General features: G+C 69.3%; 250 protein-coding genes, 1 tRNA gene, 3 pseudogenes and 1 riboswitch (1 of these 255 cut by a window edge). Of the genes and pseudogenes, 131 read left to right on the forward strand and 123 right to left on the reverse strand.

Going from position 1 to position 220,710, the window contains the following annotated elements; all coding sequences use genetic code 11:
• Positions 1-1,229 carry the 5' portion of a tetratricopeptide repeat protein gene (locus ACH4NX_RS20510; RefSeq protein ID WP_398128133.1) on the reverse strand. The gene continues 1,531 nt to the left of window position 1, outside the view, so 1,229 of the gene's 2,760 nt are visible here — the first part of the coding sequence; the start codon lies at positions 1,227-1,229; its stop codon lies beyond the left edge, outside the window.
• 245 nt (positions 1,230-1,474) lie between these two features.
• Here ACH4NX_RS20510 and ACH4NX_RS20515 point away from each other — a divergent pair, with 245 nt between their 5' ends.
• The 5 genes from ACH4NX_RS20515 to ACH4NX_RS20535 all read left to right on the forward strand — a co-directional run bounded on the left by ACH4NX_RS20515 (position 1,475) and on the right by ACH4NX_RS20535 (position 3,767).
• Positions 1,475-1,633: a hypothetical protein gene (locus tag ACH4NX_RS20515; RefSeq protein WP_398128134.1), complete on the forward strand. Its 159-nt coding sequence runs from the start codon at positions 1,475-1,477 to the stop codon at positions 1,631-1,633.
• Between the two features lie 304 nt (positions 1,634-1,937).
• The gene (locus tag ACH4NX_RS20520; protein ID WP_398128135.1) at positions 1,938-2,705 is read left to right on the forward strand and encodes a hypothetical protein; all 768 of its coding nucleotides are present in this window, start codon (positions 1,938-1,940) and stop codon (positions 2,703-2,705) included.
• A 35-nt stretch (positions 2,706-2,740) separates the two neighbouring features.
• Positions 2,741-2,977 (forward strand): helix-turn-helix domain-containing protein, encoded by a 237-nt coding sequence (locus ACH4NX_RS20525; protein ID WP_078992515.1) that lies wholly within the window; start codon positions 2,741-2,743, stop codon positions 2,975-2,977.
• Positions 2,978-3,107: 130 nt separating this feature from the next.
• The gene (locus tag ACH4NX_RS20530; protein ID WP_398128136.1) at positions 3,108-3,236 is read left to right on the forward strand and encodes a hypothetical protein; all 129 of its coding nucleotides are present in this window, start codon (positions 3,108-3,110) and stop codon (positions 3,234-3,236) included.
• Positions 3,237-3,266: 30 nt separating this feature from the next.
• Entirely contained in the window at positions 3,267-3,767 is a 501-nt protein-coding gene (locus ACH4NX_RS20535) for a hypothetical protein (protein ID WP_398128137.1), read from the forward strand.
• Between the two features lie 561 nt (positions 3,768-4,328).
• Here ACH4NX_RS20535 and ACH4NX_RS20540 read toward each other — a convergent pair.
• The 4 genes from ACH4NX_RS20540 to ACH4NX_RS20555 all read right to left on the reverse strand — a co-directional run bounded on the left by ACH4NX_RS20540 (position 4,329) and on the right by ACH4NX_RS20555 (position 8,711).
• On the reverse strand, positions 4,329-4,721 hold the full coding sequence (locus ACH4NX_RS20540; protein WP_398128138.1) for a type II toxin-antitoxin system death-on-curing family toxin: 393 nt from the start codon (positions 4,719-4,721) through the stop codon (positions 4,329-4,331).
• Positions 4,718-4,912, reverse strand: a complete 195-nt coding sequence (locus ACH4NX_RS20545; protein ID WP_398128139.1) for a ribbon-helix-helix protein, CopG family — start codon at positions 4,910-4,912, stop codon at positions 4,718-4,720. The genes ACH4NX_RS20540 and ACH4NX_RS20545 overlap by 4 nt, the downstream gene beginning before the upstream one ends.
• Positions 4,913-5,201: 289 nt before the next feature.
• Positions 5,202-6,554, reverse strand: a complete 1,353-nt coding sequence (locus ACH4NX_RS20550; RefSeq protein ID WP_398128140.1) for a class I SAM-dependent RNA methyltransferase — start codon at positions 6,552-6,554, stop codon at positions 5,202-5,204.
• A 93-nt stretch (positions 6,555-6,647) separates the two neighbouring features.
• Positions 6,648-8,711 (reverse strand): APC family permease, encoded by a 2,064-nt coding sequence (locus ACH4NX_RS20555; protein ID WP_351392817.1) that lies wholly within the window; start codon positions 8,709-8,711, stop codon positions 6,648-6,650.
• Positions 8,712-9,314: 603 nt separating this feature from the next.
• Between ACH4NX_RS20555 and ACH4NX_RS20560 the strand changes: the two genes are divergently transcribed.
• Together ACH4NX_RS20560 and ACH4NX_RS20565 are read left to right on the forward strand one after the other, a co-directional pair.
• Complete coding sequence (locus ACH4NX_RS20560) at positions 9,315-9,986, forward strand: TrkA family potassium uptake protein (RefSeq protein WP_279564685.1); 672 nt, start codon at positions 9,315-9,317, stop codon at positions 9,984-9,986.
• The gene (locus ACH4NX_RS20565; protein ID WP_351392812.1) at positions 9,986-10,663 is read left to right on the forward strand and encodes a TrkA family potassium uptake protein; all 678 of its coding nucleotides are present in this window, start codon (positions 9,986-9,988) and stop codon (positions 10,661-10,663) included. Before ACH4NX_RS20560 ends, ACH4NX_RS20565 begins: the two co-directional genes overlap by 1 nt.
• Positions 10,664-10,759: 96 nt before the next feature.
• On the opposite strand, the gene ACH4NX_RS20570 is transcribed toward ACH4NX_RS20565, so the two are convergent.
• From ACH4NX_RS20570 to ACH4NX_RS20600, 7 genes are all read right to left on the reverse strand, one after another.
• The gene (locus ACH4NX_RS20570; protein WP_351392809.1) at positions 10,760-11,548 is read right to left on the reverse strand and encodes a DUF3159 domain-containing protein; all 789 of its coding nucleotides are present in this window, start codon (positions 11,546-11,548) and stop codon (positions 10,760-10,762) included.
• Positions 11,549-11,551: 3 nt separating this feature from the next.
• Positions 11,552-11,950 carry an OB-fold nucleic acid binding domain-containing protein gene (locus ACH4NX_RS20575; RefSeq protein ID WP_279564688.1) on the reverse strand — a complete coding sequence of 133 codons (399 nt, stop codon included), beginning with the start codon at positions 11,948-11,950 and terminating at the stop codon, positions 11,552-11,554.
• Positions 11,951-12,089: 139 nt separating this feature from the next.
• The gene (locus tag ACH4NX_RS20580) at positions 12,090-12,773 is read right to left on the reverse strand and encodes a response regulator (RefSeq protein ID WP_351392806.1); all 684 of its coding nucleotides are present in this window, start codon (positions 12,771-12,773) and stop codon (positions 12,090-12,092) included.
• Positions 12,770-15,364, reverse strand: coding sequence for an ATP-binding protein (locus ACH4NX_RS20585; RefSeq protein ID WP_398128141.1), 2,595 nt, complete (start codon positions 15,362-15,364; stop codon positions 12,770-12,772). The genes ACH4NX_RS20580 and ACH4NX_RS20585 overlap by 4 nt, the downstream gene beginning before the upstream one ends.
• Before the next feature lie 507 nt (positions 15,365-15,871).
• Positions 15,872-16,624, reverse strand: a complete 753-nt coding sequence (locus ACH4NX_RS20590) for a DUF3710 domain-containing protein (RefSeq protein WP_351392800.1) — start codon at positions 16,622-16,624, stop codon at positions 15,872-15,874.
• Between the two features lies 1 nt (position 16,625).
• On the reverse strand, positions 16,626-17,204 hold the full coding sequence (gene dut, locus ACH4NX_RS20595) for a dUTP diphosphatase (RefSeq protein ID WP_351392798.1): 579 nt from the start codon (positions 17,202-17,204) through the stop codon (positions 16,626-16,628).
• Positions 17,201-17,785: a PaaI family thioesterase gene (locus ACH4NX_RS20600; RefSeq protein ID WP_351392795.1), complete on the reverse strand. Its 585-nt coding sequence runs from the start codon at positions 17,783-17,785 to the stop codon at positions 17,201-17,203. Before ACH4NX_RS20600 ends, dut begins: the two co-directional genes overlap by 4 nt.
• Positions 17,786-17,842: 57 nt before the next feature.
• Here ACH4NX_RS20600 and ACH4NX_RS20605 point away from each other — a divergent pair, with 57 nt between their 5' ends.
• Complete coding sequence (locus ACH4NX_RS20605) at positions 17,843-18,307, forward strand: DUF3093 domain-containing protein (protein WP_345596821.1); 465 nt, start codon at positions 17,843-17,845, stop codon at positions 18,305-18,307.
• Positions 18,308-18,320: 13 nt separating this feature from the next.
• Here ACH4NX_RS20605 and ACH4NX_RS20610 read toward each other — a convergent pair whose 3' ends face one another.
• The 4 genes from ACH4NX_RS20610 to ACH4NX_RS20625 form a co-directional block, all read right to left on the reverse strand.
• Positions 18,321-19,319, reverse strand: a complete 999-nt coding sequence (locus ACH4NX_RS20610; RefSeq protein WP_398128142.1) for a hypothetical protein — start codon at positions 19,317-19,319, stop codon at positions 18,321-18,323.
• A gap of 13 nt (positions 19,320-19,332) precedes the next feature.
• Positions 19,333-19,629 carry a DUF4193 domain-containing protein gene (locus tag ACH4NX_RS20615; RefSeq protein ID WP_003993510.1) on the reverse strand — a complete coding sequence of 99 codons (297 nt, stop codon included), beginning with the start codon at positions 19,627-19,629 and terminating at the stop codon, positions 19,333-19,335.
• Between the two features lie 406 nt (positions 19,630-20,035).
• Positions 20,036-21,280, reverse strand: a complete 1,245-nt coding sequence (locus ACH4NX_RS20620; RefSeq protein WP_351392787.1) for a HAMP domain-containing sensor histidine kinase — start codon at positions 21,278-21,280, stop codon at positions 20,036-20,038.
• 6 nt (positions 21,281-21,286) lie between these two features.
• Entirely contained in the window at positions 21,287-21,940 is a 654-nt protein-coding gene (locus tag ACH4NX_RS20625; protein WP_003993508.1) for a response regulator transcription factor, read from the reverse strand.
• 568 nt (positions 21,941-22,508) lie between these two features.
• Here ACH4NX_RS20625 and ACH4NX_RS20630 point away from each other — a divergent pair.
• The gene (locus ACH4NX_RS20630; RefSeq protein ID WP_279564697.1) at positions 22,509-22,682 is read left to right on the forward strand and encodes a hypothetical protein; all 174 of its coding nucleotides are present in this window, start codon (positions 22,509-22,511) and stop codon (positions 22,680-22,682) included.
• A 325-nt stretch (positions 22,683-23,007) separates the two neighbouring features.
• Here ACH4NX_RS20630 and ACH4NX_RS20635 read toward each other — a convergent pair whose 3' ends face one another.
• Together ACH4NX_RS20635 and ACH4NX_RS20640 are read right to left on the reverse strand one after the other, a co-directional pair.
• Positions 23,008-23,826, reverse strand: coding sequence for an inositol monophosphatase family protein (locus tag ACH4NX_RS20635; RefSeq protein WP_351392783.1), 819 nt, complete (start codon positions 23,824-23,826; stop codon positions 23,008-23,010).
• 8 nt (positions 23,827-23,834) lie between these two features.
• Positions 23,835-24,962: a ferrochelatase gene (locus ACH4NX_RS20640; protein ID WP_398128143.1), complete on the reverse strand. Its 1,128-nt coding sequence runs from the start codon at positions 24,960-24,962 to the stop codon at positions 23,835-23,837.
• Between the two features lie 163 nt (positions 24,963-25,125).
• Here ACH4NX_RS20640 and ACH4NX_RS20645 point away from each other — a divergent pair, with 163 nt between their 5' ends.
• Together ACH4NX_RS20645 and ACH4NX_RS20650 are read left to right on the forward strand one after the other, a co-directional pair.
• Positions 25,126-26,382 (forward strand): MFS transporter, encoded by a 1,257-nt coding sequence (locus ACH4NX_RS20645; protein WP_351392778.1) that lies wholly within the window; start codon positions 25,126-25,128, stop codon positions 26,380-26,382.
• Positions 26,324-27,661 (forward strand): D-arabinono-1,4-lactone oxidase, encoded by a 1,338-nt coding sequence (locus ACH4NX_RS20650; RefSeq protein WP_398128144.1) that lies wholly within the window; start codon positions 26,324-26,326, stop codon positions 27,659-27,661. The genes ACH4NX_RS20645 and ACH4NX_RS20650 overlap by 59 nt, the downstream gene beginning before the upstream one ends.
• Here the strand turns inward: ACH4NX_RS20650 and ACH4NX_RS20655 are convergent.
• Entirely contained in the window at positions 27,585-28,433 is an 849-nt protein-coding gene (locus ACH4NX_RS20655; RefSeq protein WP_398128145.1) for a hypothetical protein, read from the reverse strand. The two genes, ACH4NX_RS20650 and ACH4NX_RS20655, sit on opposite strands and share 77 nt — an antisense overlap.
• Before the next feature lie 477 nt (positions 28,434-28,910).
• On the opposite strand from ACH4NX_RS20655, the gene sepH reads away from it, so the two are divergent.
• Positions 28,911-29,969, forward strand: coding sequence for a septation protein SepH (gene sepH, locus ACH4NX_RS20660; RefSeq protein WP_398128146.1), 1,059 nt, complete (start codon positions 28,911-28,913; stop codon positions 29,967-29,969).
• An 82-nt stretch (positions 29,970-30,051) separates the two neighbouring features.
• Here the strand turns inward: sepH and ACH4NX_RS20665 are convergent, their stop codons facing one another.
• Positions 30,052-30,912, reverse strand: coding sequence for a sulfurtransferase (locus tag ACH4NX_RS20665; protein ID WP_351392766.1), 861 nt, complete (start codon positions 30,910-30,912; stop codon positions 30,052-30,054).
• 266 nt (positions 30,913-31,178) lie between these two features.
• Here ACH4NX_RS20665 and ACH4NX_RS20670 point away from each other — a divergent pair, with 266 nt between their 5' ends.
• Positions 31,179-31,982 (forward strand): VOC family protein, encoded by an 804-nt coding sequence (locus ACH4NX_RS20670; RefSeq protein WP_351392763.1) that lies wholly within the window; start codon positions 31,179-31,181, stop codon positions 31,980-31,982.
• Positions 31,983-32,109: 127 nt separating this feature from the next.
• On the opposite strand, the gene ACH4NX_RS20675 is transcribed toward ACH4NX_RS20670, so the two are convergent.
• From ACH4NX_RS20675 to ACH4NX_RS20690, 4 genes are all read right to left on the reverse strand, one after another.
• A complete protein-coding gene (locus ACH4NX_RS20675) occupies positions 32,110-32,760 on the reverse strand; it encodes a thymidine kinase (protein ID WP_351392760.1) in 651 nt (216 codons plus the stop codon).
• Positions 32,761-32,804: 44 nt separating this feature from the next.
• Complete coding sequence (locus tag ACH4NX_RS20680) at positions 32,805-33,998, reverse strand: alkaline phosphatase family protein (RefSeq protein ID WP_398128147.1); 1,194 nt, start codon at positions 33,996-33,998, stop codon at positions 32,805-32,807.
• Positions 33,998-34,594, reverse strand: a complete 597-nt coding sequence (locus ACH4NX_RS20685; RefSeq protein ID WP_351392973.1) for a DUF5998 family protein — start codon at positions 34,592-34,594, stop codon at positions 33,998-34,000. Before ACH4NX_RS20685 ends, ACH4NX_RS20680 begins: the two co-directional genes overlap by 1 nt.
• 61 nt (positions 34,595-34,655) lie before the next feature.
• Positions 34,656-37,643, reverse strand: a complete 2,988-nt coding sequence (locus ACH4NX_RS20690; RefSeq protein WP_398128148.1) for a GNAT family N-acetyltransferase — start codon at positions 37,641-37,643, stop codon at positions 34,656-34,658.
• A 197-nt stretch (positions 37,644-37,840) separates the two neighbouring features.
• On the opposite strand from ACH4NX_RS20690, the gene ACH4NX_RS20695 reads away from it, so the two are divergent.
• Complete coding sequence (locus ACH4NX_RS20695; RefSeq protein WP_053138275.1) at positions 37,841-38,122, forward strand: HPr family phosphocarrier protein; 282 nt, start codon at positions 37,841-37,843, stop codon at positions 38,120-38,122.
• A 154-nt stretch (positions 38,123-38,276) separates the two neighbouring features.
• On the opposite strand, the gene ACH4NX_RS20700 is transcribed toward ACH4NX_RS20695, so the two are convergent.
• The 4 genes from ACH4NX_RS20700 to ACH4NX_RS20715 form a co-directional block, all read right to left on the reverse strand.
• On the reverse strand, positions 38,277-38,972 hold the full coding sequence (locus ACH4NX_RS20700) for a GntR family transcriptional regulator (RefSeq protein ID WP_398128149.1): 696 nt from the start codon (positions 38,970-38,972) through the stop codon (positions 38,277-38,279).
• Between the two features lie 242 nt (positions 38,973-39,214).
• Positions 39,215-39,979, reverse strand: a complete 765-nt coding sequence (locus ACH4NX_RS20705; protein ID WP_351392748.1) for a M23 family metallopeptidase — start codon at positions 39,977-39,979, stop codon at positions 39,215-39,217.
• A gap of 12 nt (positions 39,980-39,991) precedes the next feature.
• A riboswitch (cyclic di-AMP (ydaO/yuaA leader) is annotated at positions 39,992-40,156 on the reverse strand.
• Positions 40,157-40,346: 190 nt separating this feature from the next.
• On the reverse strand, positions 40,347-41,735 hold the full coding sequence (locus ACH4NX_RS20710) for a M16 family metallopeptidase (RefSeq protein WP_398128150.1): 1,389 nt from the start codon (positions 41,733-41,735) through the stop codon (positions 40,347-40,349).
• Positions 41,732-43,120, reverse strand: coding sequence for a pitrilysin family protein (locus tag ACH4NX_RS20715; protein WP_351392742.1), 1,389 nt, complete (start codon positions 43,118-43,120; stop codon positions 41,732-41,734). The genes ACH4NX_RS20710 and ACH4NX_RS20715 overlap by 4 nt, the downstream gene beginning before the upstream one ends.
• A 331-nt stretch (positions 43,121-43,451) precedes the next feature.
• On the opposite strand from ACH4NX_RS20715, the gene ACH4NX_RS20720 reads away from it, so the two are divergent.
• The gene (locus ACH4NX_RS20720; protein WP_351392739.1) at positions 43,452-45,908 is read left to right on the forward strand and encodes a DNA topoisomerase IV subunit A; all 2,457 of its coding nucleotides are present in this window, start codon (positions 43,452-43,454) and stop codon (positions 45,906-45,908) included.
• Here ACH4NX_RS20720 and ACH4NX_RS20725 read toward each other — a convergent pair.
• Entirely contained in the window at positions 45,905-47,014 is a 1,110-nt protein-coding gene (locus ACH4NX_RS20725; RefSeq protein ID WP_398128151.1) for a CobW family GTP-binding protein, read from the reverse strand. The two genes, ACH4NX_RS20720 and ACH4NX_RS20725, sit on opposite strands and share 4 nt — an antisense overlap.
• A 319-nt stretch (positions 47,015-47,333) precedes the next feature.
• Here ACH4NX_RS20725 and ACH4NX_RS20730 point away from each other — a divergent pair, with 319 nt between their 5' ends.
• The 5 genes from ACH4NX_RS20730 to ACH4NX_RS20750 all read left to right on the forward strand — a co-directional run bounded on the left by ACH4NX_RS20730 (position 47,334) and on the right by ACH4NX_RS20750 (position 52,048).
• Positions 47,334-47,885, forward strand: a complete 552-nt coding sequence (locus tag ACH4NX_RS20730; protein WP_398128152.1) for a DUF6082 family protein — start codon at positions 47,334-47,336, stop codon at positions 47,883-47,885.
• Positions 47,886-48,030: 145 nt separating this feature from the next.
• On the forward strand, positions 48,031-48,267 hold the full coding sequence (locus ACH4NX_RS20735) for a hypothetical protein (protein ID WP_351392730.1): 237 nt from the start codon (positions 48,031-48,033) through the stop codon (positions 48,265-48,267).
• Between the two features lie 278 nt (positions 48,268-48,545).
• Positions 48,546-49,490 (forward strand): sucrase ferredoxin, encoded by a 945-nt coding sequence (locus tag ACH4NX_RS20740; protein WP_351392727.1) that lies wholly within the window; start codon positions 48,546-48,548, stop codon positions 49,488-49,490.
• 135 nt (positions 49,491-49,625) lie between these two features.
• The gene (locus tag ACH4NX_RS20745) at positions 49,626-51,371 is read left to right on the forward strand and encodes a sensor histidine kinase (protein WP_351392725.1); all 1,746 of its coding nucleotides are present in this window, start codon (positions 49,626-49,628) and stop codon (positions 51,369-51,371) included.
• On the forward strand, positions 51,368-52,048 hold the full coding sequence (locus tag ACH4NX_RS20750) for a response regulator (protein ID WP_351392722.1): 681 nt from the start codon (positions 51,368-51,370) through the stop codon (positions 52,046-52,048). The genes ACH4NX_RS20745 and ACH4NX_RS20750 overlap by 4 nt, the downstream gene beginning before the upstream one ends.
• Before the next feature lie 45 nt (positions 52,049-52,093).
• Here the strand turns inward: ACH4NX_RS20750 and ACH4NX_RS20755 are convergent, their stop codons facing one another.
• The 3 genes from ACH4NX_RS20755 to ACH4NX_RS20765 all read right to left on the reverse strand — a co-directional run bounded on the left by ACH4NX_RS20755 (position 52,094) and on the right by ACH4NX_RS20765 (position 56,498).
• Positions 52,094-53,686, reverse strand: a complete 1,593-nt coding sequence (locus ACH4NX_RS20755; RefSeq protein ID WP_351392719.1) for a cation acetate symporter — start codon at positions 53,684-53,686, stop codon at positions 52,094-52,096.
• Positions 53,683-54,237: a DUF485 domain-containing protein gene (locus ACH4NX_RS20760; RefSeq protein ID WP_351392716.1), complete on the reverse strand. Its 555-nt coding sequence runs from the start codon at positions 54,235-54,237 to the stop codon at positions 53,683-53,685. The genes ACH4NX_RS20755 and ACH4NX_RS20760 overlap by 4 nt, the downstream gene beginning before the upstream one ends.
• A gap of 137 nt (positions 54,238-54,374) precedes the next feature.
• Positions 54,375-56,498 (reverse strand): DNA topoisomerase IV subunit B, encoded by a 2,124-nt coding sequence (locus ACH4NX_RS20765; protein ID WP_351392713.1) that lies wholly within the window; start codon positions 56,496-56,498, stop codon positions 54,375-54,377.
• A 440-nt stretch (positions 56,499-56,938) separates the two neighbouring features.
• Between ACH4NX_RS20765 and ACH4NX_RS20770 the strand changes: the two genes are divergently transcribed.
• Positions 56,939-57,169, forward strand: a complete 231-nt coding sequence (locus ACH4NX_RS20770) for a hypothetical protein (protein WP_031035360.1) — start codon at positions 56,939-56,941, stop codon at positions 57,167-57,169.
• Between the two features lie 108 nt (positions 57,170-57,277).
• Here ACH4NX_RS20770 and ACH4NX_RS20775 read toward each other — a convergent pair whose 3' ends face one another.
• The 7 genes from ACH4NX_RS20775 to ACH4NX_RS20805 all read right to left on the reverse strand — a co-directional run bounded on the left by ACH4NX_RS20775 (position 57,278) and on the right by ACH4NX_RS20805 (position 68,260).
• A complete protein-coding gene (locus tag ACH4NX_RS20775; RefSeq protein ID WP_398128153.1) occupies positions 57,278-58,135 on the reverse strand; it encodes a S1 family peptidase in 858 nt (285 codons plus the stop codon).
• A 134-nt stretch (positions 58,136-58,269) separates the two neighbouring features.
• Complete coding sequence (locus ACH4NX_RS20780; RefSeq protein ID WP_351392706.1) at positions 58,270-59,799, reverse strand: RNA polymerase sigma factor; 1,530 nt, start codon at positions 59,797-59,799, stop codon at positions 58,270-58,272.
• Positions 59,800-60,226: 427 nt separating this feature from the next.
• Entirely contained in the window at positions 60,227-61,114 is an 888-nt protein-coding gene (whiH, locus tag ACH4NX_RS20785; RefSeq protein WP_351392703.1) for a sporulation transcriptional regulator WhiH, read from the reverse strand.
• 161 nt (positions 61,115-61,275) lie between these two features.
• The gene (locus ACH4NX_RS20790; protein WP_398128154.1) at positions 61,276-63,315 is read right to left on the reverse strand and encodes an ATP-binding cassette domain-containing protein; all 2,040 of its coding nucleotides are present in this window, start codon (positions 63,313-63,315) and stop codon (positions 61,276-61,278) included.
• A 144-nt stretch (positions 63,316-63,459) separates the two neighbouring features.
• Positions 63,460-64,218: an NUDIX hydrolase gene (locus tag ACH4NX_RS20795; protein WP_279564727.1), complete on the reverse strand. Its 759-nt coding sequence runs from the start codon at positions 64,216-64,218 to the stop codon at positions 63,460-63,462.
• A gap of 131 nt (positions 64,219-64,349) precedes the next feature.
• Complete coding sequence (locus ACH4NX_RS20800) at positions 64,350-66,269, reverse strand: glycogen debranching N-terminal domain-containing protein (RefSeq protein ID WP_398128155.1); 1,920 nt, start codon at positions 66,267-66,269, stop codon at positions 64,350-64,352.
• A 437-nt stretch (positions 66,270-66,706) separates the two neighbouring features.
• Entirely contained in the window at positions 66,707-68,260 is a 1,554-nt protein-coding gene (locus ACH4NX_RS20805; RefSeq protein ID WP_398128156.1) for a DUF4192 domain-containing protein, read from the reverse strand.
• Between the two features lie 177 nt (positions 68,261-68,437).
• Here ACH4NX_RS20805 and ACH4NX_RS20810 point away from each other — a divergent pair, with 177 nt between their 5' ends.
• Both ACH4NX_RS20810 and ACH4NX_RS20815 read left to right on the forward strand, forming a co-directional pair.
• Positions 68,438-70,603, forward strand: coding sequence for a RecQ family ATP-dependent DNA helicase (locus tag ACH4NX_RS20810; protein ID WP_398128157.1), 2,166 nt, complete (start codon positions 68,438-68,440; stop codon positions 70,601-70,603).
• Positions 70,604-70,885: 282 nt separating this feature from the next.
• Positions 70,886-71,503 (forward strand): hypothetical protein, encoded by a 618-nt coding sequence (locus ACH4NX_RS20815; RefSeq protein ID WP_351392687.1) that lies wholly within the window; start codon positions 70,886-70,888, stop codon positions 71,501-71,503.
• Positions 71,504-71,685: 182 nt separating this feature from the next.
• Here the strand turns inward: ACH4NX_RS20815 and ACH4NX_RS20820 are convergent, their stop codons facing one another.
• The 4 genes and pseudogenes from ACH4NX_RS20820 to ACH4NX_RS20835 all read right to left on the reverse strand — a co-directional run.
• Entirely contained in the window at positions 71,686-72,318 is a 633-nt protein-coding gene (locus tag ACH4NX_RS20820) for a hypothetical protein (protein ID WP_351392684.1), read from the reverse strand.
• Positions 72,319-72,386: 68 nt separating this feature from the next.
• Entirely contained in the window at positions 72,387-73,088 is a 702-nt protein-coding gene (locus ACH4NX_RS20825; protein ID WP_351392682.1) for a ribonuclease HII, read from the reverse strand.
• A gap of 81 nt (positions 73,089-73,169) precedes the next feature.
• Entirely contained in the window at positions 73,170-73,790 is a 621-nt protein-coding gene (locus ACH4NX_RS20830; protein ID WP_351392680.1) for a TetR/AcrR family transcriptional regulator, read from the reverse strand.
• A 447-nt stretch (positions 73,791-74,237) separates the two neighbouring features.
• A pseudogene (locus ACH4NX_RS20835) lies at positions 74,238-76,133 on the reverse strand (recombinase family protein); the annotation flags it as partial.
• A gap of 443 nt (positions 76,134-76,576) precedes the next feature.
• Between ACH4NX_RS20835 and ACH4NX_RS20840 the strand changes: the two are divergent.
• The gene (locus ACH4NX_RS20840) at positions 76,577-77,152 is read left to right on the forward strand and encodes a YkgJ family cysteine cluster protein (protein WP_398128158.1); all 576 of its coding nucleotides are present in this window, start codon (positions 76,577-76,579) and stop codon (positions 77,150-77,152) included.
• 61 nt (positions 77,153-77,213) lie between these two features.
• Here the strand turns inward: ACH4NX_RS20840 and ACH4NX_RS20845 are convergent, their stop codons facing one another.
• The 42 genes and pseudogenes from ACH4NX_RS20845 to ACH4NX_RS21050 all read right to left on the reverse strand — a co-directional run bounded on the left by ACH4NX_RS20845 (position 77,214) and on the right by ACH4NX_RS21050 (position 101,030).
• Complete coding sequence (locus tag ACH4NX_RS20845; RefSeq protein WP_398128159.1) at positions 77,214-77,903, reverse strand: hypothetical protein; 690 nt, start codon at positions 77,901-77,903, stop codon at positions 77,214-77,216.
• Positions 77,903-78,370, reverse strand: a complete 468-nt coding sequence (locus ACH4NX_RS20850; RefSeq protein ID WP_398128160.1) for a hypothetical protein — start codon at positions 78,368-78,370, stop codon at positions 77,903-77,905. The genes ACH4NX_RS20845 and ACH4NX_RS20850 overlap by 1 nt, the downstream gene beginning before the upstream one ends.
• Positions 78,371-78,554: 184 nt before the next feature.
• Complete coding sequence (locus ACH4NX_RS20855; protein WP_398128161.1) at positions 78,555-79,451, reverse strand: histone-like nucleoid-structuring protein Lsr2; 897 nt, start codon at positions 79,449-79,451, stop codon at positions 78,555-78,557.
• 489 nt (positions 79,452-79,940) lie between these two features.
• Positions 79,941-80,270, reverse strand: a pseudogene (locus ACH4NX_RS20860) (Lsr2 family protein); the annotation flags it as partial.
• A gap of 308 nt (positions 80,271-80,578) precedes the next feature.
• A complete protein-coding gene (locus ACH4NX_RS20865) occupies positions 80,579-80,911 on the reverse strand; it encodes a hypothetical protein (RefSeq protein ID WP_398128162.1) in 333 nt (110 codons plus the stop codon).
• The gene (locus tag ACH4NX_RS20870) at positions 80,908-81,240 is read right to left on the reverse strand and encodes a hypothetical protein (protein ID WP_398128163.1); all 333 of its coding nucleotides are present in this window, start codon (positions 81,238-81,240) and stop codon (positions 80,908-80,910) included. Before ACH4NX_RS20870 ends, ACH4NX_RS20865 begins: the two co-directional genes overlap by 4 nt.
• A 150-nt stretch (positions 81,241-81,390) precedes the next feature.
• Positions 81,391-82,134 (reverse strand): DUF6881 domain-containing protein, encoded by a 744-nt coding sequence (locus tag ACH4NX_RS20875; protein WP_398128164.1) that lies wholly within the window; start codon positions 82,132-82,134, stop codon positions 81,391-81,393.
• A gap of 104 nt (positions 82,135-82,238) precedes the next feature.
• Entirely contained in the window at positions 82,239-82,868 is a 630-nt protein-coding gene (locus ACH4NX_RS20880) for a hypothetical protein (RefSeq protein WP_398128165.1), read from the reverse strand.
• Positions 82,868-83,323, reverse strand: coding sequence for a hypothetical protein (locus tag ACH4NX_RS20885; protein WP_398128166.1), 456 nt, complete (start codon positions 83,321-83,323; stop codon positions 82,868-82,870). The genes ACH4NX_RS20880 and ACH4NX_RS20885 overlap by 1 nt, the downstream gene beginning before the upstream one ends.
• Before the next feature lie 87 nt (positions 83,324-83,410).
• Positions 83,411-83,881, reverse strand: a complete 471-nt coding sequence (locus tag ACH4NX_RS20890; protein WP_398128167.1) for a hypothetical protein — start codon at positions 83,879-83,881, stop codon at positions 83,411-83,413.
• 170 nt (positions 83,882-84,051) lie between these two features.
• A complete protein-coding gene (locus ACH4NX_RS20895) occupies positions 84,052-84,474 on the reverse strand; it encodes a hypothetical protein (protein ID WP_398128168.1) in 423 nt (140 codons plus the stop codon).
• A gap of 96 nt (positions 84,475-84,570) precedes the next feature.
• The gene (locus tag ACH4NX_RS20900) at positions 84,571-84,954 is read right to left on the reverse strand and encodes a hypothetical protein (protein WP_398128169.1); all 384 of its coding nucleotides are present in this window, start codon (positions 84,952-84,954) and stop codon (positions 84,571-84,573) included.
• Positions 84,955-85,015: 61 nt separating this feature from the next.
• The gene (locus ACH4NX_RS20905) at positions 85,016-85,465 is read right to left on the reverse strand and encodes a hypothetical protein (protein WP_398128170.1); all 450 of its coding nucleotides are present in this window, start codon (positions 85,463-85,465) and stop codon (positions 85,016-85,018) included.
• The gene (locus ACH4NX_RS20910) at positions 85,465-85,755 is read right to left on the reverse strand and encodes a hypothetical protein (RefSeq protein ID WP_398128171.1); all 291 of its coding nucleotides are present in this window, start codon (positions 85,753-85,755) and stop codon (positions 85,465-85,467) included. Before ACH4NX_RS20910 ends, ACH4NX_RS20905 begins: the two co-directional genes overlap by 1 nt.
• Before the next feature lie 108 nt (positions 85,756-85,863).
• On the reverse strand, positions 85,864-86,454 hold the full coding sequence (locus ACH4NX_RS20915) for a hypothetical protein (RefSeq protein ID WP_398128172.1): 591 nt from the start codon (positions 86,452-86,454) through the stop codon (positions 85,864-85,866).
• Between the two features lie 95 nt (positions 86,455-86,549).
• The gene (locus ACH4NX_RS20920) at positions 86,550-87,284 is read right to left on the reverse strand and encodes a hypothetical protein (RefSeq protein ID WP_398128173.1); all 735 of its coding nucleotides are present in this window, start codon (positions 87,282-87,284) and stop codon (positions 86,550-86,552) included.
• A 9-nt stretch (positions 87,285-87,293) separates the two neighbouring features.
• The gene (locus ACH4NX_RS20925) at positions 87,294-88,106 is read right to left on the reverse strand and encodes a hypothetical protein (protein WP_398128174.1); all 813 of its coding nucleotides are present in this window, start codon (positions 88,104-88,106) and stop codon (positions 87,294-87,296) included.
• A 91-nt stretch (positions 88,107-88,197) separates the two neighbouring features.
• Entirely contained in the window at positions 88,198-88,821 is a 624-nt protein-coding gene (locus ACH4NX_RS20930; protein WP_398128175.1) for a hypothetical protein, read from the reverse strand.
• Complete coding sequence (locus ACH4NX_RS20935) at positions 88,818-89,312, reverse strand: hypothetical protein (protein WP_398128176.1); 495 nt, start codon at positions 89,310-89,312, stop codon at positions 88,818-88,820. The genes ACH4NX_RS20930 and ACH4NX_RS20935 overlap by 4 nt, the downstream gene beginning before the upstream one ends.
• Entirely contained in the window at positions 89,305-89,661 is a 357-nt protein-coding gene (locus ACH4NX_RS20940; protein ID WP_398128177.1) for a hypothetical protein, read from the reverse strand. Before ACH4NX_RS20940 ends, ACH4NX_RS20935 begins: the two co-directional genes overlap by 8 nt.
• Positions 89,642-90,274, reverse strand: coding sequence for a hypothetical protein (locus tag ACH4NX_RS20945; protein WP_398128178.1), 633 nt, complete (start codon positions 90,272-90,274; stop codon positions 89,642-89,644). The genes ACH4NX_RS20940 and ACH4NX_RS20945 overlap by 20 nt, the downstream gene beginning before the upstream one ends.
• The gene (locus ACH4NX_RS20950) at positions 90,271-91,089 is read right to left on the reverse strand and encodes a hypothetical protein (protein ID WP_398128179.1); all 819 of its coding nucleotides are present in this window, start codon (positions 91,087-91,089) and stop codon (positions 90,271-90,273) included. The genes ACH4NX_RS20945 and ACH4NX_RS20950 overlap by 4 nt, the downstream gene beginning before the upstream one ends.
• A 37-nt stretch (positions 91,090-91,126) precedes the next feature.
• A tRNA-OTHER gene (locus ACH4NX_RS20955) sits at positions 91,127-91,199 on the reverse strand.
• Positions 91,200-91,206: 7 nt separating this feature from the next.
• Complete coding sequence (locus ACH4NX_RS20960) at positions 91,207-91,662, reverse strand: hypothetical protein (RefSeq protein WP_398128180.1); 456 nt, start codon at positions 91,660-91,662, stop codon at positions 91,207-91,209.
• Complete coding sequence (locus tag ACH4NX_RS20965) at positions 91,659-92,210, reverse strand: hypothetical protein (protein WP_398128181.1); 552 nt, start codon at positions 92,208-92,210, stop codon at positions 91,659-91,661. The genes ACH4NX_RS20960 and ACH4NX_RS20965 overlap by 4 nt, the downstream gene beginning before the upstream one ends.
• Before the next feature lie 2 nt (positions 92,211-92,212).
• On the reverse strand, positions 92,213-92,677 hold the full coding sequence (locus ACH4NX_RS20970) for a hypothetical protein (protein ID WP_398128182.1): 465 nt from the start codon (positions 92,675-92,677) through the stop codon (positions 92,213-92,215).
• Position 92,678: 1 nt separating this feature from the next.
• Positions 92,679-92,927, reverse strand: a complete 249-nt coding sequence (locus tag ACH4NX_RS20975) for a hypothetical protein (RefSeq protein WP_398128183.1) — start codon at positions 92,925-92,927, stop codon at positions 92,679-92,681.
• Positions 92,928-93,004: 77 nt separating this feature from the next.
• A complete protein-coding gene (locus tag ACH4NX_RS20980) occupies positions 93,005-93,265 on the reverse strand; it encodes a hypothetical protein (RefSeq protein ID WP_398128184.1) in 261 nt (86 codons plus the stop codon).
• A gap of 25 nt (positions 93,266-93,290) precedes the next feature.
• On the reverse strand, positions 93,291-93,767 hold the full coding sequence (locus tag ACH4NX_RS20985) for a hypothetical protein (protein ID WP_398128185.1): 477 nt from the start codon (positions 93,765-93,767) through the stop codon (positions 93,291-93,293).
• Positions 93,768-93,769: 2 nt separating this feature from the next.
• Positions 93,770-94,159: a hypothetical protein gene (locus ACH4NX_RS20990; protein ID WP_398128186.1), complete on the reverse strand. Its 390-nt coding sequence runs from the start codon at positions 94,157-94,159 to the stop codon at positions 93,770-93,772.
• Positions 94,152-94,415 (reverse strand): hypothetical protein, encoded by a 264-nt coding sequence (locus ACH4NX_RS20995; protein WP_398128187.1) that lies wholly within the window; start codon positions 94,413-94,415, stop codon positions 94,152-94,154. Before ACH4NX_RS20995 ends, ACH4NX_RS20990 begins: the two co-directional genes overlap by 8 nt.
• 135 nt (positions 94,416-94,550) lie before the next feature.
• Positions 94,551-95,060, reverse strand: coding sequence for a hypothetical protein (locus ACH4NX_RS21000; RefSeq protein ID WP_398128188.1), 510 nt, complete (start codon positions 95,058-95,060; stop codon positions 94,551-94,553).
• A 176-nt stretch (positions 95,061-95,236) separates the two neighbouring features.
• Entirely contained in the window at positions 95,237-95,581 is a 345-nt protein-coding gene (locus ACH4NX_RS21005; RefSeq protein WP_398128189.1) for a hypothetical protein, read from the reverse strand.
• Complete coding sequence (locus tag ACH4NX_RS21010; protein WP_398128190.1) at positions 95,578-95,922, reverse strand: hypothetical protein; 345 nt, start codon at positions 95,920-95,922, stop codon at positions 95,578-95,580. The genes ACH4NX_RS21005 and ACH4NX_RS21010 overlap by 4 nt, the downstream gene beginning before the upstream one ends.
• Positions 95,919-96,113 (reverse strand): hypothetical protein, encoded by a 195-nt coding sequence (locus ACH4NX_RS21015; protein WP_398128191.1) that lies wholly within the window; start codon positions 96,111-96,113, stop codon positions 95,919-95,921. The genes ACH4NX_RS21010 and ACH4NX_RS21015 overlap by 4 nt, the downstream gene beginning before the upstream one ends.
• On the reverse strand, positions 96,107-96,427 hold the full coding sequence (locus ACH4NX_RS21020; protein ID WP_398128192.1) for a hypothetical protein: 321 nt from the start codon (positions 96,425-96,427) through the stop codon (positions 96,107-96,109). The genes ACH4NX_RS21015 and ACH4NX_RS21020 overlap by 7 nt, the downstream gene beginning before the upstream one ends.
• Positions 96,417-96,653: a hypothetical protein gene (locus tag ACH4NX_RS21025; protein WP_398128193.1), complete on the reverse strand. Its 237-nt coding sequence runs from the start codon at positions 96,651-96,653 to the stop codon at positions 96,417-96,419. Before ACH4NX_RS21025 ends, ACH4NX_RS21020 begins: the two co-directional genes overlap by 11 nt.
• On the reverse strand, positions 96,650-96,802 hold the full coding sequence (locus tag ACH4NX_RS21030) for a hypothetical protein (RefSeq protein WP_398128194.1): 153 nt from the start codon (positions 96,800-96,802) through the stop codon (positions 96,650-96,652). The genes ACH4NX_RS21025 and ACH4NX_RS21030 overlap by 4 nt, the downstream gene beginning before the upstream one ends.
• Positions 96,803-96,949: 147 nt before the next feature.
• A complete protein-coding gene (locus ACH4NX_RS21035) occupies positions 96,950-97,438 on the reverse strand; it encodes a hypothetical protein (protein WP_398128195.1) in 489 nt (162 codons plus the stop codon).
• A 79-nt stretch (positions 97,439-97,517) separates the two neighbouring features.
• Positions 97,518-98,033, reverse strand: coding sequence for a hypothetical protein (locus ACH4NX_RS21040; RefSeq protein WP_398128196.1), 516 nt, complete (start codon positions 98,031-98,033; stop codon positions 97,518-97,520).
• 2 nt (positions 98,034-98,035) lie between these two features.
• Positions 98,036-98,728, reverse strand: coding sequence for a hypothetical protein (locus ACH4NX_RS21045; protein ID WP_398128197.1), 693 nt, complete (start codon positions 98,726-98,728; stop codon positions 98,036-98,038).
• A 1,930-nt stretch (positions 98,729-100,658) separates the two neighbouring features.
• Positions 100,659-101,030, reverse strand: a complete 372-nt coding sequence (locus ACH4NX_RS21050) for a hypothetical protein (RefSeq protein WP_398128198.1) — start codon at positions 101,028-101,030, stop codon at positions 100,659-100,661.
• Positions 101,031-101,336: 306 nt separating this feature from the next.
• On the opposite strand from ACH4NX_RS21050, the gene ACH4NX_RS21055 reads away from it, so the two are divergent.
• Entirely contained in the window at positions 101,337-101,894 is a 558-nt protein-coding gene (locus ACH4NX_RS21055) for a hypothetical protein (RefSeq protein ID WP_398128199.1), read from the forward strand.
• A 329-nt stretch (positions 101,895-102,223) separates the two neighbouring features.
• On the opposite strand, the gene ACH4NX_RS21060 is transcribed toward ACH4NX_RS21055, so the two are convergent.
• The gene (locus tag ACH4NX_RS21060; RefSeq protein WP_398128200.1) at positions 102,224-102,589 is read right to left on the reverse strand and encodes a hypothetical protein; all 366 of its coding nucleotides are present in this window, start codon (positions 102,587-102,589) and stop codon (positions 102,224-102,226) included.
• A gap of 295 nt (positions 102,590-102,884) precedes the next feature.
• Here ACH4NX_RS21060 and ACH4NX_RS21065 point away from each other — a divergent pair, with 295 nt between their 5' ends.
• From ACH4NX_RS21065 to ACH4NX_RS21085, 5 genes are all read left to right on the forward strand, one after another.
• Positions 102,885-103,202: a hypothetical protein gene (locus tag ACH4NX_RS21065; RefSeq protein ID WP_398128201.1), complete on the forward strand. Its 318-nt coding sequence runs from the start codon at positions 102,885-102,887 to the stop codon at positions 103,200-103,202.
• A 33-nt stretch (positions 103,203-103,235) separates the two neighbouring features.
• Positions 103,236-103,661, forward strand: a complete 426-nt coding sequence (locus ACH4NX_RS21070; RefSeq protein ID WP_398128202.1) for an STAS domain-containing protein — start codon at positions 103,236-103,238, stop codon at positions 103,659-103,661.
• A gap of 466 nt (positions 103,662-104,127) precedes the next feature.
• Complete coding sequence (locus tag ACH4NX_RS21075; protein WP_398128203.1) at positions 104,128-104,448, forward strand: hypothetical protein; 321 nt, start codon at positions 104,128-104,130, stop codon at positions 104,446-104,448.
• Between the two features lie 46 nt (positions 104,449-104,494).
• Entirely contained in the window at positions 104,495-104,734 is a 240-nt protein-coding gene (locus tag ACH4NX_RS21080) for a hypothetical protein (protein WP_398128204.1), read from the forward strand.
• 19 nt (positions 104,735-104,753) lie between these two features.
• Positions 104,754-105,083: a hypothetical protein gene (locus ACH4NX_RS21085; RefSeq protein WP_398128205.1), complete on the forward strand. Its 330-nt coding sequence runs from the start codon at positions 104,754-104,756 to the stop codon at positions 105,081-105,083.
• A 259-nt stretch (positions 105,084-105,342) separates the two neighbouring features.
• Here the strand turns inward: ACH4NX_RS21085 and ACH4NX_RS21090 are convergent, their stop codons facing one another.
• Positions 105,343-105,639 carry a hypothetical protein gene (locus ACH4NX_RS21090; protein ID WP_398128206.1) on the reverse strand — a complete coding sequence of 99 codons (297 nt, stop codon included), beginning with the start codon at positions 105,637-105,639 and terminating at the stop codon, positions 105,343-105,345.
• An 83-nt stretch (positions 105,640-105,722) separates the two neighbouring features.
• Between ACH4NX_RS21090 and ACH4NX_RS21095 the strand changes: the two genes are divergently transcribed.
• The 6 genes from ACH4NX_RS21095 (at position 105,723) to ACH4NX_RS21120 (ending at position 108,148) form a co-directional block, all read left to right on the forward strand.
• The gene (locus ACH4NX_RS21095) at positions 105,723-106,199 is read left to right on the forward strand and encodes a hypothetical protein (protein ID WP_398128207.1); all 477 of its coding nucleotides are present in this window, start codon (positions 105,723-105,725) and stop codon (positions 106,197-106,199) included.
• Positions 106,200-106,399: 200 nt separating this feature from the next.
• Complete coding sequence (locus tag ACH4NX_RS21100) at positions 106,400-106,804, forward strand: hypothetical protein (RefSeq protein ID WP_398128208.1); 405 nt, start codon at positions 106,400-106,402, stop codon at positions 106,802-106,804.
• Positions 106,804-107,154 carry a hypothetical protein gene (locus tag ACH4NX_RS21105; RefSeq protein WP_398128209.1) on the forward strand — a complete coding sequence of 117 codons (351 nt, stop codon included), beginning with the start codon at positions 106,804-106,806 and terminating at the stop codon, positions 107,152-107,154. Before ACH4NX_RS21100 ends, ACH4NX_RS21105 begins: the two co-directional genes overlap by 1 nt.
• Before the next feature lie 46 nt (positions 107,155-107,200).
• Positions 107,201-107,521: a hypothetical protein gene (locus tag ACH4NX_RS21110; RefSeq protein WP_398128210.1), complete on the forward strand. Its 321-nt coding sequence runs from the start codon at positions 107,201-107,203 to the stop codon at positions 107,519-107,521.
• A 65-nt stretch (positions 107,522-107,586) separates the two neighbouring features.
• A complete protein-coding gene (locus ACH4NX_RS21115; RefSeq protein WP_398128211.1) occupies positions 107,587-107,898 on the forward strand; it encodes a hypothetical protein in 312 nt (103 codons plus the stop codon).
• Between the two features lie 88 nt (positions 107,899-107,986).
• Positions 107,987-108,148 carry a hypothetical protein gene (locus ACH4NX_RS21120; protein WP_398128212.1) on the forward strand — a complete coding sequence of 54 codons (162 nt, stop codon included), beginning with the start codon at positions 107,987-107,989 and terminating at the stop codon, positions 108,146-108,148.
• Positions 108,149-108,211: 63 nt separating this feature from the next.
• Here ACH4NX_RS21120 and ACH4NX_RS21125 read toward each other — a convergent pair whose 3' ends face one another.
• Positions 108,212-108,445, reverse strand: coding sequence for a DUF397 domain-containing protein (locus ACH4NX_RS21125; RefSeq protein ID WP_398128213.1), 234 nt, complete (start codon positions 108,443-108,445; stop codon positions 108,212-108,214).
• On the reverse strand, positions 108,438-109,325 hold the full coding sequence (locus ACH4NX_RS21130; RefSeq protein ID WP_398153363.1) for a DUF5753 domain-containing protein: 888 nt from the start codon (positions 109,323-109,325) through the stop codon (positions 108,438-108,440). The genes ACH4NX_RS21125 and ACH4NX_RS21130 overlap by 8 nt, the downstream gene beginning before the upstream one ends.
• A 207-nt stretch (positions 109,326-109,532) precedes the next feature.
• On the opposite strand from ACH4NX_RS21130, the gene ACH4NX_RS21135 reads away from it, so the two are divergent.
• The 9 genes from ACH4NX_RS21135 (at position 109,533) to ACH4NX_RS21175 (ending at position 117,692) form a co-directional block, all read left to right on the forward strand.
• Complete coding sequence (locus ACH4NX_RS21135) at positions 109,533-109,952, forward strand: ATP-binding protein (protein ID WP_398128215.1); 420 nt, start codon at positions 109,533-109,535, stop codon at positions 109,950-109,952.
• Between the two features lie 19 nt (positions 109,953-109,971).
• Positions 109,972-110,331, forward strand: coding sequence for a hypothetical protein (locus tag ACH4NX_RS21140; RefSeq protein WP_398128216.1), 360 nt, complete (start codon positions 109,972-109,974; stop codon positions 110,329-110,331).
• A gap of 274 nt (positions 110,332-110,605) precedes the next feature.
• Positions 110,606-110,752, forward strand: a complete 147-nt coding sequence (locus ACH4NX_RS21145; protein ID WP_398128217.1) for a hypothetical protein — start codon at positions 110,606-110,608, stop codon at positions 110,750-110,752.
• Positions 110,753-111,127: 375 nt separating this feature from the next.
• Positions 111,128-111,250 carry an FxLD family lanthipeptide gene (gene fxlA / locus ACH4NX_RS21150; RefSeq protein WP_398128342.1) on the forward strand — a complete coding sequence of 41 codons (123 nt, stop codon included), beginning with the start codon at positions 111,128-111,130 and terminating at the stop codon, positions 111,248-111,250.
• Between the two features lie 70 nt (positions 111,251-111,320).
• Entirely contained in the window at positions 111,321-114,335 is a 3,015-nt protein-coding gene (locus ACH4NX_RS21155; RefSeq protein WP_398128218.1) for a lantibiotic dehydratase, read from the forward strand.
• On the forward strand, positions 114,328-115,482 hold the full coding sequence (locus tag ACH4NX_RS21160; protein ID WP_398128219.1) for a lanthionine synthetase C family protein: 1,155 nt from the start codon (positions 114,328-114,330) through the stop codon (positions 115,480-115,482). Before ACH4NX_RS21155 ends, ACH4NX_RS21160 begins: the two co-directional genes overlap by 8 nt.
• 10 nt (positions 115,483-115,492) lie before the next feature.
• The gene (fxlM, locus tag ACH4NX_RS21165; RefSeq protein WP_398128220.1) at positions 115,493-116,689 is read left to right on the forward strand and encodes a methyltransferase, FxLD system; all 1,197 of its coding nucleotides are present in this window, start codon (positions 115,493-115,495) and stop codon (positions 116,687-116,689) included.
• A gap of 69 nt (positions 116,690-116,758) precedes the next feature.
• On the forward strand, positions 116,759-117,349 hold the full coding sequence (locus ACH4NX_RS21170; RefSeq protein WP_398128221.1) for an NUDIX domain-containing protein: 591 nt from the start codon (positions 116,759-116,761) through the stop codon (positions 117,347-117,349).
• Positions 117,333-117,692 (forward strand): MazG nucleotide pyrophosphohydrolase domain-containing protein, encoded by a 360-nt coding sequence (locus ACH4NX_RS21175; RefSeq protein WP_398128222.1) that lies wholly within the window; start codon positions 117,333-117,335, stop codon positions 117,690-117,692. The genes ACH4NX_RS21170 and ACH4NX_RS21175 overlap by 17 nt, the downstream gene beginning before the upstream one ends.
• 7 nt (positions 117,693-117,699) lie before the next feature.
• On the opposite strand, the gene ACH4NX_RS21180 is transcribed toward ACH4NX_RS21175, so the two are convergent.
• From ACH4NX_RS21180 to ACH4NX_RS21195, 4 genes are all read right to left on the reverse strand, one after another.
• Positions 117,700-117,918: a hypothetical protein gene (locus ACH4NX_RS21180; protein ID WP_398128223.1), complete on the reverse strand. Its 219-nt coding sequence runs from the start codon at positions 117,916-117,918 to the stop codon at positions 117,700-117,702.
• 2 nt (positions 117,919-117,920) lie between these two features.
• Entirely contained in the window at positions 117,921-118,187 is a 267-nt protein-coding gene (locus ACH4NX_RS21185) for a hypothetical protein (RefSeq protein ID WP_398128224.1), read from the reverse strand.
• Between the two features lie 5 nt (positions 118,188-118,192).
• Entirely contained in the window at positions 118,193-118,576 is a 384-nt protein-coding gene (locus ACH4NX_RS21190) for a KTSC domain-containing protein (RefSeq protein WP_398128225.1), read from the reverse strand.
• A gap of 68 nt (positions 118,577-118,644) precedes the next feature.
• On the reverse strand, positions 118,645-119,667 hold the full coding sequence (locus ACH4NX_RS21195) for a tyrosine-type recombinase/integrase (protein ID WP_398128226.1): 1,023 nt from the start codon (positions 119,665-119,667) through the stop codon (positions 118,645-118,647).
• A 118-nt stretch (positions 119,668-119,785) separates the two neighbouring features.
• On the opposite strand from ACH4NX_RS21195, the gene ACH4NX_RS21200 reads away from it, so the two are divergent.
• The 77 genes from ACH4NX_RS21200 (at position 119,786) to ACH4NX_RS21580 (ending at position 180,570) form a co-directional block, all read left to right on the forward strand.
• Positions 119,786-121,339 carry a terminase large subunit domain-containing protein gene (locus ACH4NX_RS21200; RefSeq protein ID WP_398128227.1) on the forward strand — a complete coding sequence of 518 codons (1,554 nt, stop codon included), beginning with the start codon at positions 119,786-119,788 and terminating at the stop codon, positions 121,337-121,339.
• Between the two features lie 67 nt (positions 121,340-121,406).
• The gene (locus ACH4NX_RS21205; RefSeq protein WP_398128228.1) at positions 121,407-121,802 is read left to right on the forward strand and encodes a hypothetical protein; all 396 of its coding nucleotides are present in this window, start codon (positions 121,407-121,409) and stop codon (positions 121,800-121,802) included.
• A gap of 3 nt (positions 121,803-121,805) precedes the next feature.
• Entirely contained in the window at positions 121,806-122,507 is a 702-nt protein-coding gene (locus ACH4NX_RS21210; RefSeq protein WP_398128229.1) for a hypothetical protein, read from the forward strand.
• Positions 122,508-122,671: 164 nt separating this feature from the next.
• Positions 122,672-124,258: a phage portal protein gene (locus ACH4NX_RS21215; protein WP_398128343.1), complete on the forward strand. Its 1,587-nt coding sequence runs from the start codon at positions 122,672-122,674 to the stop codon at positions 124,256-124,258.
• A gap of 22 nt (positions 124,259-124,280) precedes the next feature.
• On the forward strand, positions 124,281-125,105 hold the full coding sequence (locus tag ACH4NX_RS21220; RefSeq protein WP_398128230.1) for a hypothetical protein: 825 nt from the start codon (positions 124,281-124,283) through the stop codon (positions 125,103-125,105).
• A gap of 75 nt (positions 125,106-125,180) precedes the next feature.
• Positions 125,181-126,323: a N4-gp56 family major capsid protein gene (locus ACH4NX_RS21225; protein WP_398128231.1), complete on the forward strand. Its 1,143-nt coding sequence runs from the start codon at positions 125,181-125,183 to the stop codon at positions 126,321-126,323.
• A gap of 79 nt (positions 126,324-126,402) precedes the next feature.
• Positions 126,403-126,789 carry a hypothetical protein gene (locus ACH4NX_RS21230; RefSeq protein WP_398128232.1) on the forward strand — a complete coding sequence of 129 codons (387 nt, stop codon included), beginning with the start codon at positions 126,403-126,405 and terminating at the stop codon, positions 126,787-126,789.
• A gap of 16 nt (positions 126,790-126,805) precedes the next feature.
• Positions 126,806-127,183 carry a hypothetical protein gene (locus ACH4NX_RS21235; RefSeq protein ID WP_398128233.1) on the forward strand — a complete coding sequence of 126 codons (378 nt, stop codon included), beginning with the start codon at positions 126,806-126,808 and terminating at the stop codon, positions 127,181-127,183.
• Positions 127,183-127,674 (forward strand): hypothetical protein, encoded by a 492-nt coding sequence (locus tag ACH4NX_RS21240; protein ID WP_398128234.1) that lies wholly within the window; start codon positions 127,183-127,185, stop codon positions 127,672-127,674. The genes ACH4NX_RS21235 and ACH4NX_RS21240 overlap by 1 nt, the downstream gene beginning before the upstream one ends.
• Before the next feature lies 1 nt (position 127,675).
• Positions 127,676-128,506, forward strand: coding sequence for a hypothetical protein (locus ACH4NX_RS21245; protein WP_398128235.1), 831 nt, complete (start codon positions 127,676-127,678; stop codon positions 128,504-128,506).
• 6 nt (positions 128,507-128,512) lie between these two features.
• Entirely contained in the window at positions 128,513-129,118 is a 606-nt protein-coding gene (locus tag ACH4NX_RS21250; RefSeq protein ID WP_398128236.1) for a hypothetical protein, read from the forward strand.
• On the forward strand, positions 129,102-129,773 hold the full coding sequence (locus ACH4NX_RS21255; protein WP_398128237.1) for a hypothetical protein: 672 nt from the start codon (positions 129,102-129,104) through the stop codon (positions 129,771-129,773). Before ACH4NX_RS21250 ends, ACH4NX_RS21255 begins: the two co-directional genes overlap by 17 nt.
• A gap of 9 nt (positions 129,774-129,782) precedes the next feature.
• Positions 129,783-130,895 carry a hypothetical protein gene (locus ACH4NX_RS21260; protein ID WP_398128238.1) on the forward strand — a complete coding sequence of 371 codons (1,113 nt, stop codon included), beginning with the start codon at positions 129,783-129,785 and terminating at the stop codon, positions 130,893-130,895.
• Positions 130,895-131,104, forward strand: coding sequence for a hypothetical protein (locus ACH4NX_RS21265; RefSeq protein WP_398128239.1), 210 nt, complete (start codon positions 130,895-130,897; stop codon positions 131,102-131,104). The genes ACH4NX_RS21260 and ACH4NX_RS21265 overlap by 1 nt, the downstream gene beginning before the upstream one ends.
• 238 nt (positions 131,105-131,342) lie before the next feature.
• Positions 131,343-132,401, forward strand: coding sequence for a hypothetical protein (locus ACH4NX_RS21270; RefSeq protein WP_398128240.1), 1,059 nt, complete (start codon positions 131,343-131,345; stop codon positions 132,399-132,401).
• A 70-nt stretch (positions 132,402-132,471) separates the two neighbouring features.
• Positions 132,472-132,813, forward strand: a complete 342-nt coding sequence (locus ACH4NX_RS21275) for a hypothetical protein (RefSeq protein WP_398128241.1) — start codon at positions 132,472-132,474, stop codon at positions 132,811-132,813.
• Positions 132,814-133,040: 227 nt separating this feature from the next.
• Positions 133,041-133,721, forward strand: a complete 681-nt coding sequence (locus tag ACH4NX_RS21280) for a hypothetical protein (RefSeq protein ID WP_398128242.1) — start codon at positions 133,041-133,043, stop codon at positions 133,719-133,721.
• On the forward strand, positions 133,718-135,718 hold the full coding sequence (locus ACH4NX_RS21285; RefSeq protein ID WP_398128243.1) for a phage tail sheath subtilisin-like domain-containing protein: 2,001 nt from the start codon (positions 133,718-133,720) through the stop codon (positions 135,716-135,718). The genes ACH4NX_RS21280 and ACH4NX_RS21285 overlap by 4 nt, the downstream gene beginning before the upstream one ends.
• Before the next feature lie 76 nt (positions 135,719-135,794).
• Entirely contained in the window at positions 135,795-136,379 is a 585-nt protein-coding gene (locus ACH4NX_RS21290) for a phage tail protein (protein WP_398128244.1), read from the forward strand.
• A 27-nt stretch (positions 136,380-136,406) separates the two neighbouring features.
• Positions 136,407-137,273, forward strand: a complete 867-nt coding sequence (locus ACH4NX_RS21295) for a hypothetical protein (protein WP_398128245.1) — start codon at positions 136,407-136,409, stop codon at positions 137,271-137,273.
• 142 nt (positions 137,274-137,415) lie between these two features.
• A complete protein-coding gene (locus tag ACH4NX_RS21300; protein WP_398128246.1) occupies positions 137,416-140,409 on the forward strand; it encodes a C40 family peptidase in 2,994 nt (997 codons plus the stop codon).
• Positions 140,409-141,134 carry a hypothetical protein gene (locus ACH4NX_RS21305; protein WP_398128247.1) on the forward strand — a complete coding sequence of 242 codons (726 nt, stop codon included), beginning with the start codon at positions 140,409-140,411 and terminating at the stop codon, positions 141,132-141,134. The genes ACH4NX_RS21300 and ACH4NX_RS21305 overlap by 1 nt, the downstream gene beginning before the upstream one ends.
• 10 nt (positions 141,135-141,144) lie before the next feature.
• Entirely contained in the window at positions 141,145-141,429 is a 285-nt protein-coding gene (locus ACH4NX_RS21310; RefSeq protein WP_398128248.1) for a hypothetical protein, read from the forward strand.
• Positions 141,416-142,615, forward strand: a complete 1,200-nt coding sequence (locus tag ACH4NX_RS21315) for a hypothetical protein (protein ID WP_398128249.1) — start codon at positions 141,416-141,418, stop codon at positions 142,613-142,615. Before ACH4NX_RS21310 ends, ACH4NX_RS21315 begins: the two co-directional genes overlap by 14 nt.
• On the forward strand, positions 142,612-143,574 hold the full coding sequence (locus ACH4NX_RS21320) for a phage baseplate assembly protein V (RefSeq protein WP_398128250.1): 963 nt from the start codon (positions 142,612-142,614) through the stop codon (positions 143,572-143,574). Before ACH4NX_RS21315 ends, ACH4NX_RS21320 begins: the two co-directional genes overlap by 4 nt.
• 10 nt (positions 143,575-143,584) lie before the next feature.
• Entirely contained in the window at positions 143,585-144,676 is a 1,092-nt protein-coding gene (locus ACH4NX_RS21325) for a poly-gamma-glutamate hydrolase family protein (RefSeq protein ID WP_398128251.1), read from the forward strand.
• Between the two features lie 241 nt (positions 144,677-144,917).
• Positions 144,918-146,300: a baseplate J/gp47 family protein gene (locus ACH4NX_RS21330; RefSeq protein ID WP_398128252.1), complete on the forward strand. Its 1,383-nt coding sequence runs from the start codon at positions 144,918-144,920 to the stop codon at positions 146,298-146,300.
• Positions 146,301-146,335: 35 nt separating this feature from the next.
• A complete protein-coding gene (locus ACH4NX_RS21335) occupies positions 146,336-147,115 on the forward strand; it encodes a hypothetical protein (RefSeq protein WP_398128253.1) in 780 nt (259 codons plus the stop codon).
• 11 nt (positions 147,116-147,126) lie between these two features.
• Entirely contained in the window at positions 147,127-150,060 is a 2,934-nt protein-coding gene (locus ACH4NX_RS21340) for a hypothetical protein (protein ID WP_398128254.1), read from the forward strand.
• Positions 150,057-152,144, forward strand: a complete 2,088-nt coding sequence (locus ACH4NX_RS21345; RefSeq protein WP_398128255.1) for a hypothetical protein — start codon at positions 150,057-150,059, stop codon at positions 152,142-152,144. Before ACH4NX_RS21340 ends, ACH4NX_RS21345 begins: the two co-directional genes overlap by 4 nt.
• A gap of 469 nt (positions 152,145-152,613) precedes the next feature.
• Positions 152,614-153,501, forward strand: coding sequence for a hypothetical protein (locus ACH4NX_RS21350; protein ID WP_398128256.1), 888 nt, complete (start codon positions 152,614-152,616; stop codon positions 153,499-153,501).
• Between the two features lie 97 nt (positions 153,502-153,598).
• Positions 153,599-154,009 carry a hypothetical protein gene (locus tag ACH4NX_RS21355; RefSeq protein ID WP_398128257.1) on the forward strand — a complete coding sequence of 137 codons (411 nt, stop codon included), beginning with the start codon at positions 153,599-153,601 and terminating at the stop codon, positions 154,007-154,009.
• A 168-nt stretch (positions 154,010-154,177) separates the two neighbouring features.
• Positions 154,178-154,708, forward strand: a complete 531-nt coding sequence (locus ACH4NX_RS21360; RefSeq protein ID WP_398128258.1) for a hypothetical protein — start codon at positions 154,178-154,180, stop codon at positions 154,706-154,708.
• Entirely contained in the window at positions 154,708-155,370 is a 663-nt protein-coding gene (locus ACH4NX_RS21365) for an AAA family ATPase (protein ID WP_398128259.1), read from the forward strand. The genes ACH4NX_RS21360 and ACH4NX_RS21365 overlap by 1 nt, the downstream gene beginning before the upstream one ends.
• A complete protein-coding gene (locus ACH4NX_RS21370) occupies positions 155,367-155,828 on the forward strand; it encodes a hypothetical protein (RefSeq protein WP_398128260.1) in 462 nt (153 codons plus the stop codon). Before ACH4NX_RS21365 ends, ACH4NX_RS21370 begins: the two co-directional genes overlap by 4 nt.
• A gap of 1 nt (position 155,829) precedes the next feature.
• Complete coding sequence (locus ACH4NX_RS21375) at positions 155,830-156,111, forward strand: hypothetical protein (protein ID WP_398128261.1); 282 nt, start codon at positions 155,830-155,832, stop codon at positions 156,109-156,111.
• The gene (locus ACH4NX_RS21380) at positions 156,108-157,340 is read left to right on the forward strand and encodes a DnaB-like helicase C-terminal domain-containing protein (RefSeq protein ID WP_398128262.1); all 1,233 of its coding nucleotides are present in this window, start codon (positions 156,108-156,110) and stop codon (positions 157,338-157,340) included. Before ACH4NX_RS21375 ends, ACH4NX_RS21380 begins: the two co-directional genes overlap by 4 nt.
• The gene (locus ACH4NX_RS21385) at positions 157,318-158,367 is read left to right on the forward strand and encodes a toprim domain-containing protein (protein WP_398128263.1); all 1,050 of its coding nucleotides are present in this window, start codon (positions 157,318-157,320) and stop codon (positions 158,365-158,367) included. The genes ACH4NX_RS21380 and ACH4NX_RS21385 overlap by 23 nt, the downstream gene beginning before the upstream one ends.
• The gene (locus tag ACH4NX_RS21390; RefSeq protein ID WP_398128264.1) at positions 158,295-159,875 is read left to right on the forward strand and encodes a DEAD/DEAH box helicase; all 1,581 of its coding nucleotides are present in this window, start codon (positions 158,295-158,297) and stop codon (positions 159,873-159,875) included. Before ACH4NX_RS21385 ends, ACH4NX_RS21390 begins: the two co-directional genes overlap by 73 nt.
• Positions 159,876-159,978: 103 nt before the next feature.
• Entirely contained in the window at positions 159,979-160,449 is a 471-nt protein-coding gene (locus ACH4NX_RS21395) for a hypothetical protein (protein WP_398128265.1), read from the forward strand.
• Positions 160,446-160,901 carry a hypothetical protein gene (locus ACH4NX_RS21400; protein ID WP_398128266.1) on the forward strand — a complete coding sequence of 152 codons (456 nt, stop codon included), beginning with the start codon at positions 160,446-160,448 and terminating at the stop codon, positions 160,899-160,901. The genes ACH4NX_RS21395 and ACH4NX_RS21400 overlap by 4 nt, the downstream gene beginning before the upstream one ends.
• Before the next feature lie 83 nt (positions 160,902-160,984).
• Positions 160,985-161,350, forward strand: a complete 366-nt coding sequence (locus ACH4NX_RS21405; protein ID WP_398128267.1) for a hypothetical protein — start codon at positions 160,985-160,987, stop codon at positions 161,348-161,350.
• A gap of 7 nt (positions 161,351-161,357) precedes the next feature.
• Positions 161,358-162,095, forward strand: a complete 738-nt coding sequence (locus ACH4NX_RS21410; RefSeq protein WP_398128268.1) for a hypothetical protein — start codon at positions 161,358-161,360, stop codon at positions 162,093-162,095.
• Between the two features lie 89 nt (positions 162,096-162,184).
• On the forward strand, positions 162,185-164,065 hold the full coding sequence (locus ACH4NX_RS21415; protein ID WP_398128269.1) for a DNA polymerase: 1,881 nt from the start codon (positions 162,185-162,187) through the stop codon (positions 164,063-164,065).
• Positions 164,066-164,088: 23 nt separating this feature from the next.
• On the forward strand, positions 164,089-164,454 hold the full coding sequence (locus ACH4NX_RS21420; RefSeq protein WP_398128270.1) for a hypothetical protein: 366 nt from the start codon (positions 164,089-164,091) through the stop codon (positions 164,452-164,454).
• Positions 164,454-164,867: a hypothetical protein gene (locus ACH4NX_RS21425; RefSeq protein ID WP_398128271.1), complete on the forward strand. Its 414-nt coding sequence runs from the start codon at positions 164,454-164,456 to the stop codon at positions 164,865-164,867. The genes ACH4NX_RS21420 and ACH4NX_RS21425 overlap by 1 nt, the downstream gene beginning before the upstream one ends.
• Complete coding sequence (locus tag ACH4NX_RS21430) at positions 164,864-165,055, forward strand: hypothetical protein (protein WP_398128272.1); 192 nt, start codon at positions 164,864-164,866, stop codon at positions 165,053-165,055. The genes ACH4NX_RS21425 and ACH4NX_RS21430 overlap by 4 nt, the downstream gene beginning before the upstream one ends.
• A 68-nt stretch (positions 165,056-165,123) precedes the next feature.
• Complete coding sequence (locus tag ACH4NX_RS21435) at positions 165,124-166,170, forward strand: hypothetical protein (RefSeq protein ID WP_398128273.1); 1,047 nt, start codon at positions 165,124-165,126, stop codon at positions 166,168-166,170.
• Positions 166,146-166,484 (forward strand): hypothetical protein, encoded by a 339-nt coding sequence (locus tag ACH4NX_RS21440; protein ID WP_398128274.1) that lies wholly within the window; start codon positions 166,146-166,148, stop codon positions 166,482-166,484. The genes ACH4NX_RS21435 and ACH4NX_RS21440 overlap by 25 nt, the downstream gene beginning before the upstream one ends.
• A complete protein-coding gene (locus ACH4NX_RS21445) occupies positions 166,484-166,849 on the forward strand; it encodes a WhiB family transcriptional regulator (RefSeq protein WP_398128275.1) in 366 nt (121 codons plus the stop codon). Before ACH4NX_RS21440 ends, ACH4NX_RS21445 begins: the two co-directional genes overlap by 1 nt.
• The gene (locus ACH4NX_RS21450) at positions 166,831-167,739 is read left to right on the forward strand and encodes a hypothetical protein (RefSeq protein ID WP_398128276.1); all 909 of its coding nucleotides are present in this window, start codon (positions 166,831-166,833) and stop codon (positions 167,737-167,739) included. The genes ACH4NX_RS21445 and ACH4NX_RS21450 overlap by 19 nt, the downstream gene beginning before the upstream one ends.
• Complete coding sequence (locus ACH4NX_RS21455; RefSeq protein ID WP_398128277.1) at positions 167,736-168,203, forward strand: hypothetical protein; 468 nt, start codon at positions 167,736-167,738, stop codon at positions 168,201-168,203. The genes ACH4NX_RS21450 and ACH4NX_RS21455 overlap by 4 nt, the downstream gene beginning before the upstream one ends.
• Positions 168,204-168,776, forward strand: a complete 573-nt coding sequence (locus ACH4NX_RS21460; protein ID WP_398128278.1) for a hypothetical protein — start codon at positions 168,204-168,206, stop codon at positions 168,774-168,776. It abuts the gene before it with no gap.
• Positions 168,777-168,840: 64 nt separating this feature from the next.
• Complete coding sequence (locus ACH4NX_RS21465) at positions 168,841-169,143, forward strand: stage V sporulation protein S (RefSeq protein WP_398128279.1); 303 nt, start codon at positions 168,841-168,843, stop codon at positions 169,141-169,143.
• A 105-nt stretch (positions 169,144-169,248) separates the two neighbouring features.
• Complete coding sequence (locus ACH4NX_RS21470) at positions 169,249-169,617, forward strand: hypothetical protein (protein WP_398128280.1); 369 nt, start codon at positions 169,249-169,251, stop codon at positions 169,615-169,617.
• Positions 169,618-169,620: 3 nt separating this feature from the next.
• Positions 169,621-169,869: a hypothetical protein gene (locus tag ACH4NX_RS21475; RefSeq protein WP_398128281.1), complete on the forward strand. Its 249-nt coding sequence runs from the start codon at positions 169,621-169,623 to the stop codon at positions 169,867-169,869.
• Positions 169,866-170,063, forward strand: a complete 198-nt coding sequence (locus ACH4NX_RS21480; protein WP_398128282.1) for a hypothetical protein — start codon at positions 169,866-169,868, stop codon at positions 170,061-170,063. The genes ACH4NX_RS21475 and ACH4NX_RS21480 overlap by 4 nt, the downstream gene beginning before the upstream one ends.
• Before the next feature lie 5 nt (positions 170,064-170,068).
• Positions 170,069-170,872 (forward strand): hypothetical protein, encoded by an 804-nt coding sequence (locus ACH4NX_RS21485; protein WP_398128283.1) that lies wholly within the window; start codon positions 170,069-170,071, stop codon positions 170,870-170,872.
• On the forward strand, positions 170,869-171,441 hold the full coding sequence (locus tag ACH4NX_RS21490; RefSeq protein ID WP_398128284.1) for a hypothetical protein: 573 nt from the start codon (positions 170,869-170,871) through the stop codon (positions 171,439-171,441). The genes ACH4NX_RS21485 and ACH4NX_RS21490 overlap by 4 nt, the downstream gene beginning before the upstream one ends.
• Positions 171,442-171,444: 3 nt before the next feature.
• On the forward strand, positions 171,445-171,738 hold the full coding sequence (locus ACH4NX_RS21495) for a hypothetical protein (protein WP_398128285.1): 294 nt from the start codon (positions 171,445-171,447) through the stop codon (positions 171,736-171,738).
• Position 171,739: 1 nt separating this feature from the next.
• Positions 171,740-171,991 carry a hypothetical protein gene (locus tag ACH4NX_RS21500; RefSeq protein ID WP_398128286.1) on the forward strand — a complete coding sequence of 84 codons (252 nt, stop codon included), beginning with the start codon at positions 171,740-171,742 and terminating at the stop codon, positions 171,989-171,991.
• 112 nt (positions 171,992-172,103) lie between these two features.
• Positions 172,104-172,352, forward strand: a complete 249-nt coding sequence (locus tag ACH4NX_RS21505) for a hypothetical protein (protein WP_398128287.1) — start codon at positions 172,104-172,106, stop codon at positions 172,350-172,352.
• Position 172,353: 1 nt separating this feature from the next.
• Positions 172,354-172,758, forward strand: a complete 405-nt coding sequence (locus ACH4NX_RS21510) for a hypothetical protein (RefSeq protein WP_398128288.1) — start codon at positions 172,354-172,356, stop codon at positions 172,756-172,758.
• The gene (locus ACH4NX_RS21515; protein ID WP_398128289.1) at positions 172,755-172,934 is read left to right on the forward strand and encodes a hypothetical protein; all 180 of its coding nucleotides are present in this window, start codon (positions 172,755-172,757) and stop codon (positions 172,932-172,934) included. Before ACH4NX_RS21510 ends, ACH4NX_RS21515 begins: the two co-directional genes overlap by 4 nt.
• Positions 172,935-172,963: 29 nt before the next feature.
• Positions 172,964-174,466 (forward strand): fibronectin type III domain-containing protein, encoded by a 1,503-nt coding sequence (locus ACH4NX_RS21520; RefSeq protein WP_398128290.1) that lies wholly within the window; start codon positions 172,964-172,966, stop codon positions 174,464-174,466.
• Positions 174,467-174,479: 13 nt separating this feature from the next.
• Positions 174,480-174,794: a hypothetical protein gene (locus ACH4NX_RS21525; protein WP_398128291.1), complete on the forward strand. Its 315-nt coding sequence runs from the start codon at positions 174,480-174,482 to the stop codon at positions 174,792-174,794.
• A complete protein-coding gene (locus ACH4NX_RS21530; RefSeq protein WP_398128292.1) occupies positions 174,794-175,585 on the forward strand; it encodes an N-acetylmuramoyl-L-alanine amidase in 792 nt (263 codons plus the stop codon). Before ACH4NX_RS21525 ends, ACH4NX_RS21530 begins: the two co-directional genes overlap by 1 nt.
• Positions 175,586-175,626: 41 nt before the next feature.
• The gene (locus ACH4NX_RS21535) at positions 175,627-175,911 is read left to right on the forward strand and encodes a hypothetical protein (protein WP_398128293.1); all 285 of its coding nucleotides are present in this window, start codon (positions 175,627-175,629) and stop codon (positions 175,909-175,911) included.
• 83 nt (positions 175,912-175,994) lie between these two features.
• Positions 175,995-176,672: a transglycosylase SLT domain-containing protein gene (locus ACH4NX_RS21540; RefSeq protein WP_398128294.1), complete on the forward strand. Its 678-nt coding sequence runs from the start codon at positions 175,995-175,997 to the stop codon at positions 176,670-176,672.
• 9 nt (positions 176,673-176,681) lie between these two features.
• Positions 176,682-177,197, forward strand: a complete 516-nt coding sequence (locus ACH4NX_RS21545) for a hypothetical protein (RefSeq protein ID WP_398128295.1) — start codon at positions 176,682-176,684, stop codon at positions 177,195-177,197.
• Entirely contained in the window at positions 177,194-177,676 is a 483-nt protein-coding gene (locus ACH4NX_RS21550) for an HNH endonuclease signature motif containing protein (protein ID WP_398128296.1), read from the forward strand. The genes ACH4NX_RS21545 and ACH4NX_RS21550 overlap by 4 nt, the downstream gene beginning before the upstream one ends.
• Positions 177,677-177,686: 10 nt before the next feature.
• The gene (locus ACH4NX_RS21555; protein WP_398128297.1) at positions 177,687-177,965 is read left to right on the forward strand and encodes a hypothetical protein; all 279 of its coding nucleotides are present in this window, start codon (positions 177,687-177,689) and stop codon (positions 177,963-177,965) included.
• Between the two features lie 8 nt (positions 177,966-177,973).
• On the forward strand, positions 177,974-178,438 hold the full coding sequence (locus tag ACH4NX_RS21560) for a hypothetical protein (RefSeq protein WP_398128298.1): 465 nt from the start codon (positions 177,974-177,976) through the stop codon (positions 178,436-178,438).
• 5 nt (positions 178,439-178,443) lie between these two features.
• Positions 178,444-178,680 (forward strand): hypothetical protein, encoded by a 237-nt coding sequence (locus ACH4NX_RS21565; RefSeq protein ID WP_398128299.1) that lies wholly within the window; start codon positions 178,444-178,446, stop codon positions 178,678-178,680.
• The gene (locus ACH4NX_RS21570; protein WP_398128300.1) at positions 178,677-178,883 is read left to right on the forward strand and encodes a hypothetical protein; all 207 of its coding nucleotides are present in this window, start codon (positions 178,677-178,679) and stop codon (positions 178,881-178,883) included. Before ACH4NX_RS21565 ends, ACH4NX_RS21570 begins: the two co-directional genes overlap by 4 nt.
• Before the next feature lie 2 nt (positions 178,884-178,885).
• Entirely contained in the window at positions 178,886-179,074 is a 189-nt protein-coding gene (locus ACH4NX_RS21575) for a hypothetical protein (protein ID WP_398128301.1), read from the forward strand.
• Positions 179,071-180,570 (forward strand): hypothetical protein, encoded by a 1,500-nt coding sequence (locus ACH4NX_RS21580; protein WP_398128302.1) that lies wholly within the window; start codon positions 179,071-179,073, stop codon positions 180,568-180,570. The genes ACH4NX_RS21575 and ACH4NX_RS21580 overlap by 4 nt, the downstream gene beginning before the upstream one ends.
• A 35-nt stretch (positions 180,571-180,605) precedes the next feature.
• On the opposite strand, the gene ACH4NX_RS21585 is transcribed toward ACH4NX_RS21580, so the two are convergent.
• The 10 genes from ACH4NX_RS21585 to ACH4NX_RS21630 all read right to left on the reverse strand — a co-directional run bounded on the left by ACH4NX_RS21585 (position 180,606) and on the right by ACH4NX_RS21630 (position 184,923).
• Entirely contained in the window at positions 180,606-180,860 is a 255-nt protein-coding gene (locus ACH4NX_RS21585) for a hypothetical protein (RefSeq protein WP_398128303.1), read from the reverse strand.
• On the reverse strand, positions 180,853-181,584 hold the full coding sequence (locus tag ACH4NX_RS21590; RefSeq protein WP_398128304.1) for a hypothetical protein: 732 nt from the start codon (positions 181,582-181,584) through the stop codon (positions 180,853-180,855). Before ACH4NX_RS21590 ends, ACH4NX_RS21585 begins: the two co-directional genes overlap by 8 nt.
• A gap of 42 nt (positions 181,585-181,626) precedes the next feature.
• The gene (locus ACH4NX_RS21595) at positions 181,627-181,782 is read right to left on the reverse strand and encodes a hypothetical protein (protein WP_398128305.1); all 156 of its coding nucleotides are present in this window, start codon (positions 181,780-181,782) and stop codon (positions 181,627-181,629) included.
• A 66-nt stretch (positions 181,783-181,848) separates the two neighbouring features.
• On the reverse strand, positions 181,849-182,220 hold the full coding sequence (locus ACH4NX_RS21600) for a hypothetical protein (RefSeq protein WP_398128306.1): 372 nt from the start codon (positions 182,218-182,220) through the stop codon (positions 181,849-181,851).
• Between the two features lie 168 nt (positions 182,221-182,388).
• On the reverse strand, positions 182,389-182,637 hold the full coding sequence (locus ACH4NX_RS21605) for a hypothetical protein (protein WP_398128307.1): 249 nt from the start codon (positions 182,635-182,637) through the stop codon (positions 182,389-182,391).
• Positions 182,637-182,840, reverse strand: coding sequence for a hypothetical protein (locus ACH4NX_RS21610; protein ID WP_398128308.1), 204 nt, complete (start codon positions 182,838-182,840; stop codon positions 182,637-182,639). Before ACH4NX_RS21610 ends, ACH4NX_RS21605 begins: the two co-directional genes overlap by 1 nt.
• On the reverse strand, positions 182,833-183,576 hold the full coding sequence (locus ACH4NX_RS21615; protein WP_398128309.1) for a hypothetical protein: 744 nt from the start codon (positions 183,574-183,576) through the stop codon (positions 182,833-182,835). The genes ACH4NX_RS21610 and ACH4NX_RS21615 overlap by 8 nt, the downstream gene beginning before the upstream one ends.
• Entirely contained in the window at positions 183,558-183,806 is a 249-nt protein-coding gene (locus tag ACH4NX_RS21620; protein WP_398128310.1) for a hypothetical protein, read from the reverse strand. The genes ACH4NX_RS21615 and ACH4NX_RS21620 overlap by 19 nt, the downstream gene beginning before the upstream one ends.
• A complete protein-coding gene (locus tag ACH4NX_RS21625) occupies positions 183,799-184,122 on the reverse strand; it encodes a hypothetical protein (protein ID WP_398128311.1) in 324 nt (107 codons plus the stop codon). Before ACH4NX_RS21625 ends, ACH4NX_RS21620 begins: the two co-directional genes overlap by 8 nt.
• 492 nt (positions 184,123-184,614) lie before the next feature.
• The gene (locus ACH4NX_RS21630; protein WP_398128312.1) at positions 184,615-184,923 is read right to left on the reverse strand and encodes a hypothetical protein; all 309 of its coding nucleotides are present in this window, start codon (positions 184,921-184,923) and stop codon (positions 184,615-184,617) included.
• Between the two features lie 258 nt (positions 184,924-185,181).
• Here ACH4NX_RS21630 and ACH4NX_RS21635 point away from each other — a divergent pair.
• Positions 185,182-186,624: pseudogene (locus ACH4NX_RS21635) on the forward strand (MFS transporter); the annotation flags it as partial.
• Between the two features lie 267 nt (positions 186,625-186,891).
• On the opposite strand, the gene ACH4NX_RS21640 reads toward ACH4NX_RS21635, so the two are convergent.
• The 3 genes from ACH4NX_RS21640 to ACH4NX_RS21650 form a co-directional block, all read right to left on the reverse strand.
• Positions 186,892-187,797, reverse strand: a complete 906-nt coding sequence (locus ACH4NX_RS21640; RefSeq protein WP_398128313.1) for an ADP-ribosylglycohydrolase family protein — start codon at positions 187,795-187,797, stop codon at positions 186,892-186,894.
• Between the two features lie 12 nt (positions 187,798-187,809).
• On the reverse strand, positions 187,810-188,469 hold the full coding sequence (locus tag ACH4NX_RS21645; protein WP_351392672.1) for a histidine phosphatase family protein: 660 nt from the start codon (positions 188,467-188,469) through the stop codon (positions 187,810-187,812).
• A gap of 120 nt (positions 188,470-188,589) precedes the next feature.
• Positions 188,590-189,195 carry a YdbC family protein gene (locus ACH4NX_RS21650; protein ID WP_351392669.1) on the reverse strand — a complete coding sequence of 202 codons (606 nt, stop codon included), beginning with the start codon at positions 189,193-189,195 and terminating at the stop codon, positions 188,590-188,592.
• A 158-nt stretch (positions 189,196-189,353) separates the two neighbouring features.
• On the opposite strand from ACH4NX_RS21650, the gene ACH4NX_RS21655 reads away from it, so the two are divergent.
• Positions 189,354-189,887 carry a TerD family protein gene (locus tag ACH4NX_RS21655; RefSeq protein WP_398128314.1) on the forward strand — a complete coding sequence of 178 codons (534 nt, stop codon included), beginning with the start codon at positions 189,354-189,356 and terminating at the stop codon, positions 189,885-189,887.
• A 126-nt stretch (positions 189,888-190,013) separates the two neighbouring features.
• Here the strand turns inward: ACH4NX_RS21655 and ACH4NX_RS21660 are convergent, their stop codons facing one another.
• Together ACH4NX_RS21660 and nrdR are read right to left on the reverse strand one after the other, a co-directional pair.
• Positions 190,014-192,908, reverse strand: a complete 2,895-nt coding sequence (locus ACH4NX_RS21660) for a vitamin B12-dependent ribonucleotide reductase (protein ID WP_351392663.1) — start codon at positions 192,906-192,908, stop codon at positions 190,014-190,016.
• Positions 192,909-193,075: 167 nt separating this feature from the next.
• On the reverse strand, positions 193,076-193,627 hold the full coding sequence (nrdR, locus tag ACH4NX_RS21665; RefSeq protein ID WP_351392660.1) for a transcriptional regulator NrdR: 552 nt from the start codon (positions 193,625-193,627) through the stop codon (positions 193,076-193,078).
• A 556-nt stretch (positions 193,628-194,183) separates the two neighbouring features.
• Here nrdR and lexA point away from each other — a divergent pair.
• Positions 194,184-194,963 (forward strand): transcriptional repressor LexA, encoded by a 780-nt coding sequence (gene lexA / locus ACH4NX_RS21670; protein ID WP_351392657.1) that lies wholly within the window; start codon positions 194,184-194,186, stop codon positions 194,961-194,963.
• A gap of 130 nt (positions 194,964-195,093) precedes the next feature.
• Here lexA and ACH4NX_RS21675 read toward each other — a convergent pair whose 3' ends face one another.
• From ACH4NX_RS21675 to ACH4NX_RS21690, 4 genes are all read right to left on the reverse strand, one after another.
• Entirely contained in the window at positions 195,094-197,130 is a 2,037-nt protein-coding gene (locus ACH4NX_RS21675; protein ID WP_351392654.1) for an ATP-dependent DNA helicase, read from the reverse strand.
• A 190-nt stretch (positions 197,131-197,320) separates the two neighbouring features.
• Entirely contained in the window at positions 197,321-198,013 is a 693-nt protein-coding gene (locus ACH4NX_RS21680; protein ID WP_398128315.1) for a GNAT family N-acetyltransferase, read from the reverse strand.
• A gap of 108 nt (positions 198,014-198,121) precedes the next feature.
• The gene (locus ACH4NX_RS21685; protein WP_398128316.1) at positions 198,122-200,086 is read right to left on the reverse strand and encodes an IucA/IucC family protein; all 1,965 of its coding nucleotides are present in this window, start codon (positions 200,084-200,086) and stop codon (positions 198,122-198,124) included.
• A gap of 39 nt (positions 200,087-200,125) precedes the next feature.
• Complete coding sequence (locus tag ACH4NX_RS21690) at positions 200,126-201,613, reverse strand: aminotransferase class III-fold pyridoxal phosphate-dependent enzyme (protein WP_398128317.1); 1,488 nt, start codon at positions 201,611-201,613, stop codon at positions 200,126-200,128.
• A gap of 396 nt (positions 201,614-202,009) precedes the next feature.
• On the opposite strand from ACH4NX_RS21690, the gene ACH4NX_RS21695 reads away from it, so the two are divergent.
• Positions 202,010-203,239, forward strand: a complete 1,230-nt coding sequence (locus ACH4NX_RS21695) for a hypothetical protein (protein ID WP_351392645.1) — start codon at positions 202,010-202,012, stop codon at positions 203,237-203,239.
• A 291-nt stretch (positions 203,240-203,530) separates the two neighbouring features.
• On the opposite strand, the gene hflX is transcribed toward ACH4NX_RS21695, so the two are convergent.
• The 6 genes from hflX to miaA all read right to left on the reverse strand — a co-directional run bounded on the left by hflX (position 203,531) and on the right by miaA (position 211,904).
• Positions 203,531-205,024, reverse strand: a complete 1,494-nt coding sequence (hflX, locus tag ACH4NX_RS21700; protein ID WP_351392642.1) for a GTPase HflX — start codon at positions 205,022-205,024, stop codon at positions 203,531-203,533.
• A 187-nt stretch (positions 205,025-205,211) separates the two neighbouring features.
• Positions 205,212-206,762, reverse strand: a complete 1,551-nt coding sequence (locus ACH4NX_RS21705; protein WP_398128318.1) for a M1 family metallopeptidase — start codon at positions 206,760-206,762, stop codon at positions 205,212-205,214.
• A 93-nt stretch (positions 206,763-206,855) separates the two neighbouring features.
• Positions 206,856-209,027: a RelA/SpoT family protein gene (locus ACH4NX_RS21710; RefSeq protein WP_398128344.1), complete on the reverse strand. Its 2,172-nt coding sequence runs from the start codon at positions 209,025-209,027 to the stop codon at positions 206,856-206,858.
• A 228-nt stretch (positions 209,028-209,255) separates the two neighbouring features.
• Positions 209,256-210,149 (reverse strand): diaminopimelate epimerase, encoded by an 894-nt coding sequence (gene dapF / locus ACH4NX_RS21715; RefSeq protein ID WP_398128319.1) that lies wholly within the window; start codon positions 210,147-210,149, stop codon positions 209,256-209,258.
• Between the two features lie 208 nt (positions 210,150-210,357).
• Positions 210,358-210,858 (reverse strand): hypothetical protein, encoded by a 501-nt coding sequence (locus ACH4NX_RS21720; RefSeq protein ID WP_351392967.1) that lies wholly within the window; start codon positions 210,856-210,858, stop codon positions 210,358-210,360.
• Between the two features lie 107 nt (positions 210,859-210,965).
• Entirely contained in the window at positions 210,966-211,904 is a 939-nt protein-coding gene (miaA, locus tag ACH4NX_RS21725; protein ID WP_398128320.1) for a tRNA (adenosine(37)-N6)-dimethylallyltransferase MiaA, read from the reverse strand.
• Positions 211,905-212,087: 183 nt separating this feature from the next.
• Here miaA and ACH4NX_RS21730 point away from each other — a divergent pair, with 183 nt between their 5' ends.
• Together ACH4NX_RS21730 and ACH4NX_RS21735 are read left to right on the forward strand one after the other, a co-directional pair.
• Positions 212,088-212,372: a hypothetical protein gene (locus tag ACH4NX_RS21730; protein WP_398128321.1), complete on the forward strand. Its 285-nt coding sequence runs from the start codon at positions 212,088-212,090 to the stop codon at positions 212,370-212,372.
• Between the two features lie 24 nt (positions 212,373-212,396).
• Entirely contained in the window at positions 212,397-212,738 is a 342-nt protein-coding gene (locus ACH4NX_RS21735) for an antitoxin (protein ID WP_398128322.1), read from the forward strand.
• Positions 212,739-212,910: 172 nt separating this feature from the next.
• On the opposite strand, the gene ACH4NX_RS21740 is transcribed toward ACH4NX_RS21735, so the two are convergent.
• From ACH4NX_RS21740 to ACH4NX_RS21755, 4 genes are all read right to left on the reverse strand, one after another.
• Positions 212,911-213,678 carry a class III extradiol dioxygenase subunit B-like domain-containing protein gene (locus ACH4NX_RS21740; RefSeq protein ID WP_398128323.1) on the reverse strand — a complete coding sequence of 256 codons (768 nt, stop codon included), beginning with the start codon at positions 213,676-213,678 and terminating at the stop codon, positions 212,911-212,913.
• A 49-nt stretch (positions 213,679-213,727) separates the two neighbouring features.
• The gene (miaB, locus tag ACH4NX_RS21745) at positions 213,728-215,245 is read right to left on the reverse strand and encodes a tRNA (N6-isopentenyl adenosine(37)-C2)-methylthiotransferase MiaB (RefSeq protein ID WP_351392622.1); all 1,518 of its coding nucleotides are present in this window, start codon (positions 215,243-215,245) and stop codon (positions 213,728-213,730) included.
• A gap of 76 nt (positions 215,246-215,321) precedes the next feature.
• Entirely contained in the window at positions 215,322-215,981 is a 660-nt protein-coding gene (locus tag ACH4NX_RS21750; RefSeq protein WP_351392619.1) for a response regulator transcription factor, read from the reverse strand.
• Complete coding sequence (locus tag ACH4NX_RS21755; RefSeq protein WP_398128324.1) at positions 215,981-217,159, reverse strand: sensor histidine kinase; 1,179 nt, start codon at positions 217,157-217,159, stop codon at positions 215,981-215,983. Before ACH4NX_RS21755 ends, ACH4NX_RS21750 begins: the two co-directional genes overlap by 1 nt.
• A gap of 102 nt (positions 217,160-217,261) precedes the next feature.
• On the opposite strand from ACH4NX_RS21755, the gene ACH4NX_RS21760 reads away from it, so the two are divergent.
• On the forward strand, positions 217,262-217,747 hold the full coding sequence (locus tag ACH4NX_RS21760; RefSeq protein WP_351392613.1) for a TrkA C-terminal domain-containing protein: 486 nt from the start codon (positions 217,262-217,264) through the stop codon (positions 217,745-217,747).
• A 4-nt stretch (positions 217,748-217,751) separates the two neighbouring features.
• Positions 217,752-219,011, forward strand: coding sequence for a cation:proton antiporter (locus ACH4NX_RS21765; protein ID WP_398128325.1), 1,260 nt, complete (start codon positions 217,752-217,754; stop codon positions 219,009-219,011).
• Between the two features lie 141 nt (positions 219,012-219,152).
• Here the strand turns inward: ACH4NX_RS21765 and ACH4NX_RS21770 are convergent, their stop codons facing one another.
• Positions 219,153-219,581 carry a MazG nucleotide pyrophosphohydrolase domain-containing protein gene (locus ACH4NX_RS21770; protein WP_398128326.1) on the reverse strand — a complete coding sequence of 143 codons (429 nt, stop codon included), beginning with the start codon at positions 219,579-219,581 and terminating at the stop codon, positions 219,153-219,155.
• A 108-nt stretch (positions 219,582-219,689) separates the two neighbouring features.
• On the opposite strand from ACH4NX_RS21770, the gene ACH4NX_RS21775 reads away from it, so the two are divergent.
• Positions 219,690-220,685 carry a TAXI family TRAP transporter solute-binding subunit gene (locus ACH4NX_RS21775; protein ID WP_351392605.1) on the forward strand — a complete coding sequence of 332 codons (996 nt, stop codon included), beginning with the start codon at positions 219,690-219,692 and terminating at the stop codon, positions 220,683-220,685.
• The last annotated feature ends 25 nt before the right edge of the window (positions 220,686-220,710 follow it).

The following is a 220,710-nucleotide window of genomic DNA, read 5'->3' on the forward strand; positions in this document are numbered from 1 at the left end:
TTGCGGAACAGCACCTTTCTCTCGGACTGCAGCCGCAAGAGGTCGTTACGACTGGTGACGATCACGGCGCAGGTACCGTCTCCGGGAAGCAGCGGCAGCACCTGCTGGGCGCTGAGCGCGTCGTCGAGGACGATGAGCACCGACCGGTGGGCCAGCGCCGACCGCAGCGCGTTGCTCTTGCTCTCCGTTCCGGTCACCGCGGTGTAGGGCGGCAGCGCGGCCAGAAAGCCGTCCAGGATCTCGTCCGGTTCGGCGGGCCGCACGTCTCCGTCGGCGAATCCGTTCAGTTCGCCGCGCAGCACCCCGTCGGGAAACCGCTCCCGCAGCCGACCGGCGAGGTTCTCGGCCACCGTGGTCTTCCCGACGCCCGCCATGCCGCTGATCAGGACCAGCGCCAGATTGCCGGCGACCCGTTCCTCGCACACGGCCTCGAAGAGGTCACCAATCAGCTCGTCCTGCCCGATCGGCTTGCGCCTGCCGCCGGGCAACTGGTCGGGAACGGGGGGCAGGAGCGCCCCGCCCGGTCGACGGTTCTCTCCCCGGACCTGGTCGATGGCGCTCTGTACATCAACGTCCGCTTTTCCGTTGCGCTTCTCCCACTTCTTGATGAGCCGCTCACGTTGGGACTCCGGCAGGTCTGCGTGGGCGAGCAGGTAGAACCGGAAGATCTGGGGCAATTCCGGCGCGCGCTCGAACCATTCCTCCGTCTCCTCGCGCAGCCATTTGACCTCCCTGGACTTGTACGCTGCGTCCAGCCGCGCGTACACGGCGGCCATCAACTCGGCCCGTAGCTCCTCCCGACGCAAGTGGAAGCCGGTCTCGGACAGTCCGTGCAACGGTTCGTCCTCGCCGTCCCACTCCTCCAAGGCCGCGCCGAGCAGCTCGAACTGCGCTTTGCAGTTCAGTCCCTCAGCCTGCTTCACCTTTTCGCGGAAACGGAGCAGGTCGACGTCTCCCACCGGCACGCGGAGCGCGCAGTAACCCGACTTGCCGCTATGGGGCACGGACTCCTGGCCCAGCCGCTTCCGCAGGTCGGCGACGACGCGGTTAACCAGATCGCCGACGTCCTCGACGCCCTCCCAGAGGACTTCGGCTATGTCCTTCCTCTTACATCGGCAGTCTGGCGAGGTCACCAGGAGCGCGAACAGGGCCGCCACCTTCGACCCTTCGACCACCCTCTTGCCGCCGTCCCCCTCGGCCCGCACCGGGCCCAGCACGTACCCCTCCATCACCCTCCCCCTCACCGCGCCGCAGTCAATGATCCGGCTCCTCGCCGGCGCTCCTTCATCTGTGCGCCGCGCTGTGCCGCTTCACACGCGCTTGCTTCTTCACGCCCCCCGGGGACTCAGTTATCCCTCAGTTTTCGCTCTGCGGCCCCGCTTCACCCCCGGGCACGATGGCACCAGCCGCTCGCAGAAGCACGAAACAGCGGCTTAGTCATCCATCGACTCATCAGAGAGGAACCGCGAACCCGATGAACAGCCGTCAGCGCAACCGCCGGGCAGCCCGTCTGCGCCAGTCCCCCGACTGGCCGCCGAGCCGCCGCCGGCGGGCGGCCGTCCGGACCGAGGACACCACCCCGGCGAGCCCGCCCACCGAGGCGCCGGACACCTCGTCCTCCGAGACCGCCTGAGCGCAACAGTTCGTGGGTGCCCGTTCTGTACGGGCACCCACCAGCCTCGCGAACTTCGTCACCGGCGAGCTCGCGGCCTGGCTGCCGCGCTTGTTACACGCTCGTGGTCAAAGGCGGCGTTATCTGGTCGAGAAGATCACTACCGCATGCTCACGCATCAAAGTGAGGCTGGTGGGACTCGCCTCCGCTTGACGCGGATATGAGGCGGTGCGTCCCCACCACAGGACCCACCTCGTCCAGCATCTCGGTATCTCCAGCACCTCCGGACTCAGGCGTCCGCAGTTTGAAGAGAGGACATTTCCTGATGTATCCACCGCACAGCAGTGCGTTCGCCTCGGTGAGGCGGCACTTCGACGATCCCCGGACCAGTGACGCGGTCTTCGTGCTCGTCCCCACGGACGCCGACGAGGCTGATCCGGTTCGGCTGACCGCCGCCGAGACGCACAAGGCCTTGTACGGCCCCGGCTCCGACCCGCAGTTCGCCACCGCGGTCTGGGAGGAGGTCATCCGCACGGCGCAGAGCGACCTGACTCCAGACAGCACGGGGAAACTCCTGGCGATCTGGCTGGCCCTGCCCCGGTTGACCGGGACGGTCCACCGGGTCTGCACGCGCCTGCGGGCCGACCGGTCGGACGTGGAGGCCGAGATGGTCCTGACTCTCCTGGAAAAGCTGGCGGATCGGGACGGCACGAGCTGTCTCACCGACTCCTCCCTGCTGCACGCGGCGCGCGCCAGGGCGTGGCATCTCGCCCGGGAAGGGCTGCGGGAGCTTCCCTCCGCCCAGATCGAACGCATCACCGAGGAGCACGCTCTCACTGCGTCCGGCGAGGAGGCGGACGCTCCGGCGGCGGAGAGCCTGGACGTACGGGTCGACCGTCCGGACGGCCCGGACAGGCTGTGCGCACCGCTGCGTTTCCGGGTGCGCCCGGAGCATCTGCGCCGACAGGGAATCTTCATCGACACCGACGACGGGTCGCAGGACCGTCCGGCGGGTCACAGTCCCGGGAAGAGGCGACGGCCCGGGCGCCGCGCGGACACCCGGCCGGTCCGCCCTGCGGGGAGGCGAGGGTGAAGGACCCGGCAGAGGGCCGCCTCAGTTTCACGGAGATGTTCGACCTGCCCGTCGCAGTGGACCTGCGCACGGCGGCCCGAGCACTCGGAATCGGCTCGACGACCGCGTACCGGCTGATCCGCGAGCACGAGTTCCCCTGCCCCGTCCTCCGCATCGGACGTAGGTACAGGATTCCGACCAACGAGCTGATGCGCGCCCTGGGGATCGAGGACCGCCCGCTGTACAGCGTGGACCCGGAAGAGGACACGGACGATCCGAGCGTCGGCTTCTGACGGTAACCACCGTGCGGCTCCGTGGCATCGGCCATGGAGCCGCACGGCCCTGCCTCCTACGACGGGCCGTTCGCCGCCGACGTGCGCCGCACGGTTCTCCACGGCTGCTCGGCAATCGGAGGGCGAAGGGATGCCCTCCTTCTTCGCCGAGCGGTTCGGCGGCCGACAGCCCGCGCGCGTCGGCCAGTTCGTGGACCCGCCGGCGATCACCGACCCGAGCTACGGCGAGCACGCCCGTCAACCCCGAACCTGCCGGTGAGCCGTCGACACACGCTTCGGCGCCCACGTCATGATCGCCGCGCCTGGCCGGGGCGCGGATCTGAACGCCCCGGCGGCCCAGCCCTACGCACCGCTCGCCACGACCGCCATCGAGGGGACGACCCCGAAGGTCCTCGTAGTCGTGGGCACGAAGGACTGGCACCCACCCAATCTTCTCCGACCGGCAGGACTGGGGAAGCGACGCCTACACGGCGTCTCCCGCACCGAAGACCAGGTTGGACAACTTCGCGACGACACGGAGCACGGGCTGGGCGGCATCCCGGCCTTCGACGCTGCCGAGGCCACCAACGAGAACCCCGACCGCGTCACCGCCGCACGAGCCCTCGTCCGGGCGCACCTGCGCGCCCGAGTTGTGCCCACAGGAACCGGACTGGTACCGGGCCACCGCGGTCCGCGCATCAGCTCCCACTGCTCCCGGTCCCGCTTCGTGAAGCCGTCGGGCGTGACGTCGTGCCCTGGCGCCTTCAGTTCCAGGAAGCCGGTGATGCGCCCCGATGTCTCCACCGCGTAGTCCGGACGCACCCGGGCCTCGGGCAAGGGATACTCAGGATGAAGGCGAGGACTCAGCTTCCAGCGCGCCCCGAATGTTTCCACCAGCTTCGCCACCGGCAGGCTGATGGACGCCTCCGTGTCGCTGACCCGCAGACGCTCCCTGCACTCGAATCCGAAGTCCGCCACGAGAGCCCGTATCCATTCCTCCGGCACCTTGTCCCCCTCCAAGCTGTGGACGTGGACGGTGGATACCGCAGACACAGCTTGTTGGAGGCGAGAGGACCGGCTCAGTCCGCACGGGGGGGCGCGCGAGGGGCACGGACAGCGCGTTCCGTGACCGCCGGGAAAGCAGAGGGCGGGTGTTGGTTGGGAAGAGACTGCCGTAGCCAATGTGAACCTTGCCTGCCGCCCAAACGGGAAGGCGCGTGGGACGCCATTCTCGCGCCGAGCGGACCCGCTGCCCCATCTCGCGAAAGCATACGAATCCACCCGCTGAACGAACGGGTCAGTCCCCCGGCGGACTGCCAGAAGCCAGCACCGCCCAGAACCTCATTCCGTCCCGTACCCACGCCGTCGAACGTCAGGAAACGGGGAACCAGGCCGACAGGCGCTTGGCAATAGCCGGTACATCGATGTTGTCCTGCGCGACTTCCTCGACGAACGGGCCAGCCACGGAGACGGGTGGGGGGGCGGTACCGGCGCTGACGCCGTTGAACCGCAGGAAGACACGTGTGGCGAGCCAGGCAGTGCGCTTGTTGCCGTCGACCAACGCGTGATTGCGGGCGACGGAGTGCAGCAGTGCCGCGGCCTTTTCGTGGAGCGTGGGATACAGCTCGGCTCCGAACACGTTCGTCCGGGGCCTCTCGATCGCCGACACCAGAAGGCCCATGTCACGCACGCTGTGCTCGGTGCCGTTGACTGTGCGGGCGATGGCCAGGATCTCGTCGATCTGGATGTAGCGCACGTCGGTCACTTCAGGTAGTCCAGGATCTCCGCATCGCTGTCCATCAGCTCGGCCAGGACGTCATCGACCTTCAGCTCGGCCCGGTCCTGGGCGTCACGGATGGCCTCAATGGCAAGTTCCTGCTTGCTGCGGCCCTCCCGACGGGCCCGCTCCGTAAGCTGCGCGTCCAGGTCGTCGGGAAGTCGGAGTGTCATCGCCATACGGCCATGATACCTGACCGGTATCACGCGAGCGGTCGAGTGTCTTGTGCCCTAAAAGCGTCGGCCGAAGATGGCGGCTCGCAGCGCCTGCGGAGGTTCCGCAGAGCCTTCCGCTTCGAGCGTCATCCGAGCGTCAAGAATCTCCGAAAGCCCCTTCGCGGGCGTCGCTCACGCAGGCACCTCGCTAACGAACCCGCAGGTCAGCGATCTGCAAAGATCAATCCGTCGCTTGAACCGTTCCACGGAGGGAAACAGGTCGAGCAACCCACCCGGACAACAAAAGCGCAGGTCATGACCCCTTGCCCGCAGGCTCAAGAATGGCCACGCACTCCATGTGCGACGTCATCGGAAACAGATCGAACACCCGCAGCATCCGCACCCGGTACCCCCCGTCCCGGAAGTACCCCAGGTCCCGGGCGAGTGCCGCCGGGTCGCAGGCCACGTACGCGATCCTCCGGGCACCCAGCGATGCCATGTGCTGCACCGTCTTCTTGCCCGCGCCCGCGCGCGGCGGGTCCAGGACGATGAGGTCGACCTCGTCGATGCCGGTGCGCGGCAGGACCGACTCGACCTTGCCCTGTTCGATGCGGACCCGGTCGAAGCCGGCGAGGTTGTGCCGGGCGTCCTCGACGGCGCGCTTGCCGGACTCGATGCCGAGGACCGCGCCCTTGTCGCCGACCCGGTCGGCCAGGGCGCCGGCGAAGAGACCGACGCCGCAGTAGAGGTCGAGGGCCATGTCGCCCTTGCGCGGGAGCAGGCCCTGCATGACCGCGAGGACCAGGGTGTCGGCGGCCTTGGGGTGGACCTGCCAGAAGCCGCCGGAGCCGACCCGGTGGGTGCGGTCGTCCGCGCGCTCGCGGACGAAGGGGCGGCCGTGGACGCGGTGGACGCCGCCGTCCTTCTCGTCGACGCGCATGACGGAGACCGGGCGGTCCAGTTCGACGAGGGGGAGCCTCGCGCCCGGGCGGGGAGTCAGGATGACCTGCCGGTCCTGCGAGCCGCTCGCCGCGATCGCCTCGACGGACTCCATGCCCGTCCAGTCCCGCTGCTCGATGCCCAGCTCGCTGACGCCCTCGGCGGCGATCATGCAGTGGTCGATCGGTTCCACCTCGTGGGAACGGTGCTTGCGCAGGCCCGCGTTGCCCTCGGCGTCCACCGCGTACTGCACACGCGTGCGCCACGACGGGACCTGGCCGGCGGGCACCTTGTCGCCCTCGGCCGGCATCACCGTGCCGTCCCAGCCGGCCTCCTCGGGCGTGAGGCCCGCGAGGCGCTTCAGCTGCTCGGTGACGACCTCGCCCTTCAGGCGGCGCTGCGCTCCCGGCTTGGCGTGCTGCCAGTCGCAGCCGCCGCAGCGGCCGGGGCCGGCGAAGGGGCAGGGGGCCTCGATGCGGTCCTTGGAGGCGTCCAGGATCTCGACCGCGTCGGCGCGCAGGAAGCGGGCACCCTCCTCGCCCTCCGTGACCCGGGCCACGACGCGCTCACCGGGCAGCGCGTGCCGGACGAACAGCACCTGGCCCTCGGACGTACGGGCGATGCAGTGGCCGCCGTGGGCGACGGGGCCGATCTCGACCTCGTACTCCTGGCCCACCAGGGAGACGCCCTGGGACTCCGCCTGCGACTTCTTCGGTTCTGCGTGCATGGCGGGGTGACTCCAGAGAACGGGGTGGCAAGAGACGGACGATCAAGAGGCGGACGCCCTGAGACGTACGACAAAGGACAGCAGCCGTCCAGTCTACGTCGACGACGAGGGGTCCTTCGCCCGGTCGTGCTGTGCCGGACCGCGCCGGACCGCGCCGGGCGCGCTCCAGTCCTGCCGCTTGCGGGCGCGGCGCTTGGCGGCCTCGGACGACTGGAGCTGGTAGGGGACGGAGGTGACCATGACGCCGGGGGTGAAGAGGAGACGGCCCTTGAGACGCAGCGCGCTCTGGTTGTGCAGCAGGTGCTCGTACCAGTGGCCGACCACGTACTCGGGGATGATGACCGAGACCGCGTCGCGCGGGGACTCCTTGCGCAGGCTCTTGACGTACTCGATGACCGGGCGCGTGATCTCGCGGTACGGCGAGTCCAGCACCTTCAGCGGTACGGCGATGCCGCGCCGCTCCCACTCCTCGCGCAGCGCCTTGGTCTCCGCCGGGTCGACGTTGACGCTGAGCGCCTCCAGGGTGTCGGAGCGCATCAGCTTGGCGTAGGCGAGGGCGCGCAGGGTGGGGCGGTGGATCTTGGAGATCAGGACGACCGAGTGGACGCGGGAGGGGCGCACCATGTCGTCGGGCTGCGCCTCGTCGGGGTCCTCGGGGGCGGCGATCTCCTCGGCGACGCGGTCGTAGTGCTTGCGGATCGCCGTCATCGTCGCGAAGAAGACGCACATGCCGAGCAGGGCGACCCAGGCGCCGTGCGTGAACTTGGTGGCCAGGACGACGACCAGGACGAGTCCGGTGAAGAAGGCGCCGAATGCGTTGATGGCGCGGGAGCGGTGCATGCGGCGGCGCTTGGCCTGGTCCCGTTCGGTGGCCAGGTGGCGGTTCCAGTGGCGGACCATGCCGATCTGGCTCAGCGTGAAGGACACGAACACGCCGACGATGTAGAGCTGGATGAGGCGGGTCGAGTCGGCGCCGTAGACGAAGACCAGGAGCATCGCCGCGCCGGCGAGGAGCACGATGCCGTTCGAGAAGGCCAGGCGGTCGCCGCGGGTGTGCAGCTGGCGCGGCAGGTAGCGGTCCTGGGCGAGGATCGAGCCGAGCAGCGGGAAGCCGTTGTACGCGGTGTTCGCGGCGAGGAAGAGGACCAGCGCGGTGGCGGCGGCCAGGACGATGAACAGGAAGCTGCCCTCGCCGAAGACCGCCTCGGCGACCTGGGAGATCACCGGGTGCTGGACGTAGTCCGAGCCGAGCGCGACGCCGTCGTGGAAGAGGTCGGTGGCCGGGTTCTCCGACATGCGGACGTCGGTGGCGGCGGCCAGCGCGATGATGCCGCAGAACATGGTGACGGCGAGCAGGCCCATCAGCGCGAGGGTGTTCCCCGCGTTCTTCGACTTGGGCTTGCGGAAGGCCGGGACACCGTTGGAGATGGCCTCGACGCCGGTCAGGGCGGCGCAGCCGGAGGAGAAGGCGCGCAGGAGGAGGAAGACCAGGGCGAAGCCCGCCAGGCCGCCGTGTTCCGGTTTGATCTCGTAGTCCGCCGTCGGGGCGCGCATGGTGTCGTCGAGCACCAGGCCGCGGAAGGCTCCCCACGCGATCATGATGAAGACGCCCGCGACGAAGACGTAGGTCGGAATCGCGAACAGGGTGCCCGACTCCCTGACCCCACGCAGGTTCATCAGCGTCAACAGCAGGATCACGGCGACCGCGCAGAGGACCTTGTGCTCGACGACGAAGGGGATCGCGGAGCCGAGGTTCTCGATGCCGGAGGAGATGGAGACGGCGACGGTCAGGACGTAGTCCACCAGCAGCGCGCTCGCCACCGTCAGGCCGGCCTTGGGGCCGAGGTTGGTGTTCGCGACCTCGTAGTCCCCGCCGCCGCTCGGGTAGGCGTGCACGTTCTGCCGGTAGGAGGCGACCACGGTGAACATCAGCACGACGACCGCGACCGCGATCCACGGGCTGAAGTGGTAGGCCGACACGCCCGCGATGGACAGGACCAGCAGCACCTCGCCGGGCGCGTACGCCACGGAGGAGAGCGGGTCGGAGGCGAAGACGGGGAGGGCGATGCGCTTGGGCAGGAGCGTTTCCCCCAGCCGGTCACTGCGCAGTGCGCGCCCGATCAGGATCCGCTTGGGCACGTCGGTCAGTTTGGACACAACAGAGGATCGTAAGCGTTCGAACGGGCGCCCGCCCACCCGCCACCCCCGATCGGCCCGCCGTCTGCTCCACGAGTGAATTCGGGGGGTGGCGCGGCTGCGGATTCCGCAGGTTACGGGGTTCGCATGCCTATATGGCTGCCTACTTGGCTGCTCATACGGCAAGCATCGTTTCCGACTGCCGTTCCGTTCCGCTTGCCGGCCGCCGCAGCCCACGGAGGTCCCATGCACCTGAGCGCAGAGCTGATCGGGGGCGCCGTCACGCTTCTCGGCCTCGTGATCCTCACTCTCGCCAGCATCCGCAGCATTGGCCGGCGGAGGTCGTCGGCCGGGGGGTGAGACGGCGCCTGCGGCCCCTGGAGGCTTGCCGATACGTTGGGTGCGGACGGGGGGCAGGCGGCCTTCCCTTCGTCCGGGACGCCGGATTCCCGGCCGGGGTCCGGCTTCCGGGGCCCCGAGAGGCGTCAGTGTCGGTGCTCACCGGCATGATGTCCCCTGCGGCCCGCACACTGGCCGCGACGTGTCGCCAGGCGAGCCGAAAGAGAGACATGAGCAGGACATCCACAGAGGCCGGCGGGCCCGCGGAAAGCGGGGTGTGAGGCGATGCACATCGTCATCATGGGCTGCGGGCGCGTGGGCTCCGCCCTCGCGCAGACCCTGGAGCAGCAGGGGCACACGGTCGCCGTGATCGATCAGGACCCCACCGCCTTCCGTCGCCTCGGTTCCACGTTCGGCGGCCGCAGGGTCACCGGCATCGGCTTCGACCAGGACACCCTGCGCGAGGCGGGCATCGAGGAGGCCGGCGCCTTCGCCGCGGTCTCCAGCGGCGACAACTCGAACATCATCGCCGCCCGCGTGGCCCGCGAGATGTTCGGCGTGGAGAACGTCGCCGCCCGCATCTACGACCCCCGCCGCGCCGAGGTCTACCAGCGCCTGGGCATCCCCACGGTCGCCACCGTCCGCTGGACGGCCGACCAGATGCTCCGCCGGCTGCTCCCCTCGGGCGCCGAGCCGCTGTGGCGCGACCCCACCGGCGGGGTCCAGCTCGCCGAGGTGCACACCTCGGCTTCCTGGGTCGGCCACAAGATCAGCAGGCTCCAGGAGGAGACGGGCGTGCGGGTGGCGTTCCTCACCCGGCTCGGGGAGGCCATACTGCCGACCTCGCAGACGGTGTTGCAGGAGGGTGACCTGGTGCACGTGATGATGCGCACCGACGAGGTCCACAAGGTCGAGGCGTCGTTCGCCAAGGGTCCCGAAGAGGAGGCCGGTCACTGATGAGGGTCGCCATTGCCGGAGCCGGTGCGGTGGGCCGCTCGATCGCGGGCGAGCTGCTGGAGAACGGCCACGAGATCCTGCTCATCGACAAGGCGCCGACCGCCATCTCGGTCGAGCGCGTTCCGATGGCGGAGTGGCTGCTCGCCGACGCGTGCGAGATCACGTCCCTGGACGAGGCGGCGCTGCAGCGCTGCAACGTCGTCATCGCGGCGACGGGCGACGACAAGGTCAACCTGGTCGTCTCCCTGCTGGCCAAGACGGAGTACGGCGTTCCGCGCGTCGTCGCCCGGGTGAACAACCCGAAGAACGAGTGGCTGTTCAACGAGTCCTGGGGCGTGGACGTCGCCGTCTCCACCCCGCGGCTGATGTCGGCCCTGGTCGAGGAGGCGGTGAGCGTCGGCGACCTGGTCCGGCTGCTGCGCTTCAGCCACGGCGACGCCAACCTGGTGGAACTGACGCTGCCGGAGGAGTCGACCCTGGCCGGCACCCAGGTCGGCGACGTGGAGTGGCCCGAGGACACCTCGCTGGTCACGATCATCCGTGGCACCCGGGTGCTGACCCCGTCCCCGGAGGACTCCCTGGAGGCGGGTGACGAGCTGCTGTTCGTGGCCGCGCAGGCCCGTGAGGAGCAGCTGGAGGACCTGCTGTCGGCCCGGCGGACCGACGCCGGGCGCTGAGCCGGGGCAGGGCCGCGATCGTCGCGCGATACGTCGGTGGGGGCGCCCGGAGATTTCCGGGCGCCCCCACCGACGTATGCCGTCCGTCCTGTGCGGTCAGTCCTTGCGGTGCCTTCCGCCGCGTGCGGAGTCCACGGCTTCGCCGTCCCGGGCCTCGCGCTCGGCCTTCTCGCGCTCCGCCTTCTCCTCCTCGGCCTTCTCGGCCGCCTCCATCTCCGCGAACACGTCGATGGGGGCCGGCGCCTTCGCCAGGAACACCCAGGTCAGCCAGACCGCGAGCAGGAACGGCGGGATCTTCAGGGTGACCAGGACCCAGCCGAGCTGCTCGGTGTCGGCCCACCAGTACAGCGGGAAGAGGATCGCGCTCTTGCCGAGCAGGATCAGCCCCCAGGCGTAGCTGGCCTTGGTGTACGCCTTCTTGCGGCCCGGGTTGCGGGTGCGCCAGGAGAGGTTCTCCTTGAAGACCGGGCCGAGGATCAGGCCGATCAGCGGCACTCCGGCCAGCGAGGTGACGATGTACGCCATGGCCAGGCCCAGGGTGTAGAGCATGCCCGGCAGATAGAAGTTCTTGGCGTTGTCGGTCATCATCGCGAAGACCACGCCGAAGGCGACGCCGAAGACCCCGCTGAAGGCGTGCTTGACGGTGTCCTTCATCACCAGCCGGACCACGACCAGCACCAGCGACACGGCCAGCGCCGCGATCGCCGACATGTGCAGGTCGTTGTTGAGCGTGAAGATGGTGACGAAGAGCAGACCCGGCAGCACCGTCTCGACCAGGCCCCGCACGCCGCCGAACGCCTCGAACAGCGCGGCCTCCGTCACCGCCCGGGCGTCGTCGGCTTCCGTGTCTTGGGTGTCTTCGGTCGGCTTGTCGAGCGACGTCACCGGCTACTCCCGTCCGAGGGGTCTCAGTTCGTATTTCGGGTTGAAGAGCACCCGGCGGCCCCGGCTCATGGAGATCCGGCCCGATGCGATGAGCTTGCGCCCCGGCTCTATGCCCACGATCGAGCGTCTGCCCAGCCACACCACGTCCAGGGCGGCGGAGCCGTCGAACAGCTCGGCCTCCAGGGCCGGGACGCCCGCACGCGGTCGCAGGGTGACCGTGCGCAAGGTACCAGTAACCGAGACGATCTGCCGGTCCTGGCAGTCGCAGATGCGGGTGCAGCCGGCGGTGTCGGCGTCCTCGCGCAGTTCCTCGGACTCCAGGTCCTCCTGCGACGAGGACAGCCGGTCGAACATGCGCCGGAACCGGCCCATCGGCTTGTCGGAACGCGGAGCAGCACTCATATCTGAAGCGTACCGGGGCGCGCCGACAGCCAGACACCCTCTCCGGGCCGGTATCGCGAGGCTCACTTCCCGCTCGCCTCACCTCCCCCGCGCTCACCCCTCCTCCCCGGCGCTCGCCGCCTCCCTCCTCGCCCCCCGCTCACTTCTCGAAGCGGTATCCCATGCCCGGTTCCGTGATGAAGTGCCGCGGGTGCGCGGGGTCCGCCTCCAGCTTGCGACGCAGCTGCGCCATGTAGACCCGCAGGTAGTTGGTCTCCGTCCCGTACGACGGCCCCCACACCTCCCGCAACAGCTGTTTCTGGCTGACCAGGCGTCCGGTGTTGCGCACCAGCACCTCCAGCAGATGCCACTCGGTGGGAGTGAGCCGTACGTCCTTCCCGCCCCGGTGCACCTTCTTCGCGGCCAGGTCGACGGTGAACTCCGCGGTGTCCACGACCACGTCGTCCTCGCCGCCCGTGACCGGCTCGGCCCGGCGGACGGCGGCCCGCAGCCGGGCCAGCAGTTCGTCCATGCCGAAGGGCTTGGTGACGTAGTCGTCGGCGCCCGCGTCGAGCGCCTCGACCTTCTCGTCGGAGGAGTGCCGGGCGGACAGCACCAGGATCGGCACCCGGGTCCACCCGCGCAGGCCCCTGATCACCTCGACGCCGTCCATGTCGGGCAGGCCGAGGTCCAGCACCACCACGTCGGGGTGGCGTGCGGCGGCGAGCTGGAGGGCGGTGGCACCGTCGTGGGCGGCGTCGACCTCGTAGTGCCGTGCCTTGAGGTTGATCACGAGGGCACGCACGATCTGCGGTTCGTCGTCGATCACGAGCACCCGGGTCATCGGGCGGCCTGCCTTTCTGCTGTCGCGGAGTGCGGCGTCGCGGCGTGCGGCGTCGCGGCGTGCGGCGTCGCGGCGTGCGGCGTCGCGGGCCCGGGGGAGCCCGCCGCGCGGAGGGTGAGCACCATGGTGAGGCCGCCGCCGGGGGTGTCCTCGGCGTTCAGGGTGCCGCCCATCGCCTCGGCGAATCCCCTGGCGACGGCCAGGCCGAGCCCCACACCCGCCCCGCGCGGGGCGTCGCCGTAACGCTGGAAGGGCTCGAAGATACGGTCCTTGGCCTCGTCCGGCACTCCCGGCCCCCGGTCGACGACCCGTACCTCGACCCGGTCCGCGAGGGCGCTGGCGGCGACCAGGACGGTACGGCCGGCGGGGCTGTACTTGACGGCGTTCTCGACCAGGTTGGCCATCGACCGCTCCAGGAGCCCGGCGTCGACGGCGACCATGGGCAGGGTTTCGGGGATGTCCAGTTCGGCGCTTCCCTCGGGCACCCCGCCGAGCGCCATCGGCACCACCTCGTCGACGTCGATCTCCCGGATCAGCGGCGTGACCGTGCCGGTCTGGAGGCGGGACATGTCGAGCAGGTTGCCCACGAGGTGGTCGAGGCGGTCGGCGCCCTCCTCGATGCCCTCCAGGAGTTCCGCCTGGTCCTCCTCGGACCACGCCACGTCGTCGGACCTCAGGCTCGTGACCGCCGCCTTGATCCCGGCGAGCGGTGTCCGGAGGTCGTGGCTGACGGCGGCCAGCAGCGCCGTACGGATGCGGTTGCCCTCGGCCAGCGCGCGGGCCCGGTCGGCCTCCTCGCGCAGGCGTCGCCGGTCCAGGACCACGGCGGCCTGGGCGGCGAAGGCTGCCAGTACCCGGCGGTCCTCGGCGGGCAGGACGCGTCCGGTCAGCGCGAGGGCCATGTGGTCGCCGACCGGCATGTCCACGTCCGCGTCCTCGGGACGCCCGACCGGTGGGCCCGCCCCGGACCGGCCCGCGCAGGTCCAGGGCGACACGTCGTCATCCCGTTCCAGGAGGGCGGCCGACTCCATGCCGAAGGTCTCGCGGACCCGTTCCAGCAGTGCCTCCAGGCTGGTCTCACCGCGCAGGACGTTGCCCGCCAGGAAGGAGAGGATCTCGGACTCGGCACGTAGCCGGGCGGCCTGATGGGTGCGGCGGACCGCGACGTCGACCACCGAGGCCACGGAGAGCGCGACGCCCACGAATATGGTCAGCGCGAGGAAGTTCCTCGGGTCGGCGATGGTGATCCGGTTGACCGGGGGCGTGAAGAACCAGTTCAGCAGCAGGGACCCGACCGCGGCCGAGGCCAGCGCCGGGTACAGCCCGCCGAGCAGGGCCGCGGCCACGGTCAGCGCCAGGTAGAACAGGACGTCGTTGGCGAGTCCGAGGTGGACGGTGTTCAGCAGCAGTGTCAGCAGCACCGGTCCGCCGAGACCCGCGATCCAGCCCCAGACGATCCGGGAACGCCCGAGCCGCGCGCCCCTGGCCACCGGCAGCCCGCGGCCCTTGGCGACCTCCTCGTGGGTCACGATGTGGACGTCCAGGTCGGGGCCGGACTCGCGGGCCACCGTGGCACCGACGCCGGGGCCGAAGACGTACTGCCAGGCCTTGCGGCGCGAGGAACCGAGGATGATCTGGGTGGCGTTGACGCCGCGCGCGAAGTCGAGCAGGGCGGCCGGTATGTCCTCGCCGAGCACGTGATGGAAGGTGCCGCCGAGGTCCTCCACCAGGGTGCGCTGCACCGCCAGCTCCTTCGGGGAGGCCGAGGTCAGTCCGTCGCTGCGGGCTATGTACACGGCCAGCACCTCCCCGCCGGCGCCCTTCTCGGCGAGGCGTGCGGCCCGTCGTATCAGCGTCCGGCCCTCGGGACCGCCGGTCAGACCGACCACGATGCGCTCGCGCGAGCCCCAGATCCTGGAGACGCGGTGCTCGCTGCGGTACTGCTGGAGGTACTCGTCGACCCGGTCCGCGACCCACAGCAGGGCCAGTTCCCGCAGGGCGGTGAGGTTGCCGGGGCGGAAGTAGTTGGACAGGGCCGCGTCGACCTTGTCCGGCTGGTAGATGTTGCCGTGGGCCATGCGGCGACGCAGCGCCTGCGGCGACATGTCCACCAGTTCGATCTGATCCGCGCGCCGCACCACCTCGTCCGGCACCGTCTCCCGCTGCCGTACGCCCGTGATCGACTCGACGACGTCGCCGAGTGACTCCAGGTGCTGGATGTTGACGGTCGACACGACGTCGATACCGGCGGCCAGCATCTCCTCGACGTCCTGCCACCGCTTGGCGTTGCGGGCGCCGGGGACGTTGGTGTGGGCCAGCTCGTCCACCAGGGCCACCCGGGGGGCCCTGGCCAGCACCGCGTCCAGGTCCAGCTCGGTGAAGAGCGCGCCGCGGTGCGCCAGCTCCCGGCGCGGTACCTGTTCCAGGCCGTGCAGCAGCACCTCGGTGCGTGATCTGCCGTGGTGCTCCACGAAGGCCACGACGCAGTCGGTGCCCCGCTCCGTGCGCCGGTGCGCCTCGGACAGCATCGCGTACGTCTTGCCGACGCCCGGCGCCGCGCCGAGGTAGATCCGAAGCTTGCCGCGTCCCATGGCCTCATTGTCTTCCGGTCACCGCTGAGTGCGCAGCGTCGACCCTACGGCCAGTAATCCCGACAAATGGGGGCAGGGGGTGGGTCGGGAGCGCTCTTTGACGCAACTCTGACGTCCGCGGTCGTGACGTCCCCGGCCGTTGCCTTCACTGCTCGAACCGCGGGCCTCACCGCCGGCCGGCCATGAGCCCCACCGATGCCCGGCCGCGGGGGGGGCGCTGTCCCCCGCAGTTCCGGGGCCCGGTCGGCGAGGTCCGGCTGCGGGCGCGGCGCGTGAGAGCCAAGCGATTCGACGGCGCTGGCGGCCCTCCCCCTCCCAGTGCATGGACGGCCCGGTGGCCCCGCCCTGTGGCCCCACCCGGTAGCCCTCCCAGGCGCCGGCCGCGAGCGGGGCCCGTGCCGTTCAGGGGGCCCGCATGGCAGAAGGGCCGCGTCCCGTGCGGGGAGCGGCCCTTCTACGCGCGCGTGCGCACTTGCGCGCGTGCGGAAACCCGCGCGGAGTCCTCGCCTACCGGACCTCGGTGATCTCCGGGCCGCGCTGGAGCTGGCCCATGCCGCCGGCGAAGCGGGAGCCCTCCTCCTGCTGCACGCCCTCGGGGACCATCTGCGCGTCGTTCGGCAGCTTGAGGACGATCGGGTCGCGGGGGGCCATCGGGCCGTCGCCGCGGACCACGACCGTGTCCCGGAAGATCTGCTCCAGCAGACCGGCGGCCTGCGGCTGCACCGCGCCCTGGCCCGAGATCACTCCGCGCAGGAACCAGCGGGGGCCGTCCACGCCGACGAACCGCACGACCTGGAAGCCGCTCGTGCCGTCCGGGAGCTGCACCGGGACCTGCGCCCGCAGCTCCCAGCCCAGCGGGCCCTCGACCTCGTCGATGATGCCGCCCTGCTGGGTGATGCCGGAGCCGATCTCCTCGCGCACCTCGCCCCAGATGCCCTCGCGCTTGGGCGCCGCGAAGCCCTGCAGCTGGATGGCGCTGTCGCGCAGCACGACGGTCGCGGCGACGATCGCGTCGCCCGCGACCTCCACCCGCAGTTCCATGCCGTCGACTCCCGGCACGAACAGGCCGCCCAGGTCCACCCGGCCCTCGGCCGGGTCGCGGACCTCGGTGCTGTCCCAGGGCCCGTCGGGCCGCGGTTCGGGCTCGAGCCGCACTCGCTCGCCCCTGTCGTCCGCCTCGGTGTCGACACTGTCGACGACCTGCTCGGCCTCGCCGGCCGCGTCCTCGGCGGCATCCCTGTTCTTGCGACGTCCGAACACGTCACTGTCCTTCCCGGTCGGATACGACCGAAGCGTATCGATTCCCACCCGTCGGGCCGCCCTCGGCGACCTGACCGCTTGTGCCGCTTGCACGGTCCGTCTCGGCGTGACCGCCGGTGGACCCGAAGCCCCCTTCGGCCCGCGTCGAGTCGGGAAGCTCCGCGACCTGACGGAAGCGGACCCTCTCGACCTGCTGGACGACCAGTTGGGCAATCCGGTCGAAGCGCTCGAACCGCACCGTCTCGCGCGGGTCGAGATTCACCACGATCACCTTGATCTCCCCACGGTACCCGGCATCAATCGTCCCCGGGGCATTCACGAGGGCGACACCGCAGCGGGCGGCCAGACCGGAACGTGGGTGCACGAAGGCCGCGTACCCCTCCGGGAGCGCCACAGACACGCCCGTGGGCAGAACGGCCCGCTCGCCGGGCGCCAGTTCGCAGCCGACGGTGGTGCGCAGGTCGGCTCCCGCGTCGCCGGGCTGGGCGTACGTCGGAAGCGGTACGTCGGGGTCGACGCGGCGGAGCGGCACGTCGAGTTCCGGCCTGGGCTCGCGGGGCTCGGGGCTCGGGCGGCTCACGGGTTCACCTCGAAGGCGCGGGTGCGGCGGACCTGGTCCGGGTCGTCCATGGCGGCGCGGATCTCCTCCTCGCGGCCGTGGTCGACGAAGTGGTCGATCTTGACCTCGACGAAGAGGGCGTCGGCGCGGACGGCCACGGGGCCGTCGGGGCCGCCGATCCGGCCGGTGGCGGTGGAGTAGATCTTCCGGCCGGCCACGGCGGTCACCTCGGCCTGCAGGTACAGCGTCGTGTCGACGGGCACCGGCCGCAGGAAGTCGGTCTCCAGCCGCCCGGTCACCGCGATCGTGCGCAGCAGCCAGTTCAGCGAGCCGAGGGTCTCGTCCAGGGCGGTCGCCAGCACGCCGCCGTGGGCCAGGCCGGGGGCGCCCTGGTGGGCGGGCCGCACGGTGAACTCGGCGGTGATCGACACGTCTTCGCCCGCCCGTGCCTGGAGGTGGAGTCCATGGGGCTGGTCGCCGCCACAGCCGAAGCACTGGCCGTAGTGCGCGCCGAGCAGTTCGCCGGGGGCGGGCGCGTCGGGGTGCCGTACGGGTTTCACGGCGTCGGCCGGGGGCTGAAGACCTGGGGAAGTACCACTCACAGGCGCAGACCTTACCCGCGCGTCGGCCGAACTCCGATACCGTGCCAAGCTTGTTCCATGCAGCTCTCCACCGCCCCGTACGAAGAACGCCTCACCGCGCCCCGCTCCTGGTGGCTGGGCTCCTTCCTGGTGGGGGTCTCCTTCGCCCTGGTCCTGCTGCCCTTCGGCACGCTGCCGATGCTGGGCGGCCTGGCCGGCGGGACGGCGGTGGCCGCGGTGGTGGCCAGTTCGTACGGCGCGGTGCGTATCCGCGTCGTGGGCGACTCGCTGATCGCGGGCGAGGCGAAGGTGCCGCTCTCCGCCCTGGGCGAGGCGGAGATCCTCGACCCTGCGGAGGCCCGTGCCTGGCGCACCCACAAGGCCGACGTCCGCGCCTTCCTGCTGCTGCGCGCCTACATCCCGAGGGCCGTACGCGTGATGGTCACGGATCCGGAGGACCCGACTCCGTACCTGTACCTGTCCACTCGCGAGCCGGAGCGGCTGGTGGAGGCCCTGACGGCGGCGAAGGCCGCCGCGGCGTAGCGCACGCGCGGGCTCAGCGCCCGCCGTCACTGCCGGGGCGGCGGCCCGGCTCCTCCGTGCCGGGCTCCTTCGCGCCGGGCTTCCCGGTGCCGAGTTCCTTCGTGAGGCCGAGTTCCTTCGTGAGGGCGCCCATGTCCAGCGCGTCCCGCGGTCCGTCCAGCGTCGGAAGTTCGCCGAGGGCGCTCCACGGCACCTGGTGCTCGCGCAGGTCCGCCCGGATTCTGGCGGCCAGCTTTCTGGTGTCGCGGCGGTTCATGACGGCGCCCACGGCCGCGCCCACCATGAACGGCATCAGGTTCGGCAGGTCGCGCACCATCCGCTTCATGATCTGCTGGCGCAGCTGGCGCTTCATGTGGCTGTTCATCGCCGAGCCGAGGCTCGACGGCTTGGACACGTCGACGCCGCGTTCGTCCGACCAGGAGTTCAGGTACGCGGTACTGCGCTGCGCGAGGCTGCCGGGCGGACGCACGCCGTAGACCTCGTGGAGCTCGGCGATCATCTTGAGTTCGATCGCCGCCACGCCGGTGATCTCGGCGGCCAGTTCGGTGGGCATCGCGGGCGGTACGGGCATCATCGCCGCAGCGCCGACTCCCGCTCCGACGGTCGCCGTGCCCTTCGCGGCGCCAGCGACGAGCCGGTCGGCCAGCTCCTCGGGTCCGAGACCCGGGAACTGCCCGCGAAGCGTCGCCAGGTCCCGTACGGGCACACGCGGCGCCAGGTCGATGATCCGGTCGGCGAGGTGGGCCAGGGCGGCCCTGGCGCGCCGGCCGCCGTTGCGGACCCCCTGTCCGGCCTTGTGCCGGAACGCCGCTGCCCGTCGCCGGGCAGCGGGCGCCGGCGTCTGCGCGGCCGCCGGGAGGTCACCCCGGTCGACCACTGATTCGAGCGAGGCCGTCCCCTTGTCGGTCGGGCCCCGCTCGTCGTCACGCGCGCTGTAGGGACCGTCGGACGGTCCTTGGTCCGCTTCCCGTCGGGAGAAGCGGCGCTTCCAGGGAGGGGTCGAGCCAGTCACGGCCGACCCCGCCTCAGTCGCAGTCGCGGCAGATCGGCTGGCCGTTCTTCTCCCGGGCCAGCTGGCTGCGGTGGTGCACCAGGAAGCAGCTCATGCAGGTGAACTCGTCCTGCTGCTTCGGAAGTACACGGACGGCCAGTTCCTCGTTCGAGAGGTCGGCGCCGGGAAGTTCGAGGCCTTCCGCGGCCTCGAACTCGTCGACGTCGACGGCCGAGGCGGACTTGTCGTTCCGCCTCGCCTTCAGCTCTTCGAGACTGTCCGAGTCGACATCGTCGTCGGTCTTGCGTGGAGTGTCGTAATCAGTTGCCATGGTCGCTCTCCCCCTCTGGGTATCTGCGGGTGTCTCCAGCGCACGTAACGCGTGAGAGGCCGGACTTGTGCCCGACCCGAGGCGGAGATTTTGCCTCACATCAAGGTCTGTTACTCAATCGACACCCAACCGGACTCCTCATGAGTGATCGGCTGGGATGGCGATGGGGACCGTACACGGTCCGAATGCCGCACTTCAAAGGCGTCTCACCGTGTACTTCCCGTGATCAGAACCCCTGAAAACCAGGATTTTCCCGGCTTTCCGACAGGGTGCATGATCACGGAGAGTAGATGGCGGGAAAGCCCCCGTTGTGATCGATCACACAGGTGGCCTCCGGGCCGACGGCCTGGAAATTCCGCTCAAAGCGAACATCCTCGGGTCTCGGTGAGATGTCGGGGTCATGATCTCAGATCGGCAGTGTCACACGCATCACGAGCCCTCCGCCCTCGCGCGGCTGCGCGTAGATGTGCCCGCCGTGCGCCCGGGCCACGGAGCGCGCGATGGACAGGCCGAGGCCGACGCCCTTGTCGCTGCCCGTGCGCTCGGTACGCAGCCGCCGGAACGGCTCGAAGAGGTTGTCGACCTCGTACGCCGGCACCACCGGGCCCGTGTTGGTGACCACCAGGACCGCCTGGCCGTTCTCGACCGCGGTGGTGACCTCCACCCAGCCCTGGGCGGCCACGTTGTAGCGCACGGCGTTCTGTACGAGGTTCAGGGCGATCCGCTCCAGCAGGACGCCGTTGCCCTGGACCACCGCGGCCTCGCGCGTGCCGCGGATCTCCACGCCCTTGGTCTCCGCCTCCGCGTGCACCTGGTCGACGGCCTGGCCGGCCACCTCGGCGAGGTCCACCGGTTTGCGTTCGACGATCTGGTTGTCGCTGCGGGCGAGCAGCAGCAGGCCCTCGACGAGCTGCTCACTGCGCTCGTTGGTGGCCAGGAGCGTCTTGCCGAGCTGCTGGAGCTCCACGGGAGCGTTCGGATCGGACAGGTGCACTTCCAGGAGGGTGCGGTTGATCGCCAGCGGCGTGCGCAGCTCGTGGGAGGCGTTGCCGACGAAGCGCTGCTGGGCGGTGAAGGCCCGTTGCAGCCGCTCCAGCATGTCGTCGAAGGTGTCCGCCAGCTCCTTCAGCTCGTCGTCCGGACCGTCCAGCTCGATCCGCCGGGAGAGGTCGGAGCCCGCCACCGCGCGCGCGGTGCGGGTGATCCGGCCCAGCGGGGACAGCACGCGTCCGGCCATGGCGTAGCCGAAGGCGAAGGCGATCACGGCGAGGCCGAGCAGGGCCAGCAGCGAGCGGCTGAGCAGCCGGTCCAGGGCTACCTGGCGCTGGCGGTCGATGCAGTCGCCGATCGCGGCGTTGAACTGCGACAGCGACAGGTTGCCGTTGGTGACTCCGGGGCAGTCGTTGCTGGTCACCCGGAGACCCTCGAAGTCGACGATCTTGTACAGCGGTTGGTTGCCGGTGCGCACCGCCTGGGCGGCGAGCAGGTAGATGATCGACAGCAGCAGAATGCCGGCGATCAGGAACATGCCGCCGTACAGCAGCGTGAGCCTTATCCGGATGGTGGGACGCAGCCACGGCAGCGGGGTGGCCGACCGCGGGTCCCAGGTGGGCTTCGGAGGCGCCCCGGGGGGCGCGGGTGTCGTCGCCACGGTCGATCAGATCCGGTAGCCGGAGCCGGGGACGGTGACGATGACGGGCGGCTCGCCCAGCTTGCGGCGCAGGGTCATGACGGTCACGCGCACGACGTTGGTGAACGGGTCGGTGTTCTCGTCCCAGGCCTTCTCCAGCAGCTGCTCCGCCGAGACGACCGCGCCCTCACTGCGCATGAGCACCTCCAGCACGGCGAACTCCTTGGGCGCGAGCTGGACCTCCTTGCCGTCGCGGAAGACCTCGCGGCGGTTGGGGTCGAGCTTGATCCCGGCGCGCTCCAGGACGGGCGGCAGGGGCACGCTGGTACGCCGCCCCAGGGCGCGCACGCGCGCGATGAGCTCGCTGAACGCGAAGGGCTTGGGCAGATAGTCGTCGGCGCCGATCTCCAGGCCCTCCACCCGGTCGCTGACGTCGCCGGAGGCCGTGAGCATCAGCACGCGGGTGGGCATACCGAGCTCGACGATCTTGCGGCACACGTCGTCGCCGTGGACGAGCGGGAGGTCGCGGTCGAGGACGACCACGTCGTAGTCGTTGACGCCGATGCGCTCCAGGGCGGCCGCACCGTCGTACACGACGTCGACGGCCATGGCCTCCCGGCGCAGTCCGGTGGCCACCGCATCGGCGAGCAGCTGCTCGTCCTCGACGACGAGTACGCGCACGTCGCTTGTCCTTCCTGTGTCCACCCGCGTAGCGCTTGTCGGCGCACGAGGGCAGGGGGCTGGTGGGTGTGTTGCCTCCATCCTGCCCTTTTCGGCCATAAGTCGGCGGTAAGGCGGGTGGGGGCCGGCGACGACCCGCGGCGTCCGTCGCCGGCCGGGTGGGCCGGGCGGCCGGGTGGGCCGGGCGGCCGGGTGGGCCGGGCGGCCGGGTGGGCCGGGCGGCCGGGTGGGCCGGGCGGCCGGGTGGGCCGGGTGGGCCGGGTGGGCCGGGAACGGCGGTGGGAGCGGGAACGGCGGTGGATGCGGGAATGCGAGATTTTCTCGCGCGGTTGAGGTTTCCGCGGAAGGGAGCGGGGGGAGGACGGCTTTACACCCCGCGATCACGCTCTGCCTGTACCGCGTCACCGCGCGGTATGCCGCGGTCCGCTTCCGCAGGGCGGGCGTGGGTGTCCGGCACCGCCGCCGCCCGGCAGGGCAGCGCCGGGCACTCCACCGGAGACGTGATCGTCCCTTCCGAACGGCACACCCCCGTGCCATCGACCCACGACCCAGGACGAGGGGGCGCAGCATGGACGCTTTCACCGCAGGACTTCTGCAGCGCATAAAGACGACCGAGTCCGACCTGTCCCGGGCCCGCGACGAGGGGGACGAGTTCCTCGTCGAGGTGGAGCTGGGAGAGCTCGACGACCTGCGCCGTCTCGCTGCCGAGCACGGTGTGGAGGTCGGCGCGACCAGCGTCTGATCGGCCCGTGAGCGACGAGGCCCCGACGGGATCCAGCGCCGGGGCCTCGTCGTGCGGGTCGCCGTCCGGCGGTGAACGTCAGCGGCCTTCCGCCACGACGACGAACGACCGCCGCCCGGCCGCGGACCGGCGGGGGAACGTCAGCCGCTCCCCCGCCGGGACCGGACGCGCCGCGCGGGCGGCCCGGCCGGCCGTGGCAGGGCAGGGCAGGGCAGGGCATGGCCTGGCCTGCGGGTCGTCGCGCAGGTCCGAGCGCCGGAATGCCCCACCCGCGCGGACCGGGCGCCGTCGCTCCCCCGCCACGGCGCCCGATCCGCGGGCGGCGCTACGCGCCGAAGTCCGTCAGGAGCCGCTGGAGGGGCTCGAAGACCTCCGGGGTGGCGGCGATCGTCAGGTCCCCGGACGGGCGCTCACCGGGGCGTCCACCGGTCACCGCGCCCGCCTCCCGGGCGATCAGGTCGCCCGCCGCGAGGTCCCAGGGGTGCAGTCCGCGCTCGTAGTAGCCGTCGAGGCGTCCCGCGGCCACGTCGCACAGGTCGATCGCGGCCGAGCCGCCGCGCCGGATGTCGCGCACCAGCGGGATGAGCCGCCGCGCGATGTCGGCCTGCTCGGCACGGACGTCGGCGACGTAGTTGAAGCCGGTGGAGACCAGTGCCTGGTCCAGCGGCGCCGCGGGCCGGCAGGTGAGCCTGCGTTCGCCGTCCCAGGCTCCGGTCGCCCAGGCTCCGCCGCCCAGCACCGCGTGGTACGACTCACCCCGCATGGGGGCCACGACCGCCCCGGCCACCCGCTCGCCGTCCTGCTCGGCGGCGATGGAGACCGCCCAGGTGGGCAGCCCGTACAGGTAGTTGACCGTGCCGTCGAGCGGATCGATGACCCAGCGGACGCCGCTCGTGCCCTCGGTGGCCGAGCCCTCCTCACCGAGGAGGCCGTCGTCCGGGCGGCGTTCGGCGATCAGGCCGGTGATCAGCTTCTCCGCCGCGATGTCCATCTCCGTGACCACGTCGATCGGACTGGACTTGGTGGCGGCGACCGCCAGGTCGGCCGGGCGGCCGTCGCGCAGCAGCTCTCCCGCGCGGTGGGCGGCCTCCTGGGCGATCTCCAGCAGCTCGGCGTGGAGGGGGTCGGGCGTCACGTCGGTCACGGGGCTCCTCACGCGTAGGGGCTGTCGGCGCCCGCGGCGGCGGGCCGGGCGGTGCGGGCGGGGCAGCAGCCGGCCGGGCACAGGTTGTGGCCGGCGCCCAGCGCGCCGAGGGCGCACGGGGCGACCTCCTGCCCGCGCTCGTCCCCGGCCCGCTCCAGGACGAGGTCGCGGACCGCGGCGGCGAACCGCGGGTCGGCCCCGACGGTCGCCGAACGGCGTACCGGCAGGCCCAGCTCCTGTGCCTTGGCCCTGGCCTCCGTGTCGAGGTCGTACAGGACCTCCATGTGGTCGGAGACGAAGCCGATGGGGGCCATCACCACGGCGGGGACGCCGGCCGCGTGGCGCTCCTCAAGGTGGTCGCAGATGTCGGGCTCCAGCCACGGGGTGTGCGGGGCGCCGGAGCGGGACTGGTAGACGAGCTGCCAGGGGTGGTCGACGCCGGTGCGCTCGCGGACGGCGTCGGCGATCACCCGCGCCACGTCCAGGTGCTGGCGTACGTACGCGCCGCCGTCACCGTGCTCCTCGACCGGGCCGGAGGTGTCCGCGGCGGAGGTGGGGATCGAGTGGGTGCAGAAGGCGATGTGGGCGCCGTCCCGCACCTCCTCGGGCAGCTCGGCGAGCGACCGGACGACCCCGTCGGCCATGGGCTCGACGAAGCCCGGGTGGTTGAAGTAGTGCCGCAGCTTGTCGACCTTCGGCAGCTCCAGTCCCTCGGCCTCCAGGTCGGCGAGCGCGTCCGCGAGGTTCTCGCGGTACTGGCGGCAGCCCGAGTACGAGGCGTAGGCGCTGGTGGCGAGGACGAGGATACGGCGGCGTCCGTCGCGGACCATCTCGCGCAGGGTGTCCGTCAGGTACGGCGCCCAGTTGCGGTTGCCCCAGTAGACCGGCAGGTCCAGGCCGTGCTCGGCGAAGTCCTCGCGGAGGGCGTCCAGCAGGGCTCGGTTCTGGTCGTTGATGGGGCTGACCCCGCCGAAGAGGAAGTAGTGCCGGCCGACTTCCTTGAGGCGTTCCTTGGGGATGCCGCGTCCGCGCGTCACGTTCTCCAGGAACGGGACCACGTCGTCCGGGCCCTCCGGGCCGCCGAACGAGAGCAGGAGCAGGGCGTCATAGGGGCTGGCATCGAGCACGTCTGGCATGTCTCGATCCTGCCACCCGCCACTGACAGCGGGAAAACGGTGGGCGCCGATGGTGCGTCCCGCCAGGTCCGCGGGAGTGTTTCCGGGCTGCCCGACGAGTAATCTGTATCGACTGCGTTCGGACCTTACCGAGCACTCCACTGAGCCGTTCCCGGAGACCGCGTTGCCCAGCCCCTACCGCGCCCTGTTCGCCGCCCCCGGCTCCACGGCCTTCTCCACCGCGGGCTTCCTCGGCCGGATGCCGCTGTCGATGATGGGCATCGGCGTGGTGACGATGATCTCGCAGCTCACCGGCCGGTACGGGCTGGCCGGCGCCCTGTCGGCCACCATCGCGCTCGCCGCCGCCGTGGCCGGACCGCAGGTCTCCCGCCTGGTGGACCGGTACGGCCAGCGACGGGTACTGCGCCCGGCGACCCTCGTGTCGCTCACCGCGGCGGCCGTGCTGCTGCCCGCCGCGCACTACGGCTGGCCGGACTGGGTGCTGTTCGTGGCCTGCGTCGGCATCGGCTGCGTACCGAGTCTCGGCGCGATGGTCCGGGCCCGCTGGGCGGCCCTGTACCGGGGCACGCCGCAGCTGCACACCGCGTACTCCTTCGAGTCCGTGGTGGACGAGATCTGCTTCATCTTCGGGCCGATCATCTCCATCGGTCTGTCCACGGCCTGGTTCCCGGAGGCCGGGCCGCTGCTCGCCGCCTGCTTCCTGGCGACGGGTGTCTTCTGGCTGACCGCGCAGCGCGCCACCGAGCCGGAGCCGCATCCGCGCGAGCACAAGGGCGGCGGCAGTCCACTGCGCTCACGAGGGCTTCAGGTCCTGGTCGTCACGTTCGTGGCGACGGGGACGATCTTCGGGGCCATCGACGTGGTCACCGTGGCCTTCGCCGAGGAGGAGGGGCACAAGGCCGCCGCCAGCCTCGTACTCGCCCTGTACGCGGCGGGGTCGTGCACGGCGGCCATGATCTTCGGGCTGCTGCGCTTCGCCGGGCCGCCGGAACGCCGCTGGCTGCTGGGCGTCTGTGCGATGGGCGTGAGTATGATCCCCCTCCTACTGGTCGGAAACCTGCTGTTTCTGGCCGCGGCGCTGTTCGTTGCGGGTCTGGCCATCGCTCCCACGATGATCACGACGATGTCCCTCATCGAAGAGCACGTACCGCGCACGCGGCTCACCGAGGGCATGACCTGGGTGAGCACCGGCCTGGCGGTCGGGGTCGCGCTCGGCTCCTCCGCGGGCGGCTGGGTGATCGACGCCTCCGGGGCGCGTGCGGGGTACTGGGTTCCGGCGGTCGCCGGGGCCGTCGCGGTCGTGGTCGGTTTCCTCGGGTACCGCCGGCTCAAGCGGCCGGATCCGCGTCGGGGAGGGACCGTTGAGCAGCACACGTACGGCGAGCGGGAAGACGAACGGGAAGAACGGCACATGGCGTAACTGGGGCGGCAACGTCTCCGCGCGCCCCACGCGGGAGGTCGCTCCCGCCTCCGTGGAGGAACTGGCCGAGGCCGTTCGCAGGGCGGCCGGGGACGGGCTGCGGGTCAAGGCGGTCGGCACCGGGCACTCCTTCACGTCCATAGCCGCGACGGACGGAGTGCTGATACGTCCTCACCTGCTGACCGGCATCCGGGCCATCGACCGCGACGCCATGACGGTCACGGTCGAGGCCGGCACACCGCTCAAGAGGCTCAACCTGGCGCTCGCGCGCGAGGGCCTGTCGCTGACGAACATGGGCGACATCATGGAGCAGACCGTCGCCGGAGCCACCAGCACCGGCACCCACGGCACGGGCCGCGACTCGGCCTCGGTCGCCGCCCAGATCCGGGGCCTGGAGCTGGTCACGGCGGACGGCTCGGTCCTGACCTGTTCCGAGCGGGAGAACCCGGAAGTCTTCGCCGCTGCCCGGATCGGGCTGGGAGCGCTGGGCGTCGTCACCGCGATCACCTTCGCCGTGGAGCCGATCTTCCTGCTCACGGCCCGCGAGGAACCGATGCCGTTCGAGCGTGTCCTCGCCGAGTTCGACGAACTGTGGACCGAGAACGAGCACTTCGAGTTCTACTGGTTCCCGCACACCGGCAGCACCAACACCAAGCGCAACAACCGCAGCGCCGGCCCCGCGCAGCCGGTGGGGCGGCTCCAGGGCTGGTTCGAGGACGAGTTCCTGTCCAACGGCGTCTTCCAGGCGGCCAACCTGGTGGGCCGCGCGGCGCCCGCGGCCATCCCCGCGATCGCGCGGATCTCCAGCAAGGCACTGTCCGCGCGGACGTACACGGACACCCCCTACAAGGTCTTCACATCCCCGCGCCGGGTGCGCTTCCTGGAGATGGAGTACGCCGTTTCGCGTGAGGCCGTCGTCGAGACGCTGCGTGAGCTGAGGGCGATGGTCGACCGCTCCCGGCTGCGGATCAGCTTCCCGGTGGAGGTGCGCACTGCCCCGGCCGACGACATCACGCTGTCCACGGCCTCGGGCCGCGACAGCGCGTACATCGCCGTCCACATGTTCCGTGGCACGCCCTACCAGGCGTACTTCACCGCCGCCGAGCGCGTCTTCACGGCGCACGGGGGGCGGCCGCACTGGGGCAAGATCCACACCCGCGACGCCGAGTACTTCTCCCAGGTGTATCCGCGCTTCGGCGAGTTCACGGCGCTGCGGGACCGTCTTGACCCGGATCGTCTGTTCCGGAACGACCACTTGCGCCGGGTTCTGGGGCCGTAGCCGAGGCGTCGGGGGCCGGGCTCGTGGCGTCGCCGGAGCCCTCCTCCCCGGTGACGTCGGGGGTGGGCGTCGGGCTGGTCGCCGTACCGCCGTCCTCCTCGGACGTGCCGTCCGACGACGTGCCATCGCCGGTTCCGCTCGGGGTGCCGGACGGGGTGGCCGCCGGGTCGTCGCCGGAGCCGGAGTCCCCCGAGCCACCCGGCCCACCGGATTCCCGGGAGTCCTCGGAGTCCTCGGACCGGCCCGAGTCGCCGGAATCGCCCGACTTCGCCGGATCCCTGGACGAGGACTCGTCGTGACCGGAGAAGGCGCTGCCGACGGTGGTGCTGTGACCGCCGCCCAGGCTCTCGCCTGCGGCGACCTCGTACGCGGTGATCCCGGCCATGGTGACGCCGAAGACGAGGGCCGCGGCGACCACCGGGCGCTTCCAGCTCGTGGTCCGGGCGCGGTAGACGGTGCCCTCGGTGAACTCACCCGGGCCCGCCGCCGTTCGCCCGCCGGCCCCCACGGCGCCGACGGCGCGCTTCACCCGGAGCTGCTCGCCGGTGCGCTTGAAGAAGTGCTGGAGGACGGAGCCTCCGCAAGTGGCGATGACACTGATCAGGCCCGCGCCGAGGATCGTGCCGTACACGCCGAAGGAGGAGGCGAGTTTGGCCGCCACCACGGCCGCCAGGGCGCCGCCCGCGACCTGGGGCACGTTCAGGTCGATCCGCTTGGACTTCACCTCCGTACGCACATCCGCCTCGCCTGCGTCATCGGGCTTTTCACGCATCCCCGGACCTTGCCTGTCTTTCCCGTACGTGATCGATCAACTGCACGAGAAAGGGACGTGCGGACGAAACCATTAGTTCCGTTTCTGGTGATTCCGTGAAGTACGCCACGCCCGAGAGCACGGAAATCGCGCCAGGAACGGCCGAGCACCCCTCTCACCGGAAGTCGGGCGGCGCGGCGATCCACGCACGTGGCCCGAATGGAGTACTGTTGCGAGCCCTGGGTCCGGTCTCCCGACAGGGGGTTCGGGTCCAGGAACGCGAAGGACCGCCGGGAGGGGGCTAGTTGCGCAGGGTGACGGAGTTGGTCACTCAACGTTGCGAATGGGTAACCGTGCCATAACGGCGATCCAGCGCCCGAGCCCGACACGCCGGGCAACTCGGCAAGGTTGTGGCAGGCTGCACCCGGGCAGGTCACACTCGACAGAGCGGAAGCAGCGACGCACGTGACGTCGGCAGGCACCACCCGGGAGGTCCCCATGCCCGAACTGCGTGTCGTGGCCGTCTCGAATGACGGCACACGGCTGGTGCTCAAGGCTGCGGACAGCACGGAGTACACGCTTCCGATCGACGAGCGGCTCCGGGCCGCCGTGCGCGGCGACCGTCCCCGCCTCGGCCAGATCGAGATCGAGGTGGAGAGTCATCTCCGCCCCCGCGACATCCAGGCACGTATACGAGCCGGCGCGACCGCGGAAGAGGTCGCCCAGATGGCCGGCATCCCCGTCGACCGCGTACGACGCTTCGAGGGGCCCGTGCTGGCCGAGCGCGCCTTCATGGCGGAGCGGGCCCGCAAGACCCCCGTCCGCCGTCCCGGCGAGAACTCCGGGCCGCCCCTCGGCGAGGCCGTCCAGGAGCGGCTGCTGCTGCGCGGCGCCGACAAGGACACCGCCCAGTGGGACTCCTGGCGCCGCGACGACGGCACCTGGGAGGTCCTGCTGGTCTACCTGGTCGCGGGCGAACCCCACTCCGCGAGCTGGACCTACGACCCGCCCCGGCGGCTCGTCCAGGCCGTCGACGAGGAGGCACGCGCGCTGATCGGCGAGTCCGACGACCTCGCCGCGCCCGAGCCCAGCTTCCCGTTCGTCCCGCGCATCGCCCGGCTGCCGCGCGACCGGCCGCTGGACCGCACCCTCGACCGGGAGCAGCGGGAGCGCCCGAGCCTGCCCCCGCCGCCGTCCGAGCCGGAGGAGGAGACCGCGGTCACCGCCTCGGCCGAACGCGAACGCGACTCGCTCACCAGCCTGCTGGAGGCCGTACCGAGCTTCCGCGGCGACCTGGTGGTCCCCGAGCGCGCTCCGGAACCGGTGGAGGAGCCCGTCGAGGAGTCCGAGGTGGAGGAGCCTGTGGCCCCCGCGGCGTCGGCCGGCTCCGCCTACGCCGACGTGCTCATGCCGCGCTCCGTGGCCAGCCACCGCGACCGCCTCACCGGCTCCACCGACCGCCAGGCCGAGGCCGACGGCGTCCGCCCGGGCCGCCGGGCGGCGGTGCCGAGCTGGGACGAGATCGTGTTCGGGACACGGCGGAAGAAGCAGGAGTAGGCGGCGTTCGACGCGTGAGAGGGGGACCGCGCCCGTGCGGGTGCGGTCCCCCTCTCGTGTACCCGGCCCGCCGAAGGCCGTTCTAGTGCGGGTCGGGCCCCACCGCGACCGGCCGGCCCGGATCCGAGGACCACTGCGACCACGAACCCACGTACAGCGCCGCCGGAATGCCCGCGACCGCCAGCGCCAGCACCTCGTGGGCGCCCGACACGCCCGAGCCGCAGTACACGCCGACCTCGCCGGCTTCCCCGGCCCCCAAGGCCTCGAAGCGGGCCCGGAGCTCCTCGGCGGGCAGGAAGCGGCCGTCCGCCGCCACGTTGTCCGTCGTCGGCGCGGACACGGCGCCCGGGATGTGACCGCCGACCGGGTCGATCGGCTCCACCTCACCCCGGTACCGCTCCCCCGCGCGGGCGTCGAGCAGCAGCCCGGACCGGGCCAGCGCGGCGGCTCCGTCCGCGTCGAGCATCCCCGCCGGGCCCGTCGCGCCCGGCTCCGGCACGAAGTCGCCCTCCGCGGGGACGGCGACGTCCGTCGACAGCGGCGCCTCCCAGGACGGCAACCCGCCGTCGAGGACCCGCACGTTCGGGTGACCCGTCCAGCGCAGCAGCCACCAGGCGCGGGCCGCCGCCCACCCCTGTCCGCCGTCGTACACGACGACCGGCCGGCCGGACGACACGCCCGCCCGGCGCATCGCCGCGCCGAACTCCTCCACGTCGGGCAGCGGATGCCTGCCGCGCCCGCCGGGGGCGGCGGCGAGTTCCCTGTCCAGGTCGACGAAGACGGCACCGGGCAGGTGCCCGGCCGCGTACTCCGCCCGGCCGTCGAACGGCGCGGCGCCGGCGGCCCCGGCCGTGCTCAACTGCCAGCGGACGTCGAGCAGGACCGGCGGGTTCGCGCCCGCCAGTTCGTTCACGAGTTCGGGTGCGGAAATGATGGCGTTCATGGCCCCATCCTGGCGTACCGAGTGGCCGCCGCGCCGATGTCGGGCTACTCTGCCCGCCGGACAGTACCGATCACGAGGCGTACGGGTTCGGGCACATGCTGTACCACCCGGGCAGCCGGGCTGCCCCCAGGGCGCGCCCGAAGCACGCGGCACCAAGTCCGGTGCCGCCATCGGCGCGAAGGTCCGTCAGCGCGGAATCCGTGAGAGCGGAGCCGTCAGAACGGAAGCGGACGCACGGCCCGCGCAGGGCCGAGAAGAGAGTGACGATGACCGACGTACGGGGGTCGGCCGGCCGGGACGGCGAGACGAACGCCCGGCACACGCCCGGCACACCCTGCTGGGTGAGTCTGATGGTCCACGGGCCGGCCGCGACCCAGGAGTTCTACGGAGCGCTGTTCGGCTGGGAGTTCCAGCCCGGGCCGCGGCAGTTGGGCCCCTACGCGCGGGCCCTGCTCGACGGACGCGAGGTGGCGGGGATCGGCCAACTGCCCCCGGACCGCCATCTGCCCCTCGCCTGGACGCCCTACTTCGCCTCCGACGACGTCGACCGGACGGCCGAGACGGTACGCCTGTGCGGGGGGACGATCGGCGTGGGTCCGCTCGACGCGGGCGAGGCCGGCCGCCTGGCCATCGGCTCCGACCCGTCGGGCGCCGTCTTCGGCATCTGGCAGGCGGCGGCCCACCTCGGCACCGCCGTCACCGGCATGCCCGGCACACCGGCGTGGAACGAGCTGCTGACGTACGAGTCGGCGAGCGTCGCCAAGTTCTACGAGACCGTGTTCGGCTTCGAGTTGGTGCCGGAGGTCTCCGCCGACTTCGACTACGTGACCCTGCGCGTCGACGGCCGCCCCGTCGCCGGCATCCACGGTGTCGGAGGCGCCCTGCCCCGCGACCGGGGGCCGCACTGGATGACGTACTTCGAGGTGGCCGACGCGGAGGAGTCCCTGGAGCGGCTGGAAGACCTGGGCGGGCATGTCCTCGAGCCGGTCCGGGACACCGTGCACGGCCGGATGGCGAGGGCGGCGGATCCGGAGGGGGCGCGCTTGTCGCTGCTGGAGCGCCGAGGCTGACGCGCGGCCCGGGTGACGGCACGGTGGCCGCGGTCCTCCCGCCGTCCCGAGGCCGCTCACTCGGTGCCCCGCTCGATGCGGGGCCCGTGCCCGGGAACGGGCTCCCGTCAGCGAGCCCGGTTCCCGGTCAGTCCGACGTCACCGGCAGCACATCCGGCGACAACGCCGCCGCCTTCGCCGAAGCGCTCGTCATCCGCCTTCGGTGATGGCGCCGGCACAGCACCTCGTAGCCGATCTCGTCCACCGACCAGGTCACGTCCCCGACGACCACCTGGGCGCCCTCGACGACCATGACGCCGCCCACCGTGCGGGCGTTGTGCGTGGCGCGGGCGCCGCACCAGCACAGGGCCTCGACCTGGAGCACCTCGACGCGGTCGGCGAGTTCGACCAGCCGCTGGGAGCCGGGGAACAGCTTGGAACGGAAGTCGGTCGTGATGCCGAAGGCGTACACGTCGATGTGGAGATCGTCGACCACGCGCGCGAGCTGGTCGATCTGGTCGGGGACCAGGAACTGCGCCTCGTCCGCGATCACGTAGTCCGCGCGGCCGCCCTGCGAGAGGTGGTCGACGAGGTAGGCGTACAGGTCCTGGCCGTCCTCGACCTCCACGGCGTCGGTGACCAGGCCGAGGCGTGAGGAGAGCTTGCCCTCGCCCGCGCGGTCGTCGCGGGTGAAGATGATGCCGGCCAGACCGCGTGCCGAGCGGTTGTGCTCGATCTGGAGAGCCAGTGTCGACTTCCCGCAGTCCATCGTTCCGGAGAAGAACACCAGCTCGGGCATGAGGGGTTGAGCACCTTTCGGCAACAGGATCGGTGGGGGGAGGGTCAGGAGCGTACTTCGAGCAGGGGGACGAGCTGCTCGGCAGGGGTCATCGAGCCGTGGTTGCCGACCATCGACGACTCCTTCGGCTCACGCTCGGAGGCGATGAGCAGGACGTCGTCCCGCGCGGCGGCGATCACGTCGCCGATGCGGCCGTACACCCGGTCGTCTATACGGGGGCCGAACCAGCCCGCCGCGATCGCCTCGTCCCGCGAGGCCACCCAGAACCGCTCGCCGAGCACCTCGCGCCAGCAGGTCAGTACGTCGTTGTGCGCGCCGGGGACGGCGTACACGTGCCGGGCGCGGCCCTCGCCGCCGAGGAGGGCGACGCCCGCCTTCAGCTCCCAGTCCTCGTCGAAGTCGATGCGGTGGTCCTCGTCGAAGGGCACGTCGATCATGCCGTGGTCGGCGGTGACGTACAGGGCGCTGCGCGGCGGCAGCTGCTCGGCGAGGCGCTGGACCAGGCGGTCGACATGCCCGAGCTGGCCGCGCCAGGTGTCGGAGTCGACGCCGAAGCGGTGGCCGGCGCCGTCGACCTCGGCGTAGTACGTGTAGACGAGCGCGCGGTCGGCGCCGGCCAGCTGCTCGGCGGCGCAGTCCATGCGGTCCTCGCCGGACAGCCGTCCGTGGAAGGCGCCGCCGCTGAGCGCGACCTTGGTCAGCGGCGTGTTCGCGAAGGTCGGGGAGGTGACCTGCGCGGCGCGCACGCCCGCCTCGTGGGCGAGCTGGAAGACGGTGGGGTACGGCTGCCAGCGGCCCGGTGCGGTCCACGGCTGCCAGCGCAGCTGGTTCATCAGCGCACCGGTGGCGGGGTCGCGCACGGTGTAGCCGGGCAGGCCGTGGGCGCCCGGCGGCAGGCCGGTGCCGACGGAGGCGAGGGAGGTCGCGGTGGTCGCCGGGTAGCCGGCGGTGATCGGGCGGCCGGTGCCGCCTCGTGAGGTGCCCAGCAGCGAGCTCAGGAAGGGGGCGTCCTCGGGGTGCGCGCGCAGTTGCTCCCAGCCGAGGCCGTCGATCAGGAACACGCAGTTCCGGTCGGCGGGGGTCAGCTCCGTGATCCCGGCCGTCATGCCGGGGACGCCGAGGCCGGCGGCCAGGGTGGGCAGCAGGTCGGCGAGTGAGCCGGTGCCGTACTCGGGTACGGGGGCGGAGTCGACGGGGAGCGGTTCCGGGTCGGTGTCCCAGGCGGTGTGCTGCACCATCAGCGCGCGGAGTCCGCGGTCGCCTCGGAGAGGGCCTGCGCGAAGGCGAGCGCCTGGCGCACCGTCTCCGGGCCGTCGCCGGCCTCGCTGACGCGCAGGCTGAGGTCGTCGGCCGTCGAGCTGCCCGTGTAGCCGTGGTCGGCCTCGCAGTTGGGGTCGCCGCAGGCGGCCGGCTCCAGGTCGAGCCGGGAGACGGCGCCCCAGCCGATGGTCAGCACGATCTCGCGGGGCAGCGTGCCCGGCTTGTACTGCTCCGGGTTGGCGACCACGCGGCTGACGACGATGGACGAGATCCGGCCGAGCTTGACGGACTCCGTGGACGTCGTCGCGTACGGCGTCGGGGAGGTGTCGTCGGCGGTCTGCTCGTCGGTGTGGCTGACGATGAAGCGGTTGCCGGTGAGCACCAGCACGGTCACGTGCCGCCGCACCTCGTTCTGGTCGAACGTCGTCTCCTGATGGACCACGTACGACCGGACGGGCTCGCCGCCCACGGCGGCCTCCACCGCCTCGGCCACGAGGGCCGGGTAGTAGCCGCTGCGCTCGATCGCCGCTCGCAGCCCCTGGGTCGTCGTACTGGTCTTGGCCATGCCCTCCATCCTACGGGGGCGCACCGACTGCGAGACACGCTCGTGCGGTACCCGCCCCGGGTGGTGGCGGTCAGTACGCCGGCAGGGTCCGGGGGCCGAGGTCGTCCCGGGCGGGAGGGGGCGCGAGACGGACGGTGGCGCCGAGGACGCTCAGGCCTCGCGGTGCGACGACGACCGGTTCGAGGGTGACCGCGACCACCTCGGGATGATCGTCCACCAGCCGGGAGACCCGCAGCAGCGACTCCTCCAGGGCTGAGCTGTCGACCGGGGCCGAGCCGCGCCAGCCGAAGAGGAGGGGCGCGGTGCGGATGGAGCGGATGAGGGAGGTGGCGTCGCGGTCGGTGACCGGGATCAGCCGGTGTGCCATGTCGCCGAGCAGTTGCGTGGCCGCCCCGGCCAGCCCGAAGGAGAGCACCGCACCGGCCGCCGGATCGATGACCGCGCGTACGACCGTGTCGACGCCGCGCGGGGCCATGCCCTGCACCACCGGGCGCAGTTCCTCGGGCTTCCCGAACAGCTCGGTCAGCTCGGCGTACGCCCGCCGCAGCTGCTCCTCGTCCGCGAGGTCCAGGCGTACGCCGCCCAGGTCGGCGCGGTGGCGCAGGTGCGGGGCGGTGGCCTTGAGGGCGACGGGGTAGCCGATGGTCCGCGCGGCGGCGACGGCGTCGTCGGGGGCCGGGGCGGGCAGGGCGCGGTGGACGTGGATGCCGTACCTGCCGAGCAGGTCGCAGGTCTCCTGGGTGCCGAGGGTGAGCCCTTGTCCGCGCGCGAGGTGTCCGGCTATCAGCTCGGCGGCGCCCTTCTCGTCGATGTCCTCGTACTCCGGCACCTTGCCGGGGTCGGCGGCGTCGCGTCGCCACTGGGCGTAGGCGACGGCCTGGGCTAGGGCGCGGACGGCGCGTTCGGCGGCGGGGTAGGCGGGGATGAGTCGGGCGTCCTCGGGAGCCCCGGCGGGTTCGGCGGGTTCGGCGGGTGCGACGGGTGCGACGGGTGCGGTGGTCGGAGGCCGCTGCGCGGGAGCGGCCGGCTGGGCGGCACCGGCCGCGGGGGGCGGGGCCGTCAGGGGTTCGGCGGGCCGGCCGGGCCGGGCCTCCCCGGACCGGCCCGGATGGGCCTCCCCGGACCGGCCCGGATGGGGCTCCGCGGACCGGCCCGGATGGAGCTCCGCGGACGGTACCGCCTGAGGTGCCGTGCTCGCCGCCGCGGACAGGGCTTGCGCCAGGCCGCCCAGCTCCACGTGGACCACGAGGACCGGCTTGGAGGGCACCGCGGCCGCCGCCGAGCGCAGGGCCTCGGCCAGCGCCGCGTCTCCCGCCGACCCCTCCCCCACCGTCGGGATGGCGGTCACCACCACCGCGTCGCACGTGTCGTCGGCCAGGGCCCGGGACAGAGCCCTGTGGAAGTCGTCCGCCGAGGCAGCCGTGGTCAGGTCCAGGGGCGGGTGGGGCCGCAGTCCCTCGGAGAGGCAGGCGTCGTACGTCAGCAGGCCCAGTGATTCCGAGTTCCCCAGGATCGCCACCCTCGGACCGGCGGGCAGCGGCTGGCGTGCGAGCAGCAGCCCCGCGTCGACCAGGTCCGTGATCGTGTCGACCCGGATCACGCCGGCCTGCCTCAACAGCGCGGAGACCGTCGCGTGCGGCAGCCGCGTCGCCCGTACGGCGTGCCCCTGGGGTGCCACGCCGCCGTGCCGGGCGCCCTGCACCACGACCAGAGGCTTCACGGCCGCCGTCCGCCTGGCCAGGCGGGTGAACTTGCGCGGGTTGCCGATGGACTCCAGGTACATCAGCGCGACGTCCGTCTCCGGGTCGTCGTACCAGTACTGGAGGACGTCGTTGCCGGAGACGTCGGCCCGGTTGCCGGAGGAGACGAAGGTCGACACACCGGTGACGCCGGTGACTCCCCCGCCGCGCCGGTGCAGCCGGGACAGGAGAGCGATACCGATGGCGCCGGACTGGGCGAACAGGCCGATCCGGCCGGGACGCGGCATCTCGGGGGCGAGGGAGGCGTTGAGCCGCACCCCCGGCGAGGTGTTGACGATCCCGAAGGCGTTGGGTCCGATGATCCGCATGCCGTACGTACGCGCGTGCCGCACGAGTGCGCGCTGGCGTTCGCGTCCCTCGGGGCCGCTGTCGGCGTAACCGGCGGAGACCACCACCAGGCCCTGCACGCCGTGCTCCCCGCATTCGGTGACGACCTCGGGGACGTGCTCGGCGGGCACGGTGACGACGGCGAGGTCGACGGGGCCGTCGATGTCGCGCACCGAGCGGCACGCGGGCACCCCGTCGAGTTCCGTCCCGTGCTCGGGGAAGGCCTTGTTCACGGCGTACAGCGGGCCCGCGTAGCCCGCGTCCCGGATGTTGCCGAGGATGCTGCGACCGACGCCTCCTGGCGTGCGTCCGGTGCCGATGACCGCCACCGAGCCCGGCTGCAGCAACCGCTGAACGGAACGCGCCTCCGCGCGGTGCTCGCGCGCGTACTGCACGGCGAGCGAACGGTCGGTGGGTTCGAGGCCGAACTCCAGGCGGACCACGCCGTCCTCGAAGCTCCGCTTCTGCGTGTACCCGGCGTCCATGAACACCTTGATCATCTTGGTGTTGGCGGGCAGCACCTCGGCGGCGAAGCGGCGGATGCCGCGCTCGCGGGCGACGGCGGCGATGTGTTCCAGCAGCGCGGAGGCGACGCCGCGCCCCTGGTGGGCGTCCTGGACGAGGAAGGCGACCTCGGCCTCGTCGGCCGGTGCCGACGCGGGCGTTCCACCGGCGCCGATCCGGTCGTAGCGTACGGTGGCGATGAACTCGCCGCCTATGGTGGCCGCGAGTCCCACCCGGTCCACAAAGTCGTGGTGCGTGAAGCGGTGGACGTCCTTGGCGGACAGGCGAGGGTACGGCGCGAAGAAGCGGTAGTACTTCGACTCGTCGGAGACCTGCTCGTAGAAGCTGACCAGGCGCTCGGCGTCATCAACGGTGATGGGGCGGACGCGCGCGGTGCCGCCGTCGCGCAGCACCACGTCGGCCTCCCAGTGGGCGGGGTACTCGTGCCGGTCCGACGAGGTCTGCATGGGCCCCAGAGTACGGCTCGCGTACGACAACGGCGCGAGGCAGTCTGTGGGGACGGAAGGTCGGGCCGAGGCCGCGGTCCGACCACCACACGGGGCGGCGCTCAGCCGTCCGGGCATGCTTCACGATGTGGGAAACTGGTCTAGACAAGACTGGTCTAGACAACCTGAACCCCTGATCACCTGAAGGGCAGCATCACATGGCTGAGCGCCGCGTCAACGTCGGCTGGGCCGAGGGTCTCCACGCCCGCCCCGCCTCCATCTTCGTCCGAGCCGCCACGGCCACAGGCGTCCCGGTGACGATCGCCAAGGCCGACGGTTCCCCCGTCAACGCGGCCTCCATGCTGGCCGTCCTCGGCCTCGGCGCCCAGGGCGGCGAGGAGATCGTCCTCGCCTCCGACGCCGAGGGCGCGGACGCCGCCCTGGAGCGGCTGGCGAAGCTGGTCTCCGAGGGGCTCGAGGAGCTTCCCGAGACCGTCTGACGGACAGCAGCACCGAAAGGCCCGCCCGGGACCGCCGGGCGGGCTTTTTGTTTCCCCATTTCCACCTCCCCCCCTTTACGCTTTTCGCTTCCGTCTTTTCGGGCAGCAGAGAACAGCCCCCCGAATCGCCTTCTCTTTATATACGGCGCCCGTGTTAATGCCGCAGGCTCGGCATGTTTACGGGACGTTGCGAATTCCTCACACGCGCCGTCCGTTCGCCGCCGGAGGCGAAACGCAGCCGGTGCCCCGGCACCGACCGCTCCGTGTGCAGCGCCATGAGCGCCCGCGCGCGCTCGCCGTCGCCCCGGGCCACCGCGTCGACGACCGCGCCGTGCTCCGCCCAGTACTCCACCGGCCCGGCCGGCGCGTCCACGACGTACATCCAGGCGATCTTGTGGCGCAACTGGGTCAGGAGCGCCGTCAGTGAGGGGCTGCCGGCGGCCTGGGCGAGGGTGTCGTGGAACCAGCCGCCCAGGGAGCGCAGGTCCTCGCTGTTGCCGTGCCTGGCGCGCTCCTGCCCGAGCCTGACCAGCCCGCGCAGCACTTTGAGGTGTGCGTCGGTGCGGCGCCGGGCCGCCCGGGAGGCGCCGAGGGGTTCGAGGAGCGTGCGGGTCTCCAGCAGGTCGGCGGCCTCCTGCTCGGTGGGTTCCGCGACGCACGCGCCCGCGTGCCGCCGGGTCACCACGAAACCCTCGGCCTCCAGCGTGCGCAGGGCCTCGCGGACCGGGACGCGGGAGACTCCGTGGCGTCGGGCGAGGAGTTCCTCGGTGAGCCGGCTGCCGCGTCCGTGGACGCCGGCGACGATGTCGTCCCGGATCGCCGTGCACACCGAGTGCGCCGGAATTCGCATACCCGACCTCCGCCTTAATCCCCGTGAAACGTCGACGATTGACGCGTTTTCAGTGACTCTAGGCCAGTCGAGCGGGTATTCCGACGGCGGGGCGGATTCCATGGGTAATTTTTGGACAGCGACGCGGCCGCCGGCAAAGGGAAACGCGAAAGCCCCGGCTCGGGGAGCCGGGGCTTTCGGATGTCGTGCCGTCCGTCGTCAGAGACGCGTCACAGGTCCGTCGGAGACCCGCCGGAGGCCCGTCAGAGGTTCACGCCGTGCGAGCGGAGATAGGCGACGGGGTCCAGGTCCGAGCCGTACTCGGGGCTCGTGCGGGCCTCGAAGTGCAGGTGCGCCCCGGTGACGTTGCCGGTGGCGCCGGAGAGGCCGATCTGCTGGCCGGGGTCGACCGACTGGCCCACCGAGACGCCGATGGACGACAGGTGGCCGTACTGCGTGTACGTGCCGTCGTGCATCTTGATGACGACCTGGTTGCCGTACGCGCCGCCCCAGCCGGCCTCCACGACGGTGCCGACGCCGACCGCGTGCACGGACGTGCCGCCGGCGGCGTGGAAGTCGATGCCGGTGTGGCTGCCGGAGGACCACAGGGAGCTGCCGGCCTGGTAGGCGGTGGAGACGTAGGAGGCGGTGATCGGCGACACGAAGGTGTTGAGCCGCTCGCGCTCCGCCTGGCGCGCGGCGCGCTCCTTGGCCTCGCGCGCCTCCTCGGCCGCCTCGGCGGCCCGCTCGCGCGCGGCCTCCTGGGCCGCCTCACGGGCGGCCGCGTGCAGGGCGGCCTGCTTCTGCGCGGTGGCCTGGGCGTCGATCTCGTCGGCTATGGAGTCGCCGATGGTGATGACCGGGGTGAGTCCGCTCTGCTCCGCCTCGGACTCGGCGGCGAGCGCCGGAGCCGCGAGGGTGCCGACGACGCCGGTGGTGGCGAGGGCCGCGACCCCCGCCGCGCGGGCGGTGGTGCGGTGCACCCGGCTGGGACGCCGGTGCTTCCCGGTGGCGCGCGTGAACGCCATGTGGAGGCTGGTCCTTTCCTTCCCTCTCGCCTACCGGGTTAGCTGACGGGTTCGGAGGTGGAAGGTCTCCTACGGGCCCCCTCGCTGCGCGCGCGGGCGTCCGATTCACCCCAGGGACTGCGATGGGTCCCCGGCTCCCCTGGCTCGCGCCGTAGGGGGACTCGGCGATGACTGTCCGGTGCCGCGGGTGCGGCGCACTGCCTGACGAACAGCCCGGACGACGCTAAACGCGGCTGTCTTCAATCCTCAAACGCAACCGGCTTTTTGTAGCGCACGCCACAGGGCAGACGGGCAGTCAGTCCCTCAATTCGGACAAACTTCGGCCCTGGTGACACTCCGGTCACCAGGGCCGCCGCGCGCGGTGCCGCTACTCGGCCGACACGACGGTGACTTCACCGATGCCGAGGGCCTCGACGGACTCCTTGATCTGCGCCGCGTCGCCGACGAGGACCGTCACCAGGCGGTCCACCGGGAAGGCGTTCACGACCGCCGCCGTGGCCTCCACGGTGCCCGTGGCGGCGAGTTGGCGGTAGAGCGTGGCCTGGTAGTCGTCGGGCAGGTGCTGCTCGACCTGGTCGGCCAGCGTGCTCGCCACGGCCGCCGCCGTCTCGTACTTCAGCGGCGCCACACCCACCAGGTTCTGCACGGCCACGTCGCGTTCGGCGTCGGTGAGTCCCTCCGCGGCGAGCTTGCGCAGCACCGTCCACAGGTCGTCCAGGGCGGGACCGGTGTTGGAGGTGTCCACCGAGCCGCTGATGGCGAGCATGGCGGCGCCCGTGCCGTCGGGCGCGGAACGCAGGACCTGCCCGAACGCCCGTACGCCGTAGGTGTAGCCCTTCTCCTCGCGCAGGACGCGGTCCAGACGCGAGGTGAGGGTGCCGCCGAGGCAGTAGGTGCCGAGCACCTGCGCGGCCCACACGCGGTCGTGCCGGTCGGAGCCGGTACGGCCGATCAGCAGCTGCGTCTGGACGGCGCCGGGACGGTCCACGATGACGACCCGTCCGCTGTCGTCGGCGGTCACCGGGGGCACGGGACGCGGCTCGGCGGCGGAACCGGTCCACGCGCCCAGCGTGTCGCCGAGCAGCGCGTCGAGGTCGACGCCGGTGAGGTCGCCGACGACCACGGCGGTGGCCGTCGCGGGCCGGACGTGCTTCTCGTAGAAGGCGCGTACGGCCGCGGAGTCGATGTTCGCGACCGTCTCCTCGGTGCCCTGGCGCGGGCGCGACATGCGCGTGCCGGCCGGGAACAGCTCCTTGTAGAGCTGCTTGGCGGCGCGGCGGGCGGGGTTGGCCAGCTCGTGCGGGATCTCGTCGAGCCGGTTGCGGACCAGCCTTTCGATCTCGCCGTCCGCGAACGCGGGCGCCCTGAGGGCGTCGGCGACCAGGCCGAGGGCCTTGGCGAGGCGCGAGACGGGCACCTCGAGGCTCAGCCGGACGCCGGGGTGGTCGGCGTGTGCGTCGAGGGTGGCGCCACAGCGCTCCAGCTCGGCGGCGAACTCCTCGGCGGAGTGCTTGTCGGTGCCCTCGGAGAAGGCGCGCGCCATGATCGTGGCGAGGCCGTCGAGGCCGGCCGGCTCGGCGTCGAGGGGTGCGTCCAGGTTGACCTCGACGGCGACGACCTGCTGGCCGGGACGGTGGCAGCGCAGCACGGTGAGGCCGTTGTCGAGGCTGCCGCGCTCGGGGGCCGGGAACGCCCACGGCTTGGGCTCGCCGGCCTGCGGCTGGGCGTGGAATTCCATGGTGGCGAGCTCGGTCACTTGGCCGCCTCCTCGTTCTCGTCGGTGGCGTCGTTCGCGACGTCGGCTTCGTGGTCGTCGGCGTCGTCGGCGTCGTCGGTGGGGGCGGTCGGCTCGTAGACGAGCACCGCGCGGTTGTCGGGGCGCAGGCGGGCCTTGGCCACCTCCTGGACCTCCTCGGCCGTCACGTCGAGCACCCGCTGTACGGCGGTGAGGGCGAGCTGCGGGTCGCCGAACAGGACGGCGTACCGGCACAGTTCGTCGGCGCGGCCCGCGACCGTGCCCAGGCGGTCCAGCCACTCGCGCTCCAACTGGGCCTGGGCGCGTTCCATCTCCTCGGCCGTGGGGCCCTCCTCGGCGAACCGGGCGAGCTCCTCGTCGATGGCGGACTCGATGACCGGCACCTCGACGTCACCGGACGTCTTCACGTCCAGCCAGCCCAGGGAGGGCGCTCCGGCCAGCCGCAGCAGGCCGAAGCCGGCGGCGACGGCGGTGCGGTCGCGGCGTACGAGCCGGTTGTACAGCCGGGACGACTCGCCGCCGCCCAGCACGGTGAGGGCCAGGTCGGCCGCGTCGCACGCGCGTGTGCCGTCCTCCGGCAGGCGGTAGGCCGCCATCAGCGCGCGGGCCGGGACCTCCTCCTCGACGACCTCGCGCAGCTCCCCGCCCATGACGTCGGGCAGCGAGCCGTCCCGCGGGGGCTGCTTGCCGTCGTGCGAGGCGATGGAGCCGAAGTACTTCTCGACCCAGGCGAGCGTCTGCTCGGGGTCGATGTCGCCGACGACCGACAGCACCGCGTTGTTCGGCGCGTAGTACGTGCGGAAGAACGCGCGCGCGTCCTCCAGCGTCGCCGCGTCCAGGTCGGCCATGGAGCCGATCGGCGTGTGGTGGTAGGGGTGCCCCTCGGGGTAGGAGAGGGCGGTCAGCTTCTCGAAGGCCGTGCCGTAGGGCACGTTGTCGTAGCGCTGGCGGCGCTCGTTCTTGACGACGTCCCGCTGGTTCTCCATCGACTCGTCGTCCAGGGCGGACAGCAGGGAGCCCATGCGGTCGGCCTCCAGCCAGAGGGCGAGCTCCAGCTGGTGGGTGGGCATGGTCTCGAAGTAGTTGGTGCGCTCGAAGCTGGTGGTGCCGTTGAGCGAGCCGCCCGCGCCCTGCACCAGCTCGAAGTGCCCGTTGCCCTTGACCTGGGCGGAGCCCTGGAACATGAGGTGCTCGAAAAGGTGAGCCAGGCCGGTACGCCCCTTGACCTCGTGGCGCGAGCCGACGTCGTACCAGAGGCACACCGCCGCGACCGGGGTCAGGTGGTCCTCGGAGAGCACCACGCGCAGGCCGTTGGCCAGGCGGTGCTCGGTCGCTGTCAGGCCGCCGGAGCCTGCCTGGGCTGTGGCCGTGTGACCCATGGGCATGTACGTCCCTTCGATCGCGAAATCCTTGGTGGAATCACTGGGTGGAATCATTGGGCGGAACTGCGGGAATTCCGCCGATCCCGCCGATCCTGCCACTGTATGCAAGCGTGCGGGCCGCCGGTGGAGTTCCCGGTCCCCGTACGCCGAGAGCGAGAACGGGGTTGGCGGCCGGGCGACCCGACCGGGGCGGGGGCTCGGAACGAGGGCGTACCCTGCGGGCAGCGCCGGGCCGGGCAGCCCGTGACGGGTCCTGGTCGGTCGCTGTCAGTGCCGCAGTCCACAATGGACCCCGTCAGTTCACCGTTCACGCTTCAGCAAGGAGCCGGCAGCGATGGCCCGCCGTAGTACGAAGACCCCGCCGCCCGACGACTCGTACGAGGAGAAGATCCTCGACATCGACGTCGTCGACGAGATGCAGGGCTCCTTCCTCGAGTACGCGTACTCGGTCATCTACTCCCGTGCACTGCCGGACGCCCGCGACGGCCTCAAGCCCGTGCACCGCCGCATCGTCTACCAGATGAACGAGATGGGCCTGCGGCCCGAGCGCAGCTACGTGAAGTGCGCCCGCGTCGTCGGCGAGGTCATGGGCAAGCTGCACCCGCACGGCGACGCGTCGATCTACGACGCCCTGGTGCGCATGGCCCAGCCGTTCTCGATGCGCGTCCCCCTGGTGGACGGCCACGGCAACTTCGGCTCCCTGGGCAACGACGACCCGCCGGCCGCCATGCGGTACACCGAGTGCCGGATGGCCGAGGCCGCCGGCCTGATGACGGAGTCCATCGACGAGGACACCGTCGACTTCGGCCCCAACTACGACGGCCAGGAGCAGGAGCCGGTGGCACTGCCCGCCGCCTTCCCGAACCTGCTGGTCAACGGCGCCTCGGGCATCGCGGTCGGCATGGCGACGAACATGCCCCCGCACAATCTGCGCGAGGTCATCGCGGCCGCCCGGCACCTGATCCGGCACCCGAACGCCGATCTCGAAGCCCTGATGAAGCACGTTCCGGGCCCCGACCTGCCCACCGGCGGCCGGATCGTCGGTCTGCCCGGCATCCGGGACGCCTACGAGACGGGCCGCGGCACGTTCAAGATCCGGGCGACGGTCGCCGTGGACACCGTGACGGCCCGCCGCAAGGGTCTCGTGGTGACCGAGCTGCCCTTCGCGGTCGGCCCGGAGAAGGTGATCGCCAAGATCAAGGACCTGGTCGGTTCGAAGAAGCTCCAGGGCATCGCCGACGTCAAGGACCTCACCGACCGCGAGCACGGACTGCGCCTGGTCATCGAGATCAAGAACGGCTTCGTGCCGGAGGCGGTCCTGGAGCAGCTCTACAAGCTGACGCCGATGGAGGAGTCCTTCGGCATCAACAACGTCGCCCTGGTGGACGGCCAGCCCCTCACCCTGGGCCTCAAGGAGCTGCTGGAGGTCTACCTCGACCACCGCTTCAACGTCGTACGGCGTCGCAGCGAGTACCGCCGCACCAAGCGCCGTGACCGACTGCACCTGGTCGAGGGCCTGCTCACCGCCCTGGTCGACATCGACGAGGTCATCCGCCTCATCCGCTCCAGTGAGAACTCCGCACAGGCCAAGCAGCGCCTGATGGAGCGCTTCTCGCTGAGTGACATCCAGACCCAGTACATCCTGGACACGCCGCTGCGGCGGCTCACCAAGTTCGACCGCATCGAGCTGGAGTCCGAGAAGGACCGGCTGAACGCGGAGATCGAGGAGCTGACCCGGATCCTCGACTCGGACGCGGAGCTGCGCAAGCTGGTCTCGAACGAACTGGCCGCGGTGGCCAAGAAGTTCGGCACCGACCGTCGTACGGTCCTGCTGGAGTCGTCCGGGGCGCCCGTGGCCGCCGTGCCGCTCCAGGTGGCCGACGACCCGTGCCGGGTACTGCTCTCCTCGACGGGCCTGCTGGCCCGCACCGCGAACGACGAGCCGCTCGTCCGGCAGGCGGGCGCCAAGCGCGTCAAGCACGACCTGATCGTCTCGGCGGTGCCGGCCACGGCCCGCGGCGAGGTGGGTGTGGTGACGTCCGCCGGGCGTCTGCTGCGGGTGAACGTCGTGGACCTGCCCCAGCTCCCGGAGCCGCTGCCGACGCCGAATCTCGCGGGAGGGGCGCCGCTCGCGGAGTTCGTGACCCTTGAGGACGACGAGACGGTCGTCTGCCTGACCACCCTGGACGAGTCCTCACCCGGCCTGGCACTCGGTACGGAACAGGGTGTCGTCAAGCGCGTGGTGCCCGACTACCCGTCCCACAAGGACGAGTTGGAGGTCATCAGCCTCAGGGAGGGCGACCGGGTCGTGGGCGGGGCCGAGCTGCGCACCGGCGACGAGGACCTGGTCTTCATCACGGACGACGCGCAGCTGCTGCGCTACCAGGCCTCGCAGGTCCGCCCGCAGGGCCGTCCGGCCGGTGGTGTGGCGGGCGTCAAGCTCACCGACGGTGCGAAGGTCATCTCCTTCACGGCGGTGGACCCGGCCGCGGACGCGGTGGTCTTCACGATCGCCGGTTCGCGCGGCACGCTGGACGACTCCGTGCAGACCACGGCCAAGCTCACCCCGTTCGACCAGTACCCGCGCAAGGGCCGCGCCACGGGCGGTGTGCGCTGCCAGCGGTTCCTGAAGGGCGAGGACTGCCTGGCCTTCGCCTGGACGGGCCCCGTTCCGGCGCTCGCCGCCCAGAAGAACGGCAGCCCGGCCCAGCTCCCGGACATCGACCCGCGCCGCGACGGCTCAGGCGTGTCGTTGCCGAAGACGGTGTCGGTGGTGGCGGGCCCGGCCTAGGTGGCCGACGGTTCCTCGGCGTCCGGCTCCTCGGCGTCCGGCTCCTCGGCGCCGGGGTCCTGGCCCTCGGGCTCCGGTACGTAACGCAGGACTCCCCACATGCCGTGCTCGTCCGCGTGTGGGGCGTCGGCGTCCCCGCGGCACGCGTCGAGTTCCTCGCCGAGGGACGGCGCGTCGATGCCGGATCCGATGAGGACGAGCTGCGTGCGGCGGGCGTCGGCGGGCGCCCAGGGCTCCGGGTAGAAGCGCAGGAAACGGCCGACGGCGTGAACGGCGTACCGGTTTCGTGGGTCGTACGGGCCGAAGTCGACGTACCCCTTGATCCGGTACAGGCCCTCCGGCCTGCTGTCCAGGAACCGCATGAGCCGGCGAGGGTCCAGCGGGAGGTCGGAGACGAACGACAGGGTGTCGTAGGCGGCGTGCAGGTGCTCGGCGTGCGCGCCGCCCCTCGAGTGGTCGTGCAGGTCGTCGAAGGACAGCTGCCCCACGCGCTCCTCACTCGGCCGGCAGTCGTAGAGGAACTCGGGGTCGATGCGGCCGTAGGTCGCGGGCACGACGGCGGCGCGGTCGCCGAGCGATCGGACGAGGGCGAGTACGCGCTCGGCGTCCGGAGCCCGGTCGGTCTTGTTGACCACGACCAGGTCGGCGAGCGCCAGGTGCCGGTCGATCTCGGGGTGTTTCTCCCGCGTGGCGTCGAACTCCGCGGCGTCCACGACCTCGACGAGTCCGCCGTAGACGACCCCGGGCTGCTCGCTGGCGAGGAGCATGCGCACGAGTTCCTGCGGCTCGGCGAGACCGCTGGCCTCGATGACGATGACGTCGACGCCCGCGTCGGGGCGGGCGAGCCGCTCCAGGTACCCGTCCAGTTCACTCGCGTCGACGGCACAGCACAGGCATCCGTTGCCGAGGGAGACGGTGGAGTCGCCGAGTGCGCCGGCGACGGCCATGGCATCGATCTCGATCGAGCCGAAGTCGTTGACGATGGCGCCGATCCGACTGCCTCCGCTGCGGTGGAGGAGGTGGTTGAGGAGTGTGGTCTTCCCGGAGCCGAGGAATCCGGCCAGGACGACGACCGGGATCTGCTGCGGAATCGGGCGCTGCCCCACCGTGCGACCTCTCTCTCACCTACGCGTACGCCGGCCCGCGGCAGGACGTACACCCGCATACGGAATTGCCTGCTCAGGATACGAGTCGGCGTGGTCGACACGGAGTGAACGATTGTTAGCGGCGTCGGCGGGGCAGACGTTCGGGAAGGCGCCGGACCGTGCGACCCTCGCTTCCCTCCGTGCGCCTCCTCTCCGCCTCCCCGCCGATCAGCGCCGCTCGGCACTCTGGAGGTGGCACGCGCCGCCCATCGCACGCCGGTCCCCGTCAGCCGACCCGCACTCGACGACCGGCGCGCGATCGCCTGATTCGGGGGATGACATGGCCACACGGAAGAACATCACGGGGAGGTTCGGATCCGCCGCGGCGGGGATGCTGCTCGCCACGGCCGGAGTGTCACTGGCCGCGCGTCAGCGCGCCGTCGATGCGGAACGGCTGCGCATACGGCGCCTCGAACTCGAGGAAGCCGCCTCCCGCCGCAGGGCCCTGGCCCACCAGCAGCGCCTGCACTGGGAACTGCTGTCGCGGGCGATCGACGACCCGTCGCTGGCCTCCGTGATCGACACGTACGCACACGACCTCCCGGCGGCGAAGCGCCGTCAGTACTTCTACGCCAACGCCTGGTACACCAACCTGTACCACCTCTACCGTGCCGGACTCGTGGACCAGGAGGAGCTGTACGGGCACGCCCGGGAGCTCTTCCAGAACCCTTTGATGCGGGAGTACTGGGAAGCGTCGAGGGGGCAGCGCGCGACGCTCAAGCAGTCGTCCGACGAAGCACGGATCGGCCGCCTGGTCGACGGCCTCATCAACGACCTGGACGAATCCGACACGGAGGAGTGGTGGGTGGTGGGCACGCCCCCGACCCCTTGACACCCGGCCGACCGTGCCACGCCCGCCGGCACATCGCGGCGGCGACACACCGAGTGACTTTTGGGGCTGCGGCCCCATGTGTCCCTGGAGCACCAGTAATCTGCTGCCACACTGTGTGCCCAGATCGTGTAAGGACCGGTACCCCTTGAAAATCGTGCGCCGTATCGGTGTGCCGCCAAGTGCTCGTGGTAGTGCCTCGGGAGCCAACTGCCCCGACGTGTTCGAACTGAGCGACGGCAACTTCGCCGTCATCGGCACCGAGGCCACCGATGCGCTGGAGCGTGAGCTGCCCGCCGACGCCGCCCGCGCCGACTACGAACGCATCGTCGTGGTCAGCCGGGAAACCCTGATCCGCGCCAAGGCGGACATCCCCGACGTCTGACGTCACCGCTCGGGTCTCCGGCCGCATCCACCGCCGCCCGCGCCGGACACCCTCACCGCCGAGCAGCCCGGCACCCCGTCCTCGCTCGACGTCTCCCGACCAGGCCTGGCGCCCGAACGGCACCAGGCCGCTCGTATGCTCGGCCCACCGTCGGCGTGCGGCCGCTTTCGTGGCCCGGCAGGCTCCACTCGGACCCGAGGACGCCCCGGCCACCGCCGGAGCAACGCTCAGGCGCGGCTCGAAGCCGACACCACGCAAGTCAGGTTAGGCTCACCTCTGTGAGTACGTGCTCAACGGTCTCCCGGGACCTCGACGAGCCCCTCCCGGGCACCGCACCCGTCGCGAGGACCTGGTTGCTGCTCGAACAACCCGGTCCCTGGGGCGCCAAGGCGCTCACCTCCAGCCACCTCGACCCCGCGCTGGGACGTGCCCTGGAGGTGGCGGTGAAGGGCACGGGCGTACGTGTCGCGCTCATCCGCCGGCCCGGACGCCACGCGGACCGCGGCGCCCCGGCCGAGCGCCGGGTGTACGCGGCCCACACCGTGCCGGGAAACGTGTGGCTGCACGGCGCCACACTCACGGACCCCCGCCGACTGCTCGGCCTGGATTTCGCCGCGCTGGCCAGGGGTGACAGCCGTACCTTCGACTCGGTGCTCGAAGGCGGCCCCCACCTCGGTGATCCACTCGCTCTCGTCTGCACCAACGGCAAGCGCGACCGGTGCTGCGCGCTCCTCGGCCGGCCGCTGGCGGCCGAGCTCGCCGCGTCCGGGACCGAGAGCGTCTGGGAAGTCACCCATCTGGGCGGTCACCGCTTCTCCCCGACGGTGCTGGTACTGCCCCACGGCTACGCGTACGGCCGGGTCCAGGCACCCGCGGTCAAGAGGATCCTGCACGGCGCGCGCAAGGGCCGGATCGTCGTCGAGGGCTGCCGCGGGAACTCCTCGTGGGAGCGCCCCGGCCAGGCGGCCGAGCTGGCCGTGCGCCGGGCCGTGGGCGAGGACGCGGCCCAGGCGCTGAGCATCGTACGGACGGACGGCGCCGCACCGCGCTGGGAGGTGACCCTGGCACACGCCGACGGCCGGAACTGGCGGGTCACCGTCGCACAGGACGCGTCGGCGCCGCCGCGCCCGGAGAGCTGCGGTGCGTCGGTGCTGGGCTCGCCGGCGCGGATGGAGGTCGTCGCGGTACGCGCACTGTCGGTGGCGGCGGCCCTCGCGAGCTGAGGTCGCGGCCCGGGCGGCGGGCGGTTACCGGGGGCGGCGAAGGCCTCGACCGGGCCTTCTCCGCCACACGCGCTCGGGAGATCCGCGCCACACCCCTCTACGGCATGCCGCCACCTCCCACGTACGGTCATGGGTATGAGCCCCACTCCCCCCGTACGCCGCATGCGCCTCGGCCTGCCGCGGCGGGTGTTCTCGCAGGTGCTGCTGATGCAGCTGGCGATCGCCGCGGGAGTCGCCGTGCTCGCGACCGGGCTGTTCCTGGCTCCGCTCAGTGACCAGCTGGACGACCAGGCGATGCGCCGGGCGCTCGCGATCGCGCAGACCACCGCGCAGCAGCCGCAGGTCGTGCGGGACCTGCACACCACCCGGCCCGCGCCCGGCGGCCCGGTGCAGCAGGAGACGGAGCGGATCCGGAAGGCCACGAAGGCGGAGTACGTCGTCGTCATGGACCGGCAGGGCGTGCGCTGGTCGCACACCGACCCGGAGCGGATCGGCGAGGTCGTCTCGACCGACCCCGGACAGGCCCTGGCCGGCCGTGAGGTCATGGAGATCGACGACGGCACCCTGGGCCGCTCCGCGCGCGGCAAGGTACCCCTGCGCGACAGCGGCGGCGCCGTCGTCGGCGCCGTCTCGGTCGGCATCGCGTACGACAGCGTCCGGGCCCGGCTGATCCACGCCATCCCCGGCCTGTTCGCTTACGCCGGCGGTGCCCTGGCCGTCGGCGCGCTGGCCGCCTGGCTCATCTCGCGCCGGGTCCAGCGGCAGACCCGGGACCTGGCCTTCTCCGACATCGCGGGCCTGCTGGCGGAGCGCGAGGCCATGCTGCACGGCATCCGGGAGGGTGTCGTCGCCCTGGACCGCGGCGGCAGGGTGCGCCTGCTCAACGACGAGGCGCAGCGTCTTCTGGGCCTCGGGGGCGAGGCCGTCGGCCGCTCCCCCGACGAGGCTCTCGGCGCGGGACGTACCGCCGACGTCCTGGCCGGCCGGGTGACCGGGACCGACCTGTTGACCGTGCGTGGCCAGCGGGTCCTGGTCGCCAACCGGATGCCCACCGACGACGGCGGTGCCGTCGCCACCCTGCGCGACCGCACCGAGCTGGAGCAGCTCGGCCGGGAACTGGACTCGACGCGCGGCCTGATCGACGCCCTGCGCGCGCAGGACCACGAGCACGCCAACCGCATGCACACCCTGCTGGGGCTGCTCGAACTGGAGATGTACGACGACGCCGTGGAGTTCGTCGGCGAGGTGGTCGGCGACCACCGGGTCACCGCGGAGCAGATCACGGAGCGGATCCAGGACCCCCTGCTCGCCGCGCTGCTGGTCGGCAAGGCGACCGTCGCGGCCGAACGCGGAGTCGCCCTGTGGGTGTCGGACCGGACACGGCTCCCTGACCTCCTTGTCGACCCCAGGGGGCTCGTCACGATCGTCGGCAACCTGGTCGACAACGCGCTCGACGCCGTCGCGGGGACGGCACACGCGCGCGTGGAGGTCGAACTGCGTACGCGGGGGCGTGCCACCACGCTCAGGGTGCGGGACACCGGGCCCGGGATTCCGGCGGAACACCGCGAGCTGGTGTTCACGGCGGGTTGGTCCACCAAGGAGCCGCCGGCGCATCGCCGGCGCGGCATCGGGCTGTCGCTGGTCCGCAGGCTGGCCGAGCGGCAGGGCGGCAGCGCCACCGTCGGCGAGGCGCACGGCGGGGGCGCGGAGTTCGTCGTCGAACTGCCCGAGGCACTGGCCGGACCGGACCTGGAAGGCGCCCTCACCACCTCCTTGGACGTCACTTCCGCGGACACCAACCCCGCGGACACCACCCCCTTGAACACCAATCCCGCGGACACCGCCTCCGTGAACACCGCTGCCGAAAAGGAGTCCCGATGATCGAGGTCCTGGTCGTGGACGACGACACGCGGGTCGCGCGGGTCAACGCCGCCTACGTCGAGAAGGTCCCTGGCTTCCACGTCGCCGGTGAGGCGCACAGCGCGCTGGAGGCGCTGCGCGGCGTGGAGACACTGCCCCGCGTGGATCTGATCCTGCTGGATCACTACCTGCCCGACCGGACCGGTCTGGAGGTCGTCCGGGAGATGCGGCGGCGGGGCCTCCAGACCGACGTGATCATGGTGACGGCGGCACGGGACGTGTCGACCGTCCAGGCGGCGATGCGCCACGGCGCCCTGCAGTACCTGGTCAAGCCGTTCGCCTTCGCGGGGCTGCGCGCCAAGCTGGTGGCGTACGCGGAGCTGCGGCGCACTCTCGACGGCGGTGGTGAGGCGGAGCAGGCGGAGGTCGACCGCATCTTCGGCGCCCTCTCGGCGCCGTCGGAGCCGGGGCTGCCCAAGGGGCACTCCCGCACCACCGCCGAACTCGTGCGGCAGTGCCTGATGAGGGCCGGCGGCGCCCTCTCGGCCCAGGAGATCGCCGAGCGGACCGGGGTGAGCCGGCAGACCGCCCAGCGCTATCTGAAACTGCTGGAACGCACGGGGCGGGCCCGGCTGACCCTCAAGTACGGCGACGCGGGCCGCCCGGAACACCGCTACGAGTGGGCGACCCGCGCCTGAGGACCACCGGGGCGGAGCGCGCCTCCGCCCCCTGCCCGGCGGCTCCTACACGGCCCCCGCCCCGGTCAGCGACCGCACCTCCGTCTCGGCGTGCCTGGCCTCGTCCGGGACCTCCCGCGAGGTGAGCGCGCCGAGCCAGCCCGCGACGAAGCCCAGCGGGATCGAGACCAGGCCGGGGTTCCGCAGGGGGAAGCACTGGAAGTCGGCGCCCGGGAACAGCGCCTGCGGGCTGCCCGACACCACCGGGGACAGCAGCACGAGCACCACGGAGGGGACCAGGCCGCCGTACACGGCCCAGACGGCACCGCGTGTGGTGAAGCCGCGCCAGAACAGCGAGTAGAGCAGCACCGGCAGATTGGCGGACGCGGCGACGGCGAAGGCGAGGCCCACCAGGAACGCGACGTTGAGGTCGCGGGCGAGCAGGCCGAGGGCGATCGCCACTGCGCCGATACCGACGGCGGCGACACGGGCCACGGCGACCTCACTGCGCGGCTTGGCGTCGCGGCGCCGCAGGGACGCGTACAGGTCGTGGGCCACGGACGCCGAGGAGGCCAGGGTGACGCCGGCGACCACCGCGAGGATGGTGGCGAAGGCTACGGCGGCGACGACCGCGAAGAGAACCGTTCCCCCGGTGGAACCCGTGCCGCCGCCCAGGTCGAGGGCGAGCAGCGGGACCGCCGTGTTCCCGGCGGCGTTCGACGCGCGTACGGCATCCGGCCCGACCAGGGCGGCGGCACCGAATCCGAGCACGATCGTCATCAGGTAGAAGCCGCCGATGAGACCGATCGACCAGACGACGGACCGCCGTGCCGCCCGCGCGGTGGGCACGGTGTAGAAGCGGGACAGGATGTGCGGCAGCCCGGCCGTGCCCAGCACCAGGGCGAGCCCCAGACTGATGAAGTCGAAGCGCGAGGTCCAGTCCCCGCCGTACGCGAGCCCGGGCGCCAGGAACGCCTCCGCGTGACCGCTGCGTTCGGCCGCCGTGCGCAGCAGCCGGTCGAAGTCGCCGTGGAAGCGCACCAGGACGAGCGCGGTCAGCGTCACGGTGCCGCCGAGCAGCAGCACGGCCTTCACGATCTGGATCCAGGTGGTGGCCCGCATCCCTCCCAGCGACACGTAGATCACCATGAGGGCGCCGACGCCGATGACCGTCCAGGTCCGCGCCGCCTCGGTCGTCCCGCCGAGCAGCAGCGCGACCAGACTGCCCGCGCCCACCATCTGCGCCACCAGATACATCACGGACACGGTGACCGAGGAGGTTCCCGCCGCGATCCGTACCGGTCGCTCCCGCATCCGTGCCGCCACGACGTCGGCGAGGGTGAACCTCCCGCAGTTGCGGACCAGTTCGGCGACGAGGAGGAGCACGACGAGCCAGGCGACCAGGAAGCCCACCGAGTACAGCATGCCGTCGTAGCCGTGGAGCGCGATGAGCCCCGAGATGCCGAGGAAGGAAGCGGCCGACATGTAGTCGCCGGCGATGGCGAAACCATTCTCCATCGGGGAGAACAGGCGGCCGCCCGCGTAGAACTCCTCCGCCGATCCCTGCCTCTTTCGGCTCACCCACGTGGTGATCGCCAGGGTGACGGCGACGAACGTACTGAACAGCACCAGTGCCAACGTCTGGTGATCGCCCGTCACGACGCACCGCCTCGCGCTCCGCGCGTCAGTTCCTGGGTGTCCCAGCGCAGTTCGAGCGCGGCCCGGTCCCTGCGCAGCCGGGCGTGCCGGGTGTACGCCCAGGTGAGCAGGAACGTGCTGAGGAACTGCCCGAGCCCCGCGAGCATCGCCACGTTCAACGCCCCGGCCACCGGCCGGGACATCAGCGTCGGCATCGTCGTGGCGGCCACCACGTAGGCGACGTACCACGTGAGGAAGGCGGCCACCGCCGGCACCACGAACCCGCGGTACCGGCCGCGGACCTCCTGGAACGCCGCGCTGCGCTGAACCTCCAGGTACACGTCGGACGCGGCCCGGGGCGGCTCCGTCGCGGCTTCCCGGCGCGGCGCCGGCTCCGGGGGCTCCGCCCCGGCCGACTCGCCCCAGCCGGCGGCGAGGACGTCGTACCAGGGGTCGTCGTACCCCGGACTCGGGAAGGCCTCGGCCAAGGGCCGGTCCGGGGCCTCGCGGTGGTCGACCGCGCCTTCGGAACCGCCCCCGGCGCCCCGGAGGCGATCGTTGCTTGACTGCATGCCCAAGGATGGACAGAACGGGGAGATCCCTTACTCTTCTTCCCCTCGTACTTCACCCCTTCAGGTGACCGTGCCCCTCACCGGCCACGAGTGTCTCCCTGTGCGCGTAACGCATCACCGCAAACGGTCACGCGCGGTCACGCGTCGATGCGCGACCGGTCCAGCGTCGCCGCCGAACTGGAGATGAACTCCTTGCGGGGAGCGACGTCATTCCCCATGAGCAGGTCGAAGACCTGCTCGGCGGAGTCGAGGTCGGTGAGGTTGATCCGGCGCAGGGTGCGGCGCCGCGGGTCCATGGTCGTCTCCGCGAGCTGGTCGGCGTCCATCTCGCCCAGGCCCTTGTAGCGCTGGATGGAGTCCTTGTACCGGATGTTCTTGCTCTGGAACTCCATGAGCGTGTCCCGCAGCTCCCGGTCGGAGTACGTGTAGACGTACTTGTCCTGGCCCTTCTTGGGCTGGACGAGCTCGACGCGGTGCAGCGGCGGCACCGCGGCGAAGACCCGGCCCGCCTCGACCATGGGCCGCATGTAGCGGTGGAACAGGGTCAGCAGCAGGGTGCGGATGTGGGAGCCGTCCACATCGGCGTCGGTCATCATGATGATCTTGCCGTAGCGGGCCGCGTCGATGTCGAAGGTACGGCCGGACCCGGCTCCTATGACCTGGATGATCGCGCCGCACTCGGCGTTCTTCAGCATGTCGGTCACGGACGACTTCTGCACGTTGAGGATCTTGCCCCGGATCGGCAGCAGTGCCTGGAACTCGGAGTTCCGGGCGAGCTTCGCCGTGCCCAGCGCGGAGTCGCCCTCGACGATGAACAGCTCGCTGCGGTCGACGTCGTCGCTGCGGCAGTCGGCGAGCTTCGCCGGCAGCGAGGAGGACTCCAGGGCCGTCTTGCGGCGCTGGGCGTCCTTGTGCTGACGGGCGGCGATGCGGGTGCGGGCCGCGGCGACGGCCTTCTCCATGACCACGCGGGCCTGCTGGGCGTCGTCGCGCTTGGTGGAGGTCAGGAACGCCTTGAGTTCCTTGGTGATGACGTTGTTCACGATCCGGCGGGCCGCCGAGGTGCCGAGGACCTCCTTGGTCTGGCCCTCGAACTGCGGCTCGGCGAGGCGGACGGTGACCACCGCCGTGAGCCCCTCCAGGGCGTCGTCCTTGACGATGTCGTCCTCGGCGACGCGCAGCATCTTCTTGGTCCGCAGCACCTCGTTCATCGTCTTCGCCACCGCCTGCTCGAAGCCGGCGACGTGGGTACCGCCCTTGGGCGTGGCGATGATGTTGACGAACGACTTGAGGGTGGTGTCGTAACCGGTGCCCCAGCGCATCGCGACGTCGACCCCGAGGTCACGGGTGACCTCGGTGGGCGTCATCTGACCGTGCTCGTCCAGGACCGGGACCGTCTCCTTGAAACTGCCGTTCCCGCTGAAGCGAAGGACGTCGCAGACGGGCCGGTCGCCGGCCAGGAACTCGCAGAACTCGCTGATGCCGCCGTCGAAGCGGAAGGACTCCTCGCCCTTGCTGCCGCCGTCACCGAGACCGAACTCGTCGCGGACGACGATGGTCAGGCCGGGCACCAGGAAGGCGGTCTGGCGGGCCCGCTGGTGCAGGTTCTCCAGGGAGAGCTTGGCGTCCTTCAGGAAGATCTGGCGGTCGGCCCAGTACCGCACGCGCGTGCCGGTGCGGCTCTTGGGGATCTTCTTGCCCTTGCGCAGCCCGCTCCCGGCCTCGAACTTCGCGTCCGGGCCCGCCCCCGTGAACGCGCCGGGCACGCCACGCCGGAAGCTGATGGCGTTCGTGTTCCCGCTGCGGTCCACCTCGATGTCCAGGCGGGCGGACAGGGCGTTCACCACGGAGGCGCCGACGCCGTGCAGACCGCCGGAGGCGGCGTACGAGCCACCGCCGAACTTGCCGCCCGCGTGCAGCTTGGTCATGACGACCTCGACGCCGGACAGGCCGGTCTTGGGCTCGACGTCGACCGGGATGCCCCGGCCGTTGTCCCGGACCTCCACCGACGCGTCGTCGTGGAGGATCACCTCGATGTGGTCGCAGTAACCGCCCAGGGCCTCGTCGACGGAGTTGTCGATGATCTCCCACAGGCAGTGCATCAGGCCACGGCTGTCGGTGGATCCGATGTACATGCCCGGGCGCTTGCGTACGGCCTCGAGGCCCTCGAGGACGAGCAGGTGCCGCGCGGTGTAGTTGGATCCGTCCCGGTCTGCTCCTGCCAGCAGCGCAGTGGACGGCACGGATGTCTCGGCGGTCACGCGGTTCGCTCCTCGCTGAATTTCAGATGGGGCCCCGCTGGGTAAGGGCGCGGCTCGGTTCTCCGGTCAGAGGGTACCGAGGCCTGGTAGAGCCGTTGTAACGCCACCCTCGTCGAGAGCTCACCCTAGTCCAGCGTCGCATGCCTGTTCGATCCCTCGATGGGGTGAAGTACACATCACGTTCCCTTCGAGGCATGAACCATTTAGGCTCCGGGCACGTCCTCTTGAACAAACCGGCAACCCAGCCGGCGGGACTGACACTGACCGACAGCGCGAACCCGTACGACACAGAGACACGCAATACGGCACATTCGCCGCCAACCGGCAACAGCCGGCCCCTCGGAAAGTTTTTTCGAGGAAAAGCCACGAGCGGGAACGTTTTGGGGCTGGTTGGATGTTGACCCTGGTACGACAGCTCGTCGAGCTAGAGAAGAGGCGACGTGACTACTGTTCTGACTTCCGCAAGCCCGCTGACGGCCGCTGATCGCTGCGACCGCTGCGGCGCCCAGGCATACCTGCGCGTCGTCCTGCTGAGCGGCGGAGAACTGCTCTTCTGTGCCCACCACGGGCGCAAGTTCGAGCCGGAACTCAAGAAAATCGCCGCTGAGATACAGGACGAGACGGAGCGGCTGACGGCCGTTCCCGAATCTTCCGCCGAGGAAGAGCGCTGACGCTCCGCGCCCGACGACGAGCCAGCCCGGCACAGGCCGAACGGGCGGCCGCCTCCGCAACCAGGAGGCGGCCGCCCGTGCTCGTGCCCAGCAGGCTCTCAGCGGCCGTCAGAAGCCCCCGCGCTGCCGCGCGGCGGTGTCGTCCCATCCCAGCGTCCGCAGGACGGCGGAGACGCGTGTGTACACCCCGGGGCTGCCCGGGCGACCACAGCCGCTCCCCCAGGACACGAGACCGATGAGCCTCCCCCGGGCGACCAGCGGCCCCCCGCTGTCCCCCTGGCAGGCATCGCGGCCACCGACCTCCTCACCGGCACAGAGCATGCTGCCGGCGAGATACCGTCCGTCGTCGCTCCCCGGGTACGCCCGCTTGCAGCGCGCGTCCGGCAGCACTCGTACACGTGCCGCCCGCAGGCCGTTCGCGTAGTCCCCGGCACCCGAGGTGTCACCCCATCCGTAGACGAGGGCTTCCGTCTCGGGGCTGTAGGCGGGGTCACCCTCGGCCGCCATCCCTATGACGGAGCCGGCGGGAAGAGCTCCGGAGAGAGTGAGCACCGCGAAGTCCCCGGCGTTGCTGACGTCGTCGTGCGCCGGGTTCACCCAGACGTCGCGGACGGGAATCTCGTGGCCCTGCTCCGACAGCAGGTCCGTACGGCCGGCGATGACCCTCAGGTCCCGTACCTGCTCGGGCGGCGACCCCAGAACCTCCTCGCCCAGGCAGTGGGCCGCCGTGAGCACGGTGGTACGTCCGACGGCCACTCCCCCGCAGAACTGTCCCGCCCGCGTACCTCCGAACCGGTCACGACTGGACAGGGCGACGGTCCACGGACTGTCGGACACTTCGACCGGAAAGCCTCCGACGACGACACTGTCGGCGGACGCGGGGACGGCGGACACCAGTGGTATCGCGGTCGCCGCGGCCGCCAGGACCAGCGGCCGGGCCAGTGCCCGGGCAAAGAGGCGACGCATGCAGGCTCCTCACTCCACGTTGCGATGGAACACCCAGAGTGATCCAGGCCGCCGTGCCGCGCACCCGCTGGTCAACGCGAAGGCCCGGTTCCCCACCTGGTGGAACCGGGCCTCGTCGCTCCTACGACCTCGATCTAGTCGAGGTAGTCGCGCAGCACCTGGGAGCGCGACGGGTGACGCAGCTTCGACATCGTCTTCGACTCGATCTGGCGGATGCGCTCACGCGTGACGCCGTACACCTTGCCGATCTCGTCGAGGGTCTTCGGCTGACCGTCGGTGAGACCGAAACGCATGGAGACGACGCCCGCCTCGCGCTCGGACAGGGTGTCGAGGACGGAGTGCAGCTGCTCCTGCAGGAGCGTGAAGCTGACCGCGTCGGCCGGGACGACCGCTTCGGAGTCCTCGATGAGGTCACCGAACTCGCTGTCGCCGTCCTCGCCCAGCGGGGTGTGGAGCGAGATGGGCTCGCGGCCGTACTTCTGGACCTCGATGACCTTCTCCGGGGTCATGTCGAGTTCCTTGGCCAGCTCCTCCGGGGTGGGCTCGCGGCCCAGGTCCTGGAGCATCTGGCGCTGCACGCGCGCGAGCTTGTTGATGACCTCGACCATGTGCACCGGGATACGGATGGTGCGGGCCTGGTCGGCCATCGCGCGGGTGATCGCCTGACGGATCCACCAGGTGGCGTACGTGGAGAACTTGTAGCCCTTGGTGTAGTCGAACTTCTCCACGGCGCGGATCAGACCGAGGTTGCCCTCCTGGATGAGGTCCAGGAAGAGCATGCCGCGGCCGGTGTAGCGCTTGGCCAGGGAGACCACCAGGCGGAGGTTGGCCTCCAGCAGGTGGTTCTTGGCGCGGCGGCCGTCCTCGGCGATGATCTCCAGCTCGCGCTTGAGCTTGGGCGCGAGCTTGTCGGAGTTCGCCAGCTTGTCCTCGGCGAACAGGCCGGCCTCGATGCGCTTGGCGAGCTCGACCTCCTGCTCGGCGTTGAGCAGGGGGACCTTGCCGATCTGCTTGAGGTAGTCCTTGACCGGGTCCGCGGTGGCGCCGGCCGCGGCGACCTGCTGGGCCGGAGCGTCGTCCTCGTCGTCGTCGGACAGGACGAAGCCCGCGTTCTCGGTGCCCTCGGGCTCCTCCGTCGCGGCCTTCGGCTCCTCGACCGCCTCGTCCTCGAGAAGCTCGCCGTCTTCCTTCTTGGCGGTGGTCTTCTTGGCCGCCGTCTTCTTGGCGGTCGTCTTCTTCACCGCCGCCTTCTTGGCGGTGGTCTTCTTGGCCGCCGCCTTCTTGGCGGGCGTCTCTTCCTCGCCGGCGGGATCGGCGGGCGCCGCCGGGGAGGCGGGGGAGGCGGCCTTCCTGCTGGTCACCGGCTTCGCCGCGACCGTCTTGGTGGCGGTGCGCTTGGCGGGACTCTTCGCTGCGACGCTCTTACGGGTGCGCTTGGGCTCCGCGGCACTGACCATCAGCGTCACACCCTCTTCCTCGAGGATCTGATTGAGGCTGCGCAGTACGTTCTTCCACTGAGTGGCCGGAATCTGGTCAGCTTCGAAGGCTCGACGCACGTCGTCGCCGGCGATCTGCCCCTCAGCCTTTCCCCGCTCAATGAGCGCCATGACAGAGACGGACTCGGCGATCTCCGGCGGGAGCGTACGGGATGTGCTGGCCGACACGAACAACCTCTCGGAACGTTGGAAAACGGCTTCCGGCTCCGTCCACGACGGACAGGAGCCGACCGTCGGCTTGGGAGTGAGCCGATGGTGTGGGCGAGCCGGGGAGATGCACAGCGCCATGAACGGCGTCCGTATTCCCTCCGCGGCTGTCACCTCTTAGGTCATCGCGTTGTTCCCACGAGCGTTACGCCCAATCCGCGTGGCCCGAGTCACACCCCGTAAGCGTTCAAAATCGGTCAGACACGGATGAATAAGGTCACTGGCGAGTACAACTCGGCCACACCAGGAGGCTCAGCCTGTCATCACACCATCGGACCCCGCGGAATCACGAGTGATTCCGCGGGGTCCGGGGTGGCGGCGAACCGGCCGGCCACGGCCATAGGAGGGGTCTGGCGTGCCCGGCCCGCGCCGTTGCGGCGGAACGCGGTCAGTGCTCGCGCGGGGCGGGCACCACGCGCTCCACCTCGGGGTGAACGGTCAGAAGCTGACGCATGGCCGCCTCGGCCGCCGCGCCGTCCCCCGCGGCGAGGGCGTCGACGATCCGGCCGTGGTGCGTCAGCGACGCGTCGTTCGGCCGGTCACAGCCTGTGACCGGGCCGCCGGAGACGTGCAGCGCGGCGGAGACGATCCCGGAGAGGTGATCCAGCATGCGGTTGCCCGCGATCTGGATCAGGAGCGTGTGGAACTCGGCGTCGGCGCGCGAGAAGGTGAGCGCGTCGCCCTGTCCCATGGCGTGACCCATGATCCCGACCATGTCGGACAGACGCTGCTGGACGTCCTCCCGCCCGTGTCCGGCGGCGAGGCGCGCGGCGAGCGGCTCGATCGTCCAGCGCAGCTCGCTGAGCTCGCGGCGCTGGTCGTCACGCTGCGGCCCGAAGGCTCGCCATTCGATGATGTCCGGGTCGAGCAGGTTCCAGTCACTGACGGGACGCACGCGCGTGCCGACGTTCGGGCGGGCGCTGACCAGGCCCTTGGCCTCCAGCACGCGGAGGGACTCGCGGACGACGGTACGGGACACCTCGAAGCGCTGGCCGATCTCCTCGGGCACCAGCGGGCGGTCGGCGCCCAGGTCGCCCGAGACGATCATCTGGCCGAGCTGCTGGACGAGTTGCCCGTGCAGCCCGCGGCCACGGCTGCTCGCGGTACGCCGGCCCACGCGGCCCAGCTCGCTCTCCACCCCTTCCCAGGCGGGCACTCCGACGCGGTCGACGGCGGGCGCCTCGGCGTAGGGGTAGCGGTCGAGTTCGCCCGGGTTCGCGAGGCCGGAGTCGGCGGAGCGGGCGGCGGTCATCATGGTGTGCGCAAGGGTACTCACGCATCCTTTGTCGGCTCCGTTCCCAACTCCCTTGAGGTCTTTGGTGAAAAGCACACGAAAGGGTGATCGCTCACCCCGTCGCAATTGACGCCTTATCGGAAAGAAATGGGCGTTCCCCGGGGAGTTGCGCACACGGTCGGACCGGAAGGGCCCGGCGGGCGTCATCGGACCCTGCTGCGCAGGGTCACGAGCAGGTATGCGCAGAGCAGAGTGGTCAGCGACAACGTCAGGGCGCTGCCCACGGGTTGGACGATCATGCGCAGAACCTCGGCCAGATACCGCTCACCTCCGAACGGCCACTGCGTCAGGAGGACCTCGCGCACCCGCATCGGGAGTCCGGCGGCGGTCCGCACGGACGGGCCCTCCCAGACCTCTTGTACGAGCGGTACGACGAGTACGGGAACGGCCACCACCGCGGCGAGGCCGGCCGTGGTGGACCGGAAGACTCCCGCGGCGAGCACACCGGACCAGGCGCAGCCGACGACGAGCCCGAGCCAACCGGCACTCAGTGCGGGCCAGTCGGCGGGGGCACGCGCGAGCTCCCGCCCGTAGAACAGACGGAGCGCTTCGGCGTCGCAGCCCACCGTGAGTGCGGCCAGCAGCAGTGCGGTGGCCGCGGAGACGAGGAGTTTGGCGGTCAGCAGCCCCATCCGGCGGGGCACGGTGCCGCGGTCCGCCGCCAGGGCGGGATGGCGGAACTCGTCGCCGAAGGCGAGCGCGCCGAGCAGCCCCGCGCCGAGCGCCGCGGGCGGCAACGGCAGCTCACGGGGCCACGCGGCCAGGAGACGCGGCTGGGGAGTGTGCCCGACGCGCGCCAGGATCACAGCGGTGACGGCGGATACGACGAGTACGACGGCGCCGGTGACGAACCCGGTGCTGATACCCGTCGCACGGCGGAGTTCGTAGCGCAGTGGGCGCAGCGGGCTGGGGGCGGAGCGGACGGAGACGGGGGGCGGAAGCGAGGACGCCGCCTTCCGCGGCAATCGCCGGGGAGCACCCACGAAGGGGCGGCGATGCGCGCCGGCCGTCCCGGTCTCGCCGGACGAGGGCGGGGAACCGTCAGCGAGAAGGCGCGGCTGCGCTCCGACGGGGCCGGCCTCACCTCCCGGCGGCTGTGGGGTGCCGGCGCGGAGGTGCGCCTCGTCGGGGAGGGGACGGGCCGCGTCGTCCGACGGCGGAGGGGCGCCGGCGAGGGCCGGGGGCGGCCCACCGGGCCGTCGGTTGTCGCCGGCGGCGGGAGGCCCGTGCGGGCCGGCCCCGCGGGAGTCGGTGTCGTCCTGTCGCCGAGTCGCGGGCTCCGTGTCCGCCCCCGGGCCCATGCCGCCCGGCCCCATGTCGCCGACCTCGTCGGCGAGTTGGTGGACGAGGATCCCGTGGCGGAACGCGGTCTCGCCGATGTCGGCGCACGTACTGCCGTACACCGCGAGGCGATTACCGCTCTCGCGTACGACCTCGACGGAACGGCGGGCCGAGCGTGCCTCTTTGACCAGGAGGGCGGCGAGGCGGACGGCGTGCGGGCTGCGGACGGCGACGCGGGGACGCAGCCGGGTGCGGGAGAAGTCCGCCACCTCCTGGTCGGCGACGACTCTGCCCCGCTCCAGCGTGACGACGTGGTCGGCGGTACACGCGGCCTCCTTGGGATCCGCCGTGCTGAACAGGACCGTGCCGCCCTGGCCGGCATGGTCCCGCAGCGTGTCGCGGAGCCAGCGGGTCTCGCGGGCGCCGAGCGCGCCGGCGGGGTCGTCGAGTACCAGGGTGTGCGGGTCGGGAAGCAACGCACAGGCCATCCCGAGGCGTCGGTCCATTCCGCGGGAAAGGGTGCCGAGGCGTTCGTCGCGCAGGCTCACGAGGCCGACCGACTCCAGGACCTCGTCGGCCCGCCGGACGGGAATACCGGCCGCCGCGCACAGCATGCGGAGGTGGCCGCGAACCGTGCGGGCCGGGTGCCCCGGCACGTCTCCCAGCAGTACGCCGACCTCGCGCGAGGGATGGGCGATGCGGTGCAGGGGACGGCCTCTGAAGTAGGTGAGACCCCGGCCGCGCTGGAGTTCGAGCATGAGTCTGAGTGCCGTCGTCTTACCGGCGCCCGATGCTCCGAGCAGCGCGGTGACGCGGCCCGCGCGCGCCTCGAAGGAAACGTCTTCGACGGCGGGCAGAAGCTCCTTGCGAGGGTTACTGGTCAGTCCGAAGGCCTGGATCACCCGTAGCAAGATAGCGTGCCATATCCGATTTTTCGGGCACCGCAAGGCGGGCCGGGCAGGAGGGTGCAGGCCTCTTCGATCTTTTGTTCGCTGTTCGCTGATCGCTGATCGCTGTTCGCTGCGAGATCCTGGCCGGGCTTGCCGTCACACCTCGGGACGCAGCATCGGAGGATTGAGGAGAGTCGCGCCGCCGGCCCGGAAGAGCTGGGCGGGACGCCCGCCCTGGCGTGTGGTCGTACCGCCGGTGGGGACGAGGAAGCCCGGTGTGCCCGTCACCTTGCGGTGGAAGTTGCGAGGGTCGAGCGCCACGCTCCACACCGCCTCGTAGACGCGCCGCAGCTCGCCGACGGTGAACTCGGGCGGGCAGAAAGCGGTGGCCAGCGACGAGTACTCGATCTTGGAACGGGCCCGCTCCACTCCGTCCGCCAGGATCTGGGCGTGGTCGAAGGCGAGCGGCGCCACCGGCTCGCCGTCACGGCCGTAACCGGCCTGCTCCAGCAGTTCCTCGACCGGCGCCCAGCGCGCGTTACTGGCGTCACCGCCCGCCCGTGGCGCGGGCAGGTCCGGAGCGAGTGCGAGGTGGGCGACACTGACCACCCGCATCCGGGGATCGCGCTCGGGGTCGCCGTACGTCGCGAGCTGCTCCAGGTGCGCGCCGTTGTCCTGGGTGGGTGCGACGGGGTCGTGGACGCACAGCCCAGTCTCCTCGGCCAGCTCCCGCGCCGCCGCCTGTGCCAGGTCCTCGTCGGCCCGTACGAAACCGCCGGGCAGGGCCCAGCGACCCCGGAACGGCGGCTCGCCCCTGCGCACGGCCAGCGCGCACAGGGAGTGGCGGCGCACGGTCAGCACGACCAGGTCCACGGTGACGGCGAAGGGCGGAAAGGCTGACGGGTCGTAGGGCATGCGGCGATCATAGTCGTCTGCCTGACGATAAACACTCCCTTCACCTGCGGCTTCGGCGGCTGCTCCACCTCAGTCGGACGCGGGCCGCACCATCCACTCCCGGTCGTCGTGCGAGGACACGTCAGGCCAGGTCAGGACCCAAGTCGCAGCCCGTCGGCGGCCTCTTCGACCATGGCCATGCCCAGTCGGCCGATCCGCACCGAGAAGGGTGCTCCGGCCACCCGCAGTCCCGTCAGCCCGAGCTCCCCCAGAGGTGCGCCGCGTACGGGACGCAGGGTGACGGTCCTGGCCGGCGCGTCGGGGCGAATGCCTACGAGTGTCGTCAACAGCAGCACCCCGGCGGCGGCCGCGGTGGCGGCGGGACGGCAGGCCGCCGGATGTGGCAGCGGAGCGCTCGCGTCGGTGCGCTGCTCCCCCGCGTACATTTCCGGCAGGCGGTGGCCGAACGCGCCCGCCGCGGCCAGTACGCCGCGCAGCAGCGAGGCCGCCTCCTTCTCATGGCCGGCGGTGGCCAGCCCCGCCACCGCGATCGCCGTCTCCGGGACGCGTACCGCCCCGGCACGGTGCCCGAAAGGGTTGTAGCCCGCTTCGCTCGCGGCCAGTCCGCGCAGACCCCAGCCCGAGTCCATGTCCGGCTTGCCCAGCAGCCGGGCCAGTCGACCGGTCCGCACCGGATCGAGCAGGCCCGGGGCCGCGGCGCCCCCACCGAGCAGCCCGGTGTCGAGGAGGTGCGCCGCGGTCGCGCTCAGGTGCGGCACGAGGCGTCCGTCCGGGGTCCGGGCCGCCGCCGGCCGCCCGCCTGCCGGGTCGTCGATCCAGAAGTCCCGCCGGAACGCCGTCCGCAACGCCTGGGCCCACTGCCGCAGTCCGTCACCGCCCGGTCTGCCGAAGGCGTCGAGCAGCTCGGCACCGAGCAGGGCGGCACGGTGTGCGTGGGCCTGGGTCTCGCAGCGGACGGGGCCCTCGGGATGCGGATCGTGTACGTACGTTCCGTCCCCGACGGCGCTGCGCAGCCAGGTCAGGCACCGCTCGGCCGCCGGCACCAGCTCCCACGTCTCGTCCTCGCCGAGGCCCCAGCGGCGGGCTTCCGCGAGGAGCACGGGAAAGAGCAGGGTCGCCTCCGTACCGGTGCAGCCCGGCGGCAGATGCGGGCCGGTGTCACGTCTGGGGCCGGGGATCATGCCGGCCCGCGGACCGGGGCCGCGATGCTGGGTGCGGGCGAGGGTGCGCAGCGTGCCGGCGGCGAGCCGGGTGCCGAGGGGAAGCGTCATCCGGGCGGCGGCGAGCGCCTCGCCGGGGGCCAGACCGCAACGCCAGGGGACGCCGGCCGCGAGATGGACGTCGGCCGGGTGCGCGGGGTCGCGCAGCATCAGGGCTCGGAGGTCCTCGACGCTGGTCCGCAGGAGGGCGGTGACCGCGGGGTCGTCACCGGTGGCGTGCGCCGAGGACAGCGGGCCGGCCGCCGTGCGGCCCACTGACCGGAGCGGTCCCGCGCCGTCCGGCCGTACGCGCAGCTCGACACTCGTGCTGCCGCCCGGAGGCAGCACGAACTCCCACCGCAGCAGCCCCGCGGAGGCCAGTGCGTCGGCGGGCGGCGGGAGGGCCGTGACCGACGCGCCCGCCGCGGCACAGGACCAGCGCAGGCCGGCGTCGTGGACGCTGGCCGGCAGGTCGGGGCCCGCGCGTCCCGCGGCGATCGACCCGAGGTCGGCCAGGTCCGTGCCCAGGGCCACCTCGACCGGCAGCCGCAGCGGACGGGAGGCCCAACTGTGCAGGGTGATCCGCTCCGTACCGTCGGCGTCCCGGGTCCGCTCGACCATGACGTCCGGATCCGGCCCCGGCGCGGTCGACGTCCGCAGCGTTCCCACGAAGCGGACGCGGTCGGCGCCGGCCATCTTGGCCTGTGACGGAAGCGGTTCACGCCCGGCCACGCGAAGACTGCACCGGGAGAGCAGGCGCCGGCCCGCACGGTAGAACCCCTCCAGCCCCAGGCCGGTCAGCTGCCCCTGTTCCGTGGAGATCACGAGGCCCGGGAGGGCCACGCCGATCATGGCTCGGTGGGTGGGGGGCAGATCCCCGCACCTGTACGGCGGCGCGGGCGGCGGACCGGGAGGGGCGACCGGCTTCGCGCCCGACCGCGTCGGCCGAACCGACGACGCGGGCCGGGGTCGGACCATGGGCGGGACGGCCGACGCGGTCGGGCCGCGCTTCCCACCAGGCGTCACGGACTCGGCGAAGGACGGCAGCGCCGCCCTCCGGCCGGCGGCGGCGGTGCTCGTGGCGGTGGACGGCGGAGTCGGCTGGTGCATCGGAGGGCTCCCTCGTGCTCGGCGCGGCTCGGGCGGAACGGCGCCGTGGGTGGTGGTTCGGCCGGACGGGTGCGGTGCGGTGCGGTGTCCCCGGCCGGTCCGGGCGTTCCGCCACTCAGGTGAACGGAGCGGGCGTCCTCCGGGTCACGCCCGGGGCATGGGCGCCGGGCGACCACCCTTCAGAGTCGCTCGCCGCCGCCGTCGGTCCCGGGCTCACCCCTTTCCGTCCCCTCCGCGCAGGCGTCCTTCCGGCCCGTGGCCGCCGTCTTCGAGGCGCGCGACCTTGTCCGGTCCGTCCGCGCGCCTCCCGGGCGTTCGCCGCCCGCCGGAGTGCGGGGACGCCCGATCTTCGCGCCGGACGCGCGGTCCTGCGTCCGCGCACGGCGACGGGCTCCGTCGGCAGGGACGGCGGAGCGCGTGCGTCGCCGGCGGCCCGAAGACGTCGGCGGAGCGGACGAAGAACCGGCAGGCTCGCTCTTCACGGGGGCGCCGGCCCGCTCTTCGCCACACGAGGCGCCGTCTCCCGCACCTCGGCCCCCGCGCTCCGTACGCAGGCAGCGGCGGACCGACTCGGGATCGAGGCCCTCGTTGCACGCCTGGTGCAGGAGCCGGGCGAAGAGATAGTCCGGATCCGCGCCGAGTGCCATGGCCAGAGCCTCTCGGGCCTCCAGTTCGTCGCCGGTGGACCAGGCGACCCATCCCGCGAGGGTGAGGGGCGCGGCCGCGTGTTCGCCGTAGGGTCCCACGCAGCGACGGGCCAGGGCCCGCCATAGGCGCAGCGCGGGTCCCGCCTCGTCGCCCTCCATCCACTCGGCAGCGCGGTCACGGGTCGTGCGGTCCTGAAGACCGAGGATGAGCGCCGCCGCCTCGTCGTGCCCGAGCAGTTGGTCGTCGCGCAGGTCCTCGGCCGGCATGCCGGACACCGGTGGGGCCTCGGTGAGGCGCCGCATGACCCGCCGCGCCAGATCCAGCGTTTCCTCGGCCACGTCCGGACGGCCGGTGTCGTCGATGATCCGGGAGACCAGTGTCATGGAGGCCGCGTCCAGGGCAGCCTCCTGTTCGTGTGCCGCGGCGTTCTCCCGGGGAAGCAGCCTGTCCCGCAACTCGCTCAGTGAGCCCCGCACCTGGATACCGGCGTAGGTGGCCGCGGCGGCCAGCACGGACGTACCCGGCAGCCCCATGGGGGTTCCCTCCGTCGGGCAGCAGACCGCGTCGTCGCAGCAGTACGACCAGAAGCGCCCCGCCGAGACGCACAGCGCCTCGACCACGGGGACGTCGAGGGCCCCGCACTCGACGCGCAGCTTCTGGGCCAGCGGCCGCAGTCGCTCCATCACCTCTCGGCCGGTCTCGCCCCGTGCCGGTTCCTGGCAGAGGTAGGCGACCATCCGCTCGGGCCGTGCCCCTCGGCGCTCACTGCCGGTCACCAGCCCGTGGACCAGCTGTCCGGCCGCGCCCGCCCAGTCGTCCGCGTTCGCCGGAATGCCGAGGCGGGCCCGGCCCCCGAAGCGGCCCCGTCCGTCCCTGTCGCGCAGGGCGGCCAGGACGATGCTGTCCTCGGGGCGGTACCCGAGGAGGTAGGGCAGGGCGTCAGCCAGTTCGGCGGGGGTGCGCAGGGTGATCTGGTGCTCATCACCGGGACTGTCGTACGGCGTGTGGGCCGTCCCGCCCGGCGTCGCGGGCCCGGAGACCTCACCGTTCTCGGAGGATCCAGTCGTTTCGCTGTGGTTCGTCATGGCCCGACGATCTCGCGGAACGAAAAACTCCGCTTGCCCTGTGGATAACCCTCTGTGGATAACCCTGATCAGGGACACGTCGCAAGGTCCGTCCGGTGGCCGCGCCCCGCCCCTCCGACAGCCACGCCCGCCCGCCCCGCCGCCCGGCTGTCAGTCCCGTCCTGTTGTATGGAACGCATGGAGCACACGAGCAACGCGGATCTCCGGACAGCGGCCGACACGGTCCTCGCCCGCCTCGTCGGGGACGCCTCCGGCGCCGCCCGACTGCGCGAGGACCAGTGGCGGGCGATCGAGGCGCTGGTCGCCGACCGGCGCCGGGCCCTCGTCGTACAGCGCACCGGGTGGGGCAAGTCCGCGGTCTACTTCGTGGCGACCGCGCTGCTGCGTGACCGCGGCGCCGGGCCCACGGTGATCGTCTCCCCGCTGCTCGCGCTCATGCGCAACCAGGTCGAGGCCGCGGCCCGGGCAGGCATCCGCGCCCGGACCATCAACTCCTCCAACACCGAGGAGTGGGACTCGGTCCAGGACGAGATCGCCGCCGGCGAGGTCGACGTGCTCCTGGTGAGTCCCGAGCGGCTCAACAACCCGGACTTCCGCGATCAGGTGCTGCCCAAGCTCTCCGCCGCCACCGGTCTGCTCGTGGTGGACGAGGCCCACTGCATCTCCGACTGGGGTCATGACTTCCGGCCGGACTACCGGCGGCTGCGTACGATGCTCACCGATCTCCCGCCCGGCGTGCCGGTCCTGGCGACCACCGCCACCGCCAACGCGCGCGTGACCGCCGACGTGGCGGAGCAGCTCGGCACCGGCGGCACGTCGGACGCGCTGGTGCTGCGCGGCCCGCTGGACCGGGAAAGCCTCAGTCTGGGTGTGCTGCGACTGTCCGACGCCGCGCACCGGATGGCCTGGCTCGCCGACCACCTCCACGAACTGCCGGGCTCCGGGATCATCTACACCCTCACCGTGGCCGCCGCCGAGGAGGTCACCGCCTTCCTGCGGCAGCGCGGCCACACCGTCGCCTCCTACACCGGCAAGACCGAGAACGCCGACCGGCAGCAGGCCGAGGACGACCTGCTCGCCAACCGGGTCAAGGCACTGGTCGCCACGTCGGCGCTGGGCATGGGATTCGACAAGCCCGACCTGGGTTTCGTGGTGCATTTGGGTTCGCCCTCCTCCCCGATCGCTTACTACCAGCAGGTCGGCCGTGCCGGGCGTGGTGTCGAGCACGCGGAGGTGCTCCTGCTGCCGGGGAAGGAGGACGAGGCGATCTGGGAGTACTTCGCCTCCTTGGCCTTCCCGTCGGAGGACCTGGTGCGCCGCACGCTCGACATCCTCGCGCGGGCGGAACGCCCCTTGTCCCTGCCCGCTCTGGAGCCCCTGGTGGAGCTGCGCCGTTCCCGCCTGGAGACCATGCTCAAGGTCCTCGACGTGGACGGCGCGGTCAAGCGGGTCAAGGGAGGCTGGATCGCTACCGGGCGACCGTGGGCGTACGACGCGGAGCGGTACGACTGGGTGGCGCGGCAGCGGAGGACCGAACAGCAGGCGATGCGCGACTACGCCTCGACGACGGGCTGCCGGATGGAGTTCCTGCAACGCCAGTTGGACGACGAGGGGGCCAAACCCTGCGGCCACTGTGACAACTGCGCGGGCCCGCGGTTCACCGCGGACACCTCCCCCGACGCTCTCGACGCCGCACGGGTCGACCTCGGCAGGGCCGGCGTCGAGGTCGAACCGCGCCGCATGTGGCCGACCGGGCTTCCCGCGATCGGCGTCGACCTGAAGGGGCGCATCCCGCCCGGGGAACAGGCCGGTCCTGGCCGGGCGCTGGGACGCCTGTCCGACATCGGCTGGGGCAACCGGCTGCGACCGATGCTCTCGGCCCAGGCTCCGGACGGCCCGGTGCCGGACGACGTCGCGAAGGCCGCCGTCACGGTGCTGGCCGACTGGGCGAAGGGTCCCGGCGGCTGGGCCTCGGGAGCGGCCGACGGCCAACCGCGTCCCGTCGGAGTGGTGACCGTGGCCTCGCGCGCCCGGCCCCAGCTGGTCCACTCCCTCGGAGCACGCATCGCCGAGGTCGGCAGGCTGCCGTTGCTCGGTTCGGTCGAGTACACGGGTGAGGCGCCCAGGGCGTCGCGCAGCAACAGCGCGCAGCGGCTCAAGGCACTCGACGGCGCGCTGTCGGTGCCGCCCTCCCTCGCCGCCACGCTCACCGGTCTCCAGGGTCCGGTTCTTCTCGTGGACGACTGCACTGAGACCGGCTGGACCCTCGCGGTGGCGGCCCGGCTGCTCCGCCGCGCGGGCGCGCGGGGAGTGTTGCCCATGGTCCTGGCCGTGCAGGGGTGATCGCCCGCCGCGGGCGCGCTTCCCGGGACCGGAGTCCCGCACGACTGCGGGTGGCGCGCCCCGCGCGTCACCCGGCTGTGCTCTGGGTAGGGAGATAGGACGCGCATCGCCCGATAACGGTCGCCGACCCCAATTGCTCGTTGCCGCATTCAAGTTCGACAGGAAGAATTGAAATCCGCTCCCCGCACGGCTCGTCCGTGATCCGGCAGGGCTTCACTGCGGTGCGCGCTCCCCCGAATCCGACCCCGCCCGCAGTGTGGGCGCGTAGCCGAAGGGAGGAACGTGACCTTCGGATTCGCTCCGTCCTCGGCGGCGGCGTCGTTGTCGTCGTCCGCCGCTTCCGCCACTCGCATGCTCGAACCGGCGGAGTGGGCAGCCGCCGGGATTCCGCTGCTGCGCAATCCCCGGGAGGTCGTCGGCGGGCTGCACTCGCGCCACCGCCCGAGGCCGGCGACCGCGATCGTGGCCGTACTCGATCCGGACGAACGACTGTGCGCGAGCGCCTCGTTCACCAGCCGCCGGGCCCCGGCCGACGGGTGGATGTTCCGCAACGCGCTGCTCTCCCAACTGCGCCGGGTCATCCCGCACGATCTGCGGCGTCGCACCCCGGTGCGTACCGCCGTGCTGCTCTACTGCCGTGAGGGCGACGCTCGTTGGACGGAGGAGGACGGCGCGTGGATGTGGGGGCTGCGGGACGCCTGCACGTTGCACGGGCTGCGCTGCGGCGCGTACATCACGCTGACCCGTGACGGCTGGCAGGTCCTCGGCGAGGGCCGTGGCGGGCGCCGGCCCAACGCGGCGTCCGCGCCTGAGCCGTTCGCCACGTCGGAGACGCCGACCCCGCCACCGCGCACCGGCGGGGTCGCCTCGGACGTGCTGCGCCGCGCGGCGGCCCGGTAGCACCCCTGACACTGTGCGCTCCGGGACGACGCGGCGGCGTCCAGGTCGTTGTCCAGGCGCATGAACACACCTGTCAACGCCCGTACGCCGCCCAGGCACGCCGAAACCGCCGCCGTGCGGGGGCTGCCGGTCCGGCGGCCCCCTGTGTCACACCGGCGCCCGCCGCACGCGGCGGAACGGACTCAGACGCCCGCGCCCAGTACCGAGTTGATCCGCTGCGGGTCACCGCAGACGATCAGCAGGGCGCTGGCGCGGGAGTGGGCCGCGGACAGGGCGGTGGCAGCGGCGGCTTCGGGGCCGCCGTTGACCGCGACCACGACCACGGCCCGCGACGCGGCACGGTCGGCGACGGCGGCGTCCGCGTAGAAGACGTCGTCGCCCGCGTCGTGCTGCGCCCAGTAGGCGGAGTCGCCGAAGGACAGTTCGTGGGCGGCCCACGGGTGTGGTTCGCCGGTGGTGATCACCAGCACGTCACCGGGGGTACGACCCGAGTCCAGCAGCAGGTCCACCGCCTCCTCGGCGGCGTCGAGCGCGCCGTCGGGAGTGGCTGGGACCAACTGGATCTGCGGGGCGGCCGGGGCGGCTGCCGGAGCGGCCGGACCCGACGCATCGGGTTTGGCCGCGACTGTGTCGCGCGCTGCTCGTTGCGCCGGCGGCGCCGGCCGCACGGGGCCGGGACGACCGGGGCGCGGCGGAGCCGCGGGACGGGGGCCGGGTACGGGGCGGGGGGTCGACGCGGTGCGGCCGCTGGCCGGAGTGGCGCGGGGACCCTGGGCCTTCTCGTGAATCTGAGGCTCCTCGGGAATGAGAGGCATGAGCTGATGTTTATCAAACGTTGGTGCGGCTCGCGTCGGCGGGTGGCACATGCCTGCGAGTGGAACCGTCAGAAATCGAATCCGAGCTGACCCTCGATTTCCGGAACGCTTCCGTCCACCCAACTGCGGACCTTCTTGAGGTGCCGCCACTGGGGCAGCGCATCAAGATACGCCCACGACAACCGGTGGTGCGGGGTGGGCCCCCGCTCCGCCAGTGCGGCCTTGTGCACGGGCGACGGATACCCGGCGTTGTCCGCGAAACCGAAGTCTGCATGGTCGATACCCAGTTCGGCCATCATTTTGTCGCGCTGGACCTTGGCAAGCACCGAAGCCGCCGCGACAGCCACGCAGGACTGGTCTCCCTTGATCACCGTACGGACCTTCCAAGGCGCCCCGAGGTAGTCGTGCTTGCCGTCGAGGATGACGGCGTCGGGGCGGACCGGCAGGGTCTCCAGGGCACGTACCGCCGCCAGTCGCAGCGCCGCGGTCATCCCCAGGGCGTCGATCTCCTCCGGAGAGGCGTGCCCCAGGGTGTAGGACGTCACCCAGGTCCGCAGCTCCACGGCGAGCGCGGTGCGCCGCTTGATGGTGAGCAGCTTGGAGTCGGTGAGGCCGGCCGGGGGCCGACGCAGTCCGGTGATCGCGGCACAGACGGTGACCGGACCGGCCCACGCCCCGCGCCCCACCTCGTCGACACCGGCAATGATCTTCGCTCCGGTCGTGGCGCGGAGAGAGCGCTCGACGGTGTGAGTAGGTGGTTCGTACGGCATGGCGTCCTTAGCCTACGCCGCCCCGAACCTCCGGCGACACCCCGGTTCCCCAAACGGGACCCGGACCCGCGGAGCCCGGGATCAGATGCCCTCCGGTCGCAGCAGCGGAACCATCAGCTGGTCGATCATCTCCTCGATCTCCTGGTCCTCCAATTCGCTTCCACAAACTTTTGATCGGTACATCATCATCGCGGGGAGGGCGTCGAAGACGTATCCGTTCGCCGCGTCCTGCCGGACCTCACCCCGCTCTATTCCACGGTTGATGACCTCGCGGAGCATCATGAGGGTCGGCTCGATCACCCCGTCCACGATCACCGCGTGAAAGCGTTCCGCCTGCACGCTGTCGCATTCGTGAATCACCGCTCGCAACGCGAACCCAGGACGGGAGAACATCGCGTCGCGCGCCCTGAGGCACAGCGCCAGAAGATCCTCACGCACGCCCCCGAGATCGGGCACCGTGTCGAATCGCGGCAGCCCGGACCGCAGCGCGTCCGCGACGAGGTCCTCCTTGGAGGGCCAGCGGCGGTAGACCGCCGCCTTGCCGGTCTGGGCTCCGGCGGCCACACCCTCCATCGTCAGGCCGTTCCAGCCGACGGTGCTGAGTTGCTCCAGCGCGGCGTCGAGGATCGCGCGTTCGAGGACCGCGCCACGTCGGCGGGAGGGTGTCCGGGCGGAGGCGGCCGCCCAGTGCGAAGCAACCATGTCGAGGGTCTCCAAGAAGCGGGGAAAGCGGTTTTGCGGGGGCGGGAGGCGCGCCGCGCGGCCACAACGGGGGACGAGTCACGCGGCAGCACAACGAGTGAACGCTTGCGTTCACTGTCGGGGAGTCACTAACGTTGAGGCAACAGTGAACGCGAGCGTTCACTAAGTCATTCGTGGGGGACACATAGTGGCAACCTCTTCTCTCATCCAAGACCAGAAGCCGGGAGCGGCCCGCCGGGAGGGGCGTCCCGGCATCGCTCTCACCGTCATCGCGGCCTGCCAGCTCATGGTGGTACTCGACGCGACTCCATGATCAGCAATGTCGGTCTCCCTGAGAAGGAGGCGGGGGTCAATCTCGCCTGTGACCAGCAGGTCTGGCAGAACCCGGGAGGGCGGCGGCGGCAGCTCCACGCTCTCCACGTCCTCAAGGATGTCCATGATCTGCGCCCAGACACCGTCGGCGACCCAGGCGTTGAACCGGGGGCTCATGGACTTCCCGGACCGCCCCATGGACGCGGCGGCCTCCTCCCACGTCGCGTTGTTCCGCGCCTTCCAGAGCATGGCTTCCAGCGCCTGCCGTGGGTCGTAGGCGTTCTTCTTGCCGTGCCCTCTGCCCGTCTTCACGACGAGCGGCCGGATTTCCTCCCACGCGGCCTCCGGCACCTCTACAGGCACCTGCCGGCCGGTCTCGATAAACCACTGCCGCACTGGGCATGGGTTGCCGTGCTTTACCTTCGGAACGGTGCTGAGGATCTCCACCTTGATGCGCAGCAGGGCGAGAACTTCAAGCTGGTCTTCGATGTCCATCGTGGGCAGCGCGGTGCGCGCCAACACGGCCAGCCGTGTGAGGTCTTTGCCGCGCCGTGCGGCTGCCTTGCTTTCTTCCATCCATGCCGTGGCCTCGGCCAGCATTTTGCGTAGGTGCTTGATTTCTTTGATGATCGGGGCGGTGGCCTCTGCTACATGCTTCTGAGCCTCGCCGGGTTCCATGCCGAGGTCTTCCGCCTCTACGGCGGCCGAGCCGCGCACGGTGTTGAGGGCGGAATTCTGGACCTTGATCTTTCGGTTGAGATCGGCGATCCGGTTTTCGTGCGCGTCTTGGGTGCTGCCTGCGAAACCGAGCATGTCTTCGGCGACGCGTTCGAGCCTCTCGGGCTCGCTGAGGAGCTGCGTGACCTCACCCCAGACGTGCTGTTCGATGAGGTCGGCGTTGATTTCTGAGCAGTCGCAGCGGGGGCCGGCGTTCGTCGCGACGGATGTTTTTCTGGAGCACCGGTATACGCGGTCGCTGTGGGTGCCGTTGATGCCGCCGACGCGGTGCCGGCCGCACGAGGAGATGAGGCGCTTGGAGAGAGGGTAGGTATTCCAGTCCTCCCGGTCCTTGACGTTCTCCCTGCGGATGAGGACGGCTTCGAAGGCGGCCAGCTCGCCGTCGGTGAAGACGGGGGAAATCTCGATGGTGACGCTGGGGCGGATTTTGGCGGTGCCGTCGGCCCTGAGTTTTGTTCCGCCCTTCTTGCCTGCGCCCTTGCCGTTGGGGTTGCGGAAGGTGTGGGTGCCCTTGAGAACGGCTTCGGTAAGGAACTTCTCGCGGAGGTTGGGTCCGTTCCAAGGCAAGCCCGTGGGGCTACGCCACCCTTCCAGGTTGAGCCGTGCGGCGGTCTTGTCCCAGTTACCACGGTTGGCGATAAAGATTTCGCGGCCCCGCCGCAGCATCCAGGCGTAGCCCTTCTTGTCTACGTCGTCCAGGGCGAGGTGGCTGCCGGTGCGGCGTCCTTTGTTCTTGATGTACCAGCCGAGGGGTGGGCGTCCTCCGGTCCAACCGCCGTGCGTGGCTTTGGTCTGGAGGCCGTCTTGGGTGCGCTGGAGGATGCGCTCGTACTCGCGGAAGGCGTAGTCGGCCTCGGCGCGCATCGCTTCGCGTCCGTACTGGGTGGTGTTGTCGATGTCCCGCAGGGAGATGGCGACGGCGATGCCGAGGTCTTCGAGGGCCCAGACCCATCGGTAGAAGGCGCGGTCGGTCCGGCCGATGCGGTCGGTGGCGGTGACAACCACGACGTCCATGGGGCGGGGCTCTTGGACCGCGAGGGTCATGAGGCGATCGAAATCCGGGCGTGAGCCCATTTCCAGGCTGCCGGAGATGCCTTCGTCGGAGAAGGCGGCGACGTGCTTCCAGCCCTTACGGTTGACGTAGCCGACGTTGGCGGTGTCCTGGTTCTCGATGCCGTAGCCGCGAGTTTGCTCTTCGGTTGACACGCGGGCGTAGGTGACGGCTCGGAGTTGGGCTCCGTACTCGATCTCGTCGAGGAGATTTCTTGCGAGGGCAGCGCTAGAGTGCGCCATGTCAGTCCTCCAGAGACTGGCAGGACCCCTTGGGAGCGTTCTTCAGGCCCTCCCTGGGGGTCCACTTATGTCGTGGAGGGGAAGCGTACGCCGGGTGCGGTCTACTTGTCCTCTTCTCGCAAGTGAGGGTGGCCAGTTGAGTCGGCTGGCTTGAAGAGCAGGTGCAGCAGGCGCTGCCACTGCTCGTCGGGGAGCTGGGGGCCGGCTGTCCAGCGGGTCTCCATGTGGGCGGTGTAGCGCTCTGGCGTTGCCTGGCTAGCATCCATACGGTGAATCTAGGACATTAGACTCTTTTAGTATTTTCCCGTAAAAATAGATAGCTCGATCGGCGCAGCACCACGTCGTGGAGGCCGGAACGCCCACCCCTTCGCGCAAAAAGTCCCCCTCACCCGTATGGGTGATGCGTCCGGATATTCGGAGTGGGGGCATTTAGCCTGCCGGACATGGAACTCAGCGACGCAGAAGCAGTTGTGCGGCGCGCGGCCGGCGGCCTGGTCCGGGAGTCGGACTCTGGTGCGCTCGACGCGCTCTACCGGTCACTGCCCGCCCTGAAGTGCCGGGGGAAGTGCGCCTCTGCCTGCGGGCCCGTCCCGATCAGCCCGCTGGAGCGGCAGCGCATCGTCGAGAGCGGCTTCCCGTGGGTCGACGGGAGGGACGTGCGCATGCCGGACGGGTCGACGGGAGGCACCGTGTGCTGTGCTCTGGAGCAGCGGCGGCTCCGGTGCCGTGTGTACGAGTCGCGCCCCATGATTTGCCGTCTGTGGGGGCTCGTCGAATCCCTGGCGTGCCCGTGGGGCTGCGCACCGGAGGGCGGGCACCTGGATGACATGGAGGGTCTGCGACTGATGAATCTGGCGCTGTGGCATGGCGGTTCCGCAACGGCCGTAGACCCAGCGCGGTGGGATTCCCTGGTGGCTCGGCCGCAGGTGCGGGAGGCGATGCTGGCGTACTTCGAGAAGCCGGTCAAGGAGGAGGTGCAGATCGTTCAGGGGACGATTCGGGTCCGGCCGGGTTTGTAGCGTTCGGAGTGTGCAGAGCCCTCGCCCTAACTGCCTAAGACGGGGGCTCTTGCGGCACGGGTCAAGGCACTGTCGCCGCTTCCGATGCTTTCGTTGCGGCTGCGTCCGTGGCCTTGGGCCAACCGCTTGCTTTGGTGATGTGGAGCTTGAGGCCGGCCTCGTCCGTAAAGCCGTAGCCTCCGGCCTCAGCGCACACCGTGTGCTTGAAGCATTTCACCGGGAGGGAGACCGGATCGGGATTCTGGGCGTCCGGTAGCTCGTAGGGAACCTCCGGTCCGAGTTTGTGATGGCTGCTTTTGGCGTGGCTGCCTCGGTTGCGGACCTTGACCCAGTAGGGGCTGGGGCTGCCCGCCCTGTGGGGTAGCGGGCAGATGACCTGTTCCACCCCCGGAATCCACTGGCCGGGTTTGTTGGCTGGGGACTTGCGTTTGGGAAGCGGGGGCGCTTCCCGGTGTTCAGGGGGTGCCTCGTGCATGGTGAGTTGGAGCGGCTCGGGGGGCTCCTCCATCTCTTCCTTGGATGTGCGTGCGGAGCGCAGGAGGGCTTCGACTACTTCGGGCCGGATCATCTCCTTGATCTCGTCGATGCGCGGTCCGCAGAAATCCCAGACGAGTGCGCAGAAGCCGCACAGGTCGATATTTTTTCCGGATGCGACGGTGCGCTGGGTGGAGGCGACGATTTCTGCGGGCTCCTCCAGTGCCGCGTGCCAGTCGCAGAGGACTGCGTGGGTGGTGACGAGCCGGCGTGCCATCAAGCGACCTTTCGCTTGCGGTGGCTGAGGGCCTTGGCGGTTTCGCCGGCGGGTTCGAGCTGTACGGGGTTCTGGAAGATGCGGCGGAGGATGTTCGCGTTGGCGACTTCTCGGCGGACGCTGATGCCGGTAGTGGAGATGCCGTAGGGGCTGGTGATGGTTTCGTTGCGGTCGCTGTAGGTGTAAGTGCTGCGGTCGTAGACGCGGGTGCCGGCGACCTTGAAGGTGTAGTGGCGCTTGAGGCCACAGCCATTGACACCGGCGCAAGCCTCGGTCACTTCGAAGGTCTGGGCCTTGCGAGGATCGGCGCCTGCCTTGAGGGCCTTGCCGCCTCGGTAGCCGGTCCAGTCGTGGGGCTGCCAGTTGTGCTGGGCGGCGGCGCACCTGCGGTAGCGGGCAGGGATGTTGTCGATGTAGTCGAACACGTCGTCTTCGCTGGGGACAACGAAGTCTTCTGCTGCGGTCACGCTCACTCCCTGTCGAGATCCTATTGCGGTGGATCACAAACTAGCTGGGAAGGGGAGGTGGCCGGAACGTGGTTGCCCGAATTGTTTAACCGTCACCCGAATGGGTGACACTACGATGTTGGGCGCGTGGAGCGTACATGGTGGTGTGCATCCATGCGGGCTCTACGTGATCGTCACACTTCTTTCACCCCATGCTGTGGTGCTGGTGTGCGAAACGACCGAAGTCGGTGATCTCCCAGCCGTGGTCGCTTCCGGGGGCGTACTGAATCATCTCCAGGTTCTCCAGGCGGATGCAGCTTCCGGACAGGTAGGAGACCTTGCCGTTCTTGAGGGGGACGACGCCGGCGAGCATGCCGAGGATGGTGAGATTGCGGTCGCTGCCGCCGTTACCGATGGCGGTGATGCGCTCCATGAGGGTCATGTCGGCGACCTTGTCGGTGCGCTCGCAGCCGTGGGCGGTGCGGTTGGCCCACTTCTTCTTCTGTGCGTCGGGGCTGAGGTGAGTGAGGGGGATGTAGCGCTTCTTGGCTTCAGCCTCGTTCGGGTCCTCGTTGCCGGGGGTGGGATCGGCGGCGGGGCCCTTCGGTGTGGGTTCGGTGGAGGGTGCCTCGGGCGGCGCAGGTGTGGCCTGGAGGGGCTTGGCGGGGTCGGGGGTAGTCGGCTGGTCGTTCTGCTCGTTCAGCAGCTCCTGGAGGGGTCCTCGGTTGTTGAACTTGGCGGCCCGGTAGGCGGCGCACAGCTTCTTGGGCAGGCGGCCCTTCGTGGGAAGCTGGAGGCCCTCCTTGCGGGCCCAGGCGCGGATGTCTGCGGGGTTGTCGCCGTTCTGGTGGCGGTTCTCGGTGGGCTGGCCGGCGGGGGCGTGCGGGGTGGCGGACTGAGTGCTGCGCGGGGTGCTGGCCTTGACGAGTCGGCCGGCCTGGATGAACGTCTTGAGGCGGGCACGCAGGGTGTGGGCGTTGCCGGCGGCGAGGTCGATCTCGTAGTGCTTGCCGTCCAGGGCGAAAGTGACCGTCTCGTCGGCCGGGACTTCGCCGTTGGGGTCGAGGTCGTCGATCAGGGTGACGATGCGCTTGGTGGCCATGGGTCTTTCCTTCCTGGACATGCAAAAGGCCCCACGAATGTGGGGCCTTGGGGTGGCGCTGGTGGGCCGGTGCCCGCTGTGGGGGGCGTACAGCGGGTGTGGGGTGCGGTGTTACAGGTCGGGGCTGACGTCGTGAACGTCGAACCAGCGGCGGCCGGGGGCGCTGATCTCGTAGTGGTTGTCTTCGATCAGCTTGAAGAGGCCGCGCTTGGTCAAGGCTTCGCAGGAGGTGGCGTCGCCTGACTTGCCGTCGGAGATGTAGGCGCCGTCGGGGTCGGCGTATGCCTTGCGGAGCCTGGTGAGTTGGGCGGAGGAAAGACGGCCGGCCTTGCGTGCTGCGAGGTGGTGGCGCTCTTCGGCGGTTGGCACCTTGGGCTCGTCGGGCTTGGCGGAGATTGTTTTGCCGTCGGTGTCTGCGAGGGCCGGGTCGAGATTGTTTTCTTTGAGGAGGGCTCGCAGGGGATCGCGGTTGCCCTTACGGAAGGCGCTGTAGGCGTCACGGACGCTTCCGTTGACGCGTCCTCGTTCGTTGACGGGGAGTTGGTAGCGCTTGGCCCACTCGCGAATTTTTGACGAGTCGTCAACTTGGGCGGCTGCGCTGCGGCCTGAGACTTGGATCGCGCCCTTGGCTCGGAGGTTGTTGCTGCCTGGCCGGCGGGCCTTGCGCCGGTACGGTTCCAGGGTGGTGCGGAACTTCTCTGCGTTGGCCGAGCTGAGGTCGATCTCATAGAAAAGGCCGTCGACTGCGAACGTCACGGTCTCATCCGCGTCGGTGCCGTCGAGATCATCGACCGTCCACTTCATGACCTTCTGCGCCATGGCTGTTCCTCCATGCGTTATTGCAATGCGCTCTGGACAGGAAACTCTAGCGCCGCCAGACGTGTGAAGGGAGCAGCAGAGGGTACATGCATGGATTTTGGCACCGATTGAGTGGCGCGGGCGCATATGCTGCGAGGCTGTTGCGCGCTTGGGGCGCTGGGGGCTTGCGCCGGGCGCAGACTCTCAGTGCAGGCAGCGAAACGTTCCTGCCCTTGGTGGAGTTGGCCCGGCGTTGCGAGGGTGCATATGCCGGGTGACTGAGGAGGCTGTAAAGGCTTGGCGAGAATCGCTGAGGTGGCCTGAGTCAACTAACCGGCGGTAACGCCATTCGTTGGGACGTAAAGGGCCCTTCCACCGATCGTGAGGTCCGCGTCGAAAGTGAGCGCTGCGGAGTTCGCGTCGGCCGTCACCTGATCGGGGAAGAGGATGCGGTCCATGTGAGGCTGACTGACCTCGTCGGCGGCGTCCTCGGCCTTGCTGTGGCTGTCGAAGAGCTGGCCGCCGGCGTCGACTACCTTGCCCAGCTCAGCGTGGGTGGAGATGCTGGCCGGCTCGACGGCGTTGCGGAAGGTCTCGTCTCCCCGGGCGATGAAGGCGGAGTGCTGGACCAGGGTGTAGTGGGTCTTGCGGAGGCGGCTCATGCAGCGCCCTCCCCTTCCTGCTTCTTGGCAGCGCGCTTGTCCCACGCGCGAATGATTTTGTGTCCGAAGTCGGTGACGTCGATGACGTCCCAGGCACCTTCGCGGGCGGTGTCCCCGCGCTCCAGCCAGCGGACCTCGATGTACCCCTGGTCCTGCAATTCGCGGATGTGCCGGGCCTTCCAAGAGTTGGGGACTTCGAGGCGACCGACCGGCTTGTGCTCGGCGATGTGCTTCAGGCGCTGCACGGTCGACTCGTAGACCTGAGTCTTGTCTCCGCCTTCGTCCGTGTAAACCATGCGGTCACGGGGCTCGCGAGGCTTGGCCGCCATTCGCACTCTCTTTCTAATTTCTGCCGATACAGCACTACCCAGTGGGCGGTCTGCTGTCTGCTGGCGTCTACGCGGGCCCGCCCCTGCATCTCACCCATTCGAGGGGCGGGCCGGCGAAGTCGATTGCTGCTGTGTCCTTGCCGGAAGAATCTACGCCGTCTCGAACAGGCGCGGGAACATCCGGCGAGCCAGCTCGGCGTGCACCGGGCAGAACGGTGAGCCCTCCGTGTGGTCGTTGGGGCAGACGTCGGCGCCGGTGGCCCATCCGCAGCTCTCGTCGGTCGCCCGCTCCCACATCTCCTCGAAGAGGGGCTCGCTGATCGTCCAGGCCCTCTGGCCGGGCCGGTCGTTGAGGATACCCAGCCCCGGGTAGCGCGTGTCGTCCTTCTCCGTCTCCCCGGTGCCCTCGTAGTTGGCCGTCACCCACAGGTGCCGGCCGTCCAGGTACACCTCCACCCGCCGGCGCTCCGCGCCCGTCTTGTCGTCGATCTCCTGGTAGACGTCGATGGGGTAGCCGATGCGCGGCGTTTCCTTGCGGATGTGGATGCGGGTGACGCGGGGCTTGCCGGTCTGGGAGGCGACGATGTCCAGCAGGTGATCGTCGAAGGAGGCCGGGGTGTGCTTTCCGAAGTTGCTCTGCTGTCCCTCGTGCTCAGCGATCAGCTCGGGGGTGACGTCGTCCTCTGTGAAGGGCTCCTTCTCCTCGCCCTTGGTCAGCAGGGTGATCCCCAGCTCCCGGTACGTCGCGATCAGGGCCTTGGTACGGCGCAGGTTCTCGGCGGCCTCGTCGGATCGGAAGACGGGGATGCCCAGGTGCATGGCGACCTGAATGTGGCACAGCGGGTAGCGCGGGTCCGTGTCCGGGAACAGCTTGCACTTGCCAGTCTCGTCCATGTCTGGGGTCCTTTCAGCGGTGTGTGACAACAGGTACGGAACGCAGAAACGGGCCGGCCCCCTGGAGCGAGTGGGAGTCGCCAGGGGGCCGGGCCCGGATGGTGTCACGCAGACAGCGGCATCCTGCGGTCTGCCGGCGGCTGCTGCTCTGCGGGATCGTCGGTGGCGATCAGCTCGGCGTGCTGCCGGCTGAGCTGTACTCGCATCGATCCGTGGAAGGCCGGCTGGACCTGGTGGACCTCGTGGTGCAGTTGGCCGGCGACGGGAGCGAGCTGGACGTGCGCGGCCGACAGGGACCGCGCCCGCACCGTGACGGTGGTGGTGGAGGGGAAGGTGAGGGTGTAGGTGAACAGCCCTCCTTCCTCTTCCTCCGCCCGCTCGCTCTCGTACTCCTCCATCCGGGCCTCGTAGTGGGTCATCGCCTCCACGTACAGCTCGATCATCTCGATGTTCGCCGGCCGGGACAGTTCCTTGACCGTGACCCATGTGGCCACGGCGCCTTCCTCGGCCTCCTCCGGGGACACCCGCGTCTTGTAGACCGCGTCGTCGGGGGCCTGGTCGGACGCGGCCTCGGCGCATGCCTCGATGATCGGCCCCGGAGCGGTGGCACCCATACCCACGGTGTAGGCGACGATGTGCCGGTAGCCCCGGTGGTCCTGCGGGGTGATCACCGGGCAGACGATTCCGTTGAACGGCGGCTCGAAACGCGGCGCGGCCAGATCCTGCTCACTCATCAACTGGCCTCCTTGTGTGCGACGGGGTACAGGTCCGAGGAGTATTCGAGGAGCAGGGACTCGTAGACGTTCACCACGCCGGCCTCGTAGTTGCCGCACGCGGTGTCGTAGTCGTCCCTGTTGAGGGGCTTGCCGTTGTCGTCGGTCAGGCTGTCGCGGAGCCGGTCCCACTCGCGCTGGTAGACCAGGGCACGGGCGAGTGCCGGCCGGGTGCGGTGCCCCGGGAGACGGGTGTAGCCCGTGGCGATCGTCGAGTGCTCGATGGGCTCGGCGCGGTCCTCGCGGAACAGTCGCAGCACGCCGTCGGTGATGTCGGTGACCAGGCCCGTGGCGGCCCTGGCTCCGGAGAAGACGTGCAGCATGGCGCCGACGAGGGTCTGCTGCTGCTCGATGGTGAGGTCGGCCAGCCATCCGTTGTCGGGCACCTCGATCAGGGACACGGGGGGCGCAGGCATGTGTGCTTCCTTTCTCTCGCGGGGTGGTGTGGGCGCTCGGCTGTGACCGCCACGCCCCCTCGGGGGCGGACGGACACGGCCGAGAGGTCAGAGGGTGAGGCTGCGGTGGAACTCGCGGATGGCCTTCTGCTGCTCGCGGGTCAGTTCGCCGGCGCGGGCGGTGTACCACTCGTACGGGTTGGGGCTCAGGTTGCCGATCGTGAACTCCAGCACGTCGCCCTTGAGGGAGTAGGCGATCTGCACGGTGCCGTGGGGGCTCTGCCGCGTGGGGCGGGGGACGAGGAGGCCGACGCGGCGCCGGGCGCCCTCCCGCCAGTTGCCCTCGTACATGGCCACCCAGCGCGGCCGGGTGACGTTGCGCAGGGAGCTGGTACGCAGCCGGCGGCAGGTGAACTCCTCCTCCGGTGTCTTCATCTCGGCGTGGGGCTTGCACTCACTGCACGCGGTGGGCGACTCGCCGGTCTCGGGCGGTCCGTCGGGGAAGTCGGCGGGGTCGATTTCGATGACGTACTCGCGGCAGCGGGGGCATCGCAGGCATCCCTCTCGGACGATGGCCATGGGCTGGGGCTCCTTTTCGGTGAGGCTGGCACTGTTTGAACAACGAGCGCCACGGAAATTCGTGAGGTCACCCATTCGAGTGACGGGATTGTTTATTCGTCGAAACGGCAAGGGACGGCCCGCCCCAGCCCGGGGCGGGCCGCCGCGAAATGCCGTGCCGGTGGGGCGGGTCAGATGATGCGCTGGGCGCGGAGGATGTTCACGATCTCCATGGCCACCGCCGGGTCGTCCCAGGCGTCGGGCTCGCCCTCGGTGCCCTCCTGGAGGTGCACCTTGGTCACCAGCTTTTCCAGCCGCCTGTACGGGTGCCGCTTCAGCTTCTTGTCGGCCGTCTCGAACAGCGCCGCTGCGACCTTGCGGACCGCGTGGTTCTCCAGCATCTGGCCGATCGGCCCGTACTTGCCGGCCAGGTTCTTGGGTGCGCGGATCTGCTGGCTGACGACCGTCTCCCAGCCGCCGGGGACGCACATCTGGTGCGTCATGAGGTAGATCGCCTCGCCCTCGATCGGTCGGGCGTCGGGGACCTCCTTCAGCACTGTGCGCCGCTCCCCCAGGGGCACACGGCGGTCCGGCCTGGTGTTGGTGTGCTGCATGCGATTCGTCCTCTCTGATTTCGGGCATGAAAAAAGCGGCCCCGATCGGGACCGCGAATTGCTGTTGTGTCCTGGCCGGCGCCTTCTTGGGTGGGCTTAGTCGCCGGTGTCCGCGTGCCCGGCGCACCGGTCGGTGCCCTCGACGGTGGTCTCGGTGCAGTAGCGAGGTGCGTCGTCGGTGCCCGTCGGGTGGCCGCAGATGAACGAGCCCTTCGTAGGCTCCTCGGTGAGGTGGTCCAGCGGCTCGATGAATTCCGTGCCCATCTCGCCGTACCAGCCACGGGGGCGCTTGTACCAGTCGCCCAGGTGCCGACGGTCGAGAATCTCCACGGCCGTGATTCCCCACGGCCGTCCCTTGTCGTCGCGTCGGTGGTACACGATCCGCCCGTAGTAGTACTCGGGCCGGATGGAGTCGGTCCAGACCTTCACGAACTGGCCGTCGGGGAGCTGGGAGTACGGGTAGCGCTTACGGCGCTGCATGGTGTTTCTCCTCGCGGAAATTTCGGTGCTCTCGGCGGGGGCCGCAGTAGACCCGTGCCTGCTAGTTGTGCTCGTACCGCATGCGGACCATGGTCAGGAATTCGACGCTGAGCGAGATGGAGACGGTGCCAACGATGTCTCCGGTGCCACGGTCGTAGATCGACTCGTAGCGGCTGTTCGAGGTCGACTGGAGAGCGAAGCGCTCGCCCTTGTAGACGGCCCAGGTGCACTTTTCGCCGGGGTACGGCTCGCAGTTGCAGATGGGGTCCACCATCAGGAGCACGACGTTGTCGGGGCTGGTCTGGCCGTGCGGCAGGTGGCGGATGCCGATCATCCTGCGCAGCAGTTCGTCACGCTGGGCGGGGTCGCTGGGGCGGGTCATGTCGTCCGTGTTGACGATGCACTGGGCGGTGCGGGGCTCGTCCTTGCCCTTCGGCGTCCAGGTGACGCGGTAGCTGGTGAGCAGCGGCCCGGCCTGCTCGGTTTCGGTGCTCGCCTCGGTGGTGGCCATCAGTTCGGTTCCTTCCTGTTCGCGCTCTGGTCGGGGGCGGTAGGGGTGAGCTGTTCGGGCCCCTGGTGGGACTCGTCGTCGTTGTCCCACCGGATGTGCAGGGGCCAAGGGCAGGCGCTGGCCGGCCGGGGGTAGCCGCACCGGGTATGGCCGCATTCGGTGCCGGGTCCGCCGTCGCCGACCTGCGGCTGCCAGGTGTGCCGCTTGCACAGGCACACCACCACCTGGCCGTGCCAGGAGCCGTAGTCCGGGTCTTCGAGCATGACCCGGGTGCCGGTCGTCAGAAGCATTCAACGCCCTCCCATTTCCGGGCATGAAAAAGGCGGCCCCCCGTTCACCGGGAAGGCCGCACATTTCTGGTGTCCTGAATCAGTGTTCCAGGATCACTGCCGGTTCTCTCACTTCTCCGGCATCTGGGCGTCGGAGTCGAACGCGTACAGCGGGCCGGCCGTGTCCTCGTCCTGGTCGTCGGGCTTGATCAGGTCGTAGTCGCCCATGTTCGGGCTGGTGCCGTAGGACTCCCAGTCGATGAAGTCGTTGAACTCCTCCAGCGTGCGCTCGTCGAAGGCGGGGCCGCCGTCGACCCGCACGTACCACTTGGCGAACGCGCCGGGGCTGTCGTACTTGCCCTTGTAGTTCAGGGTGATGAACGCGCTCAGATCGCTGATGTGGATCGGGTCGAGGCCGGATGAGGCGATGTACTCGGCGGTCACACGGAGGACGTCCTCGCCGTGTTCCTCGACCGCTTCGTACACCTTGTCCGCGCTCTCCTGGATGGCGACCATGTCGAGGTAGCCGATGCCGTCGGGGTCCTCGCTCTGCGGCCAGTCGCCCTCCTCCACCTCCTCGTAGGCGTCGAAGGGGTGGAGACTGCCGATCGGCTGGCCCTCCGCGTCCGAGATGTCTTCGCCGAACCGGTACTCGCCGCCGGTCACCCAGTCGACCAGCTTGGTCAGCTCTGCCCCGTCCAGCTTCTGGCTGACGTCCATAAGAAAATGCCTTCCGAATTACGAGATGAATATGGTGAGCGCCCCGCGCCGCAATCGAACCGGGCTGCAAACTCGTCACGGGGCCCCGAGCGTCACTACTCGACAGGCGCGGCTGTCTCCTGGTGCGGCTCGAACCCTTCGATGAGCCTGCCATAGATCCGGGTGCCGGTGTGCGCCTGGAGGCACGCCCACATTCCGGTCTCCGGCTTCGCCGCGATCCCGACCGATTTGTGGCCCGCGCGGACGTCGTAGCGGCCGTCGTCGCGCTTGTGGAGGTAGCCGATGCCGTTGCTGGCGCCCCGCGTGTTGAGGTCGACCAGGAAGCCCTCGTCCTTCATCGGCATGAGGGAGATCATCACGCCGTACTCGGGGATGAGGGAGGGCTGCACCTGGTACGACTGCGAGGTGCCGAAGCGCTGCGAGATGCGGTTCAGGCCCTCGCACTCGCATCCGTTGTTGACGCAGCAGCCGCACTGGGACAGGTCGATCTTCCGCTCGTCCGGCGCGAGCATCGCCCTGCTGGCCGGCCGACTGGGCTGGATGTACCGCTCGTAGGGACCGCTGCGGCCGGCCGGCCGCGTTCCGAAGGACTGCACCGGGGGCTGGTACCAGTACAGGGTCATGGCGGCGTACTCGGCCGTCTTGAAGCCGGGCATGGCGATCGAGTTGCTGCTGCGTCCCGTCCAGTCGGCGGCCCAGCCGCCGTCGGCGGTCTCGTACACGATGCCCTGGAACAGGAAGCCAGCGTCGTCACCGGGCGCGTCCGTGTAGACCTTGAAGCGGGTCCCCTCGACGTCGTCCGGCTGGTAGTGGAACTTGGGCGTGGACAAAGGTTTCTCCTACTCGTAGATGCTGGTCTTGTACTGGGTGGTGGCGATGGGGCCGAAGGCGTCGCACACGGCGTCGGTCACGTGCAGAAGGCGACGGGGTTCCGGCTCGTCGGGGCCGGTGATGCGGATGACGGCGCGGATCGAGCCCTCGGGGGTGTAGAGGATGACGTCCTGGCGGCCGGGGGTGTAGGTGCAGAAGTCGGCCGAGCCGGATTCGTAGACGCGGTGGTGGAAGCGGAAGGCGACCTGCTTGTAGTTCTTCGGATCGCCGATCTCCTCGGGCTTGCCATAGCCACAGTTGTCGAGCTTCTCGGCCGAGATGTGGTGCCGGGCCAGCCCGTACTTCAGCCCGTACGCCAGGTCACGGAAGGTGAACGTCGCGCAGATTCCCGGGTCGTCGGTCACCGGCCGCCAGTCCCCGACGGGCAGGCCGATGCGCGTGGCGTAGTCGAAGAAGTGCTTGGCGGAGGCGGTGGCGCGTTCGGCCTGGCTGCCGTTGCTCGCCTGGTTCTGCCAGATCGACAGGAACAGCGACTCCGGGCGGGCCCTGCACCCATTCCGTCCAGTGGTGAAGGACGTCAGCGTGCCGGTGAGCCGGCAGTCGTAGCACGTCTCTTCGCCGGCCCTGCCGGTCTCGATCAGCCGGTGCCCGCCGGCCAGCATGAACTTCGGCAGCGGCTCCAGGACGGTCAGCGGCACCATCTTGGCCCGGTAGTAGGGGCGGCGCACGAACCCCTGCCCGCACGGCTCGCACACCGGCTCCGTGTGCCGGCTCTGGGCTCCCGGCTCGTCGTCGGCGTCGGGGGTGGAGTAGATCAGCATGTGCGTCGCGGTACCGGCGCAGTCTGTGGCGGTTCCTCGCATGGTGGAGCAGCGCATGGTGGCCTTTCGCTGGTGCGGGTTGGCGGGTCGGTCACTGCCCGGTGGGCAGTTGGTCGAGCCAGTAGGCGTTGATGCCGTACTGGATTCGGAACGGGCCGGTCGTCTGCCTGATCAACTCGACGGTGTCGTGGAGGATGAACGCCCGGGGGTTCACGTCCGGCCGCGCGGTGCTCTTGGTGCTGCGCAGGTATTGCAGCAAGTGGTACTTGGCCTCGTGGAGGGGCAGGTTGATCGTCGTCCCGGCCGGCAGGCCCTCGGGGGTGCGGCACCAGCCGGCCGCCATCTTCGGGGCACCGGCGACCTCGGGGCCGGCCCAGTGCCGGTCGATGGCTTCACCGACCCGCTGCTCGAAGATGTAGTCCCACACGAGCGTGTCGTGGGACATCTCGACGTATGCCTTCATCGCGGCGTCCGCGTTGTCCGTGGAACGGGGTTCGGCGAAGCGCTTCGAGTACGCCCATTCGCCGTTCACGAATCCGTCGTGGGCGCTCTTGCCCACGAACAGGCGGCCGACGGCCCACTCCGTACGGCCGGTGTGCCCGTTCTTCCGGGTGCCGAGGAACTGCCCGTAGTAGCGGTTGTCGTGTTGCCGCTGGCGGGCCAGGTGGACGATCTGCCAGCCTTCGCCCCCGACGGTGTCGCCGATCTTCGTCATGCGGTGATCTCCTTCACTTCCTTCAGCTCCTCGACCGGCACGAGGAAGCGGACGACCGGCACCTTGGCCGACTGGCAGAGCAGGAATCCGGTGTTGGCGCCGACGTCGCCGTAGTCCTGGTCGACCTGCTCGAAATTGATGACGGCGAAGTTCTCGCCGCCGCCGAAGGTGACCAGAGCCCCGGGCTCGAATCCGAAACAAGGCGTCCAGTGATCGGTGGCGTAGTACTGGACCCACGGATCGGTGATTTCCTCCGGCTTGTCGTAGACGCCGGTCAGGCTCGGGGGGCCGATTCGGTTCGGGCAGTCGGCCATGACCTGGCCGGCGCCGTCGATGATCTCGATGACCAGCGGGGCGAGGAGGCCGGCGCGCATTGCTGCGGCGTCCTTGTCCTCCCACCAGTCACTGTCGACCGGATACGCGCCGGGCTCGTCGTCGGCCTGGACCCGGACCCTGATCCTGGGCTGCACCAGCGGTGCGTGTTCAGGCATGGGCACCCGTGATCTCCTTCTCGGGCTGGAGGTAGTCGAAGCTGCTAGCGGGTCTCGGGTAGCGGTCGCGGTCGGCCGTGATGCTGGCGACGCGGCCCTGCCACGCCCCGACGTGCAGCAGGCAGGCGAGGTAGAGGTTGAGGGACGCCCAGTTGTGACCGGCGCGGCAGCTCTGCCAGTACTCAGCCCACAGACGGCGCAGCTCCTCGCACTGCGTCGTCGTGCTGCCGTGCACGTGGATGGTGCCGCCGGGGAAGTACACGTAGATCCGGCAGCCGCACGGCAGGCGGTAGTAACCCGTCTCCAGCCCGATTCGGTCGGCCGTGATTTCAGGCAGCGGCGTGCTCATGCGTCTGCTGCTCCTTCCACTGCTTGTACAGCTCGGCGGCCGGGCCGGGCACGAGCCAGCCGAAGGAGTCGGCCCAGTCCCGGAGGTGGTCGGCTTCGGTCTGGCCGTAGTAGTCGGACGGGGCACCGGCCGGTCCGGTCAGCAGCTCGGGGTGGGCCTGGAGCTGGAGGATGCTGTCCTTGCAGCGGCGGCCGTACCACATGTCGTCGTGCCCGAGCCGGGCCAGCTCCTCGGGCCCGTGACACTCGTCGCACACTCGCACGGAGTGGCCGGTCAGCTTGCTGACGATCTTCACCCGGGCCGGCTTGTAGGTGTGGGGGCCGCAGCTTCGGCACTTGTAGTACCAGTTCTGCCACTCCACGGCGCCCCGGTGGACCTCCGCGTGCGCGGTGATGATCTCGAAGTCTTCGGCCGCCGGGACGAGTTCGGTCAGCGGCAGCACCTGCGTTCCGGCGTGGTCCGGCTCCAGGTACGCGGCGTACGGCTTGGCCGGCCGCCCCTTGTAGTGGTTGAAGTTCCGCTTCCGCCATCCGAGGATCGGGGCGTAGTGGCGCTCGATCACTCCGGTGTCGCGCGCCTCGATCGTGAAGCGCACCATGTCGCCGATTTTCATGCGTTCTCCTCCTTCGATGTGCTGAATTCCGGCTCGTCGCCTTCGGACTGGTATCCGGCGCCGACGACGTCGGTCCAGGAGTAGCCACCCGGGCCTTTGGCGGTGTCGAGAAACAGGTGGTTGGGGTTGAAAGCGAGACGGATGGTGCCGCGCACCTTCACCGAATGACCGGACCCGTTCCACGAGTCGAGCACCAGCAATTCAGGGTCGGTCCACTGGATCGTGATTTCGGGGGCCGGCTCGTGAAAGCGGACCCTGCGCACCGCGTCGTAGACCGTCCTGACGTCGCCGTGCCACAGGATGTGGGCGTTGCCGCCGTAGCTGGCGTGGGCCACCAGTTCCCGCAAGGGGTCGGCGTTGTCCTCGAAGCTGACGCCGATGTCTTCCCCCAGCCTGCGGGCGGCGTCGTCGGCCTCGTCCTCGCTGAGCCGCCACGGCTCGCCCTTGGCCTCGGCATCGAGCTGGTAGCGGAACAGCTTCGAGCTGGTCATACGCATCAGGTCGCCGAGCGGGTCGGACTCGTCGCGTTCCTCGACAGCCTCGCGCACCTGCTCCAGGACGTCGTTCTCCTCCAGGAACTGGCGCACGTCGTCGTCCAGCAGCTCGCTCAGGACGTGGTTCGTTCCCTGCGCCCGGTTCTCGAAGAACCAGTCGTCGTTCAGCACGTCCTCCTCACCCGCGAGCAGCTTGTGGATCTGCTCGTCGGACAGGCACTCGCCCCGGTCGACGTAGACCAGCGTGTACTTTTCGGCGAGGCGGGAGACCACAAGGTCGGCCGCAGCCTGCGCGAGATCCTCCGTCGAGATATCGGCCATACCGTTTTCCCTTTCTGGCGTGTTTCTGCGGCGTCCTTGGTGCCCGGCGCGGGAATCGAACCCGCCGAATGCTGCATAAGGGATGGGCATTCGCTGCTCGCCGGCCGGGCCTGCTGGTCAGATTTCCCAGCCCTCGTAAAGGCCGTCGACCATGCCGAGGATCTGAAGGTGCTTCGCGAGGTTCGATGCCTCGTCGGCCACGCGCTCTAGCTCCTCACGGATGCCGCGCGGGTTGTCACCCTCCCGCTTGAGCTGCTTCCACGCCTCGATCGCGGAGCGCAGGTTCTCGGCCTTGCCCTTGAGGATGGTGCGGTTCTCCTCGCTTATGACGCGGTCACCGGCGCAGACGGCCGTCGTCATGTGCGGGTGGTCCGTCTGGATGCCCGGCTTCGCGTGCCAGGCGTCCGGCAACCGGCCGCCCTGGCGGGCCGCCTGGTCGAGCGCCCCGAAGTGCTCCAGGAACAGTTCCTGGTGCGGCGAGAGAGCCAGGCCGAACGTGGGCTTCATGGCCCCGATCGCATCGCGCATGCCGACGAGTTGGGCGTGCGAGTGGTTGGCGTCGTACTCAGTCACCACGCGTCACCAGCCGCGATCGCGTCCCACTGCTTGTAGGCGCCCTCGGGGTAGAACCGGGCCGGGCCAAGCCACTTCTTGCCCTGGTCCCACCGGCAGACCTTGAGCACGCCGTGCTTGCCGCACAGCAGCCGGTACACCCGACCGTCCTCGGTCTCGAACCGATGCACGAGACGGCTGTGCTCGTACCACTCACGGTCGGTGGTGAAGAGGTGGTGGTCGTGGAGTCCGAACGGCTCGTGCGTGACCCACGTGCCGTCGTGCGGTGACAGGTTCTCCGGGATGATCTCCGGGTCGACCGGTACCCGGTCGTTGGTCTGCGCACTACGCAGCTCTCCGGTGTTGAGCCGGAACAGGTACCGCGAGCCGTAGGAGATTCCGCCCGAGGGGGCGAGGCCGATATCCCACACCGGGGTCAGTTCGGTGCACGGCTTCAGAGTGCCGTTCGGTCCGATCGGCTTCTGCACCTCACGGGCGATCCGCATACCTTCGCGGATCTCGCCCGGGTGCATGTACTGGACGTTGAGCGTCTCGTCGAACCACTGCATGCTCAGACCTCCTGTGTGCTGGTCGTGAAGGCGGACCAACGGCCTTGGAACTGGCCGTGGCCGTCGGGGTGGACGCGGATGGTCTTCTCGACACCGGCGACGAGCCAGCCCATGTGCCGGGTGCCGTGCTCCTCGGTCGTCTCGATCAGCCGGTGGTAGCCGATCAGCTTGCCGATCTTGAAAAACTCGGCCTCCTTGATCAGCGCGGCCTCGTCGACCTGCGGGAACACGTCCCGCTCCAGGTGCTCGTGGATCGCCTTGGCCAGCGGTCCCATCGAGTCGTAGGACGGCTGCGGCGTCTCGAATCCGCACGCGCACATGCCCGCGTAGCCCTCGTACGAGGGCAGCCGCTCGAACCGGTGGATACCGGAGTCGGCGCTGTCCACGATCGTCTGCTTCTTGGTTTCACGGGCGTACTGCGCGCCGGGAAGGCTGTCGTCCAGGCCCAGTTCCGGAATTCGCGGCATGTCAGGCACCGACCTTGTCTGCGTTGTAGGTGTACGGATTGCCCGTGATCGAGTCGATGTAGATACCGGCCTCGCCCCACGTAATCGGGAAGGAGAACTCCCGGCCGTCCTTGAGGAGTTGTGCGCCGTACTGGCGGACTTCGACCTCCATGACCCGGTCGGCGACGCCCAGGTGAGTGCACACCTGGGAGTACGGCATGGTCGCGAAGAACCGGTCGCCGATTTCCAGGTCAATTCGCGTGTTGCTCAATTTCCCCTCCTTGGTAGCTGCTGACAGTCGACAGCCCGGGACGCGGCGTTGCGGCTGCGTCCTGGACTCCCGTTAGCTCAGTCGCTGATTGACGTGCGGGTGCCATCGATGTGCACCACGAATTGGTGACGGAGTTCAGGACCCTCGTACTCGCGAACCTTGACCCGGAATTGCGGCTGGCCACTGCGTTGACGTGTACGCATATGGCGCACGCAATAGGCCGAGACGGGATCGGGTTCCTGCCCGTATCGGCGCGGCTTGAGCTGCACATACCGGGTCGCGGTGTCCCGCCAGGAGGCCAGCCGGCCGTCGGCCGGCGGCTCGTACTCCTGGAGCATGAAGAACCAGAGCAGACCGGTCGGCCTAGGTCTGGTCACCGGCGATCAGCTCCCGGCCGACCTGCATCCGGTACGACGACAGGCGCACGACCGTGTCCTGGTCGCCGACGATGTTGTAGAGCACGGTGCGCTTCTTCTCGGCGTACTCCATCGCCAACTCGACCGTGGGGAACACCATGCGGCCGGGCCGGGCATGGGTGTACCCCTCAGCGCTGCTGAGGGTTCCCGCGACGCCCATGATCCGGAAGCGTTCACCCTCGGGCGGCATCTTCCCCTCGAACTCGTAGCCCGGCGACGCGTACCATCCGAGCGTCTTGGCGAACTCCGGGTCGGCGGTCTCCCGCGTCTCGTGCTCGGTGATGGACAGCACGCGCTTCTCCCCGTGGTTGCAGCGCGGCGGCCACCCGCCGGGAATCCGGTTCCACACCGGGCGCGGGCCCGGGTCGTAGTCCGGTTCGGACATCTCGCAACACGGCTCCATGACCACAACCGTGATCGTCATCCTCAGACCTCCAGCCGCAGCAACTCGCGCAGCACGGCCGGCCCCTTGCCCGCCGACTGCTTCTCGGACTCGCGGGGCATCTGCTTGAGCCGGGGCTTGTGTCCGACTCCCGCGTCCAGTTCCCATCCGTCCCGGCGACGCTGGGCCAGTACGTTCCGACCGAACGCGGTCAGGCGGCACTCGACGCCGTTGGTCAGTTCCAGAAGCCCATCACGCACCAGCTTCTGGCCGGTCGCGTTTGTCACCACGATCCGGTGTCCGTTGCCCCGGCCCGGGTTGACGGACCAGCACGTCAGTCCGTTCAGGTGCGTCAGCCATCCCCGGTCAGCGCACTCCAGCACCAGGTGCGACCGGTCGGACAGCCGGTACTTCTGCGGGTCCGGCTTAGCCACGATGGCCCCTCTCCGTGTTGCCGTTCGGGTCGTACGTGGACATGCGGTGGCCGTTCAGCAGCGCCCTCGATCCGTCGTCGTGGCGGACGCCGTACCAGCCGTTGAAGTGCTTGCCGCCGGGGTCGATGTCCCCGCCCCGGGCGAACTGGTCCGGGGTGACCACGCCCCACTTGCGGTCGTAGTAGTTGAAGACCTTCAGGTCGGCCGTGATCTCGACCCCGTCGTGCGTGTGCGTTTCGTCACTGCGGTCCTGCATTGTCTTTCTCCTCTCCCCCATTCGATGGACGGGGCTGGAAATTGTGGTCAGCGAAAAGGGAGCCGACCGGCATTTACGCGCGGCACAGCTCCCTTTCCGTCGAATGGTTCAGTTGTCGTACTGGCTACCCTGGGGCTAGTTCTTCGTCCGGTCGTCCCGCCGGAGCTTGTGGCGCAGGTCGGCCTCGTACTCGTCCGCCTTACGGCCGTGGACCTTCTCGTACGCGTCCAGGTCGACTTGGGGCCCGACGGCTTGGGCGAACTCGGGCACCGACCGGGCCATCAGCCGCATGTACAGGCACGCGGCGGCGGACGTCATGGGCGCGATCTTGCTCGCCTCGGAGATGACGACGATCATCTCCGCGTCCGTCCCCGGCCGGGTGTCGGCACCCTTGGCCCGACGGTTGAGGATCTCCCGGCAGTGAGCCCGGTACAACGGCTCGCGCAGCAGCGCCTCGTTACCGTCCACCTTGAGTAGCGAGAAGCTGTTCCAGATCGGCCCCGTTCCCCGCTCACCGGGGCGGGGCCTCGGCTCACCATGCCGGATCTGCGCCTTCACGATCTCGTCCTCGGCCCACTCCATGGCCTCGAACAGGGACTCCATGAATCCCATTTCCGGCAGGATCGCCGAGATGTCGATGGTCAAGAGACCGCCCCCTCCGTATTTCGGGCATGAGAAAGGCGCCACATAAGAGCGGCGCCGGAATTGCTGCTGCATCCCTGCCGACCCATCGGCCGGCCGATCCGCAGTACGTCTGTGCATGGCGCGCACAGCCACGGCCGGCCTCGATGCCCCCTGGCACCGAGGCCGACCGAAGCCATCTACGCGTCGAGGTCCGCCGCGACGCTCACCGCGTACGCCTGCGCCCGGTCCAGCGCTTCCGGGCGCTGGTCGTCGGCCAGCGCGGTGGCGGCACGGTCGAGATCCCGTGCGGCTTCCGCGTACCTGGCGGACTCTTCGAGGAGCTTCCCGATCTGGTCGAGCCGCTCGATGTGTCCCCGGATCATGTGCAGCGCGGAGTCCATCAGCTCCCCGCGCTCGCCCCATTCCTGCGTCAGGTACTCGACGTCGGAGTTGAGCCGTTCGATCTCCTGGCCGATGGGCGAGTCGTAGCGCGAGGCGGTGGCGTGTTCGGCACCGAATCGCGGGCGGCGAAGAGGGCTCATGCGGCGTCTCCGATCTCATTGGGGAAGACAGCGGGAAGGGTGAGGAAGATGCGGCCTTTCTGGTGCTCAGCCCAGCACCCGGGGTGCAGCAGGTTGGGGTGGACGGTCGTGTGCGTCAGCTTCTCGTCCTGGTCGTGGTGCTGGACTCGCGCGAACATCAGCAGCGGCTGGGTGCACCGGTCGTGCCTGCCCGGGCGGGGCGTCCGTCCGGTGTAGAAGGCGCGCAGGGCGGCGAATCCCTCGTTGCATTCCCGGAATATCTCCCAGGACTCTTCCACGACGTCATCCCGGTCGCCGAACTGCGTCGTGACGTGGGGCACGTACTGGAATGTATCGGTCATGCAGCTTCCTTCTTTTCGATGGCCTGGATGGACTTCTTTGCCGTGCGCGTGAAGTCGGCGCGCTTACGGCCTCGCGGGGTCTTGCCGTACAGGGGGCACAGGAGGTTCAGCCGCTCGTTCTGGCCGGGAATCTTGACGGTGAGTGGGATGGTGGGGCACGACTGCATCGCAAATTGCTCCGTTCTCAGCACTTGTGGTTTCTGGTGAATCCCGTCGCGGCGTACACGTCCGTGGATTCCTCCGTGCGCGGGCACTTCGCGCACCCGGCGGTCCAGATACCGGTGATCGGGTTGTGGATCAGCGTGATTTCCGACCGTCCGCCGATCCGGTCCGAAGCCCATTGCTTGGGCCCGGTGACGCGTAGACCGAGCGGAAACGCGTACGTGTTCTCCGCGAATTCGGTGGCTTGCGTCATGGCCTTGTCGAGGCCCATGTGCTGATACGCACCGAGCGCCTGCCACGAACCGGCGGGGTGGAAGTGCTGGATTCCGTACTCACCGGCCATTGCAACTCCCGATCGGGACCGTGTCGGTCCGGCCCGGGGCGTAGGGGTGCTCGGCGATCTGACGCCAGTCGGTCACCCCGACGTCCAGGCCGTGGTTGAACGCCACGCACAGCTCGTTCGCGAGGACCTCCAGGCCGTCCATGCTGTGAGCGGTGACCGGGTAGAAACCGCAGGTCTCGCCGGTCGTGGTCAGGAAGACCTCGACGATGAAGACGGAGAGGCTCACTTGGCACCGCCGACCGTCGCCGGGTTGATCACGACCGTGCGGCCGTTCTCGTCGGTGACCTCGATCGGACCGGCGGCCAGGGCGAGCGCGGTGCCCAGCTCCAGGAGGGTCCGGGACCGGCCGGCCGCGTCGGTGATCTTGAACGTCATGGCGCCCCTTTCAGGCATGAGAAAGGCCGCCCACCGAATGCGGGCGGCCGGTTGCTGCTGCGTCCGTGCGTGGGCAGGACCGATCGTCGAAATGGCACGACCCCTGTCGTGAGGGGACGTCAGGGACCATGCCGCCGCGAGGATCGATCAGCGCCGGTCGTCGGCGCTTTCGGCCACGCGCCCGTCGTTCTCCCGGCGGTACACGTGGTCGCAGCCGTTGCAGTACATGTGCACGTAGGTCGACGCGGCATGGTCACGGAATTCCGGTACGAGGATGTACCCGGTCGCGCCGCACAGTGTTTCGCGGTCGTTGTCCTCGCGCGTGATGCACGCGACCTTGCCGCACTTGCGAAAGCGCACGGCCGGAAGGACATCCATTCCGTTGTCGATCTCGAACGCGTAGCAGATGTGGCCACCGCGCACGCACGCCAGGAGGGTCAGGTAATCGGTAATCCGGTCGGCGACTTCGCCGATGGTTCCCCAGTCGTAGTCGAGTTGCCCCGCCGCGACGAGCCGGGAAGCGTGCTCACGGAATGCGGGCCCAATGCTCATGCTCGGTACCTCACGCGCGAATTTGTCGGGCACCATCATCGGCGAGTCGTCGAGGTGCGCGATGGGATCAGCCGTTGCGCTCATGCTGGCCTCTTTCTGGGTACGGAAAGGGGCGCCACCCCGCGACGGTTTCCCGTCTGGAATGGCGCCCCGATGGTGTGTGTCAGTGGTCCATGGTCGAGTAGCGGGCCGACGACTTCCCGTACCTGCGCACGTAGACGTTGACCGGCTTACCGTCGCGCTCCCACGTGTCGACCAGCAGCCATCCGGCGGTGTCGGCGTTCTCGCAGAACTTCCCCGCCAGGACCGGCTTTGCCGCGTCGCGCAGATTCTTCGGAAGTTCCGCCGCCTTGATCGGCTGGAACTCGGTGATCTTCGGTTCCGATGCCTTGACCGGTTCCGGGGCGGTCGACGTCGCCGCGCGCGTCACGCGGCGCCGCTCCGGCTTCGCGGCCTTGAACGTCACCGGCACGTCGCACGGCCGCTTGCTCTCGCCGAGCGTCCCGGGCGCGGGCCGCAGGTTGGCGTGCGCGATGCGCGCGGCCGTCTCCCGCTGCTGGCGGCGACGCTTCGACTTCAGGTTGCGGCCCGCGAGGGCGGCGAGTGCGCCCGTGAATTCGCGGCTGTTGGCGGACTGCATGGCCATGATCGTGCTGTAGGCCATCGGACGGTTGCCCATGCTCAGTTCCCCTTAAATTTGGTGGCGTTGCGGAGGTTGCGGATATCGGCGCGAGCGGACTTAGCGGCATTGGCGTCACCGCGCGCGAGCGCGTCACGTTCGCGGCCGATGGCGTCGCGCAGCTTTACGCGGGCGTCTTCGCGTGCGGCGCGCGCAATGTCGGCGCGCGTGTTCTCACGCGTGCGGAGCGTTTCGACGTGACGTGCCGTGGATTCGTGCGCCACTTGCGCGCGCACTTCCGGCGTCATGCGCTTACCGGCAGTCATGCCTACGCGCGAGTTATAGACGATTTTTTCGGCACCCTTGGAACGCGTCGCCGCAGCCGCGCGAGTCTTCCGGCGTCCATCCTTTGCTTTCGGCCGCTGCTTTTCACCGGCGCTCTTACGCAGACCAGTGGGCACACTTGTGGTGCCGACGGTGTTCCGCACCCCTTTGGCGCCGCGCGTCATGGTCAAACGCGCGTCCGCTTTCGGAGGGTCGTATTTCGAGCGCGCGCCGGGGACGTTGCTCGCGAGTTCCCGGAATTGTGGCGGAGTCGGCGGAGTCTTCAGGTGCGCGTTTGCGCTTGCGGTCGCCTGCTCGCGCGCGAATGTTTCGGCGTACTCCTGTGCGGCCGTCTTGTCTTCCGTGGAAAGTCCCGAGAACAACGGCTTTCCGTGACGCTTGCGCGTGATTTTCGGCTCAGTAGATCCCATGGCATTCCCCTTTGTGGTGCGAGGCGGACAATGATCAGCAATGTGTTAGGCAACAAAACCCACGCGCGGGGGCGAGAAAATCCCGGGGGACAACTCGCCCCCACACGTGGCAAACACTGAATCGGTCCCGTTGTGTTGGTCCGGTCATCAGTGGCTAGGTGGGCATGCTTGCTAGGCATACGTCACCCCTTGTGATATCGCCGAGCTAATCCGCAGCCATGCTCTTAGTGGTGCGGGCAAGGTTCATTCGGTATCGGGCAAGGGATAAAGGCCGCTGGTTTCCCTTTACGGCACACCGCCTAGCGACACACTCGCGCCCCAACCTTGGGCAAGAACGTATGTGTTCGGCGTCCACTTTCCCGCTTGACGTCACTCACGTAACGCGCACGGATTAGCTATCGATATTCGCTTGACGGGCAACCGGTCCTCGCGGATACGGCGCATTGCCAAGCGCACACGTGTTTCGCAGCACGTGCACCACACGCACCCGCCGGGAATCGCGGGGGGAGCTGGAAAAACACAGCTCTACCTAGGTCCATGCACTCGCCCGGCGTATCCGGGGGTGCTATGCGAGTCGTCGTTGCCCGCTCCGTTCCCTTGCCGTCCCGTTGTGGCGACACCCAGAACGTTAGGTGTTCCCAGGGGGGTTTGGAACACCTACAGGGCAGGAAAAAGCGTCGCAGCACAGAACCCGCAGGTCAGAGGCGCAATGCGTCGCTAAAGAATCATGGAAATCGGGGGCAAATCTCGAATACTGAGACGCTCCAGGTGTCCAATCTGCCCCACTAGATACACCTAAAGACATGCATGCGGCCTAGTTCCTTACGAATGAGCCTCTGTCGGCATAGAAGCAGGCGAAACGGACACCAAGATCACGACTTTACCTAAATACCAAGGGACGGTAAAAACTACCCTTTGACCTGGGAAAATAGCCTTTACCTGACAGGGCGTCAGAAACGCCCGACGGCACGCCCCGACGCCCCCACGGGGCCCGGAATATCACTCAGCGTGCTGAAAGCAGGGAAAATTGACGCTCCGTGACCGTGCCTCTGTGCTTCCCCCTGGGGGCCGCTTCCCCCGGCGGGGGCCGTCCGTCCGGCGCCGCGCCGACGGGGCCGCACGCGCCCCGTGACGTGTGCTCTCGCCCCCGCCGGGGGGCCGTGCTGGCACCGTGCGCGCGCCTGTACGGCCGCGTGAGCGCCTATCTCGCCGTCCGGGTCGCTCGGTACCGTCACGGGGTCCGGCGCGTCAGAACGGCGCCCAGCGCTCCGGGTGTACAGAAGGTGCATAAGGGACATGCCGCTGACGGCACCAGAATGTCCGCAGCTAGGGGGTATGCCGAGAAAATGCAAGGGTGCGAAAATTCGGGGGTTCTAAGGCATCTGCCATCTCAGTGCGTGTATGGGAGACAGGAGAGGGATAAGCATACTTGCCCCACGATGCCTGATGCGTAGCACTCTGAGGTGGTAACTCCCCCTTGCCCCGGAAATAGCTTATGCCAGGGCCGCACCTTATAGGTCAGTATGTCGCTTTAGGGCAGTACCTCACGTTCGCCCGACTACCGCCCCTAGTGAGGCTTACAGGAGTTAGGCGTATTGTGCCGGAATTTGCAAAACAGAACGGATGGCTGCCCTCCGCTTGCATCACGGGGCGCGCACGGTCGACTACAGAGCGCCTACGGTTACTTGGCGTAAGGGTTGTTACGCCAAGTAGCGGCGGATATTGACGACATCATAGACCTAGTCGACATGGGGGCCCTTTGCGGCAGAGGGGGATGTATGCCACAATCGCACCTAACCTCTCGAAGGCGCCCGTAGCCTCCAGAACCGGACAAAAGGGTGCCGAATCCCTGCATAGCAGGACACCCCCCGCCATTAACGGACATGTCGGGCAGCCCGGAGGCCTGGGCCGCGACACAAATATCCGCCCTTCAGCCAGAGGCAGTATCAGCGCCGCCGACAGTGGCCTCGGGCCCGGGGCCGTCGGCCTTGAGCTTAATACGCTCTGCCGCGACGACCAGCTCGTGGGCGGCCTCGGCCTCGATGACCGTGCAGGGGTAATGGCCTTCCCATACGGTCTCCCAGCAGCCGGCCCGCCGGACACCCGTGTGGAACATGTCGCCGGCGCCAACCACCCCGGCGTCGATGCCCTCCCACATCGTGCGCACGAGCACGTCGTCGACTTCGGCCTCTGCCACCAGGCGGTAGTCGATGTCCTCGTACAGCCGGGCCCACTCCATCAGTTCCAGAGGCTGGCCCTGCTTGTCCCGGTGGCTGATGCGGCTGGCGGCTGGCTCGGGCATTCGTCCTCCTCCTCGGGCGGCGGCCCGGCGGCCCCTGACAGGGGTGAGTAGGAACCGCCGGCGGGTGCAGAGTAGCGCGGGTTTGTACTGAGGACGGCAAAGGCCGGCCGCTCCGGGGTGCGAGCGAGGAGCGACCGGCCAGAGTGCCACGAGGGGGCCCAACGCAGGGGGGACCTTGGGCAGTTCGGGTGCTGGCAGCACCAACAGGGCAGTCACACAACGAAGTCGCTGCCGGCGGACGAGAAGGTAGCAGGAAATCATCGGTTGTTGCGACCGCACGTGCGGTCGCAGCGCTATCGTCGCTGCATGACTCGAACTCCCGCTGGTGACATTCCCATTGAGCAACTCGGCGCCGCCCTGGACACGCTTGGTTTCAGGGTCACCGCAGACAACCCGGAGGCGCCCAATCGCGGCCAGATGCTGGGGGCGCTGCTGTTCATCGTCGAGTCTGAGATGGAGACGCTCGGCGATCCGACTGACGACGCCGACGTGCGTTCGGGCTACGCGTCAGGCGTCCATGGTGTGGTCCAGGCGACGACGTCTTCGCCGGAGCAGTACGCCAGGGGCTGCACGTACGTCACGGCGCGGCTGCTCGCGTCGCGTGCCCTGCGCACGGGAGCCGGCGCACAGCACGCGTTGGGGTTCCTGGACGGTGTGTACGGGACCGGGCGGATGGTTGAGTCTCTGGCCCTGGCCGTGGAGCAGCTTCTGCGGGTGAGTGGGGTTTCGAGGGCGGAGGAGCCGCTGGCCGCTGATCCTCCGGTGGTGGCCAGGAGTGCGTTGGACGGTGCGCGGAAGCACCTCCAGGACGCGCGGCAGCAGCTCGAAGAGGGCCGGCGGAAGCTGAAGCGGTCGGGGTACTAATTCTTGGGCCAGTCACTCATTCGAGTGGCGGCATTAGATATTGGTCGGGTAATGCTCGTCGCGTCGCTTATGTTTTCTGCGTGCGACGGGAGTTGATTCCCGGTGAGGCTCTTGGGGCCAGGCTGCTGGAGTGAGGAAGGGGCGGTCTGGGGAGTGCCGGCGGACACCGGACCCGAAGAGTCGGCTCCCGTCGTACATCCTGCGCGGTGGGCCCTCTCCGTGCCCGTTGCCAACGGTCGCGCAGGCGGCCCCGCACTTGTCGATCTCCTCCTGGGACGGGTGCGGGGCTTTTCGTCGTGTCTGGGGCCGAAATTCCGGGGGTTCTGGGGTTATCGGCTGGGCTCCGGCGGGAGCGGGTCCTCGTAACGCAGGGGGTAGAGCGAGTCTTTGTGGCCGGTGCGGGGGTACGGGCTGTCGGTGACCAGGCCCAGGCGGTGCATGAGGTAGTGGACGCGGGCCCAGTACACCCAGAGGGCACCGTAGTTTTCCTTCAGCCGGTGCTCGTGGCAGCCGTCGCAGTCTGCGCGGGGGATGGCGGTGGCGCCGTGTACGTCGATGCAGTGGTCGATGAGCCGGGCGAGGGCTCTGCCGGCGTCAGGCTGGTCGTTGTCGCGGCCCCGGGCGGCGAGTTGGACGCAGGTCCGGCAGGTGTCAACGGGGATGGCGCGCAGGCGCCTTGAAGCGGCAGCGGACATGTGGGGGATGGTAGCGCGGTGCGATTGCACGGGCGGTCGCATTGCGTTCGCTGGTGCGGGTGGATTTTTTTCGTCGCGTCGCCTGCTGGTGCAGGCGCCGTGTCGGTCCGGAGTGGGTGTCGGATGTTGCGACGGCGTGGTGTTGGCGGCTCGGGTGCGTCATCCTGGTCGCATGATGCAATCGCAAGTGCGACCGCATGTGCCGGTGGTTGCCGGGCCAGCGCCGTGTTCTGATCCGGAGTGTCTGCCGTGTGTAGTGGCGATACAGGGTCCGGTCCGGCACATCAGCGCGTTCTTGGAGTTGGCTGGCTGGGTGTGTGGTGCGCCGGCGTGGGAGGTGACGCGGGATATCGCCTCGGAGTGGGTGGCTGTGCATCCGGTTCATCCGGAGGGGTGGCCGGCGGGCGCGCGGGCGTGTGCTGAGGTCTGGTATTTCCTGCCGGCCGAGTTGCGGGCGGAGGAGCAGGCGTGGCCGGCGGGTGAGCCGCTGGAGGCGGCGGAGTTCCGGATGGAGCGGATGGAGCTGCTCTCGCGGGAGCTGGAGTTGGCGGGCTACCGGGTGGGGTTCGTGGATCGGGGTTGGCTCGGCCCGAATTTGCTGGCTGTTGCGTGACGGCTAGCTGGATCGCTGAGAAGGGGCGGGGTTGTGGGTGCTTTCGACGTGGAGCTGTCGCACGAGCGGCTGGACGAGGCGGTGGTGGTGCGCGTTGCGGGGGAGATCGACGTGTACACCCACCCGAAGGTGCGGGACTACCTGAAGGCGGAGGTGTTGGACGCCGAGGAGTTGCCTGCGTATGTGGGCTTGGAAATCTCCGGGGTGGAGTGGTTCGACTCGTGCGCCCTGGGTGTGTTCGTCGGTTTCCAGGCGGCTTTTCGGAAGCTGCGGCCTTCGGGGGGTCTCGTGATTGTCGGACCGACGGAGAAGACGCGGAAGATTTTCGAGATCACGGGTCTGGTGAAGGTCTTCCCGCTGGTGGAGTCGCAGGAAGCGTTTCTTGCCGCTGTGGCAAGCGGTGAGGCTGCCTGGGCGGTGGGCGGTGCTCCGAATGCGGAGGATTTCGGGGGGGCGTGAGGGGCTTGTGTGTGCGCGTGACGGTGTGTGCTTGTTACCCCGGAGTGGGTTCGCCAGACGGGCGCCCATCTCGGGCATCTTGGACACTGTCACCGGCGGGCAAGTACGCGGAGCGTGACCGCGCGTCACCCATTCGAGTGATGCAATAAGAATTTCGTGGGGCTCGCGTGACTAATACACGGGTCTGTGGGTTGATGGTGATGCGTGCCACGGCGGGGCCCTGGTCGAACCAACCCCCCCCGGTCCCCAGGGCCCCGCAGTGCACGTTCTCCGAGAACGGTCCGGCGCAACCAGTCATGCGACGCTATCCCCCCCAAGCGTCCTCTTCTCCTGGTTGCGCCGGGCCTTCCTCATTCCACCCCAGGGAAAGGAACGCGAAGTGCTCGGCGAAAACGTCAAGGACCGTGTGAGTACTGGCCCCAGTGGACGGCCGTTCGCCTACGGATTGGATGGAGCACCCCTCACCGTGGACGAGGCGGCCGTGCTGTACGAGGACTTCGAAGGGCGGACGCTGGCGAAGACGGACATCGAACTGCCCGGCGGGACGCCGGCCCGTGTGCGCACGCTGTGCCTGGTCTTCGATCACGATCTGGCGACATGCTCTGATGCGGAGCTGCCGAAGGGGTACGTGCCGCAGGTATTCGCCTCCGCCTGCTACTGGGGCGGTGATGACATGCGTGAGTGTGTGCAGCCGCTGTGGACGTACGGGTCGCCGGCCGAGGCGCAGGCTGGGCACCGGGAGGCGGTCGACGAGTTCATGTCGGGCAGGACTCGTGTCGAGGCGTGAGCGGGTCGGTGCGCCGGTCTGGGAGGCCGCGTTGCAGGTGCCTGATGTGGAGCCGGGAGACGTCGGTCTGGTCATGGCCGTCCACGGTTTCCTGCACGACGTGGGCTCCGGGTCCTGGTGGGTTGTATGCCCCGGCAACCGGCTGTACCGGCTGCCGACGGAGCTGAACGACTGGGCCAGCAGGATCGACGCCGACGTGCAGCGGAAGTTCCTGAACCTGCCCAAGGTATTCGCTTTCTCCAGCATCCACGGCGACTGCCGCGTGCGGATACTGTCGATGGCATGAACGGGGGAAGAGGCGGCACATGCACGTGACTCTCAAAGGCGGGGCGCGGGCCCAGTGGCTCAATGACGTACGCACACTGCGGACGTTCCGGATCGGCTCGTCGGGGATGAAGGTCCAGGTGTACTCGCTGTGGAGTGACACGGATTCCCGTATGGCATGGATCGAATGCAACTCCGGCACCTGGCGGTTGCCGGACAAGCTGTTCGGATGGGCCGAGGTGATCGAGCAGCGCGCGGTCGATCTCGGCTTTTCCGACCCGTGGCCGTGCTGGGCGGTATTCGAGGAAGGGGCGGACGGTGTGATTGAGGTGGAGATTCTGCCCGAGGGTTACCGACCCACAGGGAGATAGGCGAAAGCCGCACCCCCATCTGCGCAAGAGGGTGCGGCTTTCGGCTTTCTTCAGTCTGGCACTGAGGTCGGGGCTGTGCAGTCCGCCGTTGGAGGGAGCTGCCGGATATCGTCCGCGTGGTCGGACCAGCGCCACTGCCGGCCGTCCCAGACGATCATCTGTCCGTGTGGCCGGCAGGCGAAATAGCGGCCCGGTTCGGTGCGCGGGTCGGGCGCCAGCTCGGCCAGGGCGGCGACGACGCACCGGCAGACCGGCGCCGTCACTGCTCGGCCTCCTCGTGGCACATGGCCTTGCACCAGTGCCAGTTGCCGCAGACGCAGTACCGCATGGCGTGGAGGAACGGATCGTCGCCGAAGACGCAGCGCACCGTCGTGCCCGGCTCCCACGGGGCGGGGTGGTAGACCACCCAGGCCCTGAGTGAGTCGCCGCAGCAGCGCATCCAGCCGCCGCCCATGATCGGTGCGCGGGTGTAGGCGTCGGAGTTGAAGTCGGCCTGTGCGGCGTGAAATTCGCGGCACACCTCGCAGTAGCCGTACTCCATTCGCGTGGTGCCCATTTCATTTTGGCACTGTGGACACAGGGTGCGGGTGAGTGGCACGTCAGTCATAAAAGGGGAGATTAGTGGTTAGCATGCCCAGCATGGTGGATCAGACGAGCGGGGACGACATGCGTCTCCTTTCTTTCGCGTACGTCGAGTCGCTGCTGAACGAGGACAAGGGCGCTGCCCGGTACCTGGAGCGGGACTCCAAACTCATGGTGCGCAGTGTGGGCGGGCTCGCGTTTTTCCTGATGGACGCCGTCGTGATCCCCGTCGAGAACGGAATCGGCTGGACCGACGGCTGGGTGGAGGTCGACTTCAAGGCCCGCATCGACCCCGGATTCAAGGCCAACCTGATCCGGCGCGGCCAGTACAGGCGCCTGGCCAGGGGTTTTACGGTGCGTCCGAAGCGCCGGCTGCGGCGTGCGGCGCGGGAATGCGTCGACATGCTGTGCGTGGCGTTCCTCGTCGAGCACGGCAAGGAGCGCAGCGCGACACGCAGGGAAGCTGCCCTGGAGATGGTGGGGCATTTTCGGGAGAGGCTCTGCCATTCAGGTGACGCACAAAGTAATACGTGACCTTTTGGGAGGGCGGTACGTTGTTCCCGGTGAAGGACGGCGGAGCCTCCCCGTGTCGGGGTTCCTTTTACGGTGAGGTGAACCTGGGGAGAACCCGCCGCTCCGGAGCGTGAGGCCCCTCTGCTGCCTGTTCCCAGCAGGGGGGTCTCGCTCATGCTCCGGCGTTCGGCGGCAGCCGGCGGATGGAAGGATGGGACACCATGACGGAGATGCCTGACCACGTCAGCGTGAAGCCGCTCGCCGAGCTTCTGGGCTCCCTCACGCAGAACCTGTACCTCTCCACCGCGTGCGCGGCCGGCCAGCACGACGACTGCGTGCCGGTAGACCCGTACCGGGGTCTGCCCTGCTGCTGCCCGCTGTGTGACCACGTCGACCTGGACGGCGCTCCCCCGCCCGCAGAGATGCCGCTGCACCACCTGGCCGAGGAAGGCCGCGAGAAGGACGGCTACACCTACCAGGGCCAGTTCCTGGGCGTGCGCCTCGACCTGTACGAGCGCATCGAGCAGATCCTGGCCGACCACGTCCACGAGCTGCGCCGGCCGCCGCTGACCTACGAGGTCGCCGTCGCGGTCGCCCTCTTTCTCGCCCCCAGGAGCGGCGCCTGATGTTCACCCTGGTCGCCTCCGACGACTTCCGGCCCGAGGAGTACGGCTGGGAGGTCTCCAACCCCGTCGTTCCCTCCCAGCAGCTCCAGGCCGCCATGCAGGAGCTGCACCGCTTCGGCTTCGTCTCCACCCAGTACGCGCGCTGGCAGGTCCCCTACGCGATGCGGTTCGTCCTGACCGTCGCCGGCTACTCCCCCGAGCGCCGCATGTACCGGCTCTTCTACATGCGGCCATTCGAGTGCCCCGGCGAGGAAATCACCCGGGGAGTGCTCTGGGACGAGATCCGTTGGGGTTACGGCCGGCCGGGGGGATCTGAGGGACACCCATTCGTGTCGCAGTCGATGAAATAACCGTCTGCGCATTATGGCGTCAGCTCAGATCCGAAAGGACGCCCACATGGCCGACGCCGCCAGCGACATCAACGTCTACACCGAGCGAGCCCACCTTCTGACCATGCCGGTCGCCCTGTTCGGCGGGGCCCTCAGCTACACCGACGAGGCCACCCCCGGCTACCCGGTCCTGTACGTCGAGTCCCCCGCCGGCCAGCTCTCCTGGCACATCCACCCCGACGACGTGTGGCTCTTCCCGAACGTGCCGGTCGTCGACAACTACCCCTGGGACAAGCACACCACCCGCGTGAAGTACAAGCGCTTCCGCAGCCTGGTCAAGGAGCTTCCCAAACTGACCTACGCCCGCCCCGAGTACGGCAACCCGTAATTACCGGCCGTCAATTCCCTGCGGGCATCGTGGCAGCGTTCAAGCTGCGAAGGTCGGTGACCGTCATGCCTCTCGTACGCCGCCCCAACCCCGCGTGGGACGCCTTCACCGAGATCCTGCCCGGCACGCCCACCGGCGGCCCCAGGACCTCTCTGGCGGCCGGCTGGCCGTCCGAGCTTCCTGATCCGCGCCCCGGCGGTACCCCGGCGCTCCAGGCGGCCACTCTGCCGCGTATGGCCTCCGCACCGGGTACCAGCCCGGCCCGGGGACGGCCCACGCGCGACCAGCTCGGCCTCGGCGCCCCCGGAACCGCGCCCACCGGAGCACCCTCCATGGGGCACGGACGCAGCAGCATCTTCATGGCACCCACGTACTGACCCCTGGAGGTCACCCATGTCCGACGTCCTCGCCGTTCTCGTGAACGTATCCGTCTCCATCAGCGCCGTTCTCGGCCTGTAGCCGGCCATGCCGTTCAAGAGCCGGGCCCAGGAGAAGTGGGCCCACGCCAACAACAAGCCGTGGGCGAAGGAGTCCTCGAAGAAGACCGACCACGGCAAGCTGCCCGCCAAGAAGGGCGCCACAAAGAAGACCGCCGGCGGGAAGGCGAAGTCCCGGAAGCGGTCCTGACACAAGCCGAAGGCCCCCGCCCTGAGTCGTGCCAGGACGGGGGCCTTCACTGTGCGTTGGGCGTCACGCCGGCAGGTCGAACTCCCCAGCCTTCACGCTGTTGACGAACGCTGCCATCTGCGAGGAGTGCAGACGCAGCAGACCGCCGGCCTTGTTCTTGGAGTCGCGGATCGCCGCGCCACCGTCGACAGCGGCAATCTCCACACAGTCGCTGCCGCTGCCAGCGCCGGAGTACGACGACTTGAACCAAGCCTCGGCCGGAATGTCCTGGGTCTTCAGCCCACGGTTGTCAGCCACTGGATTTCTTCTTCCTGATTGTTTTGATACAAGCTACGGATTCATCCGGGGATAGCGCCAGCGCGCGCAGGGCCTCAATGTAGTACCGGGCTTCTCGCGTCTCCTTCTGATTGGAACGGAACGTCATCCCCGTCTGAGAATCCTGCACGGTCACGGTCTTCGCGTCGGCTCCGGCGAAGTCCAGGACGTGCATCGCGTGCGCCACCGTGACGGGAGAGCTGAACGGGACAACGCGGAGAGTGACACGATGGTTCTTCACGTCATCCAGTAGTGCGTCGAGCTGCTCGATCAGCACGTCCCGCCCGCCGATTTCCTGTGTCAGGAAAGCCTCGCTGAAGATGAACTCAACGGACGTTGGGGCGGGCTTATCGAAGATGCTTCGCCGCTTGCGTCGAATTGCCACTGACCGCTCGATCACATCCGGCGGAAGCACCGATCCGGCTACCCCGGTGGTCACCGCACGAGCATAGCTCTCCGTCTGAAGCAAGGCTGGAAGGATGTTCACGGCACAGGTGGTGATGTTCTGGGCCGCGTCCTCGTAGGCGATGAACTGGACGAGGCTTTCCGGGAAGTCGTCCTCGTACTCCTGCCACCACGCCTTGGAGATGGCCTGGCCTTCCTTGAGCATCGTCCGCAGCTCGGTGCTGATCTCCAGGTCGGCGCCGTAGAGCTTCAACAGGGCTTCCAGCTCGGCAAGTTCGGGCCAGGCTGCGCCCCGCTCGAACCGCGAGACGCGGTCGATGGTCTTGCGCTTGATCGCCTTTGCGGCGTCGATCTGCTTGACCTGCCGGCCGTCGGGGTGTCGGGCGTTTTCCCGCACGGCCTTGAGCGCTTGGCCGAAGCGCCGGCGCGCGACCATCCCTGCGGTACTGACCGCCACTGCGGCCCCTCCCTCGATGTGGCTTTGTGGACAACGGGAAGAGTAGCGCGGGGGCACGCCAGAGGGCACGTGTGGGGGTTTTTTGCCCGTGGGGGTTGCGAGCGTAGGTGCAATCGCACCACACTCTCTGCATCACGCACCGGTAAGCAGGTGTTGCGGTGCGTTACCTACGCGGCCTGCCCCCATGGCCGCGTGCTGGAGGCTGCAATGCACACGGAACAGCACGCTCGCTCGGATGTCGTAGTAGAGAAGTTTTTCCCCTGCACCCCTGATCAGGTGGGTTGCGCCCGCAAGTGGGCTGCGTCGATTTACGCCGCCGCTGGCGCTGATCCTGACGTGTGCCGGCTCCTCGTGAGCGAGGTGGCCACCAATGCGGTGGTGCACGCGCAGGGCGAGGAGTTCTGCGTGCGCGTGCACCGCAGGGATCTGTGGGTGGAGGTGGTCGACCAGTCCTGGAAGCTGCCCAGACACAGGCCGACCACCGAGAAGTTGGAGGACGGCACGGTCGCGCCGGCCGAGCACGGGCGTGGGTTGGAACTGCTCGACCTGCTGGCCCCGGGCTACAAGGTGCTTCTCCGGGACGGCGGTAAGGCCGTTCGTTTTCGGCCGTTAGCGATGGACTCGTAGCGACGATGAGGAGGCTGGGGTGGACCCGGCAGATCAGCACCCCCACCTGGCACTGCTCTCTGAGGACGAGCTGGCCAAGGACCCGTTCCCGGACGAGCCGTTCCGGATGACGTTCCCCGCGTACTGGACGACCGGCGCCGATGGTGTGCGCCGGCGGTCCGACATCGCTGTCCGGCTGAACTCGGCGGACATCACTGACATGAAGATGCGGATTCGCGCTGTGGAGATGGCGTATCACTCCCGCATATCTCGCATGAGCCCCGAGGAGATCGAGGCGGAGCGGCGGCGGGCGGCGTGCATCGCGCTCCAGGCGCCCGCCCAGCAGCCCACCGTGGAGCTGCTGGCGACCGTTCTCGTGAGACTCCGAGAGGTCGCATAGACGCACGGCCTGGCCCTCCCCGTGACTGCATGGGTCAGGCCGTGTCCCCTCCCCGTCCCGCCGCCTGTCGGGTCGGGCCTGTCACCGGGCAGCACTCGGCCGGTGGCAGGAGAGTCCGGCCGGCGCGGTGCTCGTTCCTCCCTGCGCGCCGGCCGGGCTAGTCCCTCAAGACGTCTGCCGGCCCGGAGCTGTGGGGGCGGGGCCGGCAGACCGGGGCGCCTCGCTCCTCCGGGCGGTGGGGCGCCCACCCCCCACTTTCGACTGAGGAGTTCTCGTGCGTGATCGAGCGGCTTTGTGCCTCGCTGTCGGCACGTTCGGCCTGACCGCCATGGCGGGGGCCGTCCTCATCTTCCTCGTCGCGCGTCGGCACTGCCTGTGCTGCATGGCGCGTGTCGAGGAGGACTATCTGGCGGCGGAATAGCTCGCGGTTCGTCTCCTGCGCGCTATTTCACTTACTGGGAAAGGAGGTGGTTGCGGGAAAGTAGCTATGCGTCCTGCACATGTTCGCCTGGGTTGGCGAGACTTCCCCGGTCTCATCCGCAGCCAGCCCAGGCACCCCCTTTCTTGCCGAATTCCTCAAGGGATTCGGCCTTTTGTCATGCGCTAAAAATTCGACGATAAACGCATATGCCATTTTCTACCCTTGGGCGGTTTTCTCTTCCTCTCCCGCGACTAAAGCCCTACGTTGCAACGCAGGGGGGAATTCTCTTCCCGCTCGCGAAGCGTGCGAGTCGTTCTACACGGAGGTACTGCCTTGCTTTCCCAGACCCCTGTCGCCGCGCCGGCTGCCGAAACGGTGCTCGACCTCGACGACTGGCAGCTCGACGTCACCGTCACGGACTCGCCGACGCCCGTCCCTGCCGGCTGCGGGAGCGGTGACGGTTGCGGCAGCACGTGCGCTTCTGCGTGCGCGAGCTGACGCCTGATCTGAGCTGACGCCTGTGTGGGGCGGGCCCCCGCCCCACACAGGCCCGGTGGAAGGGGAATCCATGACGACGCGGGCCAAGCTGCTGCGGAGTGGTGATGTGCTGCTCCTGCGGGCCGCCGTGCTTCCGCTGCATTTCCAGGGCCTTCGCTGGCCGCTGGTGGACGAACCCGAAGACTGCCGGCGCTGGCTGGGGGAGGTGTGGGCCATCCCTGCCTTCTCGGATGCGGCGCGGGTCGCTACGCCTCGGCTTGCCCTAGCGGTCGACCGCGTGCTGGAAGGCGACAGCCTCTGCCCTAGGCAACTGCGCAAGACGGTGGCTGCCACCGCTCGGTACTTCCTGCGGGCGGCGGGCCGGCCGACGCCGTTCGGACTGTTCGCCGGCGTCGCCATGGCAAGCTGCGGACCGTGCGAAGGTGCGGTCGGCTCCGCGCACACACCCCTCGCCCGGCCGGACACCCTGTGGCTTGACCATGTACGCCGCAGGCTCACGGCTCAGTCGGATGTCGTGCCGCACTTGGTGTTCCAGACCGACGACCTGGTGGTGCGCCACGGTGACGTCCTGGACCGTCCGCTGTCTGGTGGACGACTCGCCAGCATGCACGTTCACCGCCCCCTGGCTGCCCTGCTGAAGCTCACCGCTGCCCCGATCACCGGCGACGACCTACTGCGCCAGCTCGCAGCACTGGGGGGCTCAGCCACTCAAGCAACCAGGCTCGTCGTCGAGGCGCTTGAGGTGGGAGCGCTGACGAGCAATCTGTTCGCGCCCATGACGGAGCCGGACCCGCTTGGACACATGCTTCGGGTACTGACGCCTGTGTCAGGGAGCCTGAAGACTGACACGACTAACCTGATCGCGGAACTGGCGCTCGTGCACCGTCTGCTGGCCATGCACAACGCAGCCAAGTCACCCGAAGCCGCCCGGAAGCTGCGGCGGACGGCCGCAGACCGGATGACGGGGGTCTGCGGCGAGGGCCGCACCCGGCTCAGCGTCGACCTGCGGCTCGACGCCATCGTGCAGGTGCCCCCACTGGTCCTGGAGGAGGCGGAACGCGCCGGAGAAGCCCTGCTTCGCCTGACCAGGAACCTGCGGGAACAGCCGGCTTGGTCGGCGTATCACGAGATTTTCTGGGAGCGGTACGGCGCCGGCAGTCTCGTGCCGGTCCGTGAGGCGGCCGACCTGGTCGCCGGCGCCGGCCTGCCGGCGGGCTTCCCCATGTCCGTGCAAACCGAGCCTGTTGTCAGGGTGCTCCCGCGTGACGAGCTGCTGATGCGAAAGGCGTGGCAGGCGGCTGTGCACGAGATGGCGGAGATCCAGCTCACGGACCGTGACATCGACGAGCTGTGCACCGCCGACCTCGACGAGGTGCCGGTGGTGCCTCATATGGAGATGGCTCTACGGGTCCATGCTGCGACGCCGGCGGCCGTCGACCGAGGTGACTTCACCCTGTCGGTTCGTCCCGCATGGAGCACAGGCACGTTCTCCGGCCGGTTCGCGGTGGCCCTCGACGACAGCCGTATCGGCGTGGCGTACCGGCAGCTCCCGACGCTGGTCGACGGCGCGCTTCCGGCCCAGCTCTCTTTCACCCCGCCCTATCCCCACGCCGAAAACATCGCACGTATCCCGTTGTTTCTCCCCTACGTGATTCCTGTGGGTGAGCACCGTGAGCCTGCCGACCGTGTGATCCCGCTCGATGACCTTGCCGCTCTGTCTACCGGCAAGCGGATGCACCTGGTGAGCCTGTCGCGGCGCCGCGTAGTCGAGCCTGTCGTTCTGCATCCCCTCGCGCTGGAAAAACAGGCTCCCCCCGTCGCCCGGTTCATCGCCCTGCTGGCACGCGGATTCGCCGGAGCCTGGACGCGGTTCGACTGGGGACCACTGGCATCGACCATGCCGTACCTGCCGCGTGTCCGCTACGGCAAAGCTATTCTGTCGCCCGCCCGTTGGCGGCTGGCTGGCGAGGATCTCCCCGCTGGCGGTTTCGATGCCACCTGGCACAAAGCCTTGTCGGCATGGGCCTTGGAGTGGAAGTGCCCACGGCGTCTTGAGCTGTTCTCCGACGACCGGTACCTGCGTCTCGATCTGACCGAACCGGTGCACGTCCGGCTGCTGCACGCCCACCTGCGGCGCCACGGAAGCGCGGAAATGGTGGAGAGCCCCGAAGATCAGGAGCTGGGCTGGATCGGGCACGCTCATGAGATCACCCTGCCGATGGCCTCCGCGCGGTCACCCCTGCCACACCCCGATGTCGCAACAGCTCCGGTCGTGGTGAACCGGATGCTCCCCCCTCCCGGGGCTGCCTCGCAGCGTTGGGCGCAGGCCAAAGTGTTCACGCACCCCACGGCGATGGATCAGATCCTCACCCGCCGGCTGCCCGAGCTGCTCGCCACGCTCGGCGAGCCGGACTGCTGGTTCGTCCGCTACCGCACGTCGCAGGAGGAGGACCATCTAAGGCTGCGAATTGCCGCGCCCGATGGCCTTGCTTACGCTGCGGTCACTCGTGCCCTGGCCGAGTGGGCGGAACGGCTTCAGAGCCATGCTCTTGTCTCCCGGCTCCTGATCGACGGCTACCGGCCCGAGTTCGGGCGCTACGGCGTCGAGCGGACGCTGGCCTGTGCCGAGGCGGTATTTGTCGCGGACAGCGACACGATCCGCTATCTGCTGGCCGACCTGCCCCAGGCCGACCGCCGTGTCCTGTGCGCGCTCGGCATGATCGACATAGCGCGAGGTCTGCTCGGCAAGCTGGAAGGCGTGCGATGGCTGGCCGCTACTGCCGCCGAGGCCACCGGCCGGCAGGAAGTCACCCGAGCGGCTTTGGATGAGATGCGTGCTGGCGCTCTGGGACGGTGCACCGGTTGGACGGGGCGCGTCGTGGCGGCGCGGGAGCGACGTCAGGAAGCTCTGAATGCCTACCGTGTGCAGCTCGGTACCCGGCCGCTCGGTCCCGTCCTGGAGTCCCTGCTGCACATGCATCACAACCGGTTCATGGGGCCCGACCGGGAGGCGGAGGCAGCGTGCCGGCATGCGGCGCGGCAGGCGTGCCGGTCCCTTACGGCGCGGGGAGGCAGCGGTGACTGACGTCCTGCATGACCTCGGCCGGGGCGTGCCGGGAGCCGTCGTCTACGAAGGGGCCCTCGCGCGGGGAAGCGGCCGGTGGGCTGCTGCGCACCGTGCGGCGCGTGCGATGACTCTCCAGGCCCCTACCGGGCATCCGGAGAGCGCCGGCCTGTTCTATGGCGCTCCGGCCGTGGCCTTCGCCCTGCACAGCGCCGGGCATCCCGCTTATCAGTCTGCGCTTGGCCTGCTGGACGAGGCCCTGGCCGAAATGGTGGCGCGGAAGCTCTCGGCCGCTGAGAGGCGCATGGACAGCGGTCGGCCACCCCGTATGAGTGAGTACGACTTGATCAGCGGTTTGACCGGACTGGGCGCGTATTTCCTAACCCGCAACATGGAGGAGGACAGAGCCCTCCATGACGTCCTGGGCTACCTGGTGCGGCTTCTTCAGGAGCCGGTCACAGCCCACGGGCACGAAATGCCGGGCTGGTGGACCTCCGACAGCCCCAACAGCCGCCCTGACGAGGGCTGGCCGGCCGGTCACGGGAATTTCGGGATGGCGCACGGAGTCGCCGGCCCGATCGCTCTCCTTGCGCTGGCCGGCCGAGAAGGACACAGTGTGCCGGGCCAGACGGAGGCCCTCGCGGCGTCGTGTCGGCTGCTGGAGCGGTGGGCGCAGCCTGCGTCTGGCGGTGGCGCTGCCTGGCCCGAGGCCGTTTCCGTGGAGGAATGGCTGGCCGGTCCCAGCCCCAAGTACCGGGCGACTAGGCCCTCGTGGTGCTACGGGACTCCAGGCGTCGCCCGAGCCTTTCAACTGGCCGCCCTCGCCTGCGGCCGTCAGGACGACCGGCGGCGGGCCGAAGAACTCTTGACCGTGTGCCTACGCGATGCCGTCCAGGTAGACCGTCTCACCGATCCCACGGTCTGCCACGGGTGGGCCGGTGTCTGCCTCGCGGCGCAGTGGGCTGCCGCCGATACTCCCGCAGACAGCCTGCTGCGCCGTACCTTGCCGAGGCTGCGTGCCCAGTTCACCTCCCATCTGGCAACGAACCCCCTGCCCGAGGGCGCAGGGCTCCTTACGGGCGCCAACGGCGTGCGCCTGACGATCCACACCCTCAGCCCCTCCCTCCCCGTTGCATCGGGGTGGGAGGCATGTCTCCTCCTCAACTGAAAGGAAGCCTGTGAACAACACGCCCACCATCGACGAGCTGCGCGACAAACTCGTGGACCAGATCACTGCCGACCGCGTGCTGCCGGCGTCCGTCGAGCGGGCCCTGCGCACCGTCGCACGCGAGAAGCACCTCCCGGGCCTCGCCCCGGAGAAGGCGTACACCGATGAGGCCGTGAGCATCAAGGAGAACCCCGACGGCCCGCTGCCGCTCTCCCTGGCATCCGTGCCGTCCATCGTCGCGATGATGCTCGGCCAGCTCGATGCGCAGCCCGGCGACCGCATCCTGGAGATCGGCGCCGGCACCGGCTACAACGCTGCCCTCCTGGCCGAGATCGTCGGCGAGGCCGGCGAGGTCACCACGGTGGACATCGAGGGCGACGTCGCTCTGCATGCCCGGACCGCGCTGAACAGCACGGGCTACGAGCGAGTCACGGTCATCGAGCGGGACGGACTGAAGGGGGCGCCCGAGAACGCCCCGTACGACCGCGTGATCGCCACCGTCGGTCTCTGGGACATCCCCGGAGCCTGGTGGGAGCAGCTCGCGGACGGCGGCCAGCTCGTGCTGCCGCTGCGCTGGCGCGGCCAGACCCGCTCGGTTGCTTTCACGCGACACGGCAGCACACTCGTGTCCGAGGGCATGGAGCTGTGCGGTTTCGTGCCCATCATCGGCCAGGGCGGCGAGCGCATGACCGAACTGGCTGACGGGACGATCCGTCTGCACTACGACCAGGACCAGGACGTCGAGGGCGGCCGGCTCGACGATGTCTTCTCGACGCCGCTCGTCGAGGTGTGGTCACAGGCACGGGTCGGCGGCCAGGAGCCGTTCGACGGGGTGTGGCTGCGCGCCACCGTCACGGACGACACCGTGTGTCGACTGGAGGTCACCGGCGAGGCCCTGGAGGCGGGAGTGCGGCGGCCGGCGATCCCCGTGCGCAGTCCCGCCCTGGTGGCCGGTGAATCGCTCGCCTACCTGATCCTCCAGCGAGAGGATGCCGACCCGGAGCAGCCGTGGCGCCTGGGTGCGGCGGGATACGGGCCCGACGGTGAGGGTCTGGCCGAGAGGCTGGTGGCCCACATCGATGCCTGGAGCGTCGACCGTCAGGCGGTGCCGGCCATGACCGTCTACCCGGCCGACGCAGCGCCCGACGACACCTCGGGCGGCCACGTTGTGCAGAAAGAGGAAACCGTCGCTCTGCTGACGTTCTGACCGCAGGCCGGCGGCCAGTGGACGGCCCGTGCGCTGACCACGCAGTCATTTCACCCGAGGAGCAGCACAATGAGCACTGCAAGCGCGCCGCAAGGCCGGGCGGTTCCCGTGCCGCCGGCCGAGTACGTAAAGACGATCGCACAGGCCACGATGTACGGGTGCCTGTTCTTCACGGATGAACAGGGCCATCCTGTGCAGCTCCGTTCGGTCTACGGCAGCCGGGAGTGGCAGTTCCCCGGCGGGAACACGGACCCTGGTGAGAGCCCCTGGCAGACCGCCGTGCGGGAGTGCGAGGAGGAGACCGGCATCGTGTTCACCGGTGAGCCCAGATTGCTCGTCACGCATTTCATGGCGCCAACGGCCACCTGGCCTTTGTGCCGGGTCGGGTTCGTCTTTGACGGCGGGGTGCTGACCGACGAGACAATCCGTGGCATCGGTCTCGACCCTCATGAACACGACCAGGTGGCGGTCCACTCGTTGGAACGGTGGAAGCAGATTATGAGCCCGATCAAGTCCTCGCGCCTGGAGGCTACCGCCCATGCTAGGGAGAACGGCGGCGGCCTGTACCTTCCCGAACCGCTGGACCCCGCCCAGCCGGTCCCGTCCAGCCAGACCGTCCGCCTGCTTGGCCAGGGGGGCTTTGGTGAGCGTGAGTCTTGAGGCGCTGAAACAGCAGGCACTTCGTATCCGTGACCTGTACGACGTCCTGAACCGCCACAAGCGGGGACGGGTATGGACACGGGAGGAGTTCATGCTCGGCTTCGTGGGCGATGTCGGCGACCTCGCCAAGCTGGTGATGCGCGAGGAGGGAGCCCGGGATGTACCCGGCGGCCGGGCGGCCCTGGAGCATGAGATCGCCGACTGCCTGTGGTCGGTCCTCATCCTGGCGCACGTGTACGAGGTCGATCTGGAGGCAGCCTTTCACCGCACGATGGCGGAACTGGACGTAGCGATCAGCGCCCGGATTCCCGCCCCTGGCACAGGCATGGGGCAGGATCGCTGAGTCGTGTTTACGTGCCGGCCATGCGGTCGCGGATGGCCTGGAGGGTGGCGAGGGCGACGTCCCACTCCCCCAGGTCGTCCTCCAGGTGCTCGCTGGGGGTTTCGGCGATGCGCCAGCCGTAGGCCCACACGGAGACACCGTATTCGCGGGCGGCCTCGGGGGTCATCTTCGAGATCCGCCGGCGGGCGTCGTCGAGCAGCCGGTTCTGGACGCGTCGGCTGAACATGGTCACCCCTTGGGCTTGGTGCGGTGGTAGTTCGGCAGGAGGTGGCCTTCGGAGGACAGGAGGGCCGTGGGACGGGCTCCGAGGGCGGCGGTGAGGGCCTGGTGCTCGTCGCCCTGGCGGGAGGTCCAGCGGCCGATGACGAGGCCGCGTGTGCCGAGACGGTAGACGGTGGCCGGCTCCGCCCGCCGGTAGGGGGCGACGGTCTCCTGGTAGTAGGTGCGGTACCGGCGGGGCCAGTCGCGCCGGCAGCGGGTGGCGGTGATGAGCACGGGCGTCACCAGCCCGCGCGGGTGTAGGGCTTGCTGTTGAAGACAGCGTTGATCATCCGGCCGGGGCTGGTGGCGTTGCGGAAGCGGTCCCATTCGCGGCGGGTGACGTTGTAGTACTCGTATCCGACGCCGTCGGTCCACGTGTGGGGTGCCATTTTGCCGCCCCGGAATCGGACGAACATCGTCTTGGACTTGTAGTCGTAGCCGGCGGCCATGGTGCGCGGGCGCGGGGGGTTCGATGTATTGGTGGGCCGCTCGGTGAGCAGGAGCTGGTCGTCGCCGAGGTGGAATGCCCGAAGGAGTGCCTGTGTCTTGCGCGGGCCGAGGTGCTCGCGCGAGTTGAGGATGTATTCGCGGAGTTCGTCGTCGTTGTATCCGTGCAGGGGCATGAAAAGACCCTCCCGTCCGTGGCCGGTTGTTTCGACCGTAGGAGGGGAGGGTTTTTCGTTGATATTCGTCAGGCGGCCAGGCGCCAGAAGCCTCGGCCCTGTGCGGGGTTGGTGATCGGCCGGACGAAGGTGTCCCGGGCGAAGGCGTCGTAGCGCTTGTGGTCTTTGAGGCTTTCGTGGCCGTAGAAGGTCATGGTGGTGGCCAGCGGCAGGCCGGTGGTGGTGCGCGCGAAGGTGATGGACGTGTAGCGCATCAGGTGGGCGTATATGTCGTTCGAGCGGACGCCGCTGTAGGTGCCGATGGTGTGGATGATGTGGTCGAGGCCGGCGTCGGTGAGGTGCTTGTGTTCGCGCAGGCCGGTGTCGGGGTGGGTGTGCTGCTGGCGGGAGGGCAGCAGCGGGCCGTGGGTGCGGTCGCCGACGTGCTTGGTGAGGATCTCGTGGACGGGCGTCGGCAGGGGGATGGTCTGCGTGTAGCGGCCTTTGACGCGCCAGAACTTGAGGGTGGGGCCGAATTCGTTGCGGCCGAGGTTTTCGACGCGGGCCAGGCGGGCTTCCTCTTTACGCATGCCGCAGCCGAGCAGCAGGCCGATGAGGGTTCCGTCGCGCCAGGACTTGGCGCCGGCCTCGGCCCACAGGGTGCGCGCTTCGTCTTCGGTGAGGTGGTCGACGGCATCCTTCTTGGGGACGTGGACGTACAGGCCGGTGCACGGGTTGCCAGCGAGGGCCAGGCCGTTGGCGATGGCGTAGTTGTAGAAGTCGTCGAGGACGTTCAGCCGGTGCTGGCGGGAGGATGCGGCGTAGGGCAGGTGAGCGCATTCGTGCCAGCACAGCCCTGGGTGGTCGGGGTGTTCCTCGCTGGCGAGGTAGGCGAGGTACCGGACGACGTGGGGCTGCGTGGGGGCGGCCGGGTCGGCGCCGAAGCGGCGCATGAAGGTCAGGAAGAACTCGATCTCCGCCCGGTAGCGCTTGGCTGTCTCCGTGCTCTTGAGTGCCTTGAGGTCGTGGTAGGCGTCGGCGAGCTGGTCGATGGTGCGGGCCGCGAGCCGGTCGGCGTTGAGGGCGGAGAGGTCGAAGAAGTCCGTGCTCATGTCGGCACCCTAGAGCCGTACTTGGCGTTAGCTCCCGTCAAAGTATCGGCCAGTGGTGCAGGTCACAGACCCCTCTGACATTATCTGTCCATATTTACTCCGCTTTAGCTTCGCCGGCATGGGGACACCACTCGATGCCACGGAGCAGGAGCTGACGGCCGGCCTGCCCGAAGAGCAGGACCCGGCGCCCGAGTCCGCCCGCACCGACCAGGCCCTCATCTCGGACATCATCGACAAGGTCATCCTCGTCATCGACGAGCTGTCCGGCCACCCCCTGCGCCCCTACCAGCTCCCCCTTGCGCGCCGGCTCCTGGAGTCCCTCATCACCGAGGACTCCGCCAAGATCACCGCGTTGTGGTCCCGGCAGTCCGGCAAGAGTGAGACGGTCGCCGACACGGTGTGCGGCGCCGCGATCATGCTGCCCCGGCTCGCGAAGGTGTTCCCGAACCTGCTGGGGAAGTTCAAAGAGGGTTTGTGGATCGGAGTTTTCGCGCCCACGGACGAAATGAGCGAGACGCTTTTCTCCCGCATCGTCGGCCGGCTCACGTCCGAACGCGCTCAGGATATTCTCGCGGACCCTGAGATCGACGAGAAACTCGTCGCCCGGGGAAAGGTGCTCCACCTGAAGCGGTGCGGCTCCCTCATCCGCAAGCAAACCGCACACCCGAAAGCGATGATCGAGGGCCAGACCTACCATCTGGTCGTCATCGACGAGGCCCAGGCCGCCGACGACAAGGTGCTCAACAAGTCCATCGGCCCCATGCTCGCCTCGACCGCCGGCACCATGTGTATGACCGGCACCCCGACCTACACCAAGTCCGGGTTCTACGAGCAGATCCAGAAGAACAAGCGTGAGGGGACACGCAAGGGACGCAAACGGAATCACTTCCAGGTCGACTGGAAGGAAGTCGCCAAGCACGTCCCCCGGTACAAGAAATTCGTCCAGTCCGAGATGGACCGGCTCGGCGAAGAATCCGACGAATTCAAGTTGAGCTACCGCCTGATCTGGCTTCTCGACAAGGGCATGCTCGTCACCAGTGACCGTTTCGACGCGCTCGGCGACACCTCCATGCGGGTCGTGCAGGAATGGCACCGCTCCCCGGTGGTCGTCGGAATCGACCCCGCCCGCAAAACAGACTCCACCGTGGTCACGGTCTGCTGGGTGAACTGGGACTACCCCGACGCATACGGCAATTACGAGCACCGGGTACTGAACTGGCTCGACTTGACGGGCATGGACTGGGAGACGCAGTACTACCGCATCGTCGAATTCCTCAACCGGTACTCCGTGTACGCCGTCGGGATCGACTCCGGCGGCCTCGGTGACGTCGTCGCCTCCCGGCTGCGGGTCCTCATGCCCAGCACGAACATCGTCGACATGAAGTCCGACCGCAGCAGCCAGACCAAGCGGTGGGCGCACACCATGGACCTCATGTCGAAGGGCCTGGTGATCTGGCCGGCGCACGCCAAGACGCGGCAGACGAAGACCTGGCGGATGTTCCGCCAGCAGATGGAGGACGCGGAGCTGACCTACCAGGGCCCGCACATCATCGTCGCCGCCCCGGACGTGGACGCCGCCCACGACGACTACGTGGATTCCCTCGCCAATGCCCTCTACCTGACAGCGGACATGACGATGCCGGAAGTCGAAATGCACAATGCGCCCTGGTAGCCATTAACGGCACGAAAAACAGCGTGCTTAGCGTCCTTGGTGAGACGTCTCGAATTGGAGGCCCACCATGGCGCAGAGCCCTCTCGCCCCGGACCCGAATTTCCGTGAAAGCTCCGACCGCTTCTACGAGCGCAAGAGCGCGAACAACCCCACCCGGCGCGGCCCGCTCCGTTTCCAGGAAGGCGTCGCCTCCGACTCCGACATCCCGCGCGAGTTCGGCGAGGGAGTCATGCAGGGCTACCGCACCCCGCCCGGCAGGACCAACCACAACGTCAACGTCTTCACGAAGTCGGCCGAAGAGACGGTGCGCGAGCGGGCACACGTCGGTTCCGCGTCCTGGCCGGAGGCGCCCACGTTCATCTCCGCCATGGCGGAGGGGGCCAGCGAGCAGGAGCTGAGCTACTCCAGCGTCGACCGGGGCGAGCGCCGGCACGAGCGCCGCAACTACGCCCGGGTGGACTGAGCAGTGACCAACCCCGGCCAGAGCACGCCCTGGGCGAAGATCCCGGTTCCGAGCGAGGGCAAGATCCCTGATGTTCCGGTGGATCTCGCCCTGGTCGCCGATGCCGTCGACACGATCCTGAAAAACGTGATCGGCGGCAGCTCGGCCCCTGCCGAGCCGCTCTCGCCGAGCGTGATCGACGCCTCCGCGTCCATCGGCTCCCTCAACGCGACGCAGTCCACACAGCAGTCGCAGATCACCACATTGCAGGGGCAGATCAGCGCCCTGAACGTCGCGCCGTGGGCGACGCGCACCGCGCGGACTAGCGGCTTCTCCATGCGCGGGGACCGGACTCCGACGCTGGTGCACTCCTACCAGGTGCCGTCCTTCGCCCAGCGGCGGCTGCTGCTGGCGTGGGCGAGTATCTCGGTCGGCTGGTCCACGTCGACCACCACGTCCATCCGCACGCGGCTCCAGCTTCGGGCCGACGGCGGCACCCAGTACGTGGACCGCAACATCAACGTCGAGGCCGGCGTCGACCAGGGGCACCAGCTCTTCTTCATGGAGACCGTCGAGGCCGGCAACAGCGTGCGGATCGGCCTGGCCATGGACTGCTATGGGCCGGCGCAGAACGCGAACATCGTCACGCAGTCGCTCGATCCCCGCATGTATCTCGTCGCTCTGCCCTGGACCGGGCCGACCGTCCCGTACCTGCCGGTCACCTGATGCACCCCCTACACCTCACGGAAAGGGGGTGATGCCATGTCGATCGCCTTTGTATCCCCCAGCATGCGCGCGAGTGCGAGTGACCTGACCGTTTCGGTCTCGCCGCTCGGCCTGGTGGAACTGGCGGACGAGTTACCGAGGAATTCGAGGTCCATGGACCGCGTCTGACCCGGTACGCCAATCACTGGGCTTGGTACCTGGGGCATCACTGGTCGTACAAGCGGGAGGCCGGCGAGCCCAACGTCACGATCAACTACGTCGGCGCACTGAGCCGGTACATCACGAACTTCACGTTCGGGCGTGGCGTTCACTTCCAGTCGGAGAAGAAGTACGAGCACCTTGTTCCGGCTCTCCTGGAGCGTGCCTGGAACGTCGACAACGACAAACGGTCCGTTCTCTGGCAGATGGGCGAGAACGGTTCTGTTGCCGGTGACTGTTTCGTCAAGGTGGCGTATGAGCCGGCCTGGTCCGACCCGGCCGGCAACCTTCACCCGGGGCGGGTTCGCATTCTCCCCATGAATGGTGCTCAGGTTTTCCCGGAGTACCACCCGCACGACCGTGATCGTTTGCTGAGGCTGAAAGTCAAGTACAAATTCTGGGGCACCTCTTTGGAGGGGACCCGGCAGGTGTACACGTACACCGAGATCATCACGGATGAGTACATCGAGGAGTACGTGAATGACGAGCTGCTCGACGCGCGGGAAAACCCGCTCGGGCAGATCCCGGTGGTGCACATCCGGAACATCGCGGTCTCCGGCTCCCCGTGGGGCCTGGCCGACATCGTTGACGTCATCCCTCTGAACAGGGAGTACAACGAAAAGTCCACCGAAATTTCGGACATCGTGAACTACCACAGTGCCCCGGTGACCATCATCACGGGGGCGAAGGCGAGCAATCTGGAGAAGGGGCCCCGGAAAATCTGGGGCGGCTTGCCGAAGGACGCCAACGTTTTCAATCTGGAGAACGGCGTCGACCTGTCCGGGCCGCTTACCTACCTGGACATGATCAAGCGGTCCATGCACGAGCTGACCGGAGTTCCGGAGTCGGCTCTGGGGCAGGCTCAGGCGATCTCGAATACGAGTGGTGTCGCGCTGAGCATTCAGTTCTTCCCGCTGATGCAGCGGTACGCGCTGAAGCAGACGAACTACACGGCCGGCCTGAAGCAGATCAACGAACTGATTCTGCGGACGCTGTTTCTGTACGAGCCGGAAACGCTGATCTACAACCCTGCAACCCAGGGCATCCGTACCTCGGACGAGCAGCCCCTGATCGTAGACCCCCGCGATCCGGAGGTCTACGAAACCACGTGTGAATGGCCGCCGCCGCTTCCGGTCGACGAGCTGGTCAAGCTGAATGAGGTTCAGGCGAAGCTCGCTCTGGGCCTGGAATCGAAGCGCGGGGCGCTGCGCGACCTCGGCCAGGTGTTTGTCGACGAGAAGATGCGCGAAATCTTCGACGAGCGCCTTGCGGAGGCGAAGGAGGACGGGGCGCTCGAACTTATTAAGGCGCAAATTGCCTCCGCTATCTTGCAGCAGACGGGATTGCCGCCAGAAGGCGTGGAAAGCCCGCCGCCGGCTCCTGCCAGCGGTTCCTCATCGAAGGAAACGAAGTCGGGGGCCACCAGCGCCGGCCCGTTGCCGGGCTTTCCCGGTACAGGCAGTGGCAAGGACATCGAATCAGTCCTCTCTGAACTCGTGACGCTCTCCCAGGGCACGAAATTGGCCCAGCGGAGAAATCCGGAAAACGACTGATCCTGTGACTGGAGTGTAGGAAGTGCCCGAGAACCAGAATCCTGCTGAGACCGCTCCCCCGCCGGCACACCCGGGCAGTGGCGCCCAGGCGAACGCCGACGGCACCGTGACCGTTCGCGGTGAGGACCGTCCGCCGGCCGAGAAGCAGGCCGAGGGCGGCCGGACCTTCACGGCGGCCGACCTGGAGAAGGTGCGCCAGGAGGAGAAGGACAAGCTCTACAGCCGTCTGTCCAAGGGAGATGAGCGGCTTCAGAGCCTGGAGGCCGAACTGAAGGCCGTGCGGGAGGAGCGCGAGTCCCACGAGCGGACCGAAGCCGAGCGCCAGGCGGCCGAGGAGCAGGCCGCGAAGGAGAAGGCCGAGGCGGACATGTCCGCCAAGCGGCTCGTGGAGGAGCGCTCCACCGAGTGGGAGCAGAAGTTCGAGCGGCTTCAGCAGGAGCGTGAGCAGGAGAAGGCGGCTTACGCGAAGGAGGCCGAGTTCAACCGGCTTCGCGCTTACATTCAGGAACGCATCAACTCCGAGAGTGACAGCATCGCTCCGGAGCTTCGCGACCTCGTCACCGGCAATACGCCGGAGGAGGTCGACCAGTCGATTGAGATGCTGAAGTCCAAGACGGACCAGATTTTCCAGTCGATGCAGACGGCCCAGCAGGCGGCGCGTAGCCAGATGCGGGGGGTGTCGTCGACCGGTTACACCGGGAATGGTCCGACGGACCAGGACGGCGGTGCTCGGCAGCTTTCCGTCGAGGACATCAAGAACATGCCCATGAGTGAGTTCGCGCGGTACAGGTCGCAGCTCCTCGGCTCAGCAGCCAACAACTCAAGCAATCGCGGGCTTTTCGACTAGCAGTCCGCCCCACTGACCTTCCGCCTCTCATTCCTATTCGCATTCGGCGGGCAACTCACGGAATGAGAGGTTCCCGTGGCCAGCGGTATCACTGGGACTCCGGTCCTTTCCCCCACGCCGACTGCCTACACGGCGTCGAACAGCACCATGCTGACTCCGGCCATCCAAACGATCTGGTCGAAGGAAATCCTCTTTCAGGCCATGCCGGTGCTCAGGTTCGAGCAGTTCATGGTGAAGAAGACCGAGCTGGGAACGGCACCCGGTCTGACCGTGAACTTCATGCGTTACCGCTCTCTGGACGGTGCGCAGCAGCTCGTTGAGGGCGTGCGCATGGAAACCCACGCGCTGTCCGCCGAGCAGATCACCATCACGGTCGCGGAGCACGGTTTCGCAATCGCCGTCACGGAACTCCTGCTGAATTCGAGTTTCGACGACGTCATGGCCTCCGGCGCGCGTCTGCTGGGGAGGAACATGGCGACCTACCTGGACGCGCTCTGTCGCGACACCCTCCTCGGTGCCCCGTCGGTGCTGTACGGGTACGACAAGCTCGCGTCCTGGTCGGCTGGCGCCGCCCGCACTCCGATCTCTCCGTACGACCGGGGGATGTTCGCGGACAGCGAGGCGACGATGGCCGCGAACGGCGGTTTCTACTTCACGTCCGCCCTGGTCAAGGACGCCGTGGAGACCCTCGCGACGAAGAACGTCCCCCGCCTGGGCGAGACGTACGTCGCATTCGTGCACCCGCACCAGTCTCGTCGGCTCCGCGATGATCCGGAGTTCATCGAGGTGACAAAGTACGCGGCTCCCGGCAATTTCATGCTGGGCGAAATCGGGCGTCTGAACGATGTCGTGTTCATCGAGACAACTCAGGTCTTCCAGGGCAACACGACCCAGCCGGCCACCCAGCAGATGGGGACCAACATCCCCACCAACACCGCCCAGAAGTGGGGCGGACAGCCCGAGCGGACTGCGTCGGGAACGACCCCGGCGATTCCCGCCGTCACGTCGAACCCGTCGAACCCGAACGCCCCGGCCAACCCCATCTACAGGGCGCTGGTAATCGGGGACAATGCCGCCGGTCACGCCATTTCCCTTCCCGTCGAACTGCGCGACGGCGGTGTTCTCGACTTCGGCCGCGAGCACGCGCTGGCGTGGTATTCGATCTTCGGTCTCGGGCTCATCACGGATTACGCCGTGGTGCAGTGCGCCACGAACTGACCGGCCCCATTCTCCGGGGCGGCGACTTCCGTCCCTCGTCGCCCCGGACTCCTCATCCGACTCATTAGGAGAACACGCCGTGCCCGCAAATCCGCGCACCAAGCCGAACCCCAAGGACCACACCGGGAACAAGAAGCGGGTCCTTTCCGAGCAGCACGCCGAGGAGCTGACCCGCCGCAAGGGCGAGCTGGCGATGCATCACGCCGAACAGGCCGCCAACCTCGACAAGCCCATTGCGCTCGACGACAAGGGCCGCACCGTGGAAGCGGTGTCCGAGGACGACACGTCGGACGCCCCGGTTCAGCTCCCGCCGGAGAACGTGACGATCCGGGTCGCCTGCGACCTGGAGAAAGTCACGATCGGTCAGGGCACGGATTTCGACTTCAAGGAAGGCCAGGTGTACGAGGTGCCGCTGAACGTGGCCCTGCATCTGGACCGCCTGGGCTACGTCTGGCAGTGGCTCTGAGCGAAAGGGCCACGACATGGCTGAGACCGCGTCTTTGCAGGAATCCGGTATCACGCCGGAAAAGGGGAAGTGGTACCGGCTCCTGACCGATTTCGGTGAGGGCGTCGGCATGCTCACCCGCACCCGCCGCTATCGGCCGGCCGGCGCCGAGGGGGACGTCGAGGGCGACCGCATGCTCTACGTCCTGGACGTCGCCGCACCCGCCACCCACGGCATCGGCTACGCCAACGAGGACAGCGTCGTCGCCCTGTGGCTGTCCCAGTCCGGGCCCGGCCGGCTCTCCGCCCACCACATCTCCCTCCCCCTGAGCCAGTTCTGCGACCTGACCGGCGAGGGCGAGGAACCGCCCGAGTGGGCAGACTGGCAGGCACAGCAGTCGGCAGGTGAGCGCTGATGGCCGCAGGGGGCTTCATCACCGTCCAGGGCGCCGTCAGCGCGCTCGACTACCTGGCCGGCCGCAGCACGGCGCTCCAGGCCGAGTGGGACGCCAAGACGGCCGGCGGTGACCCGCAGCCCAAGGCCACCTACCTGATGCTGCTCACCCAGCTCATCGCCGACGAGCAGACCGACATGGCCTCCCTCATCGGGATGGAGGCCGCCGGTACCGGTTACGCCCGTCAGCCCGTGCCCTGGGGTGCGGCCGACACCACCGGCCGGCAGGCCACCAACACGGACCTGATCCAGTTCGGGCCGTTCTCCGACCCGTCGGGGCTGGGCGCACCGATCACCGGTGCGGCGCTGGTGACGCGGATGGCGTCCTCGGCCGGCCAGCCCAACGGCGTCGCCCTGATGGCCTGGAACCTGGAGTCGGCCATCACCACCCAGCAGAACCAGGCGCTGCAACTGCCGGCCGGCTCGCTCACGATGACGCTGGCGGTGGCCTGACATGGCGACGCTCGCGGCAACGATCGCCCGTATCCGCTCCGAGGTCGGCGACCTGGCCGTGCCGTTCGTCGACACGTTCGTGGGCGGCGACGAGCTGAGCACCTACGACCTGTCGGAGACCAACGTGGCCTCGGTGCAGGCGAAGGTCAGCACTGACTCTCCCGCGAGCACCGTCGAACTGGTGGAGGACGCCGACTATGTCGTCTCCCCGGTGCAGGGTTCCATCCTGCTGATCAACCCGGCCTACGCGCCGCTGCACCACGGCCAGACCCTGATCGTGCGCGGCACCAGCTCCGGGATGTTCACGGACGAGGAGCTGGAGCGGTACGTCACCGACGCCATCACTCAGCTCTCCTACGGCCGGTCGACGACAACGCGGTACCGGGACGGGCACGGGCACATCCGCTACGACCGCGAGCCGATCACGCTGGAGACGCTGCCTGCGGTGGAGGAGCCGCTGGTGGCGTACTTGGCGTCGATCAGTGTGCTGTGGACGCTGGCGACGGACGCGGCCACCGACATCGACGTGACCACGTCCGAGGGCACGCACGTGCCGCGCTCGCAGCGGTACCGGCAGCTCATGGATCACCTGGGCGAACTCCAGGAGCGCTACAACCGCCTGGCGCAGCAGCTCAATGTCGGCCTCGCGCGGATCGAGCAGTTCCAGCTCCGCCGGGTCAGCCGGACGACGAACCGCCTGGTGCCGGTTTTCCAGCCCCGGGAGTACGACGACACCTCGAAGCCCGAGCGGCTGCTGCCGCCGATCGACGGCGACACCTACGACGACGAGTCCGGGATTCCCTCGCCCTTGCACCCCGGCGTGTGGGGGTGACGGCGGATGCGAGGACGCGCGGACTGGAAACGCGGACGCTTCAACATCAACGCGGAGACGACGTTCATCCACCGTGCACTGCGGGGCTGGCAGAGCACGACCGGGGACACCCTCACCTATTTCCGGTTCCAGCACGCGGAGTCGGACATGCACGACGTGTATGACGAGGCCACCGGCGCCGGCCGCGTGTACTACGGCCGCTGGCAGCTCCCGGCCCTGCACGTCACGCACGTGGAGGCCGCGAACACCGATCCTCGCGACTCCGGCTTGTACGTCACGGACACCCTGCGGGCCGTCCTCGAATTCGACCAGCTCACGAAATTCGGGTTGAGCGAGATGGACATCAAGCACGGCAGCTTCCAGCGGGACCGCGTCGCCTACGACGGTCTCCTCTACGGCGTGCAGCGGGTCAACGTCGTCGGGCAGATCCGCCGGCGTGACGTCGTGGTCGTCATCGAGGCCGAGCAGATCCAGAACGACGAGCTGGTCAACGACCCGATGTTCCGCCAGTACCTCACCGACCCGACCGAGCTGCCGGCCGTCTCTCCGGAGCTGATGGCGCAGACGGTGCTCCCCCCGGAAGAGGGCGAGGACGATGACCCTTACGCATAGCTTCGCGGCCGGCGCCCTGCCGGGCGGGGTGCCCTCGGCGCGGCTGAGCGGACGGTACATAGCCGCCGACGGCACACCGCTGGCCGGCACGCTGTCGTTCGCCCCGCCGTCGGTGCTGACCCTGCCGAACAGTGACGTGATCGCTGCCACGGCGGCGAAGGTCACCCTGGACAGTGCCGGCTGTTTCGTCGTCGACCTGATCCCCAACGACGTGCCGGGCATGTCCCCGCAGAAGTGGGCCTACCAGGTCACCGAGAAACTCAAGGGCCTGCCGCCGCGCATCTTCCACATCATGCTGCCCAGCGGCACCGGCCCGGTCGACCTGGCGGACATCGCCCCCGTCTCGCCCTACGCCGGGAACTACCTGCCGGTCGCCGGCCCCAAGGGGGATACGGGGGCGACCGGTGCGCCGGGCGAGGTGACCAGTGAGCAGCTCGACGCGCTCGAAGCGCGGGTCGCGCCCCGCCCGCAGGAGTTCGTCCAGACGTCGGCGAGCACGGAATGGACGATCCCGCACACCATGCCGTACCGGCCTTTCGTGACGGTGTACGACACTGCCGGCCATGAGATCGGCGGCCTGGTCGAGTACCCCAACCCTGCCGTAGTGCTGGTGCGATTCGCGTACGCGGAAACCGGCACGGCCGTACTGCATTAGGAGCGCCTTGTGGCCACTACCGATTTCCGGTTTCCGGTACGACTGAATCAGCTCCCCGTCCAGGGGCTTGTTCCGGAAGCGTCGAGTTCCGCGCCGGCCGCCCCGGTCGAGGGGCAGCTGTGGACCGACACCGTCGCCCACGCGGTGAAGTTCTTCAACGCGTCGGTGTGGAAGAACCCGCTCGATCGTGCGGATCACACGGGGACGCAGCCGGCGAGCACGATCAGCGACCTCGCCACGGTGGTGCAGGGTTACCGCTTGGACCAGTTCGCCGGCCCCGCCGGGCCGCTGAACGTCAACGGGCAGCGGGTCTCCAACGGCGCCACCCCGACGGCGGCCACCGATCTGGCGACGAAGGCGTACGTCGACCAGGCCCGCGCCGGCATCGCCGGTGTGAAGAACCCGGTCAACGTCGTGGCCGGCAGCAACGTGGACCTGGCCGCGCTGCCGGCGACGATCGACGGGGTCACCCTGAGCGCCGGGCAGTCCTTTCTCGCGACCGCTCAGAGCGTGGGCACCGAGAACGGCATCTACTCCTACCCGGGCGCCGGCAGCGCGGCCACGCGGCGCACGGATGCCGCCGCCGAGGGCGAAGTGCTGGACGGCACGATCGTCGCCATCGGTGAGGGCACCAAGGCGGGCACGCAGTTCATCCAGACTGCGATCCCGTCGGGGGCGCCGGGGGCCTGGACGCAGGCGTGGACGCAGTTCTCCTCCGGCGGGCAGACCTACAACGGCGACGGCCAGGGCCTGGAACTGACGGGGACGACGTTCAGCCTGGAGCTGGCCGACGCCTCCCTCGCCAAGAGCGCGGCCGGCCTCACCGTCGGCCTGGTCTCCATCGCCAAGGGCGGTACAGGCGCCACCACGGCGGCCGACGCCCGCGCCGCGCTGGGCTCCGCCGGCAAGTACAGCGCGAACGTGGGCGCCCTGACCGGCGGTGTGGCGCTGAACGTCACCCACAACCTGAACACGGTGGACATCCTGGAGCCGTCGCTGCGGGAGATCAGCACCGGCGAGCTGGTCGGCGCGAAGTTCGTCATGATCGACGCCAACACGGTCAGTGTCACCACGGCGGCTTCCTACGCCGCCAACACCTTCCGCGTGACGGTGGTGGGCTGATGGTCGCCCGCCAGCTCGCTCCCCAGACAGTGCCCACGGCGGGTGGCAACGTCGTCTCCGCCGACAAGGTGGGCGCCGCCAATGGTGTCGCCGGTCTGGGAGCGGACGCCAAGGTGCCGGCCGCTCAGATCGCCGTACCGAAGATCACTGTCGGGATCACCGCGCCCACGGCCCCCGCTGTCGGGGACGTGTGGATCGACACGAACTGAGGCCCTCACCATGCCGACGCGTTTTTGGCTGACCTCTTCCGCTGCCCCGCACGTTCCGGTGGCCACGCGCGGCACCTGGACCGACGCCAACTCGACGACCACGGGGCTCCTCGGACGGCAGCCGGCCGGCGCCTCGGCGACGTCGACCGCAGCCGAGACGGCCACCACGACGACCAACGTCCTCCAGGGCCGGTGGATCAGCCCGCCCTCCCGCCGGGCCGGCACCCTGTCGGGCACCGTGTCGTGGATGCTGGGGCGGGTGCAGTCCGCCTCGGCCGCCTTGATGGTCGGGCGCACGCACATCTACGTGACCGCCGGCGACACCGACACCGTGCGCGGCACGCTGCTGAACAACCACACCGGCACCACGGCCCTGCCCACCACGGCGGCCGGCGTGGGCACCAGCGCGGTGGCTTTGACGCCCGTGAACCTCCAGGCGGGGGACCGCATCGTCGTCGAGGTCGGCTTCCAGGCGCAGAACACCGTGGAGACGTCCTACAACGGCACTTTGCACTACGGCGCCACGGGCACCACTGATCTCGTCGCGGGTGCCACGGCAGTGGCCACAAACCCGGGATGGGTGGAGTTCTCCAACGCGCCGGGCTTCTTCGCCGCCCCCGTCTCGGGCATCGTGGACAAGTTTCTCACGGGCATCGGCAGCTACTTCGTGTACTGGGGCGGCACCTTCTGGAATGAGGCGTGGAAACGCGTCGCAGTCCCCGCGAACAATCAGTACCCGGGGCTCATGGCCACGGACGTCGGTTACGAGATCACCGACTCGGCCCACCACTTCGAGGTCGTGAACCTGCCGACCGGCGGAACAGGGACCGCATTCTCCGGAGTCGTTCTCGGACCTGTCGATAACGGCACCTACGTTCGCACCAAGTACTCGGTGGCGACCGGCCTGCTGTCCTTCGAGAGCGCCGCCAACTACTACGACGGAAATCCGGTCACTCTCCCCTTCGATCCCATCGCACACCGCTGGTGGCGCTTTCGTGAGACGGGCGGCACGTTCTACTGGGAGACCAGTCCGGACGCTAAGACGTGGACCGCCCGCCGGAACATCACCACTCCGCAGTGGCTGAAATTTGGAACACTGCGCACGAACTTCGAGGGCTTCGCGGAAACGGGCAGTACCACCACTCCGGCGGAAGTCGACAACGTCAACACTGTGCCGACGACCGTGGTCAAGGTATGGGACGGGAACGCGTGGGCTGTCAAACCGCTCAAGGTGTGGAATGGCACCGCGTGGGTGGCAAAGCCCGCGAAGGCATTCTCGGGAACGGCCTGGTTCTGAGGAATTATCCCGGGGTTAAGCGTGCGTGTAACGCTCGTACTCTCGTGTCTCTTTGAATCAGGAGGTCTACATGGCCCGCTACGTTCTGGTGGCAGCGGACGGCTACAGCAAGGAAATCACGGGCGGCCCGTGGGACACGGACGACCCGTCGTGGATCGCCGTGCCGGAGGGCAACCGGCTCATGCTGGAGGAGGAGGCGTTCGCCGCCGGCTACTACTACTCCCCGGGCGGGGGCGCCGGCGTCGCGCCCGAGCAGCCCGACGGCGCGGACACCGACGTGCAGGACCGTCACCACGGCCAGGGTCGCGGTCACGACAAGCACGACCACGGAGGCCACGCAGACCAGGGACCGCAGGCCCAGGAGGGCGGCCAGGGCTCCCAGACCCAGCCGGGCGGCCAGGACCAGCAGTAGGACCGCCAGGGCCTGCCGCGCTCGGGGTGGCAGGCCCGGCTCACTCTCCCGGAAAGGCAGTCGTCATGACGGTTCCGCAGTTGATCGGTCTCGTCGTCATCGTGCTCCTCGTCATCATCGTGCTGAAGGCAGCCGGGATCTTCTGATCCGACCCGCATTAACTGGACTCAAATAGGCCCAAGCATTCTGGTGGGGCGATCCACAACCGCCCATACCGGAGTGCCAACGTGCCGTTCTTGCTTAACGAGGACAGGGCGCTGAAGAACAAACTTCAGGGCCTGGTTGTGCATGACGCGACCTCCGGTGACAGTGGCCGCAGGGTAACGGTCCGGTACAGGAACCCGGAGTACGAGCTGGCAGACGCCACCTATCCGCTGGTTCTTATCACCCACTCCCGGATCTCACGGGACGAGGACCGGGAGCACCGGGGCTACGTGAATCTCCACTACGCCCCCGAAGGTTATGAGCCGTGGGCGGACATGACCGACCCCGCGCAGTCGCCGTACATGGCGCAGATGCCGGTTCCTTTGAACGTCGACTACGAGGTCGACGTGTACGCGAGGAAAGAGCTGCACCTGATCGAGATGACGGGTGCGCTCATGCAGTTCGATTTTTTTCCGCCTCGCTTCGGTTACCTGCCCATTCCCGAGGACGGGACTGTGCGCCGGCTCGATCTGCTGGGCGGGCCGGAGTACTCCGAGTCCAAGGACGAGCTGGGCAAGAGGCTTTTCGTCGCCACCTGGCTGGTCCGTATTTCCAGCGAGCTGTTCGTCAGCGACATCCACACCCTCACGCCCGCTCAGCGGGTCCTCATCGACTTCCTCGATAAGGGCTCCTTCGACGAGGGCCATTCCGTGCCACTGGACCCCACCCAGGTGGTCACTTCCTCGGAGGCTGATACCCCATGACCACGCCCACCACGTACCCCTACAAGCGGCCCGGCGTATTCATCAGCGAGACCCTGACGCCGCTGCCCCAGCAGGTTTCTCCGCCCGGGGTGTCCATCGCCACCTTCGTCGGCACCCACGACGCCGGCCCCTCCACGCCGATGAAGGTCACCTCGTGGGAACAGTTCATGGGCCTGTACGGGGGGTTCGGGAACGGGATGAACTACCTCCCGTTCCAGGTGTACAACTACTTCTCCAACGGCGGCCGGACCGCGTGGATTCTGCGGGCAACCCCGAGTGACTCCACCGCCGCGTCCCTGGTCATCAGGAACACGCCGCTGCCGCCGTCCACGACGATCGTGCCCACGCCCGACGGCACGGCCCCCACGGGAGCCGGTGTGGCTCCCCTCGACCAGGTCACCGGCGTGGCGTTCGTGGCCCGCGAGGGCGGCGCCGACAACCCTGAGCAGACGGCCTTCGAGATCGAATGGTCCGCAGCCGTTCCGGTCGACGAGGTCGACGCCTACTACGTCGAGCTGTCCGACCCGCTGGAGGGTTCCTTCGGTCAGGCCCTGTGGGTCGAGCAGCCGGCCGACGGCAGCAAGCCGAGTGCCGCGTTCACCGGCCTGGCTCCCGGCACCGCCTACAGCGTGCAGATCACCCCGTACAAGGGGGAGACGGCCGGCCCGACGATGGAGATGCCGGCCACGTTCACCACGGCGGCCGGCTACACCCCGGTCGACGCGCTCCAGGTCTTCGCCCGGGGCCGGGGCGACTACGGCAACCGGCTGTTCGTGTCCACCACCCCGTCGTGGAACAGTGGCCGCTTCCACCTGTACGTGAAGTACGGCGACTCCAGCCAGAGTTCACTCGTGGAGACCTGGCAGGATCTCTCCCTCAACCCCGGGGACGCCCGCTACGCGGTCAGCCTGATCAACTCCGCGACGGCCGGCTCGAACTACGTCCAGATCAACAACCTGCTGCCGCCGGGCACAGCCACCCCCGGCACGAGCGTCACCCCGGACGACTCGTGGCTGCCGCAGTTCGTCACCAACGCGCCGCTGGCCACCGGCACCGACGGCGTCCAGGCCGTGAACCTCGCCGAGCAGCTCGGGACGCACTTCGACTCCATCAACGATGTGCTGCTGGTCAACCTGTGCGGCAACACCGGCCTGACCGACCACGTGGCGGCGGCCACCCAGATCAACGCGGCCCTGGCGTGGGCGGAGAACCGCCGCAACGCGTTCCTGGTCATCGACGCGCCCCGGCAGCCGGCTCCCACAGGTGCGGACACGGCCGCCACGAAGTTCGTCGAGACGGCCGCCGCCTATGCGCCGGCGTCCTCCTACGCGGCGATGTACGGGCCGTGGGTGCAGGTCGCCGACCCGGCCGGCGCCTCGACGTCCTCGACCCGCATGCTCCCGGCCGGCGGAGCGGTCATGGGGCAGTTCTCGCAGGCTGACGCGGCGGTCGGCCCGAACCGCAGCCCGGCCGGCGTCTCCTACAACCTGGTCGGTGTCGTCGGGGTCGAGCACCTCTTCACGCTCGACCAGCTCGACCAGCTCAACCAGGTCGGGGTCAACATCATCCGGCCGGTCCCGCAGGCCGGGTACTGCATCATGGGCGCCCGTACGCTGCGGCAGGGAATGCCGGACCGGTACATCTCGATCCGGCGGATGCTCATCTACATCGAGAACCTGCTGGATAGCGTCACCCGCTTCGCCGTGTTCGAGCCCAACGGGCCCGAGCTGTGGCAGACGCTCAGCGCTCTGGTGAGCCAGCAGCTCCTCACCCTCACCCAGGCCGGACAGCTCCAGTCGAGCGTCCCGGACCAGGCGTACTTCGTGCTCTGCGACGAGACCAACAACACCCCTCAGACAGTGGCATTGGGGGAAGTCCACATCACCGTCGGTGTCGCTCTCGCGTCCCCGGCCGAGTTCATCATCATCCAGATCAGCCAGTACCAGGGCGGCGTTTCCAGGACCACCGACACGACCGGCACGGTAACCACCGGCTGACGCGCACAGTTTGACCCGCCTCTCAATTCTGCTCATTCCGGCGGCCCCTTTCGATCCGGGAAATGAGAGGTGACCCGTGGCGACCACCAGCACCACCCAGAAGCCGTCGCTCGCCCAGCTCCAGACAGACCCGCTCCGGAATTTCAAGTTTCAGGTGCAGATCCACCTGGCCGGCTCGACGCTGGACTCCTCGAAGCGGTCCAATCAGCTCGGCTTCATGTCTGTTTCCGGCCTGTCCATCACGACTGACGTCGTGGTCTACAGGCAGGGCGGCATGAACACCACGACGCAGAAAATGCCTGGTCAGAGCGACTTCGCACCCATCACCCTGTCGCGAGGACTGATCTGCGGCGACTCCGACATCTACGCCTGGCTCAAGCAGTTGTTCATGGTGATGCAGGGGACCGGTGGAAACCCCGGAAACTACAACTTCCGCGCCACCATGGACATTTACCTGCTGGACCACCCGGTCACCACGTCCACGGTCTACTACAAGGCCGGATGGCGGGTCTACAACTGCTGGCCCACGAGCATCGCCTTCGGCGACCTGGACAGTGGCGCCAACGGCGTCGAACTCCAGCAGATCACCCTTGCCCACGAAGGCTGGGATTTCAAGATCGCCAGCAAGTACGGGCCCGGCTCCGGCGTCTCGATGTCGTAATTCAACCTCCACTCGAAGGACGAAACAGTGACTGAACCCGTTGTGCTCCCCGCCTTCGAAGAATTCGGCGACCAGGGCGTGTCTGCCCTGGAGAAGCCGGAAGAGGCAGTAGCCGCGACCCAGGCCGTCCTCAAGGACGACCGCGACGCCGGCCGGCCCGTCATCGACAGTCCCGGGGACAACCTGGTGACCCTGGAGCGCGGAATCTGCCGGGAAGGCACCTGGTACCGCGACGCCGAGGTCCGCGAACTCAACGGCAGCGACGAAGAGGCCCTGGCCGCCGCCGGCGTCGGCAACTCCTCCTACAAGGTGTTCGAGACGCTCCTGCTGCGCGGAGTCGTCCGCGTCGGCGGCGAGGCCATGAGCCGGACAGTGGCCGGCGAGCTGCTCATCGGCGACCGCGAACTGCTCATCCTCGCCATCCGCCGCGCCACCTTCGGCGAAGACCTCGAATTCGAACGGCTCCCCTGCCCCCACTGCGGCGAGCTGACCGACCTGACCGTCCCCCTCGGCGCCATCCCCACCGTCCGCCTCGACGACCCCGAGCGTGTGGAGTTCGAGGTACCGATGCGGCACGGCAACAAGGCCGTCGTGCGCCTGCCCAACGGCGACGACCAGGCCGCCGTGTTCAACCTCCAGTCCAGCGGCAACAAGGCCCGCCAAGACTCCGAGATCCTCAACCGCTGCGTGCTGCGCCTGGTCTACACCGACGGCCGCGAAGTGGCCCGCCCGCCGGCACAGACCCTGGGCATGAGGCAGCGGCGCTCCCTCCTCCAGTTCCTCACCGACACCCAGCCCGGCCCCCGCTACGCCGACTTCACCTGGACGCACGAGACGTGCGGAAAGGAGGTCGAGCTGCCGATCACGCTGGCGGTCCTGTTTCGCGGAATGTGACTACCAGCGTGCTTTCACGCAGATCGAAATCATCGCCCGGTACTACTCCGGCTGGTCTTTGACCGACATCAAGGCCCTGTCCATCCGCGAACGCCACCACTGGCTCAAGCGCGCCGCCTGGGAAATCGAGAGGAGGAAGTAAGTGGCCACTCCCCCGCCTCCGCCGAGCCCGCCGACGCCACCCAACCCCGGCCAGGGCCGACTGTTCGGCACCAACCAGCTCGGGCAGCAGATCGACACGCTCACCCGCGCCTTCACCGGCTTCACGAACCGCTTCGCGGCCACCGCCGGCCTGAACACCATGGGCTGGCAGGCGTCCAACATGGGCCAGGCGCAGCGCACCGGGGAGCAGCTCGGCCGGCTCCAGCAGCAGTACCGGCAGACCTACGACTCGCACCAGGTCGCCCGGCAGCGCGCGCAGGACGAGCTTGAGCGCCAGCAGATCACCTGGGACCGGCAGTTCCGCGTCGGCACCCGCACCGCGAGCAACATGCGGCTGCCGTCCTGGCAGCGCCAGGAGGCCCAGGACAGGCTGGACGAGCAGGCGATCCTCTTCGCCAGCAACCAGGCCCGCACCCGGCGGGAAGGGACGCTGCGGGAGAACCAGCACACCGCCGGCATGGGTCAGATGGTCGGCGACATGCAGCGCCTGCACACGCAGCAGCGCCAGCAATCCACGATGAACCGCCTCGCCATGGGGGCGCAGGTCGGCGGGGCCGTGGTCGGTGCCGCACGCCAGTATTTCTCCGGTGGCTTCGAGGAGATGCTGGGGCAGTACGAGCGCCGGTACTCGATGATGCAGCCGGACTGGGAGCAGACGTCCGGCCGGCGGGCGCGGGACTACGGCCGGCAGATGAAGCGGTACGGCTCCATCATGTGGGGCACCTCGAACGAGGACGCCATCTCGGGCCAGGCCGCCATCCTTCAGCAGAGCCCTCTCTCGCAGTACGCGACGCAGTCACGGCGTGCGTCGGGGGCCGCGTACGTCACTCCGGGTCTGGGTATTCAGGGCGGCGCCCAGATGCAGCAGGAACTGGGCACCGCGCAGGCGTATTACGCGAGCCAAATCTTCGGTCTGGCCCCGACCAGGTTCGGCGGCGGCGTGCAGAACTCCTCGGCCGCCATGGCGCTTTCCCTCGCCCAGCGGGTGAACAGCAACCAGTTCCAGAACCTCACCGGCACTCAGCTCCAGGCGCAGCTCGCGCAGGGCGGGTCCCTGTCGATGTCCATGTCCAACTACGCGCGGGTCGCGGGGCTTTCTGGTCAGAGTGTGGAAGCGATGCGGCATCAGACGGAGCTGATGCGTGACCTGATGAACCCCGACAAGAAGTCAGGGTTGCAGGGCATGGACTCCGACGAGGCGCTGAAGGTCATCGAGAACGCCGGCCGGCGCGACAAGCAGGGCGAGGAGGCGCGCGAGCAGATCAAGCGGTATGCGCCCAGTGTCGGAGACAGCTACCAGGACTCCCAGCGCTACCTCCAGGGCCTGGACCGCGAGGGTCACCTGCCGGCCTCGGCGAGTTACCTGGACGCGGCGAAGGCCAGTGCCAACACGCTGGCGGACATCCACACGTTGCTGCAAAAGACGCTGGAGCCGATCGCCGACACCATCGGCCGGGTCGCCGGCGCGTTCAAGGGCGGCGGTATTGCCGGCGCGGCGGGTTCAGGCGGCAAGGGCCTGTGGGACCGCGCTTCCGGCAGCTTCCGCTCCGGCTGGAACTCCGGACCGAACGTTCTCTTCGGGGACTGGGGCGAGGGCACCGACCAGTCGTCGTGGGCCAAGAGCACCTGGAACTTCGCGACGGGCCTGTTCGGTGGCGACCGGGGGACGCCGGAGTCGAAACAGAGCGGCAAGAAGAAAAAGAAGTCCGACGACGGGACCGGGTATCCCGGCTCCGGGATCATGAAGGCCCTGTCCTTCGCCGGCTCGCAGGTGGGCGACCGGTACGTGCTGGGAGCGAACGGGCCCGATGCCTGGGACTGCTCCTCGCTCGTGCAGCAGGCGTACGCGGAGGCCGGCGTCAAGCTGCCGCGCACCACGTACCAGCAGATCCACAAGGGTGTTGAGGTCCCGATCGACGAGGTCCAGCCCGGTGACCTGGTCTTCTACAAGGACGTCAGCCACGTCGGCATCTACGCCGGCGGCGGCCAGGTCGTCGAGGCGGCGAACCCCGGCAAGGGCGTCGTGCGGGGCCCCATGTACTCGAAGTTCACGCGGGCCCGGCGCGTCATGTCCGGCGGCATGGAGGCCACCGGAACGCTGTCCGGGGACCAGAGCGACCCCACCACCGACACCGGCTCCAGCGACGGCGGCACCATCGGCCTGACCACGTCCGGCGCCTACGGCTCCGTGGAGGAGGTGGATGCCCTCGCGGCGGCCCTGAACGGCGGGGGTGCCGCAGGCGGCGCACAGACCGGCGGGACGACTCCCCAGGCCACCCAGAACACGGAGGCCGAGGAGGGCAACACCGACGCGGGCGGGGACGCCGGCAAGGAAGCGCCGCGCAACGTGCAGGCGAACGTGAAGCTCGGCAGGAAGATGGCCTCCGAGTACGGATGGACCGGCTCTCAGTGGGACGCCCTCTACAAACTCTGGATGGGCGAGTCCGGGTGGCGGCACTGGGCGGACAATCCCACCAGTGACGCCTACGGCATTCCGCAGGCGATGAGCAACCTCCACAAGGAGACGGCGACCGACGCCTGGCGGAATTCGCCGCAGAAGCAGATCGCCTGGGGCCTGAAATACATCAAGGGCCGGTACGGGACGCCGTCGAAAGCCTGGTCGTTCTGGAACTCGAAGAACCCCCACTGGTACGCGGACGGCGCGTGGGAGGTGCCCGGACAGCCCGGCGAGGGCATCGACGCGAAGCTGCACGGCGGGGAAATGGTGCTGGAGCGCAACGCGGCTCACACCGTCCGCCAGGCACTCCTCAACCAGGGGCTCAGCCCGAGCCCCGGGCAGGGGTCGAATGCGGCGGCCACGAACACCGGGCAGGTCACTCTCCAGTTCCATCCCGGCTCGGTGGTGGTGCAGATGCCGGCCGCGTCGGCGGACGGTGCCAAGACGGCGGCGGAAGCCTTCGTCACGCACATCGCTGCCGACGACCGGGTCAAGTCCCTGATGGGAGGTTGGTGATGCCCGGGAAAAAGAAGAAGGACACGGTCAACACGCCGGGGTCCGGCATCTGGGAAAACAACTTCGACCCGCGTATCCAAGCCATCCCGTCATACCTGCCCAGCGCGACGGCGGGGCAGAGCTACGAGCTGAAACGCGGCTACATGACCACGGCCTTCCCCAAGGGGCAGTCCGGGAAGTTCTACATGCTGAACTTCCTGTACAACCCGTCGACCGTGAACGTCAGCCATTCCATCGACGCCGCGAACCAGGTGATGCCCGCCTACACCCGGTCCGACCAGGACCAGGGAACCCCGCTCACGGCGGCCGGCGGCACTCTCGGCTTCTCCTTGCTGTTCGACCGCAGCTACGAGATGAGCGACTCGTCGCAGTTCGACACCGTCGAGGGCACGTTCGGCGTCATGGCCGATATCCACGTGCTGTACAACCTGGTCGGCATCAACTCGAAGCAGCAGGTGTGGTCGTCCGCCGAATCCCCGTCGAGCACCGCGAGCACCACGGGCGGCGACGTCCTGGGAATCATGCAGATGAATCCGGTGTGGGTCCGGTTCGGGCAGGCCCGGCACTCCTTCAGCAAGCAGCTCCCCGCCATTTCCCGCATGGAGTACTTCGGCTACCTGAACAACCTGGACATCTCCTATACGCACTTCTCGCAGCGCATGACGCCGGTGCGGTGCGCCGTCTCGGTCTCGATGCAGCTCATGTCCACCGCCGGTTGGGTGTAGGAGGATTCCCGTGGCCATTTCCCTGACGTCTCGGTACCAGCGGAACGGAACCGCTCTGGTCAAGGACCGCAACGGCACTCTTCAGCTCATGGTGCTGCGCCGGCCTCCGCAGGCGCAGAGCCTGCGGGTGTCGGACTACCGGTGGCAGGGCAGCGAACGCGTCGACACGGTCTCCGCCCGCTACTACCAGAGCGAGTCGGCGTGGTGGATGTACGCCGAGGCCAACCCGTCCGTCCTGGACTGGACGCAGGTGCCGGCCGGCCAGCAGATCATGGTGCCGCGTGGCCTGGCGTAGGGTCTACCGCCCGCACCTGGTCGCCAAGCTGCCCGCGCTGGAGCAGGGGGCCTGGGTGTCGGGCGCGGAGGTCTATCAGGCCGAGAACGCCCATCAGGTCGTCGAGCTGACGGTCATGCACACGTACAACCCGAGTTTTCCGTCGCAGCGGTGGCGGACGCCGGCCGGCAGCGTGTGGGCGGAGAACACGCCGGTGTGGCTGCGGTACGGCTGGTACACGGACGACTCGGCCGACTGGTACGGGTACGTCGCCTCGTGCCGGGTCATGGCCAGCGAGCGGGACCCGCGCTACGGGCACGCGGTGCAGGTGCCGGTGGTGTACACGCTGGTGGGCACTTCGATGCTCATGCAGACCCGGCGTAACCGGACCTGGCGGTCGACGACGGCTTCTGCCGTCGCCCGGCAGATCGCCTCGGAGTACAACGTGCAGCCCCGCGTGGACGCCACCGCCAACGTCTTCGAGCAGAGCACCCAGGCCGCCAGTGACTGGCAGTACCTGTACGACCTGGCCGACCGGACCGGGTACCGGCTGTACTGCGACAACACGACGCTGTGGTTCTGCAACCGGCAGACCGTCATGCAGTCGGCGGACGGGTCGGTGCCGGTGTTCTGGCAGCGCAAGACGCCCGGCTCGATCGATTCTTTGCGCGAGTTCAGCTCGGTCGTCGGCGACACCGATCCGGCCGGCGGGCTGCGGGCGAAGTACGAGACAGTGGCCTACAACCGCATCTCCGGCAGGCTGACGCCGGCCTCCTACGCGCAGACGCGGACCACCGCGCAGGGCACGGACATCACGCCCCTGCTGACCAGCCAGTACAGCGAGCGTCCCACGCCGTCCTACGCCCAGGCGGAACTGACGCTCGGCGCACAGGCCGACTGGCTGTGGGTGGAGGCCAGCGCCGTCACCAACGGGGACCCCCGGCTCAAGCCGGGCTCTTTGGTGGAGCTGCGTGGGGCGGGAATCGGCGACGCGAACCAGGGCCTGTGGATGGTCCGGTCGGTTATTCACAGCCTGCGGATAAATCATGTGTATCCACAGAAGTCCACGTACACGAGCACGCTCGTGGTCGGCCGGGACAATGCGCGCAGCCTGGATACCGGATTTCTGGATCACCCGCTATCCCCCGCTCCGACGACTCTGATTTCTGGGAAATGGCGGGCCGAGTACACGGGAGGTGCGCTGTGACTAATCTCTTCGGGGTCTACTCCGGCATCGTCGTTTCAGTGGATGACCCGCAGCACCGAAGCCGGGTACGCCTGCAAATCCCCCAGGTCACCGGTACCGCAGTCAGCGGGTGGGCGGAGTCGGTTACCGGGGGTCTGGTGATGGTCGGCGATCGGGTGACCGTGGCGTTCGACGGCGCGGACCCGAACTACCCCGTCTACTGGCCGCGCGCGGTGTCCGCCTGGCAGCCGCTTGAGCTGGAGGACGGCTGGACGGCGTCCTGGCAGGGCGACCCAGTCTTCCGCACCACGCAGGACGGCATGGTCGAGCTGGCCGGCTCGGTGGAGACGTCCAGCTCGATCGCGCTCGGGGCACCGGTACCGTTCGCTCAGCTCCCGCAGGCCGCGCACCCGATGGACGGATTCCACGCGCCGGCGGCGATGAATTACGCCACCGCGTACGATGCCCGGCTGGCCGTCGGTCACTACGTGGTCACGACAACCACAGCGAGCACGTCATGGGTCACGATGACGGGCGGACCCACCGCTGAATTCGTTGCGCCGGTCTCCGGCCAGGTGGCGATCATCTTCGGGGCATTCATCCAATCCAGCACCGACACCGGGCGCTCGCTGATGAGTGTGCGGGTCCACAGAGGGTCCACTCTCATTTTCGACGGTGACGACAACGGGTCGGCTGAGGTGCAGGGCCCCGACAACACGTCCGCGTCCATGGCGCGCATGCTCTTCGGTCTCACCCCCGGTGCCACGCACACGGCGACTGGAGTCTTCCGCACAGACACGGCCAGCAACACCGCGACCTTCGACAACAAATGGATCTCTGTCTTCCCGGTCGGAACTCAGGACTCGCCGACGACCCGCGTCCAGTTGCAGAACAACGGATTGGTCGTGGCCACGATCCCTCCTGGAGCCTCACCGCCTTACAACGTGTCTCTGACCGGCATCCGCGCCCGCATCGTCTGAGGGAACCGACGTGAGCTACCCGCACTACCGTGCCCTGGCGGCCGAAAAGATCCTGGGGATCGACTACGACATCAAGAACACCTACGGGGTCGGCGAATACCTGGTGCACATCGCCGTCCACGGAGGCGCGATCGAGCCCGGCACCTCCCAGCTCGCCGAGTACGCGGCCGGCCCGAACGGCGCCTGCTACACCTTCATGGCCCTCAGCGACGTCACGGCCTCCCAGCTCTCACTGGACGCCTTGGGGTTCGACGAGCCGTTCGCCGTGGCCAACGTGGCGAACAGCGCGCGCACCGTCTCCTGGCGCGGTGTAGCAGACCTGCGGGAGGCCGAGGAGGTCTGCTACGTCAGCGGCCTCGATGACATTCTGGTGGCCCTGGTCGTGCAGGAGCTGAACGAGGCCGGCTTCGTCACCGACGTCCCGCCGCTGCGTTTCGCCGGCGGGGAGCCGGCGAACATCACCAACCGGAACAGGAACCGGGGCGGTGTCCAGCTCGACCTCACGAGGTCCCTGCGCCGCAGTTTCTTCGCCGGCGGGGACCTTTCGCTCGCGGCCATCACCAATCCGGCCAGCAGGCAGCCGGCGTTCTACAACTTCGCCGACGCCGTCAACCGGGCCGCTACCCAGGTCCCGCTCACCGTGCCCGAGCCGGACGTGCCCCAGGTCATCACCGCCACCGGCCCCAGGGACACAGCCGTCAGCGTGGCCATGCGCACCCCGTTCGCCATCGACCACAGCGGCGGCGTGGACACCACCACCGACCCCCGCGAGCAGCTCCTGGACCGCGTCCAGGCCCTGGTGAGCACGCTGCCCGGCGAGCGGGTCATGCGCGCCACCTACGGCGTGCCGACGTCCGCCGCGCTGTTCGAGGTCGACGCGGACGCCGCGAACGACCAGCTCCAGCGTGCTGTTCTTTCGGCTGTCGCCGAGTTCGAGCCGTCGGCCGTGGTCAGTGCCGTTGTCGCCAACGTGAACAACGAGCTGGGCATGGTGGACATCAACGTGCAGGTGTCCCGCTCCGACACTCCCGGTGCCGAGACGGACACCACCCGCACCGTGGGCGTCCTGGTGGGAGGCACGGTCGTCTCCACACCGGAGTAGTAATTAACGGGCCGAAGTCACGGACCGTAGAATCCCAATATCAGCCGGCACACATTTCTGACTCGATCCCGCTGGCGGGGACCGAGAGGAAGTGTGGGCAGTGGCATCGGACAGCGGGTCGGCAGTTCAGATCGACTACACGTCGCGTGACTTCACCGGCTACCGCGATTCTCTTCTCGCCTACGCACAGCAGGTTCTGCCGGAATGGACTTCGCGGTCGCCGGCGGATTTCGGCGTTGTCATGGTCGAGCTTTTCTCGTACCTGGGCGACGTCATGAGCTTCTACCAGGACCGTATCCAGGACGAGGCTTTTCTCTCGACGGCCACCCAGCGCTCCAGCGTGGTCGCCATCGCCCAGCAGCTCGGCTACCAGCCGCACGCGGCCGTGCCGGCGACTGGGCAGGTGGCGTTCTCCCCGCAGCAGGGGCTGGTCTCCCCCGTCACGCTGCCGGCCGGGACTCAGGTCATCACGGACTACATTCCGGCGCTGGACCGGCCCATCACCTACGAGACGACCGCAGACGTCATCGTGCCGGCCTACTCCACCCCCGTGCCCCAGGTCGTCGGCCTGGTCGAGGAGGGCGTCACCCAGGGCAGCCGCACGCTGGCCCTCTACGCGTCCACCTCCGGGCAGCCGGCGACGACCGTGAAGGTCGAGGACATCGGCGCCTCGGACGGCACGCAGAGCCAGACGTACACCCTCGCTCAGTCCCCCGTCCTCGTGGACACCGTCCGTGTCTTCCTGGACGACGGGGTCGGCGGGACCGAGTGGACAAGGGTCGACGATTTCCTCCTGACCCAGTCCTCCGACCTGATCTTCACCGCCATCACGGACGACCGGGGCATCACGCAGATCACGTTCGGCGACGGCACCAACGGCGCGGTTCCCGCCACAGGGCTGCGGATCACCGCCGCGTACCACACGGGCGGTGGCTCCTACGGCAACCTTCCGCAGGGCAGTATCACCGACCTTGCCGAGGCAGTGCCCGGCGTCACGGTCGTCGGCTCTTCCCCCATGACCGGCGGCGCGGACGAGGAGCGCATCGACCAGATCCGCGCGAACGCACCGCGTCTGTTCCGCACGCAGGGCCGGGCCGTCAGCGAGTCCGATTACGCGGATCTCGCCCTGGCCGTGCCCGGTGTCGCCGACGCCCGCGCCGTGGTCCGCTCCGCGTCCGCCGTGGCAATCTTCATCATCGGTCCGAACAATGTTCTGCCCAGCGAGCCGCAGCGCGACGCGGTCGCACAGCACGTGCAGGAGAGGGCCCTGTCCGGCGTCGTGGTCAACGTCGTCAACGGCAACCTGATCGGCGTCAACATCGGCTCCAACAGCCTGCCGGTCCTGGTGGAGGTCCAGCCCCGGTACCGGCGCGACACCGTCAAGCTCGCCGTGCAGCAGGCCATTCAGCAGGTCTTCACTCCGCCGGAGACGACGTTCAATACCCGCATCTCCCTCTCCCGGCTTTACCGGGCCGTGCAGGAAGTACCCGGTGTGCAGTGGGCCGTCATCCAGATGATGGCCCGTTCCGATCTCCCGCAGAGCGGCACGGCCGATGTCATCTGCCGCGAAAACGAAATCCCCGTCGTCGGCAACATCGTGATCACCGCCAGCGGCGGAGTATAGGAGCCCGCGACATGCCCGCTGTCTACCCCGTGTCTGTGCGGACGTTCACCCCTAAGACCGACAATGTCGACGTCATCTGGGCAGCGCACGTCAATGACCTGCAAAACGAGATGTCCGCCGTGGAGCGCACGGTGGGCACCAACCCGCATGTGTGGGGCGGCTGGGTGCCCACCTCGACCGGCTGGTACCCCGTCACCGGCGGGAAGGGGTCCTGGCCGCCCAGGACGGGTGTGTTCACCTCCAAGACACCCGCACCGGTCCCCAACTTCGGTGCGGCGAAGACCTACTCGTCCGTGTCGGACCGGGTCAACACCATGCAGAAGCAGATGACATGGCTGACGCTCATGGCTCAGCTCCTGGCGGGACAGTCCGGGCAGAAGCCGACGCCGCCGCCGGCGGCCGTCATCCGTTCTCCGGGCATGAAGGTGCCTGCCGGCGAGGGGCGTTGGGTGGCCTTCCGGTGGGGCGCGGCCGAGTACGACCCGAACCGGATGTACCAGGGCGGCTCCAACATCTACTGCCCGCAGTCCGGTTTCTGGGACGTCTCGATCAACGTGTGGGCGGACTCCACCACGCGCCGCCCCAACGATCTGCATTTCGTGCACGTGAGGGTGATGCGGGGCAACGAAGAGATCGCCGGCCAGGACTCCCTGATCGAGACACAGACGTGGATTCGGCACCGCATCAATGTTTCCTGGCAAGGACGTTGGAACAAGGGCGTGCCGATTCAGGTGCAGGTCTCCCAGCACGGTGCGAGCGACAACACAGTGGATTCCAACTGCAACATTTCACTGTCGTTCGTCCGCGCGTACTGACGGGGTAAGCAATGGGCGTCTACGAACTCGACATCTACGCGAAAACTCTCTACGGTGCGCCGCTGTTCGTCGCCTTCGAGACGAGTATGGCGGCCGAACAGCGCGGCTACGGGGCGCTGGAAGTGTCGTGGGAAACGCCGATCCAGGCCAACCCCAGCCAGATCCTCGCCGGCGTGAAGCAGTGGACGCGGCTGCGTGTGGTCAGGAACAGCTTCGGCGTACCGGAGACCGAGGCCGACGGCTGGGTGATCCTGGAGACCGAGGCCGGTAACGGAGGGGGTGCCGGCGCCCCGGAGAACCGTTACCTGGACAACACCGTCGTGCCGGGCCGGGTCTACTACTACGGCGTCTTTGTCTCGACCGCACCGGACTCCTACAGCGCGACGGCCACCTACTTCTCCGGCGACCTGGTCACGCACGGCGGCAAGGTGTACATGGCCACCGTCACCGCAACCGGCCTTCAGCCCGACACTCACCCGGACTCCTGGCAGCTCACCGGCATGACGGAGATGTGGTACCGGTGCGGCGGCTGCGTGGGCATGGCCGTGAAGGACTTCCGCCACAGCGAGTTGCTGTACGACCACATCCCCCGCCCGTACAAGGTGGAGGTCGTCGAAAGCACCGCGTCCAGCATCCCCGTCAACAACCAACTGGCACGTTTCTGCTCTCTGTTCGGGTACTTTTTCGACGTCATCAAATGCGAGCACGAGCAACTGCTGCGCATGGACTCCGTCTTGGAATGCACGGACCGGCAGCTCTACCTCCTGTCGGAGGAGATGGGCATCTCCCACGAGATGCCGAACCTGCCGGAACTACGGCGTTCCTATGTGGCCAACGCCGCCCTCATCGCCCGTGACCGTGGCAGCACCGAGGCCACCACCAAGCTGATCAAAGCACTGACAGGCTGGGACGCGGACGTGGTGGTCGGCTACAACGGACTGCACGACGTGGACGAGGCCGCCTTCGCGTCGCCGGCCTACCCGAAGTGGCAGCGCGACCGCGTCTACTACACCACTGCCGGCTCCCAGCTCTACTCGGACATCGTCACCCACGCCGGCACGCTGTACGCGGCCATCGGCACCCCGCGACGTGACTCGGCCTACCTGTCCTATACATCGTCCAACCCCGCCCGGACGGGTACCGGCAAAATCATCCGGGACCCCGACCGGGTCGCCGACCCCTTCCCCGGCTACGTACGTCTGTCCGGCGCGGCCGAGCGGGACACCCTGACCTTCACCTTCCCCGCCCCTTCCGGCGGCGCCGGCACCTACGACGTCTACCTCCAGGCCATCACCGACCCGGCCGGCGCCAAGGTCTACGCCGAGGTAAACGGTGTCGTCTCGGCGAGCGAACTCGACCTCTACAGCGCCTCGCGCGAGCAGCTCCCTCTCGCCCACCTGGGGCAGTTCAGCCTGACGGCGACCGGCAACACCCTCAAGCTGACGAGCTTCGAGAAGAACGCACTGAGCAGCGGCTACGACATCACCGTCTCGTACGTCCTGGTGCAAGGCAGTGGCCTCAACCTGAATGTGCCGCCGGCCGGCCATGCGCAGTCGGCCACGTACTGGCAGGCCATCTCCCCCAACACCCTCAAGGACGTCCAGACCGAGTGGAACCCTCTGACGGGCGGCTACGGGAGCTGGAACCTGCAAATCGACCCGACCGGCGTCATCAACCCCGACGTCACGGGGGCGTCCGCTCCCGACTGGTGGATCTCCCCCCAGGGCGCGTCGGTCGGCACGAGCAGCCCGGGGAGCGGCAACTCGCTGAACTACACGGCGCTGGGCACCGCCGGCACCCGGCAGGTGTTCCTTTCCGGACTCGTACGTGCCAGCACCTGGGACCCGACCAACACCTATGCCCCCGGGCAGGCGGTGATCTGGAACCCGCTCGGCTGGAGCGCGCCGCCGGTCTACGTCGCGCGAGCGCAGAGCGTGGGCAAGCAGCCCGATCTCCACCCCGAAAAGTGGGAGTTCACCGCCTACCGGCCGAACAGTGCGCCCGAGCCCAGCCGCATCCTTGCCGACTCGATCTATACGCCGAAAGTCGTCTCCTGGTCTGCCACCCGCGCCTACGCCAAGGGCGACCACATTTCCTGGAGTGGCCACCTGTACGAGGCCGCACGGCCGTCGTACGCGATCCGGCCGACCGGCTACAGCACCGACAACCTCTGGTGGCGCTGGTGCGGCCTGAACATCCAGCGCTACACCTACAGCCTCTACCACAACCGCAGTGCCACAGCAGCGGGCCGGGACGTCCGGCTCTACATCAACTGGTACAACGCGCAGGGCAGTTACGGCGGACTCGCCTACGTCAACTCCGAGGCTCCGCTGCTCCTCGACCGGTTCGAGACCACCCCCGCCTACCCCGCGTACAACGGCACGGGAGCACCGGCCGGCTACACCAAGCCGGCCGCCGGCCAGCAAGGGGTGCCCATCCCCTGGAACACCTCGCGCGGAAGCTGGGCCAACTCCCGGGGAGTGACGCACCCGACGACCTGGGACAGCGCCACCACCACCGAGCGCCAGGCCGGCCGCGCACTGTGGTTCCAGCGGGACTGGGTGTACGCGCTGCCCAGCGTGCAGACCGGCGAGCAGGTCTACGTGACGTTCATGTCGGCTGCCGACCACTCGCAGGGCATGGCGGAGCACGGCATCGTCTTCCGCTACGCCCCGAACACCGCGTACTGGATGGCCTCCCGTGACCGGCTGACCTACAACACGCTCACCGTCTCCGGCGGCGCCGTGACCGCTGTCACCTGCACGGTCGTCGCCACCTGGACGCCATTGGCCTACGGCGAGCGTATGCGGCTGCGGAACATGGCCTCCGGCGCCATCGTCGTCGAGGCCCGCAGCTACGGGGCGTGGCGCACGCTCGCGTCCGTCACCGACACCCGCAATGTCAGCGCGACCGGGTACGGCCTGATCGAAAGGGTGCGCCCATGACGACGCCCATCTCCGTCCGCCTCGACGGCACGGCCGTGAGCCACGGCGTATTCAATCCGGCGCTGCAACTCATCACCGAGATCGCCCTGGATACCGGGCGCAGTGTTGGAAACGGCACCCTCTCCATTTCGCAGTCCCTCGTGACCGGGTCCTTCGCGGATTTCACGGTCGTGCCCTACGGGTCGTCCACCTACGCCGACCCGGCATTCAGCCACCCCACCTCCGCAGCGATCCGGCTCGGCGGCACCGCCAGCGATCCCGTCAACACGTGGCGGCGGCTTTCCCTGACGGTCCAGGCCCGCAACTCCGACTACGCCCCCGGTCCGCTCGGAGTGATCTACGGCACCTACGACTATGCGCGCCTGGGTATCACCTCCTCGGCCATGGCAGTGGGCGAGGTCCAGCAGATTGCCTACGCCCAGTTCGAGAAGACACCGCCGGGCCTCGACCCCGACACCAGCCAGTTCGGCAGCAACCTCTTCGACCTGGAGCAGTCCTCCTACGAGGGCCGCATGATGTACCTGCCGACCGGCGGGGGCGGCGAGTCGGACCACATGACGTTCACCCGCACCAACGAGCGCGTCTCGTGCGGGGAATTCGCCGGCCGGTTCGTCTACCAGTCACCTCCCCCCACGAACTCCTACACGGCTGTGACGCAGTTCGGCACCTACCCGAACCTGATGGCCAAGCGGGCGACGTACGCGGACCTGAAGTACCGGCCGTTCCTGCCGGGCGAGGGCACTGCTGCCAACCCTGGCGGGAACGGCGATCCCACGGGCGACCTCATCCCGGCGCCGGCGGTGCTCACCCTCGCCCCGCTCCAGACCGCACTGGTACGCGTCGAGCCCGGGGTCACCTACCAGGCGCAGGTGTCGGTGGCGACCGAGGCGGCCGGCCAGCAGGTGTCCTGCTCCGTGCTGCGCTACGACGCGAACTTCAACCTGATCGGCACCTACCAGGAAGGTCCCGCGTCCGCGACGCGGGGGGAGTACCGGTGGCAGCAGGTGGGCGCTACCTGCACGATGGACGCGAATGTCGCCTATGCGGCCGTGGTCCCTCGGGTCACCTCCGGCGGCGCCACGCGTGTGCGGTGGTATGTGGACGAGCACCGCATCTGGGTGCCTTCCACGCTCTCCACGAAGGCCGGCGGTGTCTCGCCGGCCAGGGCCTGGCAGTCGCCTCGGCAGCTCGTCATCAAGCTCCGCGCGACCCGCGTGAACCTGGCGAAGAACCCCAGCTTCCAGAACTCGCTGTGGGGCTGGGTGCGCGAGCACGACCCCAGTCTGTCGCCGACGCTGGCGTTCGCCACCGGCGGCGGAGTCGTCGGGAACGCAGGCGAGTACACAGTCCCCACGGCGCCGACCGCGACGCTGATCAACGGCACCTCCCCGCGCACCGGCGTGGAATCCTCCACCGCGCAGCCGGCCCTCGCGGACCGGCTCAAGGCCGGCACGGTCTACACCGTCTCCGTCTACGTGCTGCCGCTGTCCGGGCCGGTGCCTGTCACCCTGTGGGCCCACGACGGCACCAACCTGATCCGGGGCACCTCCACCCCGATCATCAACCCGGCCGGCAACACGACCTGGTATCGGCTGTGGGTGCGGATCACGACGTCGGCGACCTACGGCGGCTCGCTCAGGCTCCACCTCGGCTACTCCGCCGCCGACGTCGCCGGCGTGTACGCGGCCGTCTACCCCGGCACCAACGACGACGTGTGGGCCATGCAGGACAGTGAGCCCGCCTCCCAGCCCGCCTGGAGCCAGTCCGTCCCCTACACCGCCGGCGCCGTGGTCCAGCAGGACGGCGCGGTGTGGCAGTCCCTGGTGGAGAACGGCCCCTATGCGAACGTCGGGCCGCTGACATTCCGGTACGACCAGCTCCTGGTCGAGGAGGCCGACAAGCTCGACGAGTACTTCGACGGCAATTTCCCGTCCGCCGACTATCTGTGGGAGCAGGGCGCCGGGGATTCCCGCTCGCATTATTACCGAGGAAAAAGGATGAGTCAGTACCGTCTCGATCAGCTCGTTCAGCGGCAGATCGGCGTGGGCGGCTCGTACCGTCTCGTGTACGCCAGCGCCCCGTAACCGGGAAGCAGCGCCATGACGCATCTCATCATCCTTGCACTCGCCACATTCTTTGTCTGGGAGTGCTTCGTACGCCCTCCCGTCGCTCTCGCGTGCACGGCGCTGCAAGCCCCTGACCTGGCCAGAACGTACCTCAAGGCGCTCACTGCCGTAGGCATCGCCTTCGCGCTGGACCGATGGGTCGACGGGCGTTACCTGATTCCCCTCGCGGCGGCCTCTCTCGCCGGGACCCTGCACCTTCTGAGCCGTTCGAGTGAGACGCCGCAAATTGCCACAGTGACTCGGGGCAGGGCCGGAAGAGGGATGCCAATGCCCGGTCCGTGAAGGCGGAAGGGCTGTCTCACCCTTGCGGCGCACATTCCGCCAGGTGAGTGGTCTTAAAAGAAATTGCCCCGTCGCACCTATTTCTCTGGCGGCGAGGAGGGCACTATCGCTCACACCCCAGCACATCAACCCATGTGAGGTTTATATGGCTACAGGCAAGCGCCAGGTCACCTTGGGAATCCTGGGCACCGCCTCTGCGCCGTCGTCCCTGGTCATCGACGTTCTCAACGACCACTTCAGCCTGGGGGCCGAGGATGCCGAGGGCTATTTCGGCCCGTCGGACAAGTACGAGCTGAGCCTGGTCATTCCGGCCGGCGCCGAGGCCACCGGTGAAGGCATCCACGCCGTGTGGGAGTGGGCCATCCGCTGCGAACTCCCCTACACGGTGTGCTGGGACGACACCAGCAACGACTTCACCGACGCCATCCTCGGCAACGTCATGGACCCCTCGGACATCACCACCGTCACCGACGTCCACCCGGCCATGATCGAGCACCTGGGCAAGGCCACCAACCCGATGCTCCTGGTGCTCTCCACCGACGGTGTCTTCGACGATCCCACGGCCGAGGTCGCCGCCACGGCGCTGCGCGAGGGCATCGCCTGCCACGACCTGTCCCGCGCGCTGCTGGAGGTCACCTGGCAGCACCTGCCCGATCACGAGCCGCCTCCCGAGGAGCCGGCCGTCGAGGTCGAGGAGGACGGGCAGATGGCCCTCACCGTCGTCTCCGACGCCCCCGACCTGGCGCTCACCGCAGGCGAGGCCGCCACCGTCAACCAGGCCCTGGCCGACGCCGAGTCATTCCTGGACAGCCTGGCCAGCATGCTCGACGGCACGCAGCGGCTGCGTCAGTCCCTGGTCCGGGGCCGCTCCCTGCTGACGCCGAAGCCCGAGCTGCCGACCGAGGCCGAGGCCGGTGAGGCGCCCAAGAAGACGCGGCTCGAAATCTTCAACGAGAAGAGCGGTCAGTGGGAGCCGGCAGGCCGTGGCCGGCCGCCGAAGGGCGCCCAGAAGCGCCGCGTGCCCGTCGCCTGACAAAGAGAAGGCCCCCGACGGACATTGACCGTATTCCGTCGGGGGCCGCTCGCTCTGGCTGCCACGCCATTCACCTCATTCACCCGGAGAATAGCACATGGATCTTCAAATCCCCGTGGACGAAATTCTCGAAAGGGCTCCGGACCGGGCGCGAATTGCGTACACCAACCTCATTACGCATCACGGCAGCCGGTTCGACGAGCACACGGGCTGGTCCTGCGCCTACCTCACACAGCAGGAACTCGCCGACGAGATGAAGGTCTGCCTGCGCACGGCCACCCGCGCGGTAAGTGACCTGCGCGGCGTCGGACTTGTGCGCGTCCTGGTCTGGCCGGGCGCTCAGACAGAGACGCAGATTCGGGTCGGCGACATCGCCGTGGCGAGCCCTTTCGGCCCCGTGCGGATGGAGCAGAAGCGCATGCCGCATCACCAGCTCGTCGACTGCGCAATTCGACTCCTGCTGGAAAGCAACCGCCGACTTGAGGAGGACTTGTCGGGGAGTGAGTAACTCGGGGTGACACAGCAACTGACGCATCGAACGCGCACATACAGGCTCAAGCAAAAGCTCTAGCTCCAGCCAGAGAACTGGCAAATAGAAACCTTCGGTTTCTATTAGCTGCCCGCGAACATCCGTTCGCCGGCAGTTACTGGTCCGCCACACCACCAGGAGAACGACATGGCCCGACGCCGTATCGACCCCGACGCCGAATTCGACCCCACGGCCTACGTCCAGAACCTCCTCCAGGGCGGCTCTGAACGCCCCTCCCAGCCCTGCCGGACCTGGACCCCGCCCGAGCCCGCCCCCCGCCGCACACGGCGCTCCAGGGGCCGCTCCTACGGCCCCGACTCCATCCCCGGCCTCAGCGACTACTTCACCCAGGCCATGCCGCCCCTGAGCTGGGCCGGCACCTTGGAGATCGGCAACCGGCAAGCCCTGGTCCAGGTCTTCTCCGAGCTGCGCCACGGCGTCGGCCTCAGCCCCGACGACTGCCGCGCCCTCATCGACCTCTACGTCACCCAGCTCGGCGGCAGGAGCCCCAGCCGGCCCTACGTCTGGGACTTCAAATGGCGCCGCTACCAGCTCATCAAGGCCCTGCGGGAGACCGGCGTGACCGTGACGGCCGCCGACTACGAGAGCTGGAACGAGACGGCGAGCACCACCGCCGACGAGGACGCCGCCTTCATCGCCTCCTGGGAGAACTCCTGATGATCACCACACGCATGGACCCCGAGCGTGCCCGCTGGGTCGGCACTGGCATCCCTCCCCGCCTGCGGGGCCTGACCCTCAACGACGTCGAGGAGATGGGCAACACCCAGCCCCGCGCGCTCAAGGCCGCCCGCCTGTACGTGGACGGATTCCGCGCCCAGCAGTCCCGCAACTGGCGCGGCTTCCCCACCACCCCGAGCGTGTACGGGCGCGGGCTGCTGTTCGCCGGCCCGCCCGGCACCGGCAAAACCACCATGGCCTCCGCCGTACTGTGCGAGCTGCGCCGGCGCTGGGGCGTGAGCATCTACCAGACCCGCTTCAGCGACCACGTCACCCGCAAGATCGAGGTCATGCGGGCCGAGGACGCCGAGCCCGAGCAGCTCTCCCGCACCGTCTACGCCATCGAACGCGTGGAAGGCGCCGACGTGGTCCTGCTGGACGACATCGGACACGAGCACACCACCAAGTCCGGGTTCGCCGAAGACACCCTCGACCAGCTCCTGCGCCAGCGCTACGACATGGGCCAGCCCACCCTCCTGACCACCAACCTGGCCGGCCAGGAGTGGTCCCAGCGCTACTCCAAGCCGCTGCGGTCCTTCATGGACCAGTGCACTCGCCGGCAGATTTTCGTGGGCGAGTCCCTGCGGAGGGCAGACGCGTGATCGGATACGCCGACCTGGCCGACGACGAGCCGATCCCGACGAAGGTGTTCGTCGTGTGGGAGCACCTGATCGGAATTCCCGGCCCCCGCTTCACGGAGAAACGTTTCGACCGGCGCGTTCGCTGGCGCCACCGGCGCCGCTCGGCGCTGGACCTGTTCGAGGAGACCAACGCGGCGGCCGTCGCCGAGCTGTGGAGCCTGTGGCAGCGCGACACGAACGTGGCCCTGGTCACCTACCTGCCCGAAGAAGTGGTCGGTGACCTCGCGGTGCGCGTCGAGGCCGAGTCCATCCCCACCAGCCGCCTGGTGGTCACCACGCCCAACCAGATGGCCAGGATGCTGCTGACGCTGGAGGGCGCGCACATCTTCCACTCCCTGCCCGAGCACACCCTGCGCTACGGGCCGCGCGGCATCTACGTGCACCCCCGCAATCCCGAGCTGATCCGGCAGGTGGCCTGACATGGTCGATTACCGCCCGAAAGCACACGAGGACCCCCGCCGCGAAGTCGTGCAACTCATCCCCGACAGCACCGGGAAAATCGCCCGGCTGCACAGCGATTTCGGCATCTCCGGCTATGACGAACTCCCCTTGACCGGCTGGGCGGTGGTCGCCACATTCGTGGCCGGCGAGATGCCGATCACCACGGTAGAACCGGTCGTGGACGACGACTCCATGGGCCCCATCCCGCTCGGCGACCTCATGGAGGAAGTCGGCCCGCTCACCCTGCTGGAAATCCTGTGAGCAGCATCGAAGAGGAAGTGATCAGCTATGTCGCCCTGACGGGCGACCTGGAGACGGTCACCAACAACCGGATCACCGCCGACCATTTCCTCGACCCCAAGAACCGGGCCGTGTTCGCCGGCATCCTCGACTTCCGCTCGGACTACGGCGAACCGCCCACCCCGGAAGTCATCCAGCGCGACCACCCGGGTTTCCGCTTCACCGAGGACTCCTCCGGGCCCGTCGACTACCTGATCCGCGAGCTGCACGAGGCCCGCCGGCGCACGATCCTCGACCTCGGCCTGGATGCGGTCGTGGAGGCCATGGACAAGGGCGGCACCGAGGCCGCCCTGCCCCTGCTGCGGACGATGCTCGCGCACGCCACCACGGCAACCGCGACCAGCCGCGAAATCGACTACGCCTCCACCGGCGCGCAGCGCCTGGAGGTCTACCGGCAGGCCCGCGACAACCCCGGTGAGCTGCTGGGCATTCCGACAGGGTTCCAGTTCCTCGACAAGGTCACTCTCGGCGTCCAGCCGCAGCAGTTGATCGTGCTGACCGGCCTGGCGAAGTCCTGCAAGACGACGGTGATGCTGGGCATGACCCGCAGCGCGTACGACTACGGTGCCAAGCCGCTGCTGATCAGCTTCGAGATGCCCTACAACGAGATCGCCCGCCGGCTCGACGGGTTCCTCGCCAAGGTCAACCCGAAGAAACTCCAGACCGGTGATCTGTCGGTCAGGGAATGGAAGGCGCTGGAGAAGGCGCTGACCGATCCGCTCGGCGAGCAGCCGTACATCGTGACCGAGGACCGTGCCGGAGCGATGACGCTGACCGGTATCCAGTCAAAGATCGACCAGCTCTCCCCGTCAGTGGTGTTCGTCGATGGCGCCTACTTCCTTTTCGACGAGATCAGCCGCGAGTCGCAGACACCGATCGCGCTGACGAACATTTCCCGGGGCCTGAAAAAGCTGGCGCTGAACAACGACCTTCCGGTGGTCGTCACCACCCAGTCCCTTTCGCACAAGGTCGGCGCAAAGGGACTCACGGTCAACTCCCTCGGCTACACCTCCGCCTGGGGACAGGACGCGGACCTCGTCGTCGGCATGGAGGCGACCGATGAGGACTTCTTCTTTCGGATGAAAGTCCTCGCCTCACGTAACGCTCCGCCCCAGGAACACCTGATCTCCATCTCCTGGGACCCACCTCAGTTCGAGGAGGCCGAGATTGAAGACGCACTCCCCTACTGACCTGTGGGACAGCCTGTCGGCGTTCGCCAATCCCGTGCCGGCCGACGTCACGGGCGCCATGCACCGCATGAACATAGAAGTGCTGCGGGATGTGAGCGGTGACGACTCAACCGAGTTGCTCGCACGGTGTCCCGCCCACCTTGCGCTGACTGGGAAGTCCGACCGCCGGCCGTCGTTCTCCGTGAACTCCCGCACCGGGCTGTTCCACTGCTTCTCCTGCGGATACTCCGGCTCGTTCGTCCAGCTCGTCGAGGACACCTTCGGCTGGGACAGGGTGGAAGCCTTCCGGTGGATCGCCCACCACGGCCTGTACCGCACCCAGGACGACCAGGAGCCCGCCCCCCGCCGGCCCGAGGAGGAGGAGCGGCTCACCGAAGCCGCTCTCGCCCTGTTCGAGCCGCCCCCGCCCCAAGCCCTGGCCGCACGCCGGCTGACGGCCGAGGCGTGCGCCGCGTTCGGTGTCCTGTGGAACCCGGCCAAGAAGCACTGGATTCTGCCCATCCGCGACCCGGACACCGGGGAGCTGTGGGGCTGGCAGGAGAAGGGCAAGCGGTTCTTTCGGAATTACCCGCAGGGCATTCCCAAGGCCCGGACCCTGTTCGGGGATCTCACCTGGCGCGGGCAAAAGGCCCTGCTGCTGGAATCCCCGCTGGATGCGGTCCGCGCTCACGCGCTCGGAATAGAGGGGGCGTTCGCCGCCTTCGGCGCCCACGTCTCCGAGGCACAGATGCGGCTCATCAAAGCCCGCTGCACGACCCTCGTGCTCGGCCTGGACAACGACTCGGCCGGCGTCTCTTCCCGCACCCGGCTCTACGAGCGCTGGCGCCCGCGCGGACTGCCCATGCGCTTTTTCGACTACTCCGGACTGTCCGCGAAAGACCTGGGCGAGATGAGCGACGAAGACGCACTCGACGTGTACGCCTCCGCCTACCACCCATGGCGCAGGAGGCGCGCATGTTCACCGGCGAGTTGCACCCCTACCAGCACGAAGCCGTCGACCGCATCCTCACTGATCGACGGCTTCTAGTCGCCTACTCCATGGGCACCGGCAAGACAGTCCTCACGATCGCCGCCCTGGAAGAACTCTTCGGCCGAGGCACGGTAAGCAGATGCGTCATCCTCGTCCCTTCCTCCCTGAAATGGCAGTGGGCGCAGGCCATCGCGCGTTTCACCGACGGGCCCACGCGGACGGTGACGCTGCGCGGCATGAAGCTGACCGTGCCGCACGAGAGCATGTGTACGGTCATCAACGGCACGCCGGCCAAACGGCGCCAGCAGTGGGAGGCCGCCCAGCACGCGGACTACGTCATCGCTTCCTACGGAGCGGTGCTGCACGACTGGCGGGAACTGTGCTCGGTGTGGGCCGACGCCCTGGTGCTCGACGAGGCGACCGCGATCAAAAACTTTTCGGCGATGACCACGAAACGCGTGAAAAAACTCCAGCCGGCCGTTCGTGTCGCACTTGCCGGCGCTCCGGTGGAGAACCGGCCCGAGGACGTGTACTCCATCATGGAGTGGGTCGACGCGAGAATCCTCGGCCGCTGGGACCACTTCGACAAGAGCTTCATCCTCAGAAACTGGTTCGGCGGTGTCGTCGGCTACAAGAACCTGGATCTGCTGCACAAGAACCTCTCGAAGGGGATGGTCCGCAAATCCCGGCTCGACCCGGAGGTGGCGAAGTACCTGCCGCAGGTGTCCGAGACGACGCGGTCGGTCACACTCGACAAAACGACGCGGTCCATCTACAAGGCCATCCTCGTCGACCTCCAGGCGGCGATCGATGAACTGACCGAACAGGGAGAGGACTTCGACGTCGCCGCCTACTACGCCGGCGTCAAAACAGACGGCATCGGGGCACAAGGCAAACTCATGGCCCGCATCCAGGCCGCCCGCATGCTCCTGGCCCACCCCCAGCTCCTCATGGACTCGGCCGTGGCATTCCACGAGGCCGGCGACGCGGGCTCGAAGTACGCGGCCGAGTTCGCCGCCAGCCGCTACGACCTGCCCGACCTGGAGACCTGCCCCAAGCTCGCCGCATGCATGGAGCTGGTGGCAGCCATGACCGCCGAAGGCGCCAAGGTGGCGGTCTTCACCGACTACCGCAGGATGCTGCCCTACCTCACCCGGGCCCTGGACCAGTACGGGCTGGTGACCTTCCACGGCCAGCTCAACGCCGACGAGAAGGCCGCCGCCCTGGCCCGGTTCAAAACCGATCCGGAGTGCCGGCTGTTCCTCTCGACCAACGCGGGCGGCTACGGATTGGATCTGCCCGAGGCCCAGTTCCTCATCAACTACGACCTGCCCTACTCGGCCGGCGTGCTCGGGCAGAGAAACACCCGGCACGTCCGCGCCAGCAGCACGTTCGAGCACGTCCACGTCACCAACCTGGTCGTCGAGGACACCATCGAAGAACGCGTGCTGGCCACCCTCCGCCTGCGCCAGAACCTCGCGCACGCGGTGATCGACGGCCGGGGCGGACGAGACCTCGACATGGATGTGGAAAGCCTCGCCGACCACATCGGAAATAACCTCTGACGGCACTCGTATGGCCGATTGGCCATCATTTTTTCCGCTCGTAGGGTTTTTGCCACGGAGCTGTTTCGAGTAGCTCCTTCGCAACACCCAAGGGGAGCATTGCGTGCCTGAAGAACTCGATCCCACGGCCGCCCCGACCCCGCAGGCAATCCCGTACGACCCTGTGATCCCGATCTTTCGGGAATGGGCGGCTCTCAAAGCTCAGGTCACCGACGAGACGTCCCGGCTCAACAAACTCCGCGACAAGGTAGCCGCCGCCGTCGAGAAACGCGGCTACACCGACCACAAGGGCTCCCAGTTCCTGGACCTCCCGTTTCCCATCGCTGCCGGGGAAAGCGAATACGTACGCATCAAGCGGGAGCGCCGCGTATCCGTCGTGGCCGACACGGATGCCGCCGAACGCATCACAAAGTCCAAGGGCGAAAACATCTACCGGCGCGCGTTCCCGCCCGTGCCGACCCTGGACGCCGACGAACTCTACGTTCTGCTCCAGGAAGGCCACCTCACGGAAGACGAAATGGACGAAATCCTGGTCCAGAAGGAGACGTTCGCATTCCGGGGGCTGTCGGCATGAGGAACTACAGCCGCACCGTCCGCCTCAAGGACGGCGAACGCTACCGCTGGGAGTGGGGAAAGGTACTGAAGCGGTCCTGCTTCGGCACCGGCCCGCGCGGCTGGGCGGCCATGGCCCTGGCCACAGGCATCGACCGCGAGCGGCTGCGCCGCATCCACCGCCACCACGGCGACGCCGGCGAAGGCGGCACACGCGGCAACGCCACGGCAGAGGAGGCCACCGCCATCTGCCGCGCGCTGGACGTGCCGGCGTACTGCCTGAAAACCCGCGACGCCGAACCGCCGGTGCTGCCCTCGGGACTCTTCTACGTCCTGGCCCGCCGCGTCATGGCCAACGAGGAGGAAGGCGAGGAGCTGCTGGAGGCGCTCGCCGAGTCCTACCCCGGCCTGCTGCGCAAGTACCTGCCGGAATTCGTCGTCCCCGAGGACACCGACACGGGGCTGACAGCATGATCCACCCTCCGCGCAAGCCTCTCGACGTTTACCCGGGCACCGCCCGCCCCATCGGGGTACCGCACCCCTCCCAGGCCCCGGTCGTGGGAGAGACAGCCCGCTGGGACGAAGATCCGGTCTACAAGAAGATCAGCGGTTTCCACCGCGAATTCTTCGCGATCAGCCACCTGGCAAACGCACTCGGCCGGTCCACCAAGACGATCTACAAGTGGGAAACGACCGGGCTCTTCCCCGGCGCCACCTGGATCTACAACGGCGAGTCCCGCAACGGCCGGCGCCGCCTCTACACGCGCCGGCAGATCGAGGGCGTCATCGCCATCGCCTACGAAGAGGGCGTACTGGCCGGCACCCAGCGTTTCATCAGCCAGACGCAGTTCCCCGACCGGTGCGCCGAACTCTTCCGCCAGACACGCGCCGTCATGCCCGAACCCATTCACGACTGGAGCTGACTCACTCATGCCCGAAACCCGCACCTACGGCCGCCGTCGCACCCTGCCGGCCCGCACCGAGCAGCCCGCCCAGACCCCGGCCCCGGAGTCCACGACGGCGGCACGGCGCGAACCGATCGCCGGCCGCGTCATGCCCTCCGGCACGGCGCCCTCCCACGGCGCCGGCTGGGACGACGTCGAGAAGATCGCCTCGGCCGCCGGCGGGGACCAGTACCTGAAGGTGACCGAGAACCGGATGGTCATCAAAATCTTGGGGGATGGCCCGTTCGACGTTTTCGCCAGCCACTGGATCGACGAGATCGAGGACGGCTCCAAGTCGATCCGCTGCTGGGGCAATCCGGAGTGCCCGCTGTGCCAGATCGGGGACAAGGCGAAGCGTTTCAGCGCGTGCTTCGACGTCGTCTCGCTGGAGGACTCCGACTACCCGGTCCTGAAGACATGGGACGTCGGGATCAAGCTCGCCCGGCAGCTCAAGGAGATCGCCACCGACGCCAAGCGCGGGCCTCTGAATCGCGGTGACCTGTACTTCACCATCCGCAAGGAGCAGAAGAAGAAGGCGGTCGAGTACACCCTGGAGCGGGTCAAGGAACGGGACCTGGAGGAGGAGTACGGCGTGGCGCCCCTCGATGAGGGTGCCCTGGAGCAGTTCGCCGCCAAGTGCCACGAGTACGGCGACCAGGTCAAGGAACCGCTCGACCAGGAGGCCATGGAGGAAATCGTCCAGCTCCTGATGGAAGACGCCTGACGTCTGCCCCACATGCCGCCCGCGCCGGTGTCTCCGCTCACTCCGCCGGCGCGGGCTTTCCCTTTCCCGAAACCGCCTGTGGGGTCCTCGTGCAGCTCATCACTGACACCCGCCAACTGGAAGACGCCGTCGCCGCGTTCCGCGCTCACGACAGCTTCGCCTTCGACGTCGAGACCACGGGTCAGTACCGGGGTGTGCCGGCCGTCAACGAAGTCTCCTGGATCTCGCTGGCAACCCAGGGCGAATGCGTCGTCATCCCGATGGGGCACCCCAACGGGTACAACCTGCTGCGGAAAGCCACTCGCCGGAAGAACAAACGCAGCGGCGAATGGGAGCACATCCCCGCCCAGTGGGACCCGCCTCCCGCCCAGCTCCGCCCCTCCGTCGTGTTCGACGCCCTGGAAGAGCTGCTGTACTCCGACCGCACCAAGATCGCCCACAACGCCCCGTTCGACCTCTTGTCGGTGGCGAAGTACTACAAGGGGAAATACCCGCCGCCGCCGTACGGAGACACCATCGTCGGCGCCTGGATGCTGGACGAGAACCGCCCGATCGGCCTGAAGCCCCTCGACAAAGAGCGCTGGGGCCTGGTGTACGACACCGAAGAGGTCGGCAAATGCATCGAGAAACACCCCTTCGGATCGGTCGCCGACTACTCCTACATGGACGCCAAAACCACCTGGCTCCAGTGGCGGCACATCCGGCCGGGCATCACCGCCGAGGGCCTGGACGACATGTGGGCCCTGGAGATGGACGTCCTGCACTGCCTGCTGCACATGGGCGCCGGCGTCCCCGTCGACATCGCCGCCCTCCAGCAGCTCCGCACCCGGCTGCGCGGGCGCCTGACCGACTGCGAGGCCGGCGTCTACCGCGCGGCCGGCAAGGTCTTCAACATCGGCTCCACCCCGCAGAAGCAGAAGATCCTCTACGAGGAGCAGGGCCTGCGCCCGCGCAAGCTCACCAAGAAGGGCGCCCCTTCCACGGACGCGGAGGCCCTCGCGCCCTACGCCGGCCGCAACAAGGTCGTGGACGCGATCCTCTCCTACCAGGAAGTCTCGAAGATCCTCTCCACCTATGTGGAGGGCTACCTGGGAAACCCCGAAGAGGACAAGCCCACCCAGATTTTCGACGGCCGTATCCACCCGATGCTCAAGCAATACGGCACGGTCACGGGACGGTTCAGTTGCTCTGCCCCCAACGTGCAGAACTGGCCGAGGGCGGAAACCGAGTGGGGGAAGGCGATCCGTGATCTGGTCGATCCTCTTCCCGGTTTCGTCCTGCTCGTCGCGGACTACGCACAGATCGAACAGCGCATCCTCGCGCACTTCGCCGGCAAGGGCGCCCTGTGGCAGGGCTTCTGGGACGGTGTGGACGCCCACACCGCCACGGCCGCCGCTGTCTTCGGTGTCGCCCCCGAGGACGTCACCAAGCAGATGAGGCAAGTGGCAAAGGCAATCGCGTTCGCCATCAATTACGGGGCCGGCGCCCAGAAGGTCGCCGACATGTCCCACACCACGCTGCGCCGCGCGAAGCAGATCCTGGCCGAGCACGAGCGGAAGTTCCCCGAGGTCTACGCCTACAAGGCCAAGCTGCTGCGCACCGTGCGCTCGCGCCGGCCGGTGCCGTACCTGCGTACCCTGCTGGGCCGCAAGCGGCGCCTGGCGGACCTGCTGTCCTACGACCACGGTCGCCGCGCGAAGGCGGAGCGCCAGGTCGTCAACAGCCACATTCAGGGGAGCAACGCGGACATGACCAAGCTCGCCCTGGTCCGCTTGCACAAGAACCTGTTGCCCCGCATGCAGATCCTGCTGACCGTGCACGACGAAATCGCCGCGATGTGCCCTGTCGACCTGGCCGACGAAGGCGCGAAGGTCTTGCAAGACGCGATGGCCGGCCCGGAAATGCAGCTCCTCTCCGTACCGGTCACCACGGACGTGAAAATCTGCAAGAGGTGGAGTGAGGCGAAATAAATAGTCCGCTTTACGCTTACTGCATGGCCCCCATTGAAACCGCAGAGGCACCGGCACTCTTCCGTGGAATGCTCCGCGACATTGTCGCGTGCGACGACTACGCCGAAGTGTGCCGACTGCTCGACCTGGTACCGGCCGGGCCTGACGTGGATGAAATCGAGCACCGGCAGTCGCACTACCGCCTCGAAGAGTTCCACCAGGTCTCGGACGAGGCTCTCTCGCACGCAGACGTCGCGGCGGAAGTCCTCTACCGGCTCACCCACATCAATCAATGCGCCCCGTCCTGCGAAGACGACCAACAGCGCCAGATGTTTCATCTGGTCTCCCGCACAGCGGTCACCACGGTCGTGGCGCACCTACTCGAAAAGGGACACCTGGGAGTGGCGTGATGTCTTCCGACTTCTGGCTCAACAAGATGCGCGGCACCGGTGCCGCGCCGGCCCCCGCCTCGCCGCAGGCCGGTCTCACCCCGTCCGGCACCCCGTGGTGGGCGCACCCGACCTATACCCGGCCCGAGCAGCCTGCGCAGGAACCCCAGCAGCCGCCGGAGGTCCTCCAGCGGTCCTACCAGACCGGCCGGGCCCAGTCGGCGCAGCAGACCGAGCGCTGCCCGTCCTGCGGCAGCGACCAGTACTGGCGGGCCACCCCCAACACGCAGGCGATGTGCAACGAGTGCCACTGGCCGGTGCAGAACTCCACGCAGGGCGTGGCCATCTCCAATCGGGACTCTCCGTCGAAGGCGAGCCTGCATCAGGCCAAGGGTGCCGGCTACCGGCCCGACCTGATCGTGGGGCGGATGTGAGACAGCAGATCCTGCTCTTCTGCGCCGTGCTGTTCATCGTGGCCGGCGCCGCGTTGATGATGACGGCCGCGATGGAGGTGCCGGCGAGGGCCCCCGAGCCGCAGCCGGCACCGCAGACCGCTCCCGGGGCGCCGGCCTGGGCGCACCGGTGCCTGGGCACGGACGACGAGCCTGCGCACTGCCCGTAAAAAATCCAAAAAATAGGCCACCCGTTTGGCGCTGTGCGGTAATTTTTCACTTTCATACGGTCGCCTGTATGCCGCTCAGCGATGAGGCCCGTGCCGTCATGGCGCGGATCAATAAGGAACACGGCCCCGGGGCGGTCATTGTCGCGTCGACAATGCCTGCTGTCCCCCGCTTCACCACCGGCTCCCTCTCCCTCGATGCAATGCTGGGAGGGGGATGGCCCGGGAATCAGTGGAATGAAATCCTCGGCGCCGAATCGTCCGGGAAGTCGACCATCGTCCACAAGACGATCGCCGCGAATCAGGCCCACGATCCTGACTTCCAGACGTTCTGGCTCGCGGCCGAGCACTACGACCTCGAATGGGCGCAGACCCTCGGCGTGGACGTGGACCGTGTGGCCGTCTACTCCACCAATGCGATGGAAGACGCCTACACGGCGATGTTGCGGGCCGCAGAGTCCCGAGCTTTCGACGCCGTGGTCCTGGACTCCTACCCCGCCCTGGTGGCGGACGACGAGGCCGAGAAAGACATGGACCAGGCCACCATCAGCGCCGGCGCCCGGGTGACCGGCCGGTTCTTCCGCAAGGCCGGCTCCGCCACCCGCCGCTCCCTGATCGAGACGGAACGGCCGCTGCTGGCCCTGGTCATCAACCAGTGGCGCGACCAGATCGGCGGCTGGTCACCGGCCGGCATGACGCCGAAGACCTCGCCGGGCGGAAAGGCCAAAAACTACGCCTATTACACGCGTCTGGAAGCCTCCCGCACCGAATGGATCGACGAGAAGCGTCCGGGCGGCGGAAGCGTACGCGTGGGCCAGGTCATCAAGGCGAAGACCATCAAGTCGAAGTCCGCCGCCCCGCAGCAGGTGGCGTCCATCCGCTTTTTCTTCGCCGACTCCGCCACCGGTATCCGGAAAGGCGATTACGACTTCGCCTCCGAGATGATCACCATGGGCGTGTACTGGGGTCTGATCAAGCTGGAAGGCGCCTGGTACAAGTACCGGGACCAGAAGTGGCAGGGCGAAAAGCGAATGCGGGCCTCGTTCCTGGAGGACGTCGAACTTCAGGATCAGCTCAGCGAGGACGTCATGGCGTGCATTCAGCCCGGCGCCGCCTGATGGACCGCCGCATCAAAGCGTCCCGGCTCCAGGAGAAGCGCCTGGCGGCGAAGATCGGCGGTGTCACCACGGCCGGTTCCGGAAACGGCTGGGCCGTCAAGAACGACGTGCGCAACGACAAGTGGTCCATCGAATGCAAGACCACTGCCAGCAACCGGTTCACCATCACGCATTCGGTACTGGTCAATGCGGAGAAGAATGCCATCCTCGATATGCGGGAGATGGCCCTTGCGGTCGAAATGTGTGGCCGCACTTGGGTCGTCCTTGCGGAGGGAACTTTCCTCCGGCTCATTGCGCACGAGGAGGACACTTGATGGGAATCCGCGCCGTCATCAACGCCCCCGACTGGTCCCCCACACATTCGAGGGGGGAAGCGAAATGCCGTGACGGGCGGCTCACTCCCAGCCGCCAGGACGACGTTTTCTTCGGCGATGAGGAAAAGGCCCTGAACATATGCAACGGAGCCCTCGACGGCACCGTTTGCCCCCGCCGCTCCGAATGCCTCCACGTGGCCATGGTCAACCGCGAGAACTACGGCATCTGGGGCGGCATGAAGCCCCGCGACCGGCTGGCCCTGCGTCTGCGCTACCCCGCGATGCCCGAGCGCTGGACCTGGCATCCGCCCACCGAGGAAGACCCGCCCGACAACCAGGAGATGCCGTGGCAAGCCGCGTCGTGAAGGGCGGACCCCGCCTCACCGAGTACCTGAACGCGGCGAAGGCCGCCGAACCCCTGTGGGGGGACGTGCAGAAGCACGTCCTGGACAAGGCCCAGGGCCCCTCGGGACGCCGTCAGGACGTCATGCACCCCTCCGAGATGGTCAAGCCCGACTGGTGCCACCTGTCAGCCTTCCACCGGCTGCGGCTGGGAGCGGAGCACCCCGACCGGGGAAAGACCACCTTCACCCGCGAGAACATCTTCCAGGAGGGACACCAGACCCACTCCAAGTGGCAGACGTGGCTCACCGAGATGGGCCGCCTCGCCGGCGACTGGAAGTGCCACTTCTGCGGCGGCCTCTTCTGGGACGACACCACCCCCGAGGCATGCGAGTACTGCTCCGCACCGGCCTCCTGTCTGGAGTACGCGGAGGTGGCCCTGAACGCCGACCCGCTCAGGATCGGTGGCAAGGCCGACGGCTACACCCCGCAGGACGGCGCCCTCGTCGAAATCAAAACCCTCGGGCTCGGCAGCCTGCGCTACGAGCGTCCCGAATTCCTCGCCCGCTACGAGGTCGAAACCGAGCACGGCAAGGTCCACCACGTGAACCGGCTGTGGCGTGATTTCCGCCGGCCGCTTCCGAGCGCGGTCCGCCAGACCCAGCTCTACATGTACCTGGCGAATCACTTCGAGGATCTGCGGTGCGACCGCACCGTGTTCTTCTACGACTTCAAATCCACCCAGGAGACGAAGTCGTTCACCGTCACCTACGACGAGTCGTTCAGCGAACCGATCATCGAAGCTGCCACGGCCATCGTCGACTGCCTGGCCGCCGACACCCCGCCGTTCTGCAACATCAACGGCCGCGCCGGCTGCCCCGCCTGCCTGGAATTCAAGGAGGACGACAAGTGAGCGCCGCCGACGAACTGTGGGAAAAGCTGGAGAAGTTCGGGTTCGACCGCGAGGAAAAGCCCGACGGGTTCCTGCCGCAGCTCCCCGCCGACATCACCAGCCTCGACGACCGGCAGCTCATGGCCCTGTACGGCGAGTACGTCTCCTGGACCGCGTACGCCGCCATGCGCCTGGTCGAGGCCCGCGCCAACGTCCGCGCGGCCAAACAGAACCTGGACTACGCCACCGCCCGCGCGGCCCTGGCCGCCTCCACGGAGAAGACGGTCGCCGGCCGCAAGGCAGCCGCCGGCGCCGACCCCCAGGTCCAGGAGGACGAGAAACGCCACCTGGACGCCGTCGCCCTGGCCGAGGGCCTGGAGATGGTCCACAAGAACAGCGAGGCCCGCGCCAACTTCTGTAGCCGGGACCTGTCCCGCCGGCAGAACTCCGCCTCCGACTCCCGTTACCAGAAGTGGGGGGTCTGAATGCCGCGCATCGCCATCGGCATCGACCAGTCGTACTCCGGCTGCGCCGTCGTCACCTACAGCTCTCTCACCGGAGCCGACGTGGCGCGTTTCGACTTCTCCCCCAAGGCGGCCGGCACGGGCATCGACCGGCTGGTGCACGTCCACGACACCCTGAGCAACCACTTCCTTCAGATCACCGCCGGCGGGCAGGTCACGCACGTCTGCCACGAGGGCTACTCCTACGGCTCCAAGTTCCGGCGGGAGGAGCTGGGGGAGCTGGGCTGCGCGATGAAGCTCGCGCTCGCGCTGATCCTGCCCCATCACGTGGAGCGCCGTATCCACGCGGTCGCCCCGGCCACCGTCAAGAAGTTCGTCACCGGCTCCGGCCGCGCGGACAAGGACAAGATGATGATGGCCGTCTACAAACGGTGGGGGTTCGAGCCGGCCAACAACGACGTCGCCGACGCCTACGCCCTCGCCCGCATCGCCGGCGCCCTGGCCGACCCCGAGCCGCCGGAGCTGAAATTCCAGCAGGAAGCCCTCGACACCATCCGCCGGCCGCCGAAGACCAGGTCCAAGACGGCCGCATAACAGGCGGTAATTCCATCGGCCTACGCTCCCTGCATCAGCACTAAATGCAGGGAGCGTAATTGTCGTGCAGACTCAGCCCGCCAGCGCCGCGAAGGTGAAGGAGTTCCGCGTCAAGAGCACCACTCCTCCACCGGAACTGGGCTCGGCCATCGCCCACGCAATCAAGTCCGGACACGAGATCGTACTCAAGTCCGTCGGCGCCGGCGCAATCAACCAGGCAGTCAAGGCCATTCCCATCGCCCAGAGCTTCGTCTCCTCGTTCGGAACAGAACTCACCGAGAAGATCACGTTCTTCCGTTCCAAGACAGAGGAAGGCGAGATCCTCGGCATCGCCATCCACGTCTTCGGGACCGGGAATATGTCCTGAAAATTCGGAGACCTAAACTCCCTGTCGACAGGCCCCCACGTTTCTGACTCGCACACTGATCATGTTCTGACTCCCGAGGGCCACGCAACGCGCGCGGAGGAAGACATGACGCATTGGACTCCCCCCAACAAGGGCAAGACGAGCACCAGCAGCGCCCTGTCCACGGGCCAGTTCCCGACCATGGGTGACGAGCTGCACCGCGTCTCGTGGATTCGGCCCCAGGCCGGCCAGAGCGCATCCCGCCAGGGCCTGGCCAAGTCCGGCGGCAACACCTACGGCCAAAACACCCACCGCTCCCAGCGCCTCGCCTCCACCGGCGAGACCTACGGCCCCACCGGCGTCGTCCAGGTCAAGCGGTCCCTGCACGGTGCCGGCTGCCCCGACTGCGCCACCACCAGCCACTACCGCATGCCCAGCGCGTTCGGCAGCCAGGACAACTTCCGTGCCGGTGCGGACACCGGGAAGCGGGGCTGACCCATGCTCCCCCTGCTTGGCGGCCTCGCCGCACGGGCCGGCGCCAGCACCGCATCCAGCGCGGCCGTCACCTCCGCAGCCCAGTCCGGCGCCATCAGCGCCGGCACCACCTCCGGCACGCGCATGCTCTCGGCCGCGCAGTTCGCCAGCGCCGGCAGTCACCTGGCCGCCAACAAAGGCACCCACCAGACCGCCGCGCCCAACGAATCCGTCCCGGCGGCCGGCGACGGACTGGGGTGGCTGCGCGCATGAGCACCGACGTCACCTCACCCAGCCCGCCCGCGCCCAGCTCCCTGCGGCTGACCGGCAACGGCCAGGACGGCTCCCTCGCCCCGGCCCCGCCCGCCGACCAGACACCCGGCACCGCCGGCGTCGCCGACACCAGCAGCGCGATCGCAGCCGCCGCCGAATTCACCCACGGAATGACCACATCCATCGGGAGGTGAACCGCGTGGAATTCAACCCGGACCAGTTCCGCCAGTCCGCCTTCTACGGCTACGGCGACCAGGGCATGCGCCGCTACCGGGCCACGCCCTCTCCCCGAGACGACCAGGCCCCCCAGCCGGCCGCTCCGCCCTCTGGCTGGACCCAGCCCGAACTGCCCGATCCCCCCGCCGCACCCTCCCGGCCCGCCGGCCCCGCACGGCTGACCCCGGCCGCCCAGGCACGCGCGGACATCGCCGCCGCCCGCTCCCAGGCACGCGAGGCCCGCGTCGCCACCGCCCAGGCGAACGCTCAGGCAGCCACCCACCGCCAGGCCCTGTCCGAGGCCCGCGCCACCCAGGCCGCCCAGCGCGCCCAGTCAGCCCAGCGCACCACCCGGGCCGGCATCATCCACGGCCCCGTCCACGGCCCTCAGACCCGCACCGAGGCCCAGCGCTCCCAGCCCGCCTCGGCCGTCCCCGACAACACCCCGCCGACTCCGTCGGCCGCCCCGTCCGGGCCCGGCCGCCCGGTGCGCATCAACGACCTCTCGTACCGCAGCCACAGCATGCGCTTCGGCCCCGAACCGCCCCAGCCGGACCCCCCGGCCCAAAGCGGCCCCCGCCGTCCGGCCGCGCCCAACGTGCCGCCCGCACCGCCGGCCCCGCAGCCCTCCCGTGTCAGCCCCGGCATGGCCCGCGCCGGGCGCGCGGCCGGAGCCGGCGCGTTCGTCGCCGCCAAGGCCCTCCAGTCCATCAGCCGCCCAGCCACCGACCCCAAGCGGTCCGGCAACCCGCTCTACAAGACCAAGCAGGGGTGGATGAAGTCATGAGCTACCCGGGACGCGCAGGTGCCAACAGCAACCTGATGTACAACCCGCCCTACCAGGCACCGGTAGCCGGCGCGATGACCTATGCCGGCGGCTCCGGCGGCTACCTCATGTCCGGCGCCCGAGACATCCTCGACGCCCGCCGGATGATGGACACCGGCCACACCCCCTCCGCCGAGTACCCCGACGGCTACCTCGGCACGATCGGCGCCGGCACCCGCCGCCAGGACCGGCTCCTCAACAGCATCGGCAACCGCGCCACGCAGAAGTCCTACCAGCGCGGCGTACACAAAGGGGAACGGATTGATCCTCATGACTACTACTGGACCGAGGACGTCCACCCGGCCGCTGCCCTCCAGGCCCAGGCGCGCGGAGAACGCTGGACCCAGCGCGGCTCCATGATCGGCTCGCCGCTCGTCAACGACGGCAAGTCCGAAACCCTGGTGTCCACCCAGGCCCGCTTCGCCACCGCCCAGCGCGTCTACACCCAGGAAGTCACACCCAGCTTCAACGCCGTCGCCAACGAGCAGCGCCGCGCGCAGCTCATGCGCTTCAAGCCGGCCTGGAGGTGACCGATGCTGCCCCAGGACTCCGTCTACGCCCGCCGGCCCTGGTCGACGCTGCGCGAGCAGCAGGTCAGTGACTACCTCACCGAGTGGTGCGACATGCCGGCCGACGCCGCTCGCGCTCTCAAGCCGCCCGTCCCCAACATCGGCCGGACCCCGCCCAGGTTCGGCTACACCGCCCACGTGCCGTCGATCAACGACATCGCACGGCTCGACGACGTCTACCCCGGAAGCCGCACCGACTACAGCCAGCGTCAGTCCGGCTACTCCTCGACCTCCTATCCAGCACTGGGAGTGATGTGACATGCCGAAGGCCACCAGCCTTTCCGACCGGCGCCGGCACGGACGCGGAGACAACAGCGCCGGCGTCGTACGCCAGAAGGCCAACCTCCAGGACCAGCGCACCGTGTCCCGTTACGCGCCCAAGAGCCCCGGCGCCCGCTCCGAATTCGAAGCCGGAGTCACCGCCGGCCGCCCCATGGGCAGGGGCGTGAGCGCCGGCAGCGCCAAGAAGCGCGCGGCGCCGGCCGTCAAGAAGCTCGGGGAGAAGAAGTGAGCCTCAAGGCCCTCTCCTCCCACGCCACATCCGTCCTGAGCCGGCTGAAAGCGAAGTGGCTGGCAGCCAGGGAAAAGCGCCACATCGAGCGAATCAAGGGAAGGCCGCCGGTATGAGCTACGCCCCCTCCCGGTCCCTGACCGGTGAACTCAACCAGGGTCTGATCGACCAGACCTACAAGACGGTCAACCGCGACCGGGGCGGCGCCATCGACCCGGCCACTCAGCGGGCCCGCGCCGACCTGAACGACGTCTGGTTCGGCATCCACGAAACCCCCGTCAAGCAGCGCCCCGACGGATCGGCCGTGCGCACCCCCACCTACGTGCCCACTCCGCCGGCCCACCTGTTCCCCGGGATGTGACATGCGGTACCAGTACGACGCACTGATCTACCCGCCGGCCTTCACCAAGAAGGTGCTCGGCGTTGGGCTGAGCCTGTTCACCATCGGCGCCTCCCTGCAAAAGGCACTCGGCAGCACACCGTTTTCCGTCGTGGACGCCCCCACCCACAGTGCGTCGTACTACATCGCACTCATCTACACCACGCTCGGCATTCTTCTCGGATTCGTCTCGGCCCTGTACTCACTGGCCACCTCAAGCCTGCGCCTGACCGGCTACCTCGGCGCCTACCTGCTGGCCTTCGCCGTGGTGTCCATGATCAACACGCAGGCCACCGGGTGGATGACGCTCGCCAACGTCGTGTCCTTCGTCGGTATTTCTCTGGCCTCGTTCTCGGCCTGGCTGCGTTTTCGGCGGGAGGGCTCATGACCCTGAACGACGTGGCGGCGCAAGTCCTTTCGATCTTCGTCAGCGCCATCGGCCTCGTCATCTTCCGGCTGATCGCGAAGTACCTGCCCGAAGACCCCGACCCGGTCCCCCGCACCCGCAGGACACCGGCCGACCCCGCTGACCCCGAAGACGACGCCGGGCGCGCAGCCTCCTAACGCCGCGCCACGGCAGAAAGGCCACCTTGATGGCAGACGAGAAGTGGAACCTCAACACGACCCAGGATCTGACTGCCGAGCCCGGCAGCCCGGTCGGCCTGGTCAACGCCCCGCGCACGACCGGCCAGCGGCTCGCCGAGCGGCCGGCTGACTACGGCGAGCAGACCGTCCCGCCCAAGCCGCTCTGGTACCTCGACACCGCCGGCCAGCCGCACTCCCACGGCGTCACCGAGCCGCACAAGATTCTGCTGTTCTGGCGCTCCGACATCGGGCAGCGCGACGCGGACCTGGCCGGCAACTACTACACCGGCGTCACCGGCCTCCAGTCCATCGGCGTGGCCGGCCACCGCGTCACCGTCAACGGCACCGGCAGCTTCCACCACCGTGGCGGTGAGACCTCGGTGACCCTCACCGGCTACTGGGACAACACCGACCCCGACAACCCGGTGTGGACCGAGGTCGAGCCGGAGACCGCCTACACGATCACCGTCGCCGCCCACAACCAGGCCGGCGAGTACGGGCCGGCCTCCGATCCGCTGACCGTCACCACCCCGGCCGTCGGCTGGGACCGCCAGCACCTGGCGCTGCCGCCCAAGCCGCCCAACGACCTCGACTTCGCCGCCCCGCTGCCCACCCTCACCACCGCAGCCGGCGGCCCCATCACCCTGCGCTGGACCCGCATCCCCGACGTCACCCGCTACGAGGTGTTCGACAACACCAGCCAGGACACCACCGACGGCATGGACGCCGCCCGGATCGGCCTCAACGAGTCCGACGTCAAGCTCGGCGACGTCGCCCAGCCCGACCCGGGCACCCGCACGATCACCTTTACCACCCCGAACTACACCACCCCGCGCCGGCTGTTCGCCCTCAAGGTCCGCGCCGTACGTGTGACCGACGACGGCACCGCCGTCAGCGACTTCTCCCCGCTGCTGCGCGGACGCCTGCCCGCAGCCACCGACGCCCCCGCGACCCCGCCGGCCCCCACCCTGACCGGCCCCGTCGTGGGCGGAGTAGTCGGCCTGACCATCACCGCACCGACCGTCAACACCACCTACGGCGCACCGGAGTGGTACGCGATCTACGACGGCACCCGCAAGGCCGCCGTCGTCAACGCACCGCTGGGCACCGCCCCGCACGCCACCCTCCCCTACGCCGAGGGCCAGACGTACTCCTTCACCGTGGTCGCCGGCAACAGCATCGGCACCAGCGCCGCCTCCGGCGCGCTCACCGGAACCGTGCCCACCGAGGCCGAACCCGCCGCCCCCACCGGCGTCGCCGTCACCGACGTCACCACCACCGGCATGAGCGTCGACTGGACCGCCCCCGCCGGCGCCAACCCGCCCGTGACCTCCTACAAGGTCTACGACGGCGCCACGCTCAAGGCCACGATCACCGCCCCCACCACGACGGCCGCCCTCACCGGCTACACGGCCAGCCAGGCGTACTCCATCACCGTCACCGCCGTGAACACCGTCGGCGAGGGCCCCCAGTCCGCCCCCGCCGTCACCGGCACCACCCCCGCCGCCTAGGAGACAGCAGACAGTGCCCTCCACACCCACCGTCGGCCGCATCGTCCACTACCGACTCAGCGCGGCCGACGCCAACGACATCAACCGCCGCCGCAAGGACTTCAGCACCGCCGGCGCCGGCCTCTCCGACCGCAGCGGCTACATCGGCCACACCGGCAACGAGGCCATCGAGGGCCAGGTACTCCCCGCCCTCATCGTCCGCGTCTGGGACGAGCCGGACCTCACCGTCAACCTCCAGGTGCTCCTCGACGGCAACGACACCTACTGGGCCACCAGCCGCAAGGAAGGCACCGATCTCGCCCAGTGGACCTGGCCGGAGGTGAAGTAATGGCAAACCCCCTGTCCGCCAACGCGTTCCTCAACGCTCTGCGCGCCGAAGGATGCACCGTCGTCGAAGTCGGCGACTGGCGCGACCACAACCGCAACCACAAGGGCCCCTGGGGCTCGATGCACGGTGTCCTCATCCACCACACCGTCACCCGGGGCACCCAGAAGACCGTCGACATCTGCCGCCGGGGCTACAGCGGCCTCCCCGGGCCCCTGTGCCACGGCGTCATCGGCAAGAACGGCGTCGTCTACCTGGTCGGCTACGGCCGAGCCAACCACGCCGGCGGCGGCGACCCGAGAGTCCTCAACCAGGTCATCGCCGAGGACTACGGCACCAACCCCTCCCGCCCCACCAAGGGCAACGCCGACGGCACCGACGGCAACCGCCACTTCTACGGCTTCGAGTGCGAAAACATGGGGGACGGCCGTGACCCCTGGCCGGCCAAGCAGGTCGAGGCCATCGTCCGCGCCTCCGCCGCCGTCTGCCGCGCCCACCGCTGGGGCGCCAAGTCCGCCATCGGCCACCTGGAATGGTCCGACGACAAGTCCGACCCGCGTGGGTTCACGATGGCCTCCATCCGCTCCCGCGTCGCCGAGCGCCTCCAGCACACCAGCTCCTGGTCCCCGGGCGGCACCACCACCTACACCGTCGCCAAGGACGACACCCTGTGGTCGATCGCCGCCGACAAGCTCGGCAACGGCGCCCGATACAAGGAAATCGCCTCCCTGAACAACCTCAAGGACGCCGACAAGATCACCCCCGGGCAGATCCTCAAGCTGCCCCCGAAGTAGCCGGCGCCCCTTGCACCGCTGGAGAAGAAAAGAGCCCCGCCATGACCGTCTACGACGTGCTGGTCTCGCTGTGGCGCACCGCCGTCCCCGTCATCGTCGGCTGGGTCGCGGCGCTCCTCGCGCGCATCTACATCGACGTCGATGAACAGGCCCTCTCCCAGGCCCTGGTCGCCGGCTTCGCCGTCGTCTACTACGGCCTCTTCCGGCTCCTGGAGGCCAAGGTCAGTCCCGCCTTCGGCTGGTTCCTCGGCCTGGCCAGGCCGCCGGTCTACCCCGCCGCGCTCGACCCGGTCGTGCAGCGCTACCCCAAGCCGCCAACTACCTGATCCATTTTCGGGCCCTCTAGGGTGACCGACGCCGGAACGCCTGCGGGATGGCCGGGGTCCCATCCCCGTTGAAAGGACACACGGTGTCCCGCCCGAAGCTCCCCCACTACTCCTGGCGCCAGATGCGCATCGCCTCCGCCGCCGCCCTCACCGTCCTGCTGACAACCGCGTCCCTCGCCCAGCCTGCCGACGCGGAACCTCCCGAACCGGCCCCCGCCCACACCGCACTCCCCGCCCTGGACCAGGCCCTCACCGCCAGCCACCACACTGCCGGCCACACCCTCAAGGCCCAGTCCGCCGCCCAGAGCGCAGCCCACCGCGAGGCAGCCGCCAAGGCACGCAAAGCCCAGCAGGAACGCGAAGCCCGCCAGCGCGCAGCCCGCGCCGCCGCCCGCGCCAAGGCACAGGCGCGCGAGGCCGAACAGCAGCGCACCGACCGCTCCGCCTCCCGCCCCCAGGCCACCACCGCCACCGTCTCCGGCGCCCGCACCTACGCCCGCTCACGACTGAGCACCGCCCAGTACGAGTGCCTGAGCGCCGTCCTCACCCGGGAATCCGGCTGGAACCACCGGGCGGTCAACCCGAGTTCAGGCGCCTACGGACTCTTCCAGGCCCTGCCCCCCTCGAAGATGTCATCGGCCGGCAGCGACTGGCGCACCAATCCCCTCACCCAGATGCGGTGGGGGCTTTCCTATATGGAATCCCGCTACGGCAGCCCCTGCGGAGCCTGGAATTTCTGGCAGAAAAATCACTGGTATTAGCGTCACCGCATGAGCCAGATCCGTCTCCTTCTCTGCCGGGACTGCCGGACCACTGAAGTCCTGCCCGAATACAAGGGCGACCCTCGCGGAGACTCGGTCCTCGAATACGCAGCAGCCAAGCATCAGTATCCCAACGGTGAACGGCACTTCGGCCGGCTCTACCCGATCGAAGGCGTAGACGAGGACCGCTGGCATTCCTCACAGGAAGTCCGCGACGAAATCCTGCGGCGCGTATGGCAAGAAGAAGGCGCCACCGGAATGGAGCCCTGGGTCTACCAGGCGGTCAACACCCTCAAGGCGGACGCCATGCAGTGCTGGCGCTCCCGCCACCGCCCGGAAACCTGCTCCGACTTCCACTCCGACAAAAAGCGCCTCGCCCCGCCCACCGCAGCCGACCGCAAGGCCGAGGGCCTGCCCAAGTGGGACAAGCACAACCCCGGCTCCCAGCGCTACCTCTGCGACTACTGCCCCATCCGCAGCGTCAACGAGCAGAAGGTGCGGCACAAGCTGGGGCTGTACCAGTGACACCACCCCGCCGACGCGCGCCCGACCGCGACTGGACCGACCGGTTCTTCACCAAGGTCGACAAGGGCACCGAATACGACGACTGCCACATCTGGCTGGGCGCCAAAGACGAATACGGCTACGGGAAATTCCGCCTCCCCGACGGCCGCACCAAAGGCACCCACATCATCGCGTGGGAACTAGCCAACCAGAAGATCGTCCCGCCGGGCTGGCACGTCGACCACCTGTGCCGAATCAGGAGCTGCTGCAACCCAAACCACCTGGAGCCCGTGCCCGCCGCCCAGAACGTCGAACGCGGCGAATCATTCTCCGCCCGCAACGCCCGCAAAACCCACTGCCCCAAGGGTCACGAATACACCGAAGAAAACATCCGCTGGCACTCCGGCCGACGCGAATGCGTCACCTGCGTACGCGCCCGCGACCGTGCCCGGCGAGCAGCCAAGCGTGCAGAAAAAACAGACGGATATGAAATCGACTAGGAGACCCACTGTGTCCACCGAAACCCCCGACGCACTCAAGGTCCGCACCGCCTTCCTCGTCGTCCAGCACGAGAACGGCGAGTGGGAAGCCATGACCGACATCACCCAGCCGGTCGCCCCCGAACACCCCGTCACCGTCATCGAGATGAAGTTCGGCGCCACCGAAGTCGTCTCCGACATCGAAGCGTCCAAGCAGGCCGCCATCACCGCCCACCAACTCATGGCCATGACCGCCCAGATGCAGCAGGCCGCCCAGCACCAGTCCCTCGCCGACAAGCTCAAGCTCTAGGCCCCGCCATGCTCGCCGCCGTCATGGTCGTCGAAGGCATCCTGCGCATGCCGGCCGGCGAAGGCCACTACGACACCGGCTGGTCCCTCTACCAGGCCCTCGCCAAGAACAGCCGGCTCTACCTGCTCTCCCACACCTGGACCGAAGAGCAGTGCGCCCTGTGGCTGGCCAAACGCCACCTCACCGGCCACCTCGGCTACCTCCACCAGCCCGTCCCCGGGCCCGCCGGCCGCCTCGAAACCCTCAACCGCATCCGGTCCTGGCGCATCGGCCTGGTCATCGAATCCGATCCCACCTGCGCCGCAGTCGCCCTCGGCGACGGCTGGAACACCGCGCTGATCACCCACACCGCCTACACCCAGCCCGAGTGGCGGCCCGACTACACAGGCGCCCCACGCCCCTGGGACGACCTGACCCAAGCGGTCGAACGGCAGACCGAGCTACGCCTGAACGACCCCCGCACCCAGGAGTAACCCCCGTGGTCATCCCCGCCGACAAGGCCCCCCGCCGCTTCAAGCTGATCCGCCGCACCGACGTCACCGGAGTCTCCGGCCAAGGACACGTCGCCGACGGCGTCCAGTGGCCCGACGGCACCTGCGCCATGCGCTGGCGCACCGAAGTCCCCTCCACCGCCGCCTACGCCTCCCTGGCCGACGTCGAGCACATCCACGGCCACGACGGCGCCACCCAGGTCGAATTCACCGACCCGGCATGAGCTTCCACCCAGGGGCCAAAGCCCTGTGTCGACTGCACCTCACCCTCACCGTCGTGTGGGCACTGCTGCTCATACCCACCCTCCTGTGGTGGCGGCAATCCATTCTCTGGGTGGCCACCATGTCGCTCTACGCGAATGTCGCCGCCCACTGGTCCGCGTTCCAGGGAGCCCGCGCAGAACGCGAAGCCGAAAAGGGCAACTGACCGTGACCATGCCCCGCAAGCACTACCGCACATTCGCCGAAATCTTGCGACACGCCTACGAATGCTTCCCCGAATCCCGCGAGGCCCTCGACTACCTCAGCGGAGAAATGGCCGGCGTGTACGCGGAAGACAACCGCGCCTTCCGCCGACAGAAGTTCTACGACGCAGCCCGACCGGAGACGCCCGCATGATCTTCTACTTCGCCGGCGCGGAAATCCCCTCCCACCGCGCACTCCTCGCCGAACAAGAAGTCACCCACGTCGGCATGAGCTACATGGGACTGCGTCGGCGCGTGAAGTTCTCCAAACCGTGGCTCGTAGGCGACCACTACCCCCCAGGGCAATCCGTCTTCCTGGACAGTGGCTGCCACACCCTCAACCGCACCGGAGTCGACGTGCCGACCGAAGAAACCCAGGACATCGCCGACCACTACGACCAGTTCGTGGAACAGAACCTGGACCGCATCCAGGCGTACACCGAATTCGACGCCCTTCCCATGGGCCGCGACTGGATCGAAGCCCGCCGGCAGCACCTGGACCCTGAGCGCGCCATCGTCGTCTGGCACGAGGAATGGGGCATCGACGCCCTCAAGCAGATGGCCGACACCTACCCCTATATCGCCGTCGGCCAGGGCACCTGCGGCGACCGCGACATCATCCCCCTGCTGCGCTCCATCAGCCGGCAGATCAAGCTCCACGGCATGGGCTTCTCCTCCCCGCCCCTCATGCTCTCCGCAGACTGGTACTCCGTCTCCTCCACCACCTGGCTCAGCGCCGCGCAGCACGGCGAGACCTTCGTGTGGACCGGCACCGAGATGAAGCGCTACCCCGCCCGGTACAAGGCCCAGGCCCGCAAGCGCCACCGCACCCTCATCACATCTGCCGGCTTCGACGCCGACCGCATCGACGCCGACGACGCCTCCGAGAACCTCCGCCTCAGCCTGTGGTCCTGGCGCAAGCAGATCGACCACATTTCGCAGCGCCAGGGAAACGGAGTAACTCCCACCCCCGAACAGGCCACCAACCGAAACGGGGAAAACCCACTCGCCACAGTTACGGCGATCCACAAGGAAACCGGTAACGACCGGGCAACTGACCCCCCCACCGAACGGGTGAAGAAGCTCCTGCCCGGCATGGCCACCGAAGAATTCACCCACCGCTACACCGACCCCGACACCGGGGAACGAAAAGAACGTCGCGAACACCGCATCAACGCCGTCGACCCCAACATCAGGACTTGCGACGGATGCTTCCTCGCGAAGAAATGCCCCGAGTACCAGCCCGGGGAAAGCTGTGTCTACGAAATGCCCATCAAGGTGCGCACCAAGGAGCAGTACATCGCGCTGCTCGACTCGATGATCACCATGCAGGCCATGCGCGTCTTCAGTATGCGCATGTCAGAGGAGGTGGAAGGCGGATACGCCGACCCCAACCTCTCCTCCGAAATGGACCGGCTCGCCAAATACGTCAAGCTCAAGGCCGACATCGAAGAGGCCGGCTTCACGTTCTCCATGAAGATGGAAAGCAAGGGCCAGTCCGAAGTCGGACTCATCTCCCGACTCTTCGGCCCCAAGTCCGATGGGCCCCCCGCCCTCTCGCCGGCCGGGGCAGTGTCATCACAGGACGCCCTCTCCCAGATGGGCATCGTGGACGCCGAAGTCGTCGAGGAGCCGGCACCGAAGGAGTAACCCCCTCCAGGCCGGCCCCAACCGGAACCGCGTCCTTACGGAGACTGGATCACCTCGTCCACGGGCTTGAGGCCGGCCAGATCCTGCATCTCCTGGTCCACCTTCTCACCGAGCTGCACCATGCCCTCGATCAGCAGCCCGAACGCCTCACGGTCCACACCGTGCAGCTCCCACAGCGTGCCCGGCATCTCCCCCTCGCACGCCTCCTCCAGCCGCTCCCACGCCTGCGCGAGCTGCTTCTGCACTTCCTCTCGCGGACGCATCACGACCGCACGCGACTGCTCACTCACCCTTGTCCTCCTCCTGGCCGTCCCCGACGGCCGTACCCAGACCATCCCGCAGGATGGCCGCCAACTTGGCCAGCGCCTCCGGCCGGCGCACCGTGATCTTCACCGTCGCCAGGACCCCGGCACGCGGGTGCTCCTCCGCGTACATCTGCACGCCCTGCCCGATCCGCTCCGGCTCCTGCACCCGCTCGTGCAGCACTCCCAGCAGCCGCGTCAACTCCGGGTAGTGCTTGGCGAAGACGGCTGCTTCCGCAGCGTCCTCCGCCGCCATCCGCCGCAGACGCTCCTCTTCGCGCTGCTTCCGCTCCGTAGCCTTCCGTGCGTCCGCCTCGCGCGCCTCGTCCATCACCTGCTTCACACGCTCCGGGGTGAACACGAAGGTGATCTTCGTCATCGCCGGCCCCAACTGGTGGTCCTCAGTCACCCAGAACCGACCACGGTTGACGCTGCCCTGGACGAACCGCTCCGGGGCGCCCTTGGCGAGTTCCTCGGTCGGCCAGGGGAACTGCAACGACCGCCCCAGGTGCTTGACCTCGACCAACACGCCGGCGTCGATCGCGTCCCGCAGGTACTTCCGCGCCGTGGACTCGACCAAGTTCATCGCCTTGGCCATCGCCCGGCTCATCGCCCCCACGCTGTACAGCGACTCCGGCCGGCCCGCGTCCTCCCAGCCCCGCACGAAGGCGGCGATGCGCTCGCGCCGCTCCCTCAATTCCCGCTCGTCCATATCCGTCTTCCTACCATCCAGTTCTGACATCCCGGGGAGTTTCTAGCGCTTCTTCCGGTGCCGCTTCCGCGCCTTCCGGTCCTGCGCCCCCATCACCAGCGTCACGACGGCCATCAAGCCAACCGTCAGGCACACCGACGTCACCACCGCCGACTCATTGCTCTGGAACAGGAATCCCAACACCGACATCACCCGCACTGCTGCCTCCAGACATGCCAAAGGCCCCGCTCCCACACGGAAACGGGGCCACGAAACTGGATTGCTCTACCGGTCCTCGTCCTTCGGGCATCCTTCGTGCGGGTAGAAGCACGCGTGTACTCCGAGACCGGTGATCCCGCCCTCCGCTAGCCGCGCCGCAGCCGCGAACCCCGAGACCAGCTCGGCCAGCACGCCGCTCACCTTCTGCCCCTTCGGGAACTGGAACTGGTCACCCCGGCTCCCGATCACCGACGCCGCGCCCTTGCCCAGCTCCACCAGCTCGGCCTCGCCGGCCTCCGCCAGCTCGTCGATGCGCAGCCCGACGAGCCCCAGCAGGCTGTACCGCACCTGGTCCCAGAACTCGTCGTTGTCCATGCGCTCACTGGGCACGCACGTGACGTAGCCAAACCGCCCGTGCGGCGCTTTTTCCTCGGGCATACGCCCTCCCTCCCCGAATCCGGGCATGAAAAAGGGCCCCGGCTCCAAACGGAGCGGGGCCCTACGAAATCGGCCGGCGGATCAGCTCTGTCGGCGCAGGTACTCCTGACAGAGACTCCTGAAATGCGAAAACCCCGCCGAAGCGGGGCCCTCACGACCGCCGGCCTGCTACTCGACCGGCTCCTTCAGCGCGATCTCTTCCTTCGCCAACCGGTCGAAGATGCCGTTGATGTGCTCCTGTACGTTCTCCGGCGTGGCCTTCTTCCGCATGTTCAGGTTCACGTCCGTTGCCGACTCCCCCCGGACGATGACCTCGCCGTAGTGCGGGTCCGCCGCAAATCGCCGGAGACCGAACCCTTTGCCGCCCTCCCACACGACGGCCACACCAGGCGCTCGCTGGTCGATATAGATGCCCATCACCGCAGATCTACCTCCGCCTGCACCTCTCCGTTGGAAAACACCCCGCCCGTGGCCAGGTGGCTGGCGACGTAGCGCTTCACGTCCTGCGCGATCTCGCGTCGCCCCTCGACTCCGAACGCCGTCGTCCACTCGCTCGGGTCCTTCAAGGTGACCTCCAGCGTCACGACGACCTTCAGCGGCTTCGGCTCTTCCTCACCCATGCCGCACACCCCCTTCCGTAGCCGTCTGCGTCTCCGCAATCCAGTAGTCGGGCGACAGGTTCGTGGGCTCTCCCTCCCACGCGGGCTCCCAGCCCGTGACGGAAATCCCGTAGTCGGCCTTCATCACCCCGGCCGCCCACAGCTCCGCCTCCGGCTCGCCCTCCCAGCCCAGATCCGCGTTGTACGCGAAGATCAGGGTCTCGGAGCCGATGCCGTTGCGCAGGTACCATACGTCCCTCTCGTCGCCCTCCTCACCGCACACGATGAACCAGCGGCATTCGGCCGGCATGTTCTCCTGGAACGGCTTCCGACACGAGGGACACAAGATGCCCGCGCTGTAGTGCGACTGCTCACACTCAGTGCACTCCTTGGCCAGCTCGGCAAAGTACGAGCCGGCCTCGTCGAGCAGCACATGCACCGCCTGCACGCACTGGCCCTCGGCGTACTGGTCACCCCGGCCGACGTAGTGCACCGCCCGCTGCATCACCAGCTCAGCCACCGCGAGCACCTGCTGGGCCTGCGCCCCCAGAGGCTTGCGGTAGGTCTCGCCCTCGGTGTCGTAGACGGCCCTGTTCACCTCGCCCAGCGCCTGCTCCAGGCTCGCACTGTCCAGGGCCTCCGGGTCCGTCACCACGCCCGTGTTGTTCTGCACCCAACTCGTCAGGTGCGCCATGATGCCCCGGCGGTGGCCCTCGATGATGTGCCCGCCCACGCTCGTCACCCCAGTTTCCGCCACGCCCTGATCTCCTTCTTGATCTTTTCCTGGGCGAGGGAAGCCAGGTCGCTACCGAAGTCGAGTTCCCGCCCGTCCTCAAGCTGCTGCTTCTCGGCGCGGTCCCAGACATCCTCCCAGTCGATGCGGCCACTGTCGTACCAGCCCTCGACGATCCCCTGAATGATCTCGATGACCTCCGGGGTGACGTCCTCCGCCGTCCGGACCTCGTAGTCCGGCAACGACTCAGCCACGCTCCGCCCCCTTCCCCTTCGACAGGCTGCTGGCCCGCGCCGGCGCCTTCTTCGGCTCCATCTGCTTCTTCAGCGCGCGGTAGAAGTCCTTCAGTACTTCCTCGGCGTACGCCTGGCCCTGCTCGATGGAGTCCACCCCGAACCCGAATGCACCCACCCGGAAGTGTCCGGGCAAGGTGGTGTGGACTCGGAGACCCCCGTCGCGGTCGCTCCTCTTGATTTGAAAGAGCGCGGGAAAGTCGCTCTCCTTCCCGAAGCCGCCGTTGACGGACGCCCCCACCTCGTACCACTGCAATTTCTGCTGTGTCCCCGCCATATCTACTCCACTCGATCCAGGCGGCTCAGAAGCTCCTCGCCGCCGCCCTCATGATTGTCCCGGAGCACGTTGAGCCCCGGGGCCGAAACGACGCCTTCGCAGACGTCGCAGTCACAGGTGTGCGTCATGCACGGACACTGCGTGTCGTCACACAACGGCCCCGGCCCGTGGAAGTCGTGCGACGGGTCCGGGTCAGGACACCCCCAGCTCTCACACCAGCGGTCCGTGCCCCACGTCGGGTACACGATGTGCTCCCGCCGGAAGCCATGCGGCAACGGCCGGCGCGGACACGAAAACTTCGCCGCCCGCGCGTTCTCCTCGGAAACGAAAGCGGCCCGACAGCCAGTGCATTGCCACCGACCCTCCGGCCTCTTACGAACGGTGTGCCGCATCTTCTCCGCTTCCCACTTAGCGCCCCAGCGTAGGGGCGGCCACTGACAAAGGCCCCCGCCTCCCGAAGGAAGCCGGGGCCCGCACCGCCGGCCGGCGGTCCTACTCGAACCGACTGGGCTTTCCCTCCGCGTAGTCCGCGCAGCCTTGCACCCAGTCGTTCTTGTGGACGCCAACAAGCTCATCCGTGGGAAACGCCCCCCACAGCCTCTCGCAGTACAGCTCGTTCACCCGGCGGTCGTCCTCACTCGCAGTCAGGTACGCATCTGCGAAAGCGCCGTAGCCCCTCTCGTAACTTCGCCGGTCCATGTTCGGCTCCGAGGAACTGTTCGTGACTGCCAAATACGCGACCACCGCCAGCGCGGTCAGGCCGAGGAAGGTTCCAGCAAGGCGCCTTTTTCGCGAGCCCATATTGGTCACCTTTCATAAAAGGAGGTCGCCACTCGTATGGCTCAATTAAGCGTTCCGGGTGGGTAACCGCCGTGAGGACTCGCGCGTGTTCGCCGGACTCCCTCGATCGGCGGCACAGGCCCCCTCCTGCTGCCTCTCGGCGCTCAGGCAGCCACGCGGCCGATAGCTGAGACCGTGGAGGTCGGTTCCCAAGGAGTACGTTTCGGCTGGTCAGAGCCGTTGTACTGAATTCGGAACCTGATGATGCGTGATCTTGGAGTCCCTGACGCGACGATTGTGAACATCGCCCTCCCGCACATACAAGAGGCACTCAGCTTCAGCACCACCGACCTCACCTGGGTCGTCAGTGCCTACACGCTCACCTTCGGCGGCCTGCTCCTGCTCGGCGGCCGAGCCGGTGACATCCTCGGCCGCCGCCGGGTCTTCATGAGCGGCATCCTGCTGTTCACCTTCGCCTCGCTGCTCGGCGGCTTCGCCCAGGAACCCTGGCAACTGCTGGCGGCGCGCGTCCTGCAAGGCGTGGGAGGCGCGATCGCGTCGCCCACGTCCCTGGCACTCATCACCACCACCTTCCCCGAAGGGCCGGAACGCAACCGGGCCTTCGGTGTCTTCGCCGCCGTGTCCGCGGGCGGCGGTGCCATAGGCCTGCTGGCCGGCGGCATGCTCACCGAGTGGCTCGACTGGCGCTGGGTGCTCTTCGTCAACGTGCCGATCGGCGTACTGATCGCCGTGCTCACCCCGCTGTACATCAGCGAGTCCGAGCGGCACTCCGGACGCTTCGACATCGCCGGGGCGGTGACCTCGACCGCGGGTATGGCCTCCCTCGTCTACGGCTTCATCCGCGCCGCCGACGAGGGCTGGCGGGACGGCCTGACCATCGGCTCCTTCGCGGCCTCGGTGGTCCTGCTGCTGTCCTTCGTGTTCATCGAGTCGCGGGCCAAGGAGCCGATCACCCCGCTGCGGATGTTCGCCGACCGCAACCGCTCCGGCACCTACGTGATCATGCTGAGCCTGGCGGCGGCGATGTTCGGCATGTTCTTCTACATCGTCCTGTTCGTTCAGAACGTACTGGGCTACACCCCCATCCAGGCCGGCCTGGCCTTCCTGCCGGTCACGGTGGTGATCGCGCTCGGTGCGGGCCTGTCTCAGCGGTTCCTGCCCGTGTTCGGCCCGAAGCCGTTCATGCTCGTGGGGTCGATGCTCGCCGCGATCGGGCTCGGCTGGCAGGCCTTGATCAGCTCCGACAGCTCCTACGTCAGCGGCGTGCTCGGGCCGATGCTGATCTTCGGGTTCGGCATGGGACTGAACTTCGTGACGCTGACGCTGACCGCGGTCTCCGGGGTCGCCCAGCACGAGGCGGGCGCGGCGTCCGGCCTGCTCAACGCGATGCAGCAGGTGGGCGGGTCGATCGGCCTCGCCATCCTGACGACGGTGTTCGGCACGGCCACCAAGGACGAGGCGGAGAAGCAGGGGGCGGACTTCCTCGCCGACGGCTCGGCGGAACAGAAGGCGGAATTCGCCCAGACGCACCAGCTGCCGGCGCCATGGGGTCACGAAGTACTGGCGCAGGGCATTTCCGCGGCCTTCATTCCGGCTGCCGCGATGGCCGTACTCGCCCTGGCCACGGCATGGCTGGTCATCCGGGTACGCAAGAGCGACCTGGAGGCACTGTCCGGCTCGGCCGGGCCGGGAATGGGCTGACGATACGGCGCGGGCCTGGCGGGGTCCTGCGGCGGGCGCGCGTGACGCCTGCCGCAGGACCCCGCCAGACGTGCTTCCGGCAAGCGTCACAGCCCAGCGGGCGAACAGCACGAACAACAGCAGTGCGACGACAGCCGCCGGCAGAACCTCCATGACCCACCTCCTCGCGACACTCCCGGCAGCGTGCGGGGCCCATGCCTCGCACAGCGGATGTCACGACAACGAACGACCGGTCACGGAGAGTTCCCGCCGCACACGGAGAGTCGACTAGGTCGACACCGTCATCCACCCGGGCAGCGCCTCGACCCGCCCCGCCCACTCGGCCGGCGGCGCTCCCGCCCGGTCGGCGGCGACCACCCCGCCCACGATCGCGCAGGTCGTGTCCACGTCCCCGCCGACCTGTGCGGTCGTCCAGAAAGCACGCTCGTAACTACCGAGGGCGCGCGCCGCGGACCAGAGGGCGAAGGGAACCGTGTCGTGGGCGGTCGTACGCCTGCCGCAGCCCAGTACCGCCGCGACCGTGGTCGCGTCGCCGTAGTCGAGCATGTCCCGGGCACGTCGCAGTCCGGCGCCGACCGCGCTCTTGGGTACGAGGGCGACGACACCGTCGAGGAGGGCGTGCGGGGTGGGCGGGCCGGCCGGGTCCGCGGCCAGGGCCGCGGCCGCGGCGACCGCCATGGCGCCGACCACCGCCTCACGGTGCTGATGCGTGGGGTAGGCGGAGATCTCCGCCTGGTGGGTCGCCTGCTCGGGGTCGTCCGCGTACCAGGCGCCGAGCGGCGCGATGCGCATCGCCGCCCCGTTGCCCCAGGACCCCTGGCCGTTGAACAGCGCGGCGGCGAGCTCGCGCCAGTCACCGCCTTCCCGGACCAGTCGCAGCAGCCGGTTGACCGCGGGGCCGTAGCCGCGGTCGAAGTCGTGGTGCCGGGCGAAGGAGAGCGCCAGCGCGTCCTGGTCGACGCGATGGTGGGTGGCCAGGACGGAGACCACGGAACAGGCCATTTCCGTGTCGTCCGTCCACTGCCAGGTACCGGGAGGCAGCTCGCGGCGCTTCAGGAGCGGGTAGTTGGCGGGCACGAAGAACTGGGAGCCCAGCGCGTCACCGACCGACAGTCCGCGCAGGCTGGACAGGGCCCGGTCCAGGCGCCCGTCAGGAGATGAATGAGCGGTCATCGCCCTGCCACTCTATCCGGTGATCCCGTACGGTTCCGGATCTCGCCAGCGTTCGAAGGGGCGGTCAAGGGTGTACCTGCCGTCCTCACCGAGAACGAGCATCCGCATCTCGCCGTTCCCCGGGTTCGACAGCGACTCGAATTCCGCGACCGTCCAGTGGAACCACCGCATGCAGAACAGCCGCATCGCCAGGCCGTGGGTCACCAGGAGGACGTTCGGCGGGTGGTCGGGGTCCTCGAAGCTGCGGAACAGGCTCTCCAGGAAGCCGCCGACCCGGTCGTACACGTCGGCACCGGACTCGCCCTGGGCGAAGCGGTAGAAGAAGTGGCCGTAGGCGTCCCGGTAGGCCTTCTGGAGGCGCACGTCGTCGCGGTCCTGCCAGTTGCCCCAGTCCTGCTCACGCAGCCGGGGCTCCTCGCGTATCCGTATGAGCCCCGGGTCGAGGCGGAAGGCGCGCAGCGTCTCGTGGGTCCGGCGGTACGGGGAGACGTACACGCTGACCCGCTCGCTGCCGAACACCTCGCGCAGCCCCTCGCCCGTCTCCTCCGCCTCCGCCCGGCCCCGTTCGGTGAGTGCCAGCGCGTGGTCGGGTTCGCGCTCGTACACGGAGTCATCGACATTGCCCGTCGACTCGCCGTGCCGGACAAGAACGATGCGCCGTGGTCGTGCCATGACAGAACCCTAGATCGGGACGGCTGGTTACCAGCACCCGAAGGGGCCCCATACGGCGTACGTCACACAGTTTCCCCACCGGGGTCGTCACACGTCGACATCAGGAAGCCGGTCCGGACGTCAGACGGTCCAGGAGGGCTCCAGTTGCACGATGTCGCCCGTCAGCGCCGCGATGTCGGCCTCCGTCTGGGCGCGCAGGGCGAGCCGCTCCACCCGTTCGGTGCGGTATTTGCCGTGCTCGGCCGCCGACCGCCACATCGACAGCACCAGGTACTCGTTCCCCGGCGCCTCGCCGAACAACCCGCGGACCATGCCGGGCGAGCCGGCCATCGCGGGGTTCCAGACCTTCTCCTGCATGAGGACGTAGTGCTCGGCCCGTTCCTCGTGGACGCGGCAGAGGGCCACCCGCAGCAGGTCGGCGTCCGTGAAGCGCGGTTCGAACCCGGTCTTCACGTCGAACCGGTAGTCGAAGAGCCTGACCTGGGCGTCCTTGAAGGTGCCCGCCTGGGCTGAGGCCAGCCGGTCGTGGGAGCGGGCCATGAAGGAGTCGTAGAAGGCACGGCTCTCCCAGAAGGCGAAGACGTGCGCCACGTCCGGCCGCGCCCGGCTCCAGCCACCCCCCTGTCCCCGAAAACCCGGCTCCCCCGGAAGCCCCGCCCACTTCCGCTGCCCCCGCTCGAAACCGCGGCGGTCCACCACGGTGCAGCGAATCCACTTGACCAGCACCGCGCCATGGTAGGCCAGGGAACGTGGCACCGGTCACTCTCCGGAGGACCGGTTGTCCGCACTCTCCTCGCTGTGCGTGGCAGGATGGACAACCGGCCGTCACCGCTCGGCAGTTGAGGTGGTCGGGCAAGGGGCGGGGACCTGGGAAGGGGAAGTCTGTGAACGGCCTCAGCAAGGGCATTCGCAAGGTGGAGATCGCGCTGCGGTGGGACCCGAGTCCGGCGGGGCAGCCACCCGCCGACCTGGACGTCGTGGCCGGAACCTATCCGGTGGATGACCCGTACGGCGATCCCTCCTACGTGGTGCACTTCGACAGCCGCTCCCCCGACGGCACCATCTACCTGAACCGGGACAGCCGGGACGGCAAGGGCTTCGGCTTCGACGAGGTCATGACGCTGGAGCTGGAGCGGCTCGCCGCCCGGTACGCGCGCGTGGTGGTGGGCGTCGCGATCCAGCAGCGTACCGAGGACCGGACCTTCGCGGACGTGGGCAGCCCGGGCCTGCGCATCCGTGAGGGTTACACCGAACTCGCCGCGGACGACTTCAGCGGTGTCCTGGGCGCGACGGCGGCGACGGTCGCGGAGTTCGTCCGCGACGAGACGGGGGCATGGGAGTTCCGGGCCGGCGTGCACGGATTCGAGGGCGATCCGGCCACGTTCGCCGCCACGATGGGCGCGACCCGCCGACCCTGACGGCAACGGCGTACGAGCAGCCGGCGCATAGCTGAACCAGCGCACGGGTAAGGGGCGTCCGCCATGGCGGACGCCCCTTACTCACGGCCTACGGGACGTGGTTCCTACGCGATGCGGACCTGCGGGTCAGCTGCAACCGCTGGTCGAGCCGCAGCCCTCGCAGATGTAGCAGGAACCGGCGCGCTGCATCTTCGTGCCGCAGGAGAAGCACAGCGGGGCGTCGGCCTGGATGCCCAGCTGCATCTCCACCAGTTCGGCGCTGGTGTGGGCCTGCTGCGGGGCGGGCTTGGCCGCCTCGACCTCGGCCTTCGGCGTGACGACGGCCTTCAGCTCCTGGGCGCGCGGCGCGGACTGGGCCAGACCCTCGACGTCGAGCTCGTCGTCGGACGGCTCGTACGAGCCCGTCTCCAGGTGACGCTGACGCTCCTCGGCGGAGTGGATGCCGAGCGCGGAGCGCGTCTCGAAGGGCAGGAAGTCCAGCGCCAGGCGGCGGAAGATGTAGTCGACGATCGACTGCGCCATCCGCACGTCCGGGTCGTCTGTCATACCGGCCGGCTCGAAACGCATGTTGGTGAACTTCGAGACGTACGTCTCCAGCGGCACGCCGTACTGGAGGCCGACGGAGACCGCGATGGAGAAGGCGTCCATCATGCCCGCGAGGGTCGAGCCCTGCTTGGACATCTTCAGGAAGACCTCACCGAGACCGTCGTCCGGGTAGGAGTTGGCGGTCATGTAGCCCTCGGCACCGCCGACCGTGAAGGAGGTGGTGATGCCGGGACGTCCCTTCGGGAGGCGCTTGCGGACCGGGCGGTACTCGACGACCTTCTCGACCGTCTCGCGGATGGCCGCTTCGGTCTTCTCCGTGACCTCGGTCTTCTCCTTCTCCTTGGTCTTGGCGGAGAGGGGCTGGCCGACCTTGCAGTTGTCGCGGTAGATGGCGAGTGCCTTGACGCCCATCTTCCAGGCCTCGAAGTAGACCTCCTCGACGTCCTCGACGGTCGCCGACTCCGGCAGGTTGACCGTCTTGGAGAGGGCGCCGGAGATCCACGGCTGGATCGCGGCCATCATGCGGACGTGGCCCATCGCGGAGATGGAACGCTCGCCCATGGCGCAGTCGAAGACCTCGTAGTGCTCGTGCTTGAGGCCGGGGGCGTCGATCACGTTGCCGTGCTCGGCGATGTGGGCGACGATCGCCTCGATCTGCTCCTCCTGGTAACCCAGGCGGCGCAGGGCCTGCGGGACGGTGCCGTTGACGATCTGCATCGAGCCGCCGCCGACCAGCTTCTTGAACTTGACCAGGGCGAGGTCGGGCTCGAGGCCGGTGGTGTCGCAGGACATCGCCAGACCGATGGTGCCGGTCGGGGCGATGACGGACGCCTGGGCGTTGCGGAAGCCGTTCTTCTCGCCGAGGCGCAGAACGTCCTGCCAGGCCTCGGTGGCGGCAGCCCAGATCGGCGTGTCCAGGTCGTCCATGCGGACGGCCTTGGCGTTCTCGTCGGAGTGCTGCTTCATGACCCGCAGGTGCGGCTGCGCGTTGCGGGCGTAGCCGTCGTACGGACCGACGATCGCGGCGAGCTCGGCGGAGCGCTTGTACGACGTACCGGTCATCAGGGAGGTGATGGAGCCGGCCAGGGCACGGCCGCCGTCGGAGTCGTACGCGTGGCCGGTCGCCATGAGCAGGGCGCCGAGGTTGGCGTAGCCGATGCCGAGCTGGCGGTATGCGCGGGTGTTCTCGCCGATCTTCTGGGTCGGGAAGTCCGCGAAGCAGATGGAGATGTCCATCGCGGTGATGACGAGTTCGACGACCTTCGCGAAACGCTCGGCGTCGAAGGACTGGCGGCCCTTGCCGTCGTCCTTCAGGAACTTCATCAGGTTCAGCGAGGCGAGGTTGCAGGACGTGTTGTCCAGGTGCATGTACTCGCTGCACGGGTTCGAGCCGTTGATGCGGCCGGACTCCGGGCAGGTGTGCCAGTGGTTGATGGTGTCGTCGTACTGGATGCCCGGGTCGGCGCAGGCCCAGGCCGCCTCGGCCATCTTGCGGAAGAGCGACTTGGCCTCGACCTCCTCGATGACCTCACCGGTCATGCGGGACGTCAGGGCGAACTTGCCGCCCTCCTGGACGGCCTTCATGAACGTGTCGTTCACGCGGACCGAGTTGTTGGCGTTCTGGTACTGGACGGACGTGATGTCGTCGCCGCCCAGGTCCATGTCGAAGCCCGCGTCGCGCAGGGCGCGGATCTTCTCCTCTTCCTTGACCTTGGTCTCGATGAAGTCCTCGATGTCGGGGTGGTCGACGTCGAGGATGACCATCTTGGCGGCCCGGCGGGTGGCGCCACCGGACTTGATCGTGCCGGCGGAGGCGTCGGCGCCGCGCATGAAGGAGACCGGGCCGGAGGCGTTGCCGCCGGAGGAGAGCAGTTCCTTGGAGGAACGGATCCGGGAGAGGTTCAGGCCGGCGCCCGAGCCGCCCTTGAAGATCATGCCCTCTTCCTTGTACCAGTCGAGGATCGACTCCATGGAGTCGTCGACGGACAGGATGAAGCAGGCGGACACCTGCTGCGGCTGGGGCGTGCCGACGTTGAACCAGACCGGGCTGTTGAAGCTGAAGATCTGGTGCAGGAGGGCGTAGGCCAGCTCGTGCTCGAAGATCTCCGCGTCGGCGGGCGAGGCGAAGTACCTGTGGTCCTCGCCGGCCTTCCGGTACGTCTTCACGATGCGGTCGATGAGCTGCTTCAGGCTCACCTCGCGCTGCGGGGTGCCGACGGCACCCCGGAAGTACTTGCTGGTGACGATGTTGACCGCGTTCACCGACCAGAACTCGGGGAACTCGACGCCACGCTGCTCGAAGTTGACCGAGCCGTCGCGCCAATTGGTCATGACGACGTCACGACGCTCCCAGGCCACCTCGTCGTAGGGGTGGACTCCGGGAGTGGTGTGGACGCGCTCGACGCGGAGTCCCTTGCCCGCCTTGGTGCCCTTGGCGCGGGAACTCCGTGCCGGACCGCTCGCCGTCTCTGTCATGCCGCCTCCCTGTACGGGCGAAAACGCCCTGAAGTGCCACGATTGTTCCCGTGACACGGTGTTCTGTCTTGTGTTGCGGGCATCTCTGACTCCGCCCGCAACAGGTCTTTGTCACTCGCCGCCGTCCGGCCGGGCCCGGGCGCCTGAGTCCGGGTCCGGCCCGCCGGTCAGTCGGCGGCGCCTGCGGGTTCGGGGACCTGTGCCGTCCCCGTGGACCCGCGGTCGTTCTCCTGGCTCCCCGCGCCGGCGTCATCGCCGTCTTCGCCGGGGTGCCCCGTCGCCTCCCTGAGCTCCGCGATCGCGGCCTCGAAGTCCTCGAGCGAGTCGAACGCCCGATAGACGGAGGCGAATCGCAGATAGGCGACGAGATCGAGTTCCTGCAACGGGCCGAGTATGGCCAGCCCCACGTCGTGGGTGGTCAGCTCGGCACTGCCGGTGGCCCGCACCGCCTCCTCGACCCGCTGGCCGAGTTGCGCGAGCGCGTCCTCGGTGACGGGCCGGCCCTGGCAGGCCTTGCGCACACCGTTGATGATCTTGGTTCGGCTGAACGGCTCGGTGACCCCGGACCGCTTCACCACCATGAGCGAACAGGTCTCCACGGTCGTGAAACGACGGGAGCAGTCAGGGCACTGGCGGCGCCTGCGGATCGACGTGCCGTCGTCGGTCGTACGACTGTCGACGACGCGGCTGTCGGGGTGCCTGCAGAAGGGGCAGTGCATGATCTCCGAACCCTCCTCACAGCAGACTCAATAGCCTCGCGAGGCCCTTCAGGCCCCTCGAAGCAGCCCCCAGCATAGGCGATCCCGGCGGGCCCGAAGACCCGGGGGACCACAACTTGTGGGCCGCTGATGCAATCCAACCACTAGATGTGGGGATTGGCTCACACATACACGCCCTGCACCCGTGTCGCTCCCGTACGTACAGGCGCCGTACGGGAACGGCAACACGGCGGACGCGCGGCCGTATCGCCCGGGGGCATGCGGAGATACCGTGGGCGCCGCGAGGAGGGGACGTGGGACTACCGCACAGATGGGGGACCCACGCCGTCGAACGGGATGCCGGATGGCAGACTGGGGCGACCTCCCCGAGGTTGTCACCACGGCGGTGAAGAGTACAGCAATGGGCCCTTTTGTCCGCCGGGCACCGCGAGAGCCATACACCCAGACTCACGATCCGGGTGGGCGATTCGCGTTTTTTCACTCGAACGTGTGTTTGGCGCAACCTTTCGAAAGCTACTACCGTTGTGCAGCAGGGAGACCATCGAGAGGGGCCGACGTGACCACCACCGCCGACAGTGCCGCCATCACTGCCCAGGACCGCCCCCAGGGCCGACCTGAGCCGGTGCACGCGATGAGCGACGCCACGAATCCCGAGGGGCACAAGCGCTCCCTGCCGGGCCGACCTCCCGGCATCCGGGCGGACAGCTCGGGACTCACCGACCGACAGCGCCGGGTGATCGAAGTCATCCGCGACTCGGTGCAGCGGCGCGGATACCCGCCGTCGATGCGGGAGATCGGTCAGGCCGTCGGCCTCTCCAGCACCTCCTCCGTCGCGCACCAGCTGATGGCGCTGGAGCGCAAGGGCTTCCTGCGCCGCGACCCGCACCGCCCGCGCGCCTACGAGGTGCGCGGCTCCGACCAGGCCGCCTCCGTGCAGCCCACGGACACCGCCGGCAAGCCGGCCGCGTCGTACGTCCCGCTCGTCGGGCGCATCGCCGCCGGTGGCCCGATCCTCGCCGAGGAGTCCGTCGAGGACGTCTTCCCTCTGCCCCGGCAGCTGGTCGGCGACGGCGAGCTGTTCGTCCTGAAGGTCGTCGGCGACTCGATGATCGAGGCCGCCATCTGCGACGGCGACTGGGTCACGGTCCGCCGCCAGCCGGTCGCCGAGAACGGCGACATCGTGGCCGCCATGCTCGACGGCGAGGCCACCGTGAAGCGCTTCAAGCGCGAGGACGGCCACGTCTGGCTCCTCCCGCACAACTCGGCGTACGAGCCGATCCCCGGTGACGACGCGACCATCCTCGGCAAGGTGGTGGCCGTACTGCGCCGCGTCTGAGCGCCATGGCGGGCGGGTGCTTCGCGACAGCGACTCGCCGACCGACCGGGCCCCGGAACCTCTGCGCCGGTTCCGGGGCCCCGCGCTGTGCTGAGCACCGGCCCCACGGGACCGACGTGCGGCTCCGCGCTCAGTCGCTTTCGGTCGCCGTCTCCTTCGCCGTCGCTGTTTCTGTCTCCGTCTGCCGTGCCGTCGCGTCGATCGCGGCGAGTGACCTGCGGACCTGGTTGCGGTCCGTGGTGAACCAGAAGTCGGGCATCGACGCCTTGAGATAGCTCCCGTACCGGGCCGTCGCCAGTCGCTGGTCCAGTACGGCGACCACGCCTCGGTCACCCGAAGCCCGTACGAGACGGCCCGCGCCCTGGGCCATCAGCAGCGCGGCGTGCGTGGCGGCGACCGACATGAAGCCGTTGCCGCCGGCCTCCTCCACCGCCTTCTGGCGGGCGCTCATCAAGGGGTCGTCCGGGCGAGGGAACGGGATCTTGTCCATGACGACCAGCTGACAGCTCGGCCCGGGGACATCGACGCCCTGCCAGAGCGACAGCGTGCCGAAGAGGCAGGTCTTCGGGTCGGCCGCGAAGTTCTTGATCAGCTCACCGAGGGTCTCCTCGCCCTGGAGCAGGATCGGGTACTCCGGAATGCGGGAGCGCAGTTCCTCGGCGGCCAGCTGGGCCGCCCGCATCGAGGAGAACAGCCCCAGCGTACGGCCGCCTGCCGCCTGGATGAGTTCCGTCAGCTCGTCGAGCATGTCGCCGCGGTCTCCGTCGCGAGCGGGGCGGGCCAGGTGCTTGGCGACGTACAGGATGCCCTGCCTGCGGTAGTCGAAGGGCGATCCGACGTCGAAGCCCTTCCACTGGGGGATGTCGTCGCCCTCGGTGCCCTCCGGGGCGAGGCCGAGGGAGGCTCCGACACCGTTGAAGTCGCCGCCCAGCTTCAGGGTCGCGGAGGTCAGGACGACCGAACGGTCGCTGAAGAGCTTCTCGCGCAGCAGGCCCGCGACGGACATGGGGGCGACCCGCAGCGAGGCGCCACTGTGCCGATATGCGGCTGGGCCGCGGGGCTCGTGCCGCTCGTACCAGACGACGTCCCACTCGGAGCCGTTACTGATCCGCTCCGCCACGTCGTGCACCGACTCCACCGAGGCCAGCGCCTGCTTGCGGACGGCGTCCTCGTCCTGCACGGACTTGTCGCGGGTCGCGCCGATCGCGGAGATGACCGTACGGCAGGCGTCGCGCAGCGCCATCAGCGCGTAGCCCAGGTCCTCCGGGACCTCCTCGAGGCGGCCCGGCAGCGCCAGTTCCATGAGCCGCTCGAAGCCCTCGGCCGCCGTCTGGAGCTGGTCGGCGGCCTTCTCGTTGACCAGCTTCGCGGCCCGCCGCACCGCGCGGTTGACCTGGCCGGGGGTGAGTTCGCCGGTGGCGACGCCGGTGACACGGGAGACCAGCTCGTGGGCCTCGTCGACGATCAGCACCTCGTGCTGCGGCAGGACCGGTGCGCCCTCGATGGCGTCGATCGCGAGGAGGGCGTGGTTGGTGACGACGACCTCGGAGAGCTTGGCGCGCTCACGGGCCATCTCGGCGAAGCACTCGGCGCCGTAGGCGCACTTCGAGGCGCCGAGGCACTCCCGGGAGGACACCGACACCTGCGACCAGGCACGGTCGGAGACACCGGGAGTGAGGTCGTCGCGGTCGCCCGTCTCCGTCTCGTCCGCCCAGTCGCGCATCCGCAGCAGGTCCTGGCCCAGCTTGCTGCTGGGTGCGGCGGCCTCGAACTGGTCGAAGAGGCCTTCCTCCTCGTCCTGCGGGACACCCTCGTGGAGCCGGTGCAGGCACAGGTAGTTCGACCTGCCCTTGAGCATCGCGAACTCAGGGCGGCGACGCAGCTGGGGATGGAGTGCGTCGACCGTACGGGGCAGGTCCCGCTCGACCAGCTGGCGCTGGAGAGCCAGGGTCGCGGTGGCCACCACGACCCGCTCCCCATGGGCCAGGGCAGGCACCAGATAGCCCAGGGACTTGCCGGTGCCGGTGCCGGCCTGGACCAGCAGATGGGAGCCGCCGTCGATGGCTTCCTCGACGGCTTCGGCCATGGCCACCTGGCCGGGACGCTCCGTGCCGCCGACGGCGGTGACGGCGGCGTGCAGGAGTTCGGGGAGTGAGGGCTTCGTCATAGCGCGACCACCCTACGGCCCGGCACTGACAAACGGGCGAGCAAGGCGGGAGCGAGGGGCAGGAGGGGCGGGAGGGACGCGGCTGGCTGCGGGAACGGCGGGGGCAAGGGTGCTCCTGGGCGTGCGGCGGGCGGGGCCGGCCGGCGAGTGGGGGTGGCACTGATCAGGCCGCGGGCCGGGCCACACGACGTTACGGCAGCCAGCACGGCGTCCGGTCACGGATCATGAGGGCGGCCCGCTTGGTGGACAGGTCGACCTCGGCGGAGAACCGGAACCCGGCGCCGAGGAACGCGGCGACGGAGGCCGTGTTGCGGACGTCGGGTTCGGCGAGCACGCGCGTGCAGGCGGGCCGCCTGGCGAGGACGAGGTCGGTGACGGTGCTGATCAGCGTGGTTCCGACGCCCTGCCCGCGGTCGGCGACATCGCCGATCAGGAGGTGCAGGCCCGTGTCGTGCGGCCGGACGGGACAGTACCGGGCCAGCGGGTCGAGGTCGGCCCGGTAGATCTCCCAGTAGCTCATCGGCACACCGTCCAGCACGCCCACGCACGGGACGCTTCGTCCGTCGCCGGCCAGCTGTGCCCGTACGTGCTCCTCGGTCACGCTCTGCGGTCCGGTCATCTCCCAGAACGCGGCGACGGCGGGGTCGTTCATCCAGCGGCTGATGAGCGGTACGTCCTGCTCGACGCGGACCGGTACCAGGTGGAAGACCCCGACGGTGGTGACGACCGGCCCCCATTCGGCGACACGGTCGAGCAGATCGTCGCTGGTCCGCGTCGTCCCCGTTCCCGCGAGGTCGTGCCCCTCCTTGCGGAAGAGGGCGACGAACTCCTCGGGAAGGTGCAGGTCCAGGGTGTCGTCGGCGCTCGCGTCGGTGGAAGCCACGGTGTCGCTCTTTCGGGAGAAGGAGAGGGGGACGGGAGAGAGACGGAGACAGGGGGAGGTCGGAGACGGGGGAGGCGGAGGGAGTCGGAGGGAGGGACGGCAGCGTGCTCAGGGGCGCAGCGGGTTGGTGATGGTGACGTAGACGGACTGGGTGTCCACCGGGCCGACGAGTTCGTCGAGGCCGTGCAGCCGGGTCAGCAGGTTGGCCTTGCAGCGCAGGACGGGTGAGTCCAGAAGGTGTGCCGGCAGCGGACTGCGCGGTGGCTCGGGCCTGGAGGCGCGATCCCGGAGGAAGTTCCGGAAGGCCGCGAGCAGCAGTGGCTCGTCGGCGAGGTGCTGGGAACCGAAGGCTCCGATGAGGCCGAACACGTTGTTGATCGCCAGGTAGTAGGCGAAGCGCTCGTCGGTGACATCGTCGGCGACGAACGTGTCGCTGTGCTCACCGATCCCGGGCAGCCGGGCGTCGAGTTCCGCGCGCCGGGACTCGCGGAAGTAGTAGCCCTGGTTGTCGCGGTACCGGCCGCCGACGGGCCAGCCGTCGGTGTCCAGCAGGAGGAGGGTGTTCTGCTGGTGCGCCTCCAGGGCGATCCCGGCGTGGGCGTCCAGCCACAGCACGGGAGCTACGACGTGGCGGAGATAGCGCAGGAACCACTCGACGGCGACGGCTTGGCGGGGACGGCCGGTCCGTCCGGCGAGTCGTGTGAGGATCTCGGCCAGCCGGGAGCGCGGGGCGTGGGCGGAGTGCCGGTCGGAACCGTCCGCCGGCCCGTGCGGCCACGGCTCGACGAGAGACGCGACGCAGGTGACGTCGTCCGAGGGCCGGAACGGGTTGTGCCGGATGACGACGTCGAGCCCGCGCACGGGCCTGCCGTCCGGTCCGTCGACGGCGAGCCAGGCCGGGTCGCGGACGATGTCGAAGCCCGGGTGGGCGGTCTGCCACTGACGGGACAGGCCGCTGCGCAGCACGCGGTGGACCTCGACCCCTCGGTGGAGCTCCTTGCGGAGGTTCTCCCGGCGGGAGTTGGTGATGTGCAGGGCCAGCGAGAGCTTGAGCATGGCCGGGGCGCCGGTGCGGTGGACGGTCCGCAGGGAGGAGGTGGGATGCCAGGGGGCGCCCCGGGGGCCGAGGTCCCTGAGCAGTCCGGCGTCCAGCAGGGCCGCGGTCTGTGGCCGGTGCCGTACCGCGCGGAACTGCCAGGGGTGCAGGGGAAGGAGTACGTAGCCGTCGGGCGGCGCGGCCCCGTCTCCGGCGAGGCGCGCGGTGAGCCGGGGCGCGGCGACCCGGCGGCCGCGTTCGGTCCAGGCCGAGTCGGTGGCGAGGACGGACGGGGCGACGGCCACCCAGTGCAGCGGGAAGGAGCCGCGCAGTTCGGGTGAGTACCGCCGTGCCTCCGCCTCCGTGAGCCCCTGCCGGCTCTTTGGTGTGGGGTGCAGCGGGTGTCCGAGGAGGAGTGCCTGCTCCGCGGCCAGGAAGAGGTCGGAGCCGTCCGAGAGACCGGCGGTGCCCGAGGGACCGGGGCCGACGGCAGGGTGGTCACGGCGGTCCCGGTGATCCTGCGGGTCTTGGCGGTCCTGGTGGTCCTGGCGGTCCCGGTGGTCCTGGAGGAATACGGCGGTGCGGCGGACGGAGTCGGCGACGCGGGCCACGAGGTCGGTCCCGTCGGGCCCCTGGTCGCCCGACGTCTCCCGTACGAGCAGCGCGGCGACCGTGATCGCGTCCACGGGCGGCGCCGAGTCCGGTGCGCCGGCCAGGCGCGGGAGGCCGAAGCGGTGTCGGCCGGTCGGCGACCAGTAGTGGACGGGAACGGCCAGGCCCGTACCGCCGACCGGGAGCGGTACCCGGAGGACGCCGTCGTCGGGGGCGGGCGCGTCGGTCTCTCGCGCCCAGCAGCGGAGCAGGTTCTCCACGGCGGCGGTCTGAGCAGCCGTACGGGGCTCGGGGTGGCCCACTCCGTCCGCGGTGGCCGGCAGCGTGCCTACGGGTGGGGGGATGACAGCGGTCGCCGGTGCGCGCGGGGGCACGGCTTCGGTGAGAGCGGCGGGCACCGATTCGGGTGCGGGGTCGATGTGCAACGCGGTTCCTCGTGACGTGCTGTGGTCTGGGCGCGGGATTCAAGGCGCGGCGCACGCTCCGCGAGGCGGGGCGTGGTCGCCACGGCTCCGGTCCACCGTCTCCACCGCGTCGGCGAGTCGGTCCAGGACCGCCGTCGTCTGTTCCTCGGTGACGATCAGCGGCGGCAGCAGGCGTACGACGTTCGCGGACGGGCCGGTGACGTCCACGATCAGCCCGCGACGCAGACATTCCCGTTGGACTGCGGCGGCGAGTTCGGCGGCGGTCCCGGGGCGGACGCCGTTGGCGGGAGCGTCGCGCGTACGGTCCGGTGCCGTCAGTTCGACGCCGATCATCAGGCCCCGCCCTCGCACGTCACCGACGCACCCGAACGCATCCGCGAGACCGCGTAGTCGGGCCAGTATCCGGCTGCCCAGTGCGGCGGCGTGCTCGGCGAGGCGGTGTTCGCGGACGTGGGCGAGGGTGGCCGCCCCCGCGGCCAGGGCCAGTTGGTTGCCCCGGAAGGTGCCGGTGCCGGGCTCCCCCGTGTGCAGGTCGTCGCGGTGGACCACCGCGGCCAGCGGCAGACTGCCGCCGATCGCCTTGGAGAGGACCAGCACGTCGGGGACGACGCCGCTGTGTTCGACCGCCCAGAAGGTGCCGGTCCGCCCGACGCCCGTCTCGGTCTCGTCGACGATCAACGGGACGGACCGTTCGGCCGTGATCCGGCGCATGTGCCGCGTCCAGACGTCGGGCACGGGAAGCACCCCGCTCTCGCTGCGAACCGGTTCCAGGATCACCCCCGCGGGCAGTTCCTTCCCCGGCCGGCGGTCGTCGAGGACGGACTCGGCCCAGGGGACATCGAGTTCGACCCCTCGCTCACCCGCGACGCCGAACGGGCAGTGCCGTTCCTGCGGGTACGGCAGGCTCGCGAGCGGCGCGTCGCGGGTGTCACCGGGCCCCGCGCACGCCTCGGCGGTCGTCCCGTGGTGAGCGTCGGTGAAGGCGATGACCCGGGTCCGCCCGGTGGCGGCGCGGACCAGCCGGCCTGCGGTGGCGACGGGATCCGTACCGGCCGGTCCGCAGAACCGCACGCGCGCGTGGTGGGCGAGTCCAGGAGGCAGAGTGCGCAGCAGCTCGGTGACGAAGGCGTCCTCGACGGGGGTGGTGAGGTCCATGACCTGCAAGGGGGCGCCCGAGTCCAGGACTTCGCGGATCGCCTCCAGCACGACCGGGTGGTTGTGTCCCAGGGCCAGCGTTCCCGCGCCCGAGACACAGTCGAGGTAGCGGCGGCCGTCGGCGCCCTCGATGGTGAGCCCCCGGGCGCGGACGGGTACGACGGGAAGGGCGCGCGCGTAGGTGCGTGCCGAGGGTTCCCGCGCCGTCTGTCGCTTCGGGGCGCTCTCCTGCTCGCTCTTGGGTGCGCCCTTTTGTGTGCTCTTCTGCGCGGTGCGCGCCCGCGCGTGCGCCTCGCTCGCAAGGCCCTTGCAGCCGGTCGACCCGGAGTTCCCGCCCCCGGACGCGGACCCACCGGACACAGACCCGCCCATCACAGACCCGCCCCACCCAGGCCCCCCGGACGCAGCCCCCCCGTACGCGGATTCCGCCACGGCTCCCTGACCTCCCGCTGTCCAGACGCGACCCCGACGTGCCGGGTCGCCTTCGGCGCGGGGGACCGCACCCGGGCAGCAGGCCCCCCACCGCTACCAACCGCGGACCGTTCACCGGGTTACGGGTAGCGTGAAGATCCGTTCCGTGGCTGAAGGTTCGTCGTCCGCTCCGGAACCGCGGTGTGGCTTCGGGCGCGTCAGGCACGGCCCGGATGTCGCGTGCCAGGTCAGGCGGCTGTATCCGAACCGTTGCCGTTCCATCGGAACTCCCCCACAGCGAACCAATAGTGTGTGGTGCCGTTCCAGTGCAGTTCACAGTAGGGGGAGTTACCAACCATGCGATCCATACGGCCGTCCTTCACCACGCGCGGGCACAGGCGCGGGCGGCGCAGAACGTCCCCCGTTCCAGTCACCGTGGCGCTCGTCTCGGCGCTCGCGCTCACCGCCACCGCCTGCGGGTCCGGCGACTCCGAGGCGGGCGGCGACGCCTCTGCCTCCGCGTCCGCGGCGGACGGCGGCAACGGCGAGATCCGGATCCCGGACAGCATCAAGGACAAGCTCAAGGAACACGGGATCGACGTCGACGAGTGGAAAAACGGCGCCTGGAAGAACTGGAACAAGGACGACTGGCTGCGTGAGGCGCAGGACTTCGTCAACCCAATCATCGAGGACCTGTGGGACCCGGACCGGATGCGGGACGCCGAGGAGCCCGACCAGGAGGTCGACGACAGCGACCTCTCCGGTGACCAGGGCGTCACCGACCCGGAGCCGCAGCCGGTGCAGGCTCAGGCCGTGCCGCCCAAGTACCACGACAGCGCCGCCACTTCGGGCAAGCTGCTCTTCGACTCTCCGGCGGGGTCGATGGTCTGCTCGGCGACCGTCGTGGAGGACCCGGCCAACCCGGGCAAGTCCAACCTGGTGTGGACGGCCGGCCACTGCGTGCACGCGGGCAAGAAGGGCGGCTGGTACCGCAACATCGCCTTCGTGCCGTCGTACAACGACGCCGGCAAGTCGACCGCGGAACTGCAGAACGCCACCAAGGAGGAGGTCGCTCCCTACGGCGTCTGGTGGGGCGACTGGGCTCAGACCTCGGACCAGTGGATCGAGCAGGGCGGCGCGACGGGCGGCGACGGTGCCGCGTACGACTTCGCCGTCATCCATGTGACGCCGGAGAAGGGCAGCGGCGGCAAGTCGCTGGAGGAGACGGTCGGCTCGGCGCTTCCGGTGGACTTCGCCGCGCCCGCCGTGCCGGAGGTCGGGAGCATGAAGGCGATCGGCTACCCGGCCGCGCCGCCGTACGACGGTCAGAAGCTGTTCCAGTGCGAGGACAAGCCCGGGCGGCTGTCGATGAGCGCCTCGGATCCGACGATGTACCGCATCGGCTGCACCATGACCGGTGGTTCGTCCGGCGGCGGCTGGGTCGCGGCCGGGTCCGACGGCCAGCCGGCGCTGGTGTCCAACACCTCGATCGGTCCGGTGACGGCCGGCTGGCTGGCCGGTCCGCGGCTGGGCGAGGAGGCCAAGGGTGTGTTCGACGCGGTGAGCGGCAAGTTCGCAGGCCAGTGATCGCGCGCTGAAGGACGGCGCCCGGCTTCGGGGGCGGTGGGGTGCGTCGGGTGAGCCGGGCACCCCACCGCGGGTTCCATGACATCGCGCGCGTCGACGTTCGTACGTCGACGTTCGGACGACACCTGACCGGCGGGACCGCGGCTGGGCCGCGAGGCCGAGGCGATGCACCAGAACACGAGCAGGACGTACGGCGGTCAGTGACCGGACGGGGCATACGGACATCCGTGCCCCCCGTGTGCCGAAGGCCCGCCCCCGCGATGTGCGGGGGCGGGCCTTTTGGCGTGTACGTCAGAGAGCGGGCGCCGGAACGTACGGCGTGAGTTCCGCCGCCAGTTCCTCGTGCACCCGGACCTTGAGCAGGGTGCCCTCCGGGGTGTGCTCCTCGGAGATCACCTCGCCCTCGTCATGGGCGCGGGCGACCAGCTTGCCGTGGGTGTACGGCACGAGTGCCTCGATCTCGACCGACGGGCGCGGCAGATCGTTGTCGATCAGGGCGAGCAGCTCGTCGATGCCCTTGCCGGTGCGTGCCGAGACCGCGATGGACCGCTTCTCGACCCGCATCAGCCGCTGGAGCACCAGCGGGTCGGCCATGTCGGCCTTGTTGATCACGACGATCTCGGGGACGCCAGTGGCTCCGACGTCCCTGATCACCTCACGCACGGCGGCGAGCTGCTCCTCCGGGACCGGATGCGAACCGTCCACCACGTGCAGGATCAGGTCGGAGTCGCCGACCTCCTCCATCGTGGAGCGGAACGCCTCGACCAGGTGGTGCGGCAGGTGCCGGACGAAGCCGACGGTGTCCGCCAGGGTGTACAGGCGGCCGCTCGGTGTCTCGGCCCGGCGCACGGTCGGGTCGAGGGTGGCGAACAGCGCGTTCTCCACCAGTACGCCCGCGCCCGTGAGGCGGTTGAGCAGCGAGGACTTGCCCGCGTTGGTGTAGCCCGCGATGGCGACGGACGGCACCTTGTGGCGCTTGCGCTCCTGGCGCTTGATCTCGCGGCCGGTCTTCATCTCCGCGATCTCCCGGCGCATCTTCGCCATCTTCTCGCGGATCCGGCGCCGGTCCGTCTCGATCTTGGTCTCACCGGGACCGCGGGTGGCGAGGCCGCCGCCCTTGCCGCCGCCCATCTGCCGGGACAGCGACTGGCCCCAGCCGCGCAGCCTCGGCAGCATGTACTGCATCTGCGCGAGCGCGACCTGTGCCTTGCCTTCTCGGGACTTGGCGTGCTGGGCGAAGATGTCCAGGATCAGGGCCGTACGGTCGATGACCTTGACCTTGACGACGTCCTCGAGGTGGATCAGCTGCCCCGGGCTGAGCTCACCGTCGCAGATGACGGTGTCCGCGCCCGTGTCGTGGACGACGTCCCGCAGCTCCTCGGCCTTGCCGGAGCCGATGTAGGTGGCGGCGTCGGGCTTGTCACGGCGTTGGACGACGCCGTCGAGCACCAGCGCGCCGGCGGTCTCCGCGAGGGCGGCCAGCTCGGCGAGGGAGTTCTCCGCGTCCCGTACGGTGCCCGAGGTCCACACGCCGACGAGAACGACCCGCTCCAGACGGAGCTGGCGGTACTCGACCTCGGTGACGTCCTCGAGCTCGGTGGAGAGACCCGCCACGCGGCGCAGCGCCGCGCGGTCGGAGCGGTCGAACTGCTCGCCGTCCCACTTGGCGTCGGTCTCGTGGCTCCAGGCGACGTCCTCTTCCATCAGGGCATCGGCCCGGAGGCCCTCGGGATAGGTCTGCTCGAGACGCTTGGTGTCCTGGGAGGGGGAAGAAGAGGAGGTCATTGGATCCTTACGTAGCTGGGAAGCGAATCGCGCGGCGTTGATACCGCGACACTCTGCACAACGCGCGAGCCGCCGGGGAGATTCCCGGACCCCTGCCGCGCCGTCCCGAAGATGGTCGCACGGCACGGGGCGTCTCGTCACCGGCTTATTCCGCGTATGCCGTCACCGGCTCTTTCCTCGTGCGCGATCACCGGCTCACGCCGTCACCGGCCTGTTCCACGTGCGCTTTCCCGTTGGCGGCCTCCGGCGCCCGGCCGGTCGCCGTCGGCTTCCAGTCCGGGTGGCCGGGCATCGGCGGGGTCTTCCCGCCGTACAGCCAGGCCTGGAAGAAGTCGCCCAGGTCGCGGCCGGAGATCTCGGACGCGAGCCGGACGAAGTCCGCGGTCGTCGCCGTACTGTCCCGGTGCCGGGCGACCCATTCACGTTCGAGGCGCTCGAAGGCGGGCCGGCCGATCTCCTGGCGCAGGGCGTAGAGCACGAGCGCCGCGCCGTCGTAGACGTTGGGCCTGAAGATACTGATCTTGTTGCCGGGGTCCGGCGGCTTCGGCGCGGCCGGCGGTCCACCCGCCGCGCGCCACTGGTCGGAGGCACCGTAGGCGGTCTTCATACGAGCCTCCAGGGACTTGTCCGCCTTCTCCTGCGCGTACAGCGCCTCGTACCAGGTGGCGTGGCCCTCGTTCAGCCACAGGTCGGACCAGGTGGCCGGGCCGACGCTGTTGCCGAACCACTGGTGGGCCAGCTCGTGCACCATGATCGACTCGACGTACCACTCCGGGTAACCGGGTTCGGTGAACAGCTCCCGCTCGAAGAGGGAGAGTGTCTGGGTCTCGAGTTCGAAGCCGGTGGTGGCGTCGGCCATGAGCAGGCCGTAGGTCTCGAAGGGGTAGCGCCCGGCCTTCTCCTCCATCCAGGCGATCTGGCCGGGAGTCTTCTCCAGCCACGGTTCGAGCGCCGCGCGGTGCTTCGTCGGCACGACGTCCCGGACGGGCAGTCCGTGCGGGCCGGTGCGGTGCAGCACCGTGGAGCGGCCGATGGAGACCTGCGCCAGTTCGGTGGCCATGGGGTGCCCGGTCCGGTACGTCCAGGTGGTCGATCCGCCGGCCCGCTCCACACCCGTCGGCAGACCGTTCGCGACGGCCGTGAGCCCGTCCGGGGCGGTGACACGGAAGGTGAACCTGGCCTTGTCGGAGGGGTGGTCGTTGCAGGGGAACACCAGGTGGGCGACGTCGGCCTGGTTGGCCATGGCGAGGCCGTCGGCGGTGCGCACCCAGCCGCCCGCGCGGTCGTCGGGGTACACGGGGTCGCTGCTGTGCCGCACCGTGATCCGCGTCCACTCGCCCTCGTCGAGCGCGCCCTCGGGCGTGATGACGAGGTCCTCGCCGGCTGTGGCGAAGCCGGCGGGCTGACCGTCGACCTCGACGGAGTCGACCTTGCCGTGGGCGAAGTCCAGGTTGACCCGGTCCAGGTCGGCCGTGGTCCGGGCGTCGATGGTGGTGACGGCCTTCAGCGGCTCGCTGTTGCTGCCGGAGTAGGTGAAGGAGAGGTCGTACGCCGCCACGTCGTAGCCGGGGTTGCCCAGGTGGGGGAAGAGCCGGTCGCCGACGCCCAGCGGGGCCGGCGGCGCGCTCGCGGCGAGCAGGCAGACGGAGACGGCCGAGGCGAGCAGGGCCGCGGCCCTGAGCCGGCAGCGGGCAGGGGCGCGGGTTCGCCGGGTGGGGGCGTGAGGGGTGTGCAGCATTCCCCACGGCTATCAGCGCGGGCGTGCGCCGCGGCGACGGCGCGCTCCCGGAGCACCCGAACGGGTACGTCCGGCAGCCGACGGCCGGCGCGCTCAGGCTCCCGTGGTCTGCGGCTGAGCCCTGCTCACGTCGTACACCCCGGCCACGTCGCGCATGGCGCGCATGAGGGCGGGCAGGCGGGCCGCGTCCGGGAGCAGGACGGTGTAGGTGTGACGGACCCGCTGCCGGTCGGGGGGCTCGACGGTCGCGGAGACGATCTCGGCGCCTTCGGCTGCCATGGCCTCCGTGAGGTCGGCCAGGAGGTGCGGGCGGCCGAACGATTCGGCGAGCAGGGTGACCCGGCACTGGGTGCTTTCCCCCCAGCGCACGCCGACCTCCGCGCGCCCCGCGCTCTTCATGCGCGCCACCACCGCGCACTGAGCGCGGTGCACGGTCACCACTCCCCCGCGTACGGCGAAGCCGGTGATCTCGTCGGGCGGGACGGGGGTGCAGCAGCCGGCCAGCCGCACGGTCGCGCCCGGCGGGTCGACGAGGACGTCGGCGGAGGCGGGACGGGCGGCCGGTCCGACGGGCGTCGGGCGTGCGGCGGGCGCGTCACCCGTGGCGGGACGGCGGGACGCCTCCTCCTCCTCCTCGGCGGGCGTCGGCTGCGGGTGGGCCGAAAGCCGGCGCTGGATGGCGATCCGCGCGGCGGGCGTGTGGGCGTGCTCCAGCCACTCCCTGGAGGGCTCGGAGGCGGGGTCCTGCCCCATCAGGAGGTGCACGGTGTCGCCGTCCTTCAGCACCGTGCTCATGGTCGCCAGGCGGCCGTTGACCCGGGCGCCCATGCACGCGTGCGCGTCCTCGCCGTACTGGGCGTAGGCGGCGTCCACGCAGGTCGCGCCCTCGGGGAGGCCGAGGGTGCCGCCGTCGGGCCGGAAGACGGTGATCTCGCGGTCCTGGGCGAGGTCCTCGCGAAGGGTGGACCAGAAGGTGTCGGGGTCGGGGGCGCCCCGCTGCCAGTCGAGCAGCCGGGAGAGCCAGCCGGGCCGGGTCGGGTCGGCGCGCTCGCCGTCGCCCGTGGTCTGTTCCTCCGCCGGCGGCGCGTAGGGATTGCCGAGCGCGACGACTCCCGCCTCGGCGACCTTGTGCATCTGGTGGGTGCGGATGAGGACCTCGACGACCTGGCCGTCCTGCGCGCGGGCCACCGCGGTGTGCAGTGACTGGTACAGGTTGAACTTCGGTACGGCGATGAAGTCCTTGAACTCCGAGACGACCGGCGTCATACAGGTGTGCAGTTCGCCGAGGACGGCGTAGCAGTCGGCGTCCTCCTGCACGAGTACCAGGAGGCGGCCGAAGTCGGCACCGTCGAGCGGTCCTCGTTTGCGGGAGACACGGTGCACGGAGACGAAGTGGCGGGGCCGGACGAGAACGTCCGCCGGGATGTCCGCCTCGCGCAGCACCTTGCGCACCTCGTCGGCGACCGCGACGAGCGGGTCGTCCGCGCGGGCGGCGTTCTCGTCGACCAGCTCCCGCGTGTGCTCGTACTCCTCGGGGTGCATCACCGCGAAGACGAGGTCCTCCAGCTCGGACTTGAGCGCCTGTACGCCGAGCCGCTCCGCGAGCGGGATGAGCACGTCCCGGGTCACCTTGGCGATGCGCTCCTGTTTCTCCCGGCGCATCACGCCGAGGGTGCGCATGTTGTGGAGCCGGTCGGCGAGTTTGATCGACATCACGCGGACGTCGTTGCCGGTGGCGAGGAGCATCTTGCGGAAGGTCTCGGGCTCGGCGGCGGCGCCGTAGTCGACCTTCTCCAGCTTGGTGACACCGTCGACGAGGTAGCGGACCTCGGCACCGAACTGGTCGCCCACCTGGTCGAGCGTCACGTCGGTGTCCTCGACGGTGTCGTGCAGGAGGGAGGCGGTGAGCGTGGTGGTCTCCGCGCCCAGTTCGGCGAGGATCAGGGTGACGGCCAGCGGGTGGGTGATGTAGGGCTCGCCGCTCTTGCGCGTCTGGCCGCGGTGCGAGGACTCGGCCAGCACGTAGGCGCGGCGCAGCGGGTCGAGGTCGGCGTCGGGGTGGTGGGCGCGGTGGGCCTCGACGACGTGGCCGATGGCGTCGGGCACCCTGCCGCGGGCGGCGGAGCCGAGCAGTGCGGCGCGGCCCAGGCGGCGCAGGTCGATCCGGGGGCGGGCCTTCCTGCGGGGCGTCGACGGTGCGACGGCGCCGGTGGCTGCGGGCGTCACAGGGCCTGGGCTCGCTGGATTCACGGCCTCCGCGTTCATGGGCACCTCCGGCTGCACGGACCGGCGGACGGGGTATCCCAGGGCGGACACGGCTCAGGGGATGGTGTCGGTCCCCCGTCCGGGCCGGTGCTTGATGCTATCGAGCCCACCACGTGCGGCCGACCGCCTCTCGCCGAGCGTGAAACGGATCACCCATTCGAGCGATGGTCCGAGGGTTTGGGTTTCGCACTGAGTGTCATGGACTGAGTGCTGTGACCGGCTTGTGGTTCAGGTGAGTACCCCTTCCAGCCATCCGGCGTCGAACTCGCCCTCGGCGACGATCACCGCGGGGCCCGTCATCTCGATCTCGCCGTCCGGGCGTTCGGTGATCACCAGGGTGCCGCCGGGCACGTCGACGGTGTACGTGGCCGGGGTGCCGGTGACCGTCGGGTCGGCGCCGTCCCTGCGGGCGGTGGCGACGGCGACGGCGCACGCGCCGGTTCCGCACGAGCGGGTCTCTCCGGAGCCGCGCTCGTGCACGCGCATCGCGACGTGGCCGGGGCCGCGGTCGACCACGAACTCGACGTTGACGCCGTCCGGGTAGGCGGTGGCGGGCTCGTAGGGCGGCGGGGAGTACAGGTCGCCCACGTGGGCGAGGTCGGCGACGAAGGCGACCGCGTGCGGGTTGCCCATGTTCACGTTCCGCGCGGGCCAGTTGCGGCCGTCGACGCTCACCACGACATCGTCCTCGGGGAGCAGCGCACGGCCCATGCCGACGGTGATGTCCCCCGTGGCGGAGCCGCTGTCGGACATGCTCTCGGCGATGTGCACGGTCTTCACGCCGCCGCGCGTGGCGACGGCCAGGTCGCCCTCGGTGACGTACCCGGCGCGCTGGAGGTAGCGCGCGAAGACCCGCACGCCGTTGCCGCACATCTCCGCGACCGAGCCGTCGCCGTTGCGGTAGTCCATGAACCACTCCGCCTCGGCCGCCATGTCCCTGGCCTCGGGATGTGCCGCGGACCGCACCACGTGCAGCAGTCCGTCACCGCCGATTCCCGCGCGGCGGTCGCACAGGGCGGCGGCGGCAGCGGGGGGCAGGTCGATGACGTTCTCGGGGTCCGGAACGATCACGAAGTCGTTCTCGGTGCCGTGTCCCTTGAGGAAGGCGATCCGCGTGCTCATTCCTCGATCGTACGGCGTGGGTACGACGGACGACGCGGGGGCGGGCGCGCGTGTGGACGGGGAGTGCCGGTGCGCACGTGAACGGGAAGGGTGGACGCCCACGTGGCACGTACGTGGAGGAGAGGGCGGGCCCGCCCGGAGGCGGACGGGGCCCGTGCACACGCGTGGGCGGCCGGCCGGCTTCGCGGCTGCGCGGCGGGCTCTCCTGTCAGCCGCGCAGGCGGGCCACCCGCCACACGGCCAGGACGACGACGGCGGCGACCGCCAGGGCGTAGACGAGGATCATCCGCCAGTCCGCACGGCGGCCCGATCCTCGCTGCGGCAGGCCGGGCCAGGTGTGGCCGACCCTGCGGGCGGCCATCATGCCCCAGCCGGCCGCGCAGGAGCAGATCAGCAGCCCCAGCATCGCGATCACGGCGCCGCTGTCGCCGAAGTCGAAGGCGAGCGGGAAGGCGAACATCAGGGAGCCGACCGCGGCCAGGCACACGATGGGAGCGAGCTGCCAGATCCGCAGCCGTCGCTGCGGACGCAGCTCGACCTCGACCTCGTCCCCGTACATCTCGTCGGGCTCTGGGCCGTCGGCGGCCACGCCCTCCTGCGCCTCGTCGGGGCCGTCGGGGCTCAGCGCCGCTCCGTCCGGCTCCGGTCCGTCGTGACCGGAGGCGCCGTGCTCGGTGCTTGGTGCGGGGTTGTGAGGGCCGGCCTCCATCGCCACGCGCCCTCCCAACTAGGACTCACTCGGTCGATCGAAGCTCGATGATGGCACGCCGCCGAACGCCCGGATGACGGCCGGGGCGTCCCGATGCCATCACGTGATCAGGCTGTAACCGGTCGTTCGACCAACGACAGGGCGAGCCGCGGAAGTTCCGTGCGATCCGCCACGGCCCCACTCAACCAGTGCACCCGCGGATCGCGCCTGAACCACGAATCCTGACGGCGCGCGAAGCGTTTGGTGGCACGGACGGTCTCGGCCCGCGCCTCGTCGAGGGTGCACTCGTCGGCGAGCGCCCTGAGTACCTGCTGGTAGCCGAGCGCGCGCGACGCCGTACGCCCCTCGCGCAACCCCCGTGCCTCAAGGGCGCGCACCTCGTCGACCAGACCCGCTTCCCACATCCGGTCGACCCGGCGGGCGATTCGCTCGTCCAGCTCGGGGCGCGCGACGCCGACGCCGATCTGCACGGTCTCGTAGACGGAGTCGTGGCCGGGAAGGTTGGCGGTGAAGGGTCTGCCGGTGATCTCGATCACCTCCAGGGCGCGCACGATCCGGCGCCCGTTGCCGGGCAGGATGGCCCGCCCCGCTTCCGGGTCGGCGGCTGCCAGACGGGCGTGCAGCGCACCCGGGCCCCGCAGCTCCAGTTCCTCTTCCAGCCGGGCCCTGACCTCGGGGTCGGTGCCGGGGAACTCCAGGTTGTCGACGGCCCCCCGGACGTAGAGGCCGGAGCCGCCGACGAGGATCGGCCAGCGGCCCTCGGCGAGCAGCGCGTCGATCCGTTCCCGCGCCAGCCGCTGGTACTCGGCGACGGACGCCGTGATCGTCATGTCCCAGACATCGAGAAGATGGTGTGGGACACCACCGCGCTCCTCGGGCGTCAGTTTGGCGGTACCGATGTCCATCCCACGGTAGAGCTGCATGGAGTCGGCGTTGACGACTTCACCGCCGAGCCGCCGGGCCAGGAATACGCCCAGATCGGACTTTCCGGCCGCGGTGGGTCCGACTACGGCGATGACTCGGGGGGCGGGGGGTGCGCTGCTCACCGCACCAGTCTCGCAAACCTCTCATCCGGCCCTCGAACGAGTTACGTGACGGTGCGGGGCCGGGCTCGTTCCCCGTTGCGAGGTTCCCGCGCCCCGATCCCCCGGGGCCGCGGCCCCGGCCACGCAAACGGCCGCACCGGATGCCGCGGGATTTCGCCCGCACGAGTAACCTATGGAGTTGATATGGGCGTTTTTGCACGGCTTTTTCGGAAGTCGAAGTCCACGGAGGAGGCGCCGACCGCCGAGAAGCCGGCCGACACCCCCGAGCCGGAGCGCGCGGTCGAGGAGAGCGCCGCAGAGGCCGCGGAGACGGCCGACGCCGGCCCCCGGAACACGGTCCAGCCCGCTGAGGCCGCCGAGGCCACCGACGCCGCCGACGCCGCCGACTCCGAGAGCGTCGGCATCCCCAAGCAGCAGTCCGCCGGGGAGGCCGTCGACAACGAGGCCGACAAGGGCGCCCGCACCTGACTGCCCCGTGAGGGAAGGCGAACCATGGGTCTGCTGGACAACTTGAAGGCCAGACTGGGACCGGCGAAGGGCAAGGTCTCCGACCTCGCGCAGCAGCACGAGGACAAGATCGATCGCGGTCTCGACAAGGTGGCGAGGACCGTGGACGAGAGGACCAAGGGCAAGTACAGCGACCGGATCCAGACGGGCACCGGGAAGGCCAAGGGCGCCGTGGACCGCCTCGCCCACAAGGACGCCGGCGGCGTGGACGGTGGCGGTGGCACACCGGGCGGCACCCCGGGGAACACTCCGGGCAGCACCCCGGGGAACACTCCGGGCAGCACCCCGGGCGGCACTCCGCCGGCCGGGCCGCCTCCGACTTCCTGACCCGCGCGCCCCGGCGCACCGGCGAGGCACCGGAACGACGGCGGACGGTCACGAGCGGCTCAGCTCCGGGCCGTCCGCCGACTTGGCGTGCGCCCTCCCGATGCCCGACACACCTCGCGGACGCCTGTCGACGCGCCCGCCGCCTCCTGAACGCCTCAGGGCGCCACTCCGCCTACGACCAGGTGGCCGCGATGTACCCGACCCCGTACGGCGCGTCCTCGTACAGCAGCGCGCCGGCGAGGTCCGTGTCCTCGGCCGCGCCCGCCAGGACCTGCCAGGGCCCCCGGCCGGACACCTTCAGCTCGCGGGCCAGTGCCGCGTCCAGCGCCGCGAGAGCCGTCACGTCCGCCGCGCCCAGAGCACGCCCCGCCTCCGCGTCGAAGGGCGCCGCGCGCTCGTCGAGGTACCCGGGGGCCTTCAGCGTGCGGCAGGCACTGGCGTCTCCCAGCACCAGCATGGCCACCCGCCCGGCCCGCGCGGCGACGTCCCGTCCGATGGCGGCGCAGCGCTCGGCGGGGAGGTCCTCCCCCACGCCGACGCCCTCGACGGGAGCGTCGGCCCACCCGGTGCGACCGAGCAGCCAGGCACCCACGGCCAGCCCGTACGGCAGCCCGGCCTCGGTCCGCTCGGATTCGGGCCTCACCGATTCGTGCCTCACCGACCGGGTCCGCTCCGCCTGCGTACCGCGGTCCGGGCCCAGGCTCACCTCAAGATCCACGCCGAAGCCGCGGAAGGATCCCCGTGCGCCGTGCGGATAGACCTCAAGCCCGGCGCCGTCGCCTGGGCCGACGACCACGAGCCGGTCGGGCCGGGCGGCGGCGAGCACCCCCAGCGCGTCCGTGCACGCGGCACGAGCGGTGTCCAGCTCGGGTGCGGCACCCGCGGCGACCTCCGGCACGAGGAGCGGCGGGCAGGGACAGACAGCGGCGGCGACAAGCATGATCGGCAGCGTAGCCCCGGGTCCGCGGCGACGGCCGCCCGCCCCGCGGTCAGTCGCAGCCGCAGCCACCCGCCACGGCGGGCTGGGGCTCCGGAGCACCGATCTGCGGCAGGCCGAGCATCACGCCCACGGGCTTGGCCTGCTCGGCCGCGTTGCGCTTCTCCCAGGCGTCACCGGCGCGCGTGCGGCGCACGCCGAGCACCTCGCCCTCGGCGAGGAGGTGGTGCGGAGCGGCGTAGGTGATCTCGACCGTCACCACGTCCCCCGGGCGGACCTCCTGGCCGGGCTTGGTGAAGTGCACCAGGCGGTTGTCGGGGGCGCGGCCGGAGAGGCGGTGGGTGGCACCGTCCTTGCGGCCCTCGCCCTCGGCGACCATGAGCTCCAGGGTGCGGCCGACCTGCTTCTTGTTCTCCTCCCAGGAGATCTCCTCCTGGAGGGCGACGAGACGCTCGTAGCGCTCCTGGACGACCGCCTTGGGGATCTGGTCGTCCATCTCCGCGGCCGGGGTGCCGGGCCGCTTGGAGTACTGGAAGGTGAAGGCCTGGGCGAAGCGGGCCTCGCGCACCACGTGCAGGGTCTGCTCGAAGTCCTCCTCGGTCTCGCCGGGGAAGCCCACGATGATGTCGGTGGTGATGGCCGCGTGCGGGATGGCGGCGCGCACCTTCTCGATGATGCCCAGGTAGCGGTCCTGGCGGTAGGAACGGCGCATCGCCTTCAGTACCGGGTCGGATCCGGACTGGAGCGGCATGTGCAGCTGCGGCATCGCGTTCGGCGTCTCGGCCATGGCGGCGATGACGTCGTCGGTGAAGTCGCGCGGGTGCGGGGAGGTGAAGCGGACGCGCTCCAGGCCGTCGATCGTGCCGCAGGCGCGCAGCAGCTTGCTGAAGGCCTCGCGGTCGCCGATGTCGGAGCCGTAGGCGTTGACGTTCTGCCCGAGGAGGGTGATCTCGGAGACGCCCTCGGCGACCAGGGCCTCGACCTCGGCGAGGATGTCACCGGGGCGGCGGTCCTTCTCCTTGCCGCGCAGGGCGGGGACGATGCAGAAGGTGCAGGTGTTGTTGCAGCCGACGGAGATGGACACCCAGGCCGCGTAGGCGCTCTCGCGCCGGGTGGGCAGCGTGGACGGGAACGCCTCCAGGGACTCGGCGATCTCGACCTGCGCCTCCTCCTGCACACGGGCGCGCTCCAGCAGGACGGGCAGCTTTCCGATGTTGTGCGTGCCGAAGACGACGTCCACCCAGGGAGCCCGCTTCACGATGGTGTCGCGGTCCTTCTGCGCCAGGCAGCCGCCGACCGCGATCTGCATTCCGGGCCGGCTCACCTTCCTCGGGGCGAGGCGGCCGAGGTTGCCGTACAGCTTGTTGTCGGCGTTCTCCCGTACGGCGCAGGTGTTGAAGACGACGACGTCGGCGTCGCCGTCGGCCCCCTCGGGGGCTCGGACGTAGCCCGCGTCCTCCAGCAGTCCGGACAATCGCTCGGAGTCGTGGACGTTCATCTGGCACCCGTAGGTGCGTACTTCATAGGTGCGTGTGCCGCCCACTGACTGACTCCGGTCGATGCTGCTCATGGCAATAAGGGTAGGCGGTCGGCGACGGTGCCCGGGCCGCCTGTGGACAACCGGGATCGCGGCTGGTCAGGGCAGGTCAGGGCTCGATGAGGCCCGCGCGGATCGCGTACCGGGTGAGTTCCAGGCGGTCGCGGACGCCCAGCTTCTGGAGGAGGTTGGCGCGGTGGCGTTCGACGGTCTTGGCACTGATGAACAGCAGCTCGCCGATCTCCTTGGAGGTGTGCCCCTCGGCGACGAGCTTGAGGATCTCCTCCTCGCGTTCCGTGATGGGCCGCTCGGGCAGGCCGCCGCCGCTGTGCAGGCGGTCCAGGTAGGAGCGGACCAGGGCCCGCTCGGCGCCCGGGTAGATGAACGGCTCGTCGCGTACGGCCGCCCGGCACGCCTCGACCAGGTCGCGGTCGGCGACGGACTTGAGGACGTAACCACAGGCCCCGGCCTTCAGCGCCTCGAAGAAGTACTGCTCGTTGTCGTACATGGTCAGGATGAGGATGCGCAGCTCGGGCAGGCGGCGGGAGAGCTCACGGGCCGCCTGGAGGCCGGTCATGCGGGGCATGGCGACGTCCAGGACGGCCAGGTCGGCCTCGGTGGCCCGCGCCGCCGCGACGGCCTCGGCGCCGTCCCCGGCCTCCGCGACGACCGTCAGGTCCGGTTCGCCGTCCAGGATGAGGCGTACGCCGCGGCGTACGAGGGTGTGGTCGTCGGCGAGCAGGACTCGGATCGGGGGCCGGGCGGACATCAGGGGCGGTCTCCGGTTCGGTCTGAGGACCGGTCCCCAACCGTGTCCTCGGTTCGGTCTGCGGACTGGCTTCCGGCCGCGTCCTCGGCTCGGGCGACGGACCAAGACCCTGCCGCGTCCCCGGCTCGGTTCGCGGTGCGGTCCCCTGGTGGGGTCGGGACGTGCAGGCGTACGTCGGTGCCCCGTCCGGGGGCTGGTTCGAGGTGGATCTCGGCTCCTATCAGCAGGGCCCGTTCGCGCATGCCGTGGATGCCGGCGCCCTCGGGGGCCTCGCCGAGGCCGGTGCCGTTGTCGCGTACGAGCAGTTCGACGCCGTCGGGCAACGTACGGAGGCTGAGCTGCGCGCGGTCGGCGGCGGCGTGGCGGGCGGTGTTGGTCAGGCCCTCCTGGGCGACCCGGTAGATCACGAGTTCCGCTTCCGGGGCGAGCGGGGGCAGATCGCCGGGGACTCGGTGGTGGACGGTCAGCCCGTGGTGGGTGAACTCGGCGGCGAGCGAGCGCAGGGCGCTGGCGAGGCCCAGCTCCTCCAGCACACCGGGGCGCAGGCGGCGGGCGATGCGGCGGACCTCGTCGAGGCCCGCCCGGGTGGCCTCCTGCGACAGGGTCACCTCCTCGCGCAGCTCCGCCGGTACCCGGTCGGCGACCCGCTTGAGCTGGAGGAGGACGGCGGTGAGGGTCTGGCCCACCTCGTCGTGGAGTTCGCGCGCGATGCGGTGGCGTTCGTCCTCCTGGGCCTGCAGCGCGCGGCCGGCACCCGCGGCGCGTTCGGCCTGGAGCCGGTCCAGCATCGTGTTGTACGTCGCGATCAGCTGTGCCGCCTCGGCCGGTCCGGCGACCTCCGGCCGGGCCCCGGGCACCAGCAGGTCGGCGGTGGCCATGGCGTGGCCGAGCCGGTGCAGCGGGGTGAGCCCCAGGCGCAGGACGATCGCGTTGCCGGCCAGCAGCACCGCGAGGCCGGCCAGCAATATCAGGGCCTCACCGACGAGGACGGGCGTCGACACGGTGACCGGTCCCAGCAGCAGTGCGGTGGCGACGACCAGGCCCGCGGCGTTGAGCAGGAAGATCCGCCAGAACAGCGACACGGTCCTCTTCCCGCTCCTCCCGGCCTTCGCGCACGACACCGCCTCGACCAGCTTCGCCCCCCGCGACCGGCTGCGTATATCCGTCACGACACCCATATCGTCACCGTACGCGCGGATGACAGCATGGCGAGGCCGCGAGCACGTCACGCACGTGCGCGAAGCGCAGTAACAGACGCAGGACGAATGAGGGGAAAACTCGTGTCAGCACCACGCCTGAGGGCGACGCCGCTGCCGGGTATCGGGGTCCAGTACGACCTGGTGACCCGCGAACACCGCCACCTCTCGGTGGTGGCACACCGCGACGGCACCCGCACGGTGAACGTGTACCGGACCGACGACCCCGATTCCTGCGCCCACTCACTGAGGCTGGCCGGCCCGGAGGCCGGCGCGCTGATCGACGCCCTGAAGCCGTCCCACCACAGCGCGAACCTGCTCTACACCACGGATCTGGGGCTGGTCGCCGAGCGGATCGAGGTGGCCGCGACGTCCCGCTGGAACGGGCGGCTGCTGGGCGAGACGTGCATGCGCACCGAGACCGGCGCGTCGATCGTCGCGGTGCTGCGGCGGGCCGAGGCGATTCCGTCGCCGGCGCCGGACTTCCGTCTGGTGGGTGGTGACACTCTGATCGTCATCGGAACCCGCGAGGGCGTCGACGCGGCCGCGACGATACTCGGGCAGGAGTGAGCCGGTGCACTCCGCGGTTCTTCTGATCGAGTTCGGTTCCATCATTCTGGGGCTCGGACTGCTCGGCCGGTTCGCCGGCCGGTACCGCCTCTCCCCCATCCCGCTGTACCTGCTGGCCGGTCTGGCGTTCGGCGAGGGCGGGCTGCTGCCACTGGGCGCGAGCGAGGAGTTCGTCGCCACCGGCGCCGAGATCGGCGTCATCCTGCTGCTGCTGATGCTGGGTCTTGAATACACGGCCGGTGACCTGGTCACCAACCTCAAGTCCCACTATCCGGCCGGCCTCGTCGACTGCGCGTTCAACGCGGTGCCGGGCGCGGTGGCCGCGCTGTTGATGGGCTGGGGCCCGGTGGCCGCCGTCGTACTGGCGGGGGTGACGTGGATCTCGTCGTCCGGGGTCATCGCCAAGGTGCTCGGAGACCTCGGCCGCGTCGGCAACCGGGAGACCCCGGTGATCCTGAGCGTGCTGGTCCTGGAGGACCTGGCGATGGCGGTGTACCTGCCGATCGTCACGGCTCTGGTCGCCGGTGCCGGGCTGATGACCGGCAGCATCACGCTGGCGGTCGCGCTGGCCGCGGCGGGTCTGGTGCTGTTCGTGGCCGTGCGTTACGGCCGTCTGATCTCGCGGTTCGTCTCCAGCGACGACCCGGAGAAGCTGCTGCTGGTGGTGCTGGGCCTGACGATCCTGGTCGCGGGCGTGGCGCAGCAGCTCCAGGTGTCGGCCGCGGTGGGCGCGTTCCTGGTGGGCATCGCGCTGTCCGGGGAGGTCGCGGAGGGTGCGCACACGCTGCTGAGCCCGCTGCGGGACCTGTTCGCCGCGGTCTTCTTCGTCTTCTTCGGGCTGCACACCGATCCGGCCAGCATTCCGCCGGTCCTGCTGCCCGCGCTCGCGCTGGCCCTGCTCACCGCCGTGACCAAGATCGCCACCGGGTACTGGGCGGCGCGGCGCGCGGGGATCTCCGTCAAGGGCCGCTGGCGCACGGGCGGCGCGCTGGTGGCCCGCGGCGAGTTCTCGATCGTCATCGCGGGCCTCGCGGTCTCGGCGGGCATCGAACCGTCCCTGGGCCCGCTGGCCACGGCCTACGTCCTCATCCTGGTCGTCCTCGGTCCCCTCACCGCCCGCTTCACCGAGCCGCTGGCGAGCCGTCTCTTCCGCCGCCGCGACAATCCCGACCGCCCCGCCGGTCTCCCCGGCGGTATCGACGGGAAGGCCGGGACCGACGGGACGCCGCGTACGACGGGTGCGGAGGCTTCGGTGGGCGACTGACCTCGCGCATCGGCCCTGGCCTGCGGTCCGGACCCCCGGCACGGCCCCGGCCACGCAGGTGCCTGGGCCGTCCTCCGGACGTGCCGGGCGCCCTGCGCCGCACCGCCGCGCCCGCGGCCCGTCGCAGGACGCCCACCCGCGTCAGGCCTCCGACGCGTCCAGGGCCTCCGGCGTCCGGGGCGTCCACCCCTGCCGGCGAAGGACGCCCGGCACGTCCGGTGCCTCGTAGTGGTTGCCCTTGAGTACCTTCCCGTCGGCTCTGCGGCTGATCTGGCCGTCGGGCCCGAGCTTGGTCATGTTGGAGCGGTGGATCTCGGCGATCACCGCGTCGAGGTCGACGCCGTGGACGAGGGCCGTGCCGTACGCGACGTAGACCACGTCGGCCAGTTCGTGCGCGAGCCGGTCGAGCGGGCCCGTCACCGACACCTCGGCGACCTCCGCGGCCTCCTCCGCGAGCAGCTCGCCCCTGTGGGCGGCCAGGTCGGGCGAGACCTCGGTCGGAGCACTGCGGGCATCCAGCCCGAAGGCGAGGTGGAAGGCGCGGACCAGGTCGGCGGGCGAGGAACTCATGCCGACGACTGTAGCGAGCGCCACTGACAGCCGGATCCGGACGCCGAAGCGGCCACCGTGTGAGCTCGGCCCTGGTCAGCGGGGTTGCGGACTGGCAGGATCGCGCCCATGTCCACGCTGTTCTCCCGTATCGGCAGGCGCCGGGCCGTCCAGGGCACGGTCGCCGGTGCCGTCGCCCTCGGGCTGCTGCTGTGGTGGCTGCTGCCGCTGGGCAAGGAACCGCCGGGCGGGACGATCACCTTCAGCACGGGCACCCGCGCGGGGGTCTACCAGAAGTACGGCGAGCTGCTGCGCACCGAGCTGCGCAAGGACATGCCCGGCCTGAAGGTGCGGCTGACAACCAGCGCGGGCTCTCAGGAGAACGTCGAGCGTGTGGCGTCAGGGGAGGCCGACTTCACCATCGCGGCGGCCGACGCGGTGGAGACGTACAAGATCGCCGACCGTCCCGGTGCCGAGGGGCTGCGCGGTGTGGCCCGCCTCTACGACGACTACGTGCAGCTCGTGGTGCCGAGTGACTCGGACATCCAGACCGTGGCCGACCTGCGCGGCAAGCGGGTGGCCATCGGGCTGCCGAATTCGGGCGTACGGCTGATCGCCACCCGGCTGCTGAGGGCCGTGGGCATCGATCCGGAGAGGGACATCACTCCCCATGCGGACGGGATCGACACCGGGCCCGGGCGGCTGGGTGAGGAGCTCGACGCGTTCTTCTGGTCGGGCGGGGTGCCGACTGACGGGCTCAAGCAGATAGCGGAGACCACCGCCTTCCGGTTCGTGCCGATCGGCGAGGACCTCGTCACCAAGCTGCACGAATCCGGCGGCGCGACCCGCTACTACCGCACCACCAACATGCCGGAGTCGGCCTACCCCACCGTGCAGAACGGCTCCGTGGTGCCCACGATGGCGGTGTCCAACCTGCTGATGACGCGCGCTGACATGGACCCCCGGCTCACCGAGTGGCTGACCAGGACGGTGCTCGACAGCCGCGACGGCATCGGGGCGACCGTCCACTCCGCGCAACTGGTGGACCTGCGTACCGCGATCTACACCGACCCGCTGGAGCTGCACGAGGGTGCCCGGCGCTACTACCGGTCGGTCAAGCCGTAGTACGTGCTGCCGGGGCGCTGCCCGG

The sequence above is a fragment of the Streptomyces sp. NPDC017225 genome, assembly GCF_044331465.1.
Lineage (GTDB): Bacteria > Actinomycetota > Actinomycetes > Streptomycetales > Streptomycetaceae > Streptomyces.

Bases quoted from the DNA above. Each gene is read 5' to 3' on its own strand.
- ACH4NX_RS21235 (WP_398128233.1), top strand. From the start codon at position 126,806: ATGGCTGAGACCGCGTCTTTGCAGGAATCCGGTATCACGCCGGAAAAG.
- ACH4NX_RS20700 (WP_398128149.1), bottom strand. From the start codon at position 38,972: ATGCGAATTCCGGCGCACTCGGTGTGCACGGCGATCCGGGACGACATC.
- ACH4NX_RS20655 (WP_398128145.1), bottom strand. From the start codon at position 28,433: ATGCGTGAAAAGCCCGATGACGCAGGCGAGGCGGATGTGCGTACGGAG.
- ACH4NX_RS21050 (WP_398128198.1), bottom strand. From the start codon at position 101,030: ATGCCCGAGCCAGCCGCCAGCCGCATCAGCCACCGGGACAAGCAGGGC.
- ACH4NX_RS20585 (WP_398128141.1), bottom strand. From the start codon at position 15,364: ATGGGACGCGGCAAGCTTCGGATCTACCTCGGCGCGGCGCCGGGCGTC.
- ACH4NX_RS21085 (WP_398128205.1), top strand. From the start codon at position 104,754: ATGCACGTGACTCTCAAAGGCGGGGCGCGGGCCCAGTGGCTCAATGAC.
- ACH4NX_RS20820 (WP_351392684.1), bottom strand. From the start codon at position 72,318: ATGCCTCTCATTCCCGAGGAGCCTCAGATTCACGAGAAGGCCCAGGGT.
- ACH4NX_RS20675 (WP_351392760.1), bottom strand. From the start codon at position 32,760: ATGCCCGAGCTGGTGTTCTTCTCCGGAACGATGGACTGCGGGAAGTCG.
- ACH4NX_RS21195 (WP_398128226.1), bottom strand. From the start codon at position 119,667: ATGAGCACGGACTTCTTCGACCTCTCCGCCCTCAACGCCGACCGGCTC.
- ACH4NX_RS21660 (WP_351392663.1), bottom strand. From the start codon at position 192,908: ATGACAGAGACGGCGAGCGGTCCGGCACGGAGTTCCCGCGCCAAGGGC.
- ACH4NX_RS21590 (WP_398128304.1), bottom strand. From the start codon at position 181,584: ATGGACGAGCGGGAATTGAGGGAGCGGCGCGAGCGCATCGCCGCCTTC.
- ACH4NX_RS21135 (WP_398128215.1), top strand. From the start codon at position 109,533: ATGCACACGGAACAGCACGCTCGCTCGGATGTCGTAGTAGAGAAGTTT.
- ACH4NX_RS20910 (WP_398128171.1), bottom strand. From the start codon at position 85,755: ATGCTTCTGACGACCGGCACCCGGGTCATGCTCGAAGACCCGGACTAC.
- ACH4NX_RS21480 (WP_398128282.1), top strand. From the start codon at position 169,866: ATGAGCACCGACGTCACCTCACCCAGCCCGCCCGCGCCCAGCTCCCTG.
- ACH4NX_RS21005 (WP_398128189.1), bottom strand. From the start codon at position 95,581: ATGAGCCCTCTTCGCCGCCCGCGATTCGGTGCCGAACACGCCACCGCC.
- ACH4NX_RS20760 (WP_351392716.1), bottom strand. From the start codon at position 54,237: ATGCAGTCAAGCAACGATCGCCTCCGGGGCGCCGGGGGCGGTTCCGAA.
- ACH4NX_RS20895 (WP_398128168.1), bottom strand. From the start codon at position 84,474: ATGCAGCACACCAACACCAGGCCGGACCGCCGTGTGCCCCTGGGGGAG.
- ACH4NX_RS21690 (WP_398128317.1), bottom strand. From the start codon at position 201,613: ATGGGCGGGTCTGTGTCCGGTGGGTCCGCGTCCGGGGGCGGGAACTCC.
- ACH4NX_RS21770 (WP_398128326.1), bottom strand. From the start codon at position 219,581: ATGAGTTCCTCGCCCGCCGACCTGGTCCGCGCCTTCCACCTCGCCTTC.
- ACH4NX_RS21490 (WP_398128284.1), top strand. From the start codon at position 170,869: ATGAGCTACCCGGGACGCGCAGGTGCCAACAGCAACCTGATGTACAAC.
- ACH4NX_RS20935 (WP_398128176.1), bottom strand. From the start codon at position 89,312: ATGCCTGAACACGCACCGCTGGTGCAGCCCAGGATCAGGGTCCGGGTC.
- ACH4NX_RS21330 (WP_398128252.1), top strand. From the start codon at position 144,918: ATGGTCGAGCTTTTCTCGTACCTGGGCGACGTCATGAGCTTCTACCAG.
- ACH4NX_RS21570 (WP_398128300.1), top strand. From the start codon at position 178,677: ATGAGCTTCCACCCAGGGGCCAAAGCCCTGTGTCGACTGCACCTCACC.
- ACH4NX_RS21390 (WP_398128264.1), top strand. From the start codon at position 158,295: ATGTTCACCGGCGAGTTGCACCCCTACCAGCACGAAGCCGTCGACCGC.
- ACH4NX_RS20685 (WP_351392973.1), bottom strand. From the start codon at position 34,594: ATGGAGGGCATGGCCAAGACCAGTACGACGACCCAGGGGCTGCGAGCG.
- ACH4NX_RS20680 (WP_398128147.1), bottom strand. From the start codon at position 33,998: ATGGTGCAGCACACCGCCTGGGACACCGACCCGGAACCGCTCCCCGTC.
- ACH4NX_RS20855 (WP_398128161.1), bottom strand. From the start codon at position 79,451: ATGGCCACCAAGCGCATCGTCACCCTGATCGACGACCTCGACCCCAAC.
- ACH4NX_RS20965 (WP_398128181.1), bottom strand. From the start codon at position 92,210: ATGCAGTGGTTCGACGAGACGCTCAACGTCCAGTACATGCACCCGGGC.
- ACH4NX_RS21115 (WP_398128211.1), top strand. From the start codon at position 107,587: ATGCCTCTCGTACGCCGCCCCAACCCCGCGTGGGACGCCTTCACCGAG.
- ACH4NX_RS21510 (WP_398128288.1), top strand. From the start codon at position 172,354: ATGCGGTACCAGTACGACGCACTGATCTACCCGCCGGCCTTCACCAAG.
- ACH4NX_RS21170 (WP_398128221.1), top strand. From the start codon at position 116,759: ATGAGCACTGCAAGCGCGCCGCAAGGCCGGGCGGTTCCCGTGCCGCCG.
- ACH4NX_RS21200 (WP_398128227.1), top strand. From the start codon at position 119,786: ATGGGGACACCACTCGATGCCACGGAGCAGGAGCTGACGGCCGGCCTG.
- ACH4NX_RS21520 (WP_398128290.1), top strand. From the start codon at position 172,964: ATGGCAGACGAGAAGTGGAACCTCAACACGACCCAGGATCTGACTGCC.
- ACH4NX_RS20805 (WP_398128156.1), bottom strand. From the start codon at position 68,260: ATGACGAACCACAGCGAAACGACTGGATCCTCCGAGAACGGTGAGGTC.
- ACH4NX_RS21675 (WP_351392654.1), bottom strand. From the start codon at position 197,130: ATGACGAAGCCCTCACTCCCCGAACTCCTGCACGCCGCCGTCACCGCC.
- ACH4NX_RS20915 (WP_398128172.1), bottom strand. From the start codon at position 86,454: ATGGACGTCAGCCAGAAGCTGGACGGGGCAGAGCTGACCAAGCTGGTC.
- ACH4NX_RS21775 (WP_351392605.1), top strand. From the start codon at position 219,690: ATGTCCACGCTGTTCTCCCGTATCGGCAGGCGCCGGGCCGTCCAGGGC.
- ACH4NX_RS20845 (WP_398128159.1), bottom strand. From the start codon at position 77,903: ATGGCACGCCGGCTCGTCACCACCCACGCAGTCCTCTGCGACTGGCAC.
- ACH4NX_RS20545 (WP_398128139.1), bottom strand. From the start codon at position 4,912: ATGGCGATGACACTCCGACTTCCCGACGACCTGGACGCGCAGCTTACG.
- ACH4NX_RS21730 (WP_398128321.1), top strand. From the start codon at position 212,088: ATGGGCGTTTTTGCACGGCTTTTTCGGAAGTCGAAGTCCACGGAGGAG.
- ACH4NX_RS21530 (WP_398128292.1), top strand. From the start codon at position 174,794: ATGGCAAACCCCCTGTCCGCCAACGCGTTCCTCAACGCTCTGCGCGCC.
- ACH4NX_RS21305 (WP_398128247.1), top strand. From the start codon at position 140,409: ATGCCCGGGAAAAAGAAGAAGGACACGGTCAACACGCCGGGGTCCGGC.
- ACH4NX_RS21705 (WP_398128318.1), bottom strand. From the start codon at position 206,762: ATGCTGCACACCCCTCACGCCCCCACCCGGCGAACCCGCGCCCCTGCC.
- ACH4NX_RS21275 (WP_398128241.1), top strand. From the start codon at position 132,472: ATGGCCCGCTACGTTCTGGTGGCAGCGGACGGCTACAGCAAGGAAATC.
- ACH4NX_RS20525 (WP_078992515.1), top strand. From the start codon at position 2,741: ATGTTCGACCTGCCCGTCGCAGTGGACCTGCGCACGGCGGCCCGAGCA.
- ACH4NX_RS20795 (WP_279564727.1), bottom strand. From the start codon at position 64,218: ATGCCCTACGACCCGTCAGCCTTTCCGCCCTTCGCCGTCACCGTGGAC.
- ACH4NX_RS21205 (WP_398128228.1), top strand. From the start codon at position 121,407: ATGGCGCAGAGCCCTCTCGCCCCGGACCCGAATTTCCGTGAAAGCTCC.
- ACH4NX_RS20550 (WP_398128140.1), bottom strand. From the start codon at position 6,554: ATGCACGCAGAACCGAAGAAGTCGCAGGCGGAGTCCCAGGGCGTCTCC.
- ACH4NX_RS20945 (WP_398128178.1), bottom strand. From the start codon at position 90,274: ATGAAAATCGGCGACATGGTGCGCTTCACGATCGAGGCGCGCGACACC.
- ACH4NX_RS20745 (WP_351392725.1), top strand. From the start codon at position 49,626: ATGAGCCCCACTCCCCCCGTACGCCGCATGCGCCTCGGCCTGCCGCGG.
- ACH4NX_RS21425 (WP_398128271.1), top strand. From the start codon at position 164,454: ATGTCTTCCGACTTCTGGCTCAACAAGATGCGCGGCACCGGTGCCGCG.
- ACH4NX_RS21365 (WP_398128259.1), top strand. From the start codon at position 154,708: ATGATCACCACACGCATGGACCCCGAGCGTGCCCGCTGGGTCGGCACT.
- ACH4NX_RS21560 (WP_398128298.1), top strand. From the start codon at position 177,974: ATGCTCGCCGCCGTCATGGTCGTCGAAGGCATCCTGCGCATGCCGGCC.
- ACH4NX_RS20825 (WP_351392682.1), bottom strand. From the start codon at position 73,088: ATGCCGTACGAACCACCTACTCACACCGTCGAGCGCTCTCTCCGCGCC.
- ACH4NX_RS21475 (WP_398128281.1), top strand. From the start codon at position 169,621: ATGCTCCCCCTGCTTGGCGGCCTCGCCGCACGGGCCGGCGCCAGCACC.
- ACH4NX_RS21120 (WP_398128212.1), top strand. From the start codon at position 107,987: ATGCCGTTCAAGAGCCGGGCCCAGGAGAAGTGGGCCCACGCCAACAAC.
- ACH4NX_RS21515 (WP_398128289.1), top strand. From the start codon at position 172,755: ATGACCCTGAACGACGTGGCGGCGCAAGTCCTTTCGATCTTCGTCAGC.
- ACH4NX_RS21250 (WP_398128236.1), top strand. From the start codon at position 128,513: ATGCGAGGACGCGCGGACTGGAAACGCGGACGCTTCAACATCAACGCG.
- ACH4NX_RS20995 (WP_398128187.1), bottom strand. From the start codon at position 94,415: ATGCAGGACCGCAGTGACGAAACGCACACGCACGACGGGGTCGAGATC.
- ACH4NX_RS21645 (WP_351392672.1), bottom strand. From the start codon at position 188,469: ATGGCACGACCACGGCGCATCGTTCTTGTCCGGCACGGCGAGTCGACG.
- ACH4NX_RS21240 (WP_398128234.1), top strand. From the start codon at position 127,183: ATGGCCGCAGGGGGCTTCATCACCGTCCAGGGCGCCGTCAGCGCGCTC.
- ACH4NX_RS20630 (WP_279564697.1), top strand. From the start codon at position 22,509: ATGGACGCTTTCACCGCAGGACTTCTGCAGCGCATAAAGACGACCGAG.
- ACH4NX_RS21255 (WP_398128237.1), top strand. From the start codon at position 129,102: ATGACCCTTACGCATAGCTTCGCGGCCGGCGCCCTGCCGGGCGGGGTG.
- ACH4NX_RS21040 (WP_398128196.1), bottom strand. From the start codon at position 98,033: ATGGGCAACCGTCCGATGGCCTACAGCACGATCATGGCCATGCAGTCC.
- ACH4NX_RS21285 (WP_398128243.1), top strand. From the start codon at position 133,718: ATGACCACGCCCACCACGTACCCCTACAAGCGGCCCGGCGTATTCATC.
- sepH (WP_398128146.1), top strand. From the start codon at position 28,911: ATGCCCGAACTGCGTGTCGTGGCCGTCTCGAATGACGGCACACGGCTG.
- ACH4NX_RS20560 (WP_279564685.1), top strand. From the start codon at position 9,315: ATGCACATCGTCATCATGGGCTGCGGGCGCGTGGGCTCCGCCCTCGCG.
- ACH4NX_RS21400 (WP_398128266.1), top strand. From the start codon at position 160,446: ATGAGGAACTACAGCCGCACCGTCCGCCTCAAGGACGGCGAACGCTAC.
- ACH4NX_RS21600 (WP_398128306.1), bottom strand. From the start codon at position 182,220: ATGCCCGAGGAAAAAGCGCCGCACGGGCGGTTTGGCTACGTCACGTGC.
- ACH4NX_RS21460 (WP_398128278.1), top strand. From the start codon at position 168,204: ATGCCGCGCATCGCCATCGGCATCGACCAGTCGTACTCCGGCTGCGCC.
- ACH4NX_RS20905 (WP_398128170.1), bottom strand. From the start codon at position 85,465: ATGGCCACCACCGAGGCGAGCACCGAAACCGAGCAGGCCGGGCCGCTG.
- ACH4NX_RS20670 (WP_351392763.1), top strand. From the start codon at position 31,179: ATGACCGACGTACGGGGGTCGGCCGGCCGGGACGGCGAGACGAACGCC.
- ACH4NX_RS21500 (WP_398128286.1), top strand. From the start codon at position 171,740: ATGCCGAAGGCCACCAGCCTTTCCGACCGGCGCCGGCACGGACGCGGA.
- ACH4NX_RS21035 (WP_398128195.1), bottom strand. From the start codon at position 97,438: ATGAGCGCAACGGCTGATCCCATCGCGCACCTCGACGACTCGCCGATG.
- ACH4NX_RS21495 (WP_398128285.1), top strand. From the start codon at position 171,445: ATGCTGCCCCAGGACTCCGTCTACGCCCGCCGGCCCTGGTCGACGCTG.
- ACH4NX_RS21100 (WP_398128208.1), top strand. From the start codon at position 106,400: ATGACGGAGATGCCTGACCACGTCAGCGTGAAGCCGCTCGCCGAGCTT.
- ACH4NX_RS21420 (WP_398128270.1), top strand. From the start codon at position 164,089: ATGGCCCCCATTGAAACCGCAGAGGCACCGGCACTCTTCCGTGGAATG.
- ACH4NX_RS21055 (WP_398128199.1), top strand. From the start codon at position 101,337: ATGACTCGAACTCCCGCTGGTGACATTCCCATTGAGCAACTCGGCGCC.
- ACH4NX_RS20515 (WP_398128134.1), top strand. From the start codon at position 1,475: ATGAACAGCCGTCAGCGCAACCGCCGGGCAGCCCGTCTGCGCCAGTCC.
- ACH4NX_RS20720 (WP_351392739.1), top strand. From the start codon at position 43,452: ATGGCCCGCCGTAGTACGAAGACCCCGCCGCCCGACGACTCGTACGAG.
- ACH4NX_RS20535 (WP_398128137.1), top strand. From the start codon at position 3,267: ATGATCGCCGCGCCTGGCCGGGGCGCGGATCTGAACGCCCCGGCGGCC.
- ACH4NX_RS21355 (WP_398128257.1), top strand. From the start codon at position 153,599: ATGGATCTTCAAATCCCCGTGGACGAAATTCTCGAAAGGGCTCCGGAC.
- ACH4NX_RS20840 (WP_398128158.1), top strand. From the start codon at position 76,577: ATGGAACTCAGCGACGCAGAAGCAGTTGTGCGGCGCGCGGCCGGCGGC.
- ACH4NX_RS20900 (WP_398128169.1), bottom strand. From the start codon at position 84,954: ATGCAGCGCCGTAAGCGCTACCCGTACTCCCAGCTCCCCGACGGCCAG.
- ACH4NX_RS20800 (WP_398128155.1), bottom strand. From the start codon at position 66,269: ATGATCGGCGTGGCCCTCCCGGGCCTCGTGATCTCCACGGAACAGGGG.
- ACH4NX_RS21190 (WP_398128225.1), bottom strand. From the start codon at position 118,576: ATGCCCCTGCACGGATACAACGACGACGAACTCCGCGAATACATCCTC.
- ACH4NX_RS21545 (WP_398128295.1), top strand. From the start codon at position 176,682: ATGAGCCAGATCCGTCTCCTTCTCTGCCGGGACTGCCGGACCACTGAA.
- ACH4NX_RS21105 (WP_398128209.1), top strand. From the start codon at position 106,804: ATGTTCACCCTGGTCGCCTCCGACGACTTCCGGCCCGAGGAGTACGGC.
- ACH4NX_RS20715 (WP_351392742.1), bottom strand. From the start codon at position 43,120: ATGCCCATGGGTCACACGGCCACAGCCCAGGCAGGCTCCGGCGGCCTG.
- ACH4NX_RS20890 (WP_398128167.1), bottom strand. From the start codon at position 83,881: ATGGCCATCGTCCGAGAGGGATGCCTGCGATGCCCCCGCTGCCGCGAG.
- ACH4NX_RS21020 (WP_398128192.1), bottom strand. From the start codon at position 96,427: ATGGCCGGTGAGTACGGAATCCAGCACTTCCACCCCGCCGGTTCGTGG.
- ACH4NX_RS21095 (WP_398128207.1), top strand. From the start codon at position 105,723: ATGGTGGATCAGACGAGCGGGGACGACATGCGTCTCCTTTCTTTCGCG.
- ACH4NX_RS20705 (WP_351392748.1), bottom strand. From the start codon at position 39,979: ATGGCGTTCACGCGCGCCACCGGGAAGCACCGGCGTCCCAGCCGGGTG.
- ACH4NX_RS20970 (WP_398128182.1), bottom strand. From the start codon at position 92,677: ATGCCGCGAATTCCGGAACTGGGCCTGGACGACAGCCTTCCCGGCGCG.
- ACH4NX_RS20830 (WP_351392680.1), bottom strand. From the start codon at position 73,790: ATGGTTGCTTCGCACTGGGCGGCCGCCTCCGCCCGGACACCCTCCCGC.
- ACH4NX_RS20925 (WP_398128174.1), bottom strand. From the start codon at position 88,106: ATGCTGATCTACTCCACCCCCGACGCCGACGACGAGCCGGGAGCCCAG.
- ACH4NX_RS20985 (WP_398128185.1), bottom strand. From the start codon at position 93,767: ATGACGATCACGGTTGTGGTCATGGAGCCGTGTTGCGAGATGTCCGAA.
- ACH4NX_RS21090 (WP_398128206.1), bottom strand. From the start codon at position 105,639: ATGGGCACCACGCGAATGGAGTACGGCTACTGCGAGGTGTGCCGCGAA.
- ACH4NX_RS21360 (WP_398128258.1), top strand. From the start codon at position 154,178: ATGGCCCGACGCCGTATCGACCCCGACGCCGAATTCGACCCCACGGCC.
- ACH4NX_RS20730 (WP_398128152.1), top strand. From the start codon at position 47,334: ATGGCCACACGGAAGAACATCACGGGGAGGTTCGGATCCGCCGCGGCG.
- ACH4NX_RS21505 (WP_398128287.1), top strand. From the start codon at position 172,104: ATGAGCTACGCCCCCTCCCGGTCCCTGACCGGTGAACTCAACCAGGGT.
- ACH4NX_RS21535 (WP_398128293.1), top strand. From the start codon at position 175,627: ATGACCGTCTACGACGTGCTGGTCTCGCTGTGGCGCACCGCCGTCCCC.
- hflX (WP_351392642.1), bottom strand. From the start codon at position 205,024: ATGACCTCCTCTTCTTCCCCCTCCCAGGACACCAAGCGTCTCGAGCAG.
- ACH4NX_RS20870 (WP_398128163.1), bottom strand. From the start codon at position 81,240: ATGGCGGCCAAGCCTCGCGAGCCCCGTGACCGCATGGTTTACACGGAC.
- ACH4NX_RS21750 (WP_351392619.1), bottom strand. From the start codon at position 215,981: ATGTCCGCCCGGCCCCCGATCCGAGTCCTGCTCGCCGACGACCACACC.
- ACH4NX_RS21580 (WP_398128302.1), top strand. From the start codon at position 179,071: ATGATCTTCTACTTCGCCGGCGCGGAAATCCCCTCCCACCGCGCACTC.
- ACH4NX_RS20810 (WP_398128157.1), top strand. From the start codon at position 68,438: ATGGAGCACACGAGCAACGCGGATCTCCGGACAGCGGCCGACACGGTC.
- ACH4NX_RS20665 (WP_351392766.1), bottom strand. From the start codon at position 30,912: ATGAACGCCATCATTTCCGCACCCGAACTCGTGAACGAACTGGCGGGC.
- ACH4NX_RS20520 (WP_398128135.1), top strand. From the start codon at position 1,938: ATGTATCCACCGCACAGCAGTGCGTTCGCCTCGGTGAGGCGGCACTTC.
- ACH4NX_RS21155 (WP_398128218.1), top strand. From the start codon at position 111,321: ATGACGACGCGGGCCAAGCTGCTGCGGAGTGGTGATGTGCTGCTCCTG.
- ACH4NX_RS20940 (WP_398128177.1), bottom strand. From the start codon at position 89,661: ATGAGCACGCCGCTGCCTGAAATCACGGCCGACCGAATCGGGCTGGAG.
- ACH4NX_RS21735 (WP_398128322.1), top strand. From the start codon at position 212,397: ATGGGTCTGCTGGACAACTTGAAGGCCAGACTGGGACCGGCGAAGGGC.
- ACH4NX_RS20695 (WP_053138275.1), top strand. From the start codon at position 37,841: ATGGCTGAGCGCCGCGTCAACGTCGGCTGGGCCGAGGGTCTCCACGCC.
- nrdR (WP_351392660.1), bottom strand. From the start codon at position 193,627: ATGCACTGCCCCTTCTGCAGGCACCCCGACAGCCGCGTCGTCGACAGT.
- ACH4NX_RS21110 (WP_398128210.1), top strand. From the start codon at position 107,201: ATGGCCGACGCCGCCAGCGACATCAACGTCTACACCGAGCGAGCCCAC.
- ACH4NX_RS21710 (WP_398128344.1), bottom strand. From the start codon at position 209,027: ATGAACGCGGAGGCCGTGAATCCAGCGAGCCCAGGCCCTGTGACGCCC.
- ACH4NX_RS20930 (WP_398128175.1), bottom strand. From the start codon at position 88,821: ATGACGAAGATCGGCGACACCGTCGGGGGCGAAGGCTGGCAGATCGTC.
- ACH4NX_RS20690 (WP_398128148.1), bottom strand. From the start codon at position 37,643: ATGCAGACCTCGTCGGACCGGCACGAGTACCCCGCCCACTGGGAGGCC.
- ACH4NX_RS20950 (WP_398128179.1), bottom strand. From the start codon at position 91,089: ATGGCCGATATCTCGACGGAGGATCTCGCGCAGGCTGCGGCCGACCTT.
- ACH4NX_RS21605 (WP_398128307.1), bottom strand. From the start codon at position 182,637: ATGGGCATCTATATCGACCAGCGAGCGCCTGGTGTGGCCGTCGTGTGG.
- dapF (WP_398128319.1), bottom strand. From the start codon at position 210,149: ATGAGCACGCGGATCGCCTTCCTCAAGGGACACGGCACCGAGAACGAC.
- ACH4NX_RS21045 (WP_398128197.1), bottom strand. From the start codon at position 98,728: ATGGGATCTACTGAGCCGAAAATCACGCGCAAGCGTCACGGAAAGCCG.
- ACH4NX_RS20875 (WP_398128164.1), bottom strand. From the start codon at position 82,134: ATGGACGAGACTGGCAAGTGCAAGCTGTTCCCGGACACGGACCCGCGC.
- ACH4NX_RS21640 (WP_398128313.1), bottom strand. From the start codon at position 187,797: ATGACCGCTCATTCATCTCCTGACGGGCGCCTGGACCGGGCCCTGTCC.
- ACH4NX_RS20615 (WP_003993510.1), bottom strand. From the start codon at position 19,629: ATGGCAACTGATTACGACACTCCACGCAAGACCGACGACGATGTCGAC.
- ACH4NX_RS21610 (WP_398128308.1), bottom strand. From the start codon at position 182,840: ATGGGTGAGGAAGAGCCGAAGCCGCTGAAGGTCGTCGTGACGCTGGAG.
- ACH4NX_RS21340 (WP_398128254.1), top strand. From the start codon at position 147,127: ATGGGCGTCTACGAACTCGACATCTACGCGAAAACTCTCTACGGTGCG.
- ACH4NX_RS21010 (WP_398128190.1), bottom strand. From the start codon at position 95,922: ATGACCGATACATTCCAGTACGTGCCCCACGTCACGACGCAGTTCGGC.
- ACH4NX_RS21265 (WP_398128239.1), top strand. From the start codon at position 130,895: ATGGTCGCCCGCCAGCTCGCTCCCCAGACAGTGCCCACGGCGGGTGGC.
- ACH4NX_RS21060 (WP_398128200.1), bottom strand. From the start codon at position 102,589: ATGTCCGCTGCCGCTTCAAGGCGCCTGCGCGCCATCCCCGTTGACACC.
- ACH4NX_RS21345 (WP_398128255.1), top strand. From the start codon at position 150,057: ATGACGACGCCCATCTCCGTCCGCCTCGACGGCACGGCCGTGAGCCAC.
- ACH4NX_RS21695 (WP_351392645.1), top strand. From the start codon at position 202,010: ATGCGATCCATACGGCCGTCCTTCACCACGCGCGGGCACAGGCGCGGG.
- ACH4NX_RS21625 (WP_398128311.1), bottom strand. From the start codon at position 184,122: ATGGCGGGGACACAGCAGAAATTGCAGTGGTACGAGGTGGGGGCGTCC.
- ACH4NX_RS20640 (WP_398128143.1), bottom strand. From the start codon at position 24,962: ATGCCAGACGTGCTCGATGCCAGCCCCTATGACGCCCTGCTCCTGCTC.
- ACH4NX_RS21030 (WP_398128194.1), bottom strand. From the start codon at position 96,802: ATGACGTTCAAGATCACCGACGCGGCCGGCCGGTCCCGGACCCTCCTG.
- ACH4NX_RS21375 (WP_398128261.1), top strand. From the start codon at position 155,830: ATGGTCGATTACCGCCCGAAAGCACACGAGGACCCCCGCCGCGAAGTC.
- ACH4NX_RS21630 (WP_398128312.1), bottom strand. From the start codon at position 184,923: ATGGGCTCGCGAAAAAGGCGCCTTGCTGGAACCTTCCTCGGCCTGACC.
- ACH4NX_RS21180 (WP_398128223.1), bottom strand. From the start codon at position 117,918: ATGTTCAGCCGACGCGTCCAGAACCGGCTGCTCGACGACGCCCGCCGG.
- ACH4NX_RS20980 (WP_398128184.1), bottom strand. From the start codon at position 93,265: ATGCTCCAGGAGTACGAGCCGCCGGCCGACGGCCGGCTGGCCTCCTGG.
- ACH4NX_RS20580 (WP_351392806.1), bottom strand. From the start codon at position 12,773: ATGACCCGGGTGCTCGTGATCGACGACGAACCGCAGATCGTGCGTGCC.
- ACH4NX_RS21410 (WP_398128268.1), top strand. From the start codon at position 161,358: ATGCCCGAAACCCGCACCTACGGCCGCCGTCGCACCCTGCCGGCCCGC.
- ACH4NX_RS20565 (WP_351392812.1), top strand. From the start codon at position 9,986: ATGAGGGTCGCCATTGCCGGAGCCGGTGCGGTGGGCCGCTCGATCGCG.
- miaB (WP_351392622.1), bottom strand. From the start codon at position 215,245: ATGAGCAGCATCGACCGGAGTCAGTCAGTGGGCGGCACACGCACCTAT.
- ACH4NX_RS21740 (WP_398128323.1), bottom strand. From the start codon at position 213,678: ATGCTTGTCGCCGCCGCTGTCTGTCCCTGCCCGCCGCTCCTCGTGCCG.
- ACH4NX_RS20885 (WP_398128166.1), bottom strand. From the start codon at position 83,323: ATGCCTGCGCCCCCCGTGTCCCTGATCGAGGTGCCCGACAACGGATGG.
- ACH4NX_RS21755 (WP_398128324.1), bottom strand. From the start codon at position 217,159: ATGGGTGTCGTGACGGATATACGCAGCCGGTCGCGGGGGGCGAAGCTG.
- ACH4NX_RS20575 (WP_279564688.1), bottom strand. From the start codon at position 11,950: ATGAGTGCTGCTCCGCGTTCCGACAAGCCGATGGGCCGGTTCCGGCGC.
- ACH4NX_RS20530 (WP_398128136.1), top strand. From the start codon at position 3,108: ATGCCCTCCTTCTTCGCCGAGCGGTTCGGCGGCCGACAGCCCGCGCGC.
- ACH4NX_RS21245 (WP_398128235.1), top strand. From the start codon at position 127,676: ATGGCGACGCTCGCGGCAACGATCGCCCGTATCCGCTCCGAGGTCGGC.
- ACH4NX_RS21470 (WP_398128280.1), top strand. From the start codon at position 169,249: ATGACGCATTGGACTCCCCCCAACAAGGGCAAGACGAGCACCAGCAGC.
- ACH4NX_RS21720 (WP_351392967.1), bottom strand. From the start codon at position 210,858: ATGGAGGCCGGCCCTCACAACCCCGCACCAAGCACCGAGCACGGCGCC.
- ACH4NX_RS20775 (WP_398128153.1), bottom strand. From the start codon at position 58,135: ATGCGTCGCCTCTTTGCCCGGGCACTGGCCCGGCCGCTGGTCCTGGCG.
- ACH4NX_RS21445 (WP_398128275.1), top strand. From the start codon at position 166,484: ATGGGAATCCGCGCCGTCATCAACGCCCCCGACTGGTCCCCCACACAT.
- ACH4NX_RS20750 (WP_351392722.1), top strand. From the start codon at position 51,368: ATGATCGAGGTCCTGGTCGTGGACGACGACACGCGGGTCGCGCGGGTC.
- ACH4NX_RS20865 (WP_398128162.1), bottom strand. From the start codon at position 80,911: ATGAGCCGCCTCCGCAAGACCCACTACACCCTGGTCCAGCACTCCGCC.
- ACH4NX_RS21435 (WP_398128273.1), top strand. From the start codon at position 165,124: ATGCCGCTCAGCGATGAGGCCCGTGCCGTCATGGCGCGGATCAATAAG.
- ACH4NX_RS21350 (WP_398128256.1), top strand. From the start codon at position 152,614: ATGGCTACAGGCAAGCGCCAGGTCACCTTGGGAATCCTGGGCACCGCC.
- ACH4NX_RS20605 (WP_345596821.1), top strand. From the start codon at position 17,843: ATGCAGCTCTCCACCGCCCCGTACGAAGAACGCCTCACCGCGCCCCGC.
- ACH4NX_RS20880 (WP_398128165.1), bottom strand. From the start codon at position 82,868: ATGAGTGAGCAGGATCTGGCCGCGCCGCGTTTCGAGCCGCCGTTCAAC.